General features: G+C 35.2%; 155 protein-coding genes, 2 tRNA genes, 1 riboswitch and 5 other annotated features (1 of these 163 only partly in view). Of the genes, 23 read left to right on the forward strand and 134 right to left on the reverse strand.

All coding sequences use genetic code 11. The features are described 5' to 3' along the window. On the forward strand, positions 1-463 hold the 3' portion of the coding sequence (locus NiCM35_RS08365) for an ABC transporter substrate-binding protein (protein ID WP_433779195.1). 503 nt of this gene lie to the left of the window's left edge; the window shows 463 of its 966 coding nt (coding positions 504-966); the start codon falls outside the window, past its left edge; the stop codon is at positions 461-463. Between the two features lie 259 nt (positions 464-722). On the opposite strand, the gene NiCM35_RS08370 is transcribed toward NiCM35_RS08365, so the two are convergent. The 8 genes from NiCM35_RS08370 to hemA all read right to left on the reverse strand — a co-directional run bounded on the left by NiCM35_RS08370 (position 723) and on the right by hemA (position 8819). Further along, a complete protein-coding gene (locus NiCM35_RS08370; protein WP_217279674.1) occupies positions 723-1475 on the reverse strand; it encodes an ABC transporter permease in 753 nt (250 codons plus the stop codon). Further along, positions 1472-2215 (reverse strand): ABC transporter ATP-binding protein, encoded by a 744-nt coding sequence (locus NiCM35_RS08375; RefSeq protein ID WP_095331607.1) that lies wholly within the window; start codon positions 2213-2215, stop codon positions 1472-1474. The genes NiCM35_RS08370 and NiCM35_RS08375 overlap by 4 nt, the downstream gene beginning before the upstream one ends. 203 nt (positions 2216-2418) lie before the next feature. Further along, on the reverse strand, positions 2419-3708 hold the full coding sequence (gene hemL / locus NiCM35_RS08380) for a glutamate-1-semialdehyde 2,1-aminomutase (protein WP_095331543.1): 1290 nt from the start codon (positions 3706-3708) through the stop codon (positions 2419-2421). Positions 3709-3722: 14 nt separating this feature from the next. After that, positions 3723-4697, reverse strand: a complete 975-nt coding sequence (gene hemB / locus NiCM35_RS08385) for a porphobilinogen synthase (RefSeq protein WP_095331541.1) — start codon at positions 4695-4697, stop codon at positions 3723-3725. A 15-nt stretch (positions 4698-4712) separates the two neighbouring features. After that, entirely contained in the window at positions 4713-5477 is a 765-nt protein-coding gene (locus NiCM35_RS08390) for a uroporphyrinogen-III synthase (protein ID WP_163185441.1), read from the reverse strand. Continuing rightward, positions 5470-6405, reverse strand: coding sequence for a hydroxymethylbilane synthase (gene hemC, locus NiCM35_RS08395; RefSeq protein ID WP_095331537.1), 936 nt, complete (start codon positions 6403-6405; stop codon positions 5470-5472). Before hemC ends, NiCM35_RS08390 begins: the two co-directional genes overlap by 8 nt. A gap of 41 nt (positions 6406-6446) precedes the next feature. Beyond that, complete coding sequence (locus NiCM35_RS08400) at positions 6447-7271, reverse strand: cytochrome C assembly family protein (RefSeq protein ID WP_095331535.1); 825 nt, start codon at positions 7269-7271, stop codon at positions 6447-6449. Between the two features lie 198 nt (positions 7272-7469). Next, the gene (gene hemA, locus NiCM35_RS08405) at positions 7470-8819 is read right to left on the reverse strand and encodes a glutamyl-tRNA reductase (protein WP_095331533.1); all 1350 of its coding nucleotides are present in this window, start codon (positions 8817-8819) and stop codon (positions 7470-7472) included. Positions 8820-9183: 364 nt separating this feature from the next. Here hemA and NiCM35_RS08410 point away from each other — a divergent pair, with 364 nt between their 5' ends. Next, positions 9184-9672, forward strand: coding sequence for a LiaF transmembrane domain-containing protein (locus NiCM35_RS08410; RefSeq protein WP_123258058.1), 489 nt, complete (start codon positions 9184-9186; stop codon positions 9670-9672). A gap of 167 nt (positions 9673-9839) precedes the next feature. Here NiCM35_RS08410 and yihA read toward each other — a convergent pair whose 3' ends face one another. The 14 genes from yihA to NiCM35_RS08480 form a co-directional block, all read right to left on the reverse strand. Next, positions 9840-10427 carry a ribosome biogenesis GTP-binding protein YihA/YsxC gene (gene yihA, locus NiCM35_RS08415; protein ID WP_047943566.1) on the reverse strand — a complete coding sequence of 196 codons (588 nt, stop codon included), beginning with the start codon at positions 10425-10427 and terminating at the stop codon, positions 9840-9842. After that, on the reverse strand, positions 10424-12751 hold the full coding sequence (gene lon, locus NiCM35_RS08420) for an endopeptidase La (protein WP_095331530.1): 2328 nt from the start codon (positions 12749-12751) through the stop codon (positions 10424-10426). The genes yihA and lon overlap by 4 nt, the downstream gene beginning before the upstream one ends. Positions 12752-13269: 518 nt before the next feature. After that, entirely contained in the window at positions 13270-14943 is a 1674-nt protein-coding gene (gene lonB, locus NiCM35_RS08425) for an ATP-dependent protease LonB (protein WP_095331529.1), read from the reverse strand. Between the two features lie 394 nt (positions 14944-15337). Next, the gene (gene clpX, locus NiCM35_RS08430) at positions 15338-16603 is read right to left on the reverse strand and encodes an ATP-dependent protease ATP-binding subunit ClpX (RefSeq protein WP_047943563.1); all 1266 of its coding nucleotides are present in this window, start codon (positions 16601-16603) and stop codon (positions 15338-15340) included. Between the two features lie 364 nt (positions 16604-16967). Further along, on the reverse strand, positions 16968-18254 hold the full coding sequence (gene tig, locus NiCM35_RS08435; RefSeq protein ID WP_433779202.1) for a trigger factor: 1287 nt from the start codon (positions 18252-18254) through the stop codon (positions 16968-16970). A 215-nt stretch (positions 18255-18469) separates the two neighbouring features. Beyond that, on the reverse strand, positions 18470-19492 hold the full coding sequence (locus NiCM35_RS08440; RefSeq protein WP_123258059.1) for a tetratricopeptide repeat protein: 1023 nt from the start codon (positions 19490-19492) through the stop codon (positions 18470-18472). A gap of 182 nt (positions 19493-19674) precedes the next feature. Continuing rightward, positions 19675-20265 (reverse strand): 3-isopropylmalate dehydratase small subunit, encoded by a 591-nt coding sequence (gene leuD, locus NiCM35_RS08445; RefSeq protein WP_095331526.1) that lies wholly within the window; start codon positions 20263-20265, stop codon positions 19675-19677. Between the two features lie 14 nt (positions 20266-20279). After that, positions 20280-21692 carry a 3-isopropylmalate dehydratase large subunit gene (leuC, locus tag NiCM35_RS08450; RefSeq protein WP_123258060.1) on the reverse strand — a complete coding sequence of 471 codons (1413 nt, stop codon included), beginning with the start codon at positions 21690-21692 and terminating at the stop codon, positions 20280-20282. A 391-nt stretch (positions 21693-22083) separates the two neighbouring features. Beyond that, a complete protein-coding gene (gene leuB / locus NiCM35_RS08455; protein WP_433779205.1) occupies positions 22084-23184 on the reverse strand; it encodes a 3-isopropylmalate dehydrogenase in 1101 nt (366 codons plus the stop codon). 47 nt (positions 23185-23231) lie between these two features. Continuing rightward, positions 23232-24767, reverse strand: coding sequence for a 2-isopropylmalate synthase (locus NiCM35_RS08460; RefSeq protein ID WP_123258061.1), 1536 nt, complete (start codon positions 24765-24767; stop codon positions 23232-23234). Continuing rightward, complete coding sequence (ilvC, locus tag NiCM35_RS08465) at positions 24754-25776, reverse strand: ketol-acid reductoisomerase (RefSeq protein ID WP_061798688.1); 1023 nt, start codon at positions 25774-25776, stop codon at positions 24754-24756. The genes NiCM35_RS08460 and ilvC overlap by 14 nt, the downstream gene beginning before the upstream one ends. A gap of 49 nt (positions 25777-25825) precedes the next feature. Continuing rightward, positions 25826-26344 carry an acetolactate synthase small subunit gene (ilvN, locus tag NiCM35_RS08470; protein WP_095331520.1) on the reverse strand — a complete coding sequence of 173 codons (519 nt, stop codon included), beginning with the start codon at positions 26342-26344 and terminating at the stop codon, positions 25826-25828. Beyond that, positions 26341-28056, reverse strand: coding sequence for an acetolactate synthase large subunit (gene ilvB, locus NiCM35_RS08475; RefSeq protein ID WP_095331518.1), 1716 nt, complete (start codon positions 28054-28056; stop codon positions 26341-26343). The genes ilvN and ilvB overlap by 4 nt, the downstream gene beginning before the upstream one ends. A 117-nt stretch (positions 28057-28173) precedes the next feature. Continuing rightward, positions 28174-28427, reverse strand: a binding site (T-box leader). 429 nt (positions 28428-28856) lie between these two features. After that, positions 28857-29048, reverse strand: a complete 192-nt coding sequence (locus tag NiCM35_RS08480) for a YolD-like family protein (RefSeq protein WP_095331517.1) — start codon at positions 29046-29048, stop codon at positions 28857-28859. A gap of 534 nt (positions 29049-29582) precedes the next feature. On the opposite strand from NiCM35_RS08480, the gene NiCM35_RS08485 reads away from it, so the two are divergent. Beyond that, positions 29583-29978, forward strand: a complete 396-nt coding sequence (locus NiCM35_RS08485; RefSeq protein ID WP_095331515.1) for a general stress protein — start codon at positions 29583-29585, stop codon at positions 29976-29978. 200 nt (positions 29979-30178) lie between these two features. Here the strand turns inward: NiCM35_RS08485 and NiCM35_RS08490 are convergent. The 4 genes from NiCM35_RS08490 to NiCM35_RS08505 all read right to left on the reverse strand — a co-directional run bounded on the left by NiCM35_RS08490 (position 30179) and on the right by NiCM35_RS08505 (position 31744). Continuing rightward, a tRNA-Arg gene (locus tag NiCM35_RS08490) sits at positions 30179-30252 on the reverse strand. 165 nt (positions 30253-30417) lie between these two features. After that, positions 30418-30491, reverse strand: a tRNA-Arg gene (locus tag NiCM35_RS08495). Positions 30492-30622: 131 nt separating this feature from the next. Then, the gene (locus tag NiCM35_RS08500; protein WP_095331512.1) at positions 30623-31132 is read right to left on the reverse strand and encodes a metallophosphoesterase family protein; all 510 of its coding nucleotides are present in this window, start codon (positions 31130-31132) and stop codon (positions 30623-30625) included. A gap of 6 nt (positions 31133-31138) precedes the next feature. Further along, positions 31139-31744 carry an XTP/dITP diphosphatase gene (locus NiCM35_RS08505; protein WP_095331510.1) on the reverse strand — a complete coding sequence of 202 codons (606 nt, stop codon included), beginning with the start codon at positions 31742-31744 and terminating at the stop codon, positions 31139-31141. Positions 31745-32068: 324 nt separating this feature from the next. Between NiCM35_RS08505 and NiCM35_RS08510 the strand changes: the two genes are divergently transcribed. After that, entirely contained in the window at positions 32069-32848 is a 780-nt protein-coding gene (locus NiCM35_RS08510; protein ID WP_433779209.1) for an alpha/beta fold hydrolase, read from the forward strand. Between the two features lie 100 nt (positions 32849-32948). Here the strand turns inward: NiCM35_RS08510 and NiCM35_RS08515 are convergent, their stop codons facing one another. The 4 genes from NiCM35_RS08515 to gerE form a co-directional block, all read right to left on the reverse strand. Further along, positions 32949-34016, reverse strand: coding sequence for a GerMN domain-containing protein (locus NiCM35_RS08515; RefSeq protein WP_095331508.1), 1068 nt, complete (start codon positions 34014-34016; stop codon positions 32949-32951). A 173-nt stretch (positions 34017-34189) separates the two neighbouring features. Continuing rightward, a complete protein-coding gene (gene racE, locus NiCM35_RS08520; protein ID WP_095331506.1) occupies positions 34190-34987 on the reverse strand; it encodes a glutamate racemase in 798 nt (265 codons plus the stop codon). A 9-nt stretch (positions 34988-34996) separates the two neighbouring features. Continuing rightward, the gene (locus NiCM35_RS08525) at positions 34997-35455 is read right to left on the reverse strand and encodes a MarR family winged helix-turn-helix transcriptional regulator (protein WP_123260695.1); all 459 of its coding nucleotides are present in this window, start codon (positions 35453-35455) and stop codon (positions 34997-34999) included. A 247-nt stretch (positions 35456-35702) separates the two neighbouring features. Next, a complete protein-coding gene (gerE, locus tag NiCM35_RS08530) occupies positions 35703-35927 on the reverse strand; it encodes a spore germination transcription factor GerE (protein ID WP_016201768.1) in 225 nt (74 codons plus the stop codon). A 345-nt stretch (positions 35928-36272) separates the two neighbouring features. Between gerE and NiCM35_RS08535 the strand changes: the two genes are divergently transcribed. Beyond that, complete coding sequence (locus NiCM35_RS08535; protein WP_433779212.1) at positions 36273-37421, forward strand: hypothetical protein; 1149 nt, start codon at positions 36273-36275, stop codon at positions 37419-37421. Between the two features lie 35 nt (positions 37422-37456). On the opposite strand, the gene sdhB is transcribed toward NiCM35_RS08535, so the two are convergent. The 3 genes from sdhB to NiCM35_RS08550 are packed head-to-tail and all read right to left on the reverse strand — an operon-like array spanning position 37457 to position 40636. Continuing rightward, the gene (gene sdhB, locus NiCM35_RS08540) at positions 37457-38215 is read right to left on the reverse strand and encodes a succinate dehydrogenase iron-sulfur subunit (RefSeq protein WP_095331501.1); all 759 of its coding nucleotides are present in this window, start codon (positions 38213-38215) and stop codon (positions 37457-37459) included. Between the two features lies 1 nt (position 38216). Next, on the reverse strand, positions 38217-39980 hold the full coding sequence (gene sdhA / locus NiCM35_RS08545) for a succinate dehydrogenase flavoprotein subunit (protein ID WP_095331499.1): 1764 nt from the start codon (positions 39978-39980) through the stop codon (positions 38217-38219). 47 nt (positions 39981-40027) lie between these two features. After that, complete coding sequence (locus NiCM35_RS08550; protein ID WP_095331498.1) at positions 40028-40636, reverse strand: succinate dehydrogenase cytochrome b558 subunit; 609 nt, start codon at positions 40634-40636, stop codon at positions 40028-40030. A gap of 589 nt (positions 40637-41225) precedes the next feature. Here NiCM35_RS08550 and NiCM35_RS08555 point away from each other — a divergent pair. Continuing rightward, on the forward strand, positions 41226-41687 hold the full coding sequence (locus tag NiCM35_RS08555) for a YslB family protein (protein WP_095331496.1): 462 nt from the start codon (positions 41226-41228) through the stop codon (positions 41685-41687). Between the two features lie 76 nt (positions 41688-41763). Here the strand turns inward: NiCM35_RS08555 and NiCM35_RS08560 are convergent, their stop codons facing one another. The 19 genes from NiCM35_RS08560 to NiCM35_RS08650 all read right to left on the reverse strand — a co-directional run bounded on the left by NiCM35_RS08560 (position 41764) and on the right by NiCM35_RS08650 (position 66139). Next, positions 41764-42993 (reverse strand): aspartate kinase, encoded by a 1230-nt coding sequence (locus NiCM35_RS08560; protein ID WP_123258063.1) that lies wholly within the window; start codon positions 42991-42993, stop codon positions 41764-41766. Between the two features lie 170 nt (positions 42994-43163). Next, positions 43164-43346: riboswitch (Lysine riboswitch) on the reverse strand. Positions 43347-43405: 59 nt separating this feature from the next. Beyond that, positions 43406-45178, reverse strand: a complete 1773-nt coding sequence (gene uvrC, locus NiCM35_RS08565) for an excinuclease ABC subunit UvrC (RefSeq protein WP_433779216.1) — start codon at positions 45176-45178, stop codon at positions 43406-43408. Between the two features lie 314 nt (positions 45179-45492). Further along, a complete protein-coding gene (trxA, locus tag NiCM35_RS08570) occupies positions 45493-45807 on the reverse strand; it encodes a thioredoxin (protein ID WP_047941926.1) in 315 nt (104 codons plus the stop codon). A 131-nt stretch (positions 45808-45938) separates the two neighbouring features. Next, positions 45939-46898, reverse strand: a complete 960-nt coding sequence (locus NiCM35_RS08575; protein WP_095331491.1) for an electron transfer flavoprotein subunit alpha/FixB family protein — start codon at positions 46896-46898, stop codon at positions 45939-45941. Between the two features lie 16 nt (positions 46899-46914). Further along, positions 46915-47673, reverse strand: a complete 759-nt coding sequence (locus NiCM35_RS08580) for an electron transfer flavoprotein subunit beta/FixA family protein (RefSeq protein ID WP_163185423.1) — start codon at positions 47671-47673, stop codon at positions 46915-46917. Further along, positions 47654-49336: a long-chain-fatty-acid--CoA ligase gene (locus NiCM35_RS08585; protein WP_433779219.1), complete on the reverse strand. Its 1683-nt coding sequence runs from the start codon at positions 49334-49336 to the stop codon at positions 47654-47656. Before NiCM35_RS08585 ends, NiCM35_RS08580 begins: the two co-directional genes overlap by 20 nt. Positions 49337-49560: 224 nt before the next feature. Then, positions 49561-49968 carry a DUF350 domain-containing protein gene (locus tag NiCM35_RS08590; RefSeq protein ID WP_095331487.1) on the reverse strand — a complete coding sequence of 136 codons (408 nt, stop codon included), beginning with the start codon at positions 49966-49968 and terminating at the stop codon, positions 49561-49563. Positions 49969-50005: 37 nt separating this feature from the next. Then, positions 50006-52357: an endonuclease MutS2 gene (locus NiCM35_RS08595; protein WP_123258066.1), complete on the reverse strand. Its 2352-nt coding sequence runs from the start codon at positions 52355-52357 to the stop codon at positions 50006-50008. 205 nt (positions 52358-52562) lie between these two features. Further along, complete coding sequence (polX, locus tag NiCM35_RS08600; RefSeq protein ID WP_095331484.1) at positions 52563-54275, reverse strand: DNA polymerase/3'-5' exonuclease PolX; 1713 nt, start codon at positions 54273-54275, stop codon at positions 52563-52565. 148 nt (positions 54276-54423) lie between these two features. Continuing rightward, positions 54424-54966 carry a CvpA family protein gene (locus NiCM35_RS08605; RefSeq protein WP_095331483.1) on the reverse strand — a complete coding sequence of 181 codons (543 nt, stop codon included), beginning with the start codon at positions 54964-54966 and terminating at the stop codon, positions 54424-54426. A gap of 8 nt (positions 54967-54974) precedes the next feature. Next, a complete protein-coding gene (zapA, locus tag NiCM35_RS08610; protein WP_433779222.1) occupies positions 54975-55238 on the reverse strand; it encodes a cell division protein ZapA in 264 nt (87 codons plus the stop codon). A gap of 407 nt (positions 55239-55645) precedes the next feature. Then, positions 55646-56572: an ROK family protein gene (locus tag NiCM35_RS08615; RefSeq protein WP_095331482.1), complete on the reverse strand. Its 927-nt coding sequence runs from the start codon at positions 56570-56572 to the stop codon at positions 55646-55648. A gap of 69 nt (positions 56573-56641) precedes the next feature. After that, positions 56642-57658, reverse strand: a complete 1017-nt coding sequence (locus tag NiCM35_RS08620) for a LacI family DNA-binding transcriptional regulator (RefSeq protein WP_095331480.1) — start codon at positions 57656-57658, stop codon at positions 56642-56644. A gap of 93 nt (positions 57659-57751) precedes the next feature. Further along, positions 57752-58600, reverse strand: a complete 849-nt coding sequence (locus NiCM35_RS08625) for a carbohydrate ABC transporter permease (RefSeq protein WP_095331478.1) — start codon at positions 58598-58600, stop codon at positions 57752-57754. Beyond that, on the reverse strand, positions 58597-59580 hold the full coding sequence (locus NiCM35_RS08630) for a carbohydrate ABC transporter permease (RefSeq protein ID WP_235850296.1): 984 nt from the start codon (positions 59578-59580) through the stop codon (positions 58597-58599). The genes NiCM35_RS08625 and NiCM35_RS08630 overlap by 4 nt, the downstream gene beginning before the upstream one ends. Before the next feature lie 231 nt (positions 59581-59811). Next, a complete protein-coding gene (locus NiCM35_RS08635; RefSeq protein WP_433779225.1) occupies positions 59812-61101 on the reverse strand; it encodes an ABC transporter substrate-binding protein in 1290 nt (429 codons plus the stop codon). A gap of 421 nt (positions 61102-61522) precedes the next feature. Next, positions 61523-63937, reverse strand: a complete 2415-nt coding sequence (pheT, locus tag NiCM35_RS08640) for a phenylalanine--tRNA ligase subunit beta (protein WP_123260689.1) — start codon at positions 63935-63937, stop codon at positions 61523-61525. Positions 63938-63953: 16 nt separating this feature from the next. Further along, positions 63954-64994, reverse strand: a complete 1041-nt coding sequence (gene pheS, locus NiCM35_RS08645; protein ID WP_095331472.1) for a phenylalanine--tRNA ligase subunit alpha — start codon at positions 64992-64994, stop codon at positions 63954-63956. Between the two features lie 66 nt (positions 64995-65060). Continuing rightward, positions 65061-65311, reverse strand: a binding site (T-box leader). A gap of 81 nt (positions 65312-65392) precedes the next feature. Further along, entirely contained in the window at positions 65393-66139 is a 747-nt protein-coding gene (locus NiCM35_RS08650) for a TrmH family RNA methyltransferase (RefSeq protein ID WP_095331470.1), read from the reverse strand. A 183-nt stretch (positions 66140-66322) separates the two neighbouring features. On the opposite strand from NiCM35_RS08650, the gene sspI reads away from it, so the two are divergent. Continuing rightward, a complete protein-coding gene (gene sspI / locus NiCM35_RS08655) occupies positions 66323-66529 on the forward strand; it encodes a small acid-soluble spore protein SspI (RefSeq protein WP_047941909.1) in 207 nt (68 codons plus the stop codon). A 289-nt stretch (positions 66530-66818) separates the two neighbouring features. Here sspI and xylB read toward each other — a convergent pair whose 3' ends face one another. Together xylB and xylA are read right to left on the reverse strand one after the other, a co-directional pair. After that, the gene (xylB, locus tag NiCM35_RS08660; RefSeq protein ID WP_433779229.1) at positions 66819-68330 is read right to left on the reverse strand and encodes a xylulokinase; all 1512 of its coding nucleotides are present in this window, start codon (positions 68328-68330) and stop codon (positions 66819-66821) included. 180 nt (positions 68331-68510) lie between these two features. After that, positions 68511-69818, reverse strand: a complete 1308-nt coding sequence (gene xylA / locus NiCM35_RS08665) for a xylose isomerase (RefSeq protein ID WP_095331466.1) — start codon at positions 69816-69818, stop codon at positions 68511-68513. Between the two features lie 273 nt (positions 69819-70091). On the opposite strand from xylA, the gene NiCM35_RS08670 reads away from it, so the two are divergent. Together NiCM35_RS08670 and NiCM35_RS08675 are read left to right on the forward strand one after the other, a co-directional pair. After that, the gene (locus NiCM35_RS08670; protein ID WP_095331464.1) at positions 70092-71252 is read left to right on the forward strand and encodes an ROK family protein; all 1161 of its coding nucleotides are present in this window, start codon (positions 70092-70094) and stop codon (positions 71250-71252) included. Between the two features lie 270 nt (positions 71253-71522). Continuing rightward, positions 71523-72635, forward strand: a complete 1113-nt coding sequence (locus NiCM35_RS08675; RefSeq protein WP_095331462.1) for an AI-2E family transporter — start codon at positions 71523-71525, stop codon at positions 72633-72635. Positions 72636-72726: 91 nt separating this feature from the next. On the opposite strand, the gene NiCM35_RS08680 is transcribed toward NiCM35_RS08675, so the two are convergent. Continuing rightward, a complete protein-coding gene (locus tag NiCM35_RS08680; RefSeq protein ID WP_095331460.1) occupies positions 72727-73812 on the reverse strand; it encodes a M42 family metallopeptidase in 1086 nt (361 codons plus the stop codon). Positions 73813-74089: 277 nt separating this feature from the next. On the opposite strand from NiCM35_RS08680, the gene NiCM35_RS08685 reads away from it, so the two are divergent. After that, positions 74090-74443: a sigma-w pathway protein ysdB gene (locus NiCM35_RS08685; RefSeq protein WP_123258071.1), complete on the forward strand. Its 354-nt coding sequence runs from the start codon at positions 74090-74092 to the stop codon at positions 74441-74443. Positions 74444-74574: 131 nt separating this feature from the next. On the opposite strand, the gene NiCM35_RS08690 is transcribed toward NiCM35_RS08685, so the two are convergent. From NiCM35_RS08690 to NiCM35_RS08790, 21 genes are all read right to left on the reverse strand, one after another. After that, a complete protein-coding gene (locus tag NiCM35_RS08690) occupies positions 74575-75150 on the reverse strand; it encodes a TVP38/TMEM64 family protein (RefSeq protein ID WP_095331456.1) in 576 nt (191 codons plus the stop codon). A gap of 68 nt (positions 75151-75218) precedes the next feature. Then, positions 75219-75485 carry a DUF1294 domain-containing protein gene (locus NiCM35_RS08695; RefSeq protein ID WP_275068779.1) on the reverse strand — a complete coding sequence of 89 codons (267 nt, stop codon included), beginning with the start codon at positions 75483-75485 and terminating at the stop codon, positions 75219-75221. A 66-nt stretch (positions 75486-75551) separates the two neighbouring features. Further along, positions 75552-75908: a 50S ribosomal protein L20 gene (gene rplT, locus NiCM35_RS08700; protein WP_031534824.1), complete on the reverse strand. Its 357-nt coding sequence runs from the start codon at positions 75906-75908 to the stop codon at positions 75552-75554. Positions 75909-75934: 26 nt separating this feature from the next. Beyond that, positions 75935-76135, reverse strand: coding sequence for a 50S ribosomal protein L35 (gene rpmI / locus NiCM35_RS08705; RefSeq protein WP_016201803.1), 201 nt, complete (start codon positions 76133-76135; stop codon positions 75935-75937). A gap of 15 nt (positions 76136-76150) precedes the next feature. After that, positions 76151-76654: a translation initiation factor IF-3 gene (gene infC, locus NiCM35_RS08710; protein WP_016201804.1), complete on the reverse strand. Its 504-nt coding sequence runs from the start codon at positions 76652-76654 to the stop codon at positions 76151-76153. 150 nt (positions 76655-76804) lie between these two features. Beyond that, positions 76805-76942, reverse strand: a sequence feature (ribosomal protein L20 leader region). Between the two features lie 188 nt (positions 76943-77130). After that, positions 77131-79068, reverse strand: a complete 1938-nt coding sequence (gene thrS, locus NiCM35_RS08715; protein ID WP_123258072.1) for a threonine--tRNA ligase — start codon at positions 79066-79068, stop codon at positions 77131-77133. Positions 79069-79150: 82 nt separating this feature from the next. Beyond that, positions 79151-79391, reverse strand: a binding site (T-box leader). A 71-nt stretch (positions 79392-79462) separates the two neighbouring features. Then, positions 79463-80308: a sporulation protein YtxC gene (ytxC, locus tag NiCM35_RS08720; RefSeq protein ID WP_123258073.1), complete on the reverse strand. Its 846-nt coding sequence runs from the start codon at positions 80306-80308 to the stop codon at positions 79463-79465. 404 nt (positions 80309-80712) lie between these two features. Then, positions 80713-81021 carry a hypothetical protein gene (locus NiCM35_RS08725; RefSeq protein WP_095331448.1) on the reverse strand — a complete coding sequence of 103 codons (309 nt, stop codon included), beginning with the start codon at positions 81019-81021 and terminating at the stop codon, positions 80713-80715. Positions 81022-81063: 42 nt separating this feature from the next. After that, complete coding sequence (gene dnaI / locus NiCM35_RS08730; protein ID WP_095331446.1) at positions 81064-81993, reverse strand: primosomal protein DnaI; 930 nt, start codon at positions 81991-81993, stop codon at positions 81064-81066. Positions 81994-82014: 21 nt separating this feature from the next. Beyond that, positions 82015-83421 (reverse strand): replication initiation and membrane attachment family protein, encoded by a 1407-nt coding sequence (locus NiCM35_RS08735; RefSeq protein WP_123258074.1) that lies wholly within the window; start codon positions 83419-83421, stop codon positions 82015-82017. Positions 83422-83531: 110 nt separating this feature from the next. Then, positions 83532-83990 carry a transcriptional regulator NrdR gene (nrdR, locus tag NiCM35_RS08740; protein ID WP_095331442.1) on the reverse strand — a complete coding sequence of 153 codons (459 nt, stop codon included), beginning with the start codon at positions 83988-83990 and terminating at the stop codon, positions 83532-83534. A gap of 112 nt (positions 83991-84102) precedes the next feature. Beyond that, a complete protein-coding gene (gene coaE / locus NiCM35_RS08745; protein WP_433779237.1) occupies positions 84103-84708 on the reverse strand; it encodes a dephospho-CoA kinase in 606 nt (201 codons plus the stop codon). A 151-nt stretch (positions 84709-84859) separates the two neighbouring features. Further along, positions 84860-85495, reverse strand: coding sequence for a sporulation membrane protein YtaF (gene ytaF, locus NiCM35_RS08750; protein ID WP_123258075.1), 636 nt, complete (start codon positions 85493-85495; stop codon positions 84860-84862). A 78-nt stretch (positions 85496-85573) separates the two neighbouring features. After that, on the reverse strand, positions 85574-86401 hold the full coding sequence (gene mutM, locus NiCM35_RS08755; RefSeq protein WP_095331436.1) for a DNA-formamidopyrimidine glycosylase: 828 nt from the start codon (positions 86399-86401) through the stop codon (positions 85574-85576). A 121-nt stretch (positions 86402-86522) separates the two neighbouring features. Continuing rightward, a complete protein-coding gene (polA, locus tag NiCM35_RS08760; protein ID WP_171509844.1) occupies positions 86523-89147 on the reverse strand; it encodes a DNA polymerase I in 2625 nt (874 codons plus the stop codon). 634 nt (positions 89148-89781) lie between these two features. Beyond that, positions 89782-91536, reverse strand: coding sequence for a two-component system histidine kinase PnpS (gene pnpS / locus NiCM35_RS08765; RefSeq protein ID WP_095331432.1), 1755 nt, complete (start codon positions 91534-91536; stop codon positions 89782-89784). Continuing rightward, positions 91537-92253 (reverse strand): response regulator transcription factor, encoded by a 717-nt coding sequence (locus tag NiCM35_RS08770; RefSeq protein WP_095331430.1) that lies wholly within the window; start codon positions 92251-92253, stop codon positions 91537-91539. Between the two features lie 216 nt (positions 92254-92469). Beyond that, positions 92470-93405, reverse strand: coding sequence for a malate dehydrogenase (gene mdh / locus NiCM35_RS08775; RefSeq protein ID WP_095331428.1), 936 nt, complete (start codon positions 93403-93405; stop codon positions 92470-92472). Positions 93406-93592: 187 nt separating this feature from the next. Then, positions 93593-94861: an NADP-dependent isocitrate dehydrogenase gene (gene icd / locus NiCM35_RS08780; RefSeq protein WP_095331426.1), complete on the reverse strand. Its 1269-nt coding sequence runs from the start codon at positions 94859-94861 to the stop codon at positions 93593-93595. A gap of 214 nt (positions 94862-95075) precedes the next feature. Beyond that, positions 95076-96191 (reverse strand): citrate synthase, encoded by a 1116-nt coding sequence (citZ, locus tag NiCM35_RS08785; protein WP_095331424.1) that lies wholly within the window; start codon positions 96189-96191, stop codon positions 95076-95078. A 508-nt stretch (positions 96192-96699) separates the two neighbouring features. Continuing rightward, complete coding sequence (locus NiCM35_RS08790) at positions 96700-97167, reverse strand: DUF441 domain-containing protein (protein WP_095331422.1); 468 nt, start codon at positions 97165-97167, stop codon at positions 96700-96702. A 192-nt stretch (positions 97168-97359) separates the two neighbouring features. Between NiCM35_RS08790 and ytvI the strand changes: the two genes are divergently transcribed. Then, the gene (ytvI, locus tag NiCM35_RS08795) at positions 97360-98484 is read left to right on the forward strand and encodes a sporulation integral membrane protein YtvI (protein WP_095331420.1); all 1125 of its coding nucleotides are present in this window, start codon (positions 97360-97362) and stop codon (positions 98482-98484) included. A gap of 227 nt (positions 98485-98711) precedes the next feature. Here ytvI and NiCM35_RS08800 read toward each other — a convergent pair whose 3' ends face one another. Beyond that, entirely contained in the window at positions 98712-99695 is a 984-nt protein-coding gene (locus NiCM35_RS08800; protein WP_433779242.1) for an aldo/keto reductase, read from the reverse strand. Positions 99696-99995: 300 nt separating this feature from the next. On the opposite strand from NiCM35_RS08800, the gene NiCM35_RS08805 reads away from it, so the two are divergent. Continuing rightward, a complete protein-coding gene (locus NiCM35_RS08805; protein WP_123258077.1) occupies positions 99996-101171 on the forward strand; it encodes an ROK family transcriptional regulator in 1176 nt (391 codons plus the stop codon). A 106-nt stretch (positions 101172-101277) separates the two neighbouring features. Here the strand turns inward: NiCM35_RS08805 and NiCM35_RS08810 are convergent, their stop codons facing one another. The 20 genes from NiCM35_RS08810 to dnaE form a co-directional block, all read right to left on the reverse strand. Continuing rightward, positions 101278-101490 carry a hypothetical protein gene (locus NiCM35_RS08810; RefSeq protein WP_123258078.1) on the reverse strand — a complete coding sequence of 71 codons (213 nt, stop codon included), beginning with the start codon at positions 101488-101490 and terminating at the stop codon, positions 101278-101280. A gap of 263 nt (positions 101491-101753) precedes the next feature. Further along, the gene (locus NiCM35_RS08815; protein ID WP_095332345.1) at positions 101754-102599 is read right to left on the reverse strand and encodes an SDR family oxidoreductase; all 846 of its coding nucleotides are present in this window, start codon (positions 102597-102599) and stop codon (positions 101754-101756) included. A 153-nt stretch (positions 102600-102752) separates the two neighbouring features. Then, positions 102753-103490, reverse strand: coding sequence for a DUF624 domain-containing protein (locus NiCM35_RS08820; RefSeq protein ID WP_123258079.1), 738 nt, complete (start codon positions 103488-103490; stop codon positions 102753-102755). A 161-nt stretch (positions 103491-103651) separates the two neighbouring features. Beyond that, on the reverse strand, positions 103652-105280 hold the full coding sequence (locus NiCM35_RS08825; RefSeq protein ID WP_095332349.1) for an ABC transporter substrate-binding protein: 1629 nt from the start codon (positions 105278-105280) through the stop codon (positions 103652-103654). Positions 105281-105389: 109 nt separating this feature from the next. After that, positions 105390-106259 (reverse strand): carbohydrate ABC transporter permease, encoded by an 870-nt coding sequence (locus tag NiCM35_RS08830; protein WP_095332351.1) that lies wholly within the window; start codon positions 106257-106259, stop codon positions 105390-105392. Positions 106260-106272: 13 nt separating this feature from the next. Next, entirely contained in the window at positions 106273-107235 is a 963-nt protein-coding gene (locus NiCM35_RS08835; protein WP_095332353.1) for an ABC transporter permease, read from the reverse strand. Between the two features lie 302 nt (positions 107236-107537). Beyond that, positions 107538-108329, reverse strand: coding sequence for a Nif3-like dinuclear metal center hexameric protein (locus tag NiCM35_RS08840; protein WP_433779246.1), 792 nt, complete (start codon positions 108327-108329; stop codon positions 107538-107540). A gap of 120 nt (positions 108330-108449) precedes the next feature. Beyond that, complete coding sequence (locus NiCM35_RS08845) at positions 108450-109085, reverse strand: YesL family protein (RefSeq protein WP_433779248.1); 636 nt, start codon at positions 109083-109085, stop codon at positions 108450-108452. A gap of 209 nt (positions 109086-109294) precedes the next feature. Then, positions 109295-110191, reverse strand: a complete 897-nt coding sequence (locus NiCM35_RS08850) for a carbohydrate ABC transporter permease (protein WP_171509848.1) — start codon at positions 110189-110191, stop codon at positions 109295-109297. A 14-nt stretch (positions 110192-110205) separates the two neighbouring features. Next, positions 110206-111084, reverse strand: coding sequence for a carbohydrate ABC transporter permease (locus NiCM35_RS08855; RefSeq protein WP_095332358.1), 879 nt, complete (start codon positions 111082-111084; stop codon positions 110206-110208). Positions 111085-111290: 206 nt separating this feature from the next. Beyond that, on the reverse strand, positions 111291-112610 hold the full coding sequence (locus NiCM35_RS08860; RefSeq protein ID WP_095332359.1) for an extracellular solute-binding protein: 1320 nt from the start codon (positions 112608-112610) through the stop codon (positions 111291-111293). A 113-nt stretch (positions 112611-112723) separates the two neighbouring features. Next, positions 112724-113518, reverse strand: coding sequence for a response regulator transcription factor (locus NiCM35_RS08865; RefSeq protein ID WP_095332361.1), 795 nt, complete (start codon positions 113516-113518; stop codon positions 112724-112726). A 1-nt stretch (position 113519) separates the two neighbouring features. Then, the gene (locus NiCM35_RS08870; RefSeq protein WP_095332362.1) at positions 113520-115262 is read right to left on the reverse strand and encodes a cache domain-containing sensor histidine kinase; all 1743 of its coding nucleotides are present in this window, start codon (positions 115260-115262) and stop codon (positions 113520-113522) included. Between the two features lie 186 nt (positions 115263-115448). After that, positions 115449-115847 carry an FxsA family protein gene (locus tag NiCM35_RS08875; protein WP_433779252.1) on the reverse strand — a complete coding sequence of 133 codons (399 nt, stop codon included), beginning with the start codon at positions 115845-115847 and terminating at the stop codon, positions 115449-115451. 218 nt (positions 115848-116065) lie between these two features. Beyond that, complete coding sequence (gene pyk, locus NiCM35_RS08880; RefSeq protein ID WP_095332365.1) at positions 116066-117826, reverse strand: pyruvate kinase; 1761 nt, start codon at positions 117824-117826, stop codon at positions 116066-116068. Positions 117827-117945: 119 nt separating this feature from the next. Further along, a complete protein-coding gene (gene pfkA, locus NiCM35_RS08885) occupies positions 117946-118911 on the reverse strand; it encodes a 6-phosphofructokinase (RefSeq protein WP_217275753.1) in 966 nt (321 codons plus the stop codon). 578 nt (positions 118912-119489) lie between these two features. Further along, on the reverse strand, positions 119490-120443 hold the full coding sequence (accA, locus tag NiCM35_RS08890) for an acetyl-CoA carboxylase carboxyl transferase subunit alpha (RefSeq protein WP_095332367.1): 954 nt from the start codon (positions 120441-120443) through the stop codon (positions 119490-119492). After that, complete coding sequence (gene accD, locus NiCM35_RS08895) at positions 120437-121306, reverse strand: acetyl-CoA carboxylase, carboxyltransferase subunit beta (RefSeq protein WP_095332369.1); 870 nt, start codon at positions 121304-121306, stop codon at positions 120437-120439. The genes accA and accD overlap by 7 nt, the downstream gene beginning before the upstream one ends. 69 nt (positions 121307-121375) lie before the next feature. Next, positions 121376-121996 carry a FadR/GntR family transcriptional regulator gene (locus NiCM35_RS08900; RefSeq protein ID WP_095332370.1) on the reverse strand — a complete coding sequence of 207 codons (621 nt, stop codon included), beginning with the start codon at positions 121994-121996 and terminating at the stop codon, positions 121376-121378. A gap of 158 nt (positions 121997-122154) precedes the next feature. Continuing rightward, positions 122155-125517, reverse strand: a complete 3363-nt coding sequence (gene dnaE / locus NiCM35_RS08905) for a DNA polymerase III subunit alpha (protein WP_123260681.1) — start codon at positions 125515-125517, stop codon at positions 122155-122157. 473 nt (positions 125518-125990) lie between these two features. Between dnaE and ytrH the strand changes: the two genes are divergently transcribed. After that, positions 125991-126323: a sporulation membrane protein YtrH gene (ytrH, locus tag NiCM35_RS08910; RefSeq protein WP_016202788.1), complete on the forward strand. Its 333-nt coding sequence runs from the start codon at positions 125991-125993 to the stop codon at positions 126321-126323. Then, positions 126324-126833: a sporulation membrane protein YtrI gene (gene ytrI / locus NiCM35_RS08915; RefSeq protein ID WP_433779257.1), complete on the forward strand. Its 510-nt coding sequence runs from the start codon at positions 126324-126326 to the stop codon at positions 126831-126833. 81 nt (positions 126834-126914) lie between these two features. Here the strand turns inward: ytrI and NiCM35_RS08920 are convergent, their stop codons facing one another. The 3 genes from NiCM35_RS08920 to NiCM35_RS08930 all read right to left on the reverse strand — a co-directional run bounded on the left by NiCM35_RS08920 (position 126915) and on the right by NiCM35_RS08930 (position 130002). Continuing rightward, positions 126915-127847 (reverse strand): DHH family phosphoesterase, encoded by a 933-nt coding sequence (locus NiCM35_RS08920; protein WP_123260680.1) that lies wholly within the window; start codon positions 127845-127847, stop codon positions 126915-126917. 15 nt (positions 127848-127862) lie between these two features. Beyond that, a complete protein-coding gene (locus tag NiCM35_RS08925; protein ID WP_095332376.1) occupies positions 127863-129182 on the reverse strand; it encodes a CBS domain-containing protein in 1320 nt (439 codons plus the stop codon). 574 nt (positions 129183-129756) lie between these two features. Continuing rightward, entirely contained in the window at positions 129757-130002 is a 246-nt protein-coding gene (locus NiCM35_RS08930) for a hypothetical protein (RefSeq protein ID WP_095332378.1), read from the reverse strand. 226 nt (positions 130003-130228) lie between these two features. Between NiCM35_RS08930 and NiCM35_RS08935 the strand changes: the two genes are divergently transcribed. Both NiCM35_RS08935 and NiCM35_RS08940 read left to right on the forward strand, forming a co-directional pair. Then, the gene (locus NiCM35_RS08935) at positions 130229-131329 is read left to right on the forward strand and encodes a M24 family metallopeptidase (protein ID WP_249878029.1); all 1101 of its coding nucleotides are present in this window, start codon (positions 130229-130231) and stop codon (positions 131327-131329) included. Positions 131330-131579: 250 nt separating this feature from the next. Further along, positions 131580-132191 carry a cupin domain-containing protein gene (locus NiCM35_RS08940; RefSeq protein WP_095332381.1) on the forward strand — a complete coding sequence of 204 codons (612 nt, stop codon included), beginning with the start codon at positions 131580-131582 and terminating at the stop codon, positions 132189-132191. Between the two features lie 166 nt (positions 132192-132357). Here NiCM35_RS08940 and NiCM35_RS08945 read toward each other — a convergent pair whose 3' ends face one another. Continuing rightward, positions 132358-132504 carry a hypothetical protein gene (locus NiCM35_RS08945; RefSeq protein ID WP_163188279.1) on the reverse strand — a complete coding sequence of 49 codons (147 nt, stop codon included), beginning with the start codon at positions 132502-132504 and terminating at the stop codon, positions 132358-132360. A 108-nt stretch (positions 132505-132612) separates the two neighbouring features. Between NiCM35_RS08945 and NiCM35_RS08950 the strand changes: the two genes are divergently transcribed. Beyond that, positions 132613-133059: a universal stress protein gene (locus NiCM35_RS08950; protein WP_095332383.1), complete on the forward strand. Its 447-nt coding sequence runs from the start codon at positions 132613-132615 to the stop codon at positions 133057-133059. Positions 133060-133126: 67 nt separating this feature from the next. Here NiCM35_RS08950 and argH read toward each other — a convergent pair whose 3' ends face one another. The 19 genes from argH to ezrA all read right to left on the reverse strand — a co-directional run bounded on the left by argH (position 133127) and on the right by ezrA (position 155728). Then, positions 133127-134518: an argininosuccinate lyase gene (argH, locus tag NiCM35_RS08955; RefSeq protein ID WP_095332384.1), complete on the reverse strand. Its 1392-nt coding sequence runs from the start codon at positions 134516-134518 to the stop codon at positions 133127-133129. Continuing rightward, positions 134515-135723, reverse strand: a complete 1209-nt coding sequence (locus NiCM35_RS08960; RefSeq protein WP_095332385.1) for an argininosuccinate synthase — start codon at positions 135721-135723, stop codon at positions 134515-134517. The genes argH and NiCM35_RS08960 overlap by 4 nt, the downstream gene beginning before the upstream one ends. Positions 135724-136042: 319 nt before the next feature. Continuing rightward, positions 136043-136549: a MogA/MoaB family molybdenum cofactor biosynthesis protein gene (locus NiCM35_RS08965; RefSeq protein WP_371472140.1), complete on the reverse strand. Its 507-nt coding sequence runs from the start codon at positions 136547-136549 to the stop codon at positions 136043-136045. Further along, entirely contained in the window at positions 136546-138882 is a 2337-nt protein-coding gene (gene helD, locus NiCM35_RS08970; protein WP_095332389.1) for an RNA polymerase recycling motor HelD, read from the reverse strand. Before helD ends, NiCM35_RS08965 begins: the two co-directional genes overlap by 4 nt. Before the next feature lie 44 nt (positions 138883-138926). Next, positions 138927-139763, reverse strand: coding sequence for an EcsC family protein (locus tag NiCM35_RS08975; protein ID WP_095332390.1), 837 nt, complete (start codon positions 139761-139763; stop codon positions 138927-138929). Between the two features lie 133 nt (positions 139764-139896). Continuing rightward, the gene (locus NiCM35_RS08980; RefSeq protein ID WP_095332392.1) at positions 139897-141087 is read right to left on the reverse strand and encodes an acetate kinase; all 1191 of its coding nucleotides are present in this window, start codon (positions 141085-141087) and stop codon (positions 139897-139899) included. Positions 141088-141356: 269 nt separating this feature from the next. Next, entirely contained in the window at positions 141357-142340 is a 984-nt protein-coding gene (locus NiCM35_RS08985) for a class I SAM-dependent methyltransferase (protein ID WP_171509851.1), read from the reverse strand. 141 nt (positions 142341-142481) lie between these two features. Then, positions 142482-142982: a thiol peroxidase gene (tpx, locus tag NiCM35_RS08990; protein WP_163188430.1), complete on the reverse strand. Its 501-nt coding sequence runs from the start codon at positions 142980-142982 to the stop codon at positions 142482-142484. Between the two features lie 167 nt (positions 142983-143149). Next, positions 143150-143602 carry a GerW family sporulation protein gene (gene ytfJ / locus NiCM35_RS08995; RefSeq protein WP_095332397.1) on the reverse strand — a complete coding sequence of 151 codons (453 nt, stop codon included), beginning with the start codon at positions 143600-143602 and terminating at the stop codon, positions 143150-143152. 19 nt (positions 143603-143621) lie between these two features. Beyond that, positions 143622-144308, reverse strand: coding sequence for a DUF2953 domain-containing protein (locus tag NiCM35_RS09000; RefSeq protein WP_123260677.1), 687 nt, complete (start codon positions 144306-144308; stop codon positions 143622-143624). Between the two features lie 201 nt (positions 144309-144509). After that, complete coding sequence (locus tag NiCM35_RS09005) at positions 144510-144962, reverse strand: RDD family protein (protein ID WP_412973427.1); 453 nt, start codon at positions 144960-144962, stop codon at positions 144510-144512. Between the two features lie 123 nt (positions 144963-145085). Beyond that, on the reverse strand, positions 145086-146099 hold the full coding sequence (gene sppA, locus NiCM35_RS09010; RefSeq protein WP_095332402.1) for a signal peptide peptidase SppA: 1014 nt from the start codon (positions 146097-146099) through the stop codon (positions 145086-145088). A gap of 96 nt (positions 146100-146195) precedes the next feature. Further along, entirely contained in the window at positions 146196-147119 is a 924-nt protein-coding gene (rarD, locus tag NiCM35_RS09015) for an EamA family transporter RarD (protein ID WP_123258084.1), read from the reverse strand. A 108-nt stretch (positions 147120-147227) separates the two neighbouring features. Then, positions 147228-148826 carry an amidohydrolase gene (locus NiCM35_RS09020; protein WP_095332405.1) on the reverse strand — a complete coding sequence of 533 codons (1599 nt, stop codon included), beginning with the start codon at positions 148824-148826 and terminating at the stop codon, positions 147228-147230. A gap of 91 nt (positions 148827-148917) precedes the next feature. Then, a complete protein-coding gene (gene mbcS / locus NiCM35_RS09025) occupies positions 148918-150495 on the reverse strand; it encodes an acyl-CoA synthetase MbcS (RefSeq protein WP_095332407.1) in 1578 nt (525 codons plus the stop codon). A 470-nt stretch (positions 150496-150965) separates the two neighbouring features. Next, positions 150966-151172, reverse strand: coding sequence for an alpha/beta-type small acid-soluble spore protein (locus NiCM35_RS09030; protein WP_031534962.1), 207 nt, complete (start codon positions 151170-151172; stop codon positions 150966-150968). A gap of 121 nt (positions 151173-151293) precedes the next feature. Beyond that, positions 151294-152505, reverse strand: a complete 1212-nt coding sequence (thiI, locus tag NiCM35_RS09035) for a tRNA uracil 4-sulfurtransferase ThiI (RefSeq protein WP_163188432.1) — start codon at positions 152503-152505, stop codon at positions 151294-151296. Continuing rightward, the gene (locus tag NiCM35_RS09040) at positions 152502-153647 is read right to left on the reverse strand and encodes a cysteine desulfurase family protein (RefSeq protein ID WP_123258085.1); all 1146 of its coding nucleotides are present in this window, start codon (positions 153645-153647) and stop codon (positions 152502-152504) included. The genes thiI and NiCM35_RS09040 overlap by 4 nt, the downstream gene beginning before the upstream one ends. Positions 153648-154024: 377 nt before the next feature. After that, positions 154025-155728: a septation ring formation regulator EzrA gene (ezrA, locus tag NiCM35_RS09045; RefSeq protein WP_123258086.1), complete on the reverse strand. Its 1704-nt coding sequence runs from the start codon at positions 155726-155728 to the stop codon at positions 154025-154027. A 407-nt stretch (positions 155729-156135) separates the two neighbouring features. Between ezrA and hisJ the strand changes: the two genes are divergently transcribed. After that, positions 156136-156942 carry a histidinol-phosphatase HisJ gene (gene hisJ, locus NiCM35_RS09050; protein WP_123259148.1) on the forward strand — a complete coding sequence of 269 codons (807 nt, stop codon included), beginning with the start codon at positions 156136-156138 and terminating at the stop codon, positions 156940-156942. Here the strand turns inward: hisJ and refZ are convergent. After that, the gene (refZ, locus tag NiCM35_RS09055; protein ID WP_095332417.1) at positions 156925-157551 is read right to left on the reverse strand and encodes a forespore capture DNA-binding protein RefZ; all 627 of its coding nucleotides are present in this window, start codon (positions 157549-157551) and stop codon (positions 156925-156927) included. The genes hisJ and refZ overlap by 18 nt on opposite strands. Before the next feature lie 225 nt (positions 157552-157776). Between refZ and NiCM35_RS09060 the strand changes: the two genes are divergently transcribed. Beyond that, the gene (locus tag NiCM35_RS09060) at positions 157777-158259 is read left to right on the forward strand and encodes a GAF domain-containing protein (RefSeq protein ID WP_047941831.1); all 483 of its coding nucleotides are present in this window, start codon (positions 157777-157779) and stop codon (positions 158257-158259) included. 85 nt (positions 158260-158344) lie between these two features. Here NiCM35_RS09060 and NiCM35_RS09065 read toward each other — a convergent pair whose 3' ends face one another. Beyond that, positions 158345-160219, reverse strand: a complete 1875-nt coding sequence (locus tag NiCM35_RS09065) for a sensor domain-containing diguanylate cyclase (RefSeq protein ID WP_095332419.1) — start codon at positions 160217-160219, stop codon at positions 158345-158347. Between the two features lie 720 nt (positions 160220-160939). On the opposite strand from NiCM35_RS09065, the gene rpsD reads away from it, so the two are divergent. After that, positions 160940-161542, forward strand: coding sequence for a 30S ribosomal protein S4 (gene rpsD, locus NiCM35_RS09070; protein ID WP_095332421.1), 603 nt, complete (start codon positions 160940-160942; stop codon positions 161540-161542). Positions 161543-161611: 69 nt separating this feature from the next. On the opposite strand, the gene NiCM35_RS09075 is transcribed toward rpsD, so the two are convergent. Beyond that, positions 161612-162334: a hypothetical protein gene (locus NiCM35_RS09075; RefSeq protein WP_141231360.1), complete on the reverse strand. Its 723-nt coding sequence runs from the start codon at positions 162332-162334 to the stop codon at positions 161612-161614. A gap of 565 nt (positions 162335-162899) precedes the next feature. Further along, complete coding sequence (tyrS, locus tag NiCM35_RS09080; protein ID WP_095332425.1) at positions 162900-164156, reverse strand: tyrosine--tRNA ligase; 1257 nt, start codon at positions 164154-164156, stop codon at positions 162900-162902. Positions 164157-164241: 85 nt separating this feature from the next. Continuing rightward, positions 164242-164466 (reverse strand) — a binding site (T-box leader). Between the two features lie 147 nt (positions 164467-164613). Between tyrS and NiCM35_RS09085 the strand changes: the two genes are divergently transcribed. Continuing rightward, positions 164614-167553, forward strand: coding sequence for a transglycosylase domain-containing protein (locus NiCM35_RS09085; RefSeq protein WP_095332427.1), 2940 nt, complete (start codon positions 164614-164616; stop codon positions 167551-167553). Between the two features lie 396 nt (positions 167554-167949). Here the strand turns inward: NiCM35_RS09085 and ccpA are convergent, their stop codons facing one another. Further along, positions 167950-168948, reverse strand: a complete 999-nt coding sequence (gene ccpA, locus NiCM35_RS09090) for a catabolite control protein A (RefSeq protein ID WP_095332429.1) — start codon at positions 168946-168948, stop codon at positions 167950-167952. A 352-nt stretch (positions 168949-169300) separates the two neighbouring features. Continuing rightward, on the reverse strand, positions 169301-170377 hold the full coding sequence (locus NiCM35_RS09095; RefSeq protein ID WP_095332451.1) for a bifunctional 3-deoxy-7-phosphoheptulonate synthase/chorismate mutase: 1077 nt from the start codon (positions 170375-170377) through the stop codon (positions 169301-169303). A gap of 278 nt (positions 170378-170655) precedes the next feature. Here NiCM35_RS09095 and pilM point away from each other — a divergent pair, with 278 nt between their 5' ends. Then, a complete protein-coding gene (gene pilM, locus NiCM35_RS09100; protein ID WP_433779265.1) occupies positions 170656-172830 on the forward strand; it encodes a pilus assembly protein PilM in 2175 nt (724 codons plus the stop codon). A 60-nt stretch (positions 172831-172890) separates the two neighbouring features. Here pilM and ytxJ read toward each other — a convergent pair whose 3' ends face one another. The 3 genes from ytxJ to NiCM35_RS09115 form a co-directional block, all read right to left on the reverse strand. Next, entirely contained in the window at positions 172891-173223 is a 333-nt protein-coding gene (gene ytxJ / locus NiCM35_RS09105) for a bacillithiol system redox-active protein YtxJ (protein WP_095332433.1), read from the reverse strand. 168 nt (positions 173224-173391) lie between these two features. Next, positions 173392-173859 carry a YtxH domain-containing protein gene (locus NiCM35_RS09110; protein WP_095332435.1) on the reverse strand — a complete coding sequence of 156 codons (468 nt, stop codon included), beginning with the start codon at positions 173857-173859 and terminating at the stop codon, positions 173392-173394. Positions 173860-173874: 15 nt separating this feature from the next. After that, positions 173875-174318 carry a DUF948 domain-containing protein gene (locus NiCM35_RS09115; RefSeq protein WP_095332437.1) on the reverse strand — a complete coding sequence of 148 codons (444 nt, stop codon included), beginning with the start codon at positions 174316-174318 and terminating at the stop codon, positions 173875-173877. Between the two features lie 240 nt (positions 174319-174558). Here NiCM35_RS09115 and NiCM35_RS09120 point away from each other — a divergent pair, with 240 nt between their 5' ends. Beyond that, entirely contained in the window at positions 174559-175674 is a 1116-nt protein-coding gene (locus tag NiCM35_RS09120; RefSeq protein ID WP_095332439.1) for an aminopeptidase, read from the forward strand. A 49-nt stretch (positions 175675-175723) separates the two neighbouring features. Here NiCM35_RS09120 and murC read toward each other — a convergent pair whose 3' ends face one another. The 5 genes from murC to NiCM35_RS09145 form a co-directional block, all read right to left on the reverse strand. Then, positions 175724-177022: a UDP-N-acetylmuramate--L-alanine ligase gene (gene murC, locus NiCM35_RS09125; RefSeq protein ID WP_095332441.1), complete on the reverse strand. Its 1299-nt coding sequence runs from the start codon at positions 177020-177022 to the stop codon at positions 175724-175726. Positions 177023-177280: 258 nt separating this feature from the next. Next, positions 177281-179953 (reverse strand): DNA translocase FtsK, encoded by a 2673-nt coding sequence (locus tag NiCM35_RS09130; RefSeq protein ID WP_433779269.1) that lies wholly within the window; start codon positions 179951-179953, stop codon positions 177281-177283. 402 nt (positions 179954-180355) lie between these two features. Further along, positions 180356-181156, reverse strand: coding sequence for a DUF1444 domain-containing protein (locus NiCM35_RS09135; RefSeq protein ID WP_095332453.1), 801 nt, complete (start codon positions 181154-181156; stop codon positions 180356-180358). Positions 181157-181480: 324 nt separating this feature from the next. Next, positions 181481-181795, reverse strand: a complete 315-nt coding sequence (locus tag NiCM35_RS09140) for a thioredoxin family protein (protein ID WP_095332445.1) — start codon at positions 181793-181795, stop codon at positions 181481-181483. A 146-nt stretch (positions 181796-181941) separates the two neighbouring features. Further along, positions 181942-182454 carry a DUF84 family protein gene (locus NiCM35_RS09145; protein ID WP_095332447.1) on the reverse strand — a complete coding sequence of 171 codons (513 nt, stop codon included), beginning with the start codon at positions 182452-182454 and terminating at the stop codon, positions 181942-181944. Between the last annotated feature and the right edge of the window lie 221 nt (positions 182455-182675).

The following is a 182675-nucleotide window of genomic DNA, read 5'->3' on the forward strand; positions in this document are numbered from 1 at the left end:
TATCGTGGAAATCCCTTCTTTTTCTGGCCGTGCGGAAGCACTTATGGCAGATAAAGTGGATGGAGTAGTTTTTACAGAACCACAGGCTAGCATGCTAGTCAGCCAAGGAGCTCACCTTTTAGGAAGCTCAACAGATGCAGGGATTAAAGGAGGAACCATTTTATTTTCAGATGAACTAATATCCTCTAAACCAGCAGATATCAAAGCTTTTTATAAAGCTTATAATAAAGCTATTGACTATATGAACAATACAAAAGCTAAGGAATATGCTGATATATTAACTAAATACCAATTTCCTGATGCTATGAGCAATTATTTATCAACAAAAGAAAGCTTTCCTTATGCCAGTGTAGTGCCAAAAAATTCCTTTGATTCGATTGTTCAATGGACAAAAGAGAAAGGGCAAATTAAAGAAAGCTATACCTATGAAGATTTAACAGACTTTACTTTATTGCCAAATTAAAAAGTATACTTTTTAGGAAAAACAGAATACAAGTAGACTGATTTAATTTGTTTACGAATACTATTCATAGTAGATTCTCCTTGCTGCGTATTGATTGCAGTTGATATATGCAGCATAGAGGATCTTCTTTATGACTAATCCCACAGGAATGCTCCTATGGGGCTGAGCGAAGTACATGCTGATGTGCTCCCCCCAGCCTACTTTCTTAAGTTAAATGGAACAAATTAACGCCTTCCCTCTAAACTATATGTATCTCTCTTTACTTATAATTCCAAGGTGTCATTTTTAATTCTAGTTTATCTAATAAAATAAATAGCAATAAACCAATACATCCTAAGGCTACAATTCCTGCGAACATTTCTTCATAATTCATTTTTGTCCAGGCGCTGATAATATAGTAGCCAATTCCATATGTCGTTGCATAGTTTTCGGCAAAAAATAAGGTTGCTAAACTAATCCCTATGCTGATTCTTATCCCCGTAAATATCGCAGGTAGTATGCTTGGAAAAATTAAATAAATGAATTGCTGAAAAATAGCTGCCCGATAGCCGTTCATCACTTTGAAATAGCTTGCCGGTATTTGTAAGACACCATCTCTGACAGACAAAATGATTTGAAAAATAATAATCCAAATAATTAACATGATTTTAGACTCGTTTCCTAAACCATACAAAATCATAAATATCGGTAAAAATGCTACTTTGGGAATTGGATATATATAATATAAAAAAGGGGATAGCCATGTATTAACTCTCTTATTTTTCCCTAAAATAATTCCCATGGGAATACCTATTACCAAAGAAATAAATAATGCAATGAAAATTCTTAACAAACTGGCTCCTGAATGAAGAAGCAATATATATTTGTCGTGCCACATATAGGTAACTGTTAAAAGCGGAGATGGGATGGTGTGAGACTGGAGGAGAAAATAGACAATATACCAAAATAAACCGACACTTATAAAACCTAAGAATAGTTGATTCACGATGATTTTTTTTATAATGTTCTTCATACCTCTACCACCGCTAATCTTTTTCGGACTTCAATACAAGCCTTATAGAAGGACAAATTTTCTTTTGCTCTCTCTACTCCAAATAAGGGATTTTCGATCATCTCGATATCACCATTATCTTGTAGCAATAAAATATACTCCCCAAGAAGGACTGCCTCTTCAATATTATGTGTAACAAACAATAACGTGGTCTGCCGTTTTTCCACCTGCTCAGCAATTAACTGTTGAATTTGTTCTTTTGTCATTTCATCTAATGTAGATGTTGGTTCATCCATTAGCAACAAATCAGGTTTATTAATAAGTGTTCTTGCTAAAGCTACCCTTTGCTGCTGCCCTCCACTTAACTCCGTTGGATATTTATTCTCCATCCCACTTAATCCCACTTCTCTTATTAATGCTGTTACACTTTCCTTTATTTCCTGTTTTGCTTTTCTTTTATCTAACTTTAAAGGCATTGAAATAGAATCAAAAACTTTTAACCAAGGAAAAAGGCCTAAATCTTGAAACATAAAGCCAATATCCTTTTGTGGATGCTGGATTTTCTTCCCATCCATTAATACTTCTCCCTCCGTTGGGCTTAAGAAACCAGCGAGAAGATGGAGAAGTGTACTTTTCCCCACTCCAGACTTACCAATTAAAGCATATGATTTGCCCTTTTCTAAATCCAAATTGATTTTATGTAAGATAGTAGTATGATCATACGTAAAACTAACGTCCTGCATCTTTATAAATGAATCCATAAAAATCCCTTCTTGTCCTATTAATAGTTGCATCATAACATACTATTTCCCTTCATAAAGTGGCAAAAAATCGACAGTTCTAGGTAATTTGAATACATAGAAAGATGGGATCAAGTAAAACAGCCTAAAATCCCGATAAATTGCCATGGGGATTTTAGGCTGTTTTATTTTTCTATAACGAATAAGTTACTTTACAGTTTTATTTAAGCCTTCAACGTAGAAAAAGCTTGTTCAGCAGCACGAATCGTGTGCTCAATATCCTCATCCGTTAATGCTGTAGATAAAAACATCCCTTCAAATTGAGAAGGAGGAAGAAATACGCCTTGTTCTAACATACTATTATAAAAGGCTGCAAAGTAATCTAGATTAGATGTTTTTGCACTTTCATAATCTTTTACATCTTCATTAGTAAAGAAGAAACCAATCATAGAGCCAGCGCGATTTACTGTGAACGGAATCTCATATTTTGCAGCTGCTTCTTTTAAGCCTTCTTCTAAACGGTCCGCTTTTCGGATAAACTCTTTATACGTATCTTTTGTTAATTGCGATATTGTTTCAAAACCTGCTGTCATTGCAAGTGGATTACCAGATAAGGTACCAGCTTGGTATATTGGTCCGCTTGGCGCAATTTGGTTCATAATTTCCGCTTTTCCACCATATGCACCAACAGGTAATCCTCCACCAATTACTTTTCCGAGACAAGTTATATCAGGTGTAATGCCAAAATAGCCTTGCGCGCATCCGTAGTCCACACGAAATCCTGTCATGACTTCATCAAAAATAAGTAAAGCACCATATTCTGTTGTCACATCACGCAAACCTTGCAGGAACCCTGGCTTCGGAGGAACAACTCCCATATTTCCCGCAACCGGCTCCGCAATAATAGCTGCAATGTCTTCGCCATACATAGAAAAGGCGTATTTTACGCTCTCTAAATCATTATAAGCAACCGTAATCGTATTTGCTGCAACGCTTTCAGGCACTCCAGGACTATCTGGTAAACCAAGTGTCGCTACCCCAGATCCTGCTTTAATAAGCAAGGAATCGCCATGACCATGATAACAACCTTCAAACTTCAGAATTTTATTTCTCCCCGTATAGCCTCGAGCTAAACGGATTGCACTCATTGTAGCCTCTGTGCCAGAAGAAACCATCCGAACGATTTCGATACTAGGCACTCGTTCTTTTACAAGGGCAGCAAGTTCGTTTTCAATTAACGTTGGTGCTCCAAAACTAGTTCCTTTTTCAGCAACTTTTTTAATACCCTCGACTACTCGATCATCAGCATGTCCTAAAATAAGCGGCCCCCATGATAAAACATAGTCAATATATTCATTGCCATCAATATCGTAGATTTTAGAGCCTTTCCCTGCCTCCATAAACACTGGGTTTCTTTTAACAGATTTAAAGGCACGGACAGGGCTATTTACCCCTCCTGGCATTAATTCTACTGCTTCTTTATATGCAGCTTCTGATTTTTGATAGGAACGCATTTATCTTTCCTCCTTTATTGTTCTTTTAACATACGTGCAACATCTTTAGCAAAATACGTAATAATTAAATCTGCTCCAGCACGTTTCATACTAATCATTGTTTCCATTATAATTCTATCTTCCTCAATCCAGCCATTTTGTGCCGCAGCTTTTACCATGCTGTATTCTCCACTTACATTATAGGTAACAATCGGCAGATTCCATTCATTTTTCATATCACGAACAATATCTAAATAAGGAAGACCTGGCTTAACAATAAGAAAATCTGCTCCTTCTGCTACATCACTTTCAGCTTCTCTAAATGCTTCCAGACGATTAGCGGGATCCATTTGATAGGCTTTGCGATCTCCAAATTGTGGAGTACTATCAGCAGCTTCACGGAATGGACCATAAAAGGCAGAAGCGTATTTTACAGCATAACTCATAATTGGTATATCAATGAATCCAGCTTCATCTAACCCTTTTCTAATCGCAGCTACAAAGCCATCCATCATATTAGAAGGGGCAATAATATCCGCTCCAGCTTCTGCTTGGCTTACTGCAGCCTTCACAAGTAATTCTAATGATTCATCATTAAGCACTCTTCCAGCTTCAATTACTCCACAATGTCCGTGGCTAGTATATTCACATAAGCATGTATCTGCAACGACAATCATTTCCGGATAGTTAGCTTTAATGTATTTGATACCTTCCTGAACAATACCATGATCATGAAATGCTTGCGTTCCACATTCGTCTTTTTCCTTTGGAATACCGAATAATAACACAGATTTGATTCCAAGCTCTTGAACCTCATCCATCTCTTCCTTCAATCGATCAATGGAAAACTGATAAATACCAGGCATAGAGGAAATTTCAGTTTTACTATTTTCTTCTTCTGTAATAAAAATCGGATAAATTAAATCATCCAGATGTACATATGTTTCTTTCACTAATGCTCTCATATTGGCAGATTGTCTTAATCTGCGATGACGTTTAAATTCAACCATGTTCTTACCCCCAACTTAATTTGTTAAATACTGCACTAAATGTTCCAGAATACTATCTGTTGTATATGGTTTTGCTGTGATTGTTACATGCATTCCATAGCTGTGCAAGGTTTCTGTTGTGATTGGTCCAATACTAATCACGATACACCTTTCCACCCTATCAATCAATTGATGTTTTTGGATGATTTGCATAAAATGATGGGCGGTGGAGGAGCTGGTAAACAGTAATACCTCTATATCATTTTCCTTTACTTCATTAACAAGCAATTCTTCACTTTCTAGCGGGAAATACGTTTCATACAATATAGCTTCATCTACTTGTAAACAGGCTTTCTTTAATTGCTCTGCTAGAAATTCTCTTGATCTGTTTCCTTTTATAATTAGAATTCTCTGTTGTTTTTCCAAAATGGCTGCAAACTCTTTGGCAAACTGTTCAGCAACAAAATCTGTCGGCATAAAATCAGCTTGATACCCATATCCCGCAATAGCAGCTGTTGTCTTTTCGCCAATAACAGCAATTGGAGCTACAAGGGTTAATTCTAATCTGTTCATTTCTTTAAAAAAAGCATCTACTCCATTACGGCTCGTAAAGACAAGCCAATCATATGCTTTATTTTTTAAAGAAGCAATTACTCCATCTGGAAGTTGTTTTTCTCGAAACGCGATTAAAGGCACTTCAACCGGAATACCGCCTAGATCAATAATCTGCTTTGATAACACACTCGCTTGTTTTTTTGATCGAGGGACGAGAATTTTTTTTCCAAGAAGCAGATTAGCCATCGATAACATTCTCCTCTTTCAACCGATCAATTAAGGCCTTCGCACCTTTGTCTGTTAAAATGGCTGCTGCTTGCTCCCCTACTTCTACTGGGTTTTTTCCCGATACTTCTTCCTTGTATATCTGTTTGCCATCAGGTGAAATAACTAATGCTGTTAATGACACTTCATCTTTTTCTACTTGTGCAAACCCTGCAATCGGAACTTGGCAGCCGCCTTCCATACGCTGTAAAAAGGCTCTTTCTGCATAAACAGTACGCGTCGTATCTTGGTTGGACAGCTTGCTTAAAAGTTCCAATACCTCTTTATCATCTTCGCGGCATTCAATAGCAAGGGCACCTTGGCCAACTGCCGGTAAGCATACTTCAGGCTCTAGAAACTCTGTCACTACATCGCTTGTCCATCCCATTCTCGCTAACCCAGCAGCAGCTAATATGATGGCATCATATTCTTCTGTTTCTAGCTTATTTAGACGGGTGTCTATATTTCCGCGAATCCATTTGATTTCAAGATCAGGACGAACTGCAAGTAATTGAGCACCTCTTCGCAAGCTGCTTGTCCCAATGACTGCCCCTTCTCTTAAATCTTTTAAAGGAATATGATTTTTACTAATCAAAGCATCTCGATAATCCTCACGCTCAGGAATACAGCCAATGGTTAATCCTTTTGGAAGCTCAGCCGGCATATCTTTCATACTGTGAACAGCAATATCAATTTCCTTATCCAGCATACTTTGCTCGATTTCTTTTACAAATAGCCCCTTTCCTCCAACCTTGGATAAAGTGACATCGAGCACAACATCTCCCTTGGTAACCACTTCTTTCACTTCAAATTCAAAAGAAGAATCTAATTTCTTCAGCTGATTAATTACCCAATTTGTCTGAGTAATAGCAAGCTTACTTTTCCTCGAACCAACAATTATTTTACGCATAAAAAGTACCTCCAACATATTTCCGTTATGTAGTCTTCCTTTTAATAATGAAAGGTGGAAAAATTACCTACTAACAAGAAATTAATTAACATAATTAAAAAACTAGCAATATTTAAGAGGGCAATATTTTTCCCCCTCATTTTTCGAGAAACTCGTAAGTACAAAAAGCTGCTATATACGAGTAACACAATAAAGGAGCTGATAATTTTCGGATCATACCAGAGAAAATCAGGTTTTTGAATAATGGCCCATTGCACCCCAAGAATTAAGCCAATTAATAATAATGGTACACCAAACACGCTTAATAAGTAAGATATATGTTCTAGTTTGGCTAAATCGGCGATCCGCATTACCCTCCTTCCCCATTTTTTCTGTTTCAATAAATCATATTGTATACAATAAAGGACAGAAAGAATAAAAGAGATCGTAAACATTCCATAGGCTAAAAGGGCCGCTGTCACATGAATGAACAGTAACTCAGAAACAACCTGTTCCACATGAATTCTGGCAGAATCTCGTGCAGGAGCAAAAGTATGTATTGCCATAACAATAAATCCGACTACATTTGTAAAAAATACAATAAAATCAATTTCCAGCCACTTATTTATTACCAAAGAAAAGGTTACCAATACCCAAGAATAAAAGTATAATCCTTCCATAATTGTGAGAATCGGAAACCTATTCATCTCCACTATATAGATAATTAAGAAAGATGATTGTAATATCCAGACAAATAAAAGTAACCAGAAAGCGACTCGATTTGCTCTCTGGTTATTATGCATAAAATCAAAAAAATATAATAGCACAGATAACGCATAAAGAATAATCGTGAATTCATGGAGTCTAGTCATAAATATATCCTGCATCAGCGCTTCCCCTTTGAACATAAAAGATCATAATACCAAGTTTTTCAACTTAATATAACTCTTATTTCTATAACCCCATCTATATTTTAACCTAAGAAAAGGAAAGTGAAACTACGACCCGAAAAGTTTATTATCGGATGACAAAGAAAGAAATCAAGAGCTCATTCACATTAGGCAGTAATTAAAACATTATCTCAATCATACTTGAATAGACGGCTGTGCAATTGGAGAAAATGCTTCTTTCTCTTCTTTCTTTCCTATATCGCTCGCTTCTTTCGGTGCATCGGCTTCTAAATTGAAGATTTTCATAAAAAGCTGCATTGATTGATCTGCATTCGGTTGAGCCGCTAATTCCTTCGCTTGAAGAATTGGATCTTTTAACATTTGATTCACAATACTCTTCGTATGCTTATTTAAAATCTTTCTTTCTCTTTCAGTAAGGTTAGGAAGTTTTCGATCTAGACTTTTCATTGTTTCACTTTGAATAGCAAGTGCCTTTTCGCGAAGAGCAGAAATGACTGGCACCACACCTAATAAGTGAAGCCATTGATTAAACTCGATAATTTCTGCCTCTATCATGATCATAATCTTTTCTGCTACTTTTTGTCGTTCTTGCAGATTCGCTTCTACAATTCCTTCTAAATCGTCAATATCATAAAGAAATACGCTATCTAATTCCGCGATTTCAGGATCTAAATCTCTTGGCACAGCAATATCAACCATGAATAGTGGATTCCCTTTACGAATTTTCTCCACGCCCTTCATCATTGCCTTTGTAATGACAAATGCATTAGACCCTGTTGAACTAATCACAATATCTGCATCTATTAAAGCACATTGTAGTTCATTCATCGGTTTGGCTTGACCTTCGAAACGATGTGCAAGTACTTCTGCTTTCTCAAATGTGCGATTTATCACAGTTACGTTTTTTGCTCCATTGCTATACAGATTCTGAATAGCAAGCTCGCCCATCTTTCCTGCACCTAATATAAGGACATTCTTATTTAGCAAGGTACCAAATATTTTTTTCGCCAATTCTACCGCAGCATAACTTACAGATACAGCGTTCGCACCGATATCTGTTTCTGTATGTGCTTTTTTCGCAAAGGTAATAGCTTGCTTAAATAATTGATTAAACACCGATCCAGTCGATTTAATGGATTGCGCTGTTAAGAAGCTAGTTCGTATCTGCCCTAAAATCTGTGTTTCTCCAACCACCATGGAATTTAAGCCACATGTCACTTGGAATAAGTGGTTTAATGCACCATCTTGTTCATACACAAATAAATAAGGAACAAACTCTTCTTGTTCCAATTGAAACCACTCTGCTAAAAATTGTTTAATATAATAGCGACCAGTATGAAGCTGATCTACTACTGCATATATTTCCGTACGATTACATGTTGAAATAATCACATTTTCTAAAATGCTTTTTTTATGTTGTAATTGATTCATAGCTTCCCCTATTTGCTCTGAATCAAATGTTAAACGTTCACGAATTTCTACTGGGGCCGTTTTAAAATTTAGTCCGACAGCTACTATATGCATTTCTTTGTGACACCCCCAAAGTAAGTTATACCTAATTATTCCTATTGAATTTTTTTAAACCTTTTATATAAACGGATTAAATTATAATAATTATTAACATGTAGTTATTATAACAAAATCATTTCAAAAATGGGTAACAATTTGCCTATTAATTGTGAACAAATTGTGAATTCATATGGTAAGATATAGTATTGATAATAGAAAAAGAATTATACTTACGTTATTTACTATAATAGTTTGTACTTCTTTTGCAAAATTATCGTTATTTTATTCGTTTTTTTGTACAATATTGCACTTTACTCATTGTACAGTAACAAAAATCTTCTATGTATTCAAGCTTAGTTTTTTGGAAGTGGAGGAAATAATGAAAACACAAAAATGGTTCTCTGGTATCGTATTAATCGGTTTTGGATTTTATTTTATCTTAAAGGAATTTGATATTACTATTCTACCCAATCTGTACACTTGGCCAACCCTATTAATTATCATTGGGATTGCTTTTCTTTTTCAAGGTTATGGAGGAAAGGATTATGGCGTTATTTTGCCAGGTGTGATTTTAACTGGCTTTGGTTTACACTTTCACTTAGTAAATAAACTTGCTATTTGGCCTGATCATACGGGCACTTTTATTCTAATTATCGCTCTTGGCTTTATTCTTCAAAATCAAAAAACAGGGCAAAGCTTATTAAACGGTCTTCTTTTTCTTTTGTTAGCTGTTCTTTTGCTTTTCTATCAAGAAATTCTTGGTTCGCTAACATTCTTAAAAATAAGTCCTCATACGTTAAATAATTTAATACCTATTTTATTCATTATCTTGGGGGGATATTATTTAGTTTCGAAAAAGAGGAAATAATGATGTTCGTACATAATACATGAGAATAACTCACAAGCATGATTCCTGTTCGCTTTCCGCGGGTTGGACGTCTTTTTAGGCTTGCTATTCAGGATATTATTTCATTTATAAACAAATAAAAAAGCGACTCACTTTTCAACCTAGCTAGCTGATGTGAGTCGCTTTTTTTATTTATTAGCTAAATGCTCTAGTAATGACCAAACTTTATCTTTTCCTTCTCCAGTTTCAGATGAGAATAGGATAAGGTAATCATCTGCACTTAGTCCTAATGTTTCTTTTGTAACTTTTAAATGTTTTTGCCATTGAGATTTGGATATTTTATCGGCTTTTGTCGCAATAACCACACATGGAATCCCATAATGCTTTAAAAAGTCGTACATTAAAATATCATCAGCAGTTGGCGGATGGCGAAGATCCGTAATTAAAACTACTGCTTTTAATTGTTCTCTAGAGGTGAAATACGTTTCCAGCATTTTCCCCCATGCTTCTCTTTCCTTTTTCGAAACCTTTGCATATCCATAACCAGGTACATCTACAAAGTGCATGATTTCATTAATTAAGTAAAAATTTAATGTTTGTGTTTTCCCTGGCTTCGAGGAAATGCGAGCTAATGCTTTTCGCCCAAGCATGCGATTAATGAAGGAAGATTTACCAACATTCGATCTACCCGCTAAAGCAAACTCTGGCAGATTTCCTTCAGGATATTGGTTTGGTTTTACGGCACTAATTACTATTTCTGCTTGATTTACTTTCAAAGATTTACACTTCCGTTCAACGCGTGTTTTAATACTTCATCTACATGTGAAACAAGGATAAAGTCTAGTTCTTCTCTTACACTTTCAGGAACATCATCGATATCCTTCGCATTATCTTTCGGGATAATAATTGTCTTTAACCCAGCACGGTGAGCACCAAGAGATTTTTCCTTTAATCCTCCAATTGGAAGAACACGCCCTCTCAATGTTACTTCTCCCGTCATTCCAACCTCTTTCTTGATTGGCTTTCCAGAAAGAGCAGAAACAAGTGCGGTTACCATGGTGATTCCTGCTGATGGGCCATCCTTTGGTACAGCACCTTCTGGAACATGAATATGAATATCATATTTCTCATGGAAATTCGCATCAATGCCCAGCTCTTCCGATTTAGAACGTATATAGCTGAATGCCGCTTGGGCAGATTCCTTCATTACATCCCCTAATTTTCCCGTTAAGACTAATTTACCTTTTCCAGGCGCCAAGGATACTTCAATTTGCAAAGTATCACCGCCAACTGTAGTATAGGCAAGACCAGTTGCTACGCCAACTTGATCCTCTTCCTCAGCTTGACCATAATGAAAAATTGGCTTACCAAGGAAATCCTCTACATTTTTAGCTGTGATAACGACTTTTTTCTTCTCAGCTGTTACAATCATTCTTGCTGTTTTGCGGCAAATTGTAGCTAATTGTCTTTCTAAAGTACGAACTCCAGCTTCTCTAGTATAGAGACGAACAATTTTTTGGAGTCCGTCTTCTCTAATTTGGAGCTGCGCTTTCGATAATCCATGCTCTTTAATTTGTTTAGGCAATAGATGATCTTTCGCAATATGAATTTTCTCGATTTCTGTATATCCAGCTATCGAGATAATTTCCATTCTATCACGTAATGGACCAGGAATGGTAGCTAAATTATTAGCTGTTGCGATAAACATAACTTTCGATAAATCATAAGTTTCTTCAATATAATGATCACTGAAGTTGTGGTTTTGTTCTGGATCAAGTACTTCTAGCATGGCTGATGAAGGATCGCCTCGGAAATCATTAGACATTTTATCAATCTCATCTAATAAAAATACCGGATTAATGGTTTCTGCCTTTTTCATTCCTTGAATGATTCTTCCTGGCATCGCCCCAACGTAAGTTCGTCTATGACCTCTAATTTCTGATTCATCACGCACACCACCTAAAGAGATGCGGACAAAGTTACGGTTTAAGGAGCGAGCTATAGAACGAGCAAGACTGGTTTTCCCCACTCCAGGAGGTCCAGCAAGACAAAGAATAGGGCCTTTCAAAGAATTTGTCAGCTTTTGTACAGCTAAATACTCCAATACCCTTTCTTTTACCTTTTCTAGTCCATGGTGATCATCATTAAGGATTTTTTCTGCCTTAATAAGATCCAAATCATCTTCTGTTGCATTGGTCCATGGTAATGCCAAGAGCCAGTCAATATAATTGCGGATGACAGAACTTTCTGCAGAGGTAGAAGGAATTTTTTCATAGCGATCTAATTCCTTTAATGCTGTTACCTTTACATGGTCTGGCATGCCCGCCTCTTCAATTTTTTCAAGCAGTGTACTTACTTCGCCAGTTTTGCCATCCTTGTCACCTAATTCTTTTTGAATGGCTTTCATTTGTTCGCGTAAATAATATTCCTTTTGTGTTCTTTCCATTGATTTCTTTACGCGCTGACCTATTTTCTTCTCGAGGTTTAACACCTCTTTTTCATTTTGAATAATGTCGATAACATAATTCATTCTCTGCTTATTATTTAAAGTTTCTAAAATTTGCTGTTTTTCTTTTAATTTAATTGGTAGATGGGAAGCAATAATATCGGCCATTCTGCCCGGCTCTTCCATATCGGAAACAGCTGCATATGTTTCATGCGATATTTTTTTAGAAATTTTTATGTATTGCTCAAAATATTGAAGCATTGTTCTCATTAATGCCTCATCTTCTACGTCTTTGGTAGTTTCTTCTTCAAACAAACGTAGTCTTGCAGCAAAATAACCATCTTCCTCCATCAATTCTTCTAATTCTGCTCTTTGTACCCCTTCAACAAGAACTCTAATTGTTCCATTTGGCAGCTTTAACATTTGCTTCACTTTTGTTAAAGTTCCCATTTTATATAGATCCTCTTCTTCAGGTTCATCTATATCCATATCTTTTTGCATTGTAAGAAAAATTAAATGGTCTTCTACCATTGCTTTTTCGAGAGCTTGCACTGACTTATCACGACCAACATCTAAATGAAGCACCATCGTTGGATAAACCAGTAAACCCCGAAGCGGCAGGAGGGGGACTATTGTTTTTTTATTTTCCTCCATCACGTTGCACCTCCAGCTTTAAAAATCTCTTTCCTTATATCGCCTATTTCTAATCATTATTTACCACATAGGCTCCCTTTGCATTCTAATGCTTTGTACAATTCTATCTTATTTATGAAAATGTGTCTATTAACTAGGGTTATTAGACAAGCCGTAAAAATAGAACTACTTTTCGCCTTCGTTTTTTTGCTAATCCTTATTAAAATAGCTCATTAAAGAAAGCAGAAAGATAAAAAGAATAGATTGCAATTAAAAACAAGCCTTCCTTATTTAAAATGGCTTATTTAGACGATTTCCATTCAAGAAAAAAGACTGTTTATGCTTACACATATATATTCAATTATATAATAATAATTGGATTTAAGAAAATATAGCCTTATTTTAAAAGGATATTTCTGCACGAAAAACTATAAAGCTTGTTTAGGCTATTTTCCCACAAAAAAACGCCGACTAACTCTCCCTTTACAGAATTAGCCGACAGTGACAATGCTTAATTTAATTTGCATTTTAGCTTAAAATTATATACTCTCTTTCTTTGTTAATGCAATGGTGGAAGCTGGGATTGCTTCTTCTTTCCACTCTTCTTTAAGGAGCGCATTTTCCAGCACTTCATTTAATGTCTTCACAGGAATAATGGTGATATCCTTTATTTCCTCTAATATTGCTTGCATATTTTCCTGTGGGATAATAACTTTTTGAACACCCGCAGCTTTAGCAGCTTTCACCTTTGCGACAACTCCCCCGATAGGCTTCACTTTTCCGTGAATACTGATCTCACCGGTCATCGCTACTTGCCGATCAACAGGCTGCTTGTAGATCGCTGAGTAAATCCCTGTAGCCATTGAAATGCCTGCAGAAGGCCCATCAATTGGAATACCGCCTGGAAAGTTTACATGAATATCAAATTGATCTGCAGGAACATCCATAGAACGTAATACAGTAATGACATTTTCAATGGATCCCTTCGCCATACTTTTCCGTCTAATGGATTTTCCTTGTCCGCCAATACTCTCCTCCTCGACAATCCCAGTAATATTTATGCTTCCTTTTCCATCTTTTGCTGGAATTACTGTTACTTCAATTTCCAGCAAAGCCCCGATATTGGCACCATATACTGCTAATCCATTAACAGCTCCAATAACAGAATGGTTATTAATTTTCCTTTCCATTCTTGGAGAAAGTTGACTAGAATGAATCACCCATTCTACTTCATCATCCTTTATAAAATCGCGATCCTCTCCAATTGCTAGTCCAGCAGAAATCTGGACCATATTAACAGCCTCTCTTCCATTTCTTGCATACTCAGAGAGTGTATCAAGGGCTTTCTCACTTATTCTCATCTTCACCTTATCAGCAGCCTTTTTGCCAATTTGAATCACTTCTTCTTTCGTTAATTCTCGAAAAAACACTTCCATACATCTCGAGCGAATGGCTGGAGGTATCTCGTTTGGCGTTCTTGTCGTCGCCCCGATTAAACGAAAATCAGCCGGTAGTCCATTTTTAAAAATATCATGTATATGGGAAGGAATTTGCGTATTCTCCTCATTGTAATAAGCACTTTCTAAAAAAACCTTCCTGTCCTCTAATACTTTTAGAAGCTTATTCATTTGCGTAGAATGCAATTCTCCGATTTCATCGATAAATAGAACGCCGCCATGTGCATTTGTAACAGCACCTTGTTTTGGCTGTGGGATTCCAGCTTGCCCCATTGCTCCAGCCCCTTGATAAATCGGGTCATGTACAGAACCGATTAATGGATCCGCTATCCCTCTTTCATCAAATCTAGCTGTTGTAGCATCTAATTCTACAAACACAGAGTTTGGCTTAAAGGGTGACTTTTGATTTTTCTTTGCTTCCTCTAATACAAGCCTAGCTGCAGCTGTTTTTCCAACCCCTGGTGGTCCATAAATAATGACATGCTGGGGATTTGGTCCACAGAGAGCGGCTCTTAAAGCTTTGATCCCATCCTCTTGTCCCACAATATCTGAGAAGCTTGTTGGACGTACTTTTTCAGAAAGAGGTTCCGTTAATGAAATGGCGCGCATCTTTCTTAATTGATCCATTTCTTTTTTTGATTCCCGGTCAATCGAAACTTTTTGGCTTCTCTGGCTCTTTAATAAATTCCAGAAATATAGTCCGATAATAATTCCAAAGAATAGTTGTACAAATAAAGCAATCTCCGCCCAACTCATAAAAAATTACCTCCTGAAATCTTGTTGTTTTAAAACTTCGCACATGTATTAGCTCAAGTTTCCTTCAATGGTTAGCGATATGTATCTACCCCTACAGCTCAGATGGAAAGGAAAATTTTTTGATTGAATATCAGCATCAAATTCCGCAGTCGCATCAGGCTATAAATAGATTCTTCCATAAAGACTATATACAAATTGTGCCTTGTCTTTAAAAAATAGTATCTCCTTCCCTTTGTTGGAATAAACAAGATTTCAAGGAAAAAATATATAGGAATGATATATAATTGATGATTAAAATCGAAGTATGGGCTTGTAGCAATTGTTACATCCTTCTACTTTCGCCCGCAAAAAAAGAATCAATGATAGATATCATTGATTCTTCTCGTAACTGTTGTTAAGCTGAAGTTTTTGTTTCTTTATCCACCACTGTTCCATCTTCTAGAACAAGCTTAGGTGAAGCATTATCCGTTACTGTTTCTTTCGTAATGACACATTTAACAATGTCTTCTCTTGAAGGCAGGTCAAACATAACATCTAACATAATGCCTTCGATAATAGAACGTAATCCGCGTGCACCTGTTTTTCTTTCAATTGCTTTTTTAGCAATTTCTTTCAGTGCTTCTTCTTCAAATTCTAATTCGACATCATCTAATTCCATCATTTTCTTAAATTGTTTTACTAATGCATTTTTGGGCTTTGTTAATATTTCCATTAATGCTTCTTCGTCTAATTGACCAAGACTGGCAATAACTGGAAGACGACCAATAAATTCAGGTATTAAGCCAAAACGTAATAAATCTTCTGGAAGTACTTTAGATAATAAATCTTTATCTTCTATTTCAGCTTGTTTACCGTCAGAACCAAATCCAATTACTTTTTGACCTAGTCGTCTTTTAATAATTGGTTCGATACCATCAAATGCTCCACCACAAATAAAGAGAATATTCGTTGTGTCAATTTGAATAAATTCTTGATGAGGGTGCTTTCTGCCACCTTGAGGCGGAACACTTGCAACGGTACCCTCTAGAATTTTTAATAATGCTTGCTGAACCCCTTCACCGGAAACGTCACGTGTAATAGAAGGATTTTCAGATTTACGTGCTACTTTATCAATTTCGTCTATATAAATAATACCTTTTTCTGCTTTTTCTACATCATAATCTGCAGACTGGATTAATTTCAAAAGAATATTCTCAACATCTTCCCCTACATATCCAGCTTCTGTTAGACTAGTTGCATCTGCAATAGCAAATGGTACATTTAATATTCTTGCCAATGTTTGGGCAAGAAGTGTTTTACCACTACCAGTTGGTCCGATTAACGCAATATTACTTTTTGATAATTCTACATCATCAATTTTACTATTTGAGTTAATACGTTTGTAATGATTATACACTGCAACAGAAAGAGCCTTTTTCGCTTGGTCCTGTCCAATTACATATTCGTTAAGGATATCGCGAATTTCTGCTGGCTTTGGTACATCTTTAAATTCTACTTCTTCTTCTGTCCCTAATTCTTCTTCTACGATTTCTGTACATAATTCTATACATTCGTCACAAATGTATACACCAGGTCCAGCAACTAATTTACGAACTTGATCTTGTGTCTTTCCGCAGAATGAACATTTTAGCTGGCCTTTTTCGTCATTAAATTTAAACATGCCTTCACCCCTTAAAACTTCTTTTGTATATTTTTACCGTTACGGATTATTATTTGTTCAGAAACAAATTTTACTTTTTTCAACAGTTATGTATTGAATTGTATCACATGATAGTAATGTACAGGAAATAATACAACTCGGATTTGCAGTTCTCTATCATCCAATAACGGTAAAATGGATATACTTCTTTAATCATAACCAGATTTCGCTTCTTTAAATCTGGAAAATTATCTCTTATTTGATTGTATACTCCTGTACGGTTAGAGTAACTTATTTTATAGTTACCCATATTATATGTTATTTAACACTAATATAAAACTAAGGCACGAAATAGTCGCGCCTTAGTTTTTTTTACTTACTTCTATTATGCAACAGTTTTACTGTTTTCTACAAGGAAATCGATTGCTTTTCTCATTTTTATGTCCATTTGTAAGTTTTCAACTCCGCCTAATGCTTGTTTAATAGCATCTACTGGCATATTGTACATTTGAGACATATTTTCGAGTTCAGCTTTCACTTCTTCTTCTGTTACTTCGATGTTTTCTGCAGCAACGATAGCTTCAAGTGTTAAGTTTGAACGAACACGTTTTTCAGCGTCTTCTTTCATTTGATCTTTAAGTGCTGCTTCATCTTGTCCTGAGAATTGGAAGTATAGCTCAAGATTCATACCTTGCATTTGTAAACGTTGTTCAAATTCGCTCATCATGCGGTCGATTTCTGTATCAATCATTGCTGATGGAATATCCATTTTCGCATTTTCAGAAGCTTTTTCTACAACTGTATCACGAACTGTGTGCTCTGCTTGATGCTTTTTATCATTTTCTAAACGAGTTTTAATTTTTTCTTTTAATTCAGCTAATGTTTCCGCTTCTTCATCTACATCTTTAGCAAATTCATCATCTAATTCAGGAAGTTCTTTCCCTTTGATTTCATGAACTGTTACTTTAAATGTCGCAGGCTTACCAGCTAAATCTTCAGCATGGTATTCTTCTGGGAATGTAACTTCAACTTCAGTTGATTCGCCAGTAGCAACTCCCACTAATTTTTCTTCAAACCCAGGAATAAATTGTCCTGAACCAAGTTCTAATGAGAAGTTCTCAGCAGTTCCACCTTCAAAAGCAACTCCATCTTGGAATCCTTCGAAGTCGATAACAACTGTATCTCCTAATTCAGCAGTTCCTTCTTCTTTTACTACTAATTCAGCTTGTTTTTCTTGCAATGCTTTAATTTCCGCTTCAACTTCTTCATCTGTAACTGTTGTTTCTACAGCAGGTACTTCTAACCCTTTGTATTCACCTAATGTTACTTCAGGTTTCACTGTAACAGTTGCTTTGAAAATTAAAGATTTTCCTTTTTCGATTTGTTCTACATCGATTTCAGGACGATCAACTGGCTCGATTCCAGTTTCATCAATTGCATTTGCATAAGCTTCTGGTAAAAGAATATCAATTGCATCTTGGTATAAAGACTCAACACCAAAACGTTGTTCAAACATTCCACGTGGAATTCTACCTTTACGGAAACCTGGAATATTTACTTGCTTAACTACTTTTTTAAATGCTAAATCTAAACCTTCGTTTAGTTTTTCTGCATCTAATTCAATTGTAAGAACACCGCGGTTCCCTTCTAAAACTTCCCATTTAGCTGACATACTATAAATTCCCTCCAACAATCTATTCTACTTTTTCATTACTTCTACTAATGTATAGATTAACTTCTTTATTCTTGTTTGGCTACTATTTCTATCGAAACAGAAAGAACCTCCTAATAGGAAAAAAGTTATCTAGTAAGAAATATACATCTTCGCATTTTCTAAATGCAACCATTACATTATATCATAGGTTCTAGTTGTTTCAACATCCTTGCCTAAATATTAGGATAAGAAATTTGCTCCAGCTGATAAATAAACGTTTTTGCTTGTTCAAATTCAGTCTCATCTACTTCGTATAATACAAATATTTCTTCCTCATCCTCTTGGCCAAAATATTGATTTACAACTGCATGATAAGCCGCAGCCCATGTTTCATCCTTGTATTCTGCTAGCGCAAATGGGTACAGCAAAAACATTTGTCGATCTATTAACATTTTAATATTTTCAAATAAAATAGGGTTATTACTTTCCACATAATCAATGAGAATAGTAATAATTTTCTTATATTGCTCCTGTTCTTTCATATCCTTTAATGCTGTTGGTTGTATGACAATCTTTCGATCAAACTTCTCAATTTCTACTTCTTTTTCATATTCTTGCTCTCTTAAAATATTGATTAGCATCGTTTTTAAAAAAGGATTTTTCTCCACATCAAGAAGATACTGCTTTACTTCTTCTATATATGCGCGAATATTTTTGCTAGACATTTTAGCTATTAGCAACATTTCTTCCTGAGGATCCTCTAAGTTCATTAAACTCTCGGTTGTCTCTTCAGATTCCTCTTCTCGATAATCATCCGCTTGCGATATGGAAGCGGACTCAGCCATTTTTCTGCTAAATAAAAGCATTTTAGAGAAATGTTCTATTTTATTTGCTGGTATTTGGTGTTCTTCTAGCAAACCTTCAATCGTAGTAACTATTTCTTCATATTCATGTAGCTGGACTAGAATCATAATATACAATTCAAGTACATGGATGTAGTCTCCATCATCTTGTTTCAGTGTTTCCTTCGCTAGATGCTTTGCCTGTTCCAACAATCCTAATTCATAGTAAGCGAGAATGAGTCCAATGTTTATGTCACGATGAAATGGATTTCGTTCTTTTGCTTCTTCTAAAAATGAAATAGCCTCTTTGTATTGCTTTTCTTGAATAGCATCTAATCCTTTTTGCAATAATCGTTTATCTAAATCGGGAAAAAAAACAACGTTATCCTTTTTTTCCTGCTCCCGTTTCTTCATCCTTTTAACCGCCTATACATATTCTTTTTGTTGCTAGTGTAGCTTTTTTTTCTCTAGGATGCAACCTACCTCTTCCATAATGTGGTTGCTGCTAATATTTTTAATCTACAAAAACAAACAACAGCAAAAGGAAAGACCCTTAGAAGATAATGATGTGATCTCCTAAGGGTCCCTTCATTAGATTATTTTGAAACGGCTCTATTTTCATATTCTGCTATTTTATCACTGTATTGAAGGGTGATTTCAATTTCATCCCAGCCGTTAATCAACATTTTTTTCCAATATGGATGGATAGAAAACGATGTTGAAAACCCTTGGTCGTCCTCTACTCTCTCTTTTTCAAGATCTATATGAAGAAAATAGGGTTGGCTTTGGGCAGCTTTTAAAAGATATTCTACTTCATCTGTCTGCAATTGAATTGGAAGCATCCCATTTTTCAAACAGTTTTGATAAAAGATATCTGCAAAAGAAGGAGCAATGACAACGGAAAAGCCAAAATCCTGCAAAGCCCACGGTGCATGCTCTCTTGAAGATCCACATCCGAAGTTTTTATTCGCAATTAAAATAGAGGCTCCTTGATTTTCAGGTTGATTCAGTTCAAATTCAGGATTCGGTTCGCCATTTTTCAAATAGCGCCAATCAAAAAACGCAAATCTACCAAATCCTGTCTTTTCGATACGTTTCAAAAATTGCTTAGGGATAATTTGATCTGTATCCACATTTACTCGATCCATTGCTACTGCTTTTTCATAAAGCTTCTTAAAGCCACTCATTAGAGACTCCTCCTTTACACTGTTGCTTGTAATTCTGTATTCACTTTGCGAATATCAACAAATCGTCCATTTAACGCTGCTACTGCTGCCATTGCAGGACTGACTAAATGGGTTCTTGCACCTGCTCCTTGTCTTCCCTCAAAATTACGATTAGAAGTGGAAGCACAGTGCTCACCGCTTGGAACTACGTCGTTATTCATGCTTAAGCACATACTGCATCCTGCATCTCGCCACTCGAACCCTGCTTCAACAAACAGTTTATCTAGGCCTTCTGCTTCTGCCTGTTTTTTAACTTGCTGGGAACCTGGAACAACTAATGCTCTTACTCCAGGAAAAACTTTTTGTCCTTTAATCACTGATGCTGCTTGTCTTAAATCTTCTATTCTTGAATTCGTACAAGAACCAATAAACACATGCTGGATCGCGATATCGGTAATCGCCATTCCTTCTTTTAGCCCCATATATTGAAGAGCACTATGTAAAGCGCGACGATCCGTTTCCTCTTGATAAGAATCTGCTGTTGGAATCTTTTCATCTACTTTAGCCGTCATAGATGGATTGGTTCCCCAGCTTACCATTGGCGCAATATCATTGCCATCAATCGTGATAACTTTATCGTAAATAGCATCCTTATCTGAAGCTAAATTACGCCATTCTTGTACTGCTTCATCCCAATTTTCTGGCGCGTGTTTTCTGCCTTTTAAATAGGCAAAAGTCGTTTCATCTGGACAAATTAAGCCTGCACGCGCTCCGCCCTCAATGGACATATTACATATGGTCATTCTTTCTTCCATCGATAGATTGCGAATCACTTCCCCTGTATATTCAATAACGTGGCCAGTTCCAAAGTTGACTCCATGTTTAGAAAGCACATAAAGAATGACATCTTTCGCATTCACACCAAAGGCTAGCTTTCCATTGACCTCAACTTTTAATGTTTTAGGTCTTGTTTGCCATAACGTTTGCGTAGCAAGTACATGTTCTACCTCACTTGTACCTATTCCAAATGCTAGTGCCCCAAACGCACCATGGGTTGATGTATGACTATCCCCACAAACGATTGTTTTACCAGGCTGAGTTAATCCAAGTTCTGGACCAATCACATGAACAATCCCCTGCTCCGGACTTTGCAGACCAGCTAATGGGATATCAAATTCTACACAGTTTTTTTCTAATGTGGTCATCTGATTTAAGGCAATTTCGTCGTCTATCTTAAAGCGGTTAATCGTTGGCACATTATGATCCATTGTGGCAAAAGTTCGGTCTGGCCTTCTCACTTTGCGATTTTTCATTCTTAATCCGGAAAATGCTTGCGGTGAGGTTACTTCATGGACAAGATGCAAATCAATATATAATAAATCCGGCTTTCCCTCTTCTCTATGTACTACATGTTTTTCCCAAATTTTATCGATAATGGATTTTCCCATTACTTTACCCTCCAATCCATATTTTTTCCCTGTTGTTGATTAAAGGGCTGTCAAAGTATTCTTTTGACGAGCCCTTTAACATTTCATTTCTCTCTATTATTAGTCCCTTATCCAATCACTGCCACTTTTGATGAACTGTGTTTATTTATATGCCCTTTGTGCAGTTTTTACATAATTTTGAGCTGTTCTCAAGGTGATTTTCTATTTTTTTTAACTAACTTGCATTGCTTATCAGCCAAAATTTCGTTTTTTCAGCCAAACCACGCTACTTATCAGCCAAACTTCTGTTTTTTCAGCCAAACTACGCTATTTATCAGCCAAACTTCTATTTTTTCAGCCAAACCACGCTATTTATCAGCCAAACTCATTATCCCACAGCAGAGCAACCTTGTTATAATACTTGTGTCACTTTTGCAAGCTGATGAATTTCTTTCTCAACTGCTTCCACCATCGCAGTCGTCGAAACAATTTTACAGTTTGGTGAAAGAATATCTCTTGTTCTATAACCTTGATTTAGAACATTATTTACCGCCTCTTCTATAATCGAGGCTTCTTTCTCCATTTGAAAAGATAATCGCAACATCATACTTACAGATAAAATCGTTGCAAGGGGATTAGCGATATTTTCTCCAGCGATATCTGGTGCAGATCCGTGGATCGGTTCATAAAGATATGGTCCATCTGCTGACATGCTGCTCGATGCCAACATTCCTAATGATCCTGTTAGCACGGATGCTTCATCGCTTAAGATATCGCCAAACATATTTTCTGTGACAATCACATCAAATTGTTTTGGATTTCGAACAAGCTGCATTGCTGCATTATCTACAAGCATATGTTCAAGCATAACATCTGGATATTTTTCCGCTATTTTACTTGCGATTTCTCGCCATACTCTACTAGTCTCTAAAACATTGGCTTTATCAACAGAAGTAACTTTTTTTGATCGCGTTCTAGCAATTTCAAATGCTTTCTCAATAACTCGCTCGATTTCTTCATTTTTGTATAATAGTGTATCTACAGCACCAGGTTTCCCATCGATAATCGTTCGTTCGCTTGGCTTTCCAAAATAGATGCCGCCTGTCAATTCACGGACAACAACCAAATCTACTCCTTCAATAATATCTGCTTTAAGGGGAGATGCTTCCGCCAAGCTTTCATAACAGGTTGTTGGACGAATGTTCGCAAATAAGTTCAATTCTTTTCTTATTTTTAATAGTCCTTGCTCTGGACGTTTTTCAACAGGAAGCGCATCCCATTTCGGTCCACCTACTGCCCCTAAAAGAATTGCATCACTATTTTTACAAATGGTAATCGTCTCATTAGGTAATGGTGTTCCTGTTTTATCTGTCGCACATCCACCAATATCTGCGTATGTAACTTCAAACTGGTGACTAAATAATGTCTCTATTAACTGCAAAATCTTCATAGCGCCTGCTACTATTTCAGGTCCAATTCCATCACCTGGCAATACGGCGATTCTTTTTTTCATTTCTACTCGCTCCCTATATCAAAGCTTGATGTTTTAGACCTCAATCCCTACACTTTTTCAAGAAATTGTTCTTTGGCAAGAATCCCTCTATTAATCGCATTTATATAGGCCTTTGCAGAGGCTATTAATACATCTTGGTCTAAACCTCTTCCTGTACTTTCTTTTTCGTCATATTGAACTCTGACAAATACTTGAGCTAATGCATCTCTGCCAGCTCCCAGTGACTGAATTCGATAATCTTCCAACTTCACCTGGCCAGATATAGACATTTCCAATGTGTTATATAATGCTTCAACACTTCCAGAACCAGTGCCATGTTGAATAATCAGTTCATTTTTCGGACCGAAAAGTTTCACTGTTGCATCTGCTTCATTATCATTTTTATGTTGAACCTTTACGTCCACTAACTCATAATACTTCTCTTCTTTAGCTAGCTTCTTCTCTAAAACAATGGCAATAATGTCTTCATCAGAAATTTCTTTTTTATGATCTGCTAAATCCTTAAAGGCCATAAAAAGATCTTTCACATCCTCATCATTCACTCGCAGCCCTAGTTCGTTCAGCTTTGTTTTAAACGCATGGCTGCCTGAATGCTTCCCGAGAACCATATTATTGTTGTTTACATAGCCTACAAGCTCTGGAGAAATAATTTCATAAGTCGTTTTCTCCTTAAGAACACCATCCTGATGAATACCAGATTCATGAGCAAAAGCATTGCGACCAACAATCGCTTTATTTCCAGGAACTAGCATGCCCGTTAATTCACTTACAAGACTGCTTGTTCTACTAATTTCTTTTAAATTAATTCTTGTTTTTTCTTGATAATGATCATTTCTAATATGAAGCGCTACCACTATTTCTTCCATAGAAGCATTGCCAGCACGCTCTCCGATACCATTAATCGTACATTCTACTTGTGTTGCCCCATTTTCGATAGCAGCTAATGAGTTTGCTGTCGCCATCCCTAAATCATCATGACAATGAGTAGAGAGAGAAACTTTGTCAATAGACGGAACATTATTTTTTAAATATTGAAAAACTTCTCCATATTCGTTAGGCGTTATATAGCCTACTGTGTCTGGTATATTAATAATTCGTGCTCCCGCTTGAATAACTTCTTCTATTATTTCTGCTAAAAATGGCAATTCTGTCCGACATGCATCCTCTGCACTCCATTGAATAACTGGGAATCTTTCAGCTGCATACTTTACAGCTGAAACAGCTCTTTCGATCACTTGCTCTTTCGAAAGTTTTAGCTTATATTCCCGATGGATAGGACTTGTTGCTAAAAATACATGAATTCTTGGTTCTGCTCCATCCTTTAATGCTTCCCAAGCTGCATCAATATCAGATGTTACCGCTCTTGCTAGGCCGGTAACAGAGCTATTTTTTATTGTACGTGCAATTTGTTGAACAGATTGAAAATCACCTTTAGAGGCAGCAGGAAAGCCTGCCTCTATAATGTCTACATTCAATTTTTCTAACTGCTCAGCAATAACCAACTTCTCAGCCAAATTTAAGTTTACGCCAGGAGATTGCTCTCCATCTCTCAATGTCGTATCAAATATCTTAATTTTTGCCACTACCCACCACTTCTTTCTTTCGCGAGCTTTTAACAAATGGCATCATTGCCCGCAATTCTTTCCCAACCTTCTCGATTAGATGCTCGCTCTCTCTATCATTAATTGCGTTGAATACTGGTCTATTCGCTTGATTTTCAAGAATCCATCCTTTTGCAAATTTACCTTCTTGAATATCTGTAAGGACAGCTTTCATTTCTTTTTTCACCTCATCTGTAACAATACGTGGTCCTGTTACAAAATCGCCCCATTGTGCGGTATCAGAAATAGAATATCTCATTCCTGCCATTCCATCTTCATACATCAAGTCAACAATTAATTTCAGCTCATGTAAACATTCAAAATATGCTAATTCTGGTTGATATCCAGCTTCTACTAATGTTTCAAATCCTGCTTTTACTAGTGCTGTAAGCCCTCCACATAGAACCGCTTGTTCACCAAAAAGATCTGTTTCTGTTTCTTCTTTAAACGTTGTCTCCAGCGCTCCTGCACGTAATGCTCCAATCGCTTTTGCGTAAGCAAGTGCCAGTTCTCTCGCCTCACCAGTTACATCTTGATAGATTGCAAATAATGCTGGGACTCCTGCTTCTTGTTCATATGTTCTTCTTACTAGGTGACCTGGACCTTTAGGAGCAACTAATAGTACATCACTCTCACTAGGTGGAACAATTTGATTAAAATGAATATTAAATCCATGGGCAAACATTAACGCTTGATTTGTTAAGTTAGGTTTAATTTCTTCATTATATACTTTTGTTTGTAGTTCATCTGGAAGCAAAATCATCACAATATCAGCCTTAGCTGTTGCTTCTCCAACTGGAAATACGTCAAATCCGTCTTCCACTGCTTTATTCCATGAATTCCCTTTTCTTAACCCGATGATTACTGAAACACCACTATCCTTCATATTTAGAGCATGTGCGTGGCCTTGTGATCCATAACCAATCACTGCAACTGTTTTCCCGTTAAAATATCCTAAATTTGCGTCTCCGTTATAATACATTTTTGCCATAATTAATCTCCCTTTCGTCTGTAAAAATTAGATTTATTTAATTTTAGAATTAAACGATAGAATAGTTACTTTTATGATTTGCTATTTTTTGAGAGCCACGAGGGAATGCGGTTGTGCCTGTTCTAGCCAACTCTTTAATCCCATATGGTCTAAGCAGTTCAATAAAAGCTTCAATTTTTGATGATTCACCAGTAATTTGAATAACGAGGCTTTCTTTACTTACATCGATTACCGAACCTCTAAATGGCTCAATAACTGAGTATAATTCATGCCTTGTCTGCGGTGTTGCAAGTACTTTAATTAAAGCCAGCTCTCTTTGGACAATTGCTTGATCGGTGATATCCACCACTTTCAAAATATCAATCTGCTTATTTAGCTGTTTTGTGATTTGTTCAATGATGCCATCACTCTCAACATGCACCACACAAGTAATCCTTGAAATTCCTTCATGCTCCGTATGCCCTACCGATATACTTTCAATGTTGTAGTTTCGTTTTGAAAAAAGATTAGTAATTCGGTTTAACACACCAGATTTATTCATAACAGTTAGGCTAATTATTTTCTTCATGGCTTCATCCCTACCATTTCGTGTAATCCTTTCCCTGGTGCAATCATTGGATAGACATTTTCATCTGGATCAATACGGAAATCCAATAATACAGGTTCTCTTATCGCTAACACTTCATCCAGAATATTAGCAGCTTCATCAACTGATGAGATTTGATATCCCTTTATTCCATATGCTTCTGCTAAAGCAACGAAGGACGGTTGATAAGATTCTTTACTATGTGAAAAACGAGATTCATAGAATATTTCTTGCCACTGTCTTACCATTCCCAACGCCCGATTATTAAAGATAATAATCTTGATTGGCAAATTTAATTCTCTTATTAAAGCAAGCTCTTGACTGCACATTTGGAAGCCGCCATCCCCGCTGATTGCAAGCACTGTTGCTTTTGGATCTGCTAATTGCGCTCCAATACTGGATGGAAGACCAAATCCCATTGTTCCTAATCCTCCAGATGTTACCCAGCGATTGGATTCTTTAAAATGATAGTATTGCGCTGCCCACATCTGATGCTGTCCAACATCTGTTGTAACAATCGCTTCCCCTTTTGTTTTTTCAAAGAGCATCTCCAAAACTTGCTGCGGTTTTAGAAGATTGGATTCTTTGTAATAATACGGATACTCATTTTTCCAATTTTCAATCTTTTCTAACCATGCGTTATGGTTTGATTGCAAGCCTTTTTGTTTTATTAGCATAGTTAATGCTTCTTTCGCATCTGCAACTATTGGAATCTTCGTTGGGACAATTTTGCCGATTTCTGCTGGATCAATATCGATATGGGCTTTAATAGCATTTGGTGCAAAATGAACTAGATTTCCTGTTAACCGATCATCAAATCTTGCTCCGACATTGATTAATAAATCCGCCTCATATAAGGCCATATTAGCAGCATAGCACCCATGCATTCCTCCCATCCCAACAAACAACTTATTATCAGCTGGAAAACCACCTAATCCAAGAAGCGTGTGTACAACTGGAATTTGTTGTTGTTCTGCGTATTCCAGTAATTCTGCACTCGCTTTTGCAAAATTGACACCAGCACCTGCCAAAATTACTGGTTTTTTTGCAGCACTTACAGCTTCTGTTAATTTTCGAATCTGCAAGTAATTCGGCTGTGTCTTCGGCTGATAACCAGGAAGCTCAATATCCTGTTCAGCAGGAACGTCTGAAATGGTTGCAGCAATATCCTTTGGAATATCAATTAATACAGGACCAGGTCTTCCACTTGTCGCTATATAAAACGCTTCTTTAATGATTCTTGGAATATCTTCAAGGTTACGAACCTGACAATTATATTTTGTTATTGGGGTAGTGATCCCTAAAATGTCCGCTTCTTGAAAAGCATCTGTACCAATCACCCCTGTTGCTACTTGGCCTGTAAAGACAACTAGCGGTAATGAATCCATCATCGCATCGGCAAGCCCTGTTACAATATTTGTTGCACCTGGACCTGATGTTGCAATGACTACTCCTGGTTTTCCAGAAATTCTCGCATACCCTTCTGCTGCATGAATGCCGCCTTGCTCATGTCTAGGTAGAACATGAAATATTTTCGAATCGTAAATCTTATCATAAATTGGTAAAACAGCCCCTCCAGGGTATCCGAAAATAAATTCTACATTTTCTTTCTCCAAAGCCTGCAATAAGAGATCAGCACCAGTTAACGGTTTCACTTGGGCCTTTGTATTTTCAAAGGCAGTCTCCTGTAACATTTGTATAACCTCCCTAAAATACTTTCCTTTTACTTCTTTACATAAATACTACCAAGAAAGGCTTTTCTAACAAAAAAGCCTTCCCACCTCCAATGGTTACTAATGGCTTTTAGTAAACAAAGGGGTGAAAAGGCATTTCCTTTCCACGGTACCACCCTCATTCATACACTAATGGATAAGCGTATGCACTTTATGAACGGTTCGTTCTCTTTTGATAACGAGTGGAAACACTCGGTTAGCTCTAATAGGGAGACCTTTCAAGCTAACACTCTGAGGTGAGTTCATTAACTATTGGTTCACCGATTTACACCAACCACCGGCTCTCTGTGGAATCCAAATAGAAAACTACTTATCCTCTTCATCGAATTACTATATTTACTATGTTAAACAAAGTCAGTTTGTCATGTTGTCTTTTGCCTGTTTTTACAAGTTGAACATCTTGTGTTTTTCATTTATTGAGGTTATCTTACGCTGAATTTAAACAGGAGTCAACACCATTTTTGAGAATTATTTGATTATTTAAACAACAACTCACTAATCAGGAAACGCTTACATTATTGATCTATAAAGAATGCCTGTACTTTTTAATCGTTCAAAAAATTTTTTAAAATTCTTTTTTTACTGAAAATACATCACTTTCTTACATTTCCATTTTCCTATGGTGCTCATTATAATAAAATAATTCTTTCTTTTAAAGAAAAGTGTTAAATAATCTAACACGTTTTTTTATTGCGCAACATACTCCCTAAAACAAGAAATGCAACCGCACTAAAAGAAAGCGATTGCATTAGAGAGTTAAATTAAGATACGGCACATATATCTTGAATCCACGATAAACGGATTTGATACGTATTTTCTTTGTCATCTTTTAAATCAATTGTTTGATCGTTGAGATTTAACTTCTGAACCTGTCCTTTAATTGTTTCTAATAATCCATTTTTATAATAATTAATAACTATAAGCCTACTTCTTCCTAATTCCTTGAGAATCATGGTGCATATCTCCTTCTATATTTTTTATATTAATGTTCATCTATTCACATTGTTTCATTTCTAGTTTATTTAACTTAAATCTATTATACATAATAATAGTAAGCGTTTTCAAGTATTTTACGTGATTTTCTGAACATTATTTTTCTTACTTCCATTATTACCTATTTTGTTTCTCTTTATTCCTTTCCAGGTAATTTTCTCCCCCTTTTTCCTTGCCAATTCCTATTGCATCTGTAGATTGGGAAAGTTCAGTGCGAATAAATCGTTATATAGAAAAGGGGTATCCCTTTCTAACTCTTACATCGTTTGTAAAAAAAGATAACTAAACAAGAGTTTATAATAGGATTTCACAAAGGTTATTCCTTCATCATTATTCTAATATAAGATAGACAAAATTTTCTTTCTATTTGAAAAACAAAACTTCCTAACAGCTAATAAAGGACTCTTTTTCTAAAAAAATCTCTGTTTATTCTTTTCATAAGGGGGAATATATACTATATGCAAGAACTAATTGTTTAAAGGAGGAATAGGTATATGACAAAAAGTGTTGTAGGTATATATGATTCTCCTGAAGCTACAGTAAATGCTATTGAGGAACTTCTCTCTAAAGGATATTCACCAAATCATATTTCCGTTATTACAAGAAGCGAACAAACTGCATTAATCGAGCAAGAGACAAATGTAGATACTGCAAGTGGAATTGATGAAGTAGAACCAACATCTTTTTTAGATCGGTTAAAGACTTTCTTTTCCGATACTGATACAGAGCCATATGAAAAAGAGTTACAAGAAGGGAAATACATTGTTCTTCTCGATAATGACACAGAGTCAGAAGAAGAGAAGCTAAATAAATTAAACTTCGATAATAATGAAGTAGATGTTATACCATCTCAAACGATGAATACAACAGTGGAACGCAAAAAAATATAGCCAGAAAAGAGGGGGAACGCCCCCTCTTTTTTTTGATATGTCCCAACCTTTAATTAGGTAAAATTTCTTCTTTTCTCACATAAAAACCCCTCCAGTTACATTAAACTGGAGGGGCATTTAAAAGCATAGCTTAAAATGCTTGCATAATAAAAAAGGATTCGAATCGATGGCCGAAGCCGCGACAGAATCCTTTATTGTTACGTCCCAGGAGAGATTCGAACTCCCGACCGACGGCTTAGAAGGCCGTTGCTCTATCCAGCTGAGCTACTGGGACATGTTTTAAATTGCAATCAATTATTTCAGCGATAACTACCTCAACTAGTATATCATATACAAGTTCATTAGAATAGTATCTCTAAGCAAATCTTCTCATTAATTATTCGTCAATAACGCATTTACAAAAAGCCCTGAAACAACCAATTAACTATTTACAAAAATACGTCCCAGGAGAGATTCGAACTCCCGACCGACGGCTTAGAAGGCCGTTGCTCTATCCAGCTGAGCTACTGGGACATGCTATGTATTTATTCAGTCCTTATGAGGACAATAGTTATTATATGATTATAGCAACATAAAGTCAATAGTTTAGTGAACCTTTTTTTCCTAATGAGGAATTTTTTTCTTCCTCATTAGGAAAAAGCCGACTAAAAAGGAAATTCACTTGTTAATTCTGGTAGTAATCCACTATGAAAATCATAAACTTCTGTCACAAATCGATCCATTTCAATCGTTAAAATAACATACGTTTGTTCTTTTCTTCCTCTAGGCAGTCTTAAACTACCGGGATTAATGAAAAGAACATCATCAACTACTTCCATCCCCAAGAAATGAGAATGGCCGAAACAGGCAATATTTGCCCCCACTTCCTTTGCCTTATACAGCAAGTTATTAAGGGAGGATTTGACGCCATATAGATGTCCATGTGTTAAAAAAATCTTTTTATCTGCAATTTCTTGAGTGGTCTCTGTTGGAAATTTGTCTTCATAATCACAGTTACCTTGCACAGTAATATACCCCTTCATCACTTCCTCACTTGCTGATAGCTCAGAATCCCCACAATGCAGAAATAACTCGACATCTTCTTCATGTCTTTTTTTTAAAGCACCTAACTCGGATACCAATCCATGACTGTCACTTACAATCAAAATTTTCATCCAGTTCTATTTCCCTTCTTTAAAAACAGTCGGAAGCTGTTCTTTTAGTTTTTTCAATGCGTTTGCACGATGACTAATTTTATTTTTCTTTTCAGGCGGCAATTCCGCCATTGCCTTTTCTTCTGCTTCTACATAAAAGATTGGATCATAGCCAAATCCATATTCTCCTCTTCTTTCCTCCAGAATAACCCCTTCACAAGTTCCAGTAAATGTTAAGGAGTCTTCATTTGGAATCGCAACTGCTAATGTACAACAAAAACGAGCAGTTCGTTTTTCTAATGGTACACCCTCTAATTCATACAAAACCTTGTCCATATTATCTTGATCATTCTTTTGTTCTCCTGCGTAACGTGCGGAATATACTCCTGGTCTCCCATTTAATGCATCAATAACAAGACCAGAATCATCGGAAATAACGACACGATTTAACAGCTTAGAAATCGTTTCTGCTTTAAGGAGAGCATTTTCTTCAAATGTTGTTCCTGTCTCTTCTACATCTTGGACATCTGGAAAATCTAATAGTGTTTTTACTTCATAGCCAAGTGGTGAAAACATTTGTACAAATTCTTTTGCTTTGCCTGTATTCTTAGTTGCAATAATAATTTCTTTCATTGTAAAACTCCTTTAGTCTCTATTTGTTATTTCTTATGTTGAACTATGTAAATTAATGTACTTTCTTATAGTTTACTACGCTTAAAATCATCCGTCTAATATCAGTATATACCCTTTCTTTCTTATTTCCAAAGGCAGTTTTGTGAAGTTTATGCGATGATATCCATTCGCTCACCTACAGAAAGCAAACCATTATTCCTAGAATCACTTATCACTAAATAAAAATAAAGTTATTATTTCATTTGAACGAAACAATTTCACCCTAAGAACGTATTTATTATAACAAGCCAATTTATACCACTAATCAAAGAAAAGAGGTAAAACATGTCTTTACACTATCAGGAGTATGGTGATAAAAGTGCTCCACTGATGCTATTTATACATGGTGGTGGAGTAAGTGATTGGATGTGGGATAAGCAAATTCAATACTTCACTCATTATCACTGTGTTGTTCCCCTCTTACCTGAACATGGATTGAATAATGATAAAGTTAAATTTACTATAAAAGGGAGTGCACAAGCATTAATTAAATTAGTGGAAGATAAAGCTAGAGGAAAGAAAGTAATCTTAATTGGATTTTCTTTAGGTTCTCAAGTCATTGTGGAAATGATCAGTATGAAACCAGATATAATGAATTTTGCCATAATCAATAGCGCTTCAGTTAGACCGATTTTATGGGCAAAGAAAGTAATAAAACCTACTATTGCATTAACCCACCCATTAATTCAAAATAAGACCTTTTCCAAACTGCAAGCCAGAACACTATATATCAGCGATGACTATTTTGAAAAATATTATGAAGAAAGTTGTCAAATAAGTTCTGATACCCTTGTTCGAGTATTGGAAGAAAATATGTCCTATCAACTCCCTAAAAACTTTGCAGAGGCCACTGGAAAAATATTGGTTACGGTTGGTGAAAAAGAAAAAGCCATGATGAAAAAATCTGCAAAAGATATTGTAGCGGCAAATTCGAATGGAATCGGCGTGATTATCCCTAATATTGGCCATGGAGTATCTTTCGCTATGCCTGATTTTTTTAATCATATGGTCGAAACGTGGATTCAAAAAGGTGTTTTACTAAATGAATGTAAAGTGATAAGTTAATATTTATTATTTGCTAAGGAAAGTTTTTGTCTCCCAAAAAATAACGCTCATACGAAGAAGGGGACAAGAATATAACTATTCTCGTCCCCTTTATCCATTATTAGAAGCTACCAGTATTCACATTTTCTGGGCGTGTCACTGGTTTAGTTAAACTTTTTCCTTCTGCGTTCACTAAATCTGCTTCTCCATTCACAGTAACAGCAACACTTTCAATGCCTTCTTGCTCTGTTAAGGATAATACTAATGAATTTAATACTTCATCAGCCAGTACCTTTTCTTCTCCATTTAAGCCACTCGAATATATATTCTCGTTAAAGTTTAACGTAACCTTGCCATCTTCTACAATTGGATCATCCAACAGCTTTACGTCATTAGGTAATAAGCTTGTCAGAGCTGCTCCTCCGCCCATACCAGGTCCTTCTATTAGCTCTCCTACTGCAGCAGCGACATTATTTTCTTCGCCATTACTAATACGCTTCGTTACTGGCACATAATAATAGGAGTCCAACTCTCCACCAATATAATAAACAGTCAATGGTCTTGTGTTTGTAATGTCTGTGACATCATCTGTATTAATGTTGATGCCATCCGCTCTTGTTAATGCCCCTTGAATTGGCGTTTTATTTACAGGCATCTCTGTCAGCTCATGACCATTTAACGAAAGCTTCACACTATCGATGGAATCAAATTGTGTCAATGTCCATGTAATGGACTGCAAGATTTTCTCTTCATCTTTAGCCTCGTATTCTTTGAATTCCTTGGAAAAATCTACAGTAGCCACTTTATCTTTATCTACATTAATACTTATTTTTGTATCTTGAGGAATTACTGCTTGAAAATCATTTGGCAGCAATTCAGAAACTTTCCCACCCTTAACTAAATATTCCAAGCTTTCTTTTGCAATCGAATTCGTTTTTGGCAGATTTAATGTTTGAGGAACGACATACCCATTTTTATCCATTAAGTATAATTCAACTGGCATTGCATCCTCTTTCGCCACTTCACCAGTTGTTTCCTTATCCGCATCCTTTTTAACTGCATCCTCTTTATACGAAGTAGTTTGCGGTGGATCGACTTTTTCTTTATCTCCTAACAAGCTACAACCAGAGATCAACACAGATGATATGATAACCGCTGAAACAATGGTCAATTTGTTATTCTTAGACATCTTCATCACTCCTAAGACAGTTTGTACTAATATATATACGAGCCTATATTTTTTTTAGACCGTCTTTAGGATATTTTTTTCAAAAAAAGACTGTCTCCCTATTTCCATTGCAAAATGTTTAGATGGGAAATCGTCTAAACATGATGTAATAGAACAGAAGACAGTCTTCTTTATTATGTTAATTTAACTGTTTCAACAGCATGTATTTCTTGATTCAGCCAATTGGAAGCGATGCGGGCAAACATCTCTTTTGATCCAGTTGTATAAAAATAATGTTCTACTTGATTCTCTCCAGAAGCAAGTTCATCATGATGGTTGAGAATAGTACTAACTTCGCGGGCAGTTTCTGCTCCAGAACTAATTACCTTTACCTTTTTTCCCATCTCTTCCTGTATAACTTTTGCTAACAAAGGATAATGGGTACAACCAAGAATTAGAGTATCTATCTCTTTATTCTTTAATGGCCATAGCGTTTCTTTCACAATTTTCCTTGCGACTGGTCCATCATATTCGCCGCTCTCCACTAAAGGGACAAATTTTGGACATGCTAAACTAATTGTTCTCACTCGATTATTAATCTTCTTTAATGCTGTTTCATATGCCCGACTTCGAACAGTACCTAATGTTCCAATCATACCTATATAATTATTTTTCGTTACCTTAATTGCTGTCCGTGCACCTGGAACGATTACGCCAATCACCGGAATAGACAGCTGTTCGCGTATCTCCTCTAGTGCGACTGCAGTAGCTGTATTACAGGCAATCACAAGCATCTTTATGTTTTTCTTCAACAGGAACCTAGTCATTTCCCAAGTAAATTTCTTCACTTCTTCTCCCGTTCTTGGGCCATATGGACATCTTGCCGTATCCCCTAAGTAAACGATATTTTCAAAAGGAAGCTGGCGCATTATCTCCTTTGCAACTGTTAATCCACCAACCCCAGAATCTATAACCCCTATTGCTCTTTCCAAAAAACCGCCTCATTTTTCTCGCATTACTTGATGTAACCGCATAAAATTTTTCTTTAATTCTTCAATATCTTCCGTTGAGTACTCATTTAATACCTCTTGAAGATAACCTTGACGCTTCTTGATAACTTCGTCAATTAATCTTTTTCCTTCTTCTAGCATATGAATACGAACCACACGTCGATCATTGGGATCCTTCACTCTTTGAACTAACTGATTTTTTTCCATCCGATCAACCAAATCTGTCGTAGTACTAAACGCAAGGAACATTTTATTAGATAATTCCCCAATCGTCATATCCCCTTCTTCAAATAGCCATTGTAAGGCAACAAATTGAGGAGGAGTCATCGTATAATTACTTAAAATCTCTCTTCCCTTTTGTTTGATAATACCAGATATGTAGCGCATATCTTTTTCGATTGTAGCTATATTCTCTAAGTATTCCTTTACATCTTTTTCTTCAGTCATCATGATTACAACTCCCATATATAAATATACAAATATAATGAATATCCGACAATTTTCTATAAATCAGTACCTCTAATTATAATCTACAATTCTCCCCTCGTAAATGTATAAGGTGAAAAGTTAATGTCCATGTAAAAATTGCCGAATAAAGCCATGATTCCACTACTTATTCACATTAAAAAGAAGATGACCCATATAAGCGGTAAAGGAGTGGAATTTCATGCCCGCTTATACAAGATCATCTTCTTTATTATAGTTCTAGTTCTCCCATTCTAAGGAGTTCTACAACAGCCTGTGAACGCCCCTTCACGCCCAGCTTCTGCATAGCATTAGAAATATGATTTCGAACTGTTTTCTCGCTTATGAATAAATCACTCGCGATTTCCTTAGTCGTTTTATCTTGGACTAACAGCTCAAATACTTCTCTTTCTCTTTTGGTTAATAATGGCTTGTGAGTAAATTCATTCTCCTTCAAGTAGTGTAACCCTCCTTGCCTTTGCCAGCTATGAACTTTGGGATGGGTATAGTTATAGTCTGAATATATTATGTAAGATGACACCTTGGAGTGACTGGATTTAAGCAAATTAGGAAAGGTTTTTTCGGTTTTTCATGATTAGTACTCCATTCCCATCATTTGACGATAATTTTACGTACTTATGAACTTTCAACACACGAATTTTCATTATAAAATAGTCAAAATGTAATACGTGCAATTATCATCCCTTTTTCCAAGCTTTCTAAAAAAATCGTGTTATAATTTAAACAATGAACCTTAGTTCGTAGTAAATTTCTGTTATCAAAGAAAGTTTTGGTGATATTGATGGACTTAAACATTGAATTATTGGCAAATTTACATATAGAAATTCTTAAGGATATGTATTTTGATTATGAAGAGAATAGTACTACATATATTGATATGGTAACGATTATGGGGAGTCTATTTTATTTTGAGCAACAAACGAAAAAGGCGCGAAAAAATAATCGCTTAATTGTGCCTGTTTTTAATTTAAGCCTCTGGGAAAAAAATAAAGCTATCTTAACAGAGCTAATAGATTGGATAATGGATGAACCTGTTTACCTGACTTTCCAGCAAAATGAAGCAGAGCTTTTTGCTCCATCTTTTTACCTTCCTAATCATCAGGAAGTAACCTTATTTTTGGATGATATAGCATCACTTGTGGGTGTTGCGAAAAATAATTGCATAGATCCGCCCATCACTTCTGACTACATTCGACTAAAAAACATGGACAATGAACAGAGCAAACAAGAAAAACTAGCTACATTTTTACGAAGTAGTGTTTCAGATGCTGGAGAGATTATTCATTTAGGCTCGGCAATTTGCAAGAAGATCAGAAGAAATCGATCAGCCGCTAGCATATGCTTGCTTGTATCGATTGCAGCAGCAAAAACATATTTTAACGGGAAAGGTACTGTATATGTCTATCAAAATAGCAAAATTAATAAGGATGTTTCTATCGATGGAGATGTACTGCTTAAAGCTACTCATCCAAAAACATTTAATCTAATAAATGCTCTTTATTCCAGCTTGGAGCTTGATTTGACTATCCAGACGCCTATCTTATATAGACCCTTCCATCGTGTCATCAATGAGATTCCTAAAGAATATAAGCTGCAAATAAAAAACACGGCAGAGTGTCTCCGAATACGAGGAGATGGGTATATATCAGCGAAAGTTCCATGCGGAATTTGTCTGCCATGCTTGCAAAGAAAAATGGCCTTATCGGCCAGTAATAATGAATTATATGATACCTTATACGAGTATGATTACGGGCAAAAGACTGCTGATATAAAAAATGAAGAAGATAAACGTATCTTAACAGAGAATCTGCAAGCCCTCGAACATGCTATTGAATATCTAAAGACAAATGTAAGTAGACTAGCTAGCGAGGAACAAACAATAGCAGAGGAATTCATTTTCACTTATCATCAATTTATGGAAAAATATTAGCACAAGAAAGACCACCTTAACTGGTGGTCTTTTGTTTAATGGTCACTTCCAAAGAACTCTTTAAATGCCTGGAACGTTGTTTCTCGGTTTAAGGCTGCAATTGATGTAGTTAGTGGAATGCCTTTTGGACAGGACTGCACACAGTTTTGAGAATTACCACAGTTAGCCAGTCCGCCGTCTCCCATTATCTCTTGCAGTCTTTCCTCCTTATTCATCTCTCCTGTTGGATGTGAATTAAAGAGACGGACTTGAGAAAGAGGTGCTGGTCCAATGAAATTAGATTTACTATTTACATTTGGGCAAGCTTCTAAGCAGACTCCACATGTCATACATTTCGATAACTCATATGCCCACTGGCGTTTTTTCTCTGGCATTCTTGGTCCAGGCCCTAAATCATATGTGCCATCAATTGGTATCCACGCTTTGACTTTCTTTAAACTGTCAAACATGCGGCTTCGATCGACTTGCAGGTCGCGCACCACAGGGAAGGTTCTCATTGGCTCTAGACGAATCGGCTGTTCTAATTGATCAATGAGTGCTGTACAGGATTGGCGTGGTTTTCCATTGATGACCATAGAACAGGCTCCGCAAACTTCTTCCAAACAGTTCATATCCCAAGCAACTGGAGAGGTCTTTTTCCCGTCGCTTGTAACTGGATTTCTGCGAATCTCCATTAATGCAGAAATGATGTTCATATTAGGACGATAAGGTAAACTAAATTCTTCTACATAAGATGGTGAATTAGGGTCATCTTGCCTTTCAATTTGTAATGTTACAGTTTTTTGCTCCCCCATTTTATTTCACTCCCTCTTTTTGCTTTGAATAATCTCTTTTTCTCGGTTTGATTAAGGAGGTATCGACTTCTTGATAATGGAAATCTGGTGCCTCATTTGCGCCAACAAATTTAGCCATTGTTGTTTTTAGGAAATCTTCATCATTTCTTTCTGGAAATTCTGGTTTATAATGTGCCCCACGGCTTTCATTTCGGTTGTATGCACCGAGAGTAATCACACGTGCTAGCTGAAGCATATTTTCTAATTGACGCGTAAATACGCCTCCTTGGTTAGACCATTTTGCTGTATCATTGATATTAATTTTTTTATAACGCTCTAACAGTTCTTGTATCTTATCATCTGTTGCCAGCAGCTTATCGTTGTAACGAACCACTGTAACATTATCTGTCATCCATTCCCCTAATTCCTTATGAAGCACATAGGCATTTTCTGTTCCATCCATTTTCAAAATGCCCTGCCATTTAGCTTCTTCTGCTTTAATAGCGGAATCATAGATGGATGATGATAAATCTTCTGCACTTTTGCTTAATCCGCTTATATATTTAACCGCATTCGGACCTACTACCATGCCGCCATAAATAGCTGAAAGCAAGCTGTTGGCACCTAAGCGGTTTGCTCCATGCTGTGAATAATCACATTCACCAGCGGCAAATAAGCCTGGAATATTCGTCATTTGATCGTAATCTACCCATAATCCACCCATGGAGTAATGAACAGCAGGGAAAATTTTCATCGGAAGTTTACGAGGATCTTCACCAGTGAATTTTTCGTAAATCTCGATAATACCACCCAGTTTAATATCAAGCTCTTTTGGATTTTTATGAGATAGATCTAAATACACCATGTTTTCTCCATTGATGCCGAGCTTTTGATCGACACATACATGAAAAATCTCGCGTGTAGCAATATCCCTTGGTACAAGGTTTCCATAAGCTGGATACTTCTCTTCCAAGAAATACCATGGTTTACCATCTTTATATGTCCAGATACGACCGCCTTCTCCACGAGCTGATTCACTCATTAAACGTAATTTATCATCACCAGGAATTGCAGTTGGATGGATTTGAATAAATTCACCATTTGCATAATAAGCTCCTTGCTGATAAACAACAGATGCTGCTGAGCCAGTATTTATAATAGAGTTTGTGGATTTCCCAAAGATAATTCCCGGGCCGCCAGTTGCCATAATAACAGCGTCTGCAGGGAAGGATTTAATCTCCATTGTTTTTAAATCCTGTGCCTTAATTCCTCTGCATACTCCTTCGTCATCTGTGATAATACCAAGGAATTCCCAGCCTTCATACTTCACAACAAGTCCGTCGACTTCGTATCTTCTTACTTGCTCATCCAATGCGTATAGAAGCTGTTGTCCTGTTGTTGCACCTGCAAAAGCCGTTCTGTGATACTGTGTTCCTCCAAAGCGGCGGAAGTCCAGTAATCCTTCTGGTGTACGGTTAAACATAACTCCCATTCTGTCCATCAAGTGGATAATGCCAGGAGCTGCCTCAGCCATTGCTTTAACCGGTGGTTGGTTCGCTAAGAAGTCACCGCCATAAACCGTATCATCAAAATGTTCCCATGGAGAATCTCCTTCTCCTTTTGTATTTACCGCTCCATTAATCCCGCCTTGGGCACAAACAGAATGAGATCTTTTTACAGGCACAAGGGAAAATAATTCTAAAGGAGTCCCTGTCTCTGCTACTTTGATTGCTGCCATTAATCCTGCTAAACCACCGCCAACGATGATCACTTTCCCTTTCTTCATAACAACCGTTCACTCCTTCATCTATTGCTCTACTAATCTAGTATTTATTAAACAAACGCCAATATTGCTCGTACACCTACAATTGATAATGCAACAAATATTCCTAGCGTTACATATGTATTAATTCGTTGAGACTTAGGCGAAACAGTAATTCCCCAGCTTACACAGAATGACCATAAGCCATTAGAGAAGTGGAAAATCGTGGAAATAACACCCACTAAATAAAATGCAAGCATCCCTGGGTTTGCTAAATTTTCACTCATCATGTCATAATTTACTTCTTGACCTAATTGAGCTGCTACTCTTGTTTCCCAAACATGCCATACGATAAAAATTAACGTAAAGATCCCTGTCACCCTTTGAATATAGAACATCCAATTTCGAAAAAAACTATAATTTTTTGTATTATTTTTGGCTGTAAACGCAATATAAATTCCATAAATCGCATGATACAAAATCGGTAAAAATATTACAAAAATTTCGAGAAAATACCGAAAAGGTAAATGCTCCATAAAGCCAGCTGCCTTATTAAAAGCTTCTGGACCTCTAGTTGCAAAGTGATTGACAACTAAATGTTGGATTAAAAATACACCTACTGGAATCACTCCTAATAACGAGTGAAGCCTTCTGAATAAAAACTCTCGATTTGCTGCCATAAAATTCCCCCCTAATTGATGACATACTCCCATTGTCCATAAAGCGATAACATAACCAAAAATTCTTACAATTTAGTGACAATTTAATTGTACTCTTAAAAAAAAATGCGGTCAAGAAAACGGATACATTAAATAAATTTTCTTTCGCTTTTTTTCTATCTATATGTCCCAAAAAAGGAAAAATTTCCTCCTTTCTCTTCTGTGCATAAATTTAACAAACAAATCAAATAATAGAATCAATGTAAAGAACTTGAACAAATATTGATTTTATCGTTATGGAAGCAAGATTTTTTCCTTTAAAAGGAAAAAAATTATTAAGACATTATTTAAAAAATTGCTTATTGTTTAAATAGATTTTCACGTTTTTTAGTCACCCTAATTCAAAAATCGTTCCCTTTTCTTATGATTTTTTTCCGTTTTTACAGTATACTATTTAGACAATATATTTTATTCTATTTTATTTGGTTTCCGTACTTTTTACATAAACCGATGTATGGAAATATTGCAAATGCCAAAAATGATAACTTTTAGGAAGAGACTATCTTGTAATTATGTAAATATAATAGAATCATAGAAAGAGGAGAGCATATTGAGTGATTTAACATCCTTAGAAGAAAAAACACAGGTGGAGTCAGATCCCCTTACTGTTCCCGCGTATGGATATGAATTAATTCGAGAGATACTTATCCCCGAATTATTAGGTCGGGACACGCCTGATCTGTTATATTGGGCCGGTAAACGTATTGCCCGATTATTTCCTTTAAATACTGTAGAAGAAGCGTATGCTTTTTTTCAAAAGGTCGGATGGGGAAATTTAGAAGTTGTTAAACAAACAAAAAATGAAATTATCTATCAATTATCCAGCGAGCTGATTGAAAAAAGATTAAAGGAAAAAGGGAAATGCACCTTTCAATTAGAAGCAGGTTATTTAGCTCAACAATACGAACAGACAAAAAAAGTTATTGCAGAAGCCTTTGAAGACCCAAAAAGAAAAGAAAAAAAAGTAACCATAACGGTTCGCTGGGATAGTAAAGATCCTGTAGAAGGATAAAAAGAACTCCAAAAGAAAGAAGAATTTTAATAGTCTTCCTTCCTTTGGAGTCTTTTTTGCTTCTACTAATCATTTCTTATGCATGCACAGGTAGTTTACTTAATTCAAATGCATCGTGAAGAATTTCTACTGCTTTTACCATCTTCTCTTTCTCAATTACCGTTGATACTTTAATTTCGGATGTGCTAACCATTTTAATAATAATTTTTTCTTGTGATAATACTTTAAACATATCTGCTGCAACTCCCGGATTAGAAATCATTCCAGAACCGACTATCGATACTTTTGCCAATCCTTGTTCAGAAGTTACTTTATCGTATCCTAATTCCGCCTTATTTTCTTCTAGCACATTCAATGTTTCTTCTAAGTCACTATCTTTTATCGAAAAAGACAAATTTGTCAGCTGGTCATTTGTTAAGCTTTGAATAATAATATCGACATTTATATGATGGGACGCAAGGGTGGTAAAAATAGTAGAGAGACTTGTTAAGGGATTTCTTAATCCAAATACCGTCACACTCGTAATATTGTCCTCAAATGCCACTCCGCGTACAACTAAATTTTGTTCCATGGAAACTTCCTCCTCGATGATTGTTCCTTCTTCTTGTTCCATACTTGAGCGAACCACTAATGGTACTTGATAGTTTTTTGCATATTCTACTGCTCTTGGATGCAGGACTCCTGCCCCTAAATTAGCTAATTCCAGCATTTCATCATAAGAAATAGCTAATAGTTTTCGTGCGCTTTGCACAAAACGTGGGTCGGTTGTAAATACGCCTGTTACATCTGTGTAAATATCACATTTATCCGCTTTTAAAGCTGCTGCAATCGCAACCGCCGTTGTATCCGATCCACCACGTCCAAGTGTTGTTATATCTCCCGTGTCAGTTACTCCTTGAAATCCAGCTACTACTACTACTCTTCCTTGTTGTATCTGTTCTTGTACTTTTTCTGTTTGTATATTTACTATTCGCGCATTCCCATGAACATTCTCTGTTTCTATTCCTGCTTGCCAACCAGTATAGGAAATGGCATCTACTCCTTTCGCCTGTAAAGCCATAGATAGTAAGCTGATGGTAATTTGCTCTCCTGTGGATAGTAAGACATCCATTTCTCGTTTAGATGGCTTTGGATTTATTTCACTTGCAAGCGTTACAAGCGAATCGGTTGTTTTCCCCATAGCGGATACGACGACGACTACATCATTGCCACGATTTCTTTCTTCGATTACTCTTTCTGCTACATGAAGAATTCTTTCTGCACTGCCTACGGAAGTACCACCAAATTTTTGTACAACTAATCCCACTTCATTCCCTACCTTCTTGTAATCTTAGAGGTTTCTTTTTATTTCTCATTGCTTTTTTTTATGTACTTTTCTTTTCCTCTTTCGCAATCTTAATTAGTAAAAGACAAATAAAAAAAGCAATGAGAATATCTCATTGCCGTGCAGCTAAATACATTATAAATATGCACAAACAGTGAGATAGCTCTCCAAAACAGTTTCTTGTTTTGACAGTCTTACATTTATTCAATGCAAAACCAGCAAAGAAAGTCATGAGAACTTTCCTTACTTCGGCGATCTATCCCTTTCATAATTCTTCCCTGAAGCTCATTCTTCTCCGAATTATTACTCTTGAAGCTCGCACCTCTACCTTCACTTATTAAGTTATAAGTTGCCATCATTATAGCACAGTGGATTCATTCCGACAATTAATTTTTTATTTCTTTAATTTAGCAAGTAATTGTTCAGCCACATTTGCGGGAATACCTGCTTTCACAAATTCTTCGATCGTAGCTTCTTTCATTTTCTTCACAGATCCAAAGGTTTTTAAAAGTAATTTTCTGCGCTTTTCTCCAATCCCAGGAATGTCATCCAATAATGACTGAAAAGCATTCTTCCCTCTTAATTGACGATGGAACGTAATGGCAAAGCGGTGAACTTCATCTTGGATTCTTTGTAATAAATAGAATTCCTGACTATTTCGCTCAAGCGGGATAATCTCCAATGGATTTCCGAATAGCAGTTGAGAAGTGCGGTGCTTATCATCCTTTACTAAACCAGCAACTGGAATATCTAAGCTTAATTCATCGAGTAGAACCTCTCTAACTGCTTCAAGATGCCCTTTTCCACCATCAATTAATAGTAAATCTGGAAGCGGCAGCCCTTCTTTTAAAACACGCTGGTATCTTCTTCGAACTACTTCCCGCATGGATTCATAATCATCTGGTCCTTTTACTGATTTGATCTTATACTTGCGGTATTCTCGTTTCGCTGGTTTTCCATCGATAAAGACAATCATCGCTGAAACTGGATTCGTCCCTTGAATATTACTGTTATCAAATGCTTCAATCCGCAGTGGTGTGTAAATCCCCATTTGTCTGCCTAGGTTTTCCACTGCTTTTATCGTACGCTCCTCATCACGTTCGATTAATGCAAACTTTTCTGTTAAAGCATTCTTCGCATTTTTATTAGCTAATAATACAAGTTCCTTTTTTTGCCCTCTCTGCGGCTTTATCACTTTTACATTTAATAATTCTTCGACAATATCTCCTTGGATCTCGTCTGGAAGATAAATTTCCTTTGGTTTAAAATGATTGGCTTTCTCATAAAACTGCCCTAGATATGTTAGCATTTCCTCTTCAGGCTCTTGATAAATAGGAAACGTACTAACATCGCGTTCAATTAACTTTCCTTGACGAACAAAAAATACTTGAACACACATCCAGCCTTTATCATAGGAATAGCCAAAAATATCTCTGTCTACTAAATCCGTCATCATCATTTTTTGCTTTTCCATTGTTGCTTCGATATGAGCGATTTGGTCACGGTATTCCTTAGCGCGTTCAAAGTCTAATTCTTCTGATGCTGCCATCATTTTTTCAGATAGTTCTTTTTTAATATCTTTATATCCACCATTTAAGAACTTGATGATATCATCTGTCATCTTCTTATATTCTTGTTCGGTAACCTCATTTACACAAGGAGCTAAACATTGTCCTAAATGATAATATAAACAAACTCTATCTGGCAGCACATTGCACTTACGTAAAGGATAAATGCGATCAAGCAGTTTTTTTGTTTCATTTGCTGCTTGGACGTTTGGATATGGGCCAAAGTACTTGCCCTTGTCTTTCTTTACATTTCGAGTTGTAATCAGCCTTGGATGCCTTTCAGCCGTCAATTTAATAAATGGATAGCTTTTATCATCCTTCAGCATAATATTATATTTTGGATCATGCTTCTTAATTAAATTTATTTCTAATATTAATGCTTCAATATTGGAAGAGGTTATGATGTATTCAAAATCTTCAATTTCATTGACTAGTCTTAATGTCTTGCCATCATGAGAGCCTGTAAAGTAGGAACGAACTCGATTTTTTAATACCTTTGCTTTTCCTACATAAATAATGGTACCTTGTCGGTCCTTCATCAAATAACATCCAGGCTGATCAGGTAAGATCATTAATTTATTTTTAATGATGTCGTTCACAATTTTCCCTCCCAGCTCACAAACCTTATAAACGAACATATATACTATCTTCTCTAATTATAGAGAATTTCATCGATTCATCAAGGAAAAAGTATGGAATGGGAATATTTTAGGGAAAACGGTTTATTGTTATATGAAAAAATAAGGAGAAAAGAGGGGGAATGATTTTATTGCGATGTTTTGTTATAACGGCTTTTATCGGATTATGATTATATTTTCCATTTCTACCAGCAAGTTTATTTTTTCTCCATAAAAAACCTGCAGACACTAGTGGTGTCTACAGGTCTTTTTCTTTCAAAAATGAAAGAGTTTCATTAAACATGTTTAGCTAATAGTTCAGAAAGAGCTTCTTTTGGTTGGAATCCAACTACTTTATCTACTACTTCACCGTCTTTAAGAACAAGTAAAGTTGGGATGCTCATTACGCCAAATTTAGATGCTGATCCTTGGTTTTCATCTACATCTACTTTAACGATTTTTACACTATCTCCCATTTCGCCATCAAGTTCTTCAAGAACTGGAGCGATCATTTTACAAGGTCCGCACCATGGTGCCCAGAAATCTACTAATACTACACCTGAACCTGTTTCTTCTTGGAATGTTTGATCTGTTGCATGTGTAATGGCCATTTATAATTTGCCTCCTTATTTGATAAACTAACAATATCGAAAGTATACCATGGTTTCTTAGATGATACTAATAATATGTTTCAAATATCATTTTCCCCTACTATCAGCTAATACATTCACCCATAATTAGATCATTCCCATTCTTTTAATAAAGAAGGTATTATTTCAAAAATATCTCCTACAATCCCATAATCAGCTACTTCAAAAATGGGAGCATTTGGATCTTTATTAATAGCGATAATGGTTTTGGCAGATGTTACGCCAACAAGATGTTGAATAGCCCCTGATATTCCGCAGGCGATATATATATCTGGAGCCACGGTTTTTCCTGTCTGACCAAGCTGAATAGAAGCATCACATACTCCTAATTCTACTGCACCTCTGGAAACACCAACTGTTCCGCCAAGAGTGTCAGCTAATTTCTTCACTAGTGCAAATCCCTCTTCGTTTTGAATGCCTCTTCCAGCGCCAACAATAATTTTTGCATCTACTAAGCCAGCTGCCTTTTCTCTTTTTTGTTCGAGTCCAATTAAAGTAGCTACTGGCTTATCGATATTTACTTTCAAAGAACGAACATTCGGTTTTGTTTTCTCTTTCTTTGGGAGAGTCGTCCATTTTTTGGGCTTTATTGTCATAAGAAAAGAAGAATCTTCAACTTCTGTCCGTTCCGTTAATTTTCCAGAATAAGCAGACCGAGTTATAGACAGTTTATTATCATGAAAGACAAAACTCTCTATATTTGAAAATAAGGATAGATTCCATTTCTCACTTAAATACGGGAAGATGGATCTGCCGATATCATTATGTCCACATAAAAGAATAGAGGGTTCAAGTTGTTCCCAAACAGATAAGAGGGCTTTTATATATGATTCATTCGAAAATCTAGCTAACAAAGGATGTTCCACGATAATGATTTGATCGACATCCGTTTCATCCCATTCAGATGCGTTCTTTCTCATATCCTCTCCCATTAGCAAGAGAATCGTTTCTGCCTCCGTTTGTAATTCCTTTGCTGCTGAAATACATTCAAGGGTAATGGAGGCAAGTTTTCCTTCTTGATGTTCTCCCAACACAACGATTTTTCCCTTCATATTAACTCCTCCATTACTATGACTTTAATAATTTGGATAATGAAGCAACTTGATCTTTTATTTCCCCTTGCAACATTATTTGTTTACGATTTAATTGTGGATACGAATAGTGGCTGAGCGTTTTTTTTGCTCGACTGTCCTTTAACTGGATGATTCGAAAAGGCTTCTTTTTTGCTTTCATGATTCCAGCAAGTGATGGCAATCTTGGAACATGTAAACTTTGTGGAATGGTAGCTAAAAAAGGAAACGGAACTCGATATGTTTCGATGTCTCCATCTGCATTTCTTATAATTCTTGCATGTTTTTCCTCTTGTTCGATTCGAATTGCTTTCACAAAGTAGGGAATATCTAATAAAGCAGCAACCCTAGGACCTACTTGACTTGTTGCTCCATCTGTAGAAAAATCTCCTGCTAATAGAACATCGTAGTCTATATTCTGCAAATATTCCTGTATCTTTTTAGCTATATGAGCTGGATGATCTTCATTAGGATTAGATTCTATTAAAACAGCTTGATCTGCTCCCATAGCTAAAGCTGTTCTCAATTGCTTTTCTCCTTCTTTTTTACTTACCATCAGCACCGTTATACGCCCACCATATTTTTCTTTTAATTGAAGGGCTTCTTCTAAACTTATCGCATCTGGCGGATTGATGATAAACTCTTTTTCTTCTACCAATGGTTGTTCTGCTTCAAGTACGAGGGAAGCTTCAGGAGAAACGGTTCTCGATAATAAAACCACAATCTGCAATGCTTTATTACTCATTTTCTTCTTCACTTTCTTTCTTCAATTGTCTTCTTAATACTTTTCCTACTGCCGTTTTCGGAAGTTCTTCTCTAAATTCATAAATACGAGGTACTTTAAAAGATGCCAATTTCCTACGCATAAACTGATTCAGTTCTTCTTCTGTAACCGTCATTCCTTCGCGCAATACAATAAATGCTTTCACTGTCTCTCCCCTATAAGAATCCTTCACTCCCACAACTGATGCTTCCATAACAGCTGGGTGCTCATACAAAACTTCTTCAATTTCACGAGGATAGATATTAAAGCCGCCTGCAATGATAATGTCCTTTTTCCGATCGACGATATAAAAATACCCTTTCTCATCCATATATGCGATATCACCAGTTAGTAACCAGCCATCTTTTAAAACCTTATTGGTTTCTTCTTCATTGTTCCAATATCCTTTCATTACTTGCGGCCCCTTAATTGCAAGCTCACCAACTTCTCCCACTGGCAATATTTCACCTGACTCTAATGAAAAAATAGCTGCATCAGTCCCTGGCCAAGGAACACCAATACTTCCTTTTACAATTTCATTGTCCCAAAGAAAATTCACGTGGGTAACAGGGGAAGTTTCCGTTAATCCATAGCCCTCTACTATTTTCCCGCCTGTCTTCTCCTCAAATTTCTCAATAACCTCAACTGGTAATGGAGCAGAACCACTAATCGCTCCTTTAATCGAGGAAAGATCGTATTGGCTTATGTCTGGATGATTCATTAAACCAATGTAGATAGTAGGTGCTCCTGGAAAGACAGTTGGCTTTTGTTTATGGATTGTTTTTAACAAACCACTCGCATTAAATTTCGGAACAAGAATCATTTTATATACTTCCATTACTGATAATACAAGAACTGTCATAAGCCCATACACATGGAATAATGGCATGACGGCAAGCATTTTTTCTTTTCCCTTTTCCATCTTATATAGCCATTGTCTGCACATAGAAGTATTGGCTACTAAATTTTGATGGGTGAGAATAACTCCCTTTGGAAAACCTGTCGTTCCGCCAGTGTATTGTAGAATCGCTATATCTTCTTCAAAATTTATCGGTACTTCCTTTAGTACTGATTCTTTGGACTTTAATGTTTGGATAAATAGATGAGTAGAGTTTGATGATGAAATTGTTGGAGGTTTTCCTTGCTCTTTCGCTTGAATGAATGGATAGACAATATTTTTGGGAAATGGGAGATAATCTTTAATAGATGTAACAATAATTTGTTCAAGATCTGTTTGCTTCATTACTCTTTCCACTCTATTGTAGAGCATATCTAATGTTATAATTACTTTCGCCCCTGAATCTTTCATAATAAATTCTATTTCTCGCTCTTGATAAAGCGGATTTACTGGTACAGCGATAGCTCCCGCCTGCAAGATTGCATAGAAACTAATAACTGTTTGTGGAATATTCGGCAGCATTACTGCAACCCTGTCCCCTTTTTTTACACCTAAGTGCTGTAAATAAGCTGCAAATTGCAATGTTTTCTTATAAAGTGTTTTAAACGTCATTTCTTTTCCCATAAAATGAATAGCTTTATGTTTTGGATACTCATTTGCCGCGTATTTTAATAATTGTGGGAGAGTATCTGCACGATAATAAACATTTTTGGCAATTTGTTCAGGATAAAGTTTTAACCATCTTTTCTCTGTTTCCAACACAATTCCTCCATTTAATTCTATTGTTGTACTAGCTTATTATATGGAGGAACATATTCATTGGATTATGTATAAGCCTACTTTCCCTTTAATTGACACAATTCCGCATAAAAACAGCCTTTTTAATAGTAACTAAAAAAGCCAAACAATCATGCGAATGTGATTTGTTTGGCTTTTTGGCTTTGAATATTTACGTCCAACCTTCATTTAAAATACTATATTTATTAAGAGATACCTGCACCAATTACAAAAGATAAACCAACAGAAATAATCATAGAAATAAAGCCGACTGCTCGATTATCATTTTTTATTTCATCGTCAATATTAAATTTAGGGGTTAAAAATTCAAAGATGAAATAACCAATTAACAATAGGACAAAACCATATACACCCCAGATAATCATTTTCAGTAAAGAATCATTTTGCATAATTGAATGGCTGAAAATATTCGCTATTCCAAAGATTTTTCCGCCTGTCGCCATCGCAACTGCTAGATTCCCATTTTTTATTTCATCCCAATTATTATATTTTGTTACAAGTTCAAATATAGCTAAAAATACAACAAGGCTTAGAATAACAACACTATAATCGCCGGCCGTTTTTACATATTCATTTTCCCAAAATTGTGCCATAAGGTTTCTCCTCTACCATTATTCTCCAAAAGAATATTTATTTAAATTCGACAACCGTTACGCCGCTGCCGCCTTCTCCTGCTTCGCCAAAACGAATCCTTTTTACTGCGCGATGATTTTTCAAATACTCTTGAACACCTGAACGGAGGGCTCCTGTTCCTTTCCCATGAATAATGGAGACTCGCGGATAGCCAGCAAGCAAGCTATCATCTATATACTTTTCTACTCGAGCAAGAGCATTTTCAAATCTTTCGCCACGTAGGTCTAACTCCAAGCTAACGTGATAGTCTTTTCCTTTTATCGTAGTTAGTGGTTTTGTTTCTACTACCTTAGGCGCTTTGATGAATTCAAGATCTTTTTCTTTGACCTTCATTTTCATAATACCAATTTGGACTTGCCATTCTTTGTCGGAAACTTTTTCTAGTAATTGGCCTTTTTGATTAAAGGTTAGAACCTTCACTTCATCGCCAGGCTGATAAACATGGTTCGTCTTCGATGCAGCTGGTTGTTTTTGTCTTTCTATTTGTGGTGTTGCATCATCTAAACGTTTTCTTGCATCAATTAGTTCATGTTCTTTTACTTCTGCTCGTTTTTCGAGCTGCATTTTTCGTAAATCGCCAATAACCGCTTCGGCTTCTTTTTTAGCATTTTCGATAATTTCTTTCGCTTCTCTTTTTGCTTTTTCTTGCAGTGTTTCTTTCTTCTCGTAATATTCCATTACTTGTTTCTGTAAATCACGATGAAGCATTTCCGCTTGTTTTAATAGATCTTTCGCTTCTTCATGCTCTCTTTCTGCTTGCTTACGACTATTCTCCAGAGAGGCAATCATATTCTCGATTTTATTACTATCCTCGCTTACATGTGACCGAGCTGTATTAATCACATCTTCCTTTAAACCCAAGCGCTTACTAATTTCAAAGGCATTACTTCTTCCCGGGACTCCAATGAGTAATCGATAGGTTGGACTTAATGTTTCAATATCAAATTCCACACTTGCATTTACAACGCCTTCGCGATTATATCCATAAGCCTTTAACTCCGGATAATGAGTAGTTGCAATAACTCTTGCCCCGCGTTTATTTACTTCATCGAGAATTGAAATAGCTAGAGCTGCTCCTTCTTGAGGATCTGTACCAGCTCCTAATTCATCAAATAAAACAAGACTTTTATGATCCACTTTTTCAAGAATACTAACAATATTAACCATATGGGAAGAGAACGTACTTAAAGACTGTTCAATAGACTGTTCATCCCCTATATCTGCGTATACAGATTTAAAAACGCCCATTTCTGAACCGTCTAATACTGGTATTTGCAGGCCTGCCTGTGCCATTAAAGTACATAGACCTACTGTTTTTAAAGTTACTGTTTTACCGCCCGTATTTGGTCCGGTAATAACAATAGATGTATAGGAATCCCCAAGAATAATATCATTCGCTACCACAACCTCTGGCGGTATAAGTGGATGCTTCGCCTTATGAAGAACAATCTTTCCTTCATTATTAATTTTTGGTTTGGATGCTTTTAAGCGGTGAGCATATTTTGCTTTTGCAAACATAAAATCAATTTCTGCTAATACAGTGACAATATGCAATAGCTCTTCTTCATATTGTGCTACAAGTGCAGTTAATTGCGTTAAGATACGATCAATTTCTTGTTGTTCTTTGACCCGAATAGCTTGAAGTTCATTATTTAGTGTCACTACAGACTGTGGTTCAATAAACAGGGTTTGCCCAGAGGCACTTTGGTCATGAACAATCCCCCCATAATTGCCTCGATATTCTTGCTTAACTGGGATAACATACCGATCATTTCTAATTGTAATAATACTGTCAGACAGCATTTTTTGGGCACTTGAGGAACGAATCATACTTTCTAGTTTCTCTCGTACTTTTGATTCATTTCTACGCAGCTGATTTCTTAACGTTCTAAGGGCATCACTTGCACTATCCATCACTGCACCTTGTTCATCAATAGCCATCTTAATTTCTTCTTCTACTTCAGCAAGCACCATGATACTGTCTGTTAAAGTAAACAGTATCGGAATAGGCTCTTCTTCATGAAATTCTTCAATAAATCGTTTCATTTGTCTACTAGCATGAACAGTACTTGCAATCTGATTTAATTCAGATGGGCTAAGCATACCGCCAATAGAAGATCTTTTCACATGGGCGCGGATATCATAGATTCCATCAAGAGGGATGGATCCACGCATGCGATATACCTTAGCAGCTTCATCTGTTTCCTCTTGCCATCTTACAACTTCATTATAATCAGTAGATGGAACTAATTCCTCCACTTTATATCTTCCCAATGAAGAAGATGCATGTTCGATTAATTGATCTTTAATTTTATCAAATTCTAACGTTTTAAATACTCTTTCCTGCATGGAGTAATCTCCTTTGCTATCCCCATTTCGGGTTTAATCATATTTTTTAATGGTTCTTCTGACTTTTTGAGCGTTCTTTTCCGTTGAGCTATCTTTCAACAGAGAGATTGCTTTTCATTTCAAGACTTGGACTGAGGCAAAAACAGCTTTTCCTTGCAGAGTTTCAGCCATTGTTTTCCAAGCTAACTACTTACCTATATACTGATCATCCTTTATATAAGAAGGCTAATAATTCTTCTTTGGACATTGCATTCAATACAGTAGATTTTTTTATCCAGCCCTTTTTCGCGGTGGATACTCCGATAGCCATATTATTAAGCTCATGCTTATAATGAGCATCTGTATTAATTACAATCTTTACGCCCGCATCCTGGGCCATTTTGACATGTGCTGCATTTAAATCTAAGCGGTTAGGATTACTATTCAATTCCAAGATAGTATTCGTTTCTTTCGCTAACTGAATAAGCATTTCCATGTCAATATCATAACCATCTCTTTTGCCAATTTTCCTACCAGTCGGGTGTGCAATGATATTAACATACTTGTTTTCCATGGCAGCTTTTAATCTATTCATTATCTTATCTTTCGATTGTGAAAAGGCAGAATGGATGGAGGCAATTACAATATCTAATTCTTTCAATAATTCATCATCATAATCTAGTGTGCCGTCTGGTAATATATCCATCTCAGCACCAGCTAAAATAGTTATATCCTCATATTTTGCATTTAACCTTTTAATTTCTTTGATTTGCTTTCTCACTCTATCTGGTGTTAATCCATTGGCAACCTTTAAATATTGAGAATGGTCTGTAATAGCCATGTATTGATAGCCTAATTTTCGATTTGCTTCTATCATTTCTTCTAATGAATGTGCACCATCACTCGCAGTAGTATGCATATGCAAATCTCCTTTAATATCTTCCAAGGAAATAAGCTCACTATCATCTGAATAATTTTCTACTTCTTTCCCATCTTCTCTTATTTCAGGAGGAATAAAGGGCAGTTCGAAATAATGATAAAACGCTTCTTCTGTCTTAAAGGTTTTTATTTCGCCTGTTTCATTATTTTCCACACCATACTCGCTTATTTTTTCTCCGCGTTCTTTAGCTAGCTGTCTCATTCGCACATTATGTTCTTTTGAACCTGTGAAATGATGTAAGGTTGTTGCAAATTCCTCTGGTTTCACTAACCGAAAGTCAATAGAAACGTCATAATCCAGCCCCAGAATTACACTAACTTTTGTCAATCCTGCTCCAATTACTTCTTTTATGGACGGCAGCTGAATCAACTGCTCTTTCACCTGATTAGGATCTTTTGTGGCAATAATAAAATCCAAATCTTTAATCGTCTCCCTAACTCTTCTTAAACTCCCGGCTCTAGAGTATTGCACAACACCTGCCATCTTAGCTAGGTGTTCCTCAATGGAAACTGCTATCGGAATCATAAATGCAATCGGCAGTCGCTCTGGGCGAGAACCGGCATTTTGAAGGGCTTCCATAATTTTTTCTTCCGTCTTTTTGCCAAAACCTTTTAATGCTTGCACTTCTCCTTTTAAACATGCATTTTTTAAATCCTCTGCATTTTCAACAGATAGCTCTTTATATAATTTTGCAATTTTTTTCCCACCGAGACCTGGCAGCTGCAGCAATGGTATTAACCCTTTTGGAACTTCGTCTTTTAACTCTTGTAAAACAGACGACTTACCTTCTTTTAGATATTCTTCTATAACAGCTGCTGTTCCCTTTCCTATTCCCGGCAGTTCCGTAAGATCGGTTATTTCGGTTAAGTTTAATTCACTTGTTTCAATCGTATTGGCAGCTTTTCGAAAGGCAGATATTTTAAATGGATTTTCTCCTTTCAACTCCATATATATCGCGATTTGCTCTAATAATCGAATAATATCTTTATTTGTAATCATCCTTTATCACCCACATATGTAAAATAACTCATCTTCTCATCCTACCTATCATACCATGAACTGTATAAATTCAATAATCATGCAGCACCTGTTTAACTAAACAAAAAAACTCTCTAGCTACATATAAAGCTAGAAGAGTTTCCTCTTTCTATGAAGCCATATAATCAAACCATAAATCTTTTATTTTCTCTGAAAAATATGGAGTGTTTTCTATCATCCATGCGGCAACCGAGGATTCATTTAATTGAGATTGAATAAAATCAACCGGAATTAAAATAGAAATAAATAATAGAAGGAATAATAGCAAATACGTTTCGACAAATCCTAGGACCGCACCAGCCCATGTATTTAACTGTTTTAAAATAGGAATACTAGCAACAAAATCTATCATACTTCCAATAATTTGCCAAATAATTTTCACTACAAAAAATATCACCACAAAGGAGAACCCTCTGTAAAAGACATCTTCCATATTTGCCGTTTGAATAAAAGATTGCAGCAAACTATTTTCCCCTATATTTGGATATGGAATCCATAGTGTTAATTTTTGCGATAATGGGATGTAATATTTATTAGCAACAATAAACGCAACAATAAATCCTGTTAAGTGTATAATTTGCATAATAAATCCTCTTTTTAGTCCTCTAAGAAGACCAAAAAGCAGCAATATAACCAAAATAATATCTAACATGAACAATGTCAGTCCTTTTCTCTTCTTTTTAATTTTTCCTCTAATTCTTTCACTCGATCTTCTAGCTTTACATAGTCGTTTACTATATTTACTGCGGTAAGTACAGCAAGTTTATTGGTATCAAGTGAGGGATTCAAAACATGAATTTCACGCATTTTTTCATCAACTATGGAGGCAACCAGTCTAACATGGTTAGAAGGTTCTTTCCCTATTATTGTATATTGTGTTCCATATATATCAACATTTGTACGATTTTTAGGGGTATTTGACACGCCCATGCCTCCAATCTAAAGAATCCTAGTTTCTATCATATCATGAACTATTCTTGGTAGGGAAGTCATTCGAATAGATTCTATCTTAAGACTTTTGATATAGAGAAATAATTATGATTAAAAAAACAGACTGGGACAAAACTAGCTTCACATAGTGAGTAGGGGGCTGTCCAAAAAGTAATGAAAGCTGATTTTTGGAACAAAAAAAATCATCCTTTTGAGTAAAATGAAGTTACCAACAACATTAAAAGAAAGGATGATTTTTATGTACAATCAAATGATTACTACTGAAAAATTAACACGTAAATGACATTCCTTCCAGCTATAGAAGTGAATGAGAAAAAACACTAAAAGGCAACCTCCCCCTATTCTTTCTTATCCAGATACAGGTTTTAAAGAGGATGTACTTATTTCCCTTTAGATACACCACTTAATGGACTAGATCTTCTTTGTAAGAAATGGTATAGAGCTCCAATTAAGTTCGAGTCATTTCCAAATTGGCATGGCTGAACTTGAATGTTTAAACACTCTTCTGTTGGCTTCATAATTTTTAGCTTTTCGTTAATCTGTTCAATAAGCCCTTCGCGTTTACTGATTGCTCCGCCGATTAGAATTTTCTCCGGATCAATAATGTATTGTAAATTATAAATTCCTACAGCTAAGCGCTTAATGAATTTTTCTATTTCTTCCTGTACTTCCCAGTCGCCTTCATCAGACATGTTAAATACAATTTGACCGTCCAAAGTTATTGGATCCAAGTTTTTCCGTTTCGCAACTTGCTTAATTAAACCTCCAGTTGCTGCAAGAGAACTCCATGATTCCCCTAGCGGCTGATTCAGATAATCCTCTAAAATCATGTAACCAAATTCGGCTCCGAAAAGATGGCTACCATGACGAATTTTCTTATCTAGAAAAATAGAACCACCAATACCACTCCCAATTACAATACAAATATAATCATCGACATTTTTTGCAGCACCCATCCATCCCTCCGCTAACCCTGCACAATTAGCATCATTTTCAAGCTCAACAAGCAATTTTGTCCGTTCTTGGATGACATCCCTTATATTCGGCCCATGAATATATGGCAGAGCTGAGGTTCCTTTTATAAATCCTGTTTCTACATCTACTGCTCCTGGCATACTTAAGGCGATACCGATTATCTCATTCTTTTCTTGAAAATTCTTCACTACTGTTTCGATTGTATCCACGAAAGAATCGATTCCATCTTTTGGAGTAGGAACAGAAGACTTTTCTACAAAGTTTCCCAATTCATTCATAAGCGAAAATTTTATTGCAGAGCCACCTACATCAAATACTGCATAATAATTCACCAAAAAACCTCCTGACATCCATACAAGTCTTATTATTTATGTAAGAAAGCTCCTAAATCAGCCCAGAGCTCACCTGAAGGCTTTGTTCGTCCCACACGTTTCCCTTACAATAATTTTAGAGTCTGTATACACTGGCTTTAATTTTGATTTTCCTTCTATCAAGTCATTTAGCATAAAAGCAGATAATTTACCGATTTTCTCCTTATCCTGTTTGACCGTGGTCAATTTAGGATCACTATAGCGGGAAGCAGCAATATCATCACATCCTACAATTCGGATGTTTCTAGGTGTATGAAGTCCAGCTTCCTTAATAGCTCTTAGTGCACCTAAAGCCATTAAGTCGGATGCAGCAAAAATAGCTTCTGGATAATCCTTCAACTCTAGTATTCTCTTCATTGCGATATAACCACTCTCTTCATGGTAATCTCCATATTGAATCCACTCTTCCCTGATTTCAAGACCAAACTGATTCATCGCATCCTTGAATCCCTTTAACCTTAAATTAGAAATGACGGATTCACTCATCCCGCCAATATAGCCAATTTTTCTAAGAGAATTCAAATAAAAATGCTCTACTACTTTCCTTGATAAATTTACATTGTCCGTCATGACGTAGCTCGCTTTTGGACCTACTAATTCAATATCAATTCCAATACAAGGAAAACCGCTCTCAGCAAGTTCAAAAGTAGCGTCCTCTACTTCTTCACCTGCAATTATCAAGCAGCCATCCAAATTAAAGTGCTTGCATCTTGCTAAATAACTTCCTTGAAATTGTTCATTAGAAAACATTAAGATATCGTATCCAAGTAATCCAATATTTTTCTTAAAAGTCGAAATAACTTCATTAAAATATGGATGGGTCATGTCTACATTGATTTTACCTGCATAGACAAGACCAATGAGATTTGATTTTTTCGTTGCCAGTGACCGAGCCGAAAAATTTGGTGCGTAGCCCTTTTCATTAATAACTGTCATGACTTTTTTTCTAGTCATCTCACTTATTTCGCCATAATTATTTAATACTTTCGAAACGGTTGATGGTGATACCCCTGCCAATTGTGCAATGTCCTTTATCGTTAAACTCATCGTTTTTTCCCTTCTATTTCCGTCTAAATTCATTCCTAATATTAGATTAATAAAAGTTAGAGAATGAAACAATAGCATGGCAGGAAATAGTCTTTATTTCACAGACCCTTCCGTAATACTTGATATAAATAATCGGTTAAATAATAAGAAAATGACTAATAATGGAACAGTTGCCCAGAACACACCAGATAAAATCATACCGAAATCAATATTATGAGTATTGCCCAACTGTGCTAATGCAACCTGGATGGTATACATTTCTGGATCTCTTAAAACCGTAAACTGCCATAAGAACTCTCCCCAAACAGCAGTAAATACAATAATTCCAAGAGTAGCAAACGCTGGTAAGATAATCGGTAATACAATTCCCCAATAGATACGGAAATTCGAGCACCCATCTAATTTCGCTGCTTCTATTAATTCATCAGGAACTCCCTCGGATATATATTGGCGCATTAGAAATATCCCTAAAGGATTTAAAAAGGATACAATCATAACTCCTTGTAAGGTATCTAGAAGTCCTATTTTAGAAATTAAGAAGTATTGTGGGATTAACCCTAATTGCGGTGGAATAATCATGGTTACCAAAATAGCAATGAAAAAAATGTTTCTTCCTGGGAATCTAAATTTGGCAAAGGCAAAGCCTGCTAATGAACTAATGAGTAGTACTATGATCGTTACAACAAAACAGAGTATAAATGAATTCCACATCCCACCAAAAAAATCAATTTGACTTAATACCTTTTTAAAGTTTTCAACCAGCATATTTCCTGGTGTTAAAGTTGGTGGGATGGAATTGTAGGCAGCACTCGGCCTTGTTGCCATGACAAACATCCAGTAAAATGGAAACAACGAAACGATAGCAGCAATAAATAAAAATAAGTAAACGGATAATCTGCCTATGGAAAACTTTCTCCGGTTTCTTTTGTCATGCTTCCTCATTGATCCACACCTCTCTTTTTCTTTCTAAATCCTTGCGTTAAACTTAAGTTTATGACAGCAAATAATGATATAATGACCAATAGAATGATTGCAGTTGCGGATGCGGTTCCAAATGACTGCAATTTAAATGCATCTCTATACAGGTACATAACAATTGTCATCGCTTCATCCCTTGTGAAAGCACCAGTTCCTAAAAACACAGTTGGTTCAGAGAATAACTGCATGGCACCAACTGTTGAAGTGAATACCGTTAAAATAATAAATGGTTTCATCATTGGGATAGTAATGTAAAAAAGCTGATGAAATTTATTGGCACCATCAATGGTAGCTGCCTCGTATAAATCATTTGGTATACCTTGAATTCCAGCTAGATAGATAATCGTGTTATATCCTACCCATCGCCAGAACACCATAATGGATATCGCAATTTTCGTCCCCCATTCAGAGGCTGCCCATTGGATAGGGTCAAGTCCAAAGAAATGAGTTAATACATAATTGGCTAAAGAAGATTCATGATTACTGAATAACACACTAAAGATAAGGGCTACGGCAACCATGGAAGTTAAATAGGGCATAAAAATTGTTACACGAAAGAAGCTTTTAAATTTAAGAAAAGCCATATTCAACAAATAAGCTAAAATAAGACCGACGACTAACTGTGGAGCTGTTCCCATAATTCCTATAATTATCGTATTATAAACCGATTTCCAAAATAGAGGATCCGTGAGTACAGTCTCAAAATTAGCCAGTCCGTTAAATGTCATCGGGCTTAAGCCATTCCATTTTTGGAAGGCTAGGTAAATACTAAAAAGCATAGGATATAAGCCAATAACGGCAAAAATTATGAAGAAAGGTGCTATATATAAATATCCTGACAGCATATCCTTTTTTTGCTCAGACCTAAATTTTTTCTGTTTTTTATGAATAGGTTGCTTCTTACTGACAGTGTTCACAGTTTCCTTATTACTGCTAGGATTCATTTCCCCACCTCTTTTCATATTCGAGGGAGCATGGTACATATAAACGTCCAAACTTCCCTATCTATCCATCATTATTCATTTTCCTCACAAAAACCAATATATGAAGTATCGCCGGCTTACCACAAACCTTTTTCTCGCTAAAGGCTCATATATGTAAGCCGACCGACTTTTCAAATTATTTAAAGGTTAGTAGATTTTAGTAACTTTGTTTTTTATAGAACAAATGCTAGATTAACGGCTTAATAAATCTTCTGCGCGCTTCACGGCAGCTTTCCATTCTTTTTCTGGGTCTGCTCCTTTATTTTGGACATTCTTAAGCGCATTCAATACTTCGCTATGGATTGAAGCATATTTTTCACCTTTATATCCTATGCCACTAATGTCCTTTGCAGCTTCTGCAAATACTGGAGCTGTTGCTTGGCCACCAAAGAATTCATCTGCATTCGTTTTAAATTCTTCCATATCATATACAGATTGAGCAGATGGGAATAATCCATGGCTTTGGAATGATTTCAATTGATTTTCTGGTGATACAAGCCATTCAATAAAATCATAAGCTTCTCGGGAATGTTTTGTTTCAGATGGTACGGCAATGTATGAACCACCCCAGTTTGCAGCAAACTCAGTTGGTAATGTAGCAACTCTCCATTTCCCAACAGCATCAGGAGCATTTCCTTCCATCCATCCTTTTAACCATCCTGCTCCTAACTCTGCCGCAAATTCGCCTTTGTTAACAGCATTTGCCCACTCTGGAGTCCACATATCATATTTACCTATAATTCCAAGTTCATTTAAGCGAATAGCATAGTCATATGCTTTTTTCACTTCACTGTCTGCTCCTAAATTTAATTTATTATCAGGAGTCAAGTAAGCTGTTTTCGCAGAATCTAGATAAGCTCTATATGCCATTTCAATACTATCAACAAATGGCAATTTTGTTTTCTCTTTAACTTGTAATCCAGCTTTTTCAAATGCTTCAGGTGAATTAATCAAATTGGCTACTTCCTGTGGATCAGTTGGAAGTCCTGCTTTTTCAAATACATCAGTTCGGTAGTACAATCCTTTAGGTCCAATATCTGTAGGAAGACCAAATAAGAAATCTCCGTCCTGGTTTTCTCCACTCTTCCATTTCCACTCTAAGTACTGGTCTTTCACATCTTTCGCACCAAGATCATATAGATTTTCAAAACGATCTTGAGCTACTTTAAAACGGTCAAATTGGTCAATCTCTAACATCGTAATATCAGGTGCACCGCTCCCCGCAGATAATGCTGTAAAAAGCGCATCATGATGATCAGCTGTTTCAGATGCCTTTACTTTAATTTTAATATTTGGGTTTTCTTTCTCGTATTCTTTTGCTAAATCCTCATAACCAGTCGAACCAAATGTCCAAAAATCCAACGTGATTTTTTCATCTTTACCACTTGTTTTACTTGATGTATCATTCCCACTACAAGCAGCTAAAGACAGTGCAAGCAATGACGATATACCTAAGGCAGCAAACTTTTTCATTCTTTTCAAAATCATAACCCCCCAAATTATTTAATATTTTAATAGTCTTTCTTAAATATGAGATTTCTATAAAGAAATGAACACCCCCAAAAATGATAGATTTCAATTTAACGAAATCGGTTTCGAAAGCACTTACAGAAATCGCTTACAAAACATATAATAATATCATTACTTCAAAAAATCAATATAAAAATAACCAATTTATTGAATTTTTTTAAAAAATCATATAATTTTAATTTATTTATTCACTATTATCGCCATAAATAGTGAATAAATAAGAATTGCCATTCGAAACCGTTTTCGTAATTATATGCTTCTCTCCCGATTCGCCCCATGGAAAGAAAAAATGAATTCAGGCTGTTGTGTTCACCACATACCAGCTTCAATAAAAAAATCCCAGAATTGAACTCTGGGATTTTTTTTATCCGACTCAGCCTCTTAGCGAAGCACCAGCTTTTTCTTCTACTGCAGCAAGTACTTTGTCATGGGTCTTGCTAATCATTTCATCTGTTAATGTTTGTTCTGGATCAAAATATGTTAAAGAGAATGCAATCGATTTTTTGCCTGCTTCCATTTTTTCGCCCTCATATAAATCAAACACTTGGACATCTTTCAATAACTTTCCGCCAGCTTCAATAATAACTTCTTGAAGCGTACCAGCTAACACGTCTTTCTCAACAACAAGCGCTATATCTCTTGTTACATACGGGAAACGAGGGATGGACGTATAATGTAATGCTTCTACTTCTACAGCAAATAACTTACTTAAGTCTAGTTCGAAACAATATGTTTCTTTTAAATCTAAATCATTTTGCATTTGCGGATGCACTTGACCGACAAATCCAATGATCTCCCCATTAAGAACGATTTCAGCCGTTCTTCCTGGATGCATACCATCCAAATTCGCTCTAGCAAATGTAATTTGCTCCATAACACCTAACTTTTGGAATAATCCTTCCAATACACCTTTTACAACAAAGAAATCAACAGTTTTCTTTTCTCCTTGCCATGGGTGCATACTCCAAATGCCTGTAACTGCACCAGCTAGATGTTCTTTTTCCTCAGGAAGCTCCTGCTCTCCATTCGCTAAGAACACAACCCCTGTTTCATAAACAGCTATGTTTTCATTTTGTCTTGCTGCATTATATTTAAGCACCTCTAGCAGCTGTGGCACGATGCTTTGACGTAATAATGCACGTTCTTCACTCATTGGCATTGCAAGGTTGATTGGGTTTCTTTTCTCTAAAGCAAAGCTATGCACTTTCGCTTCATTTGTTAATGAATAGGTAATTGCTTGATATAACCCAGCCGATTCTAAATATCTTCGTGCCATACGACGTTTTTTCTGATAAGCAGTTAAAGAACCTGGTGTAGCAGCACCTATCGGCAATGTTTTCGGCAAGTTATCATAGCCATAAAGACGAGCAACTTCTTCGATTAAATCTGCCTCGATAACAATATCATTTCTTCTTGTTGGCACAGTTACGATGAATGTATCACCTTCCATTTGTGTCGCAAATTGAAGACTATTAAAAATAGCCGTTACTGCATTCGTCTCTAATGTCGTTCCTAATGTTTGATTGATTTTTTCGAGCGTAATCGAAACTACTTTTGGCTCGGCAGTTAGTGTATCAACTGCGACTTCCCCTTCAAGCACTTCTCCGCCAGCATATAATTGTAATAATTGACAAGCTCTATCTGCAGCTTCACGTACTCGATTTGGATCAATTCCTTTTTCATATCTTGCGCTCGCTTCACTTCTTAAACCAATTACTTTAGAGGATCTGCGAATTACTTTACTGTCAAAATAAGCCGATTCTAATAAAACAGTAGTAGTGCCAGCTTGAACTTCAGAATTCGCACCACCCATTACACCAGCAACAGCTATTCCTTCTTTTCCATTCGTAATAAGTAGATTATCTTCTGATAATGTTCTGTCTGTTTCATCAAGTGTTGTAATCTTTTCACCACTTTGTGCTCTTCTTACGAGAATTTCTTTTGAGCCAATTTTATCATAATCAAAAGCATGCAGCGGTTGACCATATTCTAGTAAAATAAAGTTCGTAATGTCGACCACATTGTTATGTGGGCGAATTCCTGCAGCCATTAATTTTCCTTGCATCCATAATGGAGATGGAGCGATTTTAATATTCTTAATCACTCTTGCTGTATATAATGGTACATCTGCATTCTCTTCTACTGAAACTTTAATATAATCAGATGCTTTTTCGTTAATAGTTGGATATTCTGTATTAGGTAGTTTTACTTCTTTTTCTAAAATGGCAGCTACTTCATACGCTACACCAAGCATGCTTAAGCAATCAGCACGGTTTGGAGTTAACCCCAGTTCTAGTACAGCATCATTTCGTTGTAAATATTCTAATGCGTTTTTGCCGACCTCTACATCACTTGGAAAAACAAAAATTCCTTGCGCATAGTCTTTTGCGACAATTTTTCCTTCGATACCAAGCTCTTGCAGGGAACAAATCATCCCGTTTGATTCTTCCCCCCGTAGCTTCGCTTTTTTTATTTTGAAGTTACCTGGAAGAACTGCACCAACCTTTGCTACAGCTACTTTTTGGCCTTTATCTACATTGGGAGCGCCACAGATAATTTGGATTGGGTCTCCCTCGCCAACATCGACTAAACATTTATTTAATTTGTCTGCATTCGGATGTTGTTCACGCTCGACAACATAACCGATTACTACATTTTTAATTCCTTCATCAAGAACCTCGACGCCTTCTACCTCGATACCACTCTTTGTAATTTTTTCTGCTAGTTCATCAGGACTTATGCCATTTAAATCTACATATTCATTTAACCAATTATAGGATACTAACATTTTTTCTCCTCCACCCTTAATATTCCGGTACTGAAAATTGTTTTAAGAAACGTACATCATTTGTATAGAAATGACGAATATCATCAATTCCATATTTCAACATCGCAATTCGCTCTGGACCCATTCCAAAGGCAAATCCAGAATATTTCTTAGAGTCAAAACCGGACATTTCCAATACATTTGGATGAACCATTCCAGCTCCTAGAATTTCAATCCAGCCTGTTTTTTTACAGACACTGCAGCCTGCACCTTTACAAATAAAACAAGAAATATCCACTTCAACAGAAGGCTCTGTGAATGGGAAAAAGCTTGGGCGTAAACGGATTTCTCTATCTTCCCCAAACATTTTCTTCGCAAAAACCTCAAGCGTACCAATTAAATCACTCATACGAATGTTTTCATCAACCACAAGTCCTTCAATCTGCATAAATTGATGGGAGTGTGTCGCGTCATCATTATCACGACGATATACTTTACCCGGACAAATAATCTTCACTGGACCTTTCCCTTTATGTTTCTCTAATGTTCTTGCTTGCATTGGTGATGTTTGCGTTCGAAGCAATGTTTCTTCTGTAATATAGAATGAATCTTGCATATCTCTTGCTGGGTGATCCTTAGGCAGATTCAATGCTTCGAAATTATAGTAATCATTTTCCACTTCGGGGCCTTCTTCAACGGTATAGCCCATTCCAATAAATAAATCTTCAATTTCTTCTACGACTCTTGTTAGAGGATGATGATTACCTGTAGAAACAGGACGACCAGGTAGAGTTATATCAATTGTTTCAGAAGCAATTTTTTCTTGGACGAGCGCTTCTTCTAACGCCTTTTGTTTAGCCTCAATGCGGCTTGTAATTTCGTCACGAATAACGTTTACTAACGCCCCCATCTTTGGTCTTTCTTCAGCAGATAGTTTGCCCATTCCTTTTAATACTTCTGTAATTGGGCCTTTTTTCCCTAAGTACGCGATACGAATTTCATTTAGTTCTTTCATATCAATACTGCTTTCAATGCGTGTTAGTGCTTCAGCTTGCAATTCTTTTAATTTATCTTCCATTACATTTCCTCCTTATATATGGTTTGTTCTCGCATGAAAATTGGCATAAAAAAAACCCCATCCCCAAAAAGGGACGAGGTTATTGTCGCGGTACCACCCTAATTAACTTGTATGTATAAAAAAAACAAGTTCACTTCATTTGGATAACGGTAGTCTATACCGGTACATCTTTACATCTTTCTAAACAAGAAAAATGGTCCCGATGCCGACTCAGGAGGTGAACTTCATTCATGTTTTTAATAAAAATGCTTACAGTCTGCGGCATTTTCTCCCTTAATTAAAAATCATCAATTACTTTTCTCCATCAATGTCTTTATTCATGTAATTTGGTTTTAATTATAATATATATCTAATTAGTTTTCAAATGCCTTTTTTGCCTTTGCCAGCCTACCAACACATTATTTAAAATAATACATTAAAATACCAGCTGCGACTGCAACATTTAAAGATTCACTTTTCCCGTAAATTGGTATATATAGGTTGGTATCAGTCTTACTTAATACTTCTTTCCTTACACCATTACCTTCATTCCCAACAATTAAACAAAATGTGGCTGTTTTTTCTACCTCCCGATAATCCCTTCCATTTTCAAGGGCAGTGCCATAAATGGGAATATTTCTTTCTTTTAATTCATCCATAAACGATGCTAAATTTGCTTTTATAATTGGCAAGTGAAAATGGCTTCCTTGGCCTGATCGAACTACCTTTGGATTGTATATATCTACCGTTCCTTCTCCGATAATAACCGCATCGATTCCTGCTGCATCAGCTGTTCGGATAATCGTTCCCAAATTCCCCGGATCTTGAACTTGATCAATCGCAATAAAAGTTTGCGCTGTAGGGAGAATTTCTGGATGGCTTTGCTGCTTACATAAGGCCAGAATGCCTTGGGGTGTTTCTGTATCTGAAAGCTCCTTAATAATCTCTTTTGTAACGATCGTTATCGGAGTATCTCCATAATCCCAAGCAGGTACATCGATATCCTCTGAAACGATTAAATCAATAATAGAATCTGCTTTGAATGCTTCTTCCACAAGGTGAAAGCCTTCCACCAAAAACGTTCCCGTTTTATCTCTTTCCTTTTTTGTTAATCGTTTTTTCCATTCTTTAATTTGTGGATTTTTAACCGAAAGTATGTGTTTCACTTGCTATTCTCCTTCACAATCACCAATTGATCTCTATTGCCTCTATTATAGCGTAAATAAAATACATAATAAACGCCATTAGTGAAATGATAAAAATAGATATGTTTTACAAAAACTCTATACCATATCATTCAATAAGTGATTGGATGTGGATAGGTAACAATGGGAAAGAAGGTGCTTATTATGAATTTAAATTTACGAAATGCAATAATCCATAATGTTTCTGGCAATTCTCAAGATGAATTAAAAGATACAATCGTGGATGCTATCCAAAACGGAGAAGAAAAAATGCTGCCTGGTTTAGGCGTTTTATTCGAAGTAATTTGGAAAAATTCTTCTGAAGAAGATAAAGTAGAAATGCTGCAGACATTAGAAAATGGACTAAAGTAAAACAACTATTCCAACCATAAACCCGAACGATTAGAGGGAAATGCCAATATAATTGGATTTTCTCATAATTATTCGGGTTTTTATTCAGTCTGCTCCATTTTCTCCTAGTAATTTTAGTTTGCTTAAAAACTAAATAATCTTTAAAAACGGAGTAAAATGGAGCGGAGGACACCTGACTCCTGCGGGATGCAAAACCTAAGACTCCACAGGCTTTTGGAGTGTCCCCAAAAATTAGACACATTATTTTAACCTTTGTTCTGAGCTCGATATACTATTGGACTCCGACCATTTAGTTTTGTTTTAATTCATTTAACGCTTGTAATTTATGTGAAGTTTCTTTCGTCTCCGCATAAACTTCTTTATAAATATTATATACTTGTTCGTATTTTTTCACATTTTCTGGAATAGGGTGAAATTCTTCTTTATATTGAACAAACTTTTCCACACACTCATTCATCGTTGCAAACCACCCTAACCCAACTGCAGCAACCATCGCCGCACCTAAACCTGGCCCTTGTTCCACTGTTAAATTAACAACTGGCGTATTAAAAATATCTGCTTGAATTTGTAGCCACTTGCTGTTTTTTGCTCCTCCGCCTACGGAAACAATGCGTGTAAACTGCTTATTCGCATTTTCCTCCATTAAAATCTTACTATCATTCAATGAAAAAGTAATACCTTCTACAACAGCGCGTGCAAAGTTATCTATTGTATGTCTAGCGTCCATTCCAATAAAACTGCCTCTTATTTGACTATCTGTATAGGGTGTTCTTTCTCCCATTATATAAGGAGTAAACACTAATCCACCTGAACCGATTGGAATATTTTCAATATTTGAAAGTAGCTCATCATAACTTTTCTCTGAAGCAAACGTATTTTTAAACCAATTTAAACTATATCCTGCAGATAATGTTACCCCCATGGAATAAAAACTATCCTTTATTGCATGATTGAAATAATGAACTTTCCCTGCATAATCTTCTTTCCCATCTTGTTCATAGGAAAGAAATACGCCTGATGTTCCGATACTAGCTAATCCCATACCTTCTTTAACAATTCCTGCACCAACTGCTGCACAGGCATTATCTGCTCCTCCAGAAAATACAGCAATATCATTTGTAAAACCATACTTTTTTGCAAGTTCTGCTTTCATTACGCCTATTTTGTCAGAGGACTCAACAAGCTTAGGAAAAATACCTAATGGAAGATCAAATAATTCAGCAATTGATTCACTCCAAACCTTCTTTTCCACATTCAGCATTAATGTTCCAGCAGCATCTGAATACTCCATTTGCTTATTACCAGTTAAATAGAATCCTAAAAAATCTTTAGGCAATAAAAAGTGCTTTGCCTGTTCCCATATAGTCGGTTCATTTTCTTTTACCCAAAGCAGCTTAGGCAAGGTAAACCCTTCTAGTGCTTTGTTCTTCGTGATGCTAATAACTTCTTGTCCTGCCCTATCCATTATTTCCTGACATTGCTTACTTGTTCTTACATCATTCCATAAGATAGCATTCCTGAGGGGGCTTCCATTTGCATCTAATAAAACTAAGCTATGCATCTGTCCAGAAAAACTAATTCCTTCCGTTTTGGATGCTGCTTCTGGAAATGCCTCAATAATTTCTTTTAGTACAATATCTAATGCTTCTATCCACACATTTGGATTCTGTTCACTGTACTTCGGCTGTGGAGTTAAAAGCTCGTACTCGGAGCTCTTTGTGATAAGAACCTTGCCTTCTTTATCTACTAACAATCCCTTTAAGGAACTTGTTCCTAAATCAATCCCTATTACATATGACATTTATAAACGCTCCCTTCTGAAGACCAATGTAAAGGGATGTCTCATTCAGAGAGATTTCGACCTCCACAAGTATTTCTAGTAGATTTTTTCAATTAGCTACTACTAATAAACTTGTGATGCCAACTCCTTCTATTGAGACACCCCTTTATTGGTGTTATATTACTTATTTTTCTATTTGTATTATACTAAATAATCATTCAAACGAGATTTTAAGAATTCCAGATGATTTGGCTCATTTTCAATTTGATCATGTTGTAATGCATATTCAGTTAATGTTTTCAGATTTTCTTTTCCTTCTACAATAGATTTACCAATTCCAGTTGTATAGCTCTTATATCTACGTTCAATTTCTTTATCGAAGAAACCATCTTCTTTTAGTTTTGCAGCTGATTTAAGTCCACGTGCAAAAGTATCCATACCAGCAATATGTGCAAGCACTAAATCTTCCATAGAGAATGAAGAACGGCGAACTTTCGCATCAAAGTTAATACCACCTGGAGCAATTCCTCCATTTTCAAGCACTTGATACATTGCTAGAGTTGTATCATAGATATTAGTTGGGAACTCATCTGTATCCCATCCAAGCATTATATCTCCTTGGTTCGCATCTAGGGATCCAAGTGCATTATAACTTCTCGCAACAGCCATTTCATGTTCAAAAGTATGTCCTGCTAATGTAGCATGGTTTGCTTCTAGATTTAGTTTAAAGTATTTATCAAGATCGTATTTTTGTAAGAATGCCATTGCCGTAGCAGCGTCAAAGTCGTATTGGTGTTTGGATGGCTCCATTGGTTTTGGTTCAATTAAAAATTGAACTTCATGGTTTAATTCTTTGGCATAATCAACTGCCATATGGAAGAAACGAGCCATGTTATCTTGTTCTAATTGTAAATCTGTGTTTAATAAAGACTCATAACCTTCACGTCCACCCCAGAATACATAGTTCTTGCCGCCAAGCTTTTTGCTGATTTCTAAGCCTTTTTTCACCTGTGCAGCAGCATATGCAAAAACTTCTGCATTGGATGAAGAAGCAGCACCATGTACAAAGCGAGGGTTTGTAAACATATTAGCTGTATTCCATAGTAATTTAATCCCTGTTTGATCCATCTTTTCTTTAATTAAATCTGTGATTACATCTAAATTATCGAAGAACTCTTGAAGCGTATCACCCTCTGGAGCAATATCCACATCATGAAAACAGAAGTATTCAAAACCCATTTTTTCCATTAATTCAAATCCAGCTTCTACACGATTTTTTGCTGTTTCCATTGGCGTTTCACCAAACCAGTTACGATTATTTATAGCAGCACCAAATGGATCAGAACCATCCTGCGTTAATGTATGCCACCATGCCATACTGAAACGCAAATGTTCTTTCATCGTTTTTCCTAATACAACTTCTTCTGGATTATAGTGACGATATGCATAAATATTCTCCGTCTTTGGTCCTTCATATTTTACTTTTTTAATCATTGGAAAAAATTCCATTCTAATTCCCTCCTATTTGTTATAAAAATCAAGATCATTTAAACTTACTTTTTCTTTTCTCATCCATTTTCTACAAATCTATTAATTTACTTTCTATTTGTTAGTTCAATATACTAACTGAATTTATCATAAATCTAACTTTGCTTTTTGTCAAGCGCTTACAATATTATTTTTGTTATTTTATTAATAAATTTGATAGAAGAATTATAATTAGTATGGTAACCTAACAATACATACATCGTTACTAGGTGATAAACTGTTTGGAGGAAAATAATGGTTACAGACAAATATGTAATTAGAGAACAAAATGCTTCTCTTGTTATGGAGCAAATTGTTCAGCATGCCCCTATCTCGCGGGCAACCCTTTCGGCTAATATTGGGTTAAATAAAGCAACTGTTTCTGATATAACAAAGAAGTTACTTGAAGAGAAATTAATAGAAGAAATCGGCATTGGCGAAAGTAGTCATTCTGGGGGAAGAAAGCCAATTCTTTTACAACTAAATAAGAAAGCTGGTCTTTCGATTGCCATAGAGCTTGGCTATGACTTTATTTCTACAATGGTTACTTATTTAGATGGAGAAGTGGTTTTTTATAATAAAGAAAGGGGTACGTTTATTAAGAAAGAAAATGTGCTTACCCATATTTCTGATATTATTGAAAAATATGCGAAAATAAGTAATCTGACAACCTATGGTATTGTTGGGATTGGGATTGCTATACATGGTATTGTAAATAAAAATAACATTTTATTTACTCCCTATTATGATTTAGACAAAATAGAACTTTATGAAGAGTTAACGAAACTGTATCAGTATCCTATCCATATTGAAAATGAAGCTAATTTAACTGCCATTGGAGAGTCTACTTTTTCAACAGAATTTAATAACTTAATTAGTTTAAGTATCCATAGTGGTATTGGTGCTGGAATTATTATTGATGGGCAATTGTTTACAGGTTTAGACGGAAGAGCTGGTGAAGTTGGTCATTCAATTCTTTATCCTGATGGCAGAACTTGCCCATGTGGAAATAAAGGCTGCTTAGAGCAATATTGTTCCGATAAGGTGCTTCTAGAGCAGTTTAAAGAGTTAAAACAATTATCCAATGTTACACCAGATTTATTAGCTGAGCATTATTATGATAATGATTCAGCTATACAAGAACTCATTCAGCAACATTGTTATAATCTTTCAAAAGGGTTAAACAATATAATGACTTTTTTTGCTCCAAAGATTATATATATGAATAGTTCTGTTATTCGAAGAATCCCTGATATACTTTCAATCATTCATAATAACCTAGAAAGTTCCTTTAATAAAGATATCGCCATTGAAAATTCACGTCTGGGTTCTAAGGCATCTTTATTCGGCGCTACCGCTCTAAACATTCGTAATTTCTTAAATATTTCCCATTTAAAAATTATCAATGTAGAGTAACACGACTTTTTTTGCTTACGTTAAAGGGTGATACAATCTTTTCATACAAGTGGAGTAGATTGTATCATTTCTTTTTATTTCTACCTCTCACCTTCCCAAAATACCATTATTTTTTTATCGTTTTTTGAAACTTTTTTCACAGTTATTTCGTTAATATCATGATGGATATAAGGATGCTATAATCGTTTTATATAATGTTTGGCTATCATTACAAGAAATAGAGCGAATATGCTATACTTGCTATACAAAATATGAAAAAGGTGAAAAATTTTGACAAAAAAGAAGTTTCATTATTGGTTATTACAAGTTCTTATCATTGTTGCGATTGTTTATTTATGCACAAAAATTTCATTTTTATTTAAACCAGTTGCAGTGTTATTTTCTACTCTTTTTGTTCCCATTATCATTACTGGTTTCTTATACTTTTTACTTAATCCAATCGTTAAGTTTTTGCAAAAAAATAAAATTCCAAAGACACTTTCCATTATTATTCTTTATGTTGGTGTTATCGGCATTTTGATTTTGGTTATTGGCAGTATCGTTCCTATGATCAGCAAAGAATTTAGTGAGTTATTTAAAAATATACCTAAATATGCTGATGAAGCAGTGCAATATTTCCAATACTTAAATGATACAAAACAGTACAAATGGATTATGAATCAAGAATATGTAAAAATTGAAGATATAACAGAAAACTTAAAGGCTTATGCTCAAACAATTCCAAGCAATATAACAAATGGAATCGGTAAAATCATCAGCACTATGACTAATATAACCATTACGATTGTCACTGTTCCATTTTTACTTTTCTATTGTTTAAAAGATGGCAGCAAATTTCCAGAGGCTCTCTCTAAATTTTTCCCTGCATCTTATCGTAAAGAAGGATTACATATTATCAAAGATACAAGCGAAACAATTGCTGCCTACATACAAGGACAAGTTATTGTAGCTCTATTTGTAGGAACCTTGGCTTTAATTGGTTATTTAATAATTGGTCTTGATTATGCGCTTGTAATGGCTTTACTTGTGGCTGTAACAAACATGATCCCATATGTTGGACCATTAATCGGTGGTGCTCCTGCTGTTATTATCGCTATTTTCACATCACCAACACAAGCCTTACTAGTTATTATCGTCATTACCATTGCTCAACAAATTGAAGGAAATATTCTATCTCCTTTAATTCTTGGAAAAAGATTGGATACACATCCAGCAACCATTATTATTCTGCTATTAGTAGCAGGAAATTTAGCAGGTATTTTAGGAATGATTCTTGCAGTACCAACTTACGCTGCTGTTAAAACGATTGTAATCAATATTAACCGCCTGCTCAAAGCAAGGAAGGCAGCGATATTGAATACTAAGATACCTCCACTAGAATAAATATCATATAGCTATTAGGGATAAGATATAGGACTTGTCGATAAAGCTTCTTAAAAAAGGGAATTTGATTAAAAATCAAATTCCCTTTTAATTATGCAAATGTTAATGAATTTACTGTTTCACGATCTAATTTTTTTATTACTTCGACGATTAACTTAACAGCATTTTCATAATCATCACGATGCAGCATTGCAGCATGTGAATGAATATAGCGAGTTGCAATCGTGATAGATAAAGCCGGCACTCCATTATGTGTTAAATGAATGGAGCCTGAGTCTGTACCACCTGCTGGCACACTGTCAAATTGATAAGGAATCTTCAACTCATCAGCAGTATCTGTTACCAGATCACGTAAACCTTTATGAGACACCATGGAAGCATCATATAAAATAATTTGTGGACCTTTGCCCATTTTACTTAATGCTTCTTTTTCTGTTACTCCTGGTGTATCCCCAGCTATACCAACATCTACTCCAAAACCAATGTCCGGCTCAATAAAGTTTGCAGCTGTTTTTGCTCCACGAAGACCGACCTCTTCTTGAACAGTACCAACACCATAGACAATATTAGGATGGTTGCTGTCTTTTAAATTCTTTAATACATCTATCGCAATAGCACAGCCAATACGATTATCCCATGCTTTTGCAAGCAGCATTTTTTCATTATTCATGACCGTAAACTCGAAATATGGAACGACCATATCGCCTGGTTTCACGCCCCACTCCATCGCTTCCTCTTTAGAAGATGCGCCAATATCAATAAAGATATCTTTTAGGTCGATTGGTTTCTTTCTTGCTTCTGGACTTAATACATGAGGTGGTTTGGATCCTGTAATACCAGTGATCTCTCCTTTGCTTGTTACAATTGTTACTCGTTGAGCTAACATTACTTGTGACCACCAACCGCCTACTGTTTGAAAATAGAGAAAACCTTTATCATCAATACGGGTTATCATAAAACCAACTTCATCAAGATGACCTGCAACCATTATTTTCGGTCCATTTGCTTGACCAACTTTCTTAGCAATTAAGCTTCCTAAATTATCTGTTGTTACCTCGTCTGCATATTCTGCTATGTACTTTTTCATGATCTCTCTTGGTTCTTTTTCATTTCCTGGAATACCTTTTGCATCAGTAAGATCCTTAAGCATTGTTAATGTTTCATCTAATTTCGCCATTATTTCGACTCCCTTAATATAATATATTCTTCATTATTATACTAGAAAATAATTATAGTACAAAATATAAAATACTACTTATAGCTTTATTGAAAAGAGATTTCTCCTTCGTCATATGGGTACAGAATAGAATCCTTGCTTATATTATGTATCAATTCTTTGTTTCTATTTATTTTTATTTCTTTTTTAAAATATTTTTCTAAAAATGAAACCTTTTATGTTCTCTTTCGTATTCTATTAGTTAATCCTGAAAATTTAAGTTACTGGAGGCTCTTTTATGAAATGGCTTTTGTTATTCGTTCTTCTCGCATTTCTTATTTATGGGTTGTTTCGACTCACTTCTTTCTTAACGAATCCGCAGCGAAGATTAACATTCGCGCAAAAGCGTGGAACATTTTATTTGTTTGATAATAAAGACAATATAAGAATGAATCTCTTACTAACATATAAAGGTCATTTGCTTGAGGGGGAAAAATACGCTGCTGCTGAAGAAGTGGATCACATTTTACTCTTTCCTACAAATCCTTATAATACAAAGTTGTCCACTCAAGACAAAGCCTATATAGAGCAGTCGCTTTTGTCTATCTATCCAAAGGCAAGAATCGAATGGACACGGTTTAAAAAATCGTAAATACCGGAAGCTCAGACATACGTAATCAACCAAATAAACCCTCGAACAATGATACTTCCTTACTAAGAAAGCTTCGTATTATTGTTTGGGGGTTTATTCATTTTAAGAAAGAAGATCTTCATTCTCTCTTTTTATTCATGAGCCTCTTTAAAAAATTCTCTCCATTTTATTATCGTAATTTTTTCTCGTAAGATATAAACAAGAATTGCCAAAGCAAACATAATGATAACAACCATCGTCAACGAGAATTGGCTTATGAATTGGCCAAAAATAGTATAGAAAAATGCTAAAGGAATATTGCTTATAAAAGAAGTTTTACTATATTCCTTTAAACTTTTTCTTTTTTCCAACAAGCAGAAATTTAATAAATGATAATGAAACACTGGGATCAATCTTAAAATGGAGATTTGTCCGAGTGTTAAATTACGATATTCACCAAACCATCTTTTTTTAAGATGAGATAGTTTGTTATGTGTTTTTGGCAAGCGGTGAATGACTGCATAGAATAAGAGACAATTAATGGTTAAGCCGATAATAGAATAGATGGTGCCAAGCGTCACTCCAAATAAAATTCCTCCCGCAATACAGACTAGAATAGGAGGAATAAACAAAAATTGCCGAAGTGTATGGAATAAAATAAAAATAATCGGTGCTAATATGCCACTAACTTCTACCATAACAAAGAGGACTGATAACTGCTCTTCCATCTTATCACCTTCTGCTCTATAGAATCATGTTGTTATTACAGTGTATAAGAAAAAAGACGAGAATATGCCTAAACATTTAGTATGTAAAGTACAATCCCAGCATCTAGTAATGTCAAGAGAGGTAAACCATATTTGAAAGAAGCATGCTTTGTTTTATGACGAAACTTTTGCATTCCAATAAATAAACCCAACGCCCCAAATAGAATAGCCGTAATCCATAATGTCCTTTCACTTATCCGATACTGATGCTTAATAGCCCTTTTTTTATCTATTCCCATTAAAAAGTATGCGAATATATTCACTACTGCCAAATAGATTAATACATATGTAATCACATGCTCTTCCCCTTTCGCAAAAAAGTATAGAAAAAAAGAAGGTATAAGCTACCTTCTTTTAAAAACTTATTTTAAGTTTTGTTTTGCAACTGTTGCTAATTCAGCAAATGCTTTTTCATCGCTTACAGCAAGTTCAGCAAGCATTTTGCGGTTTACTTCGATACCAGCTAATTTTAATCCGTGCATTAAACGGCTATAAGAAAGACCATTAATACGAGCAGCTGCGTTGATACGAGTAATCCATAATTTACGGAAATCACGTTTCTTTTGACGACGATCTCTGTATGCATACATTAATGATTTCATTACTTGTTGGTTTGCAACTTTATATAATGTATGTTTTGAACCATAATAACCTTTAGCTAATTTAAGAACTTTTTTACGACGTTTGCGTGTAACTGTACCGCCTTTAACACGTGGCATATTATTTCCCTCCTATATTGAAAAAATTACTTAATGTTGTCTAATAAATGACGAATGCGTTTGAAATCGCCTTTGGATACTAATCCAGCTTTGCGAAGTTTACGTTTTTGCTTAGTAGATTTGTTAGCAAATAAGTGACTAGTATAAGCTTTTGAGCGTTTTAATTTACCAGAGCCTGTCTTTTTGAAACGTTTAGCAGCTCCGCGGTGAGTTTTCATTTTTGGCATTTGGTATTCCTCCTCTTACTTGTCGTTTTTAGGCGCTAAAGTCATGAACATGCTTCGACCGTCCATTTTTGGATGTGATTCCACAGTGGCAACTTCTGCACAAGCTTCTGCAAAACGAACAAGTACACGTTGACCGATTTCCTTATGTGTAATAGCACGTCCCTTAAAACGGATGGATGCTTTTACCTTATCGCCTTTTTCTAGGAACTTAATAGCATTACGAAGCTTTGTATTAAAGTCATGCTCATCTATAGTTGGACTAAGGCGAACCTCTTTAATATTAATGATTTTTTGATTTTTACGTGCTTCTTTTTCTTTCTTTTGCTGTTCAAACTTGTATTTACCGTAGTCCATGATACGAGCTACCGGCGGCTTTGCGTTTGGAGCAACAAGAACCACATCAAGATTAACACGTGTTGCAATTTCAAGAGCTTCAAATTTCGTTTTAATCCCAAGCTGTTCTCCATTTTGGTCAATAAGACGAACTTCTCTAGCACGAATGCCTTCATTTAAAATCATATCTTTGCTAATAGTTAAACACCTCCAAGGTTAATGACGAATACAACGTTCGGGTCAAGAATATTCTATCCTAGGTCACCTTCTCTAGTTTAGATACTAATTGACACTTGACTCCCAAGTTGACATCGTAGGCTTTGTAATCTTTATCATCCAAATAAAAAAGCGTGGATGATGAATTCACCCACACTTACGAAACAAAAGTAATACCTAAAATGTTTTACGTAATACCTGTTAACTACTTGGAATCTGTGTCAATCAGGTGAGAAGCGGGTGCTTCTTCTTTTCCTCAAACTCGTATTCAATTTACCTTAGTAACTATATCACAATTGATATCTATAAGTCAACGAAAGAAATATCACAACGAGAAAAATTTTATCAAAATAATGGATTCAATGCAATACTTTTTATGCATAATTTCAGAAAAGCTCGGAATATAGGTTGAAAATTAGAAAATCCCGTTTGGAATTACAACTCTTTTAATTTGATAATTTCACTTCTTGTGTTAACTTTTCTAAGAAATCTACATAAGAAACTGTTTCTGATTTTTGTTCTCCGTATTTGCGGACATTTACGGCTTTGTCTTCCACTTCATTGTCTCCTACTACTAGCATGTAGGGAATTTTTTTCATTTGTGCTTCACGAATTTTATAGCCGATTTTCTCGTCGCGCTCATCTAACTCTACGCGGAAACCGTGTCTTTGTAAGTTTTCTTGTACTTCTTTTGCATATTCAAAATGAACAGAAGGTGATACTGGAATAACTTGTACTTGTACTGGTGATAACCATGTAGGGAATGCTCCTTTGTATTCTTCAATCAAGAATGCAATAAAACGCTCCATTGTTGACACTACACCTCTGTGGATAACTACTGGACGATGCTGCTTTCCATCTTCTCCAACATATGTTAAGTCAAAGCGTTCAGGTAATAAGAAGTCCAATTGGACAGTAGAAAGTGTTTCATCCTTTCCTAAGGCTGTCTTCACTTGCACATCTAATTTCGGACCGTAGAAAGCTGCTTCTCCTTCTGCTTCAAAGTAATCTAAACCTAGGTCGTCCATTGCTTCTTTCAACATGCTTTGTGCTTTATTCCACATCGCATCATCATCAAAGTATTTCTCTGTATCTGCAGGATCACGATAAGATAAACGGAACGAGTAATCTGTAATATTAAAGTCTTTATATACTTCTAACACTAAGTTTACAACACGCTTGAATTCATCTTTAATTTGGTCTGGTCTTACAAAAATATGTGCATCATTTAGAGTCATCCCGCGAACACGCTGTAATCCTGATAAAGCACCAGACATTTCGTAACGATGCATTGTGCCAAGTTCTGCGATACGGATTGGTAATTCACGATAGCTGTGAATATCATTTTTGTAAACAACCATATGGTGCGGACAGTTCATCGGACGAAGAACTAGCTGCTCATTATCCATTTCCATCACAGGGAACATATCTTCTTGATAATGATCCCAGTGTCCAGATGTTTTATACAAATCGACACTTCCCATGATTGGTGTATATACATGGTTATAGCCCAATCGCTCTTCTTTATCTACAATATAACGCTCTACAATGCGTCTGATTGTTGCGCCTTTTGGCAGCCATAGCGGCAAGCCTTGTCCCACTTTTTGAGAAGTCATAAATAAATCTAATTCTTTTCCGATTTTGCGATGATCTCTTTCTTTTGCCTCTTCTAAAAAGCGTAAGTGCTCTTCTAACTCATTCTTCTTAAAAAATGCTGTTCCATAAATACGTTGAAGCATTTTATTATCGCTGTTCCCTCTCCAGTATGCACCTGCAATGTTCAGCAATTTAAACTCTTTTAGTTTTCCAGTAGATGGTACGTGAACACCGCGACAAAGATCAATAAATTCTCCTTGTTGGTATAATGTTACTGTCTCGTCTTCAGGAATTGCTTCAATTAATTCTAGTTTATATTCATCATCCATTTCTTTAAAAAGCTCAATCGCTTCTGCGCGACTTACTTCTTTACGGATAATTTCCAGGTTTTCGTTAATAATTTTTTTCATTTCTTTTTCAATTGCTGGTAAGTCTTCTGGTGTTAACGATTGGTCTAAATCAATATCATAGTAAAATCCATTTTCGATAACTGGCCCTACACCGAGCTTGACTTTTCCATAAATTCGTTTAATAGCTTGTGCCATTAAGTGTGCTGAGCTATGGCGCAAGATTTCTAAAGCATCTGGGCTATCCGGTGTAATGATTTCAAAAGAAGCATCCTCTAGTATAGGTCTTTTCAAATCATATAAAGAGCCATTAATCTTCCCTGCTAGTGCTTTTTTTCTTAAGCCTGGGCTAATGGAACCTGCAATATCTTCTGTTGTAGTCCCTTCTGGAAACTCCTTTACCGCTCCGTCTGGAAATGTAATCTTAATTAATTCTGACATGAAACTTCCTCCTTTATTTTTGCCATTAAGCTTTCCTTGTACGATAAGAACCGATTAAAACGCAAAAAAACCCGTCCCTATACGAAGGGACGAGTTTTATAGTAAAAACACGTGGTTCCACCCTAATTCCCAAACAATGAAAATGTCTGGCTTTAGTTTAAACAGATAACGGCTGCTGAGACCGCCAGTCATTACTGAGGATAATCCCGTTCCTGACTGAAGTTTAAAGGTGGTAAGCAATCTTATCGTGTTAGGAAGTTCCCAGCATCCTTCCCTCTCTTAAAACCGTACAAGAAAACTATTGTCCTTATCATTACAGGTATAAGTTATAGTTAATTTATGTACGTTATTATATGCTTTTCTAGACATAAAATCAAGGGAATTAAAGGGAAACTTACTTCATTTCTGTCTGTGTGCTTATTCTTAGAAAAAATTGTTCCTTTTCTAAAAGTTGTACTCGTTCTTCAAAAATATTTACAATAGTTCGCACAATAGGTAACTCTCTATCCTCTGTATACAAAAAGATAGTTTTCGGTGCGAGGGCAAGCAATGGTCCTAGAGAATAGGGATCGATATAATGGGTAGAAGAAACAACATTTTTTTGATCATACAGCATCATTAGCTCTTGCTGGGGAATTTCCCGGTATTCTGTATCAAAAAATTGTATTTCTAGATCGATTAACACATGGATATGATTCACTTTTGCAGCCTTTTTGGAAAGGGAATTTCGCAAAGTATGAATAAACACCTGATATTCTTGTTCCATTTTGTACTCATCAATCGATAATTCTATGTATTTTATCAACTTTCCAATAAAAGACTTTAATCGAAAGGTCACAAAGGAATCAAAGGAAAATTCTTTATGTTGTTCTATTATGAAGTTATTCATACACTCTGTCAGACAACTTTTTATGTTTATCTCTTTTGTTAAAGTGGTAAGTCCTTCCCGCTCTTCCTCCACTAAACTATGAAGTATTTCTAATATACTTCGCTGTTCTAGTTCATCCATATAGAAATAACGATTTTTTAATATTTCTCTTGCCCAATCATCTGTTTTTATATGCAAGATAAAAGCAGTTAAGCATTTCTTTATCTCCTTACTGCTTCCATCTGTTTTAACAATAATACACTTATTGTCGTCGTCCATTCTGTCAAACGACTCCGCATATTTTACTTGTTTCTTCAGTATGCGCAAAAACCTCAAAGCATCTTTTTGATCATGAAATTGAATTTCAATCAACCGTATCCCCCCTTTTATAAAGAAGTCCTCGATTTCATATATATGGGGGAGAGGTAGAAATTAGACTATAAAATATGTATGCAGATGAATGGACGTTTATAAAAAATAGTTAAAAAACAAAAAAGACAGACTATCCACTTAGTCTGTCTCACACTGTAGTCAAACACCCATATTTTGGAAATAGAGGTTTGGCTACAGTATATTTATCAATTCCTTCGAATAGGGATGTTACTTTCCATTTCAGGGGTTCGCTTTCCGTGAGGTTCGTACTAATCCCACAGGAGTCTCACCCCCTCCACTCCAAGCAATGTGTGAAAATGCAATTATACTTCTCCCATATCCTTTTATCGACAAACAGAGACAGATTATCGACTTAGTCTATCTTCATCATTAATAAAATTCCATCACAAAAACAATAGGATAGCTCCTAATACGAGAGCATACAAAATAATATATCCACTATACAATTTTTGAAACGAAATGGATCGTTTTTCGCATCGAGTTCTTATATATGCAAGTAATCTTCTATTCTTTGTTATATACGTATAGGTTAAACCAAATACCAATAACGCTAGGATTATTTTATAGATTCCCGGACTATAAAAAGACAGAAAAAAGGGAATTAATAATAACAATATCGTCATCGATACAAAGAAAAGAAACTGGTTATACCGCTTTATTACTAATTTTTCTGCATTTGAAATTTCCGTCAACGCACACTTCTCCTTACTAAAAATTGAAACTTTTTAACTCTATTATGTTCGCTTATTTTTTCCTTTCACGCGAATAGGTGTAGATAAGTAACGAATTCTCTCCATTACTCTCATCGCTTTCATCTTTTCCTCTTCTCCTCTTTGCGAATAAGTAAGATGATGCTCTAAGCCACTAAAGTCAAAATTAGACGTAAATAACGTAGGTAAATTCTCTAACATTCTGAACTGCAAAATCGGTCCAAGCACCTCATCTCGAATCCAACTAGACATTGTTTCTGCTCCGATATCGTCCAGCATTAAAATAGGCTCACGTTTTATACTTTCGATTTTATCATTTAATGTGCTATCAGCAATGGAGCTCTTCATTTCTCTAAATAATTCAGGAACATATACAATCATAGACGAAATTTGCTTTTGAGAAAGTTTATTAGCAATGGCTCCTAAAATATATGATTTGCCAACCCCAAATTCTCCATAAAAATAGATTCCTTTATGTCTTTCACCAGGTTTATAATCCTCTACAAATCGGATAGCAGCTTCCACTGCCTCCATTCTCTCTCCGTCAAGATCAATGGTATTGAAGGAAGCTTCCAGAATATCCTTTGGTACATATAAGCTTTTAATCAACTTCTCTTTTTTCTTCTGATTATCTTCCGTCAACTTACGGGGACAACGGTCATACTGAATCTCAATATTCCCTCTGACTATTACTAGACTAGGATGGTATCCCTGCATCATATTTACACATCCTTGAAGACTAGGGCATTTATTGCAAGCTTTGCTTTGATTGGCATATTCATATAGCTTTATCATGCCAACATCAACTGCATTGGAAGTAAGCTCGTCCTCATGCTCTCGTAGAAAGGCCCTTACATCAGGATGTGCAAGCACTTCCTGTTTCATAGCACGGTATCGTTCCTGAAAATTATTACCCGCACCAAATTTCTTTAAGGTATCGTTAATTCTTTCCACCGTTTACTCCACCACCTGATATTATAATTTTTTTATGCGCTCTTCCAGTTCACGCTTTTTTTGTTCCAAATCTTGATCGTTTGCTTCCTTGGAAGAAGTATTTTCTTCCGTTTTTTTCGTTCCTTCGTTATCCTGATTTTGCCCAAACCATTCGGGGATTTTTTCTGTCCGGATAGCTTTTCGAGTTGACTTCGACTGTGGATTTTTTTTACCTTGAGCCCATTCCATATATTGCTTGTGTTCTTTTTTCGCTAGATCCATTGCCTCTTTTACTGTACGGATATTCTTTCTAACCCATTGGCCAGCAATCTTCTCTATATATCCCTTTGTCAATTTCATATCTGTTTTAAGCATAACATATTGAATCAGCACATTTATTACACCCGGGAGCAGCTTCTGCGAGAACATAATTTCTTCAATTATTTGCAAATCTGTTTTGGAAGGTTCTGCACCTCCTGAAACATCCTTCAACACTTGGCGCGGTGAAGCATGATCTAAATAATAGATTAATTCTTCCTCTTGTGATTTTGGAGCATCGGTTGATGAATAATCCTTTTGCGGCTGTTTCCGATCAACTAACATCGGCAGTAAATCATTATGTTGAAATTGATACCAATCACGAGCAGCTATACGCAGCTCTTCAATATCAATCTCATCCTGTTGATTAATCGCACTAATAACAATATTCTTCATTTGAATTGGATCAATTCCATAAATAAAGGCAAGATTTTGGATCGCTTCCTTCACCTTTTTCGTAAATGCCTTTTTCGATAATAAAGAATCGTGAATTCCCGCATATAACAATTCAAAGTCAAAGTCGCTCTTAGTAATTTGTATTCCCGGTTGTTCTTCTCTCCCCACATAGGTCTGATCAGTAGTCTCTTCTTCCTCTAATTCATGTATTGCTCGAACAGCACCACTATGATCAGACATAAATACCTCTTGGAATGCTTTCGTTATTGGCTGGAAACTAGGATCTGCGATTTTTTCATCAGAAAAGAACTTCTTCAATCTGCTATACTGTGCTTTTCCAATTTTTCTATATAAATAAACATTTAGCATTCCATCAAGAAAATACTGAGCGGGTGATAAAGGCGGCTGTAGTTCATATATAAACGACCGATTGCCATCTTCTTTCTTTAAATATGTTTTTAAAAGACCAATTCCTTCTAACTTTAGTCTTGCTTCATATATATCATTTAAACCACAACTCATAAAATTCATTAAGCTATGATGTGTATTTGTCAGAGACCACAAGCGATTCTCTTCCACTTCTGCCCATAAGGTCATGTATAAAGCTAAACACTTTGTCCCAATTAATGGCTGATATAAGAAGGTGATTGTCTTTCGATCATAATCACTCAACAGTCCATTCACCGCTACTCGATATCTATCGACAGGAAGCAGGTCTTGCCAATGCTGAGACATACTCATCATCCTTCCTTTCTATTTCAATCCTTCCCGCCATAGAGGGAGGAAAGGCAAAAAAGAGCCAAAGAAATCTTTAGCTCCCTTAGTAATCTTTTCCATGTAACTTTTTAATAATCTTTTTTGATTAATTCTTTCAATTCATCAATAAACACATTAATATCTTTAAATTGGCGATATACAGATGCAAAACGTACATACGCTACTTCATCGATCTTCGCCAATCGATCCATTACCATCTCACCGATTGCCTCACTTTTTATTTCGGAAGCAGCATTACTGCGAAGTTCTTTCTCTACTTCTGCTGTTATTTCCTCTAATTGTTTTAAAGCTACCGGTCTCTTCTCACAAGCTCTTATTAAGCCACGCAATATTTTATCCCTGCTAAATTCTTCACGCGTCCCTTCCTTCTTCACTACAATCAAAGGAATTTCTTCTACCTTTTCAAAAGTAGTAAATCGATTCCCACAAGCCTCACATTCTCTTCTTCTTCGAATCGATTTATACTCATCAACTGGTCGTGAATCAAGAACGCGGGTGTTATTATGTTGACAGGTAGGACATCTCATTTCTATTATCAGCTCCGAATTCATTGTTCCATGTATATACTTATCTTCATATTATATAAAATTGCAAGCTTGTACAAGTAATTATCTAAATTTCTCTATCAAAAGATGAAATTCAGCGAGGGGAAACATTCCATTTTTTTAAAATTCTGTTTGCTTGTTGGATTGACTCTTCCATCGATCCATTATTATTAATTACTTCATCAGCAAGAGCAAGTTTCTCCTGTAACGGCATTTGAGCGTTTATTCTTTTGAGCGCTTGCTCATAACTTAAATCATTTCTTTTCATTAATCGCGTAATTTGAGTATCCTGATCCACATATACTAAGATTGTTCGATCAACTGTGTGATTTAGTTTATTTTCAAAGAGCAAGGGAATATCTAAGATCACTACTTTTTCGCCCGCTTCCACTGCTTTTTTCTGCTTCTCATCCATCCTTCTTCTAACATCAGGATGCACAATGCTATTAAGCACACGGCGTTCCTCTTCATTTGAAAAAATAATTTCTCCCAGCTTTTGACGATTTAGCGTTCCATCTGAATGTAAAACTCCCTTGCCAAAATGAGACGCTATCTTTAGATATGCTGGTTCTCCTTTTTCTACAGCAAGTCTTGATTCAATGTCCGCATCGATAATCGGAATATTTAGTGATTGATAATAGGAGGAGATTGTTGATTTTCCACTCGCAATTCCTCCCGTTAATCCAACTATTAACGTCATAAAAATACCTACCTTATTGATTTTTAGTATGTAACAAAATCGATAAAAAAGCCTTCTCTTTTTATTAATAGAGAAGATAGATGAATTCTAAAGGCGATTCACCAAGGAGGTTCACCGCCTAAAAGAAACAACCTATTTCATAAATAAATAATTAAAGTTTAAAGATCCCAATAATGATTAGGATAATCCCAGGAATAAAGGAGAATTTATCCATATAACTTTTCTCTGAAAGAAATCTCCCTAGATAAATCCCTAATGAAACAAAGGAAGTACTCATAAAAATCACAGCAAGTGTTAAAAATAATGGAGGAAACCCTAGCATAGAGGCACCAATTCCAGCTCCAAATGCATCCAAAGACAAGGCGAAACCTAACACAACTGCTTCTAGCCCTGTAATTGTTCCTGATTTATCAAAATCGGCTGTTAATGGCTTCTTTAAAATATTGATGACAATCCCTAAAGATTTTATTTCAAAATTAATAATATTCTTTTCTTCTGTTAGTATTTCCTTTTCCTTGCTCGGCTTAAAATATTGGTAAAGAATCCAACCACCTAATAGGATTAAAATAATCCCACCTATACTCTCTGCAAACGAAGGGGAGAATATCCTTGAGATAACATGACCAACTAACATCGCTATCAGAAGTGTTAAACCGGAACAACAGGCGATAATCAGGATAGAATTTAAGGGCATTTTCATTTTTCGAAGTCCGTACGTAAAACCAACACTAAAGCTATCGATGCTAACAGCGATTGCTAACAATAAAAGAGAAAACACCTGGACCATAAAGATAAGCTCCTTCCAAATCAATAGTAATATACTATATGGAAAGAGCCCATCCAATGTTAATTCAGGTTTATTGTTTTATTTTTTTTGGCAATTAGGACAAAAAACGGTTCCTCTTCCCCCGACTATAATTCTTTCTAAAGTATGGCCACATACTTTGCACTCTTGGCCCTTACGACCATATACATATAGTTCAAGCTGAAACATTCCAATTTGTCCTTGGGTGTTTACATAAGAGCGAATCGTGCTACCACCTTTTTCGACCGCTTCAGATAAAGTAGCGATGATTTCTTTATATAATTTTTCTATTTCTTTCACATCTAGGGAATTTGCTGTTCTCTCCGGATGAATGCCACTTCGAAATAAAGATTCATCTACATATATATTTCCTAACCCAACCACAATCTTTTGATCCAACAATGCTGTTTTGATACTGCGATTTGTTTTCGATAAACGCTCTGAAAAATTCGCTATCGTAAAGTCAGCAGCAAAAGGTTCAGGTCCTAATTGCGAAAGAGGCATGGCGTTTGATTCTTCCCCTTTTTTAAATAAATGCATGGTACCGAATTTCCGGACATCTTTATACCGTAGCTCTGAACCATCTTCAAAAAAGAAAATAACATGGGTATGCTTATCAACTGGCTCTTGTGCTTGAAATACTCCATATTTGCCTTCCATTCGCAAATGGGAGACGATGGTAAAATCATTTGTTTCAATTAATATAAATTTCCCACGTCTTTTAACATCTAAAATGGTTTGACCAACCAATGCATCCGAAAATTCTTCCACATTTTCTGGTTTTTTAATCATTTTTGCCCATGATACAACCACTTCTTTTATTACTTTATTTTGCGTCAGCTGTTTCAGCGTTTTTCGTACCGTTTCAACTTCTGGTAATTCTGGCATTTCCATCCCCTCCTTTCATGTAAAAAATTTCTATTATAAGATTCGTGAAAATTTGTTCCTTTAAACTATCGCCTAATTATTTCTATAGAAAAAAGAATAATCTTTTAGAGAACAGTCTTTATTATTTTGCATCATACCAAGTTGGACCGTAAGAATAGTCCACTTTTAAAGGCACGCTTAATTCAACTGCATGTTCCATTACATCTGGCACAATTTCTTTCAGCTTTTCTATTTCGTCTTTAGGAGCTTCAAAAATCAATTCATCGTGAACCTGCAGCAACAATTTTGCTTTCAACCCTTCTACTTCCAAGCGCTTTGCCATATCAATCATCGCTTTTTTGATGATATCAGCTGCACTTCCTTGGATTGGTGTATTCATCGCCGTTCTCTCTGCAAAACCGCGAAGATTAAAGTTTCTGCTTGTGATATCAGCTAAATATCTTCTTCTCTGAAGCAAAGTGGAGACATAGCCTTTTTGCTTTGCATCTGCCACAATTTCTTCCATATAATTTCTTACTCCTGGATAACTTTCTAAGTAACGTTCAATGAATTTCGCCGCTTCTTTTCTTGTAATATGCAGACTTTGAGAAAGTCCATAATCACTAATTCCATATACAATACCAAAGTTAACTGCTTTAGCATGTCTACGCATATTAGAGGTTACTTCGTCAGCTTCTACATGGAAAACAGACATAGCTGTTTCTGTATGAATATCATGATCTTCTCTAAATGCTTCGATTAATTTCTCATCATTAGCGATATGAGCAAGTACCCGTAACTCTATTTGACTATAATCAGCAGCAAAAATTACCCAATCCTCTTCTGTCGGCACAAACGCTTGTCTTATTTTTCTTCCTTCTTCTAAACGAATCGGGATATTTTGCAAATTAGGATCAATCGAACTTAAGCGACCTGTTTGTGTTAGTACCTGGTTAAATCTTGTATGAATTCTTCCATTATGGACCACTTTTTGTAAGCCTTCTATATAGGTTGATTGCAATTTCCCCAGTTGCCTATATTCTAATATTTCTCTAATTACTTCATGTGAACTAGCAAGTTGCTCTAATACATCAGCAGATGTGGAATAGCCTGTCTTCGTTTTCTTTACAACTGGCAATCCAAGTTTTTCAAATAAAATCACACCAAGTTGTTTTGGAGAATTGATATTAAAGGTTTCACCAGCCAGCTCATAAATTCGCCCTTCAATTTCTTTCAATCTTTCGGAAAGCTCTTGCCCCATTGCTTTTAGGCGAGATACATCCACCTTAACCCCCGTTGATTCCATATCAGCAAGTACCAAGCTTAAAGGCATTTCTAAATCGTAAAATAAGGCTTCTTGATCGTTCTTTTTCAATTCATCTTCCATTGTCTCTTGGATAGCCTTCAATGCGAATGCCTTTCTCACGAGATGGTCTGCTAATATTTCTTGTTCGGGAACCTTTCTTTTTGCTCCTTTTCCATAAAATACTTCATCTGATTGTAAATTAGTAAAATCATATTTTTTAGCAACAGAGGCAACATCCTCAATCGTTGCAGAAGGATCCGCTAAATATGCTGCGATAAGAATATCAAATGTAATTCCTTTTAAATGAATTCCTTGATGACGTAACGATACTTCCGATCTTTTAGCATCATAAACAATCTTTTCTTTCTTCTCATCTTCTGCCCAATTTTTAAAAGCAGACGACTTTAAAGCATGATCAATTGGAAGAAAGTATGCGCCATTATCATTTAAAAGAGAAATCCCTAGAATAGGTGCATAATGATAATTATCTTCTAATACTTCAACATACATAATATTCCTATCAGAAAAAATATCGTCTGTGATATTTTCAACGGTTTTAAACTCGATATCTTCTAAAACAAGTTCTTCTTTTTCTGGTGCATCTCCTAATTTTTCGAGAAGAGAATTAAAGCCAAGCTCTTTGAAAATCTCCTTTAATTTCTCTATTTGCATCCCAGGAAATTCTGTATCTTCTAATGTTATGGTTAAAGGAGCTTCTCTGAAAATAGTAGCAAGTTCTTTACTCATTAATGCTTGGTCCTTAAATTCTTCTAACTTTTCCTTCAGCTTTTTACCACTTACTTTGTCAATAGATTGGACTAAATTTTCTAAGGAATCAAATTCCTTCAGCAATTTGATAGCTGTTTTTTCTCCAACACCGGGGACACCTGGAATATTATCTGAGCTATCACCCATTAGACCTTTCATATCAATAATTCGGTCAGGCGTCAGGCCATATTTTTCTTGGATATGGTCTGGCGTATAGGACTCCATGTCTGTAATTCCTTTTCTAGTGATATAGACAGTTGTCTTATCCGAACTTAATTGGGTTAAATCTTTATCACCAGAAATTACAACTACTTCAAAACCATCTTTTTCTCCTTGAAGAGAAAGTGTTCCGATAATATCATCAGCTTCATAGTTTTCTAATTCGTAATGATGGATACCATAGGATTTCAACAACTCTCTAATATACGGGAATTGCTCCGACAATTCTGGTGGCGTTTTTTGGCGCCCCCCCTTATATTCACTAAACGTTTTATGGCGAAAAGTTGTTTTCCCTGCATCAAAGGCAACAAGAGCATGTGTTGGCTTTTCTTCTTCAATAATTTTCATAAGCATCATCGTGAAACCATAAACAGCATTTGTGTGCACACCTTTATCATTGTTTAATAGAGGCAAAGCAAAAAACGCTCGATACGCAATACTATTACCGTCAATTAAGATTAATTTCTTTTTCAAGAAATCCTCCTCCATCCTTTTAATATGGTATATTTTCTCGTATATAAACGGGGATTATTACACGACTTAATATTATTTATTTTACATGACATATTCATAAATGTAAAAAAGCAGAGATTGTGATAAAAGAGGTCTTACCAGACACGTGCTTATTTCACCCTACAAGGAAATAAGCGTGCAGTACACATCTTTTAGCAACAAACTCCGCTATTTTTACAGCATCAAAAAACAATTTAGGTATATCGACACTGGCATGGATAAGAGGATCACAATTCTACCAACAATCATTTACGATTCCTTTCCTACCATACCCACTATTAAAAGGGGAAGCCAAAAGCGGGGTAGCTTTTAGCTTAAGTCCTTAACCAAATGGATAAGGGGGACTTCAAAAATAATTGTACCAACAAAGTGTAAACCCACCATAAACCAAATGTAAAAACAATGTAAAGGAAGTAGAAAAGCGGAGGAGACTGTTCATCGGTGTACAAACTGGAGACTATCGACTGAGATAAAGGATAATCTTCTTTCTTAAAATAAATTAAAAACCCCAAAACATTATACGAATTTTCCAGCATTTTACGTATAGTTGTTTGGGGTTATGTTTAGTTAAAACACTTAAGCTACAGCCTTTTTCCTAAAATGGAAATTCCTTATGCAAAATAACAGTGAAAGTCGTTCCTTCTCCCATCTCACTCTCTACTTGAATTGTTCCTCTATGAAGCTCTACTAAATGCTTCACGATCGCCAGTCCTAATCCAGTGCCTCCAGAATTTCTACTTCGCGCTTTATCCACTCGATAAAAGCGTTCAAATATTCTAGGAATTTCTTCTTGCTCTATTCCAATTCCAGTATCCTGAATTCTTATTTCGATTTTCTTTTTCTTCTCCACGACGTAGACAGTAATTTCTCCATCATTCGGAGTATAGATAACCGCATTCGTTATAAGATTTAAAAAAACTTGCGTTAATCGACTTCTATCACCCTCAATTTGAACAATTTCATTCGCTTGAGGAAACAGTAACTTAATATTTTTCGCTTCCGCTCTACCTTCCAACATTTTTGTCGCTTTATTGAGAATTTCCATCAGATTAAATTCCTCTTTATTAAGGGCAAAATGGTGCTGTTCCAATTTTGAAAGATCCAGAAGGTCTTGAATTAACGTCTGTAATCGGTGACTCTCTTTTAAAATGATTCGTAAAAATTCCTCTAACGTCTCCTTATCTTCCATCGCTCCATCAAGAAGTGTTTCCGAGAAGCCTTTAATAGAAGTAATAGGAGTTTTTAATTCATGAGAGACATTGGCTACAAAGTCTTTACGAATTTGCTCAAGCTTTTTCAATTCTGTTATATCATTAAAAACGAGTAAAATCCCCATCCATCTGTCATTCGTCCCAATAATAGGTACTCCATACACTTGAAAGCTTTTTTTCTCATTTTTAATCTCTAGGGTCATATCTCGGATTACTTTATGTTCAGTCATAAATATTTCTTCCGCTAAATCAGTCACTTGTCTATATGGAATGACTTTGTAGTATTGTTTATAGAGATAATCAGCAGAACGGACAAAGAACATATCCTTATAGGATTTATTGATTAAATTAATATATCCTCGGCTATCTATTAATAATAATCCGCTACCAATACTCTCAATCAATGTTCCTAGACGATCTTCTTGAATTTCTTGTGCTTTTACCATCTCTTGCATATCTTTAGCTACTTTATTTAGCGAAGAACTAAGTACTCCTGTTTCATCTACTCGATCTTCATAGGTTCTCGCATGGTAATTCCCATTCGCTAAATCGACAGCAACCTTGGTAGCTGACTCAATAGGTCTCGTATAACGATAAATTAATTTATAGCCAATTAAATAAATCACTAAAAGCGACAAGAAAAAAGAAGCAAAAATAATCCAATTAATATGCTGATAAGCCTTTTCTATTTCTTCTATTTTTGCACCAATTAATAGATATCCTAATCTCCCCTCTTCACCAGTTAACTGTTGTTGATAAAAGTGAAAGTTAGGATTTCCATTAATAGATACCGCTTTTGCTTTTTCATTTGAAAGCAGCCTTTGCATTCGATTTTCATATTCTGTATCTGTCTGCAGCTCTCCTTCGTTAAAGAGAATCTCTCCAGTTTCATCTATAACAGTAATTTGTATATCTAATGCTTCACTATATTCTTTTAATAGACTATTATTAATGTCTAACCCATCGCCATTTTTCATTATTTGCTTTGCGATTAAAGTACCTTCGCGTTTCAATCGACTGTCAAAAGAGTCCATAAACGTCTTTTTATTATATGATTCAATAAATATTGCTACGAACAAAAACACAATAAATATAGTAAATAAAACACTCGCCATTAATCGAGATTTAAAGCTCTTCATTTACTTTGGTTCCTCTAACTTATAACCCAATCCACGAATCGTTTTAATATATATTGGTTTTTTCGTATTTTCTTCAATTTTTTCACGTAAGTGGCTAATATGTACATCTACAATTCTTGTATCTCCGACGAAGTCATAATTCCAAACAGCGCTTAATAGTTGATCCCTTGTAAGAACTCTTCCCTTATTTTTAACAAGATATAATAATAACTCAAATTCTTTCGGAGTTAACTCTAATAGTTCCCCTTTGAAATATGCTTCATAATAATTAGGAAGCACTCTTAATTCACCTATTTTAATACCATCGTCCTCTTCTTCATCTACTTCATCCGAGGCTGCTGGCACTTGCATTTGAATTCGTCTTAATACAGCTTTAATTCGAGCAATGACTTCCCGGGGGCTAAAAGGTTTAGTCATATAATCATCTGCACCTAGTTCAAGCCCTAAAACTTTGTCAAATTCATCGTCTTTAGCTGTTAACATTAAAATAGGAGTTAACACTTTCTGTTGGCGTAATTCTTTACAAACATCCATCCCATCTTTTTTTGGCAGCATTAAATCTAGTAAGATGACATCCGGATTAGCAGTTAATGCTAGATTCAATCCTTCTTCTCCATCCATGGCAGTTAATACATCATAACCTGCCTGTTGTAAATTATACTTAAGTAGAGTTACGATAGATTGTTCATCATCTACAACTAAAACCTTTTTCTTCATATACAGCCTCCAAATATGTTAATTCCCCTAAAGTCCCCTTATACCTATTTACATTATAATATATTGTCCAATAAAAATGGAAAAAACATTTATATCCTGTTTACAAATAGGATATAATTCTTATAAATTATTATAGGTGTCTCTGGTTAAGTTTATTGATTAAATGAAATAAAAAAATCGGCTAGCTCTTTTTTATCGAGCTGCCGACTTTTATACTTAATTTAATACTGTCAATACACTTCGAACGGAGTGAACAGATTTATCTAAGGCTGCCTTTTCTTCCTCAGTTAGTTCCAGTTCAATAATTTGTTCGATTCCGTTTCCGCCAAGAATTGTAGGTACACCTAGATAAAGATCGTTATAGCCATATTCTCCTTCTAAATAAGCGATAGTAGGAAGGATACGTCTTTGACTTTTAATTATAGCTTCACACATATCTACCACAGAAGCTGCTGGAGCATAATAAGCACTTCCGTTTCCAAGTAAATTTACAATTTCCGCTCCACCAATTCTTGTTCTTTCAATAATCTCATCCAAGCGATGTTTTGGAATTAGTGCTTCTAATGGAATACCACCTGCATAGGAATAACGTATAAGTGGAACCATATCATCACCATGTCCGCCTAATACAAATCCTGTAATGTCCTTAACGGAAAGATTTAACTCCATTGCCACAAAGCTGCGAAAGCGTGCTGTATCTAAAACCCCCGACTGCCCAATTACTCTATTCTTAGGAAAGCCTGATTCTTTATAAACAGTATATGTCATGGCATCAACAGGGTTCGTAAGCACGATAATGACACAATTAGGTGAATATTGCACAATTTCCTTTGTTACCGATTTCATAATAGCTTGATTTGTTTGTACAAGGTCATCTCTACTCATACCTGGCTTTCTTGCCATACCAGCAGTTATTACGACAATATCAGAATCAGCTGTATCTTTATAGTCGGAAGTTCCCGTTATATTTGCATCAAACCCTTGTACAGGACTTGCTTCAAACATATCTAATGCTTTTCCCTTTGTAGAGTTTTCATTTCGCGGAACATCTAATAATACGATATCACCAAGTTCTTTTTGAGCAAGCAAAAAAGCAGTTGTAGCCCCAGTAAAACCTCCACCAATGATGGAAATCTTCTTACGTTTAACCATATTATTTCCCCCTTATTAGACCGAGAATGAATGAAGCCCACCAATAAGCAGTTACAAAGCAGAGTCCCCTTTTACTCTATTTAGTAAATACTTTTCCCAGCTTATCCCATTCTAATCCAATACCGTAAATCTTCTATTTTGGACAAAAAGGAAGAAGAGATGAGACGATCTCTTCTTCAATTTGTTATTAATTCATGTTCTTAATTAATTCATCACCGAACTCGGAACATTTCACTTCTGTAGCACCATCCATTAGACGAGCAAAGTCATATGTAACAACTTTGGAAGCAATTGTTTTTTCCACGGATTGAATCACTAATTGTGCAGCTTCAGTCCAGCCTAAATGTTCAAGCAATAGAACACCTGAAAGAATAACAGAAGATGGGTTTACTTTATCTAAACCAGCATATTTAGGAGCCGTTCCGTGTGTAGCTTCAAAAATAGCATGGCCAGTTTCGTAATTTATGTTTGCTCCAGGAGCAATACCGATTCCACCCACTTGTGCTGCTAAAGCATCAGAAATATAATCTCCGTTTAGATTCATTGTCGCAACTACATCAAATTCTTTTGGACGAGTAAGAATTTGTTGTAAGAAAATATCAGCAATAGAATCTTTAATAATGATTTTACCTTCTGCTTCCGCTTGAGATTGAGCTTTATTTGCTGCATCAGAACCTTGTTCTTCTTTAATGCGATCATACTGGGCCCATGTAAATACTTTATCTCCAAATTCTTGTTCTGCTAATTCATAACCCCAGTTCTTAAATGCGCCTTCTGTATATTTCATAATGTTTCCTTTATGTACTAGAGTTACCGATTTACGACCTTCTTTAATCGCATAATTAATCGCAGCTCTTACTAAACGACTTGTTCCTTCTTCTGATATCGGCTTAATTCCAATTCCAGATGTTTCAGGGAATCTAATTTTATTAACTCCCATCTCTTGTTGTAAAAAGTTAATTAATTTTGAAGCAGCCTCTGAACCCTTCTCATATTCAATTCCTGCATAAATATCTTCAGTATTTTCACGGAAGATAACCATATCTGTATCTTGAGGTCTTTTAACAGGAGAAGGAACTCCTTCAAACCATCTCACTGGACGTAAACAAACAAAAAGATCCAATTCTTGGCGCAGGGCAACGTTTAAAGAACGAATACCACCGCCAACTGGTGTAGTTAATGGCCCTTTTATAGCAATTAAATACTCTCTAATTACATCCAATGTTTCAGAAGGTAACCATTCTCCAGTTTCATTAAATGCTTTTTCACCAGCTAGTACTTCTTTCCAAACAATTTTCTTTTCCCCATTGTATGCTTTTTCAACAGCTGCATCTAACACTCTTGATGATGCTGCCCATATATCTGGTCCAATTCCATCTCCCTCAATATAAGGAACAATCGGATTTGCTGGTACATTTAATACTCCATCTACTACTGTAATTTTTTCTCCTTGCATGTTTCTATCCCTCCGTAAAAAATAGTTTCCTTTTCCAATGTAATAACATTCATTGGAAAAAGAATGAAATAAATTTATTATAACAAGCTTTTATAAGCTAATTATATTTACTATTCTGACGAATAAAAAAAAGGAAAACGCCAATACGCAAAGTAAATTAACCCATCATTAAGTATATATTATTCTATTACTCTATGGGAAATTATATCCTTTTTTATCGCTCTTGAACTGGAATATATTCCAAGCGCTCTGGCCCAATATAATCTGCTCTAGGTCGAATCAGGCGATTATTATCATACTGCTCCAGAATGTGAGCCAGCCAGCCAGAAACTCTGCTCACCGCAAAAATCGGGGTGAATAAGTCATGGTCAATACCTAAACTATGATAAACAGAAGCTGAAAAGAAATCTACGTTTGGCACTAAATTTTTCTCTTCTTTTAACAATGTCTCAATCTTTACACTCATATCATATAATTCAGGTTCACCCGTCAATTGTGTTAATTTTCTTGCCATTTCCTTTAGATGTTTGGCACGAGGATCTCCCTTTCGATAAACTCGATGGCCAAATCCCATTATTTTTTCTTTGTTTGCCATCTTTTCTCGAATATATGGCTCGACATTATCAATGCTTCCGATTTCTTTCAGCATTTTCATTACTGCTTCGTTTGCGCCGCCATGCAAAGGTCCTTTTAACGCCCCAATAGCTGAAGTAATACCAGAATATACATCAGACAAAGTAGCTACACACACTCTTGCAGTAAATGTAGACGCATTTAATTCATGATCAGCATGAAGCACAAGTGCTTTATTAAAGGCTTCAATAGCAATCGCTTCTGGTTCTTTTCCGTTAAGCATATAAAGGAAATTAGCAGCAAATCCTAAATCTTTTCTTGGAGAAATTGGATCTAGCCCTTTTCTTAATCTTGAAAAAGCTGTTACGATAGTTGGAATTTTTGCTTGAAGTCTTACAGCTTTTAAATAGTTTGCTTCAGTATCCATAGCATCTGCTTGTTCATCATATGCTCCTAGCAAAGACACAGTTGAACGAAGTACTGCCATTGGATGCACTTTATTTAATGGCATGAGCTTCATTTGTTCAATCAAAGAGACAGGTAATTCAGCATTATCTGCCAATTCTTGTTTTAGCATTGCCAGTTCCGTATCAGTTGGCAACTTTTGATGCCATAATAAAAATACTACTTCTTCAAAACTGGAATGCTCTGCTAACACATCAATATCATAACCCACATAAGCAAGTGAATCATCTATAATGGAACTAATAGAAGATGTTGTAGCAATAATCCCCTCAAGCCCTTTTGTAACAGCCATACATATCTCTCCTTTACACCTTTTCTTTTAGTTAGTACAACCCATTCAAACTCCCAGTATTGTCCCTGTCGTAGTTACCAATATTGTGAAAATCTGTAAAACAAAACGATGGAATTCACCTTAAATAAATGTTTACTATTTTGTTAGATTAACTGAATATGTACCAAAAAATCAATTAATAATATAATCCGGATTTATTTTATAAAAAGATGGGGGAGTTTTTTCAAAAAAAATTAAAGTGAGCATCATCTATTTGAAAATGCTTACATTTTCAAATAAAAAAATAAACTATTTGGTACGTTATAGATGAGATAAAATGTAACTACACATTCATTATAAACAAAAAACTTCAAAATGTCTCATATTTTATACTTAAAAACTGTAGATATAGTAAAAAAATTTTTTTCTGATTCTCCTTTACACTATATTTCTTTCCTTTAAAAATTATACCATAAATTCCTTTATCCTGTCTTATATCTTAAACGGTAAATTAGAGCAAGAGAGCGGATTAGGTTATCCACTCTACTACTTTAATGGCTGCATACGCTATTCCAGCGCCAATTAATGGGCCTACTGCCACCCCATTGAAAACCGATACAGACAAAATGGTTCCTAGAACAAGTGCTGTTGTAATTTCTGGAGAATCAGCTAATAAACTAACTCCTCCTTTTGCGAGCAGAGCAACCATAATTCCAGAAATCAAAGCTATCCATGCATACGGTGATTTAAAGGTAGCGGTAAGATCTTTAAAACCAATATCTCCAGTGGCTATCGGAACAAGAACAGCTATCGTAATAATCGTTACGCCCCAATTAATACCTTTAGATTGAATCAATGAAAATAACTTACTATCTACCCCAATTAATTTCAATACTAATAAGAAAACAACTGCGATAATCAAGGAATTGTTCTTAGCTATAAGAGCAATTGCTAACAGCAAATATAAAAATAAATATGGCTGGCTAAATAAAAACATAACTAACTCTCCTTTTCGAAAGCCATTGACTAAAAAATTCTCTCTTCTATATTTAAATTAATAAGCAGGAATTTCGATTAAAAAAGCATAAGTATAGAAAATATAAATAAAAAAGGAATATATATAATCTATATCTAGTTCCTAATCACTAATGGTCCATTTTCTATTATACTAAAAACGGGAGGATTGACATTGAATTTAACTTATCTTAACCGAACCATTCGGTTTATCATAGTGATAGCAGCTACTATCCTATTATTTGTTAGCTTTTTTTATTTATCCAAAGTAACTTATCCTTTTATTATTGGATTTCTGATTGCTTTTTTAATGAATCCACTCGTTAATTTTCTACAATTTAAATGCAAATTACCAAGGGCTTTTGCTGTTGTTTTAAGTATTTTACTCATTTTATCCATTTTTGCTGGTTTGGTTTCTTTACTAATTGCTGAAATTGTAGCAGGAGCTGCCTATCTTGGAGAAGTCGTTCCCAAACATATAGACATCATTATTCGATACATAGAAGATTTGTTTGCAGCGCAAATTATTCCATTATATAATAAAATTTCTCAAACGTTCAATAATCTCGGTACAGGTCAACAAGATACCATTATGACAAATATAGATAAAGTGGGCGAACAAGTTGGAACGGTAATGGGAGATTTTTTACAATCTTTCTTTCTTAATATCCCTATTTTCCTGTCCTGGTTTCCAAATGCAGCAAGCGTCCTCATTTTTTCTCTCTTAGCCACTTTTTTTATCAGCAAGGACTGGGCGCGATTATCATTAAAATTTGGGAAGTTCTTTCCTTCCAAGTGGTTAAATAGCGGTAAAACAGTATTCTTTGAATTAAAAAAGGCTTTGTTTGGATTTTTAAAAGCCCAATTAACGCTTGTTTCTATTACGACAGTCATTATTTTAATTGGCTTGTTAATTCTTCGAGTGGATTATGCTATTACTATCGCACTGTTAACTGGAATTGTAGATATTATCCCCTATCTCGGTACAGGGTTAATCTTTGTTCCATGGATTATTTACGAAATTATTACAGGGCAGATTGTATTGGCGATTGGATTGTCCGTGCTATATATCATCGTTTTAGTTCAAAGACAAATCATGGAGCCAAAAATCCTTTCATCCAATATCGGACTTGATCCTTTAGCTACTTTAATTGCTTTGTTTGTTGGGTTTAAGCTTTTTGGTTTCATCGGTCTCATCATTGGTCCAGTTTCACTCGTTATCGTTACTTCCTTACATCGAGCTAAGGTTTTTCATGATATATGGAGGTTTATTAAAGGAGATAGTGAAATACCCAAATAAAAGTTACATAAAAAAAAGCTGGAACATTAGCATTCCAACCAAAATATATACCCGGACAATTATACGGAGAAGCTAATCCAAGTTTCGTATAATTGTTCGGTTTTTTATTCATTAAAAAAGAAGGTTTGTGGTAAGCAGCCGCAGACTGAATATTCTTCACTTCCATGGGACTACATCTAATCCGCTTTGTTTTCCCCCAGCTTTTGTAAACTTAGTATGTTATTCATTTAATATGGACCTCTAATAGCATTTTTGACCTTTTTCTCATAAAATGCTCTCAATCTCTGTAATTCCTCATTATTAAATGGTTTTTCCACTAATGCTTTTAAATTCTCATTGATTTGCTGACGATTTTTAAAACCAGGAATAACACAAGAAATACCTGGCTGATCCAATATCCAGCGTAACGCTGCCGCCGCCATTGATTGACGATTTTCTCCAATCCAAGCAAGATCCTCTGCTAATTCAACGCCTTTTTCAAATCCAAGTCCAGCAAATGTTTCTCCTACATTAAAAGCTTCCCCATTCTCATTAAATTTGCGATGATCATCTTCCGCAAAAATATGCTCTTTTGTAAATTTTCCAGTAAGCAATCCGCTTGCCAAAGGAAGTCGCACAAGAATGCCAACACCCTTTCTCGCTGCTTCAGGAATCAATAACTCTAATGGCTTTTGGCGAAAAATATTAAAAATTATTTGCAGAGCCTTAACGTTAGGATTCTGCAAACATATAAGTCCTTCTTCCACTGTTTCGACACTTACTCCATAATGGCGAATTTTACCTTCCTCTTGTAAGTTATCAAGCACTTCAAAAACTCGGCCATCTTTTAAAATTTCTATTGGTGGACAATGGATTTGATATAAATCGATTGTTTCTCTATTTAATCGCTTCAAACTATTTTCACAGTACTGACGTATCCTTTCCTCCGAATAGTTCTCATTTGCGAAAATATCGCCACCCCGACAAAACTTAGTGGCTATATGAATTTGATTCTCTTTCCCCTTCGTTGCCTTAGCAAGAAGCTCTTCGCTATGTCCATCTCCATACACATCGGCCGTATCAAAAAAATTCACGCCTTTGTCCATCGCCATATGTAAGGATTTTAATGCCTCTGTATCATCAACCTTTCCCCATGAACCACCAATAGCCCATGTACCGAAACTGACTTCACTGGTTTTTAGACCGGTACCCCCTAAATTTCTGTAATTCATTTCCATTAGCACCTCCGCCAGCTATGATATTTTTGATTGAATGGCCACCATAAAAAAGAAGCAAGAATTTTCTCAAGTAAATTATCCTTTTTCCTCTATATAGATAACCCTATTCTATAGGAATTATATCAATTATATATAAGTTTGTATATTAAATAAACGAACTAACTTTATCAATCCACTCTGTTTGGTTAATAGATAAACTGTAGTATAATTAATCAATTGGAAGAGAAAGACCTTTCTGAAAGTAATTATATTCATATGAATTTCAGAAATAGATAAGAGGGGATTGCGAAAAGGATGCATATTACTTGGAATCAGCAGTTAGTAAAAAAAGAAAATAAATCTCTTTGTTTAAATTTAATTAAGAACAATGCGCCTATTTCTCGGGCGGATATTGCCCAGCAGACAGGATTAACAAAAGGGACTGTTTCCTCCTTAGTATCAGAGCTTATTAATGAACAATTGATCTATGAATCAGGGCATGGTGAATCTAGTGGAGGAAGGCGACCTGTTATGCTTCTATTTAATGAGAAGGCCGGTTATTCCATTGGTATTGACTTAGGCGTTAACTATCTATTAGGAATTTTAACTGATTTGCAGGGGAATATCATATACCGTATAAATGAAAAATATGTTAATTTATCTTATGAAGATACACTACAAATAATAAAAAAGATTATTACTTTGTTAATAGACACTGCTCCTAACTCTGTTTATGGAGTAATTGGCATAGGGATTGGGGCACCAGGGATTACAAATATGGACGGTGACATTCTCTTCGCTCCAAACTTAGATTGGAATAATGTTTCACTAAAAAGCCATCTGGAAGAAGAATTCCATCTTCCTGTATTAGTTGAAAATGAAGCAAATGCCGGGGCCTATGGAGAAAAAAAATTCGGAGTAGGTCAGACCTATCAAAATTTAATCTATGTAAGTGCTGCTATTGGAATCGGCGCTGGAATTATCATTAATGGAGAACTGTATAAAGGAAACCTCGGATATTCTGGAGAAATCGGCCATATGATAATTCAAAAGGATGGATTAGAATGCCGCTGTGGCAATAAAGGCTGCTGGGAACTCTACGCTTCCGAACAATATTTACTCAACAAGGCTGTCGAATTAAAGCTAGGTATAAAAGGTCAGGTTTATTTGAATGATTTGATTGAGCTTGCCGACCAAGGAAATACGCAAGCTATCCATTTATTCAATGAAGTTGGCAATCATCTAGGTGCTGGAATTATTAATATTATTCATATCTTCAATCCAGAGCAAATCATAATCGGCAATCGACTTACCTTAGCTAAAAAATGGATAGAGCCACAAGTGAAAAAAATAATAGACAATTATACTTTGCCCTTTCACCAATCACAACTTGCTATCCATTTTTCTGATATTAATTTTGCTTCCTCTGCATTAGGTGCTGCTGCTTTTTCAACCGAGAATTTTTTAAAATTTATGCTTCATCCAGAATAATAATTTCTCTTTAGATTTAGATAAAGTTTAAATATATTAGGTTTTTACCACTTAAAGCAAACTAAAAACGTATAAACAATTAGCATCATAACGTCTTACGCCAGTTCTAATCAGCGTATTCCAAACCAATCCAACCATATGTAGGGTGAAAAAGTCCATCTGCTGCTAAGGAAGCCTTTGCATTTGTAGCAATTAATCCATTTGATTGAAGGGATTTCTCTACAAATGCCGCTTCATCTATTTTGTACCTTCGATAATCTTTTGAATCTTTATCTGATAAATTATCCAAACGGAATATAAAAAATACATTTAATCCCAACAAGGTGCTGCATGGTGAAATTTTCCGGGAAATATTATTTTTGATAACATGTTCTATCTTTTTTCCTATCTAAAAAATGATAGGTTTACCAAAGTGAATATTTAACTATTTATAGGATAATAGTGAGGATTCACCTCCACCCTAATACTAACGGGACTAAATACTCTATAAATCTACAATTCACTTAAGGATCAGTGGAAGATCTCATTTTGATTGCCCGTCACTAGCTAGAATAACTAATCCTTTCTTATCAGGGAGTATTTTTAAACACCTGAGTACGCCATAAATCCGCCATCAACTGGCACACTAATCCCTGTAACAAAACCACTTGTTTCTTCATTCACTAGCCATAATAATGTCCCCAATAAGTCCTCTGGTTTTCCTAATCTTTTTACTGGTGTATGGGCTAATATTTTCTTCGTCCGCTCTGTATAAGTCCCATCTGAATTTTTTAGCAGTCCTTCATTTTGTTTTGTTAAGAAAAAGCCTGGAGCAATTGCATTAACCCTAATTCCTGTTTCAGCCATATGAACAGCCAACCATTTTGTAAGATTCTCTATACCAGCTTTAGCTGCGCTGTAAGCAGGTACTTTCGTCATTGGACTTGGGGCGCTCATAGAGGATATATTTATAATGGTTCCACTTTTTCCAACCATTTGTTTTGAAAATATTTGAGTAGGAATTAAAGTACCGATTATATTCAAATTAAATACAAAGGAAAATCCCTCCATTGTTAAATCAAAAAAACTAGTAATTCCTTCTTTATCAAGATCTTCTAATCGCAGAATTTCTTCTGAAGTAATACCTTTTGGATGATTTCCTCCAGCCCCATTAATAAGAATGTCACAGTTTCCAAAAGTATCTAAGACTATTTTTTCCGCTTCCTTCACACTGTTTACATCAACAACATCACATGCTATAGCAATAGCCATGCCACCTTCGTTATTAATTTCCTCTGCTACCTTTTGCGCTTTTTCATATGTACGATTCAAAATGGCTACCTTTACTCCTTGTCTGCCTAACTCTTTCGCCATGCAGCCACAAAGTACGCCTCCACCTCCAGTAATAACTGCTACTTTTCCGGATAAATTCTTCATTAAGGGTAACATTTTGTCTTCCTCCTCATTTTTTCTCATAACCTCTAAACTACTTCTCTTTCCATCTATATGTGTCCTTCCAAATTAAAATTTCTTTTAAATGAAATGAAGAGATTATAAACTATTTTTTTATATAGAGTCATTTCTTAGTACTTCTCCTTTCATTTATGAACCTTGCAAAGGTGGTGCATCATATTTTTCACTTATATTGTTAGAAGGAGATTTTTTCAAAAAATTACGATCTATATGTTTAAGCAGCTCTCTAGAATTAAACACCATTATCCATGCAAGCAAACTAGCAATGAAAACAATTAAGAAATCATTAGTGATTACTGTTGCAACAGCAGTAAAAAAGAGAATCAATATATTACCTATTGTTTCTTTCCATTTTATGAATAGATAATACGCAGACAACTTTATTAAATCCCTTATTCGAAAAGTATATTTTGCATTAATTATTAACATATTTATACTAAGCATTGTCCAAATAAGCGTAAGTGCAAGCACAACAATAAAAATGATTTGATTAACTGGTGTTATGGTTATTTGAAGGTATTGTAAGTCGATGAATAAGACAAAGAATACAGCTAAGATTATTATCCACAGAAAAAATGTGCCTTTTAAATTCGATCGATATCCATAGAAAAAGTCAGTTGTTGGTGATAGCTCTTTCGTTCTTACTAATTTCTCCATCGAATAAAGCAGTCCAGATATAGCAGGTCCAGACGGTATTAAGGCAAGAGCATAGATGAGAATATTTGAAAACGATGGTGTTAATGTCATGAAGAAAAAAATAAAGATAAGATTTGTTACGACAAAATAGATATTCGTTAGTAAAACCCAATACACATAATTACAAAATGTATATAAAACTCCTTGCCCAAACTCTCTTTGCTGCTTCATCCTTGTCACCTTCTTTCAGAATATAATAATATTACCAGCAGTGTGTGTTTCTTTTTTCCCCACTGCTGGTTAGCCTCACATAACAGTACAGTTAGGACTAGTTTAGGTTAGTTCTTCTTACCCTTCATCAGGATGGCTAGGAATGAACTTATCCATTTTATTTATTTGTTATTTTTCTTGTATTCTTGATACGTCTGATTTGCTGTATCCACATATTGCTCTAATCCTTGACTTTGTAATTCTTTTACAAAAGCATCAAACTCACTTAAATCACGTGTTCCCAAAATGAATTTTAATGTATTTTGATTCGTATAGTCTTTTAAAGGTGTACTTTGTAATGTTGCTTTTTCTCTGTCTTCAATTGAATATGGAATTAACGGATCAGTTGGAATTGGCGTTTTTACTGCTTTCATATCATTTTGGAACTTAATCTCTTCTTCACTCATCATCGAATGAAGTAAATCGGTTGTTCCTCCATAGGAAAAAACTCCACCAGAGAATCCATAGTCAACCCGTAAATCCTTTGTTCCATTTGGATTTAATCCATTGTAATTAATATCTTCCATTAATTTTCTTACTCCATCTTCCCTCGTGAATGTTGTTCCTTCTACCCCCCATTTAGTGAATTCTTGTCCTTCATCACTGTAATATAACCAGTCAATAAACTGAAGAATTGCTTCAAAGTTTTCACTTTCTTTAATTTTGGAGGTAATCATTACACCATTTTCTAATCTAGACCCTGACATTAATTGACCAGCAGGACCGCCGGGAACCGTGATTTTGGAAATAGAATATTTCCCTTTTCCTAACGTTTTATCCATATCAACTCGATGCAAGTTGATTGTTTGAGAATTTCCATTTATAATAAATGATTTTCCTGTTACAAATTTCTGTACCGCTTGATCATCGCTTTGTGTAAAGCTCTCTTCATCTAACAGCCCTTCTTCTACTAATTTATGGAAGTAAGTGAGCATTTCTTTATAGTTATTGGTTGTTGCTGCATACACAAATTCATCAGCATCTTGATCATAAGATAATCCGTTTCCAAATCCCCAACCTGCTTTCGTTCCAAAACTTGTTGCAGCAATATTTAATGTACTGTTAAATGTAAAACGATCAGAGAAAGGAATAGAATCTGGATAGATTTCTTTTAATTTCTTCATTGCTGTATATAGTTCATCCCAAGTTGTTGGAATAGCAATATTATTTTCTTCAAAAATATCAGTTCTTACAATTAACGTATAATCTGGCCAAACCTCTTCATGTAAACCTGGCAGGACATAGAACTTCCCATCATTTTGTCGTAATGTATCTAATTCTGGACCCATATCCCATTTTTCAATTTTTTCTTTGAAGTGAGGCATTTTATCAATGTAATCGCTTACCGGAAGTGCCGCCCCTGATGCCACGAAGGCAGCTTCCTCTCCTGGATAGGTTTTTGGAATAACGATTGGGGCTTCTCCTGAACTAATTAACAAACTTCTCTTTTGCGTATAATCACTCAATGGTACAATTGTCGGCTTCAAGGTAACATTCGTAATTTCTTTTATCTTATCCCATAATAGCCAGTCTTTTTTATATGGATATGTCGGCTGATCCATATATAAAATAGATAAATCAAATGGCTCTGTTGCTTTAAAGGTGTCACCTGCGCTATATGATTCCATTGCCCCTTTTGTTGCTACTTCTACTTCCTTACTTGCTGAATCATTCTTTGAACAAGCAACAGCAATCATTACGAATACTATTAGACCTAGAAATAACCCAACCTTTTTCCAACTTTCTTTCATGGCATTTCCTCCCCTTATATATATAGGAAAAGCGTAAGTTGTTTCCTTAAAAGGCATATGGAATAATAACCTACGCTGAACTCCCTAACTCCAGCAGGTCCTATTTTGACTATTTAATAGAGCCTAGCATTACTCCAGAAACAAAATATTTCTGTACAAATGGATATACCGTTAATATTGGCAAAATTGTTAAGACCATTGTTACGGATTTAATATTAGCGGAAATTTGAGTTAAGTTATCAGCTGAAGTAGCACCTGCTGACATTCCACCTGTTGTTCCCGCAATCATATTCCGCAAATAAATCGTTACTGGAAATAATTCTTTTTTATCCATATAAATAAAAGCGCTGAACCAAGAGTTCCAATAAGCGACTGCGTAAAATAACACCATAGTGGCCATTACTGCTTTACTTAGCGGCAATACTATTTTTAGTAAAATGCCATATGTGCTTAAACCATCAATAGAGGCTGCCTCTTCTAATTCTTCTGGCATATTTTCAAAAAAGGATTTCATGATCAGCATATTATAAATACTAATTGCACCAGGAATGACAATAGCCCACATTGTATTGCCAAAGCCTAGTGAATTGATTAAAACATAATTGGGAATTAAGCCGCCATTAAAAAACATCGTAAATACAGCAAATACAGTTAAAAATCTTCGTCCTACTAATCTTCTTTTAGAAAGCGCATATGCAAACATTGTTGTTAAAAACATAGAAATGATTGTTCCTACCACTGTGTATACAACCGTATTTTTATAATTAATCCAAAACATGGTGTCAGAAAGTACCTTCTCATATGTGTCTACATTGAATCCTTTTGGTATTAAATTTACCTGTCCAGAATTGATATAGGACTCACTACTAAAGGATTGTGCAACTACATTAATAAATGGATATAACGTACAAAATATAATAATTAAGAGAATACAAACATTAAAGACTTTAAAAACTTTGTACTGTTTCGATTCTTTCATTAAATCTCCCTCCCTACCATAAACTTCTTTCTGTTAGTTTTCTTGATATGCTGTTCGCCGTTAATACAAGCACTAAGCCAATAATAGATTCAAATAATCCAATAGCTGCTGCATAGCTAAAATTATTGGATTCTAAACCAACACGATATAAATAAGTTGAAATAACATCAGAAGTTTCATAGGTTAATGGGTTATAAATTAATAAGATTTTTTCAAAGCCAATTGCAAGAAAGCTGCCAATATTCAAAATTAATAAGGTAACGATAGTTGGCAATATCCCTGGTATCGTAATATGAAGGGTTTGCTTCCATCTGTTCGCACCGTCAATTTTCGCTGCTTCATATAAGGAATCGTCAATCGTTGTTAATGCAGCTAAGTATAAAATGGCCCCCCAACCCATTCCTTGCCATACTTCGGAGGTAACATAAATAGTGCGGAACCATTCTGGACTTTGAATAAAGCTTATTTTTTCTCCGGTGAAAAATTCGACTATTCCATTAATGGAACCGTTTAGCGCTGTTAATTGCAAGATCATTCCAGCAATAATAACAATAGATAAGAAATGCGGTAGATAGGAAGCTGTTTGTACAAACTTCTTAAACTTTTTGGATTTCACTTCATTCAAAAGAAGAGCAAATATAATGGGCATAGGAAAACAAAATAACAAGGTAATTCCGCCCAAAATAAATGTGTTTTTAAATACATTCCAAAAAACTGGGTCATTAATAAACATATTAAAGTAATACAACCCAACCCATTGTTCACCATAAATTTTTCCACCTGGCATATATCTTCTAAAAGCAATAACATTTCCTAACATTGGACCATATTTAAAAATAATTAAATAAATAAGTGGTAAAACTAATAATGAATAAAGCTGCCAATCCTTTCTAATTGCTGTTAATGTTGTTTTAAATTTGCTTCTTTTTGCCTTCATTGTTTTATTTACATGTGAATGAACAACCTCTGTTTCCATAAGTACCCCCCTCTGTTTTTAATACTATCTATAGCCTTTTGCTATATCGCAGCCGACTATTATAAAGCTTCATCTTTTTAGAGAATGAAGTAAACACACCAAAAATAAAGCGCTTACTTTTTAAAAAACAGCAATAGCCTCTTATGAATAACTAATAGATGGCGCAAGCAATATTAATGATGATAATCTCGGTAGTGGAGTGATTAGTGAAATGAGAAAATTAAACTGGTTGTATGAAGCAGGTTTTGTTAACTTATTTTAGCCATACTAGTATGGTAGATTAACTAAAAATATATTGCTATTTAAATAATCTGAAATAGTGGCTTTTCTTTTATGTAATGTACAGGAATGTGTGGAAAATCATTTGCTAGTATAGTGGTTAAGTATTCCATGCCAGGCTCTTCGCTAACTGCATGCCCAATCAAGATTAATGCTTTCTTTCTTCCTTGTTGAACGGCATCTCTGACATACTCAGGAGACTCCCATTCTGGTCCTTCTCCAGCTATAATTAGGTCTAAATTTTGATTTTGAAATAAAGGGATTACTACTTCGCCTCCTCCGCGATAACCTGCTAACAAGCCAATTCTTTGGCATTCCATGGATAACTCCCCCACCACTCTTACAAACGGGGCATCAAGCTTAACTTTCACGTATGTTGCAATATCAGCGACAGTTTTCTTTGGAGTGACAATAGTTGTTGCAATGGATTGATGCTTTTCAATATAATTCTCCCATTCCAGCTTTTGAATTAATCCCACCATAACGCCATCTGGATTGTAACGATGATAATAATCATGAAAGCGGAAAATATTAATAGCAGCATCTTCTATTAATTGGAGCTTAGTCATGTATACTGGATCTTTCTCATATAATTCTTTCCAATTCTCATGACTATAAAATGGTCCTTCATGACTAATAATCATATTTGCTCCAATCGATATCGCTTTCTCCAACACTTGTTGCGTCACCGTGAATGCGATTACAATTCTCTTCACCTCCGTATCGGCTGACCCTTTTATTAATACATCTGTTGTGGAATCAACCATTTTTGCTGGCTCCATTAACTTATCTATTACTTCTTGAATAGTTGTCATTCTATCTCTCCCATCAAGTTAATCCAATTATACCACGCTCAAGTTTGTTTATTCAATATACAAACTATATTTTTTGCAAATTTTAATATATTTTATAAACAATAAGTCATATACTTCCTCTTATTCAATAATCGCTTTATTCATGTTCTGCTTCTGCAGCCGCTGAAAAAGCAGAATGCTACTTGACATTAGTATACATGCTGCGGAAATTCCACTAAAAAAAGGGAGAAGTCCAGGTATATATAATAATAGAAAAATATCTGCTGCTAACCCAAGCAAAATCAATAATGTAATATGGATATTTAGAATTCCTAGAAATAAGGAGTATTTAAAGTAATCGATGAATCTTAACTGATAATGTACATAGACAGGAAAGAAGAATAAAAGAGTGATAGCATATAGGCATGTAATAAGTAGTAAAATACTTATGGAAACAATCCGCATAAATCCGTCTAAATGTAAGATTAGATAGTAATCTACATACAAGATAAGACCAGCCAGTATAAATATGAACCCAAAAGTATTACTTTTGGTAAATTCGCTTTTATAGACAGATAGATATGTTTTCCAAATAGGAACTTCTGTTTCCTTCCGAAACCATTTACGGACAATGGTAAAAAGTGCAACTGTTGCAGGCATAAAACCAAATAGGAAAAGACCACTTGCAGTGAACATAATCCATAACAAATTAACAGAGGCCAGCTTCATTATCCATTCACAGATGATATATAATTTTCCCATTGGTTTTGTTGTCATACTATCCCCTCTTCTTTCTCTTTCCTTCTAGGCATTGTTTTCATTATTAGCGATGAAAACTTAAATATTTTGTTTCGGAGAACGTTCTGATTCTAAATCTAATCCGCCACCTGCACCTCGAAAGCCTAATGTAAAGCTTGAGAACGCGCCAATCTGAGAATGGGGCGTATTAAAAAAATTTTTTGGACATCAGATGAACCCCTCTTTTATTATCCTTTTACAGATCCTGCTGCTAAACCTTCTACAATTTTATTACTTAATAGAATGAACGCGATTAAAATAGGAATAATGCTAATCATTAAGGTTGCTCCAATCGCTCCCCAATCTGTTAAATATTGACCTACAAAGTTATTTACACCAACCGTTAATGTCTTCCATTGATCAGAGCTAATGAACGTATTAACAAATACAAATTCATTCCAGTTATAAATCATATTTATAATAACAACTGTAGCCATAACAGGAGTCGTCATGGGCAATGTAATTTGAAAGAATATACGATGAATCGAACAACCATCCATTACAGCTGCCTCTTCTAATTCTCTTGGCAGTGCCTGATAGAATCCTAATAGAATCATGATAGTTAGCGGCAAATTAAACGCTGTATAGGATAAAAGAATAGAAATAGGATTATCAATCAGCTCCAAGTTATTAAAGAAACTAAATAAAGGGATTAACGTAGAATGTAATGGAATCATAATGCCCACCATGAACAAACCAAGAACAAGTTTGCTTAGCTTCCAGTGCATTCTTGTAATCGCAAAGGTAACAAAACTTGCTAGTATAACCGTCAATACTACTGCTACGACTGTAATCCATACACTATTAAAGAAATATAAGCTGATGTTCCCTTGGGTCCATACTTTTACATAGTTCCCCCATTGTGGGTCTTTCGGAAGAGCAAATGGAGATAAGCCGAAAACTTCTTGATTCGTTTTTAAGGAAAAGAAGAATAACCAAACGAGTGGGTATATTTGAAAAATGGCAATTACTCCAAGCACTAGATACAAAAGACCGTATCCAATCTTGCTTCCTAGAGATCCTTTCGTTTTAGGAGATGTGGATAATTCAGTTTTATTTTGTTTTTTCAGGATTACTTCACTCATGATTACCTCTCTCCTTAATACTGAGCATCTTCTTTTGATGCTGTTAATTTTTGTATAACCCATGTCATAACAAGACAAATGATTAATAAAGCAAAGCCAATGGCACTGCCGTAGCCAAAATCATATGTTTTGAATGCTTCTTTATACATATAAGAGGCCATTACTTCACTTGCTCCATTTGGTCCTCCACCAGTCATTACATAGATTAAATCAAAATATTTTAAAGAACCTACAATGGCTAAAACAATAGTTACTTTTATTACTGGTGCAATTAATGGAATTTTAATTCTATAAGCAATCTGCAATGGGGTTGCCCCATCTATTTTAGCTGCCTCAATAATTTCATCCGCTACTCCTTTTAAAGCTGCATAATAAATAATGATGTAAAACCCTGCATATTGCCACACAATTGGAATGAAAATGGAGTATAGTACTAAATTGGGATCTGCAAGCCATAAGGGTGTATTTTCTACTCCAAACATGGTTAAAAGTTTGTTTAACATTCCATTTGTTGGATCAAAAATTTTCAACCATAGCTGTGCAATAGCTACAGATGATAATAACATCGGAATTAAATATATTTTGCGAAGTATTCCAGCTCCCTTAATCTTGCTTGCTAATATAAGTGAAATTACTAAATATGCAATAAGACTTATTGCAGAAAAAACGGCTAATAAAACGGAATGATACGTACTAGACCAGAACATTTTATCTTTCATAAGCTGTATATAATTATCTAGTCCAATAAAAGTCTTAGCCCCAATACCGTCCCAATCCATTAAGCCATAATATCCTGTTAATACAATAGGAATATAGATTAAAACTAAAATGAGCAACAGTGCAGGGAGCACATAAAGAGTGATTACCCATTTGTTTGACATTACGTTTTTCATTTTCTACTTTCCCTCCTTATTGATTGGGAGGAGCTTTGTTAAATGATATATAATTATTCACTAGTTACACATGTAACCGATATCATTGTTTAACAGAGCCTTCTCAAAAATCAATAATGTGTATATCTTCCAAATTATCTAAAGTGATTACCTTTTAAATAGTGGAATCCACCTTTTTTATCCGATAGATTCCACCTCATTGTTTATTATTCTTCTTCCGCTAAAGCTTGCTCTTGTTTGGCTGTAAATTCTTTTGGTGTTGCCTGACCGCCAAATAGTGATTGGATCATATCTAAGTGCACTTGTGCAACACTAGAACTCATTTGAACATCTGCATATAAAGTTAAATTAGAAGCATTTCCAAGATCATTTAAAATATCGATATACATTTGATCTAGTTCAATATTGGCAGTGTCTACAACTGTCGCTGGAATTACACCTGCATCCTTAACAGAGTTTTTGCCCCATTCTTTTACTAAATATGCGACAAATTCTTTCGCTTCGTCTTTTACCTTTGATTTTTCAGAAACAAATAGTCCAACACCAGGACCACCTACAAAACTGTTTATGTCTCCTTTTCCGCCTACATATGTTGGGAACTTAAAGTATCCTACTTTATCTTTAAATTCTTGTGTAACATCTGGGCTTGTTGTATAGTTTGGCAATTCCCAAGTCGCCATTAAATACATAGCTGCTTGCTCATTCATAAAGTACCCTTTTGCCTCATCATTGGAAAGACCATTAAACCCTTTGACAAATCCGCCCATATCCACTAATTTTTTTACTTCTTCGGCTGCTTGAACAAGTGCTGGATCTTCAAAGCTTCCAGTACGATTAATCGCATTCGTTAACACTTCAGGTCCACCAATTCTATCTGCAAGATACATATACCACATAGAACCAGTCCAACGGTCTTTATTACCTAAAGTAATTGGTGTAACACCGTTATCAGCTAACGTTTTTACAACATTTAAAAACTCATCATATGTTGCAGGAACTTCTAAATTATATTTCTCAAAGATTTCTTTATTGTAATAAACAGGTGTGATATTTAATTCAAGTGGAAGACCATATGTTTTCCCATCCATAGCAAATGCCTCTGTTGTACCTGCAACAAATTGGTCTTTAAAATTACTATCAATTACATCATCTAACGGAGCAAACATTTCCCCTTTAACGAACGGCTGCATATATCCTGCTGCCCATGTCACACCAATATCTGGTAGCTCATTTGAAGCTGATAATACTTTAATTTTATCTTTATATTGCTCGTTTCCAAGAATTTCTGTCTGAATTTTTACATCTGGGTGGTCTTTTTCATACTGTTTAATGATATCGTTTACAATAGTGAACTGTGCTTTTGAACTTCCCTCTGGCCAAAGATGCATGAATTTAATCACTGTTTTATCTCCATTTTTTGAAGCGCTTTCATTGTTAGAAGAGGTGGATGAAGAACATCCTGCTAAAACTAATACCAGCAATAAAGCAACAGATAGACATGCTGACAGTACTTTTCTATGAAACATTTAAACTACCCCCTATACTTTCCTTTTTAATTATTTCTTTGTTACAATCTAAAGTCTATCATTAATGATTTTTCTAAAAAAGGTAACAATGATTAGGAAAAGTTCTAATATTTTTAGAAAGCCCTTTCATTATTTTCGTTATTTATTTTTCGGTAACCGCTTGGTGTTATTCCTTCTAAATCTTTAAATATTTTAATAAAATATTTGGCCGTTTTGTATCCTGACTCTTCTGCAATATCCGCAATGGAAAGTTTTGTGGAGATAAGTAGATTTTTCGCATGCTGAATTCGTCTTCTGGTGATATATTCACTAAACGTTAACCGAATCTCTTCCTTAAACAGCACACTAAAATAACTTGGATTTAAATACACATGAGCGGCTACGTCACGTTGGGTTAATTCCTCATTTAAGTGACTATCAATATATTGTAAGGCTTTCTGGATTGGCTCTCTTACTGATTCTTTTGTTACTCTTGCATCAATCAGCTTATTATCAACTACTTTTGAGATAATATCATTTCTGTCTTTATCTCTATCAATCTTTAGGGCATCTTCGACAGCTTCTATTAATTTTTTTTTACTAATTGGCTTTAATAAATAATTAATAACGCCTAAGCGAAGAGCTTCTTGCGCATATTCAAATTCTGAATATGCAGAGATAACAATAACAACAGGGAGGTGTTTTTGGTCTCTGATTGTTTTCAACATTTTTATTCCAGTTATTTTAGGCATGCGAATATCTGTTAGAAGAATATTTATTTTTTGTTTTTGCATAATATCAATGGCCGATTCTGCATTTTCCGAAATTAAAATTTGATATTGACCGCTAGACCAGTTCTCCAGTACTTTTTTGATTCCTTCTCTCGATCTCGGCTCATCATCAACAATCAATATTGTTTTCGCATACATCTTACATACCCCCATCTTTTGGAATTTCAAAAGAAATGAATGTCCCTTTATTCTCTATACTTTCTATCATTAATCCCTTTTGCTGTCTTTCCTGATAATAGAGTGTAAGCCTTTTATATACATTAGAAATAGCCATTCCCTTACCTGTGGCTGAAGAAATTCCTTCCTTTTCCATCGATTCCTTAATCTTCTTTAATTTAGACTCGCTTATGCCAATTCCATCATCTCTAACAATTACCTTTATGTTGTTATCCATCTCTCCTTGTTGCACAATAACGTCAACAGTACATTGTCCTACCTTATTCTCAGCTCCGTGTAAGACAGCATTTTCTACTAATGGTTGTATTAAAAATTTGGGGATTTTCACTTCTTCAAACGCCTTTGGGAGTTGTATTTGCCACTTCAATAGTTCTCCAAATCGCATTTTCATTATTTCCATATAGTCTTCAATGTGGGCAATCTCCTCTTTTATGCGAACCCACTCATCCTCTGTAGATCGCGAAATGGTATAGCGAAATAAATTAGACATGGTAACAACTAGTTCGGCTAATTCTTCTTCGTCATTTTCCTCTAATGACCAATGGAGAGCATCTAATGTATTAAATAGAAAGTGAGGATTAATTTGTGCTTGCAAAGCTCTTAATTCACTACGGTTTCGAGTAATTTCTTTTTGATAAACCATTGTGATTAAATGGTTTGTTTCTTTTACGAGCTGATTGTATGTACTATTTAATTCATTAATTTCATTTACAGAGGGAATCTTTGGTGTCAGTGGCAAAGACCCTTCACTTGCAAATCTCATTGTGTTCGTTAAGCGGATAATCGGGCGAGTAATCATGTTAGAAAGAAAAAAAGAACATACAAAGAAAATCATTAATCCAATTATGCCAGCAAGAAGAATGCTTGTGCGCACAACCGTTATGCCTTCCGTTAACGTATTATAGGGAGTTAAAATAAGGACAGTCCACCCTGTCATATACGAAGAATTTTTCGTAATCATGTAATCCCTTTCATTTATTGGTACTGTTTTTTTCTTGGTCTGTAAAATGAACTCACTTGATTGCTGATAATTAGTAATAATCGGTTTATTTAATTCATCTAAAAGAATAAAATACTGATCCGTTTTGTCTGTTAATGTTTGATTAGCAAATTGAAAATAATTAGCATAAATACTAAAGAGTAAATATCCTCCATTGGTAAAACTGCGATTAATTAAATTTACTCTCCTTATAGCAAGAAAATAATTGCTGTCATTCGGATCTTCTCCAATCCAAACTAGACTCCCCTTTGCTTGGTCCGCCTTTTCTACCCAATCAGCATGCAAATCTGTCATTATTTTTGCATCATCAAGTGGGAGTATTCGTTCCTGTTCCCTGGTAAATAATTGAAACGAAAAAATTCCATCAGAATTTGCTGTAACTGTATTAACAGTCCCCATTAATTCTTGTTTTTCATAAAAGGTCGCTTTCTTGTGTTCGTATTCCCTTGTTAACAGCTTTTGTACTTTATCATTCGTTGCCGCTAATTTTGAGGCCATATTTAATTGCTCATACAGGGTTTCAATTCTTCCACTTGCTTCCACTGCAACTTGCTGAATTTGTTTTTCTGCATTTTTTTCTAATAAAGTAGATACTTGATTAAATATCAATATACTCACAAATAAAAGTACGACTAGCATTACGGATAAAAATACAAATAAAATTTGATTTCGAAGTGTATTCCATTTCCTTAATAAGCTGAACATAGATTTTTATCGCCTTTCGCCCCATTTGCAACTTATTATACCAAAAATCCTATTTACTTTGTTTATTCATTATACAAATAAACATAATAATTATTCTGCTATCTAAAAAATCTTATCACTTATTTAACAAAAAAAGAGAGTCTGACTATTTTACTATTGTAAGAAAATCAGACTCTCCTTTTATGCTTATTTATATGAGTGAATAATGGTAACTCGATTTCTCTTTTGCAGCTTTCTTTGTATATTTCTTATGAATAAATTTTTTCCAATTCTTCTTGTTGGAGGAAATAGAATAAGGACACCTGCAATATCTGTTAAAAAGCCCGGAAACAGTAATAAAAGCCCACCAATAAGAATACAAAAGCTATCTAATATAGCATCTCCTGGCATGATACCTTGATTTATTTGAACTTGAACATTACGAATCGCCTTTAACCCTTGTTTCTTTAGTAAAATACTGCCTAGAATTCCAGTGCCTATTGCAATAATTAAGGTTTCTGGTATACCAATTATGTTTCCAGCTATCAGAAAAATCACAAGTTCAATTAATGGTAATAACAGCAAGCTGATCATAAAATTTCTCAAATTGTCACCATCCTCCTTTTCATTTCCTTTCTTTTTATTATACCCTTTTTTGATCTGTGCTGATAGTTAGCTGCCTATTGTTTTCCCTGTTAATTAATGTTATAACACGTTGTTGCTTATAGCCTCTCCTTTGGATATTTAAGAACTGCAAAAGAAGAGTATCCATTGCCTAATGATTATTAGGTATGAATACTCTTCCAATTTTTATGCTTTATAGATTATAGTACGCTCGCATGTCCGCTATATACATAGCCGCTACGAGAATCCACTGTAATATCTAAGCCATCCTTTAAGATGCTAGTTGCGTTTTCTACTCCTACAATAACAGGAATTCCAATATTTAATCCTACAACCGCAGCATGACTTGTTAAGCCACCTTCTTCAACGATTAGGGCACTACATTTTTCTAATGCAGGTACCATATCACGATCTGTAGCATTTGTTACAAGAATAGAACCGAAATTAACTTTATCTAGGGCTTCTTTAGCACTAGTAGCAATTACAGCTTTACCAAAGGCTGTTTTGCGGCCAATTCCTTGTCCTTTAGCAAGCACATCGCCAATTACATGGATTTTCATGATGTTTGTTGTACCTGCTTCTCCAACTGGAAGTCCAGCAGTAATCACAACTAAATCACCATGTGTAACAATCGAGCTGTTAACACCTTCTTGAACTGCTACATCTAGCATTTCATCTGTTGATTCTGATTTTTGGCTAAGGCGTGGATATACTCCCCAAACTAGCGCTAATTGTCTTTGAATTTTTGCATCATATGTTACCGCAATAATTGGAGCTTCTGGACGATATTTAGAAATCATTCTTGCAGTATGACCACTACCAGTTGGTGTAATTACTGCTTTAACTTCTAAATTTAACGCAGTATGAGCAACAGATTGTCCGATAGAGTCTGTAATAGAATGCTCTGAATCTTTGCTGCGTTTTGAGAGGATTTCTTTATAGTTTAATGCCTCTTCTGCTCTTGCCGCAATATTATTCATAGTTTGTACAGCTTCCACAGGATATAATCCTGCTGCTGTTTCTCCAGAAAGCATAATAGCATCTGTTCCATCAAAAATTGCGTTTGCTACATCACTTGCTTCTGCACGAGTTGGACGTGGATTACGTTGCATAGAATCTAGCATTTGTGTTGCTGTAATAACTGGTTTTCCTAATGTGTTACATTTTTTAATGAGCATTTTTTGAACTAATGGTACTTCTTCAGCAGGAATTTCTACTCCTAAATCACCACGTGCAACCATTAGTCCATCAGAAACCTCAAGGATTTCATCAATATTATCTACACCTTCTTGGTTTTCGATTTTAGGTATGATATGGATATGAGAAGCATTATTATCCTCTAATAATTGCTTGATTTCTAGAACATCAGACGCACGACGAACGAAAGAGGCTGCAATGAAGTCAATTCCTTGTTCAATACCAAAAAGGATGTCATTTGCATCTTTTTCCGTGATACCAGGAAGATTTACAGCAACACCAGGTACGTTAACACCTTTTTTATTCTTCAAAGTCCCTGAATTTAATATTTTTGTATGTATTTCTCCAGCAGCTTTGTCTATTTTCGTTACTTCAAGGCCGATTAAACCATCATCTAATAGAATTTTGCTACCTGGCTCCACATCATCAATTAAACCTTCGTAAGTAACAGAGAATTTCTCTGTAGTACCTTCTACTTCTGTCATAGATACGATAATATCATTGCCAGCAACTAGTTCAATAGAACCATCTTTCATGTTGTTTGTTCTAATTTCTGGACCTTTTGTATCTAAAAGAATCGCAATATTGTTACCAGTAATTTCAGCTGCTTCACGAATGTTTTTTATTCTTGCTCCATGCTCTTCAAAATCACCATGGGAAAAGTTAAGACGTGAAACATTCATTCCAGCTTCCATTAATTGCGTTAATTTTTCTACGCTTTCACTTGCAGGACCAATAGTACATACAATCTTCGTTTTACGCATTAATAATAACCTCCGATAAATATTAGTAAATAATAATAGCGAACTAAAACAGCATTTTAGGAATTTATGAATTATCTAATCATAAAATGCACTAGAAGATCATAAATTCCTGCTGTTTATTAAATGGATAATTCTTTTGATAAGTGATATAAATTATTATCAATCGTATGTTTACGTGCTAACGCTTCAATGATATCATAATCAACCAATTGATTTTTTTCGATACCAACAGCTCTTCCGCCTTTGCCTTCTACTAGAAGCTCAACTGCATATGCGCCTAGACGACTAGCTAATACACGGTCCTGTGCTGTAGGTGATCCACCACGCTGCATATGTCCTAACACAGACACACGAGTATCGAAATCTGTATTTTCTTCAATCAATTTACCGATTTCAACACCGCTGGCTACTCCTTCAGCTACGACAATAATACTATGTTTTTTACCGCGCTCTTGACCTTTTTTCAATCTGCCTACAATCTCCTCCAGATTAAAGCCTTCTTCTGGAATAAGAATTGTTTCAGCACCACCAGCTAAACCAGCCCATAATGCGATGTCACCAGCATTTCTTCCCATTACCTCAATGATGAATGTTCTCTCGTGAGATGTAGCAGTATCACGGATTTTGTCAATTGCATCAATAACTGTATTTAAAGCAGTATCGAAACCAATTGTGAATTCAGTGCCTGGAATATCATTGTCAATCGTTCCTGGAACTCCAACACAAGGGTATCCTTGTTCTGTAAGCGCCTTCGCGCCCATATAAGATCCATCTCCACCAATGACAACTAGTCCATCGATATTATGTTTCTTTAATTGCTCAATCCCTTTTTGTTGTCCTTCTTTTGTTTTAAACTCTTCACAACGTGCAGAGAAAAGGAAAGTTCCACCACGATGGATTATATCACCAACTGAACCAACTTCTAATTTTCTGAAGTTGCCACTAATTAGCCCAGCATAACCACCAACTACCCCATATACTTCCACACCATGAAATATCGCTTTACGAACTACTGCTCTTATAGCCGCGTTCATTCCTGGTGCGTCACCACCACTTGTTAATACACCAATTCTTTTAACTGTCAATTTCCTCACCTCATAATTTCATTAACAAATAAATTATGTAGCATAACATACATATACTATTATATAACAAATTACTTGTCTGTAACATTTTTCACAAAAATTACATATATAATCTATGTAATGCTAACTTTTGTAAATTAATCAAGAAATTGGCTTTTCTCTATTAATTTATCTTGCATTTATCCAATTATCCATTAAACAATTCTACCATATCATGAAGAATCGTGTATCTCAACTTAATATGAAAAAAAAATAAAAGACGGAATAATCAGCAAAATGCAAACGTTTTATACGACGTTATTTTTGTAGCTATTTCCCGTTATTACAAACTTTAAACATATTAACTAACAGTCAGAAAAGAAACATGATAAAAAATAGCGTTAATAGTTTTAAAATAATATGCATTTAATTACTGCTTCTATAAAATCTTCTGCAAAGTACATTTTTACCTTCTTACCGCATTTTCATACCTAATAAAAACCCCCATACTTATACGAAATATTTTTACTATCTCCGTATAAGTATGGGGGTTTTTGTCACTTGGAATATTTATTCCCAATCTCGTTTAAAAAAGGTTATCAATGATTTAAATAGGCACCCATATTTTTAAACTTAGCATAGCGATGATTCACAAGTTCTTCCTTTGTCATTTCTTTTAACTCTTTTAGAGATGTATATAATACTTCATCAATTTGTTCTGCTTGTTCTTTTATATTATGGTGTGCTCCACCTTTTACTTCCTTAATGATGGAATCAATAATGCTCAACTCTTTTAAGTCTGGTGCAGTAATTCTCATTTTTTCAGCTGCTTGTTTAGCCTGCCCAGCATCTTTCCATAAAATAGATGCTGCTCCTTCTGGTGTAATAACCGAGTATGTGGAGTTCTCTAGCATATGAATATGGTTACCAACGCCAAGTGCTAAAGCACCACCACTACCACCCTCTCCAATTACAATACAGACAATTGGGACTTCCATCGATGCCATTTCAAATAAATTTTTGGCAATAGCTTCACTTTGTCCTCTTTCCTCAGCAGCTTTACCAGGGTATGCACCTTTTGTGTCAATAAAACAAATAATGGGACGATTGAACTTATCCGCTTGCTTCATTAGGCGCAGGGCTTTTCGATATCCTTCTGGGTGAGGCATTCCAAAATTTCTGCGAATATTTTCCTTCGTGTCCTTTCCTCTTTGATGGCCGACAATCGTTACTGGTAGTCCTTTGTATTTCGCAATTCCACCTACAATTGCCTCGTCATCTCCAAAGCCTCTATCTCCATGTAATTCGATAAAATCGGTAAACAAATGGGGAATATAGTCAAGGGTCGTTGGTCTATTTGGATGTCTAGCAATTTGAACTCGATCCCAAGGTTTCATATTATCATACACATCTTTTTCCAGTTTTTTTAAACGTATTTCTAATTTCTCAATTTCTGTACTTAAATCAACATTCGCATTTTCCGAGAAGTCTTTTAATTCTTGGATTTTATCTTTCAATTCATTAATTGGTTTATCAAAATCTAATCCTACCATTCTAATTCACCACCAGTTTGATGCATTTCAAGCACTAGGCTAAGTTTTTCTTTTAATTCTAATCTAGGTATTACCGCATCTAATTGACCGTGCTTTAGTAAAAACTCTGCCGTTTGGAAGTCCTCCGGAAGCTCTTCTCCTATCGTTTGTTCAATAATACGACGTCCCGCAAAACCAATTAATGCACCTGGTTCCGCAAAATTATAATCACCAAGTGAGGCAAAGCTTGCAGAAACGCCTCCTGTTGTTGGGTGGGTCATAATGGTAATATATAAACCGCCATTATCGCTAAATCGTTTTAATGCTATACTTGTTTTCGCCATTTGCATAAGACTTAGCACGCCTTCTTGCATTCTTGCTCCACCAGAAGCCGTAAAAATTATAAAGGGTAGCGAAAGCTCGTCAGCCTTTTCAACAGCGAGAGTAATTTTTTCTCCAACTACTGAACCCATACTCCCCATCCGGAAAGAAGAATCCATTACAGCTATTACTACTTTTTTGCCATTTATTTCTCCTGTTCCTGTAACAACAGCTTCATTCATATTTGTTTTTTTTATATCACCGGCAATTTTATCTTCATAACCAGGAAATTGCAAAGGATTTCCGGTTCTCATTTCTGCATTTAGCTCAACAAAAGTTGCTTCATCCAAGATGCAGTTCATTCTTTCATAAGCTTTCATGGGCAGATGATACCCACAATTTAGACAAACCTTATGATTCTTCTGTAATTCACGTGTATACATTATTTTCTTACAATTAGAACATTTTGTCATAATCCCTTCAGGAACTTCATTTTTTGATAATTCTGAAGGTAATGTTGCATATTTTAGTTTTTTTGATTTCGAAAATATTCCCTTAATCAATATGGAAACCTCCCCATAAGTAACAATTTAGATTTGAATCGGATTCCTATCATTTCCAAGCACCAATAATCAGTTGAAATTATTGTAATTACTAAATACACTCCATAATTGCATTTGATTCTTTTGTTTTAATGAATCTAAAAGAAGGAGGTAATCCTCCCTCTTCCATTCTTTCGCAGGAATTGTTAGTGAATGATAATAGTCATTTAAAATAGTCCATAAACGATGGACCAAGAAATTATCAGCTATTTTAATGATTTGAAAGAAAAACTCACTTTCTGATATTTCTCGTTCATTTACCAACTGTTTTAAATGTGCCAATTCATCTTCTGTAATTTTTTCCATGGCAATATATAGAGCATTTAATTGAATATAATTCTTAGTTTCCAAAACGTCTTGTTTTGCTTTATCATTCTGCAATATAAAAGTACTGATCAATTCTACTAATTTATGACCTTGAAAATCACGAAGAAAGGTTCCTTCCCCTTTTCTTGTTTCAATCAGTCCAAGCAGCTCTAATGCCCTCAGAGCTTCTCTAATGGATGATCTGCCTGCGTGTAGGGTATCACTTAATACTCGTTCAGAGGGAAGCTTGTCCCCTGGTTTCAGGCCGTTTTGATTAATCATTTCTCGTAAATGATTCACGATATCCACATATAATTTGGATTCCTTTGAAGATGATTCATTCACCTTATGTCATCACTCACTTCTTTCTTGCCTTTTTTTGGCAATGTTATTAGAAAATAAATAAAGTATAAGTACAAAAAATCCAATCCAAAAATTTAGGCTAAGTGGTCTGACCAGTCAGCTTATTAAACAATATAACAACTTTTTAAAGTTGTAAAGTTTTATTCAGATAAGAAAACGCGATTAGCACCTAGTAAAGTAGATAATTCAGCGATACATTCCTTACTTGGTGAAATTTTATATTCTTCGTTTAAAACGATGTTTTTTCCTGTTTCCTCATAATGAATAATAACTGGAGTAGTTCCTGGAAATTTCCTCATAACCGCCAATAGCTCTAATCTTTGGTTCATCATATGCTTCTCATTCATCACTTTAATAAACAACTTATGTTCCTTTTTAGAAAGTGACTGGACAATCGTCCTCATCGATTCAACTAATTGAATAACAAATTGTTTATTGCCGTTTCTTTCTTCACATTTCCCTTCCAAATATACGATTTCACCCGAGTTAAGCAGACTTTGATATTTCTTAAAAATAGTTGGAAAAATAACACCCTGCATTTCTCCACTCTGATCACTAAGCTGGATAAATGCCATTGGCTCTCCTTTTTTAGTGCGAATGATATTTATTTCTGTTACATAGACAATGCTTTTATGTTTTTTTCCTACTTCCATTTCATTAATAGCAAAGGTTTGCAGAGTTGCTTGATACGGCTTATAGATAGACACTGGATGGTCTGATAAGTAAAATCCTAAGGCATCTTTTTCTAAAGCCAATTTATCTTCCACTCTAAGTGGTTCTACTTCTACATATTTCGGTTTAAAAAAGAAATCATCCTCACTAAATAAATCATTTTGCTCTTCATCCTCTGGGTGAACCAATTGTGCATGCTGTATCGCTACATCAATAGATGCCAGCAAAATAGCACGATCAACTCCGAATTCATCAAAGCTTCCGGAATAAATAAGCATTTCCAGCACTCTTCTGTTAACCGTCTTCGGGGATACTCGTATACAAAAATCAAATAAATCTTCAAATTTTTTCTGACTTCTCGCCTTAAGTATTTCTCTTAATACATTTCCGCCTATACCTTTTATGCCTGCTAAGCTATAACGAATTTTATTCTTTTCTACACGGAAAAAGTAATTACTTTGATTAATAGAAGGCGGAGTCAATTCAATATCCATCTGTTTTAACTCTTGAATATACTGAATTATTTTCCCTGTGTTTCCAAGGGATGATGTTAATAGTGCCGCCATAAAATATAGAGGATAGTTTGCTTTTAAATAGGCAAGCTGATAAGCAATCATGCTATATGCTACTGCATGACTTCTATTAAAACCATAGTTGGCAAAACGCACAATTAACTCATATATTTCATTCGCTGTTTTTTCGTGATATCCTTTTCTTTCTGCTCCTTTTACAAAATGAATCCTTTCTTTTTCCAGGATTTCCTTTTGCTTCTTACTCACAGCTCGTCTTAACAAATCCGCCTCTCCTAGTGAGAACCCTGCCATTTTAGAAGCAATCTGCATAATTTGCTCTTGATAAACAATCACTCCATAGGTGCTCTTTAGTATCTCTTCTAAATCAGGGTGATAATAGTTAATCGATTCTTTGCCATGTTTTCTATTGATGTAATGAGGTATATTCTCCATTGGTCCTGGACGATAAAGCGCATTAACAGCTACAATATCTTCAAAATCAGTTGGCTGTAACCTCTTTAATACATTACGCATTCCTTCTGATTCCAATTGAAAGATCCCAGTTGTCTCTCCTCTACTTAATAGCTTGAAAACATTTTGGTCATCAATTGGTATTTTTCGTATATCTATTCTTTTCTTCGTCGCTTTATAAAGCATGTCAAGAATAGCTTCAATAAAAGATAGATTTCTTAATCCAAGAAAATCCATTTTCAATAAGCCTAGTTCCTCTAAATATTCCATGCTATACTGTGTTAAATAAATATCGTCATGGCTCCCTTGGATCGGAATAATATCAACAAGGGGCTGTTGACTAAGAACCACGCCGGCAGCATGGGTTGATGTATGCCTTGGAAGCCCTTCGATTTTACATGCAGTATCAAATAGTTTTTGATTACGAGGAGATGATTCAACAAATTGCTGCAAACGAATGGATTCTTGATAGCTTTGTTTGAGATTAATGCCTAGTTTTGATGGGATCATTCTTGACAGTTCATCCAACTCTTTAACAGATAAGCCAAATGCTCGGCCAACATCGCGTAAGGCTGCTTTAGCAGCAAGTGTACCAAAGGTAATAATTTGCGCAACATGAAGCTCTCCATATTTATTTTTCACATATGAAATAACTTTTTCCCGCTTATTATCAGGAAAATCAATATCGATATCAGGCATGGAGATTCTCTCTGGATTTAGAAACCTTTCAAAAAGCAATTGATATTTAATAGGATCTACATCTGTAATATGTAAAACATAAGCAACAATAGATCCCGCAGCTGAACCCCTTCCAGGACCTGTTAATATTCCATTCTCTCGCGCAAACTTCATAAAATCCCAAACTATTAAGAAATAGTCACTATAATTCATTCTCCCAATGATGTCCAATTCATATTCCAACCGTGCAGTGTGTTCTGGAGAAGGATGAGAATATCTGTCATTTAAACCAGCCATACATAATTCTCTCAAATAACTAAGAGCATTTTTGCCTGCAGGTACAGTATATTTAGGCAAGGTTGCAAGTATGCCATTCATTTCAATCTGACAAGACTCTCCTACCTTCCATGTGTTTTCCAGAATATCTGGTTGATCATTGAATAACGTGATCATTTCTTCTTTGTCTTTTAGATAATGTTGATTAGAACTCCATTCATCTTGCTCTATATCGGAAAGCTTCTCCCCATTTTTGATTGCCTTTAAGCATTCATAAGCAAAATGGTCCTCCTCCTCCAAGTAAAATACATTATTCGTTGCTACCAGCTTCACTTTCTCTTCGGAAGCTAATCTGGATAACTTTTCATTTAATGCATCTTCAATAGCAATGCCGTGTCTTTGAATAGATAAAAAGCATTGACCTGGTTCAAAAATGGACTTCCATAACATTAATGTATTTCTTGCTGATTCCGAATCATCCTTCAGTAAATTTTGTTCAATCTCTCCTTCAAATCCAGGTGAGATTGCAATCAAGCCTTTGGCATAATGCTTTAACCATTTCACAGGAATTCCTTGTGGGTTTTTTGTTTGAACAGCACTCGTTATTTTTAATAAATTTTTAAAGCCGAGACTAGTTCTAGCTAATAAGACCAATGGGTAAGCTTTATCTTCTTCCCATTCACTTATTACATCAACCGTTAGTCCGATAATCGGTTTTATCCCTTGCTTTAATGATTCTTTATAAAAAGAAGCTGCACCATACATCACATTGCGATCCGTTAAAGCAATGGAACGATAGCCATACTTTTTAGCATTTGTAACTAACTCTTTAATTGAAAGCGTGCTAGATAAAAGGCTATATGCACTAGACACTTGAAGATGTATAAAAGACATAAAATTAATTCACCACTTTTCTTTAAAATTTTTTATTCCTTCTAAACAAGAAAATATGTAAAAAATGCTTGGAAAAGGTGTCATTTTTTCTTTATTTATAACCTTTTACCACTATAAAGGCTATTCCTTTTTAAAAAGCAATAATTATTATTCTATCTTATTAGTTTGTCTCAAAACAAAAGACTTTTTCCTTTCATTATAGATGTTCACAGCAAAAAAAGAAAATATGTTCTCTTTATTAAGAAATGACGTTAAAGTTCCACACAAGTATAAGTGACCTTTAAAATCATTCATAAATGGAATAGATTGTCCATAATAATAAGAATAGAAGAATAGAAGATTACAAGATATGCGAAAGAGAAAAAATACACAACCGTGAGAATAAATATTTTATTCTATGGAGAAGAATCATTCCTATTTGATTTGCTGCTTGGATAGAAACAAAAACTAATAAAAGTTAGAGAGGTAAACGTATGAATCAACAACCATTCTTCCCTACCTTCATCGAAAGCTACTTTATTGCCTTAGGGGTTATTTTAGGAGGCGCACTTTTAGGTGGACTTGCTGCATTTCTAACTGGAAAACCACTCCTTACTGAAATCATTCGCATTTCTGGAATCATCAAAATTTGGGCGATTGTTACAGCGATTGGCGGGACATTTGATGCTATTGATACGATTGAAAAGGGAATCTATGATGCTGGTACAAAAGACTTGTTCAAACAAATCTTATTAATTGTTTCTGCTTTTGGAGGAGCACATACAGGCATTACAATTATTAAGTGGATTACACAGGAGTATATATAAATGAGAATTCCACCATATTATAAAAATCAAGCTGTACAACGTTTTTTTGCCGGAATGGTTATCGGTGGAGTAATCAGTTGGTGTATTTTTGTCTTTATTTTTGGTGTATGGCAGGAACGATATAGCTCGGAAATTAAAACACAGAAATCAACTATTGAGGATTTAGAAAGAGAGAAAAAAATATGGCAAGAGGAATTTGCTGCCCAAAATAAAACGACCGAAGAAAAGCTGACAGTCGAGGATATCGTTGTAAAGATTAGCAATGCAGATAAAGAAAAATATGATATTAAGCCCTTTAATGCCTTAGAGATGGAAGATGCCATTAAAGAAGATTTATCGACCATTATTGCAAAAGACCTCGATATGGTCTATAAAAGTCGCGCACTGTTAAAAAAATCGATTGAAAACAAAGTAGTTGTTTCTGATAAAAAGCGTTATAAATTTAAAGTAACAGAGTTGATTATTTATACAACAGTTCATGTCGAATTAAGAGTCACCTTTGGCGATTAAAAAAAGGGGCTATCCGTCAAGCATAACGGAGCAGCACCTTTTTTCTTTCTTGACGAATAATTAAACTATTAGAGAATTACCTTATCTACAAACTTCCTCTAAATCCTTCACTACTTTACCTGCATCATCCCATTGATAAATGGTTGCGCCTGAGGCCATTGGATGTCCTCCACCATTATAATTTTTTGCAATTCCATTAATAACTGGACCTTTGGAACGCAATCTTACGCGAATCTGATCTGCTTCTTCAATAAAAAAGACCCATGCTTTTAAACCTTTTACACTCCCTAAACTGCTAACAAGTAACGATGCCTCTGCAGGAGTTGCCTGAAATTGAGCTAATATTTCCTTATTAAGCTTCATACTTGCTACTCCATTGGCATGAACTTGAAAATTTTGCATAACATAGCCACTTAGCTTGACAATATGAGGATCGAGTTCATACATTTGATCATACATTTCTGTGCGCGAAAAAGAATATTTGATTAATTCTCCAGCATAATGAAATGTTTTTTCTGATGTGCTTGGATATAGAAATCTCCCAGTATCTCCAACAATTCCCGCATATAGCAGCCTCGCAGACTCATCACTCATCTTTAGCCCCTGATCTTTTCCATACAAATAAAATTCATAGATCAACTCACTTGTGGAACTTGCTGTAGTCTCTACCCAAACTATATCGCCATATGCATCATCATTGGGATGATGATCTATCTTTATTAGCATTTTCCCAGTCAGGTAGCGCTGATCACATACTCTTTCTTGATTAGCCGTATCACATACAATCACCAACGCATCAGCATAGGTGCTGTCATCAATGACATCTAGTCTTCGCAAAAAGTTTAAGGAAGCTTCTTCTTTTCCTACCGTATAGACGTTTTTATCCGGAAAAGAAGTTTTTATGATTTCTGCTAATCCACCTTGCGATCCATATGCATCTGGATCTGGACGGACGTGTCTATGAATAATGATAGTATTAAAGGCTTTTATAGCATCTAATATTTTCTGTTTCATTTATTTCTCCCTTCATTAATGACGATCAATTAATTGACACATCATCATCGCTTTTCCAACAAGTATTCCATGGTTAAACACTTCTACATCCACTTTCCCAAATTTTCGTCCAACTTCTAAAATTTTAGGAACTATTTCAATGACACTATCCATTTGAACTGGCTTAATAAAATAGATGGTCATATTTTCGACAACTAAATCACCTTTTTTAAACCCTCTTAGTACTCTGTTCGCCGCTTCGGAAACAACCGTAGTAAACACCCCATAAGATATGGTCCCTAAGTGATTAGTCATTTGCGGAGTTACTTCACAGGAAAAGCTTGTTTCCCCTTTGTTTTTTCCTTTAGTCAATAAGACATGCTTTGTGACAATATCATCAATCGTTTCCCCAATTTGCGGTTGCCTTTGGTTCATTTGCAACGCTTTTAATACATCTTGTCTACTAATAATCCCTTCTAGCTTATTTGCTTCATCTACAACTGGCAGGACTTCAATTCCTTCCCATACCATCATATGAGAACAAGAAGCAACACTTGTTTTGCCACTAACCGTCATTGGGTGTTTTGTCATGACTTTATCAATCGTCATATCCATCGATTTTCCAATGACATCTTTTGAAGTAATCATCCCTTGTACTTTTAAGCTTTGATCCACTACTGGGAAACGACCGTGTAATGTTTCTTTATTATATTTATGCCATAAAGCCACATCATCTGTTGTCTTTAGATAAATCGTATCTTTAAGCGGTGTTAAAATATCTTCTACTAAAACAATTTCTTTTTTTATGAGCTGGTCATAGATTGCCCGGTTTATCATCGTTGCCACAGTAAATGTATCATAGCTTGTTGAAATTATTGGGAGTTGCAAATCGTCTGCTAAACGTTTCACATGCTCCTCTGTATCGAATCCACCTGTAATTAAAACCGCAGCACCAGCTTTTAATACATGTTCATGTGCCCGTACACGGTTCCCTATGATCAAAAGGTTTCCAGGACCTGTATAACGCATCATCGCATCTAATTTCATCGCCCCAATAACAAAACGATTTAAAGTTTTATGTAAACCAGCTCGCCCACCAAGAACTTGTCCATCTACAATATTAACTACTTCTGCATAGGTTAACTTTTCAATATTTTCTTTCTTCTTTCGTTCAATTCTAATCGTACCAACTCTTTCAATGGTACTTACATACCCTTTATTCTCTGCTTCTTTTATCGCTCTATATGCTGTTCCTTCACTTACATTTAATGCTTTCGCAATTTGTCGAACAGAAATTTTTTCTCCTACTTGTAATTCATCAATATAATTTAATATTTGCTCATGTTTTGTAGCCAAATTACCACCCTCTTTTAAGAAAAGCACACTGCTTCTCGCAAACAAACTTAGAAAATTCTATTGCTTATATCTCTCGTTTGCTCTAAGCGAATACTGCCTGTACTAGACATTTTCATACCATTTCTTGCAATTTATTATAATTTATTCATCTATGTTTCAATAGTTTGCGGCTAACTATTAATTTCTTCTCTTTAAAGCTGCCTTCTTTAGTATCTATGTTTTCCCTAAGTAAAAAATCTATTGAAAAAAGCTTGTATATCTTTATTATAGAGTGAACTACTAGGGTATTCAATGAATTCTCTGTTAATCGGCATTAAAACATTCAGTCATTTCGTTTTTGTGTGGAGTATATCTTTTGTGAACATCTTATTTCTTTTTAAAAAGTCTGATTGGTTTTAACATATTACAAGCAAAAAAGGGCTGGAAGAAAATAATCCCAGCCGAAGAAAAACGAACCACTATACGTATATCACCAATAAAGCCTCATATAATTATTTATCAACAAACGGATCCTTATTTATTAATAACGGGAGATAGATTGTTCGTTTTAATTCTATCCCTCTCCTTTTTTATCTTATTGGTAATAATAGATTTTCTTCTTTTTCTGCACTTTACTATAAGACCTTTTGGCTGTTCGTGGTTTTTTAGGGGTATATAGTAATGCCGTTAAATTTCCCGCTACCACCATTAAGGCAAAGGCTAGCCATGTAATCGAAAATATTCCTTCAACTCCATCACTGAAGGGAGAAAGTCTTGGCATGCCATAATATAAAAGAACACCACATAGTAATATACATAATAAATATCTATTCTTATTCATAGTCGCTAAAACCTCCTTGATACTATCCTATGCGGACAAGAATAAAAAAAGTATTTAAAATTAGCTAAAGCATCTATTCACACAGAAAATTTCGCAAGTCTAAATATTTACATACACGACTTATGTTGATAATCTTATAGGATAAGAATAATATTTAACTCGTCCTACAATATAAGAAAAAGGAAAAAGTATAGACTTGTTAAGAAACACTTGGAGGTAGGTTGAATTGGAAAAAAAAATAGCGTCTCTAGCAAATTGGATGAAGCAGGAAGAAATTGATTTCACCTTTTTAACATCTACAGATAATATTTTCTATTTTAGCGGATTCTATAGTGATCCACATGAAAGATTATTGGCTTTGATTGTCTTCCCAGAAAACGATCCGATATTAGTTTGTCCTGCAATGGAAACAAATGATGCAAAAAATGCCGGGTGGAACTATGATATCATCGGCTATAGCGATACAGAAAATCCATGGGAAACTATTCAAAGTATGGTTCAAAGCCGTACAAGCCGTACAAGAAAAGTAGCTCTTGAAATGGATCACATGAATGTGGCAAGATATCAGGCACTTCAAACATCATTTCCTAACATTGAAGGATATGTTTCTGCAGAAGAAAAAATTAATACTTTGCGCATGATAAAAACATCAGATGAATTAGCTAAGATAAAAGAAGCTTGTAAATGGGCTGATTTTGCTATTGAAGTAGGCTGTAATGAAATAGTAGAAGGCAAATCTGAAATGGAAATTCTAGCTGCTATTGAATATGAATTAAAGAAACAAGGAATTGGTAAGATGTCCTTTTCAACCATGGTACTAACTGGAGTGAACGGCGCTTCCCCTCATGGAAATCCAGGAGAGACAAAAATAAAAAAAGGAGACCTAGTATTATTCGACTTGGGGGTTGTTGTTGATGGATATTGTTCTGATATAACAAGAACAGTGGCATTTGGCGACATTAATGAGAAGCAAAAGGATATTTATGATACAGTTTTAAAAGCTCAGCTAACAGCTATCGAAGCCTCTAAGCCTGGCGTTTCTTGTGCTACTGTTGATCTAGCTGCTCGTAACACAATAAGAGAAGCTGGTTATGGCGAGTTTTTCCCTCATCGTTTAGGACATGGATTGGGTATTAGTGTTCACGAATTCCCTTCCTTAACTGAAACAAATTCCCTTGTTTTACAAGAAGGTATGGTATATACAATCGAGCCGGGCATTTATGTACCGAATGTTGCAGGAGTCCGGATAGAAGATGATGTATATGTTACAAAAGATGGAGTAGAGATTTTAACAAAATTTCCGAAAGAGCTTCAAATTATTCAATAAATGGTAAATAAGAAAATCCGCTTGATTTTTTACTAATTATTATGCGGGTGCCAAACACAAACCTGTTTTCTAAAAACCCCAACGATAATTCGGAGTTTCCTCTAGCATCTCCATATAATCGTTGGGGTTTATATTTGGTTAGAATACTTAAAACCACTATTATCATCTCTTTTAAATGTACTTGCACCTAATTTTATATTTTACATAAAATACCTAAACTTAAAAGGGGCAGAAAAGGGGGATGAAGAGAATGGTTAAATATGTAGATTATACAGATCCAAAAGTCCAATACCATTTTGATGTAAATAAAAGTAATTTTTTCACAAGAGACAGTCATAACTATATTAATGTTTTAGGAGAACAACAGTTAAATTCGTTAGAAAATGTATCCTTGCTAGATATCTATTTAAGTAAAGATATTGTTGTAGAACCACATATTCACCAAAATGCGGCAGAGCTCGTATACTGCATTTCTGGTTCTGCTACTGTTTCACTGTTAAATCCTTTCACAAAAAAAGTTCTAAACTATACCATTACGCCTGGCCAAGTAGCTAATGTTCCTCAAGGCTGGTGGCATTATGAAATCGCAAATACAAATAAGACGCATTTATTAGCTATATTCAATGCACCTACACCTGAAGCAATCTTTGGCTCTGATTTACTTCGTCTAACTCCTCCAGACTTAATGGCACATACTTATTCATTAGATCTCAATAAGTGGAAATCCACCATCTCTCCTATTAATAAAACAACGATTCTAGGTCCGGCTATTAGTAGAAATAGCCCTAGCCAAAATTATTATGCTGACGCCAATTATCCTCAGCCTATCTATCAGCCTTACTACATTCCAAGAAATTACTAACAAATAGAGTTCAGATGAGGTACCAAAAATTATTCATTAAAAAAACGACTTTTTTATGACAGCACTCATAGGCTGGTTAGTAGGGAGCGCTGAGGGAGGTTCAGCCTACTTCATGTATCCGTAGATTAAACAAACTAGTTTTGCTCTTCCTACTGTCCTTTTTGTTTTAGTCTTTTATTTGTTTCTGCTCTTTGTCCAAGAAGGCATCAACCGCGCCGTCGTTATAGGAATCCATCACTTGGGCAGTTACTTCTTCGCTTCCCTTTTCATCAAATTCAAAATCATTCTGTATTCTTTCATTTTGTTTGTGCATCCCTATTCCTTCCTTTCTTATTTTCTTCCCTATTATTTGAATGAAAAGTTAACCTTATGCATGAATTGGGTATATAATAGAAGGAGATAAACTTAAGGAGTGAATGCTATGAACGTAAACTATCAAAACATTATTGTGGCAGTAGATGGTTCAGATGAGGCTGATAATGCTATAAAGAAAGCGATTTCGATAGCAAAAGAAAATAATGCTAGGCTTGTCATTGCCCACGTTATTGATACGAGATCTTTTGCAACGGTAGCTGCGTACGATCAATCCATTGCAGCTAAATCAGATGAATTCGCTAATGAGCTCTTAGATAAATATATTGTTCAAGCAACTGCAGCAGGAGTTCAGAATGTTGTAAAGGCAATTGAATTCGGTTCTCCAAGAGCAGTAGTTCCTCGGGAAATTGCGACAAAGTATAAAGCAGATTTAATTGTGTGTGGAGCGACAGGTTTAAATGCCGTTGAGAGATTTATTATCGGTAGTGTCTCTGAAGGAATTACCAGAAATGCTCCTTGTGATGTTTTAATTGTTAGAAGCAGTGATCAATAGATATAAAAAGAAGAAAGTTCTATTATAGAAAGCAGTGTTTGCAATCAAATAATAGAACTTTCTTCTTTTACTTCACTTCTTCTTTTTCCCAAACACAAAGCTTTGCTTTTTCAATCGCTTGCTTTATTTGGGTAAATCCAGTTCCGCCAGCACTATTTCGTCTTTCAACTGCCGTTCTGGGATTTAATACATGGTAGATATCCTGTTCAAATAAGCTGCTCGCTTCTTGTAATTCTGTAATACTTAAATCCTGCAAATAACATTTTTTATTCACACAATATAGAACCAATTTCCCTACTACTTCATGCGCCTCTCTGAAAGGCATCCCTTTTTCTGATAAATAATCAGCTAATTCTGTAGCATTAGAAAAGTCATTTTTCGTGGCATTTTCCATTCCTTGCTCATTAACCTTCATTGTTTGAATCATACCAGCAAAAATGCGCAAAGAGCCAACCACCGTTTTTACGGTATCAAACATCCCTTCTTTATCTTCCTGCATATCTTTATTGTAAGCTAAAGGCAAACCTTTCAATACAGTTAACAAGCCCATTAAATTTCCATAAACCCGCCCGGTTTTTCCACGGATTAATTCAGCCATATCTGGATTTTTCTTTTGGGGCATAATGCTGCTTCCCGTGGAAAAACTATCGTCTAATTCAATAAATTTAAATTCTTGAGAAGACCAAAGAATAATTTCTTCACTAAAGCGCGATAGATGCATCATTAAAATAGAACTAGTCGATAGAAATTCTAGGATAAAGTCACGATCGCTTACTGCATCCATACTATTTTCATAAATGGAATCAAAGCCAAGTAGGTCAGCACTATAGGAACGATCAATAGGAAAGGTTGTTCCTGCTAAAGCACCGGCACCTAGTGGTGATACATTAATTCTCGTTACGTTTTCCTGATATCGCTGTTTGTCTCTTTCAAACATCCAGAAATACGCCATTAAATGATGCGCAAAAGAGATAGGCTGGGCACGCTGAAGATGTGTATACCCAGGCATTACTGTTTCAATATGATGCTCTGCCTTTTCCAACAACGCGCTTTGCAGCTCATTCAATAATTGAATAATTTGCTTTACTTGTGTTCGCAGGTAAAGATGCATATCTGTTGCAACTTGATCATTTCTACTTCTACCAGTATGGAGCTTCCCACCTATAGGACCAATTAAATCCGTTAATTTACTTTCTAAATTAAGATGGATATCTTCTAATTTTACAGAAAAAGTTAATTCATCCTTTTCTGCTTGCTTTTTTAACGTAAGTAACCCATTTTTGATTTTCTCTGCCTCTTCTACTGACAATATCCCTGTTTTAGAGAGCATTGCCACATGGGCAATGCTCCCTTCTATATCTTCTAATACTAGCTCCTGATCAAAGGAAATGGACGCACCGAATTCATCTACCCATTCCTCGGCAGATTTTGTAAATCTACCTCCCCATAATTTCTTCACACAGACACCTTCTTGTCGTTTTCCACAATGCTTTGAACCTTTGTAGGAAGTCCCCAAAGTTTAATGAAGCCAACCGCTGCTGCATGATCAAACTCATCGTCGGAAGTATACGTAGCAAGTTTTTCATCATATAAAGAATATGGTGATTTTCTTCCTTCTACAATCGCATGCCCTTTAAATAGTTTCACGCGAACCGTTCCTGTCACGTTTTTCTGGGTTTCTTGCAAGAAAGCTTGCAATGCTTTTGTAATTGGAGAGAACCAAAGTCCCTCATAAATAACTTCTGTGATTTTCTTTTCGATAACTGGTTTAAAATGTGCTACTTCTTTTACAAGCGTAATATCTTCTAATTCTTTATGTGCTTTCATCAATGTTAAAGCACCTGGACATTCATACACTTCTCTTGATTTAATTCCTACTAATCTATTTTCTACATGATCGATTCTACCCACACCATGTTTTCCGGCGATCTTATTTAACTCAAGAATTAGCGCAGATAAAGAATAAGTAATACCATCTATGCTGACAGGGACACCTTCCTTAAATTCAATTTCAATAATATCTGCTTGATCAGGAGCATTTTCGAGACTTACTGTTAAGTCATACGCTTCTTCTGGAGGGGCAGCCCAAGGATCTTCTAAAATTCCACATTCATTGCTTCTTCCCCATAGATTTTGGTCTATAGAAAATGGACTATCCAAGTTAACCGGGATTGGAATATTTTTTTCTTTTGCATAAGCAATTTCTTCTTCACGAGACCATCCCCACTCGCGGACTGGTGCTAATACTTTTAAATTAGGATTTAATGCTTGGATAGATACTTCAAAACGCACTTGGTCATTTCCTTTTCCCGTACATCCATGTGCGACCGCAATAGCATTTTCTTTTTCTGCTACTTCTACTAATTTTTTGGAAATTAAAGGTCTAGATAATGCAGAGACAAGGGGATACTTTCCTTCATAAAGGGTATGTGCCTGCATAGCAGTAAGTGCAAAATCCTGTGCGAATTCTTCTTTTGCATCGATGACATAAGATTGAACTGCACCAACCGAAAGTGCTTTTTGTTGTATAAAGTTCAAATCCTTTCCTTCACCAACATCTAAGCAGCAAGCTACTACATCATAACCTTGATCCTGTAACCATTTTATTGCTACAGATGTATCTAATCCTCCTGAATATGCTAAGACTACTTTTGGATTTGCCATTACCTAATTCCTCCTATATGCGAATAAATATTCATTTATTTATATTTTTATTCAAAAACTATATGTATCACTTTAACAACTTTCCCTAATAATTTCAATAGAATTTTTATAAAAATTTAAATAATTTTATTTTTATACACACAAAAAGATAGGAAGTCTCAGTATACATCCTATTAATAAACTAATTATTTGTATCTATAAAAATAAGCTTAATGTTTTATGCATTATTTTATACATTTCATTACTAGATAAATCTATTTTTATATATAAAAAAGGTCAACCCTTTTCTTTACATGAAAAGTTATTGACCTTTTTATTATTATTTATGCAACTCGCTGACGACATGACTTAATTCAGGAAGGATTAATTTGTTCATCGCAAGCCGTACAGCCCCTGTAGATCCTGGAGTACAAAAAATGACCGTATTATTAATCGTTCCAGCAATCGCTCTTGATAGTATGGCACTAGAGCCTATATCTTCTGTATAGCTTAACATTCGAAACAGTTCTCCAAATCCATCTAATTCTTTTGTTAAAAGAGGTTTAATAGCTTCGATGGTAACATCCCTTGGTGAAATTCCTGTCCCTCCATTTAGGAGAATACAGTCTATTTCAGCTGATTGCACGCCCGTTATTATCTCTTGTACAATTTGTTCTTTCTCATCCTTTACAATGACATACTTTTGTATAGAATGGTTTTCCTGTTCTAGCAGATCAATCATCAATTTACCGCTTTTATCATTTTCCTCAGATCTTGTATCACTAACGGTTATTATTTTACAGCCCACCTGTAAGTATTGATGCTTCGTATGGATTTGTTTATTCATCTTTCCCCACTCTTTCGCTCGTTTTCTTTCTCCACTGTAAAATATGCTTCATGTGTCTTATCCAATAATAACGATGCTTTGTCGCGTGTAAATAAATGAAGGCGATGCATTGGTCTTGTCATTGCTACATATAAAAGCTTTAAATCTATTTCTTCTTGGGAAAAAGACTCATTTAACGTAAAAAGAAGAACTGCGTCAAATTCCAGTCCCTTGGAAAGGTAGCTTGGGACAATAATTAAATAATTCTTTTCAAGATCTTCATTTTCTTGAAGAAATTGGACATTAGGCACTTTTCTTTTTTGCATCTCTTTCAATATTGCTTTACATTCTTCCTCTGTTTTACCAATAATAGCAATAGAGTGATAACCGTCATTATGCAGTCGATCTGCTACTTGAATCATTCTGTCAACCAATTCTTGTTTTTGCTCATATAAATGAACAGTTGGTTTTTCTCCATGGCGGACAACTGGTTTTACTTTGGGCAAATCTTCATTGACTAAATGCAAAATTTCATTTGCCAAAAACATAATTTCAATCGTAGTCCGGTAGCTTTTTTGCAAGGTCATATAATTCGCGCGCGGAAAAATAGTTTGCTGTAATGTCTGCCAGTTCTGTAATCCTCGATAGGAGTGAATCCCTTGTGCTAAATCTCCAACAAGGGTAAACATATCTGTTTCTAGTCCTGCTTTTAAGGCATATAGCTGAAATTCGCTATAATCCTGCACTTCATCAATGACAATATTCTTCGCTCGATATTCTTTATCTATGCCAAATATTTTATACTGCAAATAAAATAATGCCCCTAAGTCCTCGATTTCCACTTTCTTTTGTTTTAATATCTTTCGCTGGAAGGCAATCAAATAATCTAATTGCTTTTCTGTTAGCGAATCTTCCGTATATTTTCTAAGGAGCTCCTTATCCGCAAATAATCTGGAATAATACCCATATAAATCGGTTGTTTCCATCGTCTTCATATATCTTCTAACAGCAGTTGATGCTTCTTTCTTTACTGTTGCTAATCTTTCTGCCTTCGTGTCTAGAAAATAGACAACTTTCTCTTTACGCTTTGTATCTTCTTTTATCTTTAAGGCTCGATCTAATGCATCTTCATACTTATCTTCCAACTTACTTAAGATTATTTTCTTTTTCCGTTTTAAATCAGCTTGTAAGATTCCCTTTATTTTCTCTTTCCGTTTGATTAAAGGAAGATAATCGTATTCCTTCTTAAATAAACGCTCCAGTTTCTTTGCTCCATATAACGGGAATTTTTCTACCCGAAAATCTTCTTTTGGACTCATTTCATTACATATATCCACTAAATATTTATCCATTACCTTTTTATATTCTAAAGATCCTTTATAACGGGAAAGCCACTTAACCAATTCTTCTTGTTTGTTCGTATGATTTATAAATGTTAGTAGTTTTTTATTTGACTGAATTACTTTCATTTTCTTGCCAATGCATAGTAAAACATAATCTAGGAATGTCGTTTGGCGAATCTTCTCTACGCCCAAATCAGGCAGTGCTTGTGCAATATATCCGATAAACATATTATTTGGCGCAATAATCATTAATTGCTCAGGTTGAAAATATTTTGCATAGTTATAGATAAAATAGGATATTCGGTGTAAAGCAATAGTTGTCTTACCACTTCCGGCCGCTCCTTGCACAATGATCGGTCGATTTAAATCAGCTCGAATTATTTCATTTTGTTCTGCTTGAATGGTTGAAATAATCTCTGTTAGTCGTTGGTCTGCTTTTCCAGCAAGAGATTGCTGCAATAATTCATCTGTCGTCGTTAAATCTATATCCTGATAATGAAGGAGCTCCCCTTTTTCAATTTTAAATTGTCTTTTTAACGATAAATGCCCATCAATCGTTTCTTCATTGACTTCATATGAAACTTCTCCCAATCGTCCATCGTAATAGACATTTGCAATTGGTGAACGCCAGTCTACTATAATTGGTTTTTGTGTGTCTTTTTCAAAAAGCGATGTCTTTCCTAAATAATAGACATTCTTTTGGGATTTCCCTTTCATTTGATAATCAATCCGCGCAAAATAGGGAGCATCTAAAATACGTTTTAAAATACTTAACTCGGTTGTTGCAAGCTGCAAAAACTTACTATTCGTTAAATAGTTGATATAACTCAAACTACTGTCAAGCGCCTCTTCATTGCTTATGGATTCTCGCACATTTTCCTGTAAAGTCCCTTGATTGATTTGCGCCTCATGCAAAACGTCATTCATATAATTTTTCGTATATTCAAGTCTTTTCTTTTCCTGTTCCCATTCGTCTATTGAAAAGTCTTCCATTGTTTCCCCTTTCTCCATTTATAAGAAACTTCCATCCGTATTTTAGTCCACGGTTGCTGCACCTATCTCAAAGTCGGATAAATTCTATCTTGTTTGCTTAGTAAATAGCTTTTTTGATAAAAATGATTTGCCATTTCCGTCATCCTTTTCGTAAAATGGTAATTCGCAGCTGCTCCTATTATGGTACCAGCCTTACTGTATTTCCTTTTAAGAAATAAAATAAAGGAAAGCTTTATCAGCTCATTTAATAAAGAATGCAGCATCTTTTCCTGAACTATTTCATCCTTTCCATCATAAAAGAAACCTTGCTGTTCTTGCTCTAATTCATCCATTAGCTCATTCCATGCTTCTTTTCGCTGCTCATGCGGTAAACAGCCTGCACAGAAAACTTTCAATGCCGTCATGATTTCATTGGGACTATCTGCTGGTCTCCCATATAGCGAAGCAAGAACCTGAACGGATCGAAGATTAATAATAAGCATCGAGAGAAAATCTCCCATGAAAAAACCAGTATGCTTTGAAGCCAAAGCCCCTTGGACCGAGGCAAGCATCCTGTAATGAGCCATTTGTTTTTCTGCAATGGATTGTAATTGGTCTATACTCAATTTTGTCATATCTCTTAAAGTGAAGATGGATTCATTATGTACTCTTGCCTGCTGCATAATTTTTTGGGCGGTGTTTCGTTGAAATGTGGAATTAATTAAGATGGCATGAAGATGAAATAAGATATTATTAAGTGATCGTACAATTTTTTGTTTTTGCCATTCAGGTAAATAGGATAAGCCAGTATCTATGTAATCTGAATAAAGATGGAGAATTTTGATTGGGCGCTCACTTTTCCTTTCCTTTTCCCATTGTTCTATTTTATCCAAATAATAAGCTTCAGCTTTTGTAAGCATTTAATCCCCCCTGAATAATAAGAATCATTCCTTATTTTACTAAAAGAAGCCAATAAAAGACAATCTTTATCGTACATTGAGCTACGAAAAAGATTGTCTTGTTATTCTTATCCTAGATCTTTGCAGACTTAACTTAAATACCAGCTAATCTACAAACGTCTCTTGCAATCATTACTTCTTCATTTGTTGGAATTACCATTACTTTTACTGGAGAATGTGGATAGTTAACGAATGACTCTTCTCCAGAAATTTTATTCAATGTTGGATCCCAATATACTCCCATAAATTCAAGGCCTTGAAGAACTCTTGCACGAACAATTTCACTATTCTCCCCAATACCAGCAGTAAAGATGATTGCATCTACACCGTTCATTCCAGATGCATATGAGCCAATGTATTTATGGATGTTATCTGCAAAAATTCTCAATGCAAGTTCCGCACGATCGTTGCCTTCTTTTGCTTGCTCTGTAATATCACGTAAATCACTGGAGAAACCAGAGATTCCTAAAAGACCACTCTTCTTATTTAACACTTGTAATACTTCATCAGCAGATTGATCTGTTTTTTCCATGATAAATGGAATTAACGCAGGGTCAATATTACCAGAACGAGTTCCCATTGTAACACCTGCAAGAGGAGTGAATCCCATTGAAGTATCAACAGACTTTCCACCTTCAATAGCTGCAATACTAGCGCCATTTCCTAAGTGACATGAAATTAAACGTAATTGGTCAATAGGACGGCCTAATAATTCAGCAGCGCGTTGAGACACGTATTTATGGCTTGTTCCATGGAAACCATATTTACGAATTCCATATTGCTCATAATATTCATATGGAAGGCTGTATAAATAAGATTTTTCCGGCATTGTTTGATGGAACGCTGTATCAAATACTGCTACAGCCGGTACATTTGGCAATACATGTTGGAATGCACGAATACCAGTTAAGTTAGCTGGATTGTGTAAAGGCGCTAATTCAGATAAAGTATCAATTTTACCAATTACATCATCTGTAATTAATGCAGAATCAGCAAATTCTTCTCCGCCATGAACTACACGATGACCAATTCCTTCGATTTCATCTAAAGAAGCGATAATACCTAACTCTGTTAATTTGCCTAAAAGAATCTTTACAGCGACATCATGATCAGGAATTTCTGTAACTTCCTTGATTTTTTCTCCGTTGACAGAGATATTAAATACAGCATCAGTTAATCCAATACGCTCTATTAAACCTTTTGTAATTACTTCTTCACTTGGCATTTCGAACAATTGAAACTTTAGTGAAGAACTACCAGCATTAATCGCAATTATTTTTGCCATAAAATGATTTACTCCCCTTTTGTATAACAACTTTTTATTTATTTGCCTGACATTGAACAGATCGAATCATACAACAGACAAGATTTACTTCTTTCAGTTTTTCATTAAAACATTCTACTAGAAACATTTCAAGCACATTATGCCCAGTTATTCATTTTTTTTTAGATTTTCGTCGTTTTTTCGAAAAAAAGACAAATTTATGCCGATTATCTTCTATATAATAAAAGGAAACTGTCTTATAACACTTAACGTAATTTAAATTATTATCCTTATTTATTTGCTTGTATCCATGTGTCCAATTCACTTAAAACTTGTTCCATTGCACGCATATTAGAGAAGCTAGGCACTTTTGCAAGTAAAACTTGCTTTGGTGCTACTATATTATTCCCCTTTTTCTGTAGAATCAATATACTTTTTGCGGACTGTTTACTTTTGAAAAGCGTCTCTGGCAATTGCATTATTGCTTGTATGTGTACTTCTTCTTTTATATAGTCATGAAGTTTAGCCGCTTGCTCTGATTCAAATAAATTATTGGGAATAACAAAGAAAGCATAGCCACCAGGCTTAACATAATTTAAACTTTGTTCGATGAACAAATGATGTGCATATGTATGCCCATCTTCTGCTTTCACTTTAAATTCATTCGCACGAATATCGTTTGGATAATACCCTACTGGTAAATCACTTACGACAACGTCTACTGGATCGATAAACAAATGTTCTAAACTATCTTGGTTGAAAAATTCAATCGGTTGTTCCTGAAGATTAGCATTTACTAACGCTAACTGTAAAAGCAAGTCATCAATATCAACACCGTAGGCAGCGATGTTCTTACCGATTTGATGATTCATCACAGTGGTTAATAAATTCCCTGTCCCAACTGCCAAATCTAATAACCGAAGTTCTTCTTTCGTATAAAACTTTTGTACTAAATAACCAAACAGGATTCCAATTGAATCTGGTGTCATTTGATGATTAGGCTGTGTATTTTCTTTCATCCCTTTTAAAATGACTAATTGAAACGCTTTACGAATTTCCTCTTTTGAGTATTTAGCCAAGTGAATCGATTCATATGATTTTTTTAATCTTTTTTTACTTAATTCACTCAATTCTTCCTGTAAAATCGCTTCTTGAAAAATATTCTCTCCTGTTAAAGCTAAAGATTCTAAATACGTATATTCTAGTTCCTCTTGTATAATCAAAGCTGTTTCATTAAAAACTGTAAATAATTCTTCTACTGGAGAAATGTTCATTTTATCACCTAATTATTATAGATTTCTTAAAAAATAAACCAAATAAAAAGAGTCTGTCCCTTTTAAAAGGCCAAACTCTAGCTTATCATACGGTTAAGAAATTAACCAGATAATCGATTGTTTTATCTGCCATTCAGCAAATTAATTAGCTTCTTTTACTGCTTTGATTGCTGCCTCATAATTTGGATGGTTGCTTCCTTCACTAACATATTCAACATATGTTACCGTATCACTAGCATCTACTACGAAAACCGCACGTGCTAATAATCGCAATTCTTTCATCACTACACCATATGATTCCCCGAAAGACAAATCTCTATGGTCTGATACGGTAATAACATTATCCAACCCACTTGCTGCACACCATCTTCTTTGCGCAAAAGGTAAATCGACACTCACTGTTATTACTTCCACATTCTCAAGCTTGGAAGCTTCCTCATTAAATTTTCTTGTTTGTGCATCACAGACACCTGTATCAACAGAAGGAACTACACTAAAAAGACGAATCTTTCCTTTTGAGCTAGCTAAAGATACTTCTGACATATCATTCGCTAATACTGTAAAATCGGGAGCTTTGTCTCCAACTTTGATTTCGTTCCCAATCAGTGTGACTGGATTATGTTTAAAAGTTACATTTGCCATTGGTCTCTCCTCCATATTCTTATGTAATTACTTTCATCATATCGATAGTTGCTACTATTTGCAAAAAATACGAACTGTTTAAAGAACGTTTACAGGCAAAGTGAAACGAGCTCACCGATTCTTGTGAACTCGTTTTGCTAACAATTAAATTTGCGGCTTGCTGAATATTAAAATTCAATATCTTCTTTTTGTTGCTGTGATTGTCCTTCACTACTGTTGGAATCAGAAGACGAATCTTTCTTAGCAAACATTTGCTGAATTTTATCAACAGCTTGTGGAGCAATATCCAAGATTTTTTCATAAAGATGAGTACTTTCATCTAAGTGGACCATTTTTACTCCTTGAGCATTTACAATCAGAAATGCAATTGGTGTAATACTAACTCCACCACCGCTACCTCCACCAAAAGGATGCTTTGTTAAAGAATCATTTAATGAATGGTTCTCTAACGTAAATTCACTGCCTCCAGCCGCAAATCCAAATCCAACTTTAGACACAGTTAAAATCACACTGCCATCTGGTGTTTCCACAGGATCGCCAATAATCGTATTAACATCAATCATTTCTTTTAAATTTTCCATTGCAGTTGTCATTAAGCCTTGAATCGGATGATCTGACATTTTCCTATTCCTCCATTGTCTATTGTTTACTTTGGATAGACGTTTCCTTTGTTTTAAAATTAGGGAAACCATCTTTCCAATATTTCACCAGTTTAATTCCTGCCATCATAGCATGCCCTAACCGAAATTGAATCATACAAGAAAATAATGTTTCAGAGGCAACTCCCTGAAATTGAGGATAGATGTTTATTTTCGGCATATCATGCAGCTTCATATAATTACTAATCATTCCGATGATACTGCCTTTTACTGACCAAATAGCACCTGAAATCATCCCTGTATGTGCGGCATCTCCTAAACCTACAATAGAGCTCCATTCTATATTCTTTATTGTTAGTTTTGCTAAAAATGACCTTACTATGCGGTGAAAATGAACAACATGATTTAATAGCTCTTGGGAATTGGACAAAAAATTTAATAAATCTGAGCCGGAAAATTGTTTTGTATCCTCTATTTTCTCTTTTTTGCCTGTTATTTCTGTTTCTTCTTCTATTACCAATGTCGGAGAGTCCTCATCTATTTTAATTAGAGGTATTGTCTTCTTATAGCGAATAATTCCAAATAACGCACGAACTTCTATTTTTAAATCATCGTTATCTTTCTTATGGTAATAGCGGATATGTATCGTTAATTTTAAAAAAAATGAAAATAGTAGAAGTAATAAAAAAGCACCAATTATAATAGCTAGAATGAAAAGAACTTTCATTTTGGTAACACTTCCCTTCAGCTTATTATTATTGGATAAAACAGCCAAAATTAAACATGCTAAGTCAGGTGGAATTACCAGAATCCGTATCTCACCCAATCAATACAAAAAACCTGAACAATTATACGAAAAATAAACATTTCCATATAATTGTTCAGGTCTATATTAGTTAGAATACTGCAATCCTAATCTCATTTTCTGTTAACGATCATGTACTACTGCCGTATCAGCAAATAAATCATGAATTCCTTGTTTCTTTGGTAAGAAGGCAACTAAAGCATATAAAATGAAAAAGCTGCTGGAGATAAATCGGCCTATCCACTCACGGAAAAGAATAGTATCCCATGTTAGTTTTTCTTTGTTTATCGGGACTACTTTTAACCCAAAAATCATTTTCCCTAATGTTTGTTTCAAAAATTTTGTCATTAGCACAAAATATAAATAAAACGTAATAGCAGTACAAATGTTTACCGTAGAGAAAATACCTGATTCATATAACGGGACATCTGCTATTCGTAAAATAGGATAGATTAGAATACGATTAACACTTGAAACAATAATTAAATCTGCCAAATATGCCCAAAAGCGCATCCAAAATCCTGCATATACATAAGAAACTTCCCCCAATGGCAACTTCTTTTCTTTTGGTACAATTGGTGTCTGCTCATTCCTATCTACTATTTCATTGTACGAAAAAGTAGTTTCTGACACCGTTTCTTCCTTTAAAGAATTTTCAGTTTCCAACTTTTCATGTTCATTACTCAATTAGTTCCCCTCCTATTCTGCATATAAATACATTAAACGAGGTGAGTTAGCATTTGTGACGATTTTTAATATATTTGCTAATTCTTTATCCTCACTTGTTATTAATTTTTTCGCAGTCATGCCAAACAAGGAACCAAAGCCAGTATTGTCCGTATACTTAACAACCGCAGCATCATTTAATTTATAGTCTGCTTTCATCTTTTCTACAACATCATCAAAATAACCAAAATCATCAATCAAATTTAATTCCTTCGCTTGTCTTCCATCATAGATACGACCATCTGCGATTTTCTTTACTTCTGCCTCTTTCATACCTCGTCCGTCTGCAATGACTTTAACAAAGCCCGCATAAGAATTATCAATTAATCGTTGTAAAATTTCTCTTTCTTCCTCTGTCATTTCTCTAGTAGAACTCATGATATCCTTGTATTTACCACTTTTAATTGTAACAAACTCGACTCCGTACTTTTCAGCAAGACCTTCAAAATTATATCCACTCATAATAACACCAAGCGATCCCGTTAATGTTTCAGGACTTGCAAAAATTTTATCAGCAGGAGCTGAAATATAATAACCACCAGAAGCTGCCATTGATCCCATTGATACGTAGACAGGTATTTTAGCTTCCTTTTGAATTTCCACTATTTTATCGTGAATCTGCGCACTTTCCACTACTCCTCCACCTGGAGAGTTCACTTTCAAAATAACTCCTTTTACACTTGGATCTTCTTTTATGTAATCCAGCTTTTCCATAAAGGAAGTATGGTTATAACCAGCTGCTGAAAAAAGAGAATCAGCATCCCCAGTATCCTGTATCGTTCCAGACACTTCTAGAACCGCTATTTTCTTAGCAATATTACCATCCTCTATGTATTCTTCTACATAAGGCGCTTTACCTTCGCCTAGAAATTGCCCAAATAACTCTTCCACATCGGTTGTAAATGCTATTGATACCAAACTAGTAATAATGGAGAAGGCAAAAATAACACCTGCTATTCCTAAAGCCGCCCAACGTTTTCCATTCATTCACTCAAAACCCCCTAATATTTGTTCTATTTTCTATACGTCCTACCAACAAAAATGTTTCAGAAAAACCAACTTCAATATTTATTATTTTACTTCTCATGCTATTCCTTTAGCTTCTTTCTTTTTTGCTGAAGAAAATAGCTTTGTTCGTGAAAGAGAATAAATTGTTAATGCAGACCAAATAAATATAAATGCTAATAAGTGTGCCGTTGTAAAAGGCTCATGATAGACAAATACACCAAGAATTAATGTCAATGTAGGTGTTAAGTATTGTATGAATCCTAGCATGGATAAAGGAATTCGCTGCGCTCCCTTAGCGAAAAATAATAACGGAACAGCTGTTAACACGCCTGATATAATTAACAAAAAGTCTAAACTGGTTGAAATGGCCAAAAAGGCATGATCCCCTTTAGCAAATAAATAACCGATATAAAGGAGTGCAAATGGGGTAATAAACATGGTTTCCAATGTTAATCCTACATCGGAATCAACTTTGATTAATTTTTTGGCCAAGCCATATAAACCAAATGTCATTGCTAAAGATATTGCTATCCAAGGAAAGGCTCCATGGGCGAATGTAATAATACAAACTCCAATTGCAGCTAATAAAACGGAAACATACTGGATCTTCGATAATTTTTCTTTCATCACAAAAATGCCTAATAATACACTTACTAATGGATTTATATAATACCCAAGACTCGTTTCGATTATTTTGTTGGCATTTACCGCCCAAATATAGATAAACCAGTTACAACTAACTAGCACAGAGGCTATAAATAGCATAATCCCCTGTTTTTTTTGATACTTAAAAGATCGTAGTGTTTGAAAAAACAGTGTCCATTTCCGTGTAATAGTTAGTAAAATACACATAAAAATAAACGACCAAACTATTCTGTTTGCAAGTATTTCATCTGCTCCTACTCCTTGCAGATGTTTCCAATATATCGGAAACAGCCCCCATATTAAATAGGAAATTCCCGCAAAGATGGCCCCTATCCGTACATTATTTTTCTCCATTTTTCATCGCTTCTTTCTATAATCGAAATATTCCATATTATATATATTTTTTTGGAGGCTGACAATCAATCTTTTTTAGAAATCTTTGGAATGGATTAACTTCCTCTGTTAATTACGTTCATACATTATTTCATTTCCAACAATCGTTTTCATTACCTTGATTTTCTCTATTTCATGTGGATTTACGTGAAAAATATCCTTATTTAAAATCGTAAAATCCGCTACATACCCTTTCTCAATTTTCCCCCGATCCTCTTCATGACAAATTGCATAGGCACTGCCTTTTGTATACAGGCAAACTGCTTCATAAATCGTTAAAGCCTCTTTGGGAATATATCCTTTTCCTTGTTTATCCTCTTGGTTAGATCTTGTCACTGCTGCTTGAATTCCTACTAAAGGATTCACATTTTCAATTGGAGCATCTGAACCTCCTGCACAATGCAACCCTTCTTCTAATAAAGTTTTCCAAGCATAACAGTATGCTAAATTTTCCTCTCCCAGTCTGTCGATAACCCATGGAAAATCGGAAACTACAAAGCTAGGCTGGATATCTAGTATTAAAGGTAATCCCTTCAAGCGTTCGATTAAATCCTTGCGCAGCATGGTTGCATGGATAAGACGGTCTCTCCCAAAGCCTTGCAAAGGATACTTTTCAATGGCATTCAACACCATCTCAAAGGCAGCATCCCCAATGGCATGTACAGCAATCGGGCATTCTTTTTCTCTAGCCATTGCTACTAGGTCATTTAACCTTTCTTGGGTAAAAATACTTACTCCATTTGTCGAAGGATCATCATGATACGGTCTACTTAAAAAGGCAGTTCTTCCTCCGAAAGCGCCATCTGCAAATATCTTCATGCTACCAAACTCTACCCATTCGGAACCACCTAAGTATTTCCCACCATCTTCTATCATCTCTTCAAACACTTCATGGTGCACAAGCAGATGGGCTCTAAATAGATTGCCCTCTTCTTCGATTACTTTTTTAAAGGACTGATATGTTCCTTTATATCCATGATAGTAATTTAAGTCTTCTGTATGAGCTCCAGTAAGGCCTAATCGATAAGCATCTTTAATTCCCGCTCGCAATGCATTCTCCACATATTCGTCTGTTACTTTTGGTAGAACACTTGTAATTAATTCTTGAGCTTGATCTTTAAATACACCGTTAGGATTGCCTAATTCATCCTTCTCCATAACTCCCCCGAATGGAACTGGTGTATCATTTGTAATATTGGCAATCTTTAAAGCATATGAATTCACCGCAATCGCATGCTTGCATATCCGATTAAGGAGAACGGGATGATTAGAAACATGCTGATCGATGTCCTTAGCTGTCAGGACTTTCTGTTCAGGCCACATGTTTTCATTCCAACCATCGCCAATAATCCATTGCCCTTCTTTAATATCCCTTGCATAACTAGCTAACATCTGTAAAGCTTCCTCTTTTGATGTGCAAGCAGATAAATTTAGTCTTAAAAGCTTTTCTCCGTGGCCAATCAAATGCATATGACTATCGACAAAGCCTGGTAGAAGCACATCGCCTTTTAAGTCTATTTCTCCCTCTATGGTTCCGCCATGTTTTTCTTGCAAATATTCCTTATCACCATAATCTACTATATACTGTCCATCTGTTAGTATAGCTTCTATGAGATCTCCGTCTTCTTTAAGTGTGTATATTTTCCCACCATAAATAAGTTTTTTCATGAAAACCCCTCCCATTTCCACTTTTCTTTTTACAAAAAGGACACTCTTTAAAGTGCCCTTTTTGTCTCCCTATTTCATTTAATATACTATTTTAGTACTTACTATTTTTTTCATTCTCTCTTAATTCAACTCGTCTAATTTTACCTGACGTCGTTTTTGGTAGCTCATTCATAAATTCTATTTTCCGAGGATATTTATAAGGAGCGGTTAATTTCTTTACATGGGATTGCAGCTCTTTCGTTAATTCCTCGTTTCCTTCGATTCCATCTCTAAGGACGACAAATGCCTTCACTACATTCCCTCTTATTGGATCTGGACTTGCTACAACCGCACATTCTTTCACCGCTTTATGTTTAACAAGCGCATCTTCCACTTCAAATGGTCCAATCGTATAGCCAGAACTGATAATAATATCATCTCTTCTACCTTCAAACCAATAATAGCCATCTTCATCTTTTCTCGCACGATCTCCTGTAACGTAATAATCCCCGCGAAATTGATTTTGTGTTCTTTCTGGTTCTTTTAAATATTCCTTAAACAACGCTGGCGTATCTTTGTGAACTGCTATGTCTCCTACTTCACCAACTGAACAAATTTCACCATCTTCATTGATAATTTCCACCAAATTTCCTGGTGTTGGTTTTCCCATGGATCCAGGTCTTAATTCGACTCCTTTTGTTATCCCAACTAATAATGTATTTTCTGTTTGTCCATATCCATCACGTACATCTAGGTGGAAATGTTCTTTAAATACATCAATTACTTCCCTGTTTAAGGGTTCGCCAGCAGAAACAGCACTTCGTAATTGGTTTAATTGATACTTATGAATATCCTCCACTTTCGCCATTAGACGATACTCCGTTGGTGTACAACAGAAAACATTAACCTCATATTTCTCCAAAAGCTGTAAATATTTTTCCGGATTAAATCTACCATGATAAACAAGTCCAATTGCTCCTGAACCTAATACTGATAATAAAGGACTCCATACCCATTTTTGCCATCCAGGTCCTGCTGTTGCCCACACTAAATCTCCTTCTTCAATACAGAGCCAATTTGGAGCAGCTGTTCTTAGGTGAGCATATGCCCAGCCATGCGTATGTACAACACCTTTTGGGTTCCCTGTAGTTCCTGAAGTATAGGAAATAAAAGCCGTATCTGTTTTCAATGTAGGAGCTAACTGTAGCTCGTCAGAAACATCCTGTGCCCTTGCATCTAAATGCATCCATCCTTCTTTTTCTTCTCCCAGCACAAACCGTTTAATCATATGTATATCTTCCACTAGTTCTAATTCGCCTATGAAAGGATAATAACTAACAACTGCTTTTACATCTCCATGCTTGATCCGATATTGCAAATCTTTGGCACGCAGCATTTCGGAACTTGGTAAAATCGTTAATCCTAATTTTAATGCAGCTAAATATACTTGATATGCTTCTATTATTCGCGGAACAATAACAAGCACGACATCTCCTTTTTGTAAACCCTCATCCTTAAATACATTTCCTATTCTATTTGCTGCTTTCATTAAGGAGGAATATGTAACTTCTTTTGTTTCGCCTTCTTCGTTCTCCCATTTCAATGCAAGTCTATCTTGATTCTGGGCAAATTTCTCAATCTCCGAAACAAAATTATATTGTTTTGGAGCTATTAAATCTTCCGTCTTCATAATCAATTCCTCCTGATTCTAATTGTAAATACTTAACCCATTATACTACCCCATTTGTATTTTTTAAATTATTTAAATTTCAAAGCACTAGGAAATTGATAGTTTTTTAAAGAATTACTCTAATATCTACATGGAAGTTCGATAGAAGAGGGTGGGACAAAAGAATTTTACATAAAGAAAAAGCCAAACTATAATACAATAAAACATCGTAATAGTTCGGGTTTTTCTTTTCGCTGATTTATCTTTTTTATAGCTAAAAAACAAGTTCGTTCCATTGCGCTCCAGTCACTCGCTTTCCGCGGGGAGAGAAACAAAAATAGATTTTATTTATCATTCGTCTAATTCAACAAATGATTATTCAGCTTTAAGCATAGCCTTTTTAGTTTTGTCTCAGCCCCATTTATTTTTAAACAATACCGCAAAGAAAGAGCAAGGCGTTATGCCTTGCTCCTTGTAGCCATTTTATTCAATTATTTTGAGAAACCGCCGCCTAATTGTTGCTCAGCCATTTGAACTAAACGTTTAGTGATTTCACCACCAACTGAACCGTTAGCGCGAGAAGTTGTTTCAGCACCTAAGTTTACACCAAACTCAGTAGCAATTTCATATTTCATTTGATCTAGAGCTTGAGAAACTCCAGGTACTAATAATTGATTTGAATTGTTGCTGCTTGCCATGTGTATCACCTCCTTGTGATAATAGAATGTGTAATACACATGGCATTCATTCGTTTTAATTACTGGTAATTCTTCACAAAAATATTGGGAATTTTTGTTACCAAAAATTATACTGCTTCGCTCAGAAAAGGGAATCCGTTTCCGTGTTTACTTTATTACTCTCTTCTCTTTTCAGAATTATCGTTTCCATATTTTTGACTGCTTCTTCAATCAAGGGCTCAAAATCAGTAAAACTTTCATAATACTGTATTTTTTCCTTTTTCGGTTTTGTTTTTGGAGAAGAGGGCACAAATACTGTACAACAATCCTCATATGGACGAATGGAAATATCATGGGTATCAATTTTCTTTGCCCATTCAATAATTTCCGTTTTATCTGTTGTTATTAAAGGTCTTAAAATAGGAGTATTAGTCACGTCATTGATCGCATACATGCTTTCGAGCGTTTGGCTCGCCACTTGCCCTAAGCTTTCTCCCGTAATGATAGCTAATGCTTCTTGTCTTTTCCGAATTTCATCTGTGATTCTTAACATAATTCTTCGTGTTGCAGTCATCGTATAGTTCTCTGGAATTTGTTTATGAATCAACTGCTGAATTGTCGTAAATGGAACAATATGCAAAACAAAATGTCCGTTAAAACTGGCCAGTTTCTCCGAAATATCAATTACCTTTTGTTTTGCTCTTTCACTAGTAAACGGCGGACTAAAGAAATGTACTCCCTCTACTTCAAGTCCCCTTTTCATGGACAAGTATCCAGCTACCGGACTATCTAATCCTCCAGATAACATCAACATTGCTTTTCCACTTGTTCCTGAAGGTAATCCTCCTGCTCCTGCTATATTTTCACAGGAAAGGTAGATAGCTTCTGTTCTGACTTCAATTTGGACATTTATATCAGGGTTTTTAACATCTACTTTTAAACCAGGGATATTTTTTAATAAATGACCACCAATTGTCTGATTGATTTCATTAGTGTCAAGTTCAAACCCTTTATCTGCGCGTCTAGCACTTATTTTGAAAGTAGACCCTTCCTCATATAAAGAAGTAACAATTTCTAAAGCTGCCGCTTTGATTATTTCGATATCTCTTTCTAGCTTTATTGCAGGACTAAAAGATTGAATACCAAAGATATTTTTTAGAACTTTGGAAATTCCGTCAACATCTTCCCCATTTAATAATACATACATTCTTTCTCTTTTTGCTTCAATAGACACAGTCGGAAATGCCTCTAAAGACTTTGCAATTGTCCGTCTTAATTTATCTACAAATTGTTTTCTATTTCTCCCCTTTGTAGATAGTTCCCCATAGCGTATTAAAATACGATCATATTTCATTTCATTACACCTCTCAACCATTCTTTAATATCTTGTATTGCAGCCATTACTTTTTCCATTTCTTCCATTGTGTTTGCATACGATAAACTAATTCGAAAAGAGTTTTCAGCAATTTGTTCGGGTACACCCATACCTAATAATGTCTTACTAACTTTATTAGTTTTGGAAGAACATGCACTCGTTGTAGAAATATAAATATCACGTTCTTCTAATGCATGAACAAATACCTCTGCTTTTATTCCTTCAATAGAGAAATTAAGAATATGGGCCACACTTTTTCCTAGAGCTGGCGAATGGATAGAGACACCATCTATTCTAGCTAGCTGTTCACGCAAATAAAGATTTATTTGTGTGAGGACAGACATTTTCTCTTTTTGATTTTGTAACTGCATCCGTAATGCCTTGGCAGTTGCTACTGCCCCAGCTACATTCTCTGTTCCACTTCTAAAAGTATTTTCTTGACCACCGCCGGCTAATAGTGGTTGAATTCTTTTACCTTCTTTTATATAAAGAACGCCATTCCCTTTAAGTCCATGAAATTTATGTGCTGAAATCGTATAAGCGTCTACATTAGCCTTCTTTAAAGAAATTGGCTGCTTTCCAATTCCTTGAACTCCATCCACATGAAAAAAAACATTCGGATAATTAGATAAACACTTGCCTATCTCTTCAATCGGCTGAATTGAACCTACTTCATTATTAACATGCATCACTGAGACTAGGATGGTTTCTTTACGAATATGTTTGACTATATCTTCTGCAGAAACTTGTCCATATTTATTAACGGGGACATACGTAATAGTAAAACCATCTTCTGCTAATTGTTCCATTACCTTGTGAATAGAATCATGTTCAATAGTTGTTGTTATTATATGATTTCCTTTTCCTTTAAACGTACGAGCTATCCCTTTTAAAACAGTATTATTCCCTTCTGTTCCTCCTGAAGTAAAATATATTTCATTACTCTTTACTTCTAAGAGCTCAGCAATTTGCTCTCTTGCCTGTATTAGTAGTTTCTCCGCTTCCATACCTATCCGATGGATCGAGGATGGATTTCCAAAAAACTTTTGAGATACTGTTGTATAAGATTCAAGAACTTCTGAAAAAGGTTTAGTTGTAGCACTATTATCTATATAGATCATTACATCGGAATTTCCTTTCCTTGAAAAAGTTAACTTTACTTAGTTAAATGGATATATTTATTAACAGCCATTAGTCGTATCATATCTTAAAAATAGGATCTTTCTAGAAAGAAGTGGTTTTTCAAAAGAATATTTATCGATTGAAAACTGCGCTGCTTTTTTATACTCTTTGACAGGATATCCGCTAAGCCAAACACTTAACGACAGATGCCCGTTGCATTTAGGTATTAAGCCCCACCATGAAAGTTTTACTTTATAATGCTACCATATGTTAAACCTTTTGCAAATACACGGATAAGCTGCACCATTCCCTTCATTCCGTAAAAAAAGTCTGAGTTGATTTCCTCAGACTTTTTTACACATATTACTTTGGCTTCTTAATGTTGATTTTCTTTCCATTCATTTGACCAAGCTTCGATTTTATTCATACTGCCTGGCTCTATTTCTTCGATGGTGGCTGCTGCATATTGCAATGCCTCTTTATAGCGGTAGTTTCTAAAATGAGCTTCAGCTTCTAATAAACCTTGATGGACTTTTTGATATTTACGACGATACCTATTTCCATATTGAATAATTTTCTCTGCTAAATAAACCGTTTCAACCAATTCAATTGTTACGTTTACTAGCATTGTCACTTTTTCTTCGGTCACATCAATGATCTTCTTCGCTTCAACCATATTTAACGGCGTATGCTCTAGCATTCTTTTTGCTTGATCAATACTCTCTTTTGCTTCTTGCATTAGTTGATTATATTCCTCTGTCACACCTGGCAAATTGCTATTTGTCACTCTTCTTACCGCATCGGCCACTTGTTTACTTAATTCTCTTAAGCGATTATGGGCAGAAACTTCGTCTTTACGAAGGGCATGAAGCTTTTCAAATAGTGCTTTTTGTTCTAAAGAAGCATTTTCTAACTGTTCCTTTAATACTTTTAACTCTTCTCCCAAAAGTGTATGTGCTGCTGATTCGGTCAGTAGTTTATGCTCTAATACTTCATATTGCTTGAAAAGAAAATTTAATTTCTTCTCTAGCTTAAATTGAAGCTCAATATCTTCATTATCTAAATTATAGTTCTTTTGTAACAATCCAACCTCTACTTGAAGCTGCGCATTTCCTTGCTGTACATCTGCTAAGATTTCTTTTGTTGCATTCATATTGATATGGCAATAATTTTTTGCTAGCACCTCTTTTTCTAATAAGTCATAAAGTAAATCTAGTTTATCCTGAATTTCAGAAACAACCTTCTCTACAGCTTCCACATTTCCTTCCTTTAAATCTGTTTCTGTGGAAGCAAGTTCATTAGTTAAACTTGCTATTTCTTCTTCCATTTGCAAATGTTCTAAAATGTATCCTTGCTCTATCATATCTGCATACCCATCTTTTAACTCATCAAGTTGTTCTGGCAGCTTCGTTTGACATTCAATTAATAATGGAGGAATTTTTTCAATCAAATAAGTAATAGTTGATAAACGATCCTGGATTTTATATACTATTTCTCTTGCTTCTAAATAATCTCCATTATTCGTTTTCTCATCATAAGTAATAAATAATTCCGCTATTTCTTGAAGCATTGTTTCAATCTTTTTCTCTGTATCACCAAAAGTATGGCGATGGGCTAAAAGATTTTTTTTGCTGACACGATAAGATTCTTTAAGTTCTTCCATTTCAGTGCGGTTTTTTTCTTCACTGCCGACAAGGTTATTAAGCTCTTCTAATAGTGTATCAATTCTTTTATCCACACTTTCCATTTTCATCCGAATAATATCTTGTGTCTTTTTCGCTTTTGGAAAATTATATTTATCAATATAACTCTCTGTATCAAAAAGCAGCTCTTCAATTTCAGGTAATTCAGCCGTAACGATATCGTCCCATTCTTTTCTCCATCTTTCAAATAACTCTTCAGTTTGTCCAATCATATTTAATTGTTTAACCTTCGCGAGCTCTTCCAGTACTGGACGATTCATGATATTTATTTTCCAGTTTTCTAATTCATCTACTCCGTTATAATACTTTCTTTTAATAAAATATCCCGCTACGAATAGGCAAATAACTATTCCTATTCCTCCAATTATGTAATTCATTTGAAGCCCCCTGTTCATACACCGGCCATAATTCCGTATCTATTTTCACTATTGTTAATCAAAATTAAGCAGCAGTAATCCGTAAATAAAGACAAAGGATTAAATGCCCTAAAAAACTTATTAAGTTCAACAAATCTATGTGATAACGAAATATGTTAAAACAATTAAGAGATGTCTCCTTATAAGCAAGTAAAATTCTTTGTATTTATGATAACATGTAAACGACAATTTTTGACTATTATTTTACGTTTTTTTCATAATTTCGTATTCTTTTTTCAAAGTTCGATAGATATCTTAATTATATAAGGATTCATTTAAAAATACACGTAGGAAAACTTCTTTATTTACCTCGCTGTTAAATTAAGTATATATTGAATATAGAAGGAATAGAAAGGATGGTAATTACAATGAAGAAGGACGGACATATCCATACACCATTTTGTCCTCATGGAACGAAGGATTCGCTTAGGCAATACGTTGAACAAGCAATTATGCTGGGTTTTACGGAAATGACATTTACAGAGCATGCACCCTTACCAAAAAGTTTTATCGATACCACCCCAACACAGGATAGTAGTATAACGCTGGAAGCATTGCCTTTCTACATAAAGGAAGTTCAGCATATCAAGAAAGAATATAAAGAAAGAATAAAGATCAATATAGGACTTGAAATAGATTATATAGAAGGATTCGAACTAGAAATAAAAGATTTTCTAGCTGAATGGGGACATTTTTTGGACGACAGTATCCTAAGTGTTCACTTTTTGAAAAATCCATTATCTAATCGTTATGATTGTGTGGATTATAGTCCTGAATATTTTGGACATATGGTGGAACAGTATGGGGGAGTTTCAAAACTATATGACTGCTACTATCAAACACTTCTTAAATCGATTAAAGCAGACTTAGGCCCAGCCAAGCCAAAAAGACTAGGCCACATCACCCTTATACATAAGTTCCAGCAGCTTTATCCACAGGAACAAAACTTTCAAACTATTATTTTCACCATTTTAGATGAAGTGAAAATACATGGATATGAACTGGATTATAATGGTGCAGGCGTAAATAAGCCATATTGCAAAGAACCATATCCCCCTAAATGGATTGTGCAGGAAGCGATAAACCGTGATATCCCTTTAGTATATGGATCTGATGCTCATCAGGCAAAAGATTTAGGGCAAGGCTGGGACGTCATGTTATGGAATAATCAATAATTCTTTTTCGTTCAAACAAACAACATCGTGAATCCACCGATGAATCTCTTCTAAATATTTTCTTTTAAAGTAGTCCTCATTTAAAAAAATATGAAGAACTTCGGTCACATAATAAGAATGAATAAAAGGCATCGAGAGCAGTCCTTTTAATTGTATAATACTATAGGAAATAGATTGTTTTCTAAATTCCTTCCTCTCGATTCCTTTTTCAAGGATTTGCGTAAAAATATACCTTTCTTTCACATAATAGGTGGACATTATTTCTCTTACAACTTGTGAATCGATGGATACCTCTCGTAAAACAAATCTTGTCAGCTGTGGATTTTTACATTGATAGGTAATAATGCAATCCACCATTTTCTTCAATTTCTCTGTTGGACTATCAGACTGAAGAAATACTTGTTCAAGCAGTTCTAAATACGTTTCAAAAAAGTTCATATAGCAATACTCTAACAATCCTTGTTTCCCATTGAAATAATACGATATATTGGCAATATTCACCTTTGCTAATCCAGCAATATCACGTATAGAAGTACCGTGATAGCCTTTTCGATTAAATAAAGAAACGGCTGCTTCCACAATGGCATCCCTTGTTGAAATTTCTTTCATCTAGTCTACCTCTTTTCTGTTGCGAATCATTAAAAAGTATGGTTGAATATTAAAAACTTCTATATAATTGAGAAAGACTGTTTTTGTAAAGACAATCGTTTTCTATTTAATTACATTTCTTTATCAGTAGGAAGAATCCTTTAAAAACCTTCCGACAAAGTGCTGGATTCTTCTGTATTTATCGTCAAAAAACAACATTTAAAATGAGAAAGATTGGTGATATACATGTTTAGTGTCGAAACATATAATGGTAACCGCGAACAACAGTATCAATTAGTTGAAAAGCAATTACGTGCATTATTAGAGGGAGAACATAATGCTATTGCGAATCTATCTAATGCCTCCGCATTATTGAATCAATTTTTGCAAAACATCAATTGGGTAGGTTTTTATCTGGTAGAAGAAAATGAACTAGTTCTTGGACCATTCCAAGGATTACCTGCTTGTGTTCGTATTCCATTTGGGAGAGGTGTTTGTGGTACAGCTGCTCACAATAAAGAAACTGTAAGAGTTGAGGATGTCCATCAATTCCCTGGCCATATTGCGTGTGATGCAGCTTCTCAATCCGAAATTGTCATCCCATTAGTCAAAGAAGATGGCACATTAATTGGAGTACTTGATATCGATTCCCCAGAAAAGAATCGATTTGATGAATTGGATCAAAAATACTTAGAATTATTCGCTTCTACTTTAGTTAAGTATTTATAATTATAAGAATAATTTTGTTATTGTCAGCTTGCAAAAAAGGTGTTTTATCTTTCCTGTGGAGAAAGGTAAAACACCTTTTTATTCTCTAAATAAGAAGAGTATTTTGAATAATAACCTTGTCTTTTCCTGTTTCTTTTGCCGTGTACAATGCTTTATCAGCACGCTTAAAAAGGGTATTATACGTATCATTACTTTGTTTATTCCAATAAGAAACCCCGCATGAAATGGTTACTGCTGGTTTAGAATTTCCCCTTACCTTTTTTACTAATCTTTCAGCAATAGTAACACCTAAAGAAAGAGGAACTCTAGGAAGATAAATGGCTAATTCCTCTCCACCCCATCTAGAACCAATATCAGAACTTCGAATATTATCTTTAATAATATTCGCTACCTGTATAATAATATCATCGCCAATTTGATGACCATATGTGTCATTTATCAATTTAAAATCATCGATATCAATTAAAATAAACGTTCCTTCCTTATCTTCCCGTAAAGACATTTGGATTTTTTCATCCAAATAATTTCTTGAATATAATTTTGTTAAATGATCTGTAACAACCATTTTTTCTAATTCTTCTCTTAACAAAGAATTGGTTAAGGCAAGGGTCGAATGATGAATCAATGATTGTAATAGTTTAAATGTATCAAAGGAAAAATGATAGGCAGAAGGATGCATGACAATCGCAACCCCCTTTAATACACCTGTTTGCATCATCGGCACAGCCATAATGGATTTATATCGTGCCCCCTCAAGCTGCATACTAAAATCTCCTAGAAACAGAGAATCTTTCTCGATTTGAATTTTTTCTTTAACATATTTAATATATTGCTGTGATTCTTGATTAAAAAAGAAAGAAGAGCTCCCTGACAGCACTTTTGTAGAATTGTTTTCAAGTGAAAATAAGATAAATCCTACTTCTTGTGCATCAAAACTAGCAGATATTCTTTCACAAATATAGGTCATTATTTCGTTTAAGCGCAAATTAGAATTTAATTGATGAGATGCCTCATTAATTAGTTGCAAATCTGTAACTAATTTTTTTGATTGTTGATATAACTGAGCATTTTCCAAAGCCCCTCCTGCTGTATTAGCTAATAAAGAAATAAATTCCACTTCGTTTTTCGGAAAGGAGATTGCATTTGGAACAATAATTTGCAAAACGCCATAGACTCCTTGTTTTCCTTTTAAAGGCGCATAAATAACTGAACTTTTTTCCTCTTTTAAGTTTTCGAATTGCAATTCAGCAGTGACATAAGCTTCCATCGCAGCCATATTTTCGCCATCATATTCTAAGTCCTTAACTGGTAAATCTGTTGGACTATTGTTATCGTGGGAAAGCAGAAGAAAATAATGATAGAATGGGTAAACTTCCTTTAAAGTGAAGATAACTTCTCTTAATACGTCTTCCATCATCATGGATGAATGAAATTTCTCCGTCACTTTAAATAACTGCTTGTATTTCTTTTTTTCTTTCATTGCGTCCGCAATATTCTGCATATTCGCAAAAAAACTTCCGACTTCTTTCCCTGCCATCTCTAACAAAAAACTCTCTTCATTGGGGTCATCCAATATTTCCTTCTTCATTTTAATCGCTAAAATATAATCGACTTTTTCTTTTTTCTTGTTATTAAGTGCTAACAACATATAATCATGTGCCAAATCATCTTTTATAGAAGTTCGAGAAAATTTATATTCGCATAGAAAAGATATGTCTTCGTTCAGACAAACAGCTTTATCTTCGCAATTCTTTAATACAGTTGAAGATACAATCTTCCAATTAACATCCCATTCTTCGTTAGTATACAAAGTTACTTCAACGGCACCAAATACTTCTCGGATTGCTTCAAGTGCAGCTTGCGTGATGATGCCAATGTTTTCATGTATCACTTTCGTATTATATAAATCAAAAAAACGACTTTTTAACATTAATATTTTTTGGTGGCCAAGGAAGTCCATGTATTTATCACCTAATTCACCTAACTATTCATTCTTTGATTATTTATTCATAATTTACATAGACAAAATAAATCGATATATGCAATCTCATTATAAATAAATTCCCATCCCATTTTGGTTATTTAATAATAAATATAGTTTTGGAAATTAAATCGCAACAAATTTCTGAGAAACAAAGCACATAATTAATAACAGGGAAATAATTTCTTGGAGGACATTAACTAATAATGCTAATAACAAAAAACAGTTCTAATTACTTATAATGTATACCTATTCAAACTGGAGGAATATTACGCATAAAATCCTTCAAAGTATTGCTACCCAATAGGCTTTCAATGAAATATATGTAAAAGGATTTCTAGGATATATTACCTAATAGGATAATCTAGTTAAATTATACTAATTATATCATATTGGCAATAAATAGGTAGAAAAAAAATGATAAGATCTTGTTGATATACTACGATTTTCTCGAAAAGTAACGTATCTGCAAATACTACTTGACTTTTCACCTATAAAAAACATATAATATTCTTTGTGTAAAATAGCGCAGCATATGTAAACACTTTTTGTCTTATTTTGTTCCTCAAATATTGATTTGATGGTGTATTGAGTAACCCTTGGCTGCTAGGGCGAAGGTACAGGAAGACAAAATAAACAAGAAGACATGTTACATCTGTTTTTATTTTACCAAATAAAAACATGAAGGAGGAGTCAATTATGGCTCGTTATACAGGTCCAAGCTGGAAACTTTCTCGTCGTCTTGGTATTTCTTTAAGTGGTACAGGTAAGGAGTTAGATAAACGCCCTTACGCTCCAGGACAACATGGTCCAAACCAACGTAAAAAATTATCAGAATACGGATTACAATTACAAGAAAAACAAAAACTTCGTCATATGTATGGTGTGAACGAACGTCAATTCCGTAATCTTTTTGATATCGCAGGTAAAATGACTGGTAAGCATGGTGAAAACTTCATGATCTTATTAGAAACTCGCCTAGATAACGTTGTTTACCGTTTAGGTTTAGCTCGTACTCGTCGTCAAGCACGTCAATTAGTTAACCATGGTCATATCTTAGTAGATGGCAAACGCCTTGATATCCCATCATACCGCGTTAAAGCTGGTCAAACTATCACTTTACGTGAAAAATCTCGCAACCTTGAAGTTGTTAAAGAAGCAGTAGAAGTAAATAACTTCGTACCTGATTTCTTAACTTTCGATGCAGATAAATTAGAAGGTACATTCACTCGTTTACCAGAACGTTCTGAATTACCAGCTGAAATTAACGAAGCTCTTATCGTTGAGTTCTATTCTCGTTAATAGAATTACTAAAAAAAGCCCCTTTTTCCTTTTGGAATTAGGGCTTTTTTTAATGACATTATGTCTTTTCTAGTCACAATTCCCTTTTCCTCCCAAAGGAAAAAGGAGCTCTCCCCAATTAGCCTTTTCTTTCTTTTTTGGTCTTTTTACAAGAATATTATTTATAAATAATCCCTCTTCATAAAAAAATGTTGCTACTTGCACTTGGTGAAAAAAAGGAAAGAACAAATCCTTTATTCTCATTTCTATATCTCTTGTATATTTAACATTCGGGAGACTAATCTGAATAACAGTCTTTTCTCTTTTTTGTTCATATACAAGCCAATATTCATGGACAACCTGGTTTATTATTTGTTGAAATTCCCATTTTTCTTTCCCCTTTTCTTCCCTGCTAGTAAGACATATTTTATCCCCTAATATCTCTTGATTCTTAAATAGTTCTATTATACCGTCCTTTTGGAAGTCCACACTCCATTCGGGGGAAACGAGATCTCCTGTTAGGATTGTCGGAAAGCAGTCCATTCGATCTTCTACTTTTGTTTGTTGATTCAAATAATCTATTATCGCCATATAGGATGATCGACTATCACATTGATTCACTTGCAGGAGGATTTGTTCATATATATTTGCCCGTAGATTAATTAAAGTAACAATATTATTTTTCCACTTTACTTTATCAAAAAGCATTTGAAATTCCGGAATCACATAGCTGCTCTCAAAACGACTTAAAGGGTATTGAAAAGCGATAGAATAATGATCCTTTTCATAATACTTCATCATAAACATTCGCATTACAATATACTCTAAAAAAGGAGACGGTACATTTAAGACTTCACTGTTTAGTTTCATTGATTTCACAGGAAAAGTAAGTCTATTACATCTTCCCGTTTCTCCCTCCTTCAACAATTGTTTATTATAAGTATAAAACAATTTGTTGGATAAACAGATTAGAAATGGAAAAAAATATATCTTTTTCACATTTTAGACAATATATTGTAACAAAATGTTGCCATAAAAATGCTGTCTGATGAAAAATGGTTCTTTCATCAGACAGTAGACAAACCTTAGAATTTTAGAAATAGAAGTTGGTCTATGGTATATTTAATAATTTCTTAGAATAGTGACATTGCTTTCCGTGGAACTTGCGCTGAGCCGCGGTCTGCTGACAGCCTGCAGGATCTCAGGCTGTCTCGCTAATCCACAGGAATCTCACCCCTTACACACTACAAGCAATGCATCAAAATCCCTTTTAACTTTTCTAAAATCAGTTTGTCGACAAACTGATTTCATTTTATTAAACACCATTATTTCATTTCAAAAAAACCACCCTAAAAGTTTCCTTTTAGGGTGGTTGCCATTAAAACTTAATTAAATAATATTTTTTCTTGCCTCGACGGATTACGGTAAACTGTCCTTCAATTCGATCTTCTTCAGTAAGTGCATAATCTAGTTCCTGTTTGCGCTCTCCATTAATATAGACAGCACCATTTGTTATATCTTCGCGCGCTTGTCTTTTCGAGGATACAATACCAGCAGCCACTAATAAATCAACAAGCAGAGCTTCTCCTTCTGTATGTTCATATGTTGGCACATCTTTAAAACCTTGTTTGATTTCTTCTGCCGTTAAATTTTTTATATCTCCACTAAAGAGCGCTGCCGTTATTTTTTGTGCCTGTTCTAGGGCAGATTCTCCATGAATTAATTTCGTCATCTCTTCCGCTAATGTTTTTTGAGCTTTACGGAGATGAGCCTCTTCTTGTACAGACTTTTCTAATTCCTCAATTTCTTCTTTAGAAAGGAAAGTAAAGAATTTCAAATACTTAATCACATCAGCATCTGCTGTGTTAATCCAAAATTGATAAAATTCATAAGGAGTTGTTTTTTCAGGATCTAACCAAACAGCACCACTTTCCGTTTTACCAAACTTCGTACCATCTGCCTTTGTCACAAGTGGAATGGTTAAACCATACGCCTTAGCCCCTTCTGGCATGTTCTTTCTAATTAATTCTAACCCTGTTGTAATATTCCCCCACTGGTCACTTCCGCCAATTTGCAATTTACAATCATGATGTTCATATAAATGTAAAAAGTCTAATGCTTGTAAAATTGTATACGTAAATTCAGTAAAAGATATCCCTGTTTCTAAACGATTAGCAATGGTATCTTTTGCTAACATATAATTAATTCCAATGTGTTTTCCATAATCACGTAAGAATGTAACAATATCCATTTTCCCTGCCCAATCATAGTTATTCACCATAATTGCACCATTTGTTCCATCAAAGTCAAAGATTCTTTCCAATTGTCCTTGTAAGCATTTTACATTATAGCCAATAACATCTAATGTTTGTAGCTTTCTTTCTTCGCTTTTTCCACTTGGATCCCCAATTAAACCTGTTGCCCCACCTACTAACACAATTGGGCGATGTCCAGCGTTTTGAAAACGTCTTAATGTTAAAAACGGTAATAGATGTCCAATATGCATGCTATCAGCAGTAGGGTCAACGCCACAATATAAACTAGTCATTCCTTTTTCCAATTGTTCTTTCAATCCTGCTTCATCTGTCTGTTGGTAAATAATACCTCTCCATTGAAGATCTTCTAGTAAATTCATGTATATTCCTCCATTATAAAGTAAAATATCCTTGTCCTATTTTTCGTTATTGATTTAAAAACACAAAAAGTCCCTGCATCTAATATGCAGGGACGCCAAATCAGCGCGGTACCACCCAAAACTTGAGAAAATAGATTCTCCACTTCATTTGAATAACGGTTCAAGCCGTTCACTGCTACTAATTTACTATAACTTTCCCAGTGAAAGCTCCAGGAGGTAATTCATTCTTTTATTTATACCATTTTGCACCGACCAATGGCTCTCTGTTTATAGTGATAAAAGAACTACTTCTTCCCTTCAAAGCAATAACGAATCAATATATAGTTAGTTTATTTTTATCACATAAAAGCTGTTAATGTCAAACAATTATTCGAAGAAACAGGAAAAATATCGAACTCTGTCTATATTCCCCTCTCCTTTATGCTATAATGTATGTGATTTTAGGGGGAATGATACCATGAACGAAAGGCCGAAGTGGAAAAATGCTTTAAACCATTTTAAAAACTTCTTCACCAATAAACGAACACTGAAAGGAGCCCGTTTAACCTATGAAGTAACATGGAATATAGCTTTGCTCTTTATCATCATTACTGTGGTAGGGGGTGCATTTGGGCTAGGAATTGGTGCAGGATACTTTGCATCACTTGTTAAGGATGAGCCAATCCGTCCTTACACAACAATGCAAAAAGATATTTATAATTACGAAGAAACTTCAGAGTTATTCTTTGCTAACAATGAGTATTTAGGAAAAGTGCCTACAGACCTTGAGAGGGAAGAAGTAAAAATTAAAGATGTTTCTCCCTATTTAAAAGATGCTGTTATCGCTACTGAAGATGAAAATTTCTACAATCATAACGGAGTAGTTCCAAAAGCAATCTTCCGTGCATTATTTCAAGAAGTAGCAAACTCTTCTACGCAATCTGGTGGAAGTACGTTAACTCAACAGTTAATAAAGAATCAAATTTTAACTAACGAAGTCTCTTTTGAACGAAAAGCAAAAGAAATTCTCCTAGCACTGAGGCTAGAGAAATTCTTTGAGAAGGATGAAATATTAGAAGCTTACTTAAATGTTTCAACCTTAGGAAGAAATTCATCTGGCAGAAACATTGCAGGTGTACAGGCTGCAGCAAATGGTATATTTGGTGTAGATGCAAAGGATTTAACTTTGCCTCAAGCTGCATTTATCGCAGGGCTTCCACAAAGTCCATTTGGCTACACTCCTTTTACACAAGAAGGAAAATTAAAAAAGAATTTAGAACCAGGTTTAAATCGATTGAAAACAGTTTTAAACCGAATGTATGACCAAAAGAAAATATCTAAACAAGAATATGATACTGCCATGAAATATGACATAACGAAGGATTTTATCGGTCCGCAAAAAAGTCCAATTGAAGATTATCCGGCTGTTACGATTGAAATCCAACAAAGAAGCATAGAAATTATTGCCGAATTGTTAGCAAAAGAAGATGGATATACAAAAGAAGACTTGCAAGAAGACGATGTATTAGCAGAACAATACACTACACTTGCTGATCGTCAGATCCATCAAAATGGATACAAAATTCATAGTACCATCAATAAAAAAATCTATGATATTCAACAAAAGGCAGTCAAAAATTTCTCTCTTTTTGGACCAGATAAGAAACAACAAGTGATTGATCCAGAAACAAAAGAAAAAGTGACTATTATGGAACCTGTTGAAACTGGAGCAATTTTGATAGAAAACAAAACTGGGGCTATTTTAAGTTTTGTTGGAGGGCGTGATTATAATCGAGAAGCAACAAATCATGCCACACGTAGTGTCAGATCAAATGGTTCAACCATGAAACCACTTTTAGTTTATGGTCCAGCAATTGAACTGGGAACATTATCGCCTGGAAGTGTTTTACCAGACGTTCCATTAAGATTAAATCCTAGTAAACCAGGGAGTATTTGGCCAAACAACTATGACTCGCGATTTCATGGTTTAGTAACAGCAAGATATGCACTACAGCAATCATACAATGTTCCAGCAGTAAAAGCATATATTGATATATTGCCACAGAAACCAATTAAATTCTTAGAAAAAATGGGCGTTTCGTCATTAACTCCTGCTGATGCTTCAAACAGGGCTACTGCTATCGGTGGACTGGAGGATGGTATAACTGTTGAAGAAAATACCAATGCCTTTTCTACCTTTGCTAATAGTGGGAAATTTATCGATTCTTATATGATTGACAAGATTGAAGATAAAGATGGCAATGTTATTTATCAGCATGAAGTAAAACCTGTCGATGTATTTAGCCCACAAACCGCATACTTAACATTAGACATGATGAGAGATGTGATGAATCGCGGAACAGCCGCTGCCGTAAACAGCCGCCTAAAATTTAATTCTGACTGGGCAGGTAAGACCGGAACAGCCCAAGACTTTACAGATTCTTGGTTAGTTGCGACAAATCCAAATGTAACTTTTGGAGTTTGGACAGGTTATGATACACCAAAATCTTTACAAACTGGTTCGCTGCCTTCTTATAGTAACCGTACTAACTACTTATGGGCAGATTTACTGAATGCTGCATATGACGTTGCACCTGATCTTGTAGCTCCGTCCAAAAGCTTCAAGATGCCTGGTGGAATCGTAAGACAATCTGTATGTTCTATTTCTGGACTACTGCCTTCTGAGGGATGCTCAAAAGCCGGATTAGTGACAACTGATTTATTCAAGTCAGGAACGGTTCCATCTAAGAGGGACGACAGTTTAGTTGCAGGTAAATATGTAAAAATCGGTGATAAGAAATACATGGCTTTAGATTCTACTCCAAGTGAATTCGCTGAACCAGGATTAATGCTAAATCCAGACTATATCGAAAAGCTATTTGGTATTCGTATCAGCGATCCAAGTATTCTAAGCGAGAACAATCAAAAGCTCAAGAATCTTATCATTCCAAGCAATAAAATTGAAGACAATGGGAAGGCTCCTAGTGCACTAAAAGTCAATCTTAAAGGTGACACTATTAAATGGAGCAAGCATAGCGAAAAAGATGTAATTGGTTACCGGGTCTATAAAAATGGCAAAAAAGTAAAGAGTTTAAAAGCAGCAAATACCTTAAGTTTTAAAGGTGGTAATGGAAAATATATTGTTAAAGCAGTTGATATTGCTGGGAAAGAATCAAAGGCATCAAATGAAGTGGTAATTGGCAATTCACAAGAAAAGCAAGAGAGTCAAACTAAAAAGGAAAGTCAAGAAAAAAAGACCAGTACTAAAGAGCAAACAGCGAACAAGCCAAAAGACAACAAAGAAAAAAATAGCAAGCCAAATAATGACAAACCTAAAGACGACAAGCCACCAGAAAATAACCAGCAAAACAATAAAGAACAAACAGAAAAGCCTGATAAAAAGACAGAAAATAATTAACTCCAATAAGGTTGGAACATAAATATTTCAATAACCATAACCTCAAACTATTATTCGTACACACTAATAACTATTCGTATAATGGTTTGGGGTTTTTATTTATTTTACGAAAGAAGGTTTGTGATAATCACCCGCAAACTGAATATACTTCGCTTTCCATGAAGTGAGCGCCATGCTCCTCGCGTCTTTAGTTTCTGCAGGAAGCAGACAGTGCATCGTGTCTGTAGAGTAGTGAATTGGATTGGATTGGTGTTTCGCACTAAATTAGAGAGTATTCGTCATTATGCAATATATTTTGTCCGTCCTAGCAACTCTTTTCTCGTTTCCTTTTTTCTTAAACAAAAAAAGACCAAGGCTGGATGTTTAATCCGGTTTTGGTCTTTTCCGTATCTAAACTTATTTTGTAGATTTTCGAGATTCTATACGATGTGGAAGTGTAACAATATGATCTTCTACTGTTTCTTTATTCATATATTTAGTAAGCAATCTCATAGCCACGGCACCGATATCATACAATGGTTGTACAACAGTTGTCAGTTGCGGGCGAACCATTAGTGTTAATTTTGTATTATCAGAGGTAACAATTTCGAAATCCTCCGGAACTTTATATCCTTTGTCTTCTGCTCCATGAATGACACCTAGAGCCATTTCATCTGAACCAACAAAGATTGCCGTTGGTTTATTATCACCTTCAATTAATTTATCGAAAGCTTCCATACCAGATTCATAGCTATAATCTCCTTCAACAACTAAGGATTCATTAAATTCGATTCCAGCTGCTTCTAATGCCTTTTTATAACCGCCTAATTTCTCATTTTTGTTGATTGGTTCTTCTAAGGATCCAAGGACAATTCCAATAGATTTATGGCCCTTTTCAACAAAGCTAGTTACTACATCGTACGTAGCTTGCGCATAATCAATGTTAACAGAAGAAATCTTTTTGCTTTCTTCAATACTAGCCGCAAGCACAATTGGTACAGGAGACTTTTCAAATTCAGTAACATGTTCCTCTGTTATATTGCCACCCATAAATACAATACCATCCACTTGTTTGCCTAACATGGTATTTAATAAGTGCAACTCTTTATCTTTATTTTGATCAGAGTTACTTAGAATAATATTATATTTATACATTGTAGCAATATCCTCAATACCTCTTGCTAATTCCGCGTAGAATGTGCTTGAGATATCAGGGATAATTACTCCAACTGTAGTAGTTTTCTTACTTGCTAGCCCTCTTGCAACAGCATTTGGACGATATCCTAAGCGATCAATAACTTCTAATACCTTTTTTCTTGTTGTTGGCTTAACGTTTGGATTTCCATTAACAACACGGGAAACGGTTGCCATAGAAACACTAGCTTCTCTTGCGACATCATATATTGTGATATTCATTGTGATTTTTACACTCCTTTTAGTCGAACTATTTCTTTCTATTATTTTATGGCAAGAAGCTACTTTCTTAATCATAAAAGATTCCCAATTTAGCTAATCTTGTCTAAGTATGTACTAATGATACGATATAGCAGGAAAACCCGCAATGACAAGCTTTCATTTTTTTTCAAAAAAAACGACTTTTTTTCGCTTTTTTAGCAAAAAAATTTTTTTATTAAGCATTCTTCCATTCAGTTTACCATAAAATGAGGAAAAATATAAATGAATTTGTCATACTATCAAATTCATTATAAAAAAATAAAAAACCTCGTAATTATTTCTAAACAATTACGAGGTAATGATAATCATATTTTTATGCATTTACATATGGTGTAGCTTGTAACGCACGGTAAAATTCATCGAATTGGTCAATATCCATTTGCTGTGCTGAATCAGACAATGCGACAGCAGGATCTGGATGAACTTCTGCCATTACTCCATCTGCCCCAATAGCTAAAGCTGCTTTCGCACAAGGTAATAATAAATCCTTTCTGCCAGTTGAATGTGTTACATCAACAAAGACAGGAAGATGTGTTTCTTGTTTTAAAATTGGAACAGCAGAAATATCTAATGTATTTCTTGTTGCCCGTTCATACGTACGAATACCACGTTCACAGAGGATAATCTGATCATTTCCTTGTGACATTATATATTCTGCAGCATTGATGAACTCTTCAATCGTTGCTGCTAAACCACGTTTTAATAGAATTGGTTTTTTTACACTTCCAGCAGCTTTTAACAGCTCAAAGTTTTGCATATTACGAGCACCAATTTGAATAACATCAATATAATCTAACGCTGTTTCAATGTGTTCCGTACTAACAATTTCACTAATTACTGCTAAATCGTATTCATCTGCCACTCTTTTTAAGATTTTCAAACCTTCTACACCAAGTCCTTGGAAATCATATGGAGATGTTCTTGGCTTAAATGCGCCACCACGAAGAAGCTTTAATCCTTTAGCTTGTACGGACGCTGCCACTTGAGCAACTTGTTCATATGACTCTACTGAACATGGCCCAAACACAAATTTAGGTGTACCGTCACCAATTTTTGTTCCTTTTATATCAACAATAGTATCCTCTGCTTTTTTCTTACGAGATACTAATAACGCTTTACTGTCATCTTCTTGTTGTAATTGTAAGCCCATTTTGAAAATTTGCTTAAACAAATGAGAAATTGTCCCATTATCAAATGGCCCATCATTTTTATTTAAGATATGATCAAGCATTTTTCTTTCGCGAACAGGATCATATCGATGTGCACCGTGGGTAACTTTTGTTTGGGCAATTTTTTGCACAAGGCTTGCCCGCTCATTAATTTTTTCTAAAATTTCTAAATTTAATTCATCCACTCGATTACGTAATTCTTCTAATTCCTTATTACTCACAATCATCTCATCCCTTCATTAAAAGCACAAATCCATGTAATTTCCTTTACACTATTTGCTTAGATTCTTTATACAAATGCAAAAATATGTTACATTTCTCTTAATTGGGTTAATTATAAATCATATTTATCCCATTGTCACTAATTTTATTTAATGCTTAAACGCTTTTAAGTGCTAAAGTGTCAATTTTTTATAAAGAAGTTAGATAATTGGTTCACTATAATCTATTTTAATTTATATTTTATAAACAATCTTTAAATAAAAAGAAGGTGTTTTCTATGCAAAAACATGAAAAACTATTTGCATTAGATATTGGTACTCGATCAGTTGTCGGAATTATCTTAGAAAAAAAAGAGGATAATTATCATGTAGCTGATTTATTATCCATCGAACATACAGAAAGAGCAATGTTGGATGGTCAAATACATGATGTGTTAGCTGTTTCCAAAATTATTAAAGAAATAAAAGATCAGTTAGAAATCAAACATGGACCTTTAGAAAGAGTGAGTGTTGCAGCTGCTGGAAGAGCCTTAAAAACTGAACGGGCTGCTTATGAAATGAATATAGAAAGAAAGCCACTCATTACAAAAGAAGATATTTTACATATGGAGTTAACAGCTGTACAGCAGGCACAAAGCACTGTCGCAGAAAAAAATGAGCGAGATAAAAGTCAATTTTATTATTGTGTGGGCTATTCCGTCCTTCACTACTCTTTAGATGATCAAGCTATGGGTAGCTTAATTGATCAGCAAGGTTCAATAGCGAAGGTAGAAATTATCGCAACTTTCTTGCCTAAAGTAGTAGTTGAATCATTAATCGCTGCCTTGCATCGAGCAAATTTAGAAATGCAGGCATTGACGTTAGAGCCCATTGCTGCCATTAATGTCCTTATTCCTCCATCGATGAGAAGATTAAATGTAGCTTTAGTAGACATTGGAGCAGGAACATCAGATATAGCTATCACCGATATTGGAACCGTCATTGCCTATGGAATGGTACCTGTCGCTGGAGATGAAATAACAGAAGCAATCAGCGATGCGTATTTATTGGACTTTCCATTAGCCGAAAAGGCAAAAAGAGAATTATCTCAAAAAGATCAGATTTCTATTTCGGATATTCTTGGCTTTACAACGGAATTGCATAAGGAAGAAGTAATTAAGGAAATTGAACCAGCTTTAGATAAATTAGCAGATACGATTTGCCGGGAGATTCTTTCATTAAACAATCATAAATCCCCTAAAGCTGTAATGCTTGTTGGTGGTGGAAGCCAAACGCCAGCTTTACAACAAAAAATGGCGGAAATGCTTAATCTGCCTTCTAACCGGGTTGCCATTAGAGGCATTGATGCCATTACTCACCTTACATTTGAGGAAAATTTCCATTTAGGGCCCGAGCTTGTTACACCAGTCGGAATTGCTATCGCTGCTGAAAAATCGCCAGTCCAATACAAAACAGTTTATATAAATGAGCAGCCTGTAAGACTGTTTGAGGTAAATAAATTGACCGTTGGGGATTGTATTTTAGCCTCTGGCATTCGAATGAACCAATTATACGGAAAGCCAGGTAATGCAATGATTGTTACAATCAATAATCAAAAAATTACCATACCAGGAAGTCATGGTGAAGGACCCACTATTTTAAGAAAAGATGTCCCTTGCTCTTTAGAAGATACAGTAGAAGATGGCGAAACATTAACGGTTTATCGTGGCAGGGATGGAGAACAAGCCATCGTTCAAATAAAGGACTTACTAGATGCTGAATCTGACAAAGAAATAAAGATCAATAATAAAAGCTATACGCTTCATACCAAAATTCTTTGCAATGGCAACCCTGTTTCCCCTGAGCATCTGATTGCTGACAAAGATATCATTGAATATAAAGCAGACACTACTATTCAAGAAGCACTAGAAGGGCTCCATTTAACGAATTTAATAGAGGAGTTAAGACCTTTCCAACTGTTGATTAACGGCAAAGAGACTGTCCTTCCTGCTTTCTCTGGGAAGGTTGTTAAAAATGGTCTTCCTTGCCGATTAAACCAATTGCTTAGTCACAAGGATGAAGTTATCTTGGAAAAAAGAAAAACACCAACTGTTCAAGAATTAGCAGAAAAAAAACAAATTTTAATGTATCAAGTACTTCCAGTTTATTTTAATGACAAAAAGATTACACTTACAAAGCAGCTAGCACAAATACAAAGAAGAGGACAACTCCTCCAAATGGAAGATCTCTTATTCAGTGGGGATGATATTCGTATCGAGCAGAAACCATTTGAAGGCTTTTTATTTCAGGACTTATTTGCGTTTGTTGATATCAATATGCCACAAAGTGGCGGAGGATCTTTTCAGCTATTGCGTAACGGCGAACAAGCTACGTTTTTGACCCCTATAAAAAAAGGGGATAAATTATCGATTGTTTGGCCAGCTAAAACGAAAAGCCCTTCTATGAATAATTAATTGTTTACCCAAAAAGGAATTCAGAATGCACTCCTTCTGAATTCCTTTTTTATCGAATCTTTATAACTTATTTTCTTCGCTAGCTTTTTGTAAAGAAGCTGCAGTAATCTGTCCATGGGATGCATGCCAAACAATATTATTATGAACAAAAAGCAATGCTTGTGGTGATTCATGTCTTACTTCGTATTTTTCAGCAATATAATTAGAAACATCTCGTGCATCTTGCACAGTTAAATAATAAGTATCTACTGCATTATTTCCGCTTGCATATTGCTTATATTCATCGAAAGCTCTCGCACTAATTGGACATGTTACACTATGTTTAACTAACCAAAAAGCATCTTTGTTCTGAACTAACTCTTCGATCTTTTCGATAGTCTTTATTATTTCCATACCTAAAAATCACCCTTTATCTATTTGTTTATCCCATGACATATAAAAAAACAGTCTATATACCTTTTCTTTCTTGCATTGTTCTAAAAGATTTGGTTCTCATTGAATGCAGAAAGCAATGTGTATATAGACTGTATACTTTATCTCGCTTTTATACAAAAATAATGTTTAATGGTTATATTTACTTTCTGTTTCATCAAATGCACGTTTTGTTTCTTCTAACTTTTGCTGAATTTCATCAAACTCAGCATTTTTTAAGCTTGAGCTTAAATCAGATGCTTCTTCTTTTAGCTCATCAAAACGGGCTGACATATTTTCTTGCCCTTTTGTTTTTTTTACTTTATCCATAATTTCAGCAGATGTTTTGGTAACAGCATTACTAAGTTGATCTGTTTTATCTTTAGCAATAGAAATAAACTCTGAGCCTTTTTCTTTGACCGTATCAGTTAACTCAATCCCTTTTTCCTTGAGTATGCCAGCTTGTCCGTTTAAATCATGAAGCAGTTCTCTTCCAGGCTTTGGCGCAAGAAATAAAGCAGTTGCTGCTCCGACAACCCCACCTACTAGAGCACCTAATAGAAAATCCTTTGAACTTGAGCTTTCATTTGCATGAATTATTTCTTGTTCTCGCTTCATCTTAACATCCTCCTTTTAATTACTTCTTACTCGTGTTCGGTTTTGTTCAGCCTTCTTAGCTCTCCATTGATCTCTAATATTCATAAACACCTTGCTGTATTGAACAATTTGAGCTATTTTATCTTGATTTTTTACAAGGGTGTTTTCTACATTATTGGTAATCGTTTGTACCGATTGATTAAACCCTTGTACACTCGTACCAACATCTTTTACTGCGTCAACCACAGAATTTAAACTTTCAGATTTCTGTTGAATATCTGCAGCTAAATCATTCGTTTTTTGCAATAAAATAGTTGTTTCTCTTGTGACGCCATCCAGTTGCCTTTCTAACCCGACAAGTGTTTTAGAAACACTATCCAGTGTAGTATGTAAGGACTTCAATGTTCTCGCAACATAAATGACAAGAACCGTAAACGCAATAGCTATTAAAGCTACACTTAAGTATAAAAGATTTATCATATTTATCGCACCTCCACTTTATTGGTCTTTTCCCAGATTCGCGTTTGCTAAAACCTTAGTTTTATTATAATTGGAAAAACTTTCAGAAACAAATGATTCTTTAGCAAGAGTAACTATACAATCGAAGCAAATAATCTTTCTTCCTTATTTTTTCTATTTTGAGTTTTTTTATTTAAGGAAAAAATATTTTCGGGTACAATAAGATAGTTATCACATTTTTTTAATATTTTGGAGGTACATATGAAGGATCCACGAATTGATCAACTAGCAAAAAACTTAATTAATTATTCCATTCGCTTACAAAAAGGCGAAAAAGTTCTTATTGAAAACTTTGGACTTCAAAAGGAACTTGTAAAAGCGCTTGTGCGTGAAGCATATGCAGCTGGTGGTTATCCTTTTGTTTCACTGAAAGATAATGATATTAATCGCTCCTTGCTTTTAGGCGCTCAAACAGAACAATATGAAATGATGGCCCAATTCGAAGCAAATGTCATGAGTAATATGGATGCATACATCGGGCTTCGAGCTGGTGATAACATTAATGAGCTTGCAGACGTTCCTGCAGAACAAATGAAGATTGAAGGTGCAACCATTGGCAAAAAGGTACATAGAGAAATTCGTGTACCAAACACAAAATGGGTAGTTCTTCGTTATCCAAGCCCATCCATGGCACAGCTTGCGAGAATGAGCACCGATGCATTTGAAGATTTTTATTTCAACGTGTGCAACCTAGATTATGGAAAAATGGATAAAGCAATGGATAATCTTGTAGAATTAATGAATCGTACCGACAAAGTTCGCTTAACTGGTCCTGGCACTGACTTAACTTTCTCTATTAAAGATATTCCGTCCATCAAATGCTCTGGTCAAATGAATATTCCTGACGGCGAGGTTTATACGGCACCTGTACGTGATTCTATCAATGGTGTACTAACCTATAATACACCTTCCCCTTATCAAGGATTCACTTTTGAAAATGTCAGCCTGAAGTTTGAAAATGGAAAAATTATCGAAGCAACATCTAATGACTCCGAAAGATTAAATAAAATTTTGGATACAGATGAAGGCGCTCGTTATATTGGCGAATTCGCTATTGGAGTAAATCCATATATTCTTCATCCAATGCAAGATATCTTATTCGATGAAAAAATCGATGGAAGCTTCCACTTTACACCTGGCCAAGCCTATGATGATGCTTATAACGGCAATGATTCCAATATCCACTGGGATATGGTAAATATTCAACGTCCTGATTATGGTGGTGGGGAAATCTACTTTGATGATGTACTTATAAGAAAAGATGGTAAGTTTGTTATTCCAGAATTAGAAGTATTAAATCCAGAAAATTTAAAGTAACCTATGAAAAAGGGGATCAGAATTTTTAAATTCTGATCCCCTTTTATTATTAGCCTAATGTTTTTTCATAAGCACTTTGATATTTTTGAATATCTCCTGCGCCCATAAACAAGATTACACTATTATCATGTTCTTTCAGAGAAGAAACTGTCTCTTCTGAAATAATTTTGCTTCCAGGTACCTTATCAGCTAAATCTGTAATACTTAGCTTTCCATGATTCTCACGGGCGGAACCAAATATATCACATAGATAAGTAGAATCTGCTAAATTTAAACTATCAGCAAATTCTTGAAGAAATGCTTGAGTACGAGAGAATGTATGTGGCTGGAATACAGCAACAATTTCTCTATCTGGATACTTTTGGCGAGCGGCTTCCACCGTTGCTTTTATTTCCGTAGGATGGTGAGCATAATCATCGATAATAACCTGTGTACCAATTGTCTTTTCTGTAAATCTTCGTTTTACACCTTCAAATGTCATTAAGCGCTCTTTAACGATTTCCGCATCTAGTTCCTCATAATGACTAAGCGTAATAACAGCTAAAGCATTTAAGATATTATGGTCCCCAAATGTCGGAATGGAGAAGGTATTGTAATACGTATTACGTACATAAACTTCAAAAGTTGTACCTTCAGTTGTTTTCTCCACATTTCTCGCTTGGAAATCATTTTCATCTCCAAATCCATAAAATACAACTGGTACTTTTGCTTGAATTTTTTGTAAATGTTCGTCATCCCCACAAGCAAAAATTCCTTTTTTTACTTGCCATGCCATCTCTTGAAAGGCAGAAAAAACATCATCCACATTGGCAAAATAATCTGGATGATCAAAATCAATATTGGTCATCAATGCATAATCAGGGAAATAGGATAAGAAATGTCTTCGATATTCACATGCTTCAAAAGCAAAATATTCTGCTCCAGTTACCCCTTTCCCTGTACCATCACCAATTAAATACGCTGTCGGCTTTGCCCCCTTCATTACATGGGAAAGCAAACCAGTTGTTGATGTCTTTCCATGTGCTCCAGTTACAGCTATACTTGTAAATTGCTTCATAAAATCTCCTAGGAAACGATGGTATCGAATCACTGGAAGACCCAGTTTTACTGCTTCTTCAACTTCCTCATGTGTATCTGGAAATGCATTTCCTACAATAACATTCATTCCTGGTTGAATATTTTCACGTTGAAAAGGAAGAATTTTTATTCCAGCTTGTTCTAAAGCAATCTGAGTGAAAAATCTTTTATCCACATCAGAGCCTTGTACCTCAAAACCCATATCATGTAAAATTTGTGCTAATGCACTCATACCCGACCCTTTTATACCTACGAAGTGGTAAATAGTCATATAAAGAACCTCCAACTACGCATATCTTTTAACAGTATATGATATCCTCATTCAATTTGCTCATTGCATTTATGTATGCAACTTTGTTCACTTTATTTTTCTCATTCAACTAATTAATCATGTTTCGATAATATACTAACTTTTTTTTCCTTTTTTTATTTCACATTTATACATTATACCATCTTTCATGATGAAAAACTATGGAACAGTATAATTCCAATGTATGGCAGCAGTTTACGAAGTAATCCTTTTTCCTACTTATTCATTTTCCTGTAATAACAGCAATTCACTTTCTGTTATTAATACGTCTCTAGGCTTTGTGCCTCTCGCTTCTGATATAAACCCCTGCTTTTCCATCATATCAATTAATCTCGCTGCTCGGTTATATCCTATCTTGAAATTCCTTTGCAGACTAGATGTAGACGCTCCACCTTGTTCAATAATAAATTCACAAGCTTCATAAAATAACTCATCTTCTTCTTCAGACATTTGAACTTTTTTTAACAGCTCTTCTTGTTCAAATAAATATTCTGGTTTTCTTTCTTTCCTAACATGTGCCACTACCTGATCAATTTCTTCATCTGATACAAATGTACCTTGCAATCGAACGGGCTTTGATGTTCCATTTTCTAAAAATAGCATATCCCCTTTACCCAAAAGCTTCTCGGCACCACTAATATCAATGACGGTACGTGAATCAATTTGAGAGGAAACAGAAAACGCAATTCGTGTTGGAACATTTGCCTTAATCAATCCCGTAATAACATCAACTGATGGTCTTTGTGTAGCAATTAATAGGTGAATCCCACACGCTCTTGCTTTTTGAGCTATTCTACTAATCGCTTCTTCTACATCCGCAGGTGCCATCATCATTAAATCGGCTAACTCATCAATTACGATCACTAAATATGGTAATTTCTCACTATATCTTTTATGTTCTTCCGCTAATTGATTATATTTTGTAATATCTCTAACACCAGCATGTGCTAATAGCTCATACCTTCTTTCCATCTCTTCGACAGCCCATTTTAGTGCAGCAGTTGCCGTCTTTACATCTGTAATAACAGGACTTGCTAAATGGGGAACATAATTATATGGCGCTAATTCAACCATTTTAGGATCTACTAATAATAGCTTTAATTCCTCTGGCTTTGCTTTGTATAGTAAGCTCACAAGCATTGTATTAATACATACACTTTTTCCAGATCCGGTTGCTCCAGCTATTAATCCATGTGGCATTTTGCGTAAATCTGTAACGATTGGTTTTCCTGAAATATCCAAACCCATTGCTACCGTCAAAGGAGATGTTGAACTTTTAAATTCTTCACTCTCCAAAATCTCTCTTATAAGTACAGGGCGACTTTTTTGGTTTGGAACTTCAATTCCTACTGTATGCTTTCCAGGAATCGGCGCCTCAATTCTGATATCCTTTGCAGCCAAACTTAATTTTAAGTCATCAGAAAGATTGGTAATTTTGCTAACCTTTACTCCTGGTTCTGGTTGTACCTCATAGCGTGTTACAGAAGGTCCTTGTGTAACATTTACCACCTTTGCATGAACATTAAAATTGGTAAATGTATCATTTAACAGCATAGTCTGCTCTTCAATCCATCCATCCTTTTCTATTTGCAAAATAGGTGGATTCAATAAATTTTCTTCGGGAAAAACGTAATAAGGTAAGTCATTTTGTTCCTCATCTTCTTTTTCTATCATAGACGGAACTACAACTTCTGCCTTCGACTGTGACTCTGGCTCCTCATATATTTTTTTCTCGACTTTTTGATTTGCCAATCGTTTTCTGTCTTTATTTAGCATCAACACATTAAATGGTAAAGGACCTTTACGGGAAGATGTCTTCTTCTCCTCTATTTTCCCCTGGGAAACTTCTTCCTTCTTTTCTTCTACTATTGCTTCATCATTTTCCTGATAAGCTTCTTCTACTACTTCCACTTCTTCAAACTTTAACAATAATTGATCATCATTAAGTTCTTGAACGTCTATTAAATTTTCTTCCTGCTCATTTACTTCCATTTCTGCTTCGCTGGCAAAAATGCTTAGAGAAGCAATATTCTCTACCTCTAGTGCACTATCAGCTTTAGAACTTATTTCTTCATGAAAATATTCCTCAGCTTTTATAGAAAGAGATGAATCTTGCTCCATTATACTGTCCACTGTTACCGTTTCTTGCGCAACAGCTGTCTCAGCCTTATGCAGTTCAACTGTCTCCTCATTAGCATGTTGTTGTCCAGATTCTTGCGGTTCTAGCGACTCTATGTTACTTTCCGCTTCTTGAAGTTCAGGTGACTCTACAACTCTTTCTGCTTCTTGCAGTTCTGCCGCCTCTAAATTCCTCTTCGCTTCTTGTGATTCAGATAGCTCATCATTCATTCCAGCAAATGTTAGTAGTTCTTCATTTACTCTTATTTCCTTTTGTTCTTTCTGGTTACTGTTCGCTTCTTTCGAAATTCCAACTTTTTTTTCTATTATTGGTCGCGATTCCGTTGTCCTTGTCTCTTTCCTTTCTGGACGATTATATCCATATATCGGAGAAACAACTTCTGTAGGTTTGAAAGGACGATTAGTACTATATGTATTGGATACTTTGTCTTCCTTCTGGTCACTTTTCGTCTGTTCTACATATGGAGGTTTATATGGTTGATCGTTTTCACGCCTATTTTCATGGAAGGCTTGCCTAGGTTCTCTTCTCTTCCTTCTATCCGTCTCTTTCTTATCATCTTTCTCTTCATCTGGAATTAGCGGAAAGCGAAAGTTCCCTTTCGGATATTGATAAATAATCTTTGAATCTATTTCTTTCTTCCATGCCGTAGACTCCATTTTCGGTTGCTGTTCTACTTCAACCGATTCTTCAACTTGGTTCAGCTCCTCTTCTTCACTAGCAAACTGTTTAAATACTTTTTTGAACCAATTCACACGTAATCACTCTTTCTTTCCAATCTCATTACTATTTTAACAGTTATGTTCAGAATTGGGAGCACTATTTTTAACAACTCTCCCTTTCCCTCTTTAGCAGAAAGTTAAACAAAGATAAATTTTCCTCTTTGTTCTTTTTTATTGCCAACACTCCAACAACTCTGGTTCTATAACTAGACTAGATACATTTATCATAGCAATTAAAAAAGAGACACCTTTTGAAAGTTTGTATATCCTAATTGCCTCTTTCATTAAGTCTCTCTTTTTAATTAGGTTAAAACAGGGAACTTATAGAAACATTCTAGCTTTTCCATCCATATAATTGTTATTTTAGTATAAAAATATTTCAATTAGATGTCATTCAAAAGTAAATTATAAATCGATTTGATTACATTGTCCCTATTATCTTTCTCTTTTTTTATTTTTGCCTAAAATAAATATAGGTTCTAATTCGCCATCCTCATATAGGAAAGATAGTGCTGTAATGGGAACTCTTCCGCTTGCAAAGAAACTCATCGTCATTTGAGCTAAGATATCGTATCCTGTTTCATTTCGAATATCACCAATAATTAGTACATCTTGATGGGGAACAGCTACCGTCATTGTGCCTTCACGCTGCTCATACATATCCTTTAAAAAGGCATCATTTAATATTCGACTTGCATCATAGCCATCATTGCTGTTTAAAAAATAAAAAACATTACCAGCAACACTATCTGCTTTTACATTTGTGGATAAAGACCTAACATTAAAAAGAGCCATTTCCTTAATCGAAGTGGCAGACCAATTTTCTTTTTCCATCAATTTCTCATCAATGAGGCGATAGGTATTCCCCATATCCAAAGCATAATAAATTCTAGTTTCTGCCGTATGCTCATCTGTTATAAAGGGAATTTCCTCATTTGATTGTTGAGGAAAAGAAGTGGAACGAATCACAGGAAATATTTTTTTCTCTTTTCCTTCTATTTCTCCATCTTTTTCGATTGCTCCTAAGCCCTGTTCAATATAATAAACAATCTCGTCGACTGCTTTTTCTTTTTTTGTTTCCCATTTTGCAATTATTTCAGGCAAGGAAACGGTAACTCCCTTTCCTGTTGCTTTACTCTCTATACGTACTTGATCTTTTTTACTATCAAATGAAAAAGTTCGATCCTCATTACTTATTCGTTGGATAAGCATATCCTTCATTTTTTTACTTGTCATTTTCATGCTTGTTTCACTTCCGTCCTCTTCAATTTCTTCCTATTTATTATACTCTAAATGATTCGATAATCATCTTTTTAATAGGCAGTTTTTTCTTGTAATCAATGGAAAAAGGTTATCTCCGCTTAAAATATAGCAGTGAACTCCGTCCTTTTCCAAGCTACATTTTATATAGGAGACAACCTTTTATAAGACAAACACTTTTTTACTATTACAGCAAATAAAGAACAAACTCGCTACTGATGCTTTGTAGACTTAATAAGCCTCCACGGTCTTGTTCCGTGTTGAGAATAAGCTAAATCATTCTCTCACTTATTATTTTCTTTATAAAGATTCAATAAATTTTTCAATTTCTTCCTGTGTTTTTCGATCTTTGCTTACAAATCTACCAAGTTCTTTCCCGCCTTCAAAAGCGATAAAGCTTGGAATACCAAATACATCTAGCTCTATACAAGTATCAATAAATTTATCGCGATCGATATGTATAAATGTATATTGATCATATTTCGCTTCAACTTCTGGCATAAATGGTTCGATAAAACGACAGTCTCCACACCATTCTGCTGAAAAAAGAAATATATGTTTCTCTGGACTATTTTTAAGCTCTGCAAATTCTTCTGCTGATTGTAAATGTTTCAATGTAAATGCCCCCTTCATAATATGTACCCTTTCATAAATAGTATCAGAATTATAGCTTCCTCACTACTAATATGCTTTCCTATTGCTTCATTTTTATCAAGCATTTTCTACTTAAATTGAGCTAATTTCTAAAGTCCCTCTAGCTCTTATTTTCTTTGATATTCCATTTGACCTAGAAGCAATTCAACAACATGTTCAAACATTGCTGTCCTATTAATCCTGCCGTTTGTGAAGATTCCTATAGCACCTTCTGTTGAGCGAACATTTTCTTTTTGGACATATTCATCCATAACCGGACCTAGTTCTCTTCCTGCAACTAGTTTTGTTTCAATTTCCTTTGGTAGCGGAATTCTTGCTCCACTAGCTATATAGGTGGTTCCATCCTTCCAAACAAGCGCTCCCCAATTAGTTAAAAAGAGAGTGTCATTTGTTCGGTGGACGCCTCCTTCCAAGCCAATCCCTATCTCGCCGGCCCCTTCCTGCAATGCAGCCTTCGCTCGGTTAACGGCCCCTTTGATCGTTTCCTCATCTGAAAATGGCTGTTCGCTTACCCCAGAGCTCACATTAAATGTAGCAAACTCTATAGCCGTATCTTTTTCTAAACAGTTTTTTACTGCTTTTACTTTTGCTTTATTATTGGTGCCAATACAAACTTTCACTTTGCTTCACTCCTAATATCATGACAAAATAGTTTATAAAAAGAGAGTGGGACATAAGCATTTCAACCAAATCTAACCCCGAACAATTATACGTACACACTAAAAAAAATTCGTATAATTGTTTGTGTTTTTTTATTATTTTAAGAAAAAAGGTATGTGGTAATCACCCGCAGCCTGAATACACTTCGCTTTCCATGGGGCGAGCGCCAAGCCTCCTCGTT

It is taken from the genome of Niallia sp. M35 (assembly GCF_050971705.1).
GTDB lineage: Bacteria > Bacillota > Bacilli > Bacillales > Cytobacillaceae > Niallia > Niallia circulans_A.

Coding starts and splice junctions, on each gene's coding strand:
- NiCM35_RS08845 (WP_433779248.1), bottom strand. CDS start 109,085: ATGACAACAAAACCAATGGGAAAATTATATATCATCTGTGAATGGATA.
- leuB (WP_433779205.1), bottom strand. CDS start 23,184: ATGAAAAAAAGAATCGCCGTATTGCCAGGTGATGGAATTGGACCTGAA.
- NiCM35_RS09040 (WP_123258085.1), bottom strand. CDS start 153,647: ATGATCTATATAGATAATAGTGCTACAACTAAACCTTTTTCAGAAGTT.
- leuC (WP_123258060.1), bottom strand. CDS start 21,692: ATGGGAAAATCCATTATCGATAAAATTTGGGAAAAACATGTAGTACAT.
- NiCM35_RS08790 (WP_095331422.1), bottom strand. CDS start 97,167: ATGTTTTTATTTAGCCAGCCATATTTATTTTTATATTTGCTGTTAGCA.
- mutM (WP_095331436.1), bottom strand. CDS start 86,401: ATGCCAGAATTACCAGAAGTTGAAACGGTACGAAAAACGCTGAAACAG.
- ezrA (WP_123258086.1), bottom strand. CDS start 155,728: ATGAATTACATAATTGGAGGAATAGGAATAGTTATTTGCCTATTCGTA.
- rpmI (WP_016201803.1), bottom strand. CDS start 76,135: ATGCCAAAAATGAAAACTCACCGCGGAGCTGCTAAACGTTTCAAAAAG.
- NiCM35_RS08805 (WP_123258077.1), top strand. CDS start 99,996: ATGCATATTACTTGGAATCAGCAGTTAGTAAAAAAAGAAAATAAATCT.
- ilvB (WP_095331518.1), bottom strand. CDS start 28,056: ATGTTACAGGAGACTGCCTTTGAAAATACAAAGGCCCAAGTGAAACCG.
- pilM (WP_433779265.1), top strand. CDS start 170,656: ATGCAAAAACATGAAAAACTATTTGCATTAGATATTGGTACTCGATCA.
- thrS (WP_123258072.1), bottom strand. CDS start 79,068: ATGTCAGAATTAATTAAGATTACATTTCCAGACGGAGCGGTAAAGGAG.
- NiCM35_RS08980 (WP_095332392.1), bottom strand. CDS start 141,087: ATGGCAAAAATAATTGCGATTAATGCTGGTAGTTCTTCACTAAAGTTT.
- NiCM35_RS08390 (WP_163185441.1), bottom strand. CDS start 5,477: ATGGCTAATCTGCTTCTTGGAAAAAAAATTCTCGTCCCTCGATCAAAA.
- NiCM35_RS09020 (WP_095332405.1), bottom strand. CDS start 148,826: ATGAAAAAACTTATTTATGGTGGGAAAATATACACACTTAAAGAAGAC.
- rplT (WP_031534824.1), bottom strand. CDS start 75,908: ATGCCACGTGTTAAAGGCGGTACAGTTACACGCAAACGTCGTAAAAAA.
- NiCM35_RS08625 (WP_095331478.1), bottom strand. CDS start 58,600: ATGAGGAAGCATGACAAAAGAAACCGGAGAAAGTTTTCCATAGGCAGA.
- NiCM35_RS08825 (WP_095332349.1), bottom strand. CDS start 105,280: ATGAAAGAAAGTTGGAAAAAGGTTGGGTTATTTCTAGGTCTAATAGTA.
- coaE (WP_433779237.1), bottom strand. CDS start 84,708: ATGACGTTAATAGTTGGATTAACGGGAGGAATTGCGAGTGGAAAATCA.
- ilvN (WP_095331520.1), bottom strand. CDS start 26,344: ATGAAGAAAATAATTAGCCTAACTGTTATGAATAAATCTGGTGTGTTA.
- nrdR (WP_095331442.1), bottom strand. CDS start 83,990: ATGAGATGTCCTACCTGTCAACATAATAACACCCGCGTTCTTGATTCA.
- NiCM35_RS08815 (WP_095332345.1), bottom strand. CDS start 102,599: ATGTTACCCTTAATGAAGAATTTATCCGGAAAAGTAGCAGTTATTACT.
- NiCM35_RS08820 (WP_123258079.1), bottom strand. CDS start 103,490: ATGAAGCAGCAAAGAGAGTTTGGGCAAGGAGTTTTATATACATTTTGT.
- infC (WP_016201804.1), bottom strand. CDS start 76,654: ATGATTTTAAATGAAGGCATTCGTGCTAGAGAAGTTCGTCTTATTGAC.
- sppA (WP_095332402.1), bottom strand. CDS start 146,099: ATGAATGGAAAACGTTGGGCGGCTTTAGGAATAGCAGGTGTTATTTTT.
- NiCM35_RS09120 (WP_095332439.1), top strand. CDS start 174,559: ATGAAGGATCCACGAATTGATCAACTAGCAAAAAACTTAATTAATTAT.
- NiCM35_RS08535 (WP_433779212.1), top strand. CDS start 36,273: ATGGACTTAAACATTGAATTATTGGCAAATTTACATATAGAAATTCTT.
- accA (WP_095332367.1), bottom strand. CDS start 120,443: ATGGTAGGATTAGATTTTGATAAACCAATTAATGAATTGAAAGATAAA.
- refZ (WP_095332417.1), bottom strand. CDS start 157,551: ATGAAAGAAATTTCAACAAGGGATGCCATTGTGGAAGCAGCCGTTTCT.
- NiCM35_RS09065 (WP_095332419.1), bottom strand. CDS start 160,219: ATGGACTTCCTTGGCCACCAAAAAATATTAATGTTAAAAAGTCGTTTT.
- NiCM35_RS08515 (WP_095331508.1), bottom strand. CDS start 34,016: ATGTCTAAGAATAACAAATTGACCATTGTTTCAGCGGTTATCATATCA.
- sdhB (WP_095331501.1), bottom strand. CDS start 38,215: ATGGGGGAGCAAAAAACTGTAACATTACAAATTGAAAGGCAAGATGAC.
- icd (WP_095331426.1), bottom strand. CDS start 94,861: ATGCAAGGAGAAAAAATTACAGTAGTAGATGGAGTATTAAATGTACCA.
- NiCM35_RS08500 (WP_095331512.1), bottom strand. CDS start 31,132: ATGAAAATTTTGATTGTAAGTGACAGTCATGGATTGGTATCCGAGTTA.
- ytfJ (WP_095332397.1), bottom strand. CDS start 143,602: ATGTCAGATCATCCGATTCAAGGCTTAATGACAACTGCAATGGAAAAT.
- sdhA (WP_095331499.1), bottom strand. CDS start 39,980: ATGAAGAAAGGGAAAGTGATCATCGTTGGCGGTGGTTTAGCAGGATTA.
- NiCM35_RS08690 (WP_095331456.1), bottom strand. CDS start 75,150: ATGGAAGAGCAGTTATCAGTCCTCTTTGTTATGGTAGAAGTTAGTGGC.
- NiCM35_RS08865 (WP_095332361.1), bottom strand. CDS start 113,518: ATGTATGCGAAAACAATATTGATTGTTGATGATGAGCCGAGATCGAGA.
- NiCM35_RS08485 (WP_095331515.1), top strand. CDS start 29,583: ATGACAAAAAGTGTTGTAGGTATATATGATTCTCCTGAAGCTACAGTA.
- xylA (WP_095331466.1), bottom strand. CDS start 69,818: ATGGAATTTTTTCCAATGATTAAAAAAGTAAAATATGAAGGACCAAAG.
- NiCM35_RS08400 (WP_095331535.1), bottom strand. CDS start 7,271: ATGCAGGATATATTTATGACTAGACTCCATGAATTCACGATTATTCTT.
- NiCM35_RS08870 (WP_095332362.1), bottom strand. CDS start 115,262: ATGTTCAGCTTATTAAGGAAATGGAATACACTTCGAAATCAAATTTTA.
- NiCM35_RS08950 (WP_095332383.1), top strand. CDS start 132,613: ATGAACGTAAACTATCAAAACATTATTGTGGCAGTAGATGGTTCAGAT.
- rpsD (WP_095332421.1), top strand. CDS start 160,940: ATGGCTCGTTATACAGGTCCAAGCTGGAAACTTTCTCGTCGTCTTGGT.
- mdh (WP_095331428.1), bottom strand. CDS start 93,405: ATGGTTAAACGTAAGAAGATTTCCATCATTGGTGGAGGTTTTACTGGG.
- hemB (WP_095331541.1), bottom strand. CDS start 4,697: ATGGTTGAATTTAAACGTCATCGCAGATTAAGACAATCTGCCAATATG.
- lonB (WP_095331529.1), bottom strand. CDS start 14,943: ATGAGTTGGGCGGAGATTGCTTTATTTGTACAACTATTCTTTGGAATT.
- hemA (WP_095331533.1), bottom strand. CDS start 8,819: ATGCATATAGTAGCTGTCGGACTAAATTTTAAAACGGCCCCAGTAGAA.
- rarD (WP_123258084.1), bottom strand. CDS start 147,119: ATGGAGAAAAATAATGTACGGATAGGGGCCATCTTTGCGGGAATTTCC.
- NiCM35_RS08735 (WP_123258074.1), bottom strand. CDS start 83,421: ATGTCTCAGCATTGGCAAGACCTGCTTCCTGTCGATAGATATCGAGTA.
- NiCM35_RS08550 (WP_095331498.1), bottom strand. CDS start 40,636: ATGGCAGCAAATCGAGAGTTTTTATTCAGAAGGCTTCACTCGTTATTA.
- NiCM35_RS09135 (WP_095332453.1), bottom strand. CDS start 181,156: ATGACAAGTAAAAAAATGAAGGATATGCTTATCCAACGAATAAGTAAT.
- hisJ (WP_123259148.1), top strand. CDS start 156,136: ATGAAGAAGGACGGACATATCCATACACCATTTTGTCCTCATGGAACG.
- NiCM35_RS08830 (WP_095332351.1), bottom strand. CDS start 106,259: ATGAAAGAATCGAAACAGTACAAAGTTTTTAAAGTCTTTAATGTTTGT.
- NiCM35_RS09030 (WP_031534962.1), bottom strand. CDS start 151,172: ATGGCAAGCAGCAACAATTCAAATCAATTATTAGTACCTGGAGTTTCT.
- thiI (WP_163188432.1), bottom strand. CDS start 152,505: ATGAAATATGATCGTATTTTAATACGCTATGGGGAACTATCTACAAAG.
- tyrS (WP_095332425.1), bottom strand. CDS start 164,156: ATGAATTTACTAGAAGATCTTCAATGGAGAGGTATTATTTACCAACAG.
- sspI (WP_047941909.1), top strand. CDS start 66,323: ATGAATTTAAATTTACGAAATGCAATAATCCATAATGTTTCTGGCAAT.
- NiCM35_RS08920 (WP_123260680.1), bottom strand. CDS start 127,847: ATGAAACAGAAAATATTAGATGCTATAAAAGCCTTTAATACTATCATT.
- NiCM35_RS08855 (WP_095332358.1), bottom strand. CDS start 111,084: ATGAAAAACGTAATGTCAAACAAATGGGTAATCACTCTTTATGTGCTC.
- NiCM35_RS08440 (WP_123258059.1), bottom strand. CDS start 19,492: ATGAAGAAACGGGAGCAGGAAAAAAAGGATAACGTTGTTTTTTTTCCC.
- xylB (WP_433779229.1), bottom strand. CDS start 68,330: ATGTCATATGTAATAGGGATTGATTTAGGAACAAGTTCCTTAAAGGGA.
- NiCM35_RS08850 (WP_171509848.1), bottom strand. CDS start 110,191: ATGAGTGAAGTAATCCTGAAAAAACAAAATAAAACTGAATTATCCACA.
- NiCM35_RS09060 (WP_047941831.1), top strand. CDS start 157,777: ATGTTTAGTGTCGAAACATATAATGGTAACCGCGAACAACAGTATCAA.
- NiCM35_RS08975 (WP_095332390.1), bottom strand. CDS start 139,763: ATGCTTACAAAAGCTGAAGCTTATTATTTGGATAAAATAGAACAATGG.
- NiCM35_RS08590 (WP_095331487.1), bottom strand. CDS start 49,968: ATGGCACAATTTTGGGAAAATGAATATGTAAAAACGGCCGGCGATTAT.
- NiCM35_RS08860 (WP_095332359.1), bottom strand. CDS start 112,610: ATGTTTCATAGAAAAGTACTGTCAGCATGTCTATCTGTTGCTTTATTG.
- pnpS (WP_095331432.1), bottom strand. CDS start 91,536: ATGAAGAGCTTTAAATCTCGATTAATGGCGAGTGTTTTATTTACTATA.
- NiCM35_RS08945 (WP_163188279.1), bottom strand. CDS start 132,504: ATGCACAAACAAAATGAAAGAATACAGAATGATTTTGAATTTGATGAA.
- NiCM35_RS08965 (WP_371472140.1), bottom strand. CDS start 136,549: ATGAATAAACAAATCCATACGAAGCATCAATACTTACAGGTGGGCTGT.
- ytrH (WP_016202788.1), top strand. CDS start 125,991: ATGAATCAACAACCATTCTTCCCTACCTTCATCGAAAGCTACTTTATT.
- citZ (WP_095331424.1), bottom strand. CDS start 96,191: ATGGCTGTTACAAAAGGGCTTGAGGGGATTATTGCTACAACATCTTCT.
- lon (WP_095331530.1), bottom strand. CDS start 12,751: ATGGAGGAAAATAAAAAAACAATAGTCCCCCTCCTGCCGCTTCGGGGT.
- NiCM35_RS08410 (WP_123258058.1), top strand. CDS start 9,184: ATGAAAACACAAAAATGGTTCTCTGGTATCGTATTAATCGGTTTTGGA.
- NiCM35_RS08680 (WP_095331460.1), bottom strand. CDS start 73,812: ATGGCGAAATTAGATGAAACATTAACAATGCTTAAGGATCTTACTGAT.
- NiCM35_RS08605 (WP_095331483.1), bottom strand. CDS start 54,966: ATGTTAGATATTATTTTGGTTATATTGCTGCTTTTTGGTCTTCTTAGA.
- NiCM35_RS08505 (WP_095331510.1), bottom strand. CDS start 31,744: ATGAAAGAAATTATTATTGCAACTAAGAATACAGGCAAAGCAAAAGAA.
- helD (WP_095332389.1), bottom strand. CDS start 138,882: ATGGAGAAAGGGGAAACAATGGAAGACTTTTCAATAGACGAATGGGAA.
- NiCM35_RS08375 (WP_095331607.1), bottom strand. CDS start 2,215: ATGGATTCATTTATAAAGATGCAGGACGTTAGTTTTACGTATGATCAT.
- pheT (WP_123260689.1), bottom strand. CDS start 63,937: ATGTTAGTATCCTATAATTGGTTAAATGAATATGTAGATTTAAATGGC.
- ytrI (WP_433779257.1), top strand. CDS start 126,324: ATGAGAATTCCACCATATTATAAAAATCAAGCTGTACAACGTTTTTTT.
- ytxJ (WP_095332433.1), bottom strand. CDS start 173,223: ATGGAAATAATAAAGACTATCGAAAAGATCGAAGAGTTAGTTCAGAAC.
- NiCM35_RS08510 (WP_433779209.1), top strand. CDS start 32,069: ATGTCTTTACACTATCAGGAGTATGGTGATAAAAGTGCTCCACTGATG.
- NiCM35_RS09000 (WP_123260677.1), bottom strand. CDS start 144,308: ATGAAAGTTCTTTTCATTCTAGCTATTATAATTGGTGCTTTTTTATTA.
- NiCM35_RS08525 (WP_123260695.1), bottom strand. CDS start 35,455: ATGATGACTGAAGAAAAAGATGTAAAGGAATACTTAGAGAATATAGCT.
- NiCM35_RS08480 (WP_095331517.1), bottom strand. CDS start 29,048: ATGATTCTCAAGGAATTAGGAAGAAGTAGGCTTATAGTTATTAATTAT.
- NiCM35_RS08940 (WP_095332381.1), top strand. CDS start 131,580: ATGGTTAAATATGTAGATTATACAGATCCAAAAGTCCAATACCATTTT.
- NiCM35_RS08595 (WP_123258066.1), bottom strand. CDS start 52,357: ATGCAGGAAAGAGTATTTAAAACGTTAGAATTTGATAAAATTAAAGAT.
- NiCM35_RS08630 (WP_235850296.1), bottom strand. CDS start 59,580: ATGAATCCTAGCAGTAATAAGGAAACTGTGAACACTGTCAGTAAGAAG.
- NiCM35_RS08960 (WP_095332385.1), bottom strand. CDS start 135,723: ATGGCAAATCCAAAAGTAGTCTTAGCATATTCAGGAGGATTAGATACA.
- NiCM35_RS08985 (WP_171509851.1), bottom strand. CDS start 142,340: ATGAACATTTCTCCAGTAGAAGAATTATTTACAGTTTTTAATGAAACA.
- clpX (WP_047943563.1), bottom strand. CDS start 16,603: ATGTTTAAATTTAATGACGAAAAAGGCCAGCTAAAATGTTCATTCTGC.
- pyk (WP_095332365.1), bottom strand. CDS start 117,826: ATGCGTAAAACGAAGATTGTATGTACTATTGGTCCTGCAAGTGAAAGC.
- NiCM35_RS09075 (WP_141231360.1), bottom strand. CDS start 162,334: ATGCGAATGTTTATGATGAAGTATTATGAAAAGGATCATTATTCTATC.
- NiCM35_RS08840 (WP_433779246.1), bottom strand. CDS start 108,329: ATGACAACTATTCAAGAAGTAATAGATAAGTTAATGGAGCCAGCAAAA.
- NiCM35_RS08800 (WP_433779242.1), bottom strand. CDS start 99,695: ATGAATTACAGAAATTTAGGGGGTACCGGTCTAAAAACCAGTGAAGTC.
- ccpA (WP_095332429.1), bottom strand. CDS start 168,948: ATGAATATCACAATATATGATGTCGCAAGAGAAGCTAGTGTTTCTATG.
- tpx (WP_163188430.1), bottom strand. CDS start 142,982: ATGGCAAATGTAACTTTTAAACATAATCCAGTCACACTGATTGGGAAC.
- NiCM35_RS08770 (WP_095331430.1), bottom strand. CDS start 92,253: ATGAAGAAAAAGGTTTTAGTTGTAGATGATGAACAATCTATCGTAACT.
- ytaF (WP_123258075.1), bottom strand. CDS start 85,495: ATGGTCCAGGTGTTTTCTCTTTTATTGTTAGCAATCGCTGTTAGCATC.
- hemL (WP_095331543.1), bottom strand. CDS start 3,708: ATGCGTTCCTATCAAAAATCAGAAGCTGCATATAAAGAAGCAGTAGAA.
- murC (WP_095332441.1), bottom strand. CDS start 177,022: ATGACTATTTACCACTTCGTAGGTATAAAAGGGTCGGGTATGAGTGCA.
- mbcS (WP_095332407.1), bottom strand. CDS start 150,495: ATGAAGACGGAAGATTTAATAGCTCCAAAACAATATAATTTTGTTTCG.
- ilvC (WP_061798688.1), bottom strand. CDS start 25,776: ATGGCAAAAATGTATTATAACGGAGACGCAAATTTAGGATATTTTAAC.
- NiCM35_RS08620 (WP_095331480.1), bottom strand. CDS start 57,658: ATGAGTTTAACGATAAAGGACATTGCACAATTGGCAGGGGTATCACCA.
- NiCM35_RS09085 (WP_095332427.1), top strand. CDS start 164,614: ATGAACGAAAGGCCGAAGTGGAAAAATGCTTTAAACCATTTTAAAAAC.
- NiCM35_RS09110 (WP_095332435.1), bottom strand. CDS start 173,859: ATGAAGCGAGAACAAGAAATAATTCATGCAAATGAAAGCTCAAGTTCA.
- NiCM35_RS09115 (WP_095332437.1), bottom strand. CDS start 174,318: ATGATAAATCTTTTATACTTAAGTGTAGCTTTAATAGCTATTGCGTTT.
- NiCM35_RS08930 (WP_095332378.1), bottom strand. CDS start 130,002: ATGAATAAGAATAGATATTTATTATGTATATTACTATGTGGTGTTCTT.
- pheS (WP_095331472.1), bottom strand. CDS start 64,994: ATGGAAGATAAATTAAAAGAATTGCAAGCTGAAGCACTAACACGCATT.
- leuD (WP_095331526.1), bottom strand. CDS start 20,265: ATGAGTGGCTTTAAGAAGCTTTATGAAAAAGCAGTAGCAATGGATCGA.
- polX (WP_095331484.1), bottom strand. CDS start 54,275: ATGATTACAAATAAAGATATTATTCGATTATTAGAGCAAATCGCGATA.
- NiCM35_RS08370 (WP_217279674.1), bottom strand. CDS start 1,475: ATGAAGAACATTATAAAAAAAATCATCGTGAATCAACTATTCTTAGGT.
- NiCM35_RS08685 (WP_123258071.1), top strand. CDS start 74,090: ATGAAATGGCTTTTGTTATTCGTTCTTCTCGCATTTCTTATTTATGGG.
- hemC (WP_095331537.1), bottom strand. CDS start 6,405: ATGCGTAAAATAATTGTTGGTTCGAGGAAAAGTAAGCTTGCTATTACT.
- trxA (WP_047941926.1), bottom strand. CDS start 45,807: ATGGCCATTACACATGCAACAGATCAAACATTCCAAGAAGAAACAGGT.
- NiCM35_RS08670 (WP_095331464.1), top strand. CDS start 70,092: ATGGTTACAGACAAATATGTAATTAGAGAACAAAATGCTTCTCTTGTT.
- NiCM35_RS08835 (WP_095332353.1), bottom strand. CDS start 107,235: ATGGAAACAGAGGTTGTTCATTCACATGTAAATAAAACAATGAAGGCA.
- NiCM35_RS08575 (WP_095331491.1), bottom strand. CDS start 46,898: ATGAAGGGAAAAATCGTTGTGTTGGGAGAACATCAAGAAGGAAAACTT.
- dnaE (WP_123260681.1), bottom strand. CDS start 125,517: ATGTCTTTTATACATCTTCAAGTGTCTAGTGCATATAGCCTTTTATCT.
- tig (WP_433779202.1), bottom strand. CDS start 18,254: ATGTCAGCTAAATGGGAAGTTTTAGAAGGGAACCGCGGTGTTCTTACA.